Annotated in this window: 213 protein-coding genes and 1 pseudogene (2 of these 214 running past the window's edge); 120 read left to right on the plus strand and 94 right to left on the minus strand. The window is 68.2% G+C overall.

Annotation, left to right across the window (positions count from 1 at the left end):
* The 14 genes from ACPYIS_RS03610 to ACPYIS_RS03675 form a co-directional block, all read right to left on the minus strand.
* Positions 1–560 carry the start of an ABC transporter permease subunit gene (locus ACPYIS_RS03610; protein ID WP_424895068.1) on the minus strand. Its footprint begins 1,324 nt before the window's first position, so only the first 560 of its 1,884 coding nucleotides appear in the window; the start codon lies at positions 558–560; the stop codon falls past the left edge of the window.
* Positions 557–1,582, minus strand: a complete 1,026-nt coding sequence (locus tag ACPYIS_RS03615; RefSeq protein ID WP_424860051.1) for a branched-chain amino acid ABC transporter permease — start codon at positions 1,580–1,582, stop codon at positions 557–559. Before ACPYIS_RS03615 ends, ACPYIS_RS03610 begins: the two co-directional genes overlap by 4 nt.
* Before the next feature lie 104 nt (positions 1,583–1,686).
* Positions 1,687–2,835 carry an ABC transporter substrate-binding protein gene (locus ACPYIS_RS03620; protein WP_424895067.1) on the minus strand — a complete coding sequence of 383 codons (1,149 nt, stop codon included), beginning with the start codon at positions 2,833–2,835 and terminating at the stop codon, positions 1,687–1,689.
* Positions 2,836–2,878: 43 nt separating this feature from the next.
* Positions 2,879–3,976, minus strand: a complete 1,098-nt coding sequence (paaE, locus tag ACPYIS_RS03625) for a 1,2-phenylacetyl-CoA epoxidase subunit PaaE (RefSeq protein WP_424895066.1) — start codon at positions 3,974–3,976, stop codon at positions 2,879–2,881.
* Positions 3,977–4,002: 26 nt separating this feature from the next.
* Positions 4,003–4,557, minus strand: a complete 555-nt coding sequence (paaD, locus tag ACPYIS_RS03630; protein ID WP_299021695.1) for a 1,2-phenylacetyl-CoA epoxidase subunit PaaD — start codon at positions 4,555–4,557, stop codon at positions 4,003–4,005.
* Positions 4,558–4,567: 10 nt separating this feature from the next.
* Positions 4,568–5,368: a 1,2-phenylacetyl-CoA epoxidase subunit PaaC gene (paaC, locus tag ACPYIS_RS03635; RefSeq protein WP_424860049.1), complete on the minus strand. Its 801-nt coding sequence runs from the start codon at positions 5,366–5,368 to the stop codon at positions 4,568–4,570.
* Entirely contained in the window at positions 5,368–5,706 is a 339-nt protein-coding gene (gene paaB / locus ACPYIS_RS03640) for a 1,2-phenylacetyl-CoA epoxidase subunit PaaB (protein WP_299020277.1), read from the minus strand. The genes paaC and paaB overlap by 1 nt, the downstream gene beginning before the upstream one ends.
* Positions 5,707–5,753: 47 nt before the next feature.
* Complete coding sequence (gene paaA, locus ACPYIS_RS03645) at positions 5,754–6,761, minus strand: 1,2-phenylacetyl-CoA epoxidase subunit PaaA (RefSeq protein WP_299020279.1); 1,008 nt, start codon at positions 6,759–6,761, stop codon at positions 5,754–5,756.
* A gap of 25 nt (positions 6,762–6,786) precedes the next feature.
* Positions 6,787–8,112 (minus strand): phenylacetate--CoA ligase PaaK, encoded by a 1,326-nt coding sequence (gene paaK, locus ACPYIS_RS03650; protein WP_299020281.1) that lies wholly within the window; start codon positions 8,110–8,112, stop codon positions 6,787–6,789.
* A 38-nt stretch (positions 8,113–8,150) separates the two neighbouring features.
* Positions 8,151–8,636, minus strand: coding sequence for a hydroxyphenylacetyl-CoA thioesterase PaaI (paaI, locus tag ACPYIS_RS03655; RefSeq protein ID WP_299020283.1), 486 nt, complete (start codon positions 8,634–8,636; stop codon positions 8,151–8,153).
* Between the two features lie 109 nt (positions 8,637–8,745).
* Positions 8,746–9,837, minus strand: a complete 1,092-nt coding sequence (gene paaX / locus ACPYIS_RS03660; protein ID WP_424895065.1) for a phenylacetic acid degradation operon negative regulatory protein PaaX — start codon at positions 9,835–9,837, stop codon at positions 8,746–8,748.
* The gene (flhC, locus tag ACPYIS_RS03665) at positions 9,824–10,384 is read right to left on the minus strand and encodes a flagellar transcriptional regulator FlhC (protein ID WP_424895064.1); all 561 of its coding nucleotides are present in this window, start codon (positions 10,382–10,384) and stop codon (positions 9,824–9,826) included. The genes paaX and flhC overlap by 14 nt, the downstream gene beginning before the upstream one ends.
* Before the next feature lie 64 nt (positions 10,385–10,448).
* Positions 10,449–10,817, minus strand: coding sequence for a flagellar transcriptional regulator FlhD (gene flhD, locus ACPYIS_RS03670; protein ID WP_299020289.1), 369 nt, complete (start codon positions 10,815–10,817; stop codon positions 10,449–10,451).
* A 191-nt stretch (positions 10,818–11,008) separates the two neighbouring features.
* Positions 11,009–11,572 (minus strand): cob(I)yrinic acid a,c-diamide adenosyltransferase, encoded by a 564-nt coding sequence (locus tag ACPYIS_RS03675; protein ID WP_424895063.1) that lies wholly within the window; start codon positions 11,570–11,572, stop codon positions 11,009–11,011.
* Between the two features lie 102 nt (positions 11,573–11,674).
* Between ACPYIS_RS03675 and ACPYIS_RS03680 the strand changes: the two genes are divergently transcribed.
* Both ACPYIS_RS03680 and ACPYIS_RS03685 read left to right on the plus strand, forming a co-directional pair.
* Positions 11,675–13,099 (plus strand): FAD-binding oxidoreductase, encoded by a 1,425-nt coding sequence (locus ACPYIS_RS03680; RefSeq protein WP_424860045.1) that lies wholly within the window; start codon positions 11,675–11,677, stop codon positions 13,097–13,099.
* A gap of 213 nt (positions 13,100–13,312) precedes the next feature.
* The gene (locus ACPYIS_RS03685) at positions 13,313–13,927 is read left to right on the plus strand and encodes a GGDEF domain-containing protein (RefSeq protein WP_424895062.1); all 615 of its coding nucleotides are present in this window, start codon (positions 13,313–13,315) and stop codon (positions 13,925–13,927) included.
* Here the strand turns inward: ACPYIS_RS03685 and ACPYIS_RS03690 are convergent.
* From ACPYIS_RS03690 to mnmG, 5 genes are all read right to left on the minus strand, one after another.
* Positions 13,858–14,694, minus strand: a complete 837-nt coding sequence (locus ACPYIS_RS03690; protein WP_424895061.1) for a class I SAM-dependent methyltransferase — start codon at positions 14,692–14,694, stop codon at positions 13,858–13,860. The two genes, ACPYIS_RS03685 and ACPYIS_RS03690, sit on opposite strands and share 70 nt — an antisense overlap.
* Positions 14,691–15,668 carry a ParB/RepB/Spo0J family partition protein gene (locus tag ACPYIS_RS03695; protein ID WP_424860041.1) on the minus strand — a complete coding sequence of 326 codons (978 nt, stop codon included), beginning with the start codon at positions 15,666–15,668 and terminating at the stop codon, positions 14,691–14,693. The genes ACPYIS_RS03690 and ACPYIS_RS03695 overlap by 4 nt, the downstream gene beginning before the upstream one ends.
* A 96-nt stretch (positions 15,669–15,764) precedes the next feature.
* The gene (locus ACPYIS_RS03700; protein ID WP_299020303.1) at positions 15,765–16,535 is read right to left on the minus strand and encodes a ParA family protein; all 771 of its coding nucleotides are present in this window, start codon (positions 16,533–16,535) and stop codon (positions 15,765–15,767) included.
* 134 nt (positions 16,536–16,669) lie between these two features.
* Positions 16,670–17,356 carry a 16S rRNA (guanine(527)-N(7))-methyltransferase RsmG gene (rsmG, locus tag ACPYIS_RS03705; RefSeq protein WP_299020305.1) on the minus strand — a complete coding sequence of 229 codons (687 nt, stop codon included), beginning with the start codon at positions 17,354–17,356 and terminating at the stop codon, positions 16,670–16,672.
* Positions 17,353–19,359 (minus strand): tRNA uridine-5-carboxymethylaminomethyl(34) synthesis enzyme MnmG, encoded by a 2,007-nt coding sequence (gene mnmG, locus ACPYIS_RS03710; RefSeq protein ID WP_424895060.1) that lies wholly within the window; start codon positions 19,357–19,359, stop codon positions 17,353–17,355. Before mnmG ends, rsmG begins: the two co-directional genes overlap by 4 nt.
* A 146-nt stretch (positions 19,360–19,505) precedes the next feature.
* On the opposite strand from mnmG, the gene ACPYIS_RS03715 reads away from it, so the two are divergent.
* The 3 genes from ACPYIS_RS03715 to ACPYIS_RS03725 all read left to right on the plus strand — a co-directional run bounded on the left by ACPYIS_RS03715 (position 19,506) and on the right by ACPYIS_RS03725 (position 23,251).
* The gene (locus ACPYIS_RS03715) at positions 19,506–21,047 is read left to right on the plus strand and encodes an ATP-binding protein (protein ID WP_425973879.1); all 1,542 of its coding nucleotides are present in this window, start codon (positions 19,506–19,508) and stop codon (positions 21,045–21,047) included.
* A gap of 148 nt (positions 21,048–21,195) precedes the next feature.
* Complete coding sequence (locus ACPYIS_RS03720; RefSeq protein ID WP_299021180.1) at positions 21,196–21,393, plus strand: YgaP family membrane protein; 198 nt, start codon at positions 21,196–21,198, stop codon at positions 21,391–21,393.
* 52 nt (positions 21,394–21,445) lie between these two features.
* Entirely contained in the window at positions 21,446–23,251 is a 1,806-nt protein-coding gene (locus ACPYIS_RS03725; protein ID WP_424895058.1) for a diguanylate cyclase domain-containing protein, read from the plus strand.
* Here ACPYIS_RS03725 and ACPYIS_RS03730 read toward each other — a convergent pair.
* The 15 genes from ACPYIS_RS03730 to ACPYIS_RS03800 form a co-directional block, all read right to left on the minus strand.
* Positions 23,170–24,957 carry a putative bifunctional diguanylate cyclase/phosphodiesterase gene (locus ACPYIS_RS03730; RefSeq protein ID WP_424895057.1) on the minus strand — a complete coding sequence of 596 codons (1,788 nt, stop codon included), beginning with the start codon at positions 24,955–24,957 and terminating at the stop codon, positions 23,170–23,172. The genes ACPYIS_RS03725 and ACPYIS_RS03730 overlap by 82 nt on opposite strands.
* Before the next feature lie 35 nt (positions 24,958–24,992).
* Positions 24,993–26,561: a methyl-accepting chemotaxis protein gene (locus ACPYIS_RS03735; protein WP_424860035.1), complete on the minus strand. Its 1,569-nt coding sequence runs from the start codon at positions 26,559–26,561 to the stop codon at positions 24,993–24,995.
* A 126-nt stretch (positions 26,562–26,687) separates the two neighbouring features.
* Positions 26,688–27,347: a Crp/Fnr family transcriptional regulator gene (locus ACPYIS_RS03740; RefSeq protein WP_425973880.1), complete on the minus strand. Its 660-nt coding sequence runs from the start codon at positions 27,345–27,347 to the stop codon at positions 26,688–26,690.
* 190 nt (positions 27,348–27,537) lie between these two features.
* Positions 27,538–28,428 carry a lysophospholipid acyltransferase family protein gene (locus tag ACPYIS_RS03745; RefSeq protein ID WP_424895055.1) on the minus strand — a complete coding sequence of 297 codons (891 nt, stop codon included), beginning with the start codon at positions 28,426–28,428 and terminating at the stop codon, positions 27,538–27,540.
* A gap of 67 nt (positions 28,429–28,495) precedes the next feature.
* Positions 28,496–29,992, minus strand: a complete 1,497-nt coding sequence (locus ACPYIS_RS03750) for an aldehyde dehydrogenase (RefSeq protein WP_424860032.1) — start codon at positions 29,990–29,992, stop codon at positions 28,496–28,498.
* Positions 29,993–30,117: 125 nt separating this feature from the next.
* A complete protein-coding gene (locus ACPYIS_RS03755) occupies positions 30,118–31,668 on the minus strand; it encodes a protein adenylyltransferase SelO (protein WP_424860031.1) in 1,551 nt (516 codons plus the stop codon).
* A 103-nt stretch (positions 31,669–31,771) separates the two neighbouring features.
* Positions 31,772–32,608: an ABC transporter permease gene (locus ACPYIS_RS03760; protein WP_424895054.1), complete on the minus strand. Its 837-nt coding sequence runs from the start codon at positions 32,606–32,608 to the stop codon at positions 31,772–31,774.
* A gap of 12 nt (positions 32,609–32,620) precedes the next feature.
* Positions 32,621–33,553, minus strand: a complete 933-nt coding sequence (locus ACPYIS_RS03765) for an ABC transporter permease (RefSeq protein WP_424860029.1) — start codon at positions 33,551–33,553, stop codon at positions 32,621–32,623.
* 38 nt (positions 33,554–33,591) lie between these two features.
* The gene (locus tag ACPYIS_RS03770) at positions 33,592–33,729 is read right to left on the minus strand and encodes a TOBE domain-containing protein (RefSeq protein ID WP_425974096.1); all 138 of its coding nucleotides are present in this window, start codon (positions 33,727–33,729) and stop codon (positions 33,592–33,594) included.
* A 46-nt stretch (positions 33,730–33,775) separates the two neighbouring features.
* Entirely contained in the window at positions 33,776–35,272 is a 1,497-nt protein-coding gene (locus tag ACPYIS_RS03775; RefSeq protein WP_425973569.1) for an IS5 family transposase, read from the minus strand.
* An 83-nt stretch (positions 35,273–35,355) separates the two neighbouring features.
* A complete protein-coding gene (locus tag ACPYIS_RS03780; protein ID WP_425973882.1) occupies positions 35,356–36,345 on the minus strand; it encodes an ABC transporter ATP-binding protein in 990 nt (329 codons plus the stop codon).
* A gap of 128 nt (positions 36,346–36,473) precedes the next feature.
* Entirely contained in the window at positions 36,474–37,640 is a 1,167-nt protein-coding gene (locus ACPYIS_RS03785; RefSeq protein ID WP_299021156.1) for an extracellular solute-binding protein, read from the minus strand.
* A 122-nt stretch (positions 37,641–37,762) separates the two neighbouring features.
* Positions 37,763–39,181 (minus strand): aspartate aminotransferase family protein, encoded by a 1,419-nt coding sequence (locus ACPYIS_RS03790; protein ID WP_299021153.1) that lies wholly within the window; start codon positions 39,179–39,181, stop codon positions 37,763–37,765.
* 30 nt (positions 39,182–39,211) lie between these two features.
* Positions 39,212–40,582, minus strand: a complete 1,371-nt coding sequence (locus tag ACPYIS_RS03795) for a glutamine synthetase family protein (RefSeq protein WP_425973883.1) — start codon at positions 40,580–40,582, stop codon at positions 39,212–39,214.
* Between the two features lie 122 nt (positions 40,583–40,704).
* Positions 40,705–41,520, minus strand: coding sequence for a gamma-glutamyl-gamma-aminobutyrate hydrolase family protein (locus ACPYIS_RS03800; RefSeq protein WP_299021144.1), 816 nt, complete (start codon positions 41,518–41,520; stop codon positions 40,705–40,707).
* Positions 41,521–41,633: 113 nt separating this feature from the next.
* Between ACPYIS_RS03800 and ACPYIS_RS03805 the strand changes: the two genes are divergently transcribed.
* Entirely contained in the window at positions 41,634–43,127 is a 1,494-nt protein-coding gene (locus ACPYIS_RS03805) for a PLP-dependent aminotransferase family protein (protein ID WP_424895234.1), read from the plus strand.
* Here the strand turns inward: ACPYIS_RS03805 and ACPYIS_RS03810 are convergent.
* Complete coding sequence (locus ACPYIS_RS03810) at positions 43,107–44,090, minus strand: HAD-IIA family hydrolase (protein ID WP_424860027.1); 984 nt, start codon at positions 44,088–44,090, stop codon at positions 43,107–43,109. The two genes, ACPYIS_RS03805 and ACPYIS_RS03810, sit on opposite strands and share 21 nt — an antisense overlap.
* Before the next feature lie 38 nt (positions 44,091–44,128).
* Entirely contained in the window at positions 44,129–45,451 is a 1,323-nt protein-coding gene (locus ACPYIS_RS03815; protein WP_424860026.1) for an NAD(P)/FAD-dependent oxidoreductase, read from the minus strand.
* 233 nt (positions 45,452–45,684) lie between these two features.
* Between ACPYIS_RS03815 and ACPYIS_RS03820 the strand changes: the two genes are divergently transcribed.
* The 3 genes from ACPYIS_RS03820 to ACPYIS_RS03830 all read left to right on the plus strand — a co-directional run bounded on the left by ACPYIS_RS03820 (position 45,685) and on the right by ACPYIS_RS03830 (position 49,828).
* A complete protein-coding gene (locus ACPYIS_RS03820; protein WP_424860025.1) occupies positions 45,685–47,601 on the plus strand; it encodes a PhoX family protein in 1,917 nt (638 codons plus the stop codon).
* 77 nt (positions 47,602–47,678) lie between these two features.
* Positions 47,679–48,650, plus strand: coding sequence for a metallophosphoesterase (locus tag ACPYIS_RS03825; protein ID WP_132963157.1), 972 nt, complete (start codon positions 47,679–47,681; stop codon positions 48,648–48,650).
* A 188-nt stretch (positions 48,651–48,838) separates the two neighbouring features.
* On the plus strand, positions 48,839–49,828 hold the full coding sequence (locus ACPYIS_RS03830; protein WP_424860024.1) for a porin: 990 nt from the start codon (positions 48,839–48,841) through the stop codon (positions 49,826–49,828).
* 96 nt (positions 49,829–49,924) lie between these two features.
* On the opposite strand, the gene ACPYIS_RS03835 is transcribed toward ACPYIS_RS03830, so the two are convergent.
* A complete protein-coding gene (locus ACPYIS_RS03835) occupies positions 49,925–51,178 on the minus strand; it encodes a YbfB/YjiJ family MFS transporter (protein ID WP_424860023.1) in 1,254 nt (417 codons plus the stop codon).
* 56 nt (positions 51,179–51,234) lie between these two features.
* Here ACPYIS_RS03835 and ACPYIS_RS03840 point away from each other — a divergent pair, with 56 nt between their 5' ends.
* Complete coding sequence (locus ACPYIS_RS03840) at positions 51,235–52,605, plus strand: aspartate aminotransferase family protein (protein WP_424860022.1); 1,371 nt, start codon at positions 51,235–51,237, stop codon at positions 52,603–52,605.
* Positions 52,606–52,607: 2 nt separating this feature from the next.
* Here the strand turns inward: ACPYIS_RS03840 and ACPYIS_RS03845 are convergent, their stop codons facing one another.
* Complete coding sequence (locus ACPYIS_RS03845; RefSeq protein ID WP_424860021.1) at positions 52,608–53,192, minus strand: hemerythrin domain-containing protein; 585 nt, start codon at positions 53,190–53,192, stop codon at positions 52,608–52,610.
* 95 nt (positions 53,193–53,287) lie between these two features.
* Entirely contained in the window at positions 53,288–55,585 is a 2,298-nt protein-coding gene (locus tag ACPYIS_RS03850) for a heavy metal translocating P-type ATPase (RefSeq protein WP_424860020.1), read from the minus strand.
* A 73-nt stretch (positions 55,586–55,658) separates the two neighbouring features.
* On the opposite strand from ACPYIS_RS03850, the gene ACPYIS_RS03855 reads away from it, so the two are divergent.
* The 5 genes from ACPYIS_RS03855 to ACPYIS_RS03875 all read left to right on the plus strand — a co-directional run bounded on the left by ACPYIS_RS03855 (position 55,659) and on the right by ACPYIS_RS03875 (position 58,426).
* Entirely contained in the window at positions 55,659–55,856 is a 198-nt protein-coding gene (locus ACPYIS_RS03855; protein ID WP_299019708.1) for a heavy-metal-associated domain-containing protein, read from the plus strand.
* A 420-nt stretch (positions 55,857–56,276) separates the two neighbouring features.
* Positions 56,277–57,029: a septum site-determining protein MinC gene (gene minC, locus ACPYIS_RS03860; RefSeq protein WP_424860019.1), complete on the plus strand. Its 753-nt coding sequence runs from the start codon at positions 56,277–56,279 to the stop codon at positions 57,027–57,029.
* Between the two features lie 29 nt (positions 57,030–57,058).
* Positions 57,059–57,871: a septum site-determining protein MinD gene (gene minD / locus ACPYIS_RS03865; RefSeq protein ID WP_424895051.1), complete on the plus strand. Its 813-nt coding sequence runs from the start codon at positions 57,059–57,061 to the stop codon at positions 57,869–57,871.
* 5 nt (positions 57,872–57,876) lie between these two features.
* On the plus strand, positions 57,877–58,137 hold the full coding sequence (gene minE, locus ACPYIS_RS03870; RefSeq protein ID WP_299019702.1) for a cell division topological specificity factor MinE: 261 nt from the start codon (positions 57,877–57,879) through the stop codon (positions 58,135–58,137).
* The gene (locus ACPYIS_RS03875) at positions 58,127–58,426 is read left to right on the plus strand and encodes a SemiSWEET transporter (protein WP_299019699.1); all 300 of its coding nucleotides are present in this window, start codon (positions 58,127–58,129) and stop codon (positions 58,424–58,426) included. Before minE ends, ACPYIS_RS03875 begins: the two co-directional genes overlap by 11 nt.
* On the opposite strand, the gene ACPYIS_RS03880 is transcribed toward ACPYIS_RS03875, so the two are convergent.
* From ACPYIS_RS03880 to purE, 3 genes are read right to left on the minus strand one after another with little or no spacing between them, the layout of a single operon-like run.
* Positions 58,427–59,443, minus strand: coding sequence for an L-threonylcarbamoyladenylate synthase (locus tag ACPYIS_RS03880; protein WP_424895233.1), 1,017 nt, complete (start codon positions 59,441–59,443; stop codon positions 58,427–58,429). It abuts the gene before it with no gap.
* A complete protein-coding gene (locus tag ACPYIS_RS03885; RefSeq protein ID WP_299022040.1) occupies positions 59,440–60,648 on the minus strand; it encodes a 5-(carboxyamino)imidazole ribonucleotide synthase in 1,209 nt (402 codons plus the stop codon). Before ACPYIS_RS03885 ends, ACPYIS_RS03880 begins: the two co-directional genes overlap by 4 nt.
* Positions 60,645–61,151: a 5-(carboxyamino)imidazole ribonucleotide mutase gene (gene purE, locus ACPYIS_RS03890; protein ID WP_299022038.1), complete on the minus strand. Its 507-nt coding sequence runs from the start codon at positions 61,149–61,151 to the stop codon at positions 60,645–60,647. Before purE ends, ACPYIS_RS03885 begins: the two co-directional genes overlap by 4 nt.
* A gap of 50 nt (positions 61,152–61,201) precedes the next feature.
* On the opposite strand from purE, the gene trxA reads away from it, so the two are divergent.
* From trxA to ACPYIS_RS03915, 5 genes are all read left to right on the plus strand, one after another.
* Positions 61,202–62,152 carry a thioredoxin gene (trxA, locus tag ACPYIS_RS03895; protein WP_424860017.1) on the plus strand — a complete coding sequence of 317 codons (951 nt, stop codon included), beginning with the start codon at positions 61,202–61,204 and terminating at the stop codon, positions 62,150–62,152.
* Positions 62,152–62,499, plus strand: a complete 348-nt coding sequence (locus tag ACPYIS_RS03900) for a 2Fe-2S iron-sulfur cluster-binding protein (protein WP_299022034.1) — start codon at positions 62,152–62,154, stop codon at positions 62,497–62,499. Before trxA ends, ACPYIS_RS03900 begins: the two co-directional genes overlap by 1 nt.
* 151 nt (positions 62,500–62,650) lie before the next feature.
* Complete coding sequence (locus ACPYIS_RS03905; protein ID WP_299022031.1) at positions 62,651–63,166, plus strand: Spy/CpxP family protein refolding chaperone; 516 nt, start codon at positions 62,651–62,653, stop codon at positions 63,164–63,166.
* On the plus strand, positions 63,138–63,857 hold the full coding sequence (locus tag ACPYIS_RS03910; RefSeq protein WP_424860016.1) for a response regulator: 720 nt from the start codon (positions 63,138–63,140) through the stop codon (positions 63,855–63,857). The genes ACPYIS_RS03905 and ACPYIS_RS03910 overlap by 29 nt, the downstream gene beginning before the upstream one ends.
* Positions 63,854–64,906: an ATP-binding protein gene (locus ACPYIS_RS03915; RefSeq protein ID WP_425973887.1), complete on the plus strand. Its 1,053-nt coding sequence runs from the start codon at positions 63,854–63,856 to the stop codon at positions 64,904–64,906. The genes ACPYIS_RS03910 and ACPYIS_RS03915 overlap by 4 nt, the downstream gene beginning before the upstream one ends.
* A 2-nt stretch (positions 64,907–64,908) precedes the next feature.
* On the opposite strand, the gene ACPYIS_RS03920 is transcribed toward ACPYIS_RS03915, so the two are convergent.
* The 3 genes from ACPYIS_RS03920 to pyk all read right to left on the minus strand — a co-directional run bounded on the left by ACPYIS_RS03920 (position 64,909) and on the right by pyk (position 67,585).
* A complete protein-coding gene (locus ACPYIS_RS03920; protein ID WP_424860014.1) occupies positions 64,909–65,817 on the minus strand; it encodes a phosphoribosylaminoimidazolesuccinocarboxamide synthase in 909 nt (302 codons plus the stop codon).
* Positions 65,818–65,881: 64 nt separating this feature from the next.
* A complete protein-coding gene (locus ACPYIS_RS03925) occupies positions 65,882–66,145 on the minus strand; it encodes a DUF4212 domain-containing protein (protein WP_299022025.1) in 264 nt (87 codons plus the stop codon).
* Positions 66,146–66,151: 6 nt separating this feature from the next.
* On the minus strand, positions 66,152–67,585 hold the full coding sequence (gene pyk, locus ACPYIS_RS03930) for a pyruvate kinase (protein WP_425973889.1): 1,434 nt from the start codon (positions 67,583–67,585) through the stop codon (positions 66,152–66,154).
* Between the two features lie 118 nt (positions 67,586–67,703).
* On the opposite strand from pyk, the gene ACPYIS_RS03935 reads away from it, so the two are divergent.
* From ACPYIS_RS03935 to ACPYIS_RS03970, 8 genes and pseudogenes are all read left to right on the plus strand, one after another.
* On the plus strand, positions 67,704–68,591 hold the full coding sequence (locus tag ACPYIS_RS03935) for a CoA transferase (RefSeq protein WP_424895048.1): 888 nt from the start codon (positions 67,704–67,706) through the stop codon (positions 68,589–68,591).
* Positions 68,592–68,665: 74 nt separating this feature from the next.
* Positions 68,666–69,646, plus strand: coding sequence for an efflux RND transporter periplasmic adaptor subunit (locus ACPYIS_RS03940; protein WP_424895047.1), 981 nt, complete (start codon positions 68,666–68,668; stop codon positions 69,644–69,646).
* On the plus strand, positions 69,643–70,860 hold the full coding sequence (locus ACPYIS_RS03945) for an ABC transporter permease (RefSeq protein WP_424895046.1): 1,218 nt from the start codon (positions 69,643–69,645) through the stop codon (positions 70,858–70,860). The genes ACPYIS_RS03940 and ACPYIS_RS03945 overlap by 4 nt, the downstream gene beginning before the upstream one ends.
* On the plus strand, positions 70,853–71,554 hold the full coding sequence (locus ACPYIS_RS03950; protein ID WP_424859989.1) for an ABC transporter ATP-binding protein: 702 nt from the start codon (positions 70,853–70,855) through the stop codon (positions 71,552–71,554). The genes ACPYIS_RS03945 and ACPYIS_RS03950 overlap by 8 nt, the downstream gene beginning before the upstream one ends.
* Positions 71,555–71,650: 96 nt before the next feature.
* Positions 71,651–71,929, plus strand: coding sequence for a DUF2061 domain-containing protein (locus ACPYIS_RS03955; RefSeq protein ID WP_299022013.1), 279 nt, complete (start codon positions 71,651–71,653; stop codon positions 71,927–71,929).
* A gap of 134 nt (positions 71,930–72,063) precedes the next feature.
* Entirely contained in the window at positions 72,064–74,409 is a 2,346-nt protein-coding gene (locus ACPYIS_RS03960; protein WP_424895045.1) for an NADP-dependent malic enzyme, read from the plus strand.
* A 190-nt stretch (positions 74,410–74,599) separates the two neighbouring features.
* Positions 74,600–74,932, plus strand: coding sequence for a ribonuclease domain-containing protein (locus ACPYIS_RS03965; RefSeq protein WP_424860151.1), 333 nt, complete (start codon positions 74,600–74,602; stop codon positions 74,930–74,932).
* 43 nt (positions 74,933–74,975) lie between these two features.
* Positions 74,976–75,377 (plus strand): annotated as a pseudogene (locus tag ACPYIS_RS03970) (barstar family protein); the annotation flags it as partial.
* A gap of 195 nt (positions 75,378–75,572) precedes the next feature.
* Here ACPYIS_RS03970 and rsmA read toward each other — a convergent pair.
* The 3 genes from rsmA to ACPYIS_RS03985 are packed head-to-tail and all read right to left on the minus strand — an operon-like array spanning position 75,573 to position 80,168.
* Positions 75,573–76,403 carry a 16S rRNA (adenine(1518)-N(6)/adenine(1519)-N(6))-dimethyltransferase RsmA gene (rsmA, locus tag ACPYIS_RS03975; RefSeq protein ID WP_299022009.1) on the minus strand — a complete coding sequence of 277 codons (831 nt, stop codon included), beginning with the start codon at positions 76,401–76,403 and terminating at the stop codon, positions 75,573–75,575.
* The gene (locus tag ACPYIS_RS03980) at positions 76,400–77,722 is read right to left on the minus strand and encodes a peptidylprolyl isomerase (protein ID WP_424859987.1); all 1,323 of its coding nucleotides are present in this window, start codon (positions 77,720–77,722) and stop codon (positions 76,400–76,402) included. The genes rsmA and ACPYIS_RS03980 overlap by 4 nt, the downstream gene beginning before the upstream one ends.
* Entirely contained in the window at positions 77,715–80,168 is a 2,454-nt protein-coding gene (locus ACPYIS_RS03985; protein WP_424895044.1) for an LPS-assembly protein LptD, read from the minus strand. The genes ACPYIS_RS03980 and ACPYIS_RS03985 overlap by 8 nt, the downstream gene beginning before the upstream one ends.
* A gap of 48 nt (positions 80,169–80,216) precedes the next feature.
* On the opposite strand from ACPYIS_RS03985, the gene ACPYIS_RS03990 reads away from it, so the two are divergent.
* Both ACPYIS_RS03990 and ACPYIS_RS03995 read left to right on the plus strand, forming a co-directional pair.
* Positions 80,217–81,329 carry an aminoglycoside phosphotransferase family protein gene (locus ACPYIS_RS03990; RefSeq protein WP_299022001.1) on the plus strand — a complete coding sequence of 371 codons (1,113 nt, stop codon included), beginning with the start codon at positions 80,217–80,219 and terminating at the stop codon, positions 81,327–81,329.
* Between the two features lie 30 nt (positions 81,330–81,359).
* Positions 81,360–82,091 (plus strand): 16S rRNA (uracil(1498)-N(3))-methyltransferase, encoded by a 732-nt coding sequence (locus ACPYIS_RS03995; protein ID WP_424860150.1) that lies wholly within the window; start codon positions 81,360–81,362, stop codon positions 82,089–82,091.
* Positions 82,092–82,103: 12 nt separating this feature from the next.
* On the opposite strand, the gene ACPYIS_RS04000 is transcribed toward ACPYIS_RS03995, so the two are convergent.
* Both ACPYIS_RS04000 and ACPYIS_RS04005 read right to left on the minus strand, forming a co-directional pair.
* Positions 82,104–82,601 carry an NUDIX hydrolase gene (locus ACPYIS_RS04000; RefSeq protein WP_299021995.1) on the minus strand — a complete coding sequence of 166 codons (498 nt, stop codon included), beginning with the start codon at positions 82,599–82,601 and terminating at the stop codon, positions 82,104–82,106.
* A gap of 78 nt (positions 82,602–82,679) precedes the next feature.
* Positions 82,680–83,144, minus strand: a complete 465-nt coding sequence (locus ACPYIS_RS04005) for a rhodanese-like domain-containing protein (RefSeq protein WP_424859984.1) — start codon at positions 83,142–83,144, stop codon at positions 82,680–82,682.
* Between the two features lie 107 nt (positions 83,145–83,251).
* Between ACPYIS_RS04005 and ACPYIS_RS04010 the strand changes: the two genes are divergently transcribed.
* The 3 genes from ACPYIS_RS04010 to ACPYIS_RS04020 are packed head-to-tail and all read left to right on the plus strand — an operon-like array spanning position 83,252 to position 86,202.
* Complete coding sequence (locus ACPYIS_RS04010) at positions 83,252–84,400, plus strand: Re/Si-specific NAD(P)(+) transhydrogenase subunit alpha (RefSeq protein ID WP_424895043.1); 1,149 nt, start codon at positions 83,252–83,254, stop codon at positions 84,398–84,400.
* Positions 84,401–84,442: 42 nt separating this feature from the next.
* Complete coding sequence (locus ACPYIS_RS04015) at positions 84,443–84,769, plus strand: NAD(P) transhydrogenase subunit alpha (protein WP_299021989.1); 327 nt, start codon at positions 84,443–84,445, stop codon at positions 84,767–84,769.
* A complete protein-coding gene (locus ACPYIS_RS04020) occupies positions 84,766–86,202 on the plus strand; it encodes an NAD(P)(+) transhydrogenase (Re/Si-specific) subunit beta (RefSeq protein WP_424895042.1) in 1,437 nt (478 codons plus the stop codon). The genes ACPYIS_RS04015 and ACPYIS_RS04020 overlap by 4 nt, the downstream gene beginning before the upstream one ends.
* Before the next feature lie 21 nt (positions 86,203–86,223).
* Here the strand turns inward: ACPYIS_RS04020 and ACPYIS_RS04025 are convergent, their stop codons facing one another.
* A complete protein-coding gene (locus ACPYIS_RS04025) occupies positions 86,224–86,388 on the minus strand; it encodes a type II toxin-antitoxin system RelE/ParE family toxin (protein WP_424895041.1) in 165 nt (54 codons plus the stop codon).
* Between the two features lie 340 nt (positions 86,389–86,728).
* Here ACPYIS_RS04025 and ACPYIS_RS04030 point away from each other — a divergent pair, with 340 nt between their 5' ends.
* A complete protein-coding gene (locus ACPYIS_RS04030; protein WP_299021982.1) occupies positions 86,729–88,417 on the plus strand; it encodes a long-chain-fatty-acid--CoA ligase in 1,689 nt (562 codons plus the stop codon).
* Between the two features lie 21 nt (positions 88,418–88,438).
* Complete coding sequence (locus ACPYIS_RS04035; protein ID WP_299021980.1) at positions 88,439–89,191, plus strand: 5'-methylthioadenosine/adenosylhomocysteine nucleosidase; 753 nt, start codon at positions 88,439–88,441, stop codon at positions 89,189–89,191.
* 18 nt (positions 89,192–89,209) lie between these two features.
* On the opposite strand, the gene corA is transcribed toward ACPYIS_RS04035, so the two are convergent.
* On the minus strand, positions 89,210–90,196 hold the full coding sequence (gene corA / locus ACPYIS_RS04040) for a magnesium/cobalt transporter CorA (RefSeq protein WP_424895232.1): 987 nt from the start codon (positions 90,194–90,196) through the stop codon (positions 89,210–89,212).
* 192 nt (positions 90,197–90,388) lie between these two features.
* Positions 90,389–91,630: a patatin-like phospholipase family protein gene (locus ACPYIS_RS04045; RefSeq protein ID WP_424895040.1), complete on the minus strand. Its 1,242-nt coding sequence runs from the start codon at positions 91,628–91,630 to the stop codon at positions 90,389–90,391.
* A gap of 204 nt (positions 91,631–91,834) precedes the next feature.
* On the opposite strand from ACPYIS_RS04045, the gene hpf reads away from it, so the two are divergent.
* The 3 genes from hpf to hprK all read left to right on the plus strand — a co-directional run bounded on the left by hpf (position 91,835) and on the right by hprK (position 93,757).
* Complete coding sequence (gene hpf / locus ACPYIS_RS04050) at positions 91,835–92,167, plus strand: ribosome hibernation-promoting factor, HPF/YfiA family (RefSeq protein ID WP_299020781.1); 333 nt, start codon at positions 91,835–91,837, stop codon at positions 92,165–92,167.
* Between the two features lie 126 nt (positions 92,168–92,293).
* Entirely contained in the window at positions 92,294–92,764 is a 471-nt protein-coding gene (ptsN, locus tag ACPYIS_RS04055; protein WP_299020782.1) for a PTS IIA-like nitrogen regulatory protein PtsN, read from the plus strand.
* Between the two features lie 42 nt (positions 92,765–92,806).
* Positions 92,807–93,757 (plus strand): HPr(Ser) kinase/phosphatase, encoded by a 951-nt coding sequence (gene hprK / locus ACPYIS_RS04060; protein WP_299020784.1) that lies wholly within the window; start codon positions 92,807–92,809, stop codon positions 93,755–93,757.
* 6 nt (positions 93,758–93,763) lie between these two features.
* On the opposite strand, the gene fur is transcribed toward hprK, so the two are convergent.
* The gene (gene fur, locus ACPYIS_RS04065) at positions 93,764–94,207 is read right to left on the minus strand and encodes a ferric iron uptake transcriptional regulator (RefSeq protein ID WP_299020786.1); all 444 of its coding nucleotides are present in this window, start codon (positions 94,205–94,207) and stop codon (positions 93,764–93,766) included.
* Between the two features lie 108 nt (positions 94,208–94,315).
* Between fur and ACPYIS_RS04070 the strand changes: the two genes are divergently transcribed.
* The 6 genes from ACPYIS_RS04070 (at position 94,316) to lptE (ending at position 101,679) form a co-directional block, all read left to right on the plus strand.
* Entirely contained in the window at positions 94,316–94,906 is a 591-nt protein-coding gene (locus tag ACPYIS_RS04070) for an outer membrane protein assembly factor BamE (protein ID WP_424859979.1), read from the plus strand.
* Between the two features lie 22 nt (positions 94,907–94,928).
* On the plus strand, positions 94,929–95,762 hold the full coding sequence (dapB, locus tag ACPYIS_RS04075; RefSeq protein ID WP_299020790.1) for a 4-hydroxy-tetrahydrodipicolinate reductase: 834 nt from the start codon (positions 94,929–94,931) through the stop codon (positions 95,760–95,762).
* A gap of 112 nt (positions 95,763–95,874) precedes the next feature.
* Complete coding sequence (locus ACPYIS_RS04080) at positions 95,875–97,425, plus strand: methyl-accepting chemotaxis protein (protein WP_424859978.1); 1,551 nt, start codon at positions 95,875–95,877, stop codon at positions 97,423–97,425.
* A gap of 142 nt (positions 97,426–97,567) precedes the next feature.
* Positions 97,568–98,287: a dienelactone hydrolase family protein gene (locus ACPYIS_RS04085; protein WP_424859977.1), complete on the plus strand. Its 720-nt coding sequence runs from the start codon at positions 97,568–97,570 to the stop codon at positions 98,285–98,287.
* 117 nt (positions 98,288–98,404) lie between these two features.
* The gene (leuS, locus tag ACPYIS_RS04090) at positions 98,405–101,134 is read left to right on the plus strand and encodes a leucine--tRNA ligase (RefSeq protein ID WP_424859976.1); all 2,730 of its coding nucleotides are present in this window, start codon (positions 98,405–98,407) and stop codon (positions 101,132–101,134) included.
* Positions 101,135–101,136: 2 nt separating this feature from the next.
* Positions 101,137–101,679, plus strand: coding sequence for an LPS assembly lipoprotein LptE (gene lptE / locus ACPYIS_RS04095; protein ID WP_424859975.1), 543 nt, complete (start codon positions 101,137–101,139; stop codon positions 101,677–101,679).
* 17 nt (positions 101,680–101,696) lie between these two features.
* Here lptE and rocF read toward each other — a convergent pair whose 3' ends face one another.
* Entirely contained in the window at positions 101,697–102,647 is a 951-nt protein-coding gene (gene rocF / locus ACPYIS_RS04100; RefSeq protein WP_424859974.1) for an arginase, read from the minus strand.
* A gap of 62 nt (positions 102,648–102,709) precedes the next feature.
* Between rocF and holA the strand changes: the two genes are divergently transcribed.
* Positions 102,710–103,768: a DNA polymerase III subunit delta gene (holA, locus tag ACPYIS_RS04105; protein ID WP_424859973.1), complete on the plus strand. Its 1,059-nt coding sequence runs from the start codon at positions 102,710–102,712 to the stop codon at positions 103,766–103,768.
* A gap of 67 nt (positions 103,769–103,835) precedes the next feature.
* Positions 103,836–104,396, plus strand: a complete 561-nt coding sequence (locus ACPYIS_RS04110; RefSeq protein WP_299020799.1) for a C40 family peptidase — start codon at positions 103,836–103,838, stop codon at positions 104,394–104,396.
* A 6-nt stretch (positions 104,397–104,402) separates the two neighbouring features.
* Here ACPYIS_RS04110 and ACPYIS_RS04115 read toward each other — a convergent pair whose 3' ends face one another.
* Together ACPYIS_RS04115 and glnE are read right to left on the minus strand one after the other, a co-directional pair.
* Entirely contained in the window at positions 104,403–104,942 is a 540-nt protein-coding gene (locus tag ACPYIS_RS04115; RefSeq protein ID WP_299020800.1) for a glutathione peroxidase, read from the minus strand.
* 175 nt (positions 104,943–105,117) lie between these two features.
* Positions 105,118–107,886 carry a bifunctional [glutamate--ammonia ligase]-adenylyl-L-tyrosine phosphorylase/[glutamate--ammonia-ligase] adenylyltransferase gene (glnE, locus tag ACPYIS_RS04120; protein WP_424895231.1) on the minus strand — a complete coding sequence of 923 codons (2,769 nt, stop codon included), beginning with the start codon at positions 107,884–107,886 and terminating at the stop codon, positions 105,118–105,120.
* A gap of 23 nt (positions 107,887–107,909) precedes the next feature.
* On the opposite strand from glnE, the gene ACPYIS_RS04125 reads away from it, so the two are divergent.
* A complete protein-coding gene (locus ACPYIS_RS04125) occupies positions 107,910–112,046 on the plus strand; it encodes a YhdP family protein (RefSeq protein WP_425973898.1) in 4,137 nt (1,378 codons plus the stop codon).
* Positions 112,043–112,849, plus strand: coding sequence for a carbon-nitrogen hydrolase family protein (locus ACPYIS_RS04130; protein ID WP_424859970.1), 807 nt, complete (start codon positions 112,043–112,045; stop codon positions 112,847–112,849). The genes ACPYIS_RS04125 and ACPYIS_RS04130 overlap by 4 nt, the downstream gene beginning before the upstream one ends.
* Before the next feature lie 16 nt (positions 112,850–112,865).
* Here ACPYIS_RS04130 and ACPYIS_RS04135 read toward each other — a convergent pair whose 3' ends face one another.
* On the minus strand, positions 112,866–113,057 hold the full coding sequence (locus tag ACPYIS_RS04135) for a hypothetical protein (RefSeq protein WP_299020805.1): 192 nt from the start codon (positions 113,055–113,057) through the stop codon (positions 112,866–112,868).
* Here ACPYIS_RS04135 and ACPYIS_RS04140 point away from each other — a divergent pair.
* The 7 genes from ACPYIS_RS04140 to ACPYIS_RS04170 all read left to right on the plus strand — a co-directional run bounded on the left by ACPYIS_RS04140 (position 112,990) and on the right by ACPYIS_RS04170 (position 121,359).
* Positions 112,990–114,351, plus strand: coding sequence for an MltA domain-containing protein (locus ACPYIS_RS04140; RefSeq protein WP_424859969.1), 1,362 nt, complete (start codon positions 112,990–112,992; stop codon positions 114,349–114,351). The genes ACPYIS_RS04135 and ACPYIS_RS04140 overlap by 68 nt on opposite strands.
* A 44-nt stretch (positions 114,352–114,395) precedes the next feature.
* Positions 114,396–115,457 (plus strand): 6-phosphofructokinase, encoded by a 1,062-nt coding sequence (locus ACPYIS_RS04145; RefSeq protein WP_424895230.1) that lies wholly within the window; start codon positions 114,396–114,398, stop codon positions 115,455–115,457.
* Between the two features lie 234 nt (positions 115,458–115,691).
* Complete coding sequence (locus tag ACPYIS_RS04150; protein WP_424859968.1) at positions 115,692–117,263, plus strand: ABC transporter substrate-binding protein; 1,572 nt, start codon at positions 115,692–115,694, stop codon at positions 117,261–117,263.
* Between the two features lie 112 nt (positions 117,264–117,375).
* Complete coding sequence (locus ACPYIS_RS04155) at positions 117,376–118,356, plus strand: ABC transporter permease (protein WP_424859967.1); 981 nt, start codon at positions 117,376–117,378, stop codon at positions 118,354–118,356.
* A 37-nt stretch (positions 118,357–118,393) separates the two neighbouring features.
* Complete coding sequence (locus tag ACPYIS_RS04160; RefSeq protein ID WP_299019657.1) at positions 118,394–119,305, plus strand: ABC transporter permease; 912 nt, start codon at positions 118,394–118,396, stop codon at positions 119,303–119,305.
* 18 nt (positions 119,306–119,323) lie between these two features.
* Entirely contained in the window at positions 119,324–120,319 is a 996-nt protein-coding gene (locus ACPYIS_RS04165) for an ABC transporter ATP-binding protein (RefSeq protein WP_299019655.1), read from the plus strand.
* On the plus strand, positions 120,316–121,359 hold the full coding sequence (locus tag ACPYIS_RS04170; RefSeq protein WP_299019653.1) for an ABC transporter ATP-binding protein: 1,044 nt from the start codon (positions 120,316–120,318) through the stop codon (positions 121,357–121,359). Before ACPYIS_RS04165 ends, ACPYIS_RS04170 begins: the two co-directional genes overlap by 4 nt.
* A 4-nt stretch (positions 121,360–121,363) precedes the next feature.
* On the opposite strand, the gene ACPYIS_RS04175 is transcribed toward ACPYIS_RS04170, so the two are convergent.
* The 3 genes from ACPYIS_RS04175 to tsaB are packed head-to-tail and all read right to left on the minus strand — an operon-like array spanning position 121,364 to position 123,629.
* A complete protein-coding gene (locus ACPYIS_RS04175; protein WP_424859966.1) occupies positions 121,364–122,275 on the minus strand; it encodes a uracil-DNA glycosylase in 912 nt (303 codons plus the stop codon).
* On the minus strand, positions 122,275–122,856 hold the full coding sequence (locus tag ACPYIS_RS04180; RefSeq protein ID WP_424859965.1) for a GNAT family N-acetyltransferase: 582 nt from the start codon (positions 122,854–122,856) through the stop codon (positions 122,275–122,277). Before ACPYIS_RS04180 ends, ACPYIS_RS04175 begins: the two co-directional genes overlap by 1 nt.
* A complete protein-coding gene (gene tsaB, locus ACPYIS_RS04185; protein WP_424859964.1) occupies positions 122,853–123,629 on the minus strand; it encodes a tRNA (adenosine(37)-N6)-threonylcarbamoyltransferase complex dimerization subunit type 1 TsaB in 777 nt (258 codons plus the stop codon). The genes ACPYIS_RS04180 and tsaB overlap by 4 nt, the downstream gene beginning before the upstream one ends.
* A gap of 112 nt (positions 123,630–123,741) precedes the next feature.
* Between tsaB and dacB the strand changes: the two genes are divergently transcribed.
* Positions 123,742–125,244 carry a D-alanyl-D-alanine carboxypeptidase/D-alanyl-D-alanine endopeptidase gene (gene dacB, locus ACPYIS_RS04190; RefSeq protein WP_424859963.1) on the plus strand — a complete coding sequence of 501 codons (1,503 nt, stop codon included), beginning with the start codon at positions 123,742–123,744 and terminating at the stop codon, positions 125,242–125,244.
* A gap of 9 nt (positions 125,245–125,253) precedes the next feature.
* On the opposite strand, the gene ACPYIS_RS04195 is transcribed toward dacB, so the two are convergent.
* Positions 125,254–126,465, minus strand: a complete 1,212-nt coding sequence (locus ACPYIS_RS04195; RefSeq protein ID WP_366139700.1) for a fumarylacetoacetate hydrolase family protein — start codon at positions 126,463–126,465, stop codon at positions 125,254–125,256.
* Positions 126,466–126,571: 106 nt separating this feature from the next.
* Between ACPYIS_RS04195 and ACPYIS_RS04200 the strand changes: the two genes are divergently transcribed.
* Entirely contained in the window at positions 126,572–127,852 is a 1,281-nt protein-coding gene (locus ACPYIS_RS04200; RefSeq protein ID WP_424859962.1) for a glutamate-5-semialdehyde dehydrogenase, read from the plus strand.
* Positions 127,853–127,870: 18 nt separating this feature from the next.
* On the opposite strand, the gene ACPYIS_RS04205 is transcribed toward ACPYIS_RS04200, so the two are convergent.
* Positions 127,871–128,497, minus strand: coding sequence for a LysE family transporter (locus ACPYIS_RS04205; RefSeq protein ID WP_299019726.1), 627 nt, complete (start codon positions 128,495–128,497; stop codon positions 127,871–127,873).
* A gap of 132 nt (positions 128,498–128,629) precedes the next feature.
* On the opposite strand from ACPYIS_RS04205, the gene ACPYIS_RS04210 reads away from it, so the two are divergent.
* Both ACPYIS_RS04210 and bfr read left to right on the plus strand, forming a co-directional pair.
* Positions 128,630–128,863, plus strand: coding sequence for a (2Fe-2S)-binding protein (locus tag ACPYIS_RS04210; protein WP_424859961.1), 234 nt, complete (start codon positions 128,630–128,632; stop codon positions 128,861–128,863).
* Positions 128,864–128,989: 126 nt separating this feature from the next.
* Positions 128,990–129,466 (plus strand): bacterioferritin, encoded by a 477-nt coding sequence (gene bfr / locus ACPYIS_RS04215; protein ID WP_299019730.1) that lies wholly within the window; start codon positions 128,990–128,992, stop codon positions 129,464–129,466.
* A gap of 409 nt (positions 129,467–129,875) precedes the next feature.
* Here bfr and ACPYIS_RS04220 read toward each other — a convergent pair whose 3' ends face one another.
* Complete coding sequence (locus ACPYIS_RS04220) at positions 129,876–130,154, minus strand: hypothetical protein (protein WP_299019732.1); 279 nt, start codon at positions 130,152–130,154, stop codon at positions 129,876–129,878.
* Between the two features lie 112 nt (positions 130,155–130,266).
* Here ACPYIS_RS04220 and mnmA point away from each other — a divergent pair, with 112 nt between their 5' ends.
* Entirely contained in the window at positions 130,267–131,436 is a 1,170-nt protein-coding gene (gene mnmA, locus ACPYIS_RS04225; RefSeq protein ID WP_424859960.1) for a tRNA 2-thiouridine(34) synthase MnmA, read from the plus strand.
* Here mnmA and ACPYIS_RS04230 read toward each other — a convergent pair.
* Positions 131,354–131,713: a hypothetical protein gene (locus tag ACPYIS_RS04230; RefSeq protein ID WP_424859959.1), complete on the minus strand. Its 360-nt coding sequence runs from the start codon at positions 131,711–131,713 to the stop codon at positions 131,354–131,356. The genes mnmA and ACPYIS_RS04230 overlap by 83 nt on opposite strands.
* 306 nt (positions 131,714–132,019) lie before the next feature.
* On the opposite strand from ACPYIS_RS04230, the gene ACPYIS_RS04235 reads away from it, so the two are divergent.
* Together ACPYIS_RS04235 and ACPYIS_RS04240 are read left to right on the plus strand one after the other, a co-directional pair.
* Positions 132,020–133,390 (plus strand): sigma-54 interaction domain-containing protein, encoded by a 1,371-nt coding sequence (locus tag ACPYIS_RS04235; protein ID WP_424859958.1) that lies wholly within the window; start codon positions 132,020–132,022, stop codon positions 133,388–133,390.
* Positions 133,391–133,502: 112 nt separating this feature from the next.
* Positions 133,503–134,255, plus strand: coding sequence for a DUF4395 domain-containing protein (locus ACPYIS_RS04240; RefSeq protein ID WP_424859957.1), 753 nt, complete (start codon positions 133,503–133,505; stop codon positions 134,253–134,255).
* Positions 134,256–134,278: 23 nt separating this feature from the next.
* On the opposite strand, the gene ACPYIS_RS04245 is transcribed toward ACPYIS_RS04240, so the two are convergent.
* From ACPYIS_RS04245 to ACPYIS_RS04270, 6 genes are all read right to left on the minus strand, one after another.
* On the minus strand, positions 134,279–135,016 hold the full coding sequence (locus tag ACPYIS_RS04245) for a c-type cytochrome (protein ID WP_424859956.1): 738 nt from the start codon (positions 135,014–135,016) through the stop codon (positions 134,279–134,281).
* A gap of 11 nt (positions 135,017–135,027) precedes the next feature.
* Positions 135,028–136,392, minus strand: coding sequence for an FCSD flavin-binding domain-containing protein (locus ACPYIS_RS04250; protein ID WP_424859955.1), 1,365 nt, complete (start codon positions 136,390–136,392; stop codon positions 135,028–135,030).
* The gene (locus ACPYIS_RS04255; RefSeq protein WP_424859954.1) at positions 136,389–136,913 is read right to left on the minus strand and encodes a c-type cytochrome; all 525 of its coding nucleotides are present in this window, start codon (positions 136,911–136,913) and stop codon (positions 136,389–136,391) included. Before ACPYIS_RS04255 ends, ACPYIS_RS04250 begins: the two co-directional genes overlap by 4 nt.
* A 19-nt stretch (positions 136,914–136,932) precedes the next feature.
* On the minus strand, positions 136,933–138,162 hold the full coding sequence (locus ACPYIS_RS04260; RefSeq protein ID WP_424859953.1) for a hypothetical protein: 1,230 nt from the start codon (positions 138,160–138,162) through the stop codon (positions 136,933–136,935).
* 4 nt (positions 138,163–138,166) lie between these two features.
* Positions 138,167–139,357: a c-type cytochrome gene (locus ACPYIS_RS04265; RefSeq protein ID WP_424859952.1), complete on the minus strand. Its 1,191-nt coding sequence runs from the start codon at positions 139,355–139,357 to the stop codon at positions 138,167–138,169.
* Between the two features lie 63 nt (positions 139,358–139,420).
* Positions 139,421–139,552 (minus strand): hypothetical protein, encoded by a 132-nt coding sequence (locus ACPYIS_RS04270; protein ID WP_299019487.1) that lies wholly within the window; start codon positions 139,550–139,552, stop codon positions 139,421–139,423.
* Positions 139,553–139,814: 262 nt separating this feature from the next.
* Between ACPYIS_RS04270 and ACPYIS_RS04275 the strand changes: the two genes are divergently transcribed.
* Positions 139,815–141,014 carry an FAD-binding domain-containing protein gene (locus ACPYIS_RS04275; RefSeq protein ID WP_424859951.1) on the plus strand — a complete coding sequence of 400 codons (1,200 nt, stop codon included), beginning with the start codon at positions 139,815–139,817 and terminating at the stop codon, positions 141,012–141,014.
* Complete coding sequence (locus ACPYIS_RS04280; RefSeq protein WP_424859950.1) at positions 141,007–141,417, plus strand: SDR family oxidoreductase; 411 nt, start codon at positions 141,007–141,009, stop codon at positions 141,415–141,417. Before ACPYIS_RS04275 ends, ACPYIS_RS04280 begins: the two co-directional genes overlap by 8 nt.
* A gap of 47 nt (positions 141,418–141,464) precedes the next feature.
* On the opposite strand, the gene ssb is transcribed toward ACPYIS_RS04280, so the two are convergent.
* The 4 genes from ssb to rpe form a co-directional block, all read right to left on the minus strand.
* Complete coding sequence (gene ssb / locus ACPYIS_RS04285; protein ID WP_424859949.1) at positions 141,465–141,965, minus strand: single-stranded DNA-binding protein; 501 nt, start codon at positions 141,963–141,965, stop codon at positions 141,465–141,467.
* A 100-nt stretch (positions 141,966–142,065) separates the two neighbouring features.
* Positions 142,066–143,259, minus strand: coding sequence for an MFS transporter (locus ACPYIS_RS04290; protein ID WP_424859948.1), 1,194 nt, complete (start codon positions 143,257–143,259; stop codon positions 142,066–142,068).
* Positions 143,260–143,368: 109 nt separating this feature from the next.
* Positions 143,369–145,732 carry a methyl-accepting chemotaxis protein gene (locus ACPYIS_RS04295; RefSeq protein WP_425973902.1) on the minus strand — a complete coding sequence of 788 codons (2,364 nt, stop codon included), beginning with the start codon at positions 145,730–145,732 and terminating at the stop codon, positions 143,369–143,371.
* Positions 145,733–145,832: 100 nt separating this feature from the next.
* On the minus strand, positions 145,833–146,513 hold the full coding sequence (rpe, locus tag ACPYIS_RS04300) for a ribulose-phosphate 3-epimerase (protein WP_424859946.1): 681 nt from the start codon (positions 146,511–146,513) through the stop codon (positions 145,833–145,835).
* A gap of 147 nt (positions 146,514–146,660) precedes the next feature.
* On the opposite strand from rpe, the gene thiL reads away from it, so the two are divergent.
* The 4 genes from thiL to ACPYIS_RS04320 all read left to right on the plus strand — a co-directional run bounded on the left by thiL (position 146,661) and on the right by ACPYIS_RS04320 (position 149,680).
* Positions 146,661–147,692 (plus strand): thiamine-phosphate kinase, encoded by a 1,032-nt coding sequence (gene thiL, locus ACPYIS_RS04305; protein WP_424859945.1) that lies wholly within the window; start codon positions 146,661–146,663, stop codon positions 147,690–147,692.
* Complete coding sequence (locus ACPYIS_RS04310; RefSeq protein ID WP_424859944.1) at positions 147,689–148,567, plus strand: NUDIX hydrolase; 879 nt, start codon at positions 147,689–147,691, stop codon at positions 148,565–148,567. The genes thiL and ACPYIS_RS04310 overlap by 4 nt, the downstream gene beginning before the upstream one ends.
* Before the next feature lie 68 nt (positions 148,568–148,635).
* The gene (locus ACPYIS_RS04315; protein WP_424860147.1) at positions 148,636–149,121 is read left to right on the plus strand and encodes a phosphatidylglycerophosphatase A family protein; all 486 of its coding nucleotides are present in this window, start codon (positions 148,636–148,638) and stop codon (positions 149,119–149,121) included.
* Positions 149,122–149,125: 4 nt separating this feature from the next.
* On the plus strand, positions 149,126–149,680 hold the full coding sequence (locus ACPYIS_RS04320; protein WP_424859943.1) for a CinA family protein: 555 nt from the start codon (positions 149,126–149,128) through the stop codon (positions 149,678–149,680).
* A gap of 30 nt (positions 149,681–149,710) precedes the next feature.
* Here ACPYIS_RS04320 and ACPYIS_RS04325 read toward each other — a convergent pair whose 3' ends face one another.
* Entirely contained in the window at positions 149,711–150,550 is an 840-nt protein-coding gene (locus tag ACPYIS_RS04325; RefSeq protein ID WP_424895036.1) for a UPF0149 family protein, read from the minus strand.
* A 79-nt stretch (positions 150,551–150,629) separates the two neighbouring features.
* Between ACPYIS_RS04325 and ACPYIS_RS04330 the strand changes: the two genes are divergently transcribed.
* A complete protein-coding gene (locus tag ACPYIS_RS04330) occupies positions 150,630–153,134 on the plus strand; it encodes a Lon protease family protein (protein ID WP_424859941.1) in 2,505 nt (834 codons plus the stop codon).
* Positions 153,135–153,158: 24 nt separating this feature from the next.
* On the opposite strand, the gene ACPYIS_RS04335 is transcribed toward ACPYIS_RS04330, so the two are convergent.
* Together ACPYIS_RS04335 and ACPYIS_RS04340 are read right to left on the minus strand one after the other, a co-directional pair.
* Positions 153,159–154,559, minus strand: a complete 1,401-nt coding sequence (locus ACPYIS_RS04335) for an aminopeptidase P N-terminal domain-containing protein (protein WP_424895035.1) — start codon at positions 154,557–154,559, stop codon at positions 153,159–153,161.
* Positions 154,556–155,332, minus strand: a complete 777-nt coding sequence (locus ACPYIS_RS04340; protein ID WP_424859939.1) for a nucleotidyltransferase family protein — start codon at positions 155,330–155,332, stop codon at positions 154,556–154,558. Before ACPYIS_RS04340 ends, ACPYIS_RS04335 begins: the two co-directional genes overlap by 4 nt.
* 64 nt (positions 155,333–155,396) lie before the next feature.
* On the opposite strand from ACPYIS_RS04340, the gene ACPYIS_RS04345 reads away from it, so the two are divergent.
* Positions 155,397–155,540 carry a hypothetical protein gene (locus ACPYIS_RS04345; RefSeq protein WP_299020275.1) on the plus strand — a complete coding sequence of 48 codons (144 nt, stop codon included), beginning with the start codon at positions 155,397–155,399 and terminating at the stop codon, positions 155,538–155,540.
* Positions 155,541–155,959: 419 nt separating this feature from the next.
* A complete protein-coding gene (locus ACPYIS_RS04350) occupies positions 155,960–157,831 on the plus strand; it encodes a phosphoenolpyruvate carboxykinase (GTP) (RefSeq protein WP_424859938.1) in 1,872 nt (623 codons plus the stop codon).
* A 31-nt stretch (positions 157,832–157,862) separates the two neighbouring features.
* Here the strand turns inward: ACPYIS_RS04350 and ACPYIS_RS04355 are convergent, their stop codons facing one another.
* Positions 157,863–158,396, minus strand: coding sequence for a hypothetical protein (locus tag ACPYIS_RS04355; protein ID WP_424859937.1), 534 nt, complete (start codon positions 158,394–158,396; stop codon positions 157,863–157,865).
* Between the two features lie 105 nt (positions 158,397–158,501).
* On the opposite strand from ACPYIS_RS04355, the gene ACPYIS_RS04360 reads away from it, so the two are divergent.
* Genes ACPYIS_RS04360 through ACPYIS_RS04370 form a run of 3 tightly spaced genes read left to right on the plus strand, consistent with a single transcriptional unit; the run spans position 158,502 to position 161,627 of the window.
* Complete coding sequence (locus tag ACPYIS_RS04360; protein WP_424859936.1) at positions 158,502–159,467, plus strand: LysR family transcriptional regulator; 966 nt, start codon at positions 158,502–158,504, stop codon at positions 159,465–159,467.
* Positions 159,467–160,363, plus strand: a complete 897-nt coding sequence (locus tag ACPYIS_RS04365) for a metallophosphoesterase (protein ID WP_424859935.1) — start codon at positions 159,467–159,469, stop codon at positions 160,361–160,363. Before ACPYIS_RS04360 ends, ACPYIS_RS04365 begins: the two co-directional genes overlap by 1 nt.
* Before the next feature lie 25 nt (positions 160,364–160,388).
* Positions 160,389–161,627, plus strand: a complete 1,239-nt coding sequence (locus tag ACPYIS_RS04370) for an HD-GYP domain-containing protein (protein WP_425974099.1) — start codon at positions 160,389–160,391, stop codon at positions 161,625–161,627.
* Positions 161,628–161,650: 23 nt separating this feature from the next.
* Here ACPYIS_RS04370 and ACPYIS_RS04375 read toward each other — a convergent pair whose 3' ends face one another.
* A complete protein-coding gene (locus ACPYIS_RS04375) occupies positions 161,651–162,574 on the minus strand; it encodes a LysR family transcriptional regulator ArgP (RefSeq protein WP_299018526.1) in 924 nt (307 codons plus the stop codon).
* Between the two features lie 145 nt (positions 162,575–162,719).
* Between ACPYIS_RS04375 and ACPYIS_RS04380 the strand changes: the two genes are divergently transcribed.
* The 3 genes from ACPYIS_RS04380 (at position 162,720) to ACPYIS_RS04390 (ending at position 165,552) form a co-directional block, all read left to right on the plus strand.
* Positions 162,720–164,060, plus strand: coding sequence for a D-amino acid dehydrogenase (locus ACPYIS_RS04380; RefSeq protein ID WP_424895033.1), 1,341 nt, complete (start codon positions 162,720–162,722; stop codon positions 164,058–164,060).
* A 98-nt stretch (positions 164,061–164,158) separates the two neighbouring features.
* Entirely contained in the window at positions 164,159–164,644 is a 486-nt protein-coding gene (locus tag ACPYIS_RS04385; RefSeq protein WP_424895032.1) for a flavin reductase family protein, read from the plus strand.
* Positions 164,641–165,552 carry a DMT family transporter gene (locus ACPYIS_RS04390; protein WP_424895031.1) on the plus strand — a complete coding sequence of 304 codons (912 nt, stop codon included), beginning with the start codon at positions 164,641–164,643 and terminating at the stop codon, positions 165,550–165,552. Before ACPYIS_RS04385 ends, ACPYIS_RS04390 begins: the two co-directional genes overlap by 4 nt.
* A 16-nt stretch (positions 165,553–165,568) precedes the next feature.
* Here ACPYIS_RS04390 and ACPYIS_RS04395 read toward each other — a convergent pair whose 3' ends face one another.
* Both ACPYIS_RS04395 and ACPYIS_RS04400 read right to left on the minus strand, forming a co-directional pair.
* The gene (locus tag ACPYIS_RS04395; protein WP_424859930.1) at positions 165,569–166,438 is read right to left on the minus strand and encodes an HDOD domain-containing protein; all 870 of its coding nucleotides are present in this window, start codon (positions 166,436–166,438) and stop codon (positions 165,569–165,571) included.
* The gene (locus tag ACPYIS_RS04400) at positions 166,435–168,510 is read right to left on the minus strand and encodes an acetoacetate--CoA ligase (RefSeq protein WP_424895030.1); all 2,076 of its coding nucleotides are present in this window, start codon (positions 168,508–168,510) and stop codon (positions 166,435–166,437) included. The genes ACPYIS_RS04395 and ACPYIS_RS04400 overlap by 4 nt, the downstream gene beginning before the upstream one ends.
* A 355-nt stretch (positions 168,511–168,865) precedes the next feature.
* On the opposite strand from ACPYIS_RS04400, the gene ACPYIS_RS04405 reads away from it, so the two are divergent.
* From ACPYIS_RS04405 to ACPYIS_RS04520, 24 genes are all read left to right on the plus strand, one after another.
* Complete coding sequence (locus ACPYIS_RS04405; protein WP_425973904.1) at positions 168,866–169,948, plus strand: hydrogenase small subunit; 1,083 nt, start codon at positions 168,866–168,868, stop codon at positions 169,946–169,948.
* Positions 169,949–169,966: 18 nt separating this feature from the next.
* Positions 169,967–171,826, plus strand: a complete 1,860-nt coding sequence (locus ACPYIS_RS04410) for a nickel-dependent hydrogenase large subunit (RefSeq protein WP_424895028.1) — start codon at positions 169,967–169,969, stop codon at positions 171,824–171,826.
* A gap of 24 nt (positions 171,827–171,850) precedes the next feature.
* On the plus strand, positions 171,851–172,453 hold the full coding sequence (locus ACPYIS_RS04415) for a HupE/UreJ family protein (RefSeq protein ID WP_299021409.1): 603 nt from the start codon (positions 171,851–171,853) through the stop codon (positions 172,451–172,453).
* 36 nt (positions 172,454–172,489) lie between these two features.
* Entirely contained in the window at positions 172,490–173,236 is a 747-nt protein-coding gene (gene cybH, locus ACPYIS_RS04420) for a Ni/Fe-hydrogenase, b-type cytochrome subunit (RefSeq protein ID WP_299021407.1), read from the plus strand.
* A 75-nt stretch (positions 173,237–173,311) separates the two neighbouring features.
* Positions 173,312–173,980 (plus strand): HyaD/HybD family hydrogenase maturation endopeptidase, encoded by a 669-nt coding sequence (locus ACPYIS_RS04425; protein ID WP_299021405.1) that lies wholly within the window; start codon positions 173,312–173,314, stop codon positions 173,978–173,980.
* A 3-nt stretch (positions 173,981–173,983) separates the two neighbouring features.
* Positions 173,984–174,310 carry a HypC/HybG/HupF family hydrogenase formation chaperone gene (locus ACPYIS_RS04430; RefSeq protein ID WP_299021403.1) on the plus strand — a complete coding sequence of 109 codons (327 nt, stop codon included), beginning with the start codon at positions 173,984–173,986 and terminating at the stop codon, positions 174,308–174,310.
* A complete protein-coding gene (locus ACPYIS_RS04435; protein ID WP_424859927.1) occupies positions 174,307–174,753 on the plus strand; it encodes a hydrogenase in 447 nt (148 codons plus the stop codon). Before ACPYIS_RS04430 ends, ACPYIS_RS04435 begins: the two co-directional genes overlap by 4 nt.
* Positions 174,754–174,763: 10 nt before the next feature.
* Positions 174,764–175,642, plus strand: coding sequence for a hydrogenase expression/formation protein (locus ACPYIS_RS04440; RefSeq protein WP_424859926.1), 879 nt, complete (start codon positions 174,764–174,766; stop codon positions 175,640–175,642).
* A 44-nt stretch (positions 175,643–175,686) separates the two neighbouring features.
* A complete protein-coding gene (locus tag ACPYIS_RS04445; protein ID WP_299021414.1) occupies positions 175,687–175,968 on the plus strand; it encodes a rubredoxin in 282 nt (93 codons plus the stop codon).
* Positions 175,958–176,515: a [NiFe]-hydrogenase assembly chaperone HybE gene (hybE, locus tag ACPYIS_RS04450; protein WP_299021397.1), complete on the plus strand. Its 558-nt coding sequence runs from the start codon at positions 175,958–175,960 to the stop codon at positions 176,513–176,515. The genes ACPYIS_RS04445 and hybE overlap by 11 nt, the downstream gene beginning before the upstream one ends.
* Positions 176,512–177,672 carry a hypothetical protein gene (locus ACPYIS_RS04455; protein WP_425973905.1) on the plus strand — a complete coding sequence of 387 codons (1,161 nt, stop codon included), beginning with the start codon at positions 176,512–176,514 and terminating at the stop codon, positions 177,670–177,672. Before hybE ends, ACPYIS_RS04455 begins: the two co-directional genes overlap by 4 nt.
* Positions 177,665–178,018, plus strand: a complete 354-nt coding sequence (locus tag ACPYIS_RS04460; protein ID WP_299021391.1) for a hydrogenase maturation nickel metallochaperone HypA — start codon at positions 177,665–177,667, stop codon at positions 178,016–178,018. Before ACPYIS_RS04455 ends, ACPYIS_RS04460 begins: the two co-directional genes overlap by 8 nt.
* Positions 178,019–178,038: 20 nt before the next feature.
* On the plus strand, positions 178,039–178,998 hold the full coding sequence (hypB, locus tag ACPYIS_RS04465; protein ID WP_424895026.1) for a hydrogenase nickel incorporation protein HypB: 960 nt from the start codon (positions 178,039–178,041) through the stop codon (positions 178,996–178,998).
* A gap of 3 nt (positions 178,999–179,001) precedes the next feature.
* On the plus strand, positions 179,002–180,150 hold the full coding sequence (locus ACPYIS_RS04470; RefSeq protein WP_424859924.1) for a carbamoyltransferase HypF: 1,149 nt from the start codon (positions 179,002–179,004) through the stop codon (positions 180,148–180,150).
* A complete protein-coding gene (locus tag ACPYIS_RS04475; protein ID WP_299022925.1) occupies positions 180,141–180,380 on the plus strand; it encodes a HypC/HybG/HupF family hydrogenase formation chaperone in 240 nt (79 codons plus the stop codon). The genes ACPYIS_RS04470 and ACPYIS_RS04475 overlap by 10 nt, the downstream gene beginning before the upstream one ends.
* Positions 180,377–181,540 carry a hydrogenase formation protein HypD gene (hypD, locus tag ACPYIS_RS04480; protein WP_299022922.1) on the plus strand — a complete coding sequence of 388 codons (1,164 nt, stop codon included), beginning with the start codon at positions 180,377–180,379 and terminating at the stop codon, positions 181,538–181,540. The genes ACPYIS_RS04475 and hypD overlap by 4 nt, the downstream gene beginning before the upstream one ends.
* A gap of 80 nt (positions 181,541–181,620) precedes the next feature.
* Positions 181,621–182,655, plus strand: a complete 1,035-nt coding sequence (gene hypE, locus ACPYIS_RS04485; protein WP_424860145.1) for a hydrogenase expression/formation protein HypE — start codon at positions 181,621–181,623, stop codon at positions 182,653–182,655.
* A 25-nt stretch (positions 182,656–182,680) separates the two neighbouring features.
* Positions 182,681–184,423: a hydrogenase maturation protein gene (locus tag ACPYIS_RS04490; RefSeq protein ID WP_424895025.1), complete on the plus strand. Its 1,743-nt coding sequence runs from the start codon at positions 182,681–182,683 to the stop codon at positions 184,421–184,423.
* 36 nt (positions 184,424–184,459) lie between these two features.
* Positions 184,460–185,893: a sigma-54-dependent transcriptional regulator gene (locus ACPYIS_RS04495; protein ID WP_424859923.1), complete on the plus strand. Its 1,434-nt coding sequence runs from the start codon at positions 184,460–184,462 to the stop codon at positions 185,891–185,893.
* A 57-nt stretch (positions 185,894–185,950) separates the two neighbouring features.
* Positions 185,951–186,946, plus strand: a complete 996-nt coding sequence (locus ACPYIS_RS04500; protein ID WP_299022906.1) for a HupU protein — start codon at positions 185,951–185,953, stop codon at positions 186,944–186,946.
* Entirely contained in the window at positions 186,943–188,403 is a 1,461-nt protein-coding gene (locus ACPYIS_RS04505; RefSeq protein WP_299022904.1) for a nickel-dependent hydrogenase large subunit, read from the plus strand. The genes ACPYIS_RS04500 and ACPYIS_RS04505 overlap by 4 nt, the downstream gene beginning before the upstream one ends.
* A gap of 21 nt (positions 188,404–188,424) precedes the next feature.
* Positions 188,425–189,774, plus strand: a complete 1,350-nt coding sequence (locus ACPYIS_RS04510; RefSeq protein WP_299022899.1) for a PAS domain-containing sensor histidine kinase — start codon at positions 188,425–188,427, stop codon at positions 189,772–189,774.
* Positions 189,775–189,885: 111 nt separating this feature from the next.
* On the plus strand, positions 189,886–191,172 hold the full coding sequence (locus ACPYIS_RS04515; RefSeq protein WP_424895024.1) for a solute carrier family 23 protein: 1,287 nt from the start codon (positions 189,886–189,888) through the stop codon (positions 191,170–191,172).
* A gap of 102 nt (positions 191,173–191,274) precedes the next feature.
* Positions 191,275–191,571, plus strand: a complete 297-nt coding sequence (locus ACPYIS_RS04520) for a flagellar basal body protein (protein WP_299022894.1) — start codon at positions 191,275–191,277, stop codon at positions 191,569–191,571.
* 279 nt (positions 191,572–191,850) lie between these two features.
* Here ACPYIS_RS04520 and ACPYIS_RS04525 read toward each other — a convergent pair whose 3' ends face one another.
* Both ACPYIS_RS04525 and ACPYIS_RS04530 read right to left on the minus strand, forming a co-directional pair.
* A complete protein-coding gene (locus ACPYIS_RS04525; RefSeq protein WP_424859921.1) occupies positions 191,851–193,521 on the minus strand; it encodes a GMC family oxidoreductase in 1,671 nt (556 codons plus the stop codon).
* Positions 193,518–195,035: a CoA-acylating methylmalonate-semialdehyde dehydrogenase gene (locus ACPYIS_RS04530; RefSeq protein WP_424859920.1), complete on the minus strand. Its 1,518-nt coding sequence runs from the start codon at positions 195,033–195,035 to the stop codon at positions 193,518–193,520. Before ACPYIS_RS04530 ends, ACPYIS_RS04525 begins: the two co-directional genes overlap by 4 nt.
* A gap of 110 nt (positions 195,036–195,145) precedes the next feature.
* On the opposite strand from ACPYIS_RS04530, the gene ACPYIS_RS04535 reads away from it, so the two are divergent.
* Entirely contained in the window at positions 195,146–196,072 is a 927-nt protein-coding gene (locus ACPYIS_RS04535) for a LysR family transcriptional regulator (protein WP_299022886.1), read from the plus strand.
* Between the two features lie 4 nt (positions 196,073–196,076).
* Here the strand turns inward: ACPYIS_RS04535 and ACPYIS_RS04540 are convergent, their stop codons facing one another.
* The 7 genes from ACPYIS_RS04540 to alr all read right to left on the minus strand — a co-directional run bounded on the left by ACPYIS_RS04540 (position 196,077) and on the right by alr (position 204,196).
* Positions 196,077–196,406: a hypothetical protein gene (locus tag ACPYIS_RS04540; protein ID WP_299022883.1), complete on the minus strand. Its 330-nt coding sequence runs from the start codon at positions 196,404–196,406 to the stop codon at positions 196,077–196,079.
* 84 nt (positions 196,407–196,490) lie between these two features.
* On the minus strand, positions 196,491–197,246 hold the full coding sequence (locus ACPYIS_RS04545; RefSeq protein WP_424895023.1) for a sulfite exporter TauE/SafE family protein: 756 nt from the start codon (positions 197,244–197,246) through the stop codon (positions 196,491–196,493).
* A gap of 1 nt (position 197,247) precedes the next feature.
* A complete protein-coding gene (locus ACPYIS_RS04550) occupies positions 197,248–198,264 on the minus strand; it encodes an SLAC1 anion channel family protein (protein ID WP_425973908.1) in 1,017 nt (338 codons plus the stop codon).
* Between the two features lie 30 nt (positions 198,265–198,294).
* Positions 198,295–198,522, minus strand: a complete 228-nt coding sequence (locus ACPYIS_RS04555) for a YgaP family membrane protein (protein ID WP_424859915.1) — start codon at positions 198,520–198,522, stop codon at positions 198,295–198,297.
* A 54-nt stretch (positions 198,523–198,576) separates the two neighbouring features.
* Positions 198,577–201,846, minus strand: a complete 3,270-nt coding sequence (locus ACPYIS_RS04560; protein WP_424859914.1) for an efflux RND transporter permease subunit — start codon at positions 201,844–201,846, stop codon at positions 198,577–198,579.
* A gap of 21 nt (positions 201,847–201,867) precedes the next feature.
* Positions 201,868–202,974, minus strand: coding sequence for an efflux RND transporter periplasmic adaptor subunit (locus ACPYIS_RS04565; protein WP_424859913.1), 1,107 nt, complete (start codon positions 202,972–202,974; stop codon positions 201,868–201,870).
* A 55-nt stretch (positions 202,975–203,029) separates the two neighbouring features.
* Positions 203,030–204,196, minus strand: coding sequence for an alanine racemase (alr, locus tag ACPYIS_RS04570; protein WP_425973910.1), 1,167 nt, complete (start codon positions 204,194–204,196; stop codon positions 203,030–203,032).
* Positions 204,197–204,278: 82 nt separating this feature from the next.
* Here alr and lplT point away from each other — a divergent pair, with 82 nt between their 5' ends.
* On the plus strand, positions 204,279–205,559 hold the full coding sequence (gene lplT / locus ACPYIS_RS04575; protein WP_424895020.1) for a lysophospholipid transporter LplT: 1,281 nt from the start codon (positions 204,279–204,281) through the stop codon (positions 205,557–205,559).
* Positions 205,560–205,639: 80 nt separating this feature from the next.
* Here the strand turns inward: lplT and glcF are convergent, their stop codons facing one another.
* The 3 genes from glcF to ACPYIS_RS04590 all read right to left on the minus strand — a co-directional run bounded on the left by glcF (position 205,640) and on the right by ACPYIS_RS04590 (position 209,110).
* Positions 205,640–206,917, minus strand: a complete 1,278-nt coding sequence (glcF, locus tag ACPYIS_RS04580; protein ID WP_424895019.1) for a glycolate oxidase subunit GlcF — start codon at positions 206,915–206,917, stop codon at positions 205,640–205,642.
* 2 nt (positions 206,918–206,919) lie between these two features.
* A complete protein-coding gene (gene glcE, locus ACPYIS_RS04585) occupies positions 206,920–208,074 on the minus strand; it encodes a glycolate oxidase subunit GlcE (protein ID WP_425973913.1) in 1,155 nt (384 codons plus the stop codon).
* Between the two features lie 85 nt (positions 208,075–208,159).
* The gene (locus tag ACPYIS_RS04590) at positions 208,160–209,110 is read right to left on the minus strand and encodes an SMP-30/gluconolactonase/LRE family protein (RefSeq protein WP_424859909.1); all 951 of its coding nucleotides are present in this window, start codon (positions 209,108–209,110) and stop codon (positions 208,160–208,162) included.
* Positions 209,111–209,156: 46 nt separating this feature from the next.
* On the opposite strand from ACPYIS_RS04590, the gene ACPYIS_RS04595 reads away from it, so the two are divergent.
* The 17 genes from ACPYIS_RS04595 to rpsC all read left to right on the plus strand — a co-directional run.
* Positions 209,157–209,585, plus strand: a complete 429-nt coding sequence (locus ACPYIS_RS04595; RefSeq protein ID WP_424860143.1) for a CopD family protein — start codon at positions 209,157–209,159, stop codon at positions 209,583–209,585.
* 10 nt (positions 209,586–209,595) lie between these two features.
* Entirely contained in the window at positions 209,596–210,756 is a 1,161-nt protein-coding gene (locus ACPYIS_RS04600) for a VanZ family protein (RefSeq protein ID WP_425973914.1), read from the plus strand.
* On the plus strand, positions 210,753–211,115 hold the full coding sequence (locus ACPYIS_RS04605; protein WP_424859907.1) for a (2Fe-2S) ferredoxin domain-containing protein: 363 nt from the start codon (positions 210,753–210,755) through the stop codon (positions 211,113–211,115). Before ACPYIS_RS04600 ends, ACPYIS_RS04605 begins: the two co-directional genes overlap by 4 nt.
* Before the next feature lie 22 nt (positions 211,116–211,137).
* Positions 211,138–211,773, plus strand: coding sequence for an alpha/beta hydrolase (locus ACPYIS_RS04610; RefSeq protein WP_425973916.1), 636 nt, complete (start codon positions 211,138–211,140; stop codon positions 211,771–211,773).
* 133 nt (positions 211,774–211,906) lie between these two features.
* Positions 211,907–213,046, plus strand: coding sequence for a D-alanyl-D-alanine carboxypeptidase family protein (locus ACPYIS_RS04615; protein ID WP_425974100.1), 1,140 nt, complete (start codon positions 211,907–211,909; stop codon positions 213,044–213,046).
* An 88-nt stretch (positions 213,047–213,134) separates the two neighbouring features.
* On the plus strand, positions 213,135–213,512 hold the full coding sequence (rpsL, locus tag ACPYIS_RS04620; RefSeq protein ID WP_299021762.1) for a 30S ribosomal protein S12: 378 nt from the start codon (positions 213,135–213,137) through the stop codon (positions 213,510–213,512).
* Between the two features lie 197 nt (positions 213,513–213,709).
* Positions 213,710–214,180: a 30S ribosomal protein S7 gene (gene rpsG, locus ACPYIS_RS04625; protein WP_299021759.1), complete on the plus strand. Its 471-nt coding sequence runs from the start codon at positions 213,710–213,712 to the stop codon at positions 214,178–214,180.
* 102 nt (positions 214,181–214,282) lie between these two features.
* On the plus strand, positions 214,283–216,385 hold the full coding sequence (fusA, locus tag ACPYIS_RS04630; RefSeq protein WP_424859905.1) for an elongation factor G: 2,103 nt from the start codon (positions 214,283–214,285) through the stop codon (positions 216,383–216,385).
* Between the two features lie 121 nt (positions 216,386–216,506).
* Complete coding sequence (gene tuf, locus ACPYIS_RS04635; RefSeq protein ID WP_424895017.1) at positions 216,507–217,697, plus strand: elongation factor Tu; 1,191 nt, start codon at positions 216,507–216,509, stop codon at positions 217,695–217,697.
* Between the two features lie 11 nt (positions 217,698–217,708).
* Positions 217,709–218,020, plus strand: a complete 312-nt coding sequence (rpsJ, locus tag ACPYIS_RS04640) for a 30S ribosomal protein S10 (RefSeq protein WP_144329495.1) — start codon at positions 217,709–217,711, stop codon at positions 218,018–218,020.
* 191 nt (positions 218,021–218,211) lie between these two features.
* Positions 218,212–218,871 carry a 50S ribosomal protein L3 gene (rplC, locus tag ACPYIS_RS04645; protein ID WP_424859903.1) on the plus strand — a complete coding sequence of 220 codons (660 nt, stop codon included), beginning with the start codon at positions 218,212–218,214 and terminating at the stop codon, positions 218,869–218,871.
* Positions 218,872–218,882: 11 nt separating this feature from the next.
* Entirely contained in the window at positions 218,883–219,503 is a 621-nt protein-coding gene (gene rplD, locus ACPYIS_RS04650) for a 50S ribosomal protein L4 (RefSeq protein WP_424859902.1), read from the plus strand.
* The gene (rplW, locus tag ACPYIS_RS04655; RefSeq protein ID WP_314227459.1) at positions 219,500–219,814 is read left to right on the plus strand and encodes a 50S ribosomal protein L23; all 315 of its coding nucleotides are present in this window, start codon (positions 219,500–219,502) and stop codon (positions 219,812–219,814) included. Before rplD ends, rplW begins: the two co-directional genes overlap by 4 nt.
* Positions 219,815–219,818: 4 nt before the next feature.
* A complete protein-coding gene (gene rplB / locus ACPYIS_RS04660) occupies positions 219,819–220,643 on the plus strand; it encodes a 50S ribosomal protein L2 (protein WP_424895016.1) in 825 nt (274 codons plus the stop codon).
* 11 nt (positions 220,644–220,654) lie between these two features.
* A complete protein-coding gene (gene rpsS, locus ACPYIS_RS04665) occupies positions 220,655–220,930 on the plus strand; it encodes a 30S ribosomal protein S19 (protein WP_424859900.1) in 276 nt (91 codons plus the stop codon).
* Positions 220,931–220,941: 11 nt separating this feature from the next.
* The gene (gene rplV / locus ACPYIS_RS04670) at positions 220,942–221,271 is read left to right on the plus strand and encodes a 50S ribosomal protein L22 (protein ID WP_043700961.1); all 330 of its coding nucleotides are present in this window, start codon (positions 220,942–220,944) and stop codon (positions 221,269–221,271) included.
* A 16-nt stretch (positions 221,272–221,287) separates the two neighbouring features.
* A protein-coding gene (gene rpsC, locus ACPYIS_RS04675; RefSeq protein WP_424859898.1) for a 30S ribosomal protein S3 crosses the window boundary here: on the plus strand, positions 221,288–221,601 show its start. It continues 544 nt past the right edge of the window; the window shows 314 of its 858 coding nt (coding positions 1–314); it begins with the start codon at positions 221,288–221,290; its stop codon lies beyond the right edge, outside the window.

Consider the following 221,601-nt stretch of genomic DNA (forward strand, 5'->3'; position numbering starts at 1 on the left):
CCGAGCGCCCGCGGGTCGGCCAGCGACCAACCCATCACCGTCAGCGGCGGAATGCCGGTCAGCCCGGTGTGCCCCCCCAGAAACGCGAGGTTGCCGAACAAAAAATACAGGCTCAAGCCCCAGGCGATGGTGGCCAGCGGCAGGTAGTGCCCGCCCAGGCGCAGCGTGACCGCCCCCAACCCCCACGCCACCAGGAGCGTGAGCACCAAGCCCAGCGCCAGCCCGACCCAGGGCAGCGCCTCGGCAGGCACGCCCGACAACGCCGCCGCCACCTCGGGCGCGGTGCACACCCAGGCGGTGGCGTAGGCGCCCAACCCGACGAACGCGGCTTGGCCAAACGAGGTCATGCCCCCGACCCCGGTCAGCAGCACCAGCCCCAGCGCGACCAGCGCGTGCAGACCGATGTAGTTGAGCAGCGTGACCGTGAAGTCGGGCAGCGCTCCCCAAGCGGCGGCCAGCGCGAGCACGAAGCCGACCGTGACCCGGCGCGGGGTGAGCAGAGGCGCGGACGTCGGCACCGACGCGCCGGTGGTGGTCGTGGTGGACTGGGGCGCACTCATTCCTCATCCTCCACATGGTGGCTGCGCAGCGAACGCCACAGCAGCACCGGAATGATCAGCGTGAACACCAGCACCTCCTTGAACGCGCTGGCCCAAAAGGACGCAAAGGCCTCGAGCTGCCCCACCAGCACCGCCCCCAGCAGCGCCACGGGGTAGCTGGCCAGCCCGCCGATGATGGCGGCCACGAACCCCTTGAGGCCAATCAGAAAACCGGTGTCGTAGTAGATCGTGGTGATGGGCGCGATGAGCAGGCCCGAGACCGCGCCGATGAGCGCCGCCAGCGCAAAGCTCACGTCGCCCGAGAGCTCGGTCGGGATGCCCATCAGGCGGGCGCCGACGCGATTGATGGCGGTGGCCCGCAGCGCCTTGCCCAGCAGCGTGCGTTCGAAGAAAACGAACATCGCCCCCACCAATGCGACCGTCACCCCCAGCACGACCAGTGACTGGCCACTGACGGGAATGCCGCCCAGCTCGAAGCGCGCCTCGGAAAACGCTGGCGTGCGCGAGCCTTCGGCACCGAAAAACCACAACCCCAGCCCCATGAGCACACCGTGCAGCGCCACCGACACGATCAGCAGCACCAGCACCGTGGCGTGCGCCAGCGGCCGAAACGCGAGGCGGTAAATCAGTGGCCCCAGTGGTGTGACGACCAACAGCACGGTCAGCGCCTTGCCCAGCAGCGACTCCGGCCGCCACCACACCGCCAGCGCTGCCAGCACGGGCAACACCCCGCACCACAAGGCGGTAGACCACCAGTCCACCGCCGCACCGCGCTGCAGGCGCCACAGCTCCAGCACCAGCGTCACGGCCGCCAGCGTCCACAGCAGCCACAGCGTGGCCGGGGTGCCGCCGGCCTGCAGCACCGCCATCGTCAGCGCGCCGTAGGCCACGAGTTCGCCCTGCGGCACGAAGATCACCCGCGTGACGGAAAACACCAGCACCAACGCCAGCGCCATGAGCGCGTAGATGGCGCCATTGATGATGCCGTCTTGTGCCAGAAAGAGCGCGATTTGCCCATCCATGCGGTCATACCCCACCACCGGACGCGCGCGGCGTCGGCTTGGTCAGCGATAACGAGGAGGGCCGCACCGGACGCGTGGCGCGCGCCCGGCGCGGCCGGCGAGCGTCAGGGCTGGTACTTCCAGGTCCCGTTTTCCACCTTGACCATGACACGGGCACGCTGGTCCAGCCCCAGGTGGTCGGTGGGCGACATGTTGAAGATGCCGTGCGCGCCGGCCACGTTCTTGACGTTTTCCAGCGCATCGCGCAGGGCGGCGCGGAAGGCCGGGGTGCCGGGCTGGGCTTTTTTCAGCGCTTCGGGCGCCGCCGCGGCCAGCAGCAAGCCGGCATCCCAGGCATGGCCACCAAACGTGCTGACCGTTCCCTTGCCATAGGCGGCCTCATACGCCTGAACATAGGCCAGCGCCGATTTCTTGACCGGGTGGTCGTTGGGCAACTGCTCCGCCACCAGCACCGGGCCTGCGGGCAGGAAGGTGCCCTCGCAGTCTTTGCCGCACACGCGCAGGAAGTCGTTGTTGGCCACGCCGTGCGTCTGGTAGATCTTGCCGCCGTAGCCGCGCTCCTTGAGCGTCTTTTGCGGCAGCGCGGCCGGCGTGCCCGAGCCCGCGATCAGCACGGCATCCGGGCGTGCCGCGACGATCTTGAGCACCTGGCCCGTCACCGACGTGTCGGCGCGGTTGTAGCGCTCGTTGGCCACGATCTGCAGTTTCTTCAAACCTGCGGCCTTGACGAACTCCTGATACCAGCCCTCGCCATACGCGTCGGCAAAGCCGATGAAACCCACCGTGCGCACGCCGTTGTCGGCCATGTGGCTGGCGATCGCCAGCGCCATTTGGATGTCGTTTTGCGGTGTCTTGAACACCCAACGCCGCTTGGCGTCGACCGGCTCGACGATGCGCGCCGACGCAGCCATCGAGATCATGGGCACCTGCGCCTCCGCGACCACGTCGATCATGGCCAACGAGTTGGGCGTGATGGTCGAGCCGATGACGATGTCGACTTTGTTCTCGCTGATGAGCTTGCGCGTGTTGGTGACGGCCGCGGTGGTGTCACTCGCGTCGTCGAGGATGATGTAATTGACCTTCTGTCCGGCGATGGTTTTGGGCAGCAGGCTGAAGGTATTTTTCTCGGGGATGCCCAGCGAGGCCGCGGGGCCGGTGGCCGAGACGGTGACGCCGACGTTGATGTCGGCCCAGGCGGCCGCTGACAGGCCGACGGCAGCCAGCAGGGTCAACAAGCGTTTGGGCAAAAGCATGGGAGGTCTCCTCTGGTTGGGGTGGGGTCAAAACGGTCGGGTATCAGCGCTCGTCGAAACTCAGCACCAGCCGCTCGGTGGCGGCGTGCGCCTGGCAGGTCAGCACGAAGCCGCGCGCCACCTCATCATCGGTCAAGCCGAAGTTCTTGTCCATGGTCACGCGGCCCTCCAATACCCGCGCGCGGCAAGTGCTGCACACGCCGCCCTTGCACGAATACGGCAAATCGAGCCCCGCCTCCAGTGCGGCGTCGAGCACGGCCTCACCAGCGGCGATCGGCACCTCGTGCTGCTTGCCGTCGAGCACGATGGTGGCGTGCGCCGCGGTGTGCTGCGGGCGGCGCTGGCCCGCGGCGTCGATGTCGGCCTGCACCTTGGCGGCCTGCGCGGCACCGGTGGTGAAGCGCTCGGTGTGGATGCGCTGCGGCGGCACCCCGGCGGCGAGCAACGCCTGCTCGGTGGCCTCGATCATGGCCTCGGGGCCGCAGATGAACACCTCGTCCATGCTGGCGGCGGGCAGCAGGGCGTCCATGATGGCGCGTACCTTGGGGCCATCGAGCCGCCCTTGCAGCAGATCGACCTCTTGCGCCTGGCGCGATAGCACGTGGATCATGGTGAAGCGATCCGGGTAACGATCCTTCAGGTCCTGCAGCGCCTCGTTGAACATGATGGTGGCGGTGCGCCGGTTGCCGTAGACCAGCGTGAACTTGGCCTGCGGCTGCTCTTCCAGCGTGCTGGCGGCGATCGACAAAATGGGCGTGATGCCCGAGCCGGCCGCAAAACCCACGCGGTGCAAGGCGCGCGGGCGCTGCACGGTAAAGCGCCCTTGCGGCGGCATCACCTCCAGGCGCTGGCCCGGGCGCAACTGGGTGGCCGCCCAGTTGGAAAACCGTCCCCCCTGCACCGGACGGATGCCGATTTCCAGCTCGCCCTCGCGCGCCAGGCGCGAGCGCGGACAGCAGATGGAATAGTTGCGGCGCAGCTCCTCGCCGTCCAGGCGGGTGCGCAGCGTCAGGTACTGGCCCGGCTCGAAACGAAAGGTCTCGCGCAGCGCGGGCGGAATGTCGAACGCGACCGCGACCGATCCTGCGGCCTCAGGGCTGACACGCTTGACGGTGAGTTCATGGAATTGGGCAACGCTCATGCCACCCTCGGCAGTCGTTAAAGGGGTCAATGGGGCTTGAAATGGTCGAACGGCTCGCGGCAATCGAGACACTGGTACAGTGCCTTGCACGCCGTGGAGCCGAAGCGCGAGACTTCGCGCGTGTGGGTCGAGCCGCAGCGCGGGCACGCGACGGGCTCGGGCGCGCGGGGCACCAGGCGCACGACGTGCTCGCTCGCCGTCGCACCCGTGCCCGCGCCGTCAACGCCACAGCGGCCGGGGGGCGCGATGCCGTAGGCGCGCAGTTTTTCGCGCGCGGCATCGCTCATCCAGTCGGTGGTCCAGGCCGGGGCCAGCTGCGTCGTCACGCGCGCGGGCACGCCCAAGCGTTGTAGCGTGGCGCGCACATCATTGGCGATCTGCGCCATGGCCGGACAGCCGCTGTAGGTGGGCGTGATCACCACTTCGACCAATGACGGGTCGTCGGCGGCCGGCCGCACGTCGCGCAAGATACCCATCTCCGCCAGCGTGACGACGGGGATTTCGGGGTCGGTCAGCGCGTCGAGCGCCGCGCGCACACGGGCGAGCACCCCGGGAGCGACGGGAGCGACCGCGGTAGTCATCACGCCACCCTCACCAGACCGCGCCCGGATGGGCGCGCGCAACGCACTGCATCTCACCCAGCAGGTAGCTCAGATGCTCGGAATGCAGCCCTTGCTTGCCCTGCGGCACATAGCCCACGTCGCTCGGCACGCGCAGCGTCGCCTCCTGCAGCGTGGCCTCGACGGTGGCACGCCAGACGTCCCGCACCTGGGTCGGATGCACGCCAACACCGGCCTCGACGGCCGCCTGCTCGAGGTCGCTATCGGTCCAGAACTCCTGCGTGTACGGCATCAGATGGTCGAACGCGGCCTGCATGCGCGCGTGCGACACGTCGGTGCCATCCCCCAGCCGCACCACCCATTCGCTGGCGTGGCGCAGGTGGTAGCGCGCTTCCTTGAGCGATTTGGCGGCGATGGCCGCCAGCGGCGCGTGCGCCGACGCTTGCAGCGCCTCCCACAGCGGCACCATCAGCGCGCTGTAGAGAAAGTTGCGCGCCAGCGTCACGCCCCAGTCCATGTCGCCCTGCGCATACCCGACACGCGGCAGGCTGGCGGGCAGCTCCAGCAGCACATAGTTGCGAAAGTCGGGCGCGTCGCGGAAGTACGCCAGCGTGTCTTCGGTGGCATCGCCCCCTTGCAGGCGCGCCGCCTCTTGATACAGCAGGCGCGCCTGGCCGATCAGGTCCAGCGTCTGGTTGGTCAGCGCCAGATCTTCTTCCAGCACGGGGCCCACCCCGCACCACTGGCTGTTGCGCTGCCCCAGCACCAAGGCGTTGTCCCCCAGGTGCAGCAGGTAGTCCACGAGCGCGTTGTCGATCGCGACGGCGTTCATCACATGTGCCCCACTTCGTCCGGGATCTCGTAGAAGGTCGGGTGACGGTAGATCTTGTCCGCCGCAGGCTCGAAAAACTCGCCCTTGTCCGACGGGCGGCTGGCCACGATGGCGCTGGAGGGCACGACCCAGATGCTCACCCCCTCCTGGCGGCGGGTGTAGATGTCGCGCGCCATCTGCAGCGCATGCTCGGCGTCGGCGGCGTGCAGGCTGCCACAGTGCTTGTGCTCCAAGCCCTGTTTGCTGCGCACGAAGACTTCCCACAGCGGCCAGTCCTTCAGCGCCGGGGTGGCTTTGGTGGGCGCGTTCGCGCCCTCAGGGGTGGCGGGGTTGCTCATCGGTGGTTCCTTTCCTCGCTCGGGTCGATGACGGCGGGTGCGGCCGCTCAGGCCGCCGCCCGCAGCGCACGCTCGCGCTGCTTGCGCGCGTGCGCCAGCGCGCCCTCGCGCACCCAGGCGCCGTCCTCGTGTGCCTTGATGCGGGTGCCCAGGCGCTCCTTGTTGCAAGGGCCGTGGCCATTGACGGTCTGCCAGAACTCTTCCCAGTCGATTTCGCCGAAGTCGTAGTGTCCGCGCTCGGGGTTCCACTTGAGCTTGGGATCGGGCAGCGTCACGCCCAGCACCTCCGCCTGCGGCACGGTGGCGTCGACGAACTTTTGCCGCAACTCGTCGTTGCTGATGCGTTTGATGCCCCAGCGCATGCTCTGCTCGCTGTGCACACTGGCGCTGTCCGGGGGGCCAAACATCGCCAGGCACTTCCACCACCAGCGGTTCACCGCGTCTTGCACCATGTCGCGCTGCGCTTGCGAACCGCGCATCATGGTCAGCAGCAGCTCGTAGCCTTGGCGCTGGTGAAAGCTCTCCTCTTTGCAGATGCGAATCATCGCGCGCGCATACGGCCCGTAGCTGCAACGGCACAGCGGAATCTGGTTCATGATCGCAGCGCCGTCGACCAGCCAGCCGATCACGCCCACGTCGGCCCAGTTCAGCGTCGGGTAGTTGAAGATCGAGCTGTATTTGGCGCGACCGGTGAGCAACTGCTCGATCAGCTCGGCGCGGCTCACACCCAGCGTCTCGGCGGCCGAGTACAGGTACAGGCCGTGGCCGCCTTCGTCTTGCACCTTGGCCAGCAGGATGGCCTTGCGCTTGAGGCTCGGCGCGCGCGTGATCCAGTTGCCCTCCGGCAGCATGCCCACGACCTCGCTGTGCGCGTGCTGGCTGATCTGGCGAATCAGCGTTTTGCGATATGCCTCGGGCATCCAGTCCTGCGGCTCGATGCGGCCGTCGGCGTCGATGCGGGCCTGAAAGGCCTCGAGCTTGTCCGCCGGTTCGTCCGGCTGAATCGGCTGGACCTTGGCGCTTGGGTCGGGGATGCTCAGGGCTTGCGTGTACATGGCAGTCTCTCCGGTGGCGGCGGCGTCAGATGACGCGGGGGCGTTCGTCCTGCACCCGGCGGGCCTTGCCGGTCTGGGTGCGGGGCAGCGTGTCGGCATCGAGCACGGTGACGCGCGTGCTCACGCCAATGAAGGTCTTGATGCGGTGCTGCAGCTCGCGGCCGATGGCGGCGCGCTCGGCATCGCTGAGCCGACCGCTGGCCGCCCGCTGCAATTCGCAGCGCACCTCCAGATGGTCCAGATGCCCCTCGCGGGTGAGCACCAGCAGGTAGTTGCCCGACAGTTGCGGGTCGCGCAGGATCTGCTCCTCGATCTGCGTCGGAAAGACATTCACGCCGCGCAGGATGATCATGTCGTCGGTGCGCCCAGTGATCTTGCCCATGCGGCGAAACGACCGCGCCGTGGGCGGCAGCAGCCGGGTGCGATCGCGCGTGCGGTAGCGGATGACGGGCATCGCCTCCTTGGTCAGTGAGGTAAAGACCAACTCGCCCTCCTCGCCATCGGGCAGCACCTCGCCCGTGTCGGGGTCGATGATTTCGGGGTAGAAGTGGTCTTCCCAAATCACCGGCCCGTCCTTGGTTTCGATGCACTCGTTGGCCACGCCGGGGCCCATGACCTCCGACAAGCCGTAGATGTCGATGGCGTCCAGCCCCAGCTTGCGCTCGATTTCGGCGCGCATGCCCTCGCCCCAGGGCTCGGCGCCGAAGATGCCGACTTTGAGCGAAATCTCGTCGGGGCCAATGCCCAACCGCTCAAACTCCTCGGCAATCACGAGGGAATACGACGGCGTGACCATGATGATGTCGGGCTTGAAGTCCAGGATGAGCTGCACCTGCCGCTCGGTTTGGCCGCCGGACATCGGAATCACGGTGCAGCCCAGCCGCTCCGCGCCATAGTGCGCGCCCAGACCGCCGGTGAACAGCCCGTAGCCATACGCGACGTGCACGATGTCGCCCGGGCGGCCACCGGCGGCGCGAATGGAGCGCGCCACCAGCTGCGCCCAGGTGTCGATGTCACGCTGGGTGTAGCCGACCACGGTGGGCTTGCCCGTCGTCCCCGACGAGGCGTGCACGCGCACCACCTGCTCGCGCGGCACGGCAAACAGGCCGAACGGGTAGTTGTCGCGCAAGTCGGCCTTGGTGGTGAACGGGAATTTGGCCAAGTCGGCCAGCGTGCGCAAATCGTCGGGGTGCACGCCCGCGGCGTCGAACTTGGCGCGGTAGTGCGGCACGTGCTCGTACGCGTGACGCACGCTCCACTGCAGGCGCTGCAGTTGCAGCGCCGCAATCTCGTCGCGGCTGGCGGTCTCGATCGGCTCCAGGTCACCGGGGCGCGGGGCTTTGACGGGCATGGTCGGGTCTCCTCTGCTGGGGGTCGGTTCGGTGGCGTTCAGTCCCGGCTGGGTTGTGCTGCGGTCGGCTGCAAGCCCGCGATCACCTCACCGCCAATGCGGTAGCTTTTGCCGCGAAACAGCGCCACCGTCTTGCCACCGCGCACGCGCACCGTGATGTCGTACACGCCGGTGCGCCCGGCCAGCGAGCGCTCCTCGGCCTCGGCCTCCAGCACGTCGCCCTCGCGCGCTGGAGCCAAAAAATCGATGTGACAGGCCGACGCCACCGTGTTGTGGTTGTAGCTGTTGCAGGCGTAGGCAAAGGCGCTGTCGGCGAGCGTGAAGATCAGGCCGCCATGGCACAGGGCATGGCCGTTGACCATGTCGCGCCGCACCGGCATCGACAGCACCGCGCGGCCGGGCGCGATGACCTCCAGCCGCATGCCCAGCGCCTGCGTGGCGTGGTCGCGCGACCACATCGCGGCCGCGACCGCCTCGGCCAGGGCCTGCGGATCGGTGGGGGGGGCGTCGCGCTGCGGATTCATCGTGATACAAAAACAAGTGCGTTGTGACGTGTTTCAGTATCATGCAAAGCGCGCGGCAGCGCATCAGGGTTTTCCCGATGCGCTCCATCGCAGGGTTGGTGAAAGCGGCTCAGCCCAGCCGGGGCGCGCCGAGCGAGCACTCGTCGTCGAGCGGCTCGAAGCGCTGCCACAGCCACGGGGCGGCGGCGGGCGCGTGGCCGTCGGCCAGGCGCAGGTGCGCGTCCAGGTGGCGTTCGGCCGGCGCCAGCAGCAGCCGGTACAAGCGGCGGCAGACCTGGCGCGCGCGCTCTCCGGGCCAGTCGCGCGGCAGCAGTTCTTCGGGCAACTGCGGGTCGCGCAGCAGCAAACGGCGCCAGTCGTGGATGAGCAGCGTGCGTCCCAGAAACGCGCGCTCGGGCGGTGGCTCACCGTGCGCCTGCACCTCGGCACCGATGGGCTCGTAGCGCGCGACGAAGGTCACATAGGCCTGCGCGAGCGCGTCTAGATTCCACGCCTGGCGTACCAGATCGCGATCCGGGGCCGTGCCACGCAGGGGCAGGCGCTCGGCACGCAGCGGCAGCACGTGGGCGCGGTGTCTGCCCAAGCCGTCGGCCTGCAGCGCCTCCAGCGTCGCTGTGAGGTCGGCACTCGGGTGCACGAACACGCTGCCCGGAAGCTCGCCGTAGCCCTGCCAGTACAGCGAGCGACGCAGCCGCTCGCGCTCGCGCGCCGGCAAGGTACCCGTCAACAGGAGCAAGCGCCAGCGTAAGTCCCAGCGGGGCGCCCGGGCCGCGTAGATCTGGCGCGAGGCTTCCTCGAAGCGCACACGACCGGCCTCGGTCAGCATGTAGTCGGTGCGGCGCCCGCGGGCCTGCGTGGTCAGCCACCCCTCTTGCACCAAGCGGTAGACGGCGGTGCGCACCAGGCGCTCGTTGACCCCGAGCGGTTCGAGCAGCCGGATCAGACTGCCCAACCACAGCCGCGCCCCGCGCGGCAGCACCGCGTCGCCAAACACCGAGACGATGAGCGAGCCCGCCTGCACACGCCCCTGGCGGGCAAAGGCCTCGATGCGCGCCTGCAGCGGCGAGCCAGTGGCGCCGTCGTCGACCGGCGCGGCGGCAGTAGACACGGACAGAGGCCGGGTGAGCGTCATGCCCCAATGGTAGCGCCAGCGGCGCTGCCTCGACGCCGGCGCGCCCAGCCAGGCATCACGCGTCGGCACGCAGGGCGCCGTCAGCGCGTCCCTTGCCAGCACGCGCCGGTGGCTTGCACAGGCCACAGACGTAGTGGCGGGTATTGATGTACGGGTCGGCGACGAAGTGCCCGCGACAGCATGTGCAGCGGGTGCGCACCAGCATGCCCGCATCCATGAAGCGCGCCAGCCGCCACGCGCGCGTGAAGCTCAGCAGCGGCTCCAGTCCGCACACCTGCATCTGTTCGGCGTACAGGCGGTACGCCTTCATCACGGCGTCGATGTCGTCCAGCGCCACGGTCTTGATGAGCGACTGACGGATGTTTTCGAACAGCGACGCGTGGATGTTGGGCTGCCACTGCAAGAAATAATCGGTGGAAAACGGCAGCTGCCCCTTGCTGGGCGAACGCCCCGTGACTTCCTTGTACAGGCGCAGCAGCTTTTCGTACGACAGGTTCGTTTCGCTCTCCAGCACCTGCAGCCGCGCGCCCAGGCCGATGAGCTCGATGGCGCGCTCGATGTCGCGGCTTTCGCTGACGATGCTCTTGGAGGCGGATTTGGCGGTGGCGGTGGTCATGGCAGGCTCCAACATTGGGGGTAGCAGGTGCTTGGGCAATTCAGCGAAGGCGGCCGCAGGCGGATCAGGCCGCGGTGTCGGCCAGCCGACCGGCCATCAGGATGCTGGCGTGCAGGCGCTGGGCAGCCTCGCCCACCGAGCGCTGGGGGGCGTGGCTACTGGTCAGCAACTTCCACACGATGTCGTCGGCGTCCTGGAAGCGGCACAGCAGCGTGTTGTGGCTGGCCAGCTTGACGATTTGCGCGGGGGTGAGCGCCGCGATCAAATCGGCCGCCGTTTCGCTCAAGCCCAGGCGGAACGTCGCCTCCGCCTTGTCGGCACGGATGAGGCGCTGCGCCAGCATCAGATAGGTCAGGTTCGCCTCGCGGATTTCGGCCAGCAGTTGCTCGCGCTCGGCATCGAGGGTGTGGGTAGCGGCGGCGGTAGCGGTCATGGCAGCACTCCTTTTCAGGGTTGGCGCTTGCCGGGCATCAGGGTTTAGCACAGCCCGGGAGCGTTGGTTCGTTGAAAAGGATTGTGAAAACCGCCCTGCTTTCCTTGAATCCGAAGGTGTCTGTTCGCGCGGTCAGCGCGTCGGCGACGGCGTGTCAGGCAAATACCGACACGCACGTCGGACGCACACCATCAATCGTCACCACGCGCCAGGCGTTCGCTCTTCCAGTACACGTCGTCGCCACCGTCGACCCTATTGAGCACGCGCGCCAGCACGAACATCAGGTCACTGAGCCGATTGAGGTACTGACGCAGTGCGTCGCCGATGGCCTCCTCGTTGCCCAGTGCCACCACGCTGCGCTCGGCGCGCCGCGCCACGGTGCGGCACACGTGCGCCAGGGCAGCCGCGCGCGTGCCAGCGGGCAAGATGAACTCGCGCAGCCGCGGCAGCTGCGCGTTGTAGCGCTCCAGCGCCGCATCCAGCGCCGCCACGGCCTCGGGCTGAAGCAGCTCGTAGCCCGGGATGCTCAGCTCCCCGCCCAGGTTGAAGAGCTGGTGCTGGATCTCGACCAGCAGCTCGCGCACATCGGCCGGCATGGCCTCGCACAGCAGCACCCCGATGTGGGAATTGAGCTCGTCCACGTCGCCCATGGCGTGCACGCGCAGGCTGGCCTTGCTGACGCGCTGGTTGTTGCCGAGCCCCGTGGTGCCGGCGTCGCCGGTGCGGGTCGCGATTTGCGTGAGACGGTTGCCCATGCGGGGTTCCTCCAGTAGCGACAGGGCGCGCGGGGCGCCGATAATCCACTCATTATCGGCAACGACGCCGAGGCCCGCGTTCCGCCCCGCAGGAGACCCCCCATGAACGCTCCGCTGACCACCCCCCTGCTGCCCGAGGTGCGCGAGCGGCCGCTGCCGCCCGACGCCTTGGCCGCGCTGCAAGCGCGCTTTGGCGCGCGCTGCTCGACTGCGCTGGCGGTGCGCGAGCAGCACGGCCGCGACGAGTCGGCCTACACCCACATCCCGCCGCCCGCTGCCGTGGTGTTTGCCGAATCCACCCAGGACGTGGCCGACGCGGTGCGCATCGCGGCCGCGTGGCGCGTGCCGGTCATCCCGTTTGGCGTGGGCTCCTCACTGGAGGGGCACCTGCTCGCGGTGCAAGGCGGCATCAGCCTGGATGTGAGCCGCATGAACCAGGTACTGGCCGTGCAGCCCGAAGACCTAACCGCCACCGTCCAGCCTGGCGTGACGCGCAAACAACTCAACGACGCGGTCAAGCACCTGGGCCTGTTCTTCCCCATCGACCCGGGGGCGGATGCGTCGATCGGCGGCATGGCCGCCACGCGCGCCAGCGGCACCAACGCCGTGCGCTATGGAACCATGCGCGAAAACGTGTTGGCCTTGGAGGTCGTCACCGCCAGTGGCGAGGTCATCCACACCGGCACGCGCGCGCGCAAGAGCAGCGCGGGCTACGACCTGACGCGCCTGTTCGTCGGCAGCGAAGGCACGCTGGGCATCCTGACGCAAATCACCGTGCGGCTGTATCCCTTGCCCGAGGCCGTCTCGGCCGCCATCTGCTCCTTCCCCAGCATCGAGGCGGCCGTGCGCACCACCATCGCCATCATCCAGATGGGCATCCCGATCGCGCGCTGTGAGCTGCTCGACGCGCGCACGGTACGCGCCGTCAATGCGCACAGCAAGCTGGGCCTGCGTGAGGAGCCGATGCTGCTGATGGAATTTCACGGCTCACCCAGCGGTGTGCGCGAGCAGGCCGAGGCGGTACAGGCGATCGCCGACGAGTACGGGGGACAGGCCTTCGAGTGGGCCACCACCCCCGAGGAACGCACGCGGCTGTGGACGGCGCGCCACAACGCCTACTTTGCTGGCGTGCAAAGCCGCCCGGGCTGCCGCGCCATCACCACCGACGCCTGCGTGCCCATCAGCCGGCTGGCCGACAACGTGCTGGCCGCCGTGGCCGAGGCTGACGCCGCCGGACTGCCGTATTTCATGGTCGGGCACGTGGGGGACGGCAACTTCCACATGGGCTACCTGATCGACCCCAACGACCCGGCCGAGCGCGCCACCGCCGAGCGCCTGAACCAGGCGCTGGTCCAGCGCGCCCTGGCCAGCGGCGGCACCTGCACCGGCGAGCACGGCGTGGGCTTGCACAAAATGGCCTTTCTGCATGCCGAGGCCGGCGACGGGGCGCTCGCGGTCATGCGCGCCATCAAGGCCGCGCTCGACCCGCACGATATCTTGAATCCGGGCAAGGTGCTCCTAATGTGAGTGCGCACGGACTGGTCCATTCCCCGCGACGCGCTTGGCGCACCAGCGTCATCGCCACCTGGATCCTCGTCTTGACCACGATGGCGCAGGCGCTGCTCATCGCGCGTGGCGTGGAACGGGTACGTGACATCGGGCACGCGTTCGAGGCGGTCGTCGAGCGCTGGTTGCCCGCCTCCCAACTCGCACTTTGGCTTCGGCCTAGCAGCGGGCTTCGTGGTGGCGCGGGTGATCCGGCGCGCCGAAGACGTGCTGCGCACTGAGCCCGAGCACGCCGATCGTGCGGCCCACACCGATGCGCTGACCGGGCTGCTCAACCGGCGCGGCTTCGAATGCGCACAGCAGCAGTGGCGGCGTACGGCGCAGCCCGGCGAGGTGCACGCCCTGCTGCTGATCGACCTGGACCGCTTCAAGCCGATCAACGACGAAGCCGGTCACGACGCCGGAGACGCCGCGTTGCGGCGCATCGCAGCCCTCATGCGTGACCATGTGCGCCCGCAGGACGCCGTGGCGCGCCTGGGCGGCGACGAGTTCGCCATTCTGTTGCATCGGCGCGACGCGGCGCAGGCCGTCGCCGTGGCCGAGCGCCTGCGCGACGCCATTGCGGGCTTGGGGTTCGAGTGGGGCGGTCGGCGCTTTGTCTTGGGCGCCAGCATCGGTGTGGCCGCCTTCGATGCGGGCCACACGGCAGACGACGACTGGTCACGGGTGCTCAAAGCCGCCGACGACGCCTGCTACCGGGCCAAGCGCGCCGGGCGCAATCAGGTGGTCTGCGCGGGCGAGACCTCCGCGACCGAGGCGGCCGGAGAGCCGTCCTCGGTCATGCGGTAGGCCCACACCGGCCGACCGTCAGGGCAGCGCCAGACCACGGTCGGCGCCCAATCGGGCACGGCAAACTCCAGGCTCACCAGCCACGCGCCAGGCTGCATTTCGGCCGCCGCCTTGGCCGCTGCGCGCGGCATCGTCTCGGGCCGCTGAAACAGATACACCAAATCGTAGCCCGACCAATCTTCAGCCCACAGATCGCCCTGGCGCACCCGGGCACCGACGGGCGCGCGCGCCCGCGCCAACCATACCAGCGGCCACGCGCGCTCGATACCGGTCAACTCGGCATCGGGATAGGCGCGCTCTAGGGCGCGCAGCCCATCCCCGGTGCCGCAGCCGGCATCCAGCACGCGCGCGCGCGGCGCCAACCAGACCGCCTCGCGCAAGCCATCGAGCGCGCCGGGCGGCGTCGGATACAGCGGCGCGTCGCGCCAGTTGCGCAGTGGGTACAGCGCCAGCAACGCCAGCGCCAGCACGGCCCACGCCCACACCGGCGGCGTGGGCACCAGGCCGGCGGCCAGCACCCACGACAGCGGAAAACCCAGCGCCATGATGACGCGCCGCACGGCCGTGCCGCCGCGGCGGATGGCCCACAACACCGACAACAGGACGACGATGCCGAACGCTTCGGCCGGGGGGCGCTGCAGGCCGACCCGCAGCGCGACGAAAGCCGCCCAGGCCGCGGCCCACAAGGCCAGCGCAGGCAGTGGCCAGCGGTCGCGCGCCGCCTCGGGGGGCGCTCGATGGGTGGCGTTGCGGCGCGGCGCTGTCACGGCTGCAGCGCGCGCAGGCGCTCGATCAGCCCGTTGAGCTCGTCGAGCGAGCCGAACGCGATGGCCAACTCGCCTTGCTCCTGCACCCGGCCGTGGCGCTTGACGCGCTTCTTGATGCGCACCTCTACCTCGGCCGCCAGCAGCTCGGACAACTCCTCCTCCACCCGGCGCACGTCGCGCGATTTTTCGGCCTTGGGGCGCGGGGGCGTGAGGGCAAATTCAGCCGCCAGGCGCTTGACGAGCGACTCGGCCTCGCGCACCGACAGCCCTTTGGCCGCGATCTGGTGGGCCGCGGTGATCTGGCTGGCCCGATCCAGGCTCAGCAGCGCGCGCGCGTGGCCCATGTCCAGGTCGCCCGCCATCAACATGGTCTGCACCGGCTCGGCCAATTGCAGCAGGCGCAGCAGGTTGGTGGCCGCGCTGCGGGAGCGGCCCACCGCTTGCGCAGCCTGCTCGTGCGTCAGCCCAAACTCCTTGATCAAGCGCTGCAGCCCTTGCGCCTCCTCCAGTGGATTCAGGTCTTCGCGCTGGATGTTTTCGATCAGCGCCATCGCGGCCGCCGCTTCGTCTGGCACCTCGCGCACCAGCACCGGCACGCTATCCAGCCCGGCCAGGCGCGCGGCGCGAAAGCGGCGCTCACCGGCGATGATTTCGTACACTGGGCGCTCGCCCGGGGGCGCGCCCTCGGCAAAAGCACGCCCGGCTGGGCTGGCGTGCCATGCCGCCAGCCGCTGCGCACCAACGTCGTCCGCCAACCGGCGCACCAACACCGGCTGCATCACACCCTGCGCGCGAATGCTCTCGGCCAGCTCGTACAGCGCGCCCTCGTCCATGCGCGTGCGCGGCTGATACGCACCGGGCACCAGATCGCACAGGCGCAGCTCGCGCGGCGCGTCGGGCGCCTCGGCGTCGACCGACGGGCCCAGCAGCACCTCCAGTCCGCGCCCCAGCCCTTTGGGTTTTTTCTGGATCATCGATCTATCCTCTCGTTTTCCTCGTGTCCGCTCCACGTGCGGGGTTGGCCCCTCGGCGGGCGGCATGGTGTGCACGCGGCTCGCCGATGCCCGCCGTCACAAACGCTCGACGCGCGCCACCATCTCGCGCGCAAAATCGACGAACGCCTTGGACCCGCGCGCCGAGGGGTCGAACACCACCCCCGGCAGGCCGTAACTGGGCGCCTCGGCCAAGCGCACGTTGCGCGGGATGACGGTGTCGAACACCTTGTCGCCGAAGTGCCCTTTGAGCTGCTCGCTGACCTGCTGCTGCAGCGTGATGCGCGGGTCGAACATCACCCGCAGCAGGCCGATGAGCTTGAGTTGGCGGTTCAGGTTGGCGTGCACCTGCTTGATGCTGTTGACCAGATCGGACAGCCCCTCCAGCGCAAAGTATTCGCACTGCATGGGCACGATGACGCCGTGCGCCGCGCACAGGCCGTTGAGGGTGAGCAGGCTCAACGACGGGGGGCAGTCGATGAGGACGAAATCGTAGTCCGCCTGTACGGTCTCCAGCGCATCGCGCAGCCGGTGCTCGCGGCGCTCCAGCGCCACCAACTCCACCTCGGCACCCGCCAGCTCGCGATTGGCGCCCAGCACGTCGTAACCCACCGCATCGCTGCGCCGGGCCGCCGCTGGTACCGTCGTCTGGCCCAGCAGCACCTCGTACACCGTGGGTTGCAGCGTTCGTTTGTCCACGCCCGAGCCCATGGTCGCGTTGCCCTGCGGATCCAGGTCAACCATCAGCACCCGCTGACCGATTTGGGCCAGCCCCGCGGCGAGATTGACCGTGGTGGTGGTCTTGCCCACCCCGCCTTTTTGGTTGGCGATGCAAAAGACGCGCGCCATCGTCAGCCCTTCCGTTCATCGGCGTCGATCCGCCCCAGGGAAAAGGCGCCGTCACCGGCGCCCCGGATCGAATCGCTATTGCTTCAAGCTTGCGGCCGCGCGCTGCACGGCGGCGGCAGGGTGCGAGTTTACGGTCATTCGTCGCCTGCGGGCCGCATCCAGACCAGACAGCGCTCGGCCCCCAGCCCCGGCACCGACAGGTGTTCCACGTGAAACACCTGCACCGTGGCGGGCAACGCCGCCATCTCGTCGTGGGGCACCCGGCCTTTCATCGCCATCCACACCCCTCGTGGAGCCAAGGTGTGGCGCGAACACGCCACGAAGTCCGCCAGCGCGGCGAAAGCCCGTGAGCACACCACATCGTAGGCGCCCGCCACGGCCTCCACGCGCGCATGCACGCCGGACAAGTTGGCCAACGTCAGGCTGGCCGCCACCTGGGTCAGGAAAGCGGCCTTCTTGGCTACCGCATCCACGCACGTCACGGCGAGATCCGGACAGGTGATGGCCAGCACGACGCCAGGCAAACCACCGCCCGACCCCACGTCCAGCACGCGGGCGGCGCTCGGCGCGACGCTTGCGGGCGGCATCGGCGGCAGCCCCAACTGGCGCCGCAGCGGGGGGACGACCGCCAAGCTGTCCAGCACATGGTGGGTGAGCATCTCGGCCGGCGAGCGCACCGCCGTCAGGTTGTACACCCGGTTCCAGCGCAGCAACGCTTCCAGATAGCCCAACAAGCGCTGCACGGCGCTATCCGGCAGCACCAGCCCGAGGTCCGCCAACCCCGCTCGCAGTGCGGGCTCCAGATCGCCGACCGTCGTCATGCCGCGCGCGCCTCGCCCTCGGCATCCACCGTCACGCCCGACGGGCTGCCTACGGAAGTATCGGCAAACCCCTTGAAGCGGCCGCGCTTGAGGTGAATCAACAGCAGCGAGATCGCCGCCGGCGTGACGCCCGAAATGCGCGCGGCCTGCCCCAACGTCTCGGGCCGGTGTTTCTGCAGCTTTTGCCGCACCTCGATGCTCAGCGCCGCGACCTGCATGTAGTCCAGTTCGGGGGGCAAGCGCAAATGCTCGTAAGCCGCGGTGCGCTCGACCTCGTCGCGCTGACGCTCGATGTAGCCCGCGTACTTGGCGCCGATCTCCACTTGCTCCACCACGGGGGCGTAGAGGTCGCCCAAGGTTTCACGTGAAACGTCGGGTGCGGCATAGCGCCCATCCTCCAGCGACATCAGCGCTTCGTACCCGACGCCCGGGCGTCGCAGCAAGTCGAACAGGTTGTATTCGTGCTCGATCCCTTTGCCCAGCACGCGCTCGGCCTCCGCCGCCGACACGATGCGCGGGTTGACCCAGGTCGATTTGAGGCGCTCGGTTTCACGTGAAACCGCGTCACGCTTGCGGCAAAACGCATCCCAGCGCGCGTCGTCCACGAGCCCCAGGCGACGCCCCGTCTCCGTCAGCCTCGCATCGGCGTTGTCCTCCCGCAGCTGCAAGCGGTACTCCGCGCGGCTGGTGAACATGCGGTACGGCTCCGTCACGCCCTTGGTGATCAGGTCGTCCACCAACACGCCCAGGTACGCCTCATCCCGCCGCGGCACCCACGGCTCGCGCTCCAGCACCTGCAGCGCGGCGTTGATGCCCGCGTACAGCCCCTGCGCCGCCGCCTCTTCGTAGCCCGTGGTGCCGTTGATCTGCCCGGCAAAAAACAAGCCGCGGATGGCCTTCGTCTCGAATGTGGCCCGCAACCCGCGCGGGTCGAAATAGTCGTATTCGATCGCGTAACCCGGGCGCAGGATGTGTGCTTTTTCCAACCCGGCGATGGAGCGCACCATCTCCACCTGCACGTCGAACGGCAAGCTGGTGGAAATGCCGTTCGGGTACACCTCGTGCGTGTCCAGCCCCTCGGGTTCCAGAAAGATCTGATGGCTGTCCTTGTCGGCAAAGCGGTTGACCTTGTCCTCCACGCTCGGGCAGTAGCGCGGCCCCACTCCCTCGATCTTGCCGGTGAACATCGGGCTGCGGTCGAACCCGCTGCGGATGATGGCGTGCGTGCGCGCGTTGGTGTGCGTCACCCAACACGGCAACTGCGGCGGATGCATCTCGGGCCGCCCCATGAAGCTAAACACCGGCACCGGCCGCCCCTCGGTCTCGGACCCGGGCATGCCGTCCCCGGGCTGCACCGTGCAACGCGACCAGTCGATGGTGCGCCCGTCCAAGCGCGGGGGCGTGCCGGTCTTGAGCCGCCCTTGCGGCAACTGCAGTTCTTTCAGGCGCGCCGACAAGCTGACCGCGGGCGGGTCGCCCGCACGACCGGCGCTGTAATGCTGCAATCCGACGTGGATTTTGCCGTCCAGAAACGTGCCCGCCGTCAGCACCACCGCGCGTGCGCGGAAGCGCACGCCAATCTGCGTCACGGCGCCCACCACCCGGTCACCCTCCAACATCAGGTCGTCCACCGCCTGTTGAAACAACCACAGGTTGGGCTGGTTTTCTAGCCGACGCCGAATCGCGGCCTTGTACAGCTTGCGGTCCGCCTGGGCGCGCGTGGCACGCACCGCGGGGCCCTTGCTCGCATTGAGGATGCGAAACTGGATCCCGGCCTCGTCGGTGGCCAGCGCCATCGCGCCGCCCAGCGCGTCCACCTCTTTGACCAGGTGTCCTTTGCCAATGCCGCCTATGCTGGGGTTGCAGCTCATCTGCCCCAGCGTCTCGATGTTGTGTGTCAGCAGCAGCGTGCGGCAGCCCATGCGGGCCGCCGCCAGCGCGGCTTCGGTGCCGGCATGGCCGCCGCCGACGACAATGACATCGAACTCCTGTGGGTACAGCATGGACCGGTCGCTCCAACAACGACAGGCCGGCTGCCTGCAAGGCCCGGCCTACGAATAATGAAAGGGAGCGATTTTCCCACGATCGACCACGCCGCGCACATCACCCCGATTTACCCACCCCACCTCATCTGCCAAAATCGCCCGTCATGCAGCGCCGCAAACTGCCCATCGGCATCCAGACCTTCCGCGACATCCGCGAAGGGGGCTACTACTACGTCGACAAGACCGCGTTTGCGCACCGGCTGGCCACCACAGGCAAGTACTACTTCCTCTCGCGCCCGCGGCGCTTCGGCAAATCGCTCTTTTTGGACACGCTCGCCGAACTCTTCGCCGGCAACGAGCCGCTCTTTCGGGGGCTGACCTGCCACGACAAGTGGGATTGGGGGAAGAAACATCCCGTCATTCGGATCAGCTTCGCCGAGGGGCGGCTGGAGAGCCGAGAGCAACTGGATGAGCGCATCCGCGAACTGCTCGACAACCACCAGCGCTCCCTTGGAATCCACTGCGAGCACCGCTCCATCCCGGGCTGCTTCGGCGAGCTCATCGAGCGGGCCACGCAAAAATACGGCCAACGCGCCGTCGTCCTGGTCGATGAATACGACAAGCCCATCCTCGACAACCTCACCGACCCGGAAGTGGCCCGCGCCATGCGCGAGGGCTTGCGCAACCTCTACTCGGTCATCAAGGGGCAAGACGCGCACATCCAGTTCGCCTTCCTGACCGGTGTGTCCAAGTTCAGAACAGCGTCGATCTTCTCGGGCCTGAACAACCTCAACGACATCACGGTCGATGCGGCCTACTCGGCCATCTGTGGCTATACGGAAACAGACGTCGATACCGTCTTCGCCCCGGAGCTCGAGGGGCTCGATCGCGACGACATCCGCCGCTGGTACAACGGCTACCGCTGGTTGGGCGAGTCGGTCTACAACCCGTTCGATGTGCTGCTGCTGCTGCAAGAGCGCACCTTTCGCGCTTACTGGTTCGAGACCGGCACACCCACCTTCTTGGTCGATTTGCTGCGCAGCCGCCAGACGTTTATCCCACAGTTGGACACCCTGGTGGCCGATGATCAGCTCCTGGGCGCGTTCGATGTCGAGTACATCGGCACGGAAGCGCTGTTGTGGCAGACGGGCTATCTCACTATTACCGGCGTGGAGCGGCTCGGGGGACTCGTGCAGTACCAACTGGGCTACCCCAACCGCGAGGTGGAAAGCGCCTTCAACCAGGCGCTGCTGCGCGCGTGGGTGCCACCGCAGGTGCCCACGCAGCCGCTGCCGCTTCTGAAGAAGTGGTTCGCGCTCGATTGGACTGCCCTGCGCGCGCACTTCGAGTCGCTCTTTGCCAGCATCCCCGCCGACTGGTACCGGGCGAATCCCGTGCTGCACTACGAGGGCTACTGGGCCAGTGTCTTTTACTCGCACCTGGCCAGCCTCGGGCTCGATCTCACCCCGGAAGATGTGACCAACCAAGGTCGCATCGACTTGATGCTGAGACTCCCGCAGGCCATCGTCATCATCGAGTTCAAGCGCATCGATGGCGACCAACCCACGGGCGAGGCGATGGCGCAGCTGCGGCAGCGGGGCTACGCCGACAAATACCGCGCCGACGGCCGCCCCATCTGGCTGCTGGGCGTGGAGTTCAGCAGCACCACGCGTAATGTGGAGGGATGGGAGGTTGAGCCTGCCTGAGATGGTCCGAGCGTTTCACGTGGAACCATCATTGGCGATTTCGAAACCCGGCTCACTTGCGGGAGTTGCCAATCGTCAAATGGCTGACGTACATTGTGGGGTATCGTTAGCTTATCTAAACCCCGTCGTACCCAAAGGAGCCTCCATCATGACCCGTAACGTCGGCGGCATCGACCGCATTCTTCGCATCGCCATTGGCCTCCTCTTGATCGCGCTGGCTGCCACCGGCACCGTCGGTGTCTGGGGCTGGATCGGCATCGTCCCGCTGGCCACGGGGCTCATCGGCTGGTGTCCGCCGTACGCCATTTTTGGCATCAACACCTGCAAAACTCGCAGCGGCGAATAACCTGCCGAGCCCGCACGCCCTTGCCGTGCGCGGCGCCGATCTTGGAGAGCCTATGCACCGTTTGCGGCGCTGGCTGGCCGTCGCGAGTTGCTTGGGCACGCTGGGCGTGCTGGCCCCGGCCTTGGGCGGACCGAGCACACCCCCGGCGGATCAGGTCGCTTTTGGCGACGTCTTCCGCTACCAGGGGGTGCCCATGCTGTGGATCGAACCCGACAGCGGGCGCATCGTCGATGCCAACGAGGCGGCCGCCTTGCTCTATGGCCGCTCCGTGGTCGAGCCGCGGCAGCAGCACTTTCAGAACATCAACCTGCTGTCTGAACGACGGGTGGCCGAAGAACGCCAGCCCGACACCCTGGCACAAACGCAGCGCAAAGAGCTGTGGCTGCTGGCTGCCGTGATGGCACTCGGCGCGGTGGTGGCGGTCTTGATCACGGCCGCGCTGGGGCTTCGCCGCCGGGCACAATGGGCCACCGCGCAATGGCAGCAAGCTCAACAGGCGTTAAAGATGCGCGAAGCGTCGCTCCAACACCTAGCACGATCGGCCCACGGCATGCAGCTGGCGCTGCAGGGTGCTGGCCTGGGTAGCTGGGATTGGGACTTGCGCCTCGATCGCCTGCAGCTCGACCCACCAGCCTTGCAGGTATTGGGTCACTCGGTCGCCACCCTGCCCACGCTGAACATGACGCGCTGGCTGGATTTGATCGCGCCGGCCGACCGCTCGCTGTTCGAGCACGCGTGGGCGCGCCACCTCAGCGGGCAACAGCCGCTACTGGAGTGCGAACTGCGCCTGCGCCACCGCGACGGTCATGAGGTGCCCGCGCTCTTGCGCGGGCAGGTGGTGGCGCGCGGCGACGATGGCACGCCGTGGCGGGTGGCGGGCATACTGGCCGACCTGAGCACGCTACACGAATACCAGCGCGCCGCCTCCCTGGCCGAGCAGGTCTTTCGCTACACGCACGAAGCCGTGTTGGTCACGGATGCCCAGGGTTGTATCGTGCGCGTCAACGACGCCTTCGGGCGGCTGACGGGCTATGCGCCGGACGAGGTCCTGGGGCGCAACCCGTCGCTGCTGGCCTCCGGCCGGCACGATCGCGCGTTTTTTGCCGCCATGTGGAACGCCCTGCAAACGCAAGGCCACTGGTCGGGCGAAATCTGGAACCGCCGCCGCGACGGTGCGTTGATGGCCAACTGGATGACCATCAGCGTGATGCGCGACCCGCGCGGCGAGGTGCAGGGCTACGTCGGTGTGTTCCACGACATCACCCAGCGCAAGCAGACCGAGGCCGAGCTGCAGCGCACCGCACTCACCGATGCGCTAACCGGCCTGGGGAACCGCGTGCTGCTACACGACCGGCTGCAGCAGGCGATGGCCCGCACCGCCCGTCACGGCGCGTGCCTGGCGGTCGTGATGCTGGATCTGGACGGCTTCAAAGCCATCAATGATACCCACGGTCACGCCGCGGGCGACCGCCTGCTGATTGCGCTGGCACAGCGGCTGCGTGCGCTGGTACGCGAGGTGGACACTGTCGTGCGGCTGGGAGGTGACGAATTCGTGCTGCTGCTGCCGGATCTGATCCGCCCACAGGATGCCGAGCCATTGTTGCAGCGCATCTTGCAAGCGATGGCACAGCCGGTGGATGATGCCGCTGGGGCGCTGCAGGTGTCGGCCAGTGTCGGCATCACCTATTACCCGCAAGAACCGCCCGTGGACGCCGACACACTGTTGCACCAGGCCGATGAGGCGATGTACTGGGCCAAGCGCAGCGGGCGCAACCGTTATGCCGCCTGGACCCCTGCCTTGGCCAACAATGGCGGCACCTCGTCGGCCGCAAGCGCGGGAGCAAACCACCAGCCTTGATACGCCGCACAACGGTGGCGGCGCAAAAACGCCCATTGTCCCTCGGTCTCCACGCCTTCGGCCACCACTTGCAGCCCGAGCGTGCGCGCCAGCGCCAGCACACCGCGCACCAGCACGACGTCGGTACTGTCCTGCGGTATGCGTTGGAGGAAGCTGCGATCGATCTTGAGCCGGTGCACCGGCAACTGGCGCAGCACGGCCAGCGACGAGTGCCCGGTGCCGAAATCGTCGAGGGCCAGCCGCACCCCCAACGCAGCCAATTCCGTCATGACCCGGCGCGCGTGCGCGGCGTCGGCCATCGCCACCGATTCGGTCAGCTCCAGCTCCAGGCAGGCGGGATCCATCCGGTGGCGCTGCAGCACGTCACGCACCTGGGCGGCCAGTCCCTCCTGGCGCAACTGCACCGCGGAGACGTTGACCGCGATCGGCACCCGCCAGCCGTGGTCGGCCCAAACCCGCCACTGGCGGCACGCCTCCTGCAGCACCCAGTCGCCCAGCGCGAGCATCAGCCCGGTGGATTCGGCAACGGGAATGAAGCGTGCGGGTGGAACCGACCCCAGCTCGGCATCGGTCCAGCGCAGCAGGGCCTCCAGCCCGGAGACGGCACCGGTGCGCACATCCACCTGCGGCTGGTAATGCAGGCTCAAGCCCCCGTGGCGCAATGCGTGGCGCAAGCGGTCGTGAATGCGGGCGCGTTCATCGAGCGCGTGCGCCTGCGCGGGCGCATAACGCACGGGCTGTCCCGCCGCTTGCGCTTTGCTTGCATACAGGGCCAAATCGACCGCGCGCAGCAGCGCCTCGATATCCGCACCATCTTGCGGACCACAGGCCACCCCCACCGAGCCACCCACCTCCAGCCGCAGATCCCCCACCGTGACCGGTGCGCACTGTAACGCCAACAGCACTTTATCGGCCACACGCAGGGCATCGGCCGGGCCATCCACCCGCGGCAGCAGCACCGCGAATTCGTCCCCGCCCAGGCGAGCCACCACGTCGTCGGTGCGCACGCTGCCGCGCAGCCGCTCGGCCACCCCCTGCAGCACCGCGTCGCCGACCGGATGCCCGTGGACGTCGTTGATGCGTTTGAAGTCATCCAGGTCTAACAGCAGCAGTGCCATCGTGTGACCGCTGCGCTGCGCCGCGGCCAGGGCGTCGTGCAGCCGCGCCCGCAGCTGGGCCCGGTTGGCCAAGCCGGTCAGGGGATCGTGCGCCGCCAGATGCTGCAAGCGCTCGGTCAGGCGCCGGGTTTCGGTGACGTCGCGCACGAACGCCACCGCACACGGCTGCCCGTGGTACTCCCCCACCCCCAGTGCGATGTCCACCGGCACCAGCACGCCATCGGCACGGCGCAGTTCGAGCGATGCCACGGCACCCATCGGGCGCGGGTGCGGGTCGGCGAAAAAACGCTGCAGATGTGCGTGGTGGCGGCTGTGCGCGGTCATTGGCATCAGCACATCGAGCGGCTGGCCCATCAGGGCTGACGGCTCGCGCCCGCACAGTCGCGCCATCGCGGGGTTGGCAGCCAGGATGCGGCCCTGCGTATCCACCACCAAAATCCCGTCCGGGGCGGCGTCGAAGACAATACGTTCGAGCGGGGGGAGCTCGGCCGCCAGCGCCTGCTCGGCTTGCTCGATCAACAGTTCCGGAATGTTTGTCTGGTATGCACGCTTGCCTGATCCGGCCAGGGCACCTTTCATCGTTTTCATGGGCCTGCTTCCCTTGGATCATGGCCTGAAGCGGGTCAGCGCCGCGCACCGCTGCGCCACAGCGCCACTGCGTCGGCCAGCCGCTCGGCCTGCGCGTGCAGGCTGCGCGCCGCGCCCGACAGTTCGTCCACCAGTGCGGCGTTTTGCTGTGTGTTCTGATCCAGCGTCGCCACCGCCTCGCCGATCTGGGCCACGCCCGCCGACTGCTCGCGACTGGCAGCGGAGATTTCCCGGATCAGGTCGGCCACGCGCTTGACTTGCTCGACGATGGCACCGATCTGCTCGCCCGTCTGCTCCACCTGCGCCACGCCAGCGCCGACCTGTTGCACGCTGCTCTGGATGAGCGCCTTGATTTCGCGCGCCGCGTCGGCACTGCGCTGCGCGAGGCTCCTGACCTCGCCCGCCACGACGGCAAAGCCGCGTCCGGCCTCGCCCGCGCGCGCCGCCTCCACCGCGGCGTTGAGAGCCAGGATGTTGGTCTGAAACGCGATGCTGTCGATGACACCGGTGATATCGGCGATGCGCTGCGAGCCACTGCGAATCGTCTGCATGGTCTGCACGACCGTCTGCATCGCCTCGCCGCCTGCCTGCGCGGCCGCCATCGCCTGCTCGGCCAACCCGGTGGCGGACTGCGCATTGTCGGCGTTGTGGCGCACGGTGGCCGTGACCTGCTCCATGGTGGCCGCCGTCTCCTCCAGGCTCGCGGCAGCTTGCTCGGTGCGCCGCGAAAGGTCGCCATTGCCCTGCGCGATCTGCTCGCTTGCGCTGCTGACGCCCTGCACCTGCGCCGCGACGTCGTCGACCATAGCGCGCAGATTGAGTCCGGCCTGGTTGATGGAGCGCGCCAGCAGGCCGATGTCGTCCACCCGGTTCAGCGGCGGTTGCGTGACCAAGTTGCCGGCCGCGATGGACTGCGCATGCTGCGCGATGCGCGCCAATGGCCGCGTGATATGCACCCGGCCCCACGCCAGCGCCAGCAACACCGACACGGCCGCGCCACCGGCGGCGACGGCGAGTGGCAACCACGCCCCGGTGGACGCCGCATGGCCTGCCACGGCCGCCACTGGCCCCAGGGCGGCCAGCAACACCCCCGCGCCCAGCCGGGCCCCTGTGCTGGCGCGCTGGCCCCAGCTGCGCCAGGACTGCCAGCCGGTATGCACGATCAGACCCTTATAAAACGCGAGCCCGCGTGCGCGCCCCTCGCGGAACGCGGCGTACAAGCGCTCGGCGGCCTCGACCTCGGTGCGCTCGGGCGCAGTGCGCACCGACAAGTAGCCCACCACCTGCCCATCGCGCACCATGGGCGCGGCGTTGGCGCGCACCCAATAATGGTCGCCGTCCTTGCGCCGGTTTTTCACCAGCGCCGTCCACGACTGGCCACCCTGGATGGTACGCCACATGTCGGCAAACGCCTCGGGTGGCATGTCCGGGTGGCGCACGATGTTGTGCGGCTGGCCCATGAGCTCTTCACGCTCGAAGCCGCTGACGGCCACGAACGCCGCATTGGCATACGTGATGCGGCTCTTGGGATCGGTGGTGGAGAGCAGCGTGGCACGGCCATCGATGACGTACTCTCGCTGGGTAACGGGCAGGTTTTGGCGCACGAACGAACTTCCTTTTGCGAACGGGCAGACCCAAACATGCCATGGTGTGGCGGTTCTGTGTGCGTTTACTGACACCAATCAACGTTTCGCGTGACATTTGTCACACGGCCGCGTGGTGGCGCCGCATCACGGCGGCGGCGTGCGTGCGGTGACTGGCGCGGCCGCGGTGAGCTGGACGCGCCGCGACCCGCCGCGCCGCAGGCGGCCTTGGCGTACCAGCATCCCGACGGCGCGCGAGACCGTCTCCGGCGCGCAGGCGGCCAGTTCGGCGAGCAGCGTCCGCTCCGGCAGCGGGACCTCGACCGACCCCGTGCATTGCGCCATGCGGCGCAAAACCGCTTCCACCCGCTCGCTGGCCGTGGGCAGGCGACCAATGGCCGCCCAATCGGACAGCGTCTCGGCCAAGCGGGTGCATTCGTCGAGCGAAGCACTGAGCACGGCAGGCGGCACCCCCTCGCGCGGCACGGGGCGCTGACAGACGCGCGCATCGGTGAGGGCCGTGGCATCGACGGCTGCGGGGGCGTGGCCCGCGAGGGCGCGCACGCCCAACGCTTGCACCGGCCCCACGATGGCGACAGCGCGCATAGGGTTGCCGTCGCTGTGGCGGGACAACGTTACCAAGCCTACCTGCACCACCAGCACGTGCGTCACGGGCTCGCCCTGTCGGAGCAGGGTCTGGCCCGACGTGACCCGGCGCGCCTCGACCTCGCCCGGCCATGCGGTTTGGGTGCGCGCGATCAGGCAACGGGCGGCATGAATACAGCCGTCACACGTGGGGGTCGCCAACCGGTCAACGATGCCCACAGCGCTCCGAGACATACCCCCCGGGAGTTTGGGGGGGGGGGGGGGGGGGGGGGGGGGGGGGGGGGGGGGGGGGGGGGGGGGGGGGGGGGGGGGGGTAAATCGCCGGTGGCGCGTGTCCATGGGTGTCATTGTGGTCCCGTCGTCCGCTTCCGCCAAGCCCCCTGGCGACATGTCAATACACGGGAGCGCTCCCGGTGGGCCGCGTCTTGAAGCGCCGATGCAACCAATGGTACTGTCCGGGAGTTTCGGTGATCCACGCCTGCAGCTCGGCGTTCATGCGTTGCGCGTCGGCCGCGTCGTCACCGCTGGGGTAGTCGGCCCAGGCCGCGCCCACCCAGACGCGATAGCCATGCCGGTCCAGCCGCGCCACCACCGGCCGCACGGGGGCGCGGGCCACCGCGGCCAGCCGCGGCAGCGAGGTAACGGTGGCGGCCGGAACCCCAAAAAACGGCACGAACACCGACTCGCGCGGACCGAAATCCATGTCTGGCAACAGATAGACCGCGCTGCCTGCGCGCAGTGCGCGCACCAGGCCGCGTACCCCCTCGCGGCGCGAGACGACCTGCGGCGCGCCAAAGCGCTGGCGCCCTTGGCGCACCCACGCGTCCAGCGTGCGGTTGACCTGGGGAGCATACAAGCCCGCCCACGGGCGGTCGATGGCCTGCGTCAGCCGCGTCCACGCCGCGTCCAGCCCCACGAAGTGGGGCACGAACAGCAACTGGGGGCCCGGCGCGGCCAGCGCCGCCCACTCGCCGTCCAGCCGCACGCGCTGCGCCACGACCGTCGCCGGGGCGTGCCAAAGCCAAACCCGGTCCACAAACGCCTGGCCGAAATGGATGAACGTTTGCCACGCCCAGGTCCGCCGTTGCGCAGCAGACGCCTGCGGAAAACACAACGCCAGATTGCGCTGCACGATGGCGCGCCGACGATGCGCCAACAGGTACAACCCCGCGCCCAGGGTCGCACCCACCGTGCGCAGCAGCGGCAGCGGCAAGCGGGCGGCCCAGCGCAACCAGGCCGGGCCGGGCGTGAGGGCGTGATGGACAACAGCGGTGTCGGTCATGACCGCTGCGGATGATAGCGGCGGCCGACACGCCCACACGAACTGCGCCCACCCCCGGGCGGGACTGTCACGCCGACAGCGGATCGTCGATGCGAATCCAGGTGGTTTTGAGTTCGGTGTATTTATCCAGCGCATGCAGCGACTTGTCACGCCCGATGCCGCTTTGCCGAAAACCGCCAAATGGCACGGTGATGTCGTCCTCGTCGTACTGGTTGACGTGCACCGTGCCGGCGCGCAGCGCGCGCGCCACCGCGTGCGCCTTATTGAGGTCACGCGTCCACACCGCCGCCTGTAGGCCGTAAATGCTGTCGTTGGCCTGCCGTACCGCGTCGGCCAGGTCGGTGAAGGTGATGACCGACAGCACGGGGCCGAAGATCTCCTCGCGCGCGATGGTCATGGTATTGGTCACCCCGTCGAAGACCGTGGGCTGCACGTAGCAGCCGCCCGGCACTGGCTCGACTGCCTGCCCCCCGGCAAGCAGGCGTGCGCCTTCGGCCTGGCCCTGCTCGATGTAGCGCAGCACGGTGTCGAGCTGGATGCGGTCGACAATGGCGCCCATGATCGTCTGTGGCTCCAGCGGGTTGGCGGGCTGGTAGCGCGGCACCAGCGCCAGCGCTTTTTCCAGGAAGGCCTCCTTGATACTGGCCTCGACGAACAGCCGCGACGGTGCGTTGCAGCTCTCGCCCTGGTTGAAAAAGATGCTGGAGACGGCGGCCTCGACCGCCCGGTCCAGATCGGGACAGTCGGCACACACGATGTTGGGTGACTTGCCGCCCAGCTCGGTCCAGGCGCGCTTGAGGTTGCTCTGGCCCGCCATGACGTGGATTTGCTTGCCCACCCGCGTGCTGCCAGTAAAGGCGATGGCGTCGACATCCATGTGCAGGGCCAGGGCACTGCCCGCCTCGGGCCCGTAACCAGGTACGACGTTGAGCACGCCGGGCGGCAGGCCGGCCTCCAGCGCCAGCTCGGCCAGGCGCAGCGCGGTCAGGGGCGACTTTTCGCTCGGCTTGAGCACCACCGAATTGCCCGCGGCCAGGGCGGGCGCGATTTTCCACGCCGCCATCAACAGCGGATAGTTCCACGGCACGATGATGCCAACCACCCCGACTGGCTCGCGCGTGATCAGCGCCAGCGCAGTGCGTGGAGTAGGCGCGATTTCGTCGTAGATCTTGTCCACCGCCTCGCCGTACCAGCGGATGCAATTGGCCGCGCTGTGCACGTCCACGCTCTTGGCGTAACGGATGGGTTTGCCCATGTCCAGCGTCTCGGTCAGCGCCAGCTCGTCGGCGTGGGCCAGCAGCCGCTCGGCCAGGCGGATGAGCACGCGTTTGCGCGCCGCCGGGGCTTGGCCACACCAACGCCGGTCCTCGAACGCGCGCCGCGCCGCCGCCACCGCCGCGTCGATGTCGGCCGGGCCGCCGCGCGCCACGGTGGTCAACAGCCGCCCGTCGATGGGCGAAAGGCAGTCGAATGTGCGGCCGTCGGCCGCCTCGACCCGGCGGCCGTCGATGACAGCGCGGCCATCGAGCGCCGGGGTGACAGCGGGGGTGGGGGTTTCGGGCATGGTCAAGGCTCCTTCGGATGGTGCGTCCTATCCTACGGCAGCGCGGGCGCGCCTGGCGCAGCCACTTGCGGCACGCACTGGTGGTCCGCTTTCGCGCCCGTGACAGGTCGTCCTACACTGCCGTCCTAGGTGCCGCAAAAGGTGCGATAGCGGCGAGCAGTCATGGGATCGGCCGGTTGGGCATAGCGCTCGAGCCCCGGGCGCTCATCAAACGGCTGCTGCACCACGGACAGCAGCGCCTCGAACGGGGCCATATCGCCCTCGTCGCTGGCGGCGCGCAGCGCTTCCTCCACGCGCTGGTTGCGCGGGATATAAATCGGGTTGACGCACCGCATGGCGTGCGCCCAGTCCGTGGGGGACCCGTGCGCGTTGCGCTGCAGGCGCGCTTGCCAGCGCACGAGCCATGCATCCAGCGCCGCCACATCGGCAAACAGCGCGGCCAGTGGCTGCGCCGCTGACGACGACGCGCGCGCCGGTTGGGTGTCGAGTGCCGCCGCCAAATCGCTCAAGCGCCGGTGCGCCAGCGTCCAATCCACCGCTTGCGCGTGCAGCAGGTGCAGCCAGTCGTCGATGAGCGCCTGGTCTGCGCCGTCCAGCGCGGCATCGGTCGGCGGCGCCTCACCCGCTTGCCAGCCCAGTTTGGCCCGCATGATCGCCAGCCAATGGTGCCGGTAGCGCGCGCCAAAGCGCTCGATCGCGGCCTGAGCCAGGGCCAGCGCGGCCTCTTCGTCGGGATGCAGCAGTGGCAACAAGGCCTCAGCCAGCCGTGCCAGGTTCCACTGCGCCATGCGCGGTTGGTTGCCCCAGGCATAGCGGCCGCCATGGTCGATGGAGCTGAACACCGTCTGCGGATCGAACGCCTCCATGAACGCGCATGGGCCGTAGTCGATCGTCTCGCCGGAGAGCGTCATGTTGTCCGTGTTCATGACGCCGTGGATGAAGCCCAACCCCATCCACTGGGCCACCAGCGCCGCCTGCCGCTCGCACGCGCCTTCCAGCAGCGCCACATACGGCTGCTCATGCGGCCCGGGGTCGTGGCGCTGCAAGGTGTGGTCGGCCAAGCGCCGCAGCAGCTCCACATCCCCACTGGCCGCTACCCACTGAAAGGTGCCGACCCGGATGTGGCTCGCCGCCACGCGCACCAGCACCGCGCCCGGCACACGCTGGGGCAAGCCGTCCACCTCGCGCCAGATCGTCTCACCGGTGGCGACGACGGCGAGCGACCGGCTGGTGGGCACGCCCAACGCGTGCATGGCTTCGCTGATCAGATATTCCCGCAGCATCGGCCCCAGCGCCGCCTTGCCGTCACCGCCGCGCGCAAAGGGGGTGCGCCCAGAGCCCTTGAGCGCCACGTCGCGCAGGCGGCGATGGCGGTCGAGCACCTCGCCCAGCAACAGGGCGCGCCCGTCCCCCAGGCGCGGCACATAGCCGCCGAACTGGTGGCCGGCGTACCCCTGCGCGACGGTGCGCACCTCTGGCGGCCACCCTTGACCACACAGCAAGGCCGCGCCCTCGGGCCCGCGCAACCGTTCGGCAGGCCAACCGAGTTCGGCCGCCAGCGCATCATTGAAGACTACGAGCGCGGGCTGTGGCACCGGTGCCGCCCGCCACGGGATGCACAACGGGGCGAGTTCGGTGGCGTAGCGGTGCTGCAAACCCGGCATGGCGTCGATCATGCCGCCAAGGGTAGCGACAGCGGGGCCCGACACAGCGACGGCCGCGTCAAGACCCTATCGCGCACCGGCCCTCCCGGTGATGCGGCACGCTGACGGTTGGGGCTCAGGCACGGGTGGCGGCTGCGATCTCGCGCTCGCGCCGACGCGTGTTGCGCGCCACCCACAACGCGTAGCTGACGATGACCGCCGTCACCACTGCAATCAGGATCGTGGCCGCGGCGTAGATGGTGGGGTTGATGCCGCGCCGCGCGTAGCCGAAGATGACCTGCGGCAGCGTGTTGACACCGGGGCCCGACAAAAACTCCGAGATCACCACGTCGTCGAACGACAGCGTAAACGACAGCAGAAATGCCGCCAGCACGGCAGGCGCGATGTTGGGCAGCGTCACCAGAAAGAACACCTGGTGCGGGCGCGCACCCAGGTCCATGGCGGCTTCTTCGATGCGGCGGTCCATCTCGAGCAGGCGCGACTGCACCACCACCATGGCATATGCCATGCCCATGAGCGTGTGGCCCAGGACGATGGTGAGCATGCCACGCTGCGGCCAGCCGAAGACGTTTTGCGCGCCCACCATCAGCAACAGCAGGGACAGGCCAATGATCACCTCTGGCATGACCAGCGGCGCGTTGACCATGCCCGAAAACACCGTTCGGCCCCAGAAGCGCCGGTAGCGCACCAGCACGAAGGCGGCGAACGTGCCCAGCACCGCCGACAGCACGCCGGTCGTCAGCGCCACTTTGAGCGACACGAAGAACCCGTTGACGATTTTGGTGTCGGCCAGTAGCGCCTCGTACCAGCGCAGCGAGAAGCCGGTGAACACCGCGTCTTGCCGCGTGCTGTTGAACGAAAAGACGATCATGAACAGCAGCGGGGCGTACAAAAACGCGTACACCAGCAGCAACCAGCCTTTGCCAAAGTGGCGTCCGAGCCAACGCGTCATGGCGACTCCCCTTCAGTGTGCGGCGCGCTCGCCGCTGTAGCGGTAGTAGATGGCCAGCGGCACGACGATGAGCGCGATCATGACCACCGCCAGCGCCGCGGCCCGCGGCCAGTTGTTGGCGGTAAACATCTCGTCCCACACCACGCGGCCGATCATCAGGTTCTCCGGGCCGCCCAGCAGCGAGGGGATGACGAACTCGCCCACCGACGGGATGAACACCAGCATGAAGCCCGCGATGATGCCGGCCTTGGACAGCGGTACCGTCACCAACCAGAACGCCTTCCAGGGCGTGGCACCCAGGTCGTAGGCGGCCTCGAGCAGCCGCCAGTCCATCTTGACCAGGTTGGCGTACAGCGGCAGCACCATGAAGGGCAAGTACACATACGTCATGCCCACCAGCATCGACACGTTGGTGTAGAGCAGGTGCAGCGGCTCATCGATCACGCCCAGCGCCATGAGCGCGCGGTTGAGGATGCCCGCGTCGGCCAAAATGCCCTTCCAGGCGTAGACGCGCAGCAGAAAAGAGGTCCAAAACGGCAGCATCACCAGCAGCAGCAGCGCCGGGCGCACCGCGGGCGCGCTGCGGGCGATGAAATACGCGAACGGATACCCGATCAAGAGGCACAGCGTCGCCGTGATGGCTGCATACAGCAGCGAGCGCGCGTACGCTTCGACGTACAGCGTCTGAAACAGCGGACCGTCCCACTGCGCTTTGAAGATGCTCCAGTAGTTTTCGTACTTCAGGCGCAGCACGCCGGTTTCAGCGTCCCACAAGGGCTGGAACGGGTCGATGCCGTCACCCATGTCGACGAAGCTGATGTAGAGCAGGATCAGGAACGGCAGTGCAAAAAAGACCGTCAGCCAGCCAAACGGCACGGCAATGACGAAACGCCGCCCGGGCATCGGCAGCGGCGCGGCGCGCTCGGGGGTGGAGGGGTGACTCATGATGGCGCAGGCAGTGGGGATGCGGACATGCGCCGCGGTCAGTCGCGCAGCACGACACCAGCGGTGTCGCTCCACCAGAACCAAACCTCGTCCTCCCAGGTGATGTCGGACAGGTCGTGGCGCGAGGTATTGGCTTCGGTGATCTTGACTTTTTGTCCCTGCGGTGTGACGACGATGTAGCTGTTGTACGAGCCGAAGTAGTCGTCCCTGAAAAATTCATTTTCACGCCGCCCTTAGCCGCAGCTGGGCAGGGTTGGCGCCACTGGTCTCGGTTGGCCGCCGCTGGGCGAGCCACCGGCCGATGAGGCGCACGGCCGCAATGAGGCGCAAAAAAGCTCGCCTCAAGAAGGGCACGCCCTTGTTGGCGATCATGCGCAGCAGCCAGCGGATGTTGTAGCCCGCCGCGCACAGCACCGCGTGCAGCCGGTCACCCTGCTCGCCCTTGAGGTGGCACCTGTCCATGCGGTGATCCTGCTTCAAGTGCCCGATGACCGGCTCGATGGCCTGGCGGCGCTTGAGCAGTCTGCGCTCCTCGTGCGTCAGGCGCTTGATCTTGCCGCGGTGCACCAGGCGCACATCCGCAATGTCGGCCTCCACCCCGCGGTAGCCCAAGTCGGCATAGGCCGTGTTGGGCTTGATGCCGCTGTCCTGCATCAGGATCGTGGCCTGCTCCAGCTGCGCTTGCAGCGTGTGCCCGTCGTAGGGGTTGCCATGGAAGGCCCGGGCTCCGACGATGAGGCTGTGCTTCAGGGTGCTGGCAATGCCGACCTTGACGCCGAACTCGTAAGGGCAGCGGGCCTTGCCCTTGTTGATGCACTCCACCTCCGGCGCGTGCCAGGCGTAGAGCTTTCGAGTCCCGTCGGCGGTCTTTCGGTTGGCAGTCTGCGCCACCAGACGCGCTGCCTTGTTGAGGGTGTGGCCAAGAGCGCTCTGGATGGCCTGCCCCAGGCGGCTGGCCTTGCGCTCGATCTCCCGCTGCAGCCTGGCCACGATGGTGCGCTGACGCTTGATGACCCGGCGCATGCGCGCAAACTGCCGCGCGTGCGCATAGCGTCCTGCCTTGCGGGCCAGCTCCTTGCCTTCCTTGGCAAAGGTCTGCTTCAAGGCGATGCCGGCGGCCTTGGCCGCCTCCACCAGCTTGGTGCGTGCCGTCTCCAGCAGCCGGCTGTCGGTCGGATGGGCCACCGCCTTGGGTTGTACGGTGGTGTCCACCACCACGCGCTTGAGTTCCTGCGGCTTGATGAGTCCGGTTTCCACCGCCACGTTGATCGTCTGCGCCAGGAGTTCTTCCACCCCCTCCTCGCCCAGCAGCCGGCGAAACTTCACCAGCGTCGTGGCGTCACACGGCAGCCGGTCCTCGTAGTAGGCCAGACCCGAGAAGTACTGCCAGCGCGGCGTGTCGCGCCAACGCTCCACCACCCCTTCGTCCGACTCGTTGAAGGCGTGCTTCAGATACAGCAGCGCGATCATCACGCGCAGCGGCACGCGGGGTCGGCCTGCGTTGGACGCCCGAGCTGCGCGCACCGGAGATTCGCCAAAGAGGTCCAGATCGGGCATGGCCACCCCAGAGCGCGCTTTGCGCATGAACAGGTGCGACAGCCTTGCTTCCAACTCCTGCCACGGCATGCGTGAGGACAACACCGCCAGCGGATGGCGCAGGTCGATCATCTGATCGAGCCGGGCGCGGAAGAAGTCCTCGGTGGCGGGGCAGGCAAACATCGCAAAACTCCCAGAAAACGGCGCATCAGACCATCAAATCTGGGGGAAATTGTACTCGCAAACAGACAATAACACAAGAAAAATCATGAGGTTATGAATATTTCAGGGGCGACGAAGTAGGCAATCTCTTTGACCCGGCCCTGAAACAGGTTGCACGGCACGCCCTCGGGTCGGGTCTTGGCGATCTCGATCTTTTCTGGCCGCACCGCGACGCTGATGGGCATCCCGACGGTGCCAGTGGTGCCGTGCCCGACGTGGATGACGCCCAACGGGGTGGACACAGCGCAGTGGTCGGGCTCATCGATGCTGAGTGTGCCGTCGAACAGATTGACGCTGCCGATGAAGTCGGCCACGAAGCGATTGGCCGGAAACTCGTACATTTCCTGCGGGGTGCCGATCTGCAATACCCGGCCCTTGCTCATGACCGCGATACGGCTGGCCATGGTCATGGCCTCTTCCTGGTCGTGCGTGACCATGACGCAGGTCACGCCCACCTGCTCGATGATGTTGACGAGCTCGAACTGGGTCTGCTCGCGCAGTTTTTTGTCCAGCGCCCCCAGCGGCTCATCGAGCAGCAGCAGCTTGGGCCGCTTGGCCAGACTGCGCGCCAGCGCCACGCGCTGCTGCTGCCCACCCGAGAGCTGGTGCGGCTTGCGTCGTGCGTACGCGCTCAGTTGCACCAGCGCCAGCATGTCGCTCACGCGCTTGTCGATTTCGGCCTTGGGCAGCCCCTCGCGCTTGAGGCCGAAGGCGACGTTTTCCCAGATGTCCAGATGCGGAAAGAGCGCGTAACTCTGAAACATCATGTTGACCGGCCGCTCATACGGGGGCAGACCGGCGACGTCCTGCCCGCCGAGCAGGATGCGCCCGGAAGTCGGGGTCTCGAACCCCGCCAACATGCGCAGCAGGGTGGATTTGCCGCAGCCCGAGCTGCCCAGCAGCGCAAAGATTTCTCCCTTGCGCACCGACAACGACACCTCGTCAACGGCCAGCGCCTCGTCGAAGCGCTTGACGAGCTTTTCGGTGACCAAGTAGTTTTCCCGTTCAGCGGGAGCACGGGACGGTTCGGCCATGACGGATCACACTCCTGCGGGTCACGCGACCCAGGGGTCGGTCAGAGAAAGAAAACGGGCTGTTCATACCCTCGGCACGAACAGCCCGGTGCTCATCGGTGGTGCATCCGCACACCGTTTGGGCGCGTTTACTTGCCGCGCTTGAACGCGTTGTAGGCCGACGCCATCGCCTCGCGCGCTTCGTTGGTGAAGCTGCTGGGCTGGATCAACTTGGGCATGTAGTCCGCCGGCGGGAAGATCGACGGGTTGTTGGCCACCTCGGGCTTGATCAGATCGCGACCCTTCGTGTTGCCGGTGTTGTAGCCCATCTCGTTGGCCATGGCAGCGGCGTTTTCCGGCTTGAGGAAGAAGTTGATGAACGCGTGTGCGTTGTTGGGGTGCTTGGCGTCCTTGAGGATCGCCATGGTGTCGAAGAAGGCCAACGCCCCGGTGGAGGGCAGCAGCGCGACGATCTCGTCCTTGGAGCCGGTCTCGGCCGCGCGCCCGGCGGCGATGTTGATGTCACCCGCCCAGCCGATGACGGCGCACGCCTTGCCGCTGGCAATATCGTCGATCATGGTCGAGCTGAAGATGCGGATGTCTTTGCGCACCTTCATGAGCATGTCCACCGCGGCCTTGTAGTCGGCCGGGTCGTTGGAGTAGGCATCCTTGCCGATGTAGTGCAGCGCCACCGGAATGATTTCGGTGGGCGAATCGAGGTAGGCGATGCCGCACGACTTGAGCTTGGCGGTGTACTTGGGGTCGAACACCAGGTCCCAGGCGTTCTCTGGCATCGGCATGCCGCCCAGCGCCTTCTCGACCTTTTGCTTGTTGATGCCCACCGTCGTGAAACTCCACGCCCACGGCACCAGGTGTTGGTTGCCCGGATCGACGCGCTCGAGCACCTTCATGACGCCCGCGTCGAGGTTACCGTAGTTGGGGATCTTGGCCTTGTCCAGCGGTTGGAACATGCCGGCTTCGATCTGCGGCTTGGCGAACACGCTGCCGGGCACGACGATGTCGTAGCCGGTGTTGCCCGCCACCAGCTTGGCGTGCAGGGCCTCGTTGGTCTCGAACGTGTCGTAGTTGACCTTGATGCCCGTTTCCTTCTCGAAAGCCTCGAGCATGCCGTCCGGAATGTAATCCGGCCAGTTATAGATGTTGAGCACTTTCTCGTCATCGAGCACGGGGCCGGCCGGGGCTTGGGCCACCGCGGGTGCGGGCGCCGGTGTCGGTTGGGCGACGGGCTCTTCTTTCTTGCCACAGCCGGCGACGAACGCAGCCGCCATCGCTAGGGCCAACAAGCGCTTCTTCATGTCCACACTCCTGTCCAGAATTCGTGAGAAGGATCGACGGGTTTGCCAAACAAGCACATTGCGGGCCAGATCGGCAGCAGCCTCGAGCCCCACCATGCCGAGTGGGGATTCTAGGGCAGACGCTATCCAATTTTGCCCTGGCGTTGCAAATCCGCCAGCGTCGCGTCCAACGCACGGCGGATCAAGCCGATCATCTCGTCGATGTCGGCACGCGTCATCACCAGCGGCGGCGCGATGATCATGCGGTCGCCCACCGCGCGCATGACCACGCCGGTGTCGAAGCAATGCCCGCGGCACGTCATGCCGACCGCCCATTCTTCGGCAAAACGCGCCAGCGTCGCCTTGTCGCGCACCAGAATGAGGCCCGCGACCATGCCGCAGGTCTCGGTCACGCCCACCAGCGGATGGTCGGCCAATGTCGCAAAGCGCTCGGCCAGATAGGGGCCGGTGTCGGTGCGCACGCGCTCGGGCAGGCCCTCGCGCTGCATCAGGTCGAGGTTGGCCAGCCCCACGGCACACGCCACCGGATGGCCGCTGTAGGTGTAGCCGTGGGTGAACTCGCCGCCGGCGGCCAGCACCTGCGCCACGCGCTCATTGACGAGCACGCCCCCCAGCGGGATGTAGCCGCTGGTCACCCCTTTGGCAAATGTCACCAAGTCCGGCTTGGTACCGAAGCGCTCGTAGGCAAACCAATGCCCGAGGCGGCCGAACGCGCAGATGACTTCGTCCGAGATGAGCAAAATGCCGTACCGCTCGACGATGCGCTGGATCTCGGGCCAGTACGTCTCGGGCGGGATGATGACGCCGCCGGCGCCCTGCACCGGCTCGGCGATGAAGGCCGCCACCTTGTCCGGGCCGACTTCGAGGATTTTCTCCTCCAGCCAGCGCGCGGCGCGCCGGCCAAAGTCGGCTGGCGTCTCGCCTGGCTCGCGCAGGTCCCAGTAGTACGGCTGCTGGATGTGCACGATGCCGGGAATGGGCAAGTCACCCTGCTCGTGCATGCCGGTCATGCCGCCCAGCGAAGCGGCAGCGACGGTCGAGCCGTGGTAGGCATTCCAGCGGCTGATGATGACCTTGCGCTGCGGCTGGCCCATTAGGTCCCAGTACCGGCGCACCAGGCGCACGTTGGTGTCGTTGGCCTCCGAGCCGCTACTGGTGAAGAACACGTGGCTGAAACGCCGCCCGTCCACCGGTGGGGCCAGCTCGCTCAGGCGCGCGGCCAGCCGCACCGGGGGCTCGGTCGTGGTCTGGAAAAAGGTGTTGTAAAACGGCAGCGTCAGCATTTGCCGGTACGCGGCATCGGCCAGCTCGCGCCGGCCGTAGCCGGCGTTGACACACCACAGCCCACTCATGCCGTCCAGAATGCGGTGCCCCTGCGAGTCCCAGATATAGATGCCCTCGGCGCGGGTGATGACGCGCGCGCCCTTGGCCGCCAGCGCCTGATGGTCGGTGAAGGGGTGCAGGTAGTGCGCGCTGTCGAGGGCCTGCAGCGTGCGCGTGGGGTCGCTCGAGAGGGTGGCGGTATCGGCGGGGGCGTTCATGGCGGCAGGCTCCTCGGTGGATCGGGCGGTTCAGACGTGCAGCAGTAGGTGCTCACGCTCCCAGGGCGAGATCACTTTCATGAACTCCTCGAACTCGAGTTCCTTGATCTCGGTGTAGATGGTGATGAAGTCCTCGCCCAGCACGTGGTGCAGGTCGGGCTCCCGGCGCAGCCAGTCCAGCGCTTCGCCCAAGCTGCGCGGCAGCGCATAGGCCGACAGGTAGGCGTCGCCGCGCATCTCGGGCTTGGGCTTGATTTTGTTGACCAGGCCCAAATAGCCGCACGCCAGCGTCATCGCCATGGCGATGTAGGGGTTGGCGTCGGCGCCGATGACGCGGTTTTCCAGCCGGCGCGCCTGCGGCGGCGAGATCGGCGAGCGGATGCCGACGGTGCGGTTGTCGTGCCCCCACTCGATGTTGATGGGCGCGGCGGTATGCCGCGCCAAGCGCCGGTAGCTGTTGACATAGGGAGCCACCAGCGCCATGGCGGCCGGGATGTAGCGCTGCAGCCCGCCGATGTAGTGGTAGAACGCCTCCGAGGGGCTGCCATCCTCATTGCTGAAAATGTTGCGCCCGGTATCCTTGTCGACGATGCTTTGGTGAATGTGCATCGCGCTGCCCGGCTCGCCGGCGATCGGCTTGGCCATGAAAGTGGCGTACATGTCATGGCGCAGCGCGGCTTCGCGCACCGTGCGCTTGAACAAGAATACCTCGTCGGCCAGCGCCAGCGGGTGCGAGTGAAAAAAGTTGATCTCCATCTGCCCCGCGCCGACCTCGTGGATGAGGGTGTCGACGTTGAGCTCCATCTTGTCGCAGTAGTCGTAGATCTCCTCGAACAGGGGATCGAACTCGTTGACGGCGTCGATGGAGTAGGCCTGGCGCGACGTTTCGGCGCGGCCGCTGCGGCCAATCGGCGGGTGCAGCAGCGTGTTGGGGTCGGTGTTGCGCGCGGTCAGGTAAAACTCGAGCTCGGGTGCGACCACGGGCTCTAGGCCCATCGCCTCGTACAGGCCACAGACGTGGCGCAGCACGCTACGCGGCGCATACGGGATGAGCTTGCCGCTGTGGTCGAAGCAGTCGTGAATGACTTGCGCGGTCGGATCACTGGCCCACGGCACGATGCGCGCCGTCGTCGGATCCGGGCGCAGTTGCATGTCGCGGTCGGTGGGCTCGATGACGTCGTAGTACGGCCCGCTCTTGGGCTGCTCGCCGGTCACGCTCATGGCCACGATGGCCTGAGGCAGGCGCATGCCGCGGTCTTCGGTGAATTTCTCGCGCGGCAGGATCTTGCCGCGCGCCACGCCGGTCAGGTCGGGGACCAGGCACTCGACTTCGGTGACGCGCCGCTCGTTGAGCCACTGCTCGAGATCGTTGAAGGATTTGAGGTCTTTGGAACTGCTCATGGGTTGCTCCGTGGTCCCGGATCGGGTGGCGGCGCGTCCAGGGGCCACCACCCCGCTGGGATGACCCGGTGATTCTGGCGCCGAACGCGCGGCGGGCACAACCCCGGGCCCTGGTCAACCGCTCAGGGGAGTTCCGGGGCGGCAGCAAACGCGCGCGCGTCGGCCGCCCGGCGCTGACGCCGCTGACGCAGCGCCTCGCCAAAGGCGCGAAAGATGGCGCTCGACACGGGGTTGTCCCCATAGCGCCACTCGGGGTGCCACTGCACCGCCAGCGCAAAGGCACGCGCGTCGGTGAACTCGACGGCCTCGATGAGCCCATCGGGCGCGTGTGCCACCGCACGCAGCCCCGGCGCCAAGCGCCGGATGCCCTGCCCGTGCAGCGAATTGACGCGCACTACCGGGGCGCCCCCCGCCAGGCCGTGCAGCAGCGAGCCGGGTTGCAGCGTGACGTCGTGGCGCGGGGCGTACTGCTCGTCGATGGGCGCGCCTTTGGGCTCGCGGTGGTCCAGGTGGCCGGGTAGGGTGTGCACCGCCTGGTGCAAGCTGCCACCCAGCGCGACGTTGATCTCTTGAAAGCCGCGACAGATGCCCAACAGCGGGATGCCCGCCGCCAGCGCGTGGCGCACCACGGCCAGCGTCACCTCGTCGCGCGCCTCGTCCAGCGGCAGCGAGGGGTCGGCGACCGCTTCGCCGAAGTGGCGCGGATGGACATTGGACGGCGAGCCGGTGAGCACCACGCCGTCGACCAGCGACAGCAGCGCCGGCACCTCGTCCGCACTGGCGAGCGGAAACATGACAGGCTGCGCCTGCGCGCCAAACTTGACCGCCCGCGCATACTTGTCGCCGAGCAGCAAAAACGGCATCGCGCGCCCGTGGTCACCCAACAGACGGTGGTCTGCCGGCATCCAAACGAAGGGATCAGAAGCGATGTCGATCATGTTACGGTTCATTCTGCGGGCCGATTGGGTGCACAATGGGTGCCACTTGCCCCCATGGCGTGGTGCCACTTCGTGACTGGGCCGCCCCCGACCCCATGACGCAATCTTCGACGCTGCTGGCCGATTTTTTGTTGACCGAGATGGCGCGCCCCGACGGGCCGGCGGGGCCCCACGGCGGCTTGCCGCTGAATCGCCGCCTGTACGAGGCGCTGCGGCGCGCGATGCTCGACGGGCGCTTGTCGGCGGGGGATCGGCTGCCCTCCAGCCGAGAGCTCGCGCAAGACCTCGGACTGTCGCGCAACACCGTGGTGGCGGCATTGGAACAGCTGGGCGCCGAGGGGTATTTGGTCAGCCGCGTGGGCAGCGGCACTTATGTGCACGACCAGCTGCCCCCCCCAGCCCCATCCAGCCGGCGTGCGCGCACGCGCGACGATGCTCGGCTGCCCGGGCTGTCGGCGCGCGGGCGGGTACTCGCCGAGTGCTTCGGTGCACGCGAACTGGAAATCCAACCGTTCACCCCCGGTCCGGCCGACTTCAGCGCCTTTCCGGTGGCGCTGTGGCAGCGGCTGCAAAACCGGCACTGGCGCAGTGCGCGCCCGGAGATGTTGGACTACACCGCCTCCGGCGGCTACGGGCCGCTGCGGCGCGCGGTGGCGGACTATTTGCGCGTCTCGCGCAGCGTGCGCCTGGATGCGGAGCAAGTGCTCATCACCACGGGCACGCAGCAGTCACTGGAGCTGTGTGCATGGCTGCTGGCCGATGTGGGCGACGGGGTGTGGATCGAAGACCCGGCGTACTGGGGTGCGATCAAGGCGTTCACCGCCTGCGGCTTGCAGTGGCTGCCGGTGCCCGTGGACGGCGAGGGGCTCAACCCAGCCGCGGCCAGCGGCCCCGCGCCGCGCCTGATTTACGTGACGCCATCGCACCAGTACCCAACGGGTGCCGTCATGTCGCTGGCGCGGCGGCGCGAGCTGCTGGCGCAGGCGGCGCGCGCCGGGGCGTGGATACTGGAGGACGACTACGACAGCGAATTTCGCTTCGACGGCGCGCCGATCGCGTCGCTCGCGGGGCTGGACGACGATGGCCGCGTGTGCTACCTGGGGACGTTTTCCAAGGTGTTGTATCCGGGCATCAAGCTCGGGTATCTGGTCGCCCCGCGGGGTTTGGTGGAGGCCTTCCGCCAGGCGCATTACGACCTGCACCGCCCAGGCCAACTCCCGCTGCAGGCGGCGCTGGCGGAGTTCATCGAGATGGGGCACTTCGCCGCGGCGCTGCGCCGCTCGCGCCAGACCTACGCCGACCGGCGCGCCCAATTGCTGCGGGCGCTGGAACCCCTGTTGCAAGAGCCCGGCGTGCACATCACCGGTGCGGCACAAGGCTTGCACCTGTGTGTGCGCCTGCCACCTGCGCTGAACGACGCCGCCATCGCCGAGGCCCTGGCCCGACAGGGGATTTCGGTGCGGCCGCTGTCGGCCTACACCCTGCAGCGGCGCGACCTGCGCGGCTTGCTGATTGGCTACGGCTACGCCCAGCCCAGCCAAATCGCCCCCGCTGCCCAGCGCATCGTCACAGCCGTGCGCGAGGCGCTACGCGTGGCGGGCGGCTGAGGCGGCCGGGACGCTCGTCGCTCCCAGGGCGGGCAGCACCCAATGCGGCACGATGCCCGTCAGGTCGCTTGCACGCGCCACGTCGAGCCCCGTGCTCGCGCCCGCACCCGTGACCAGCGCGGCATGCAGGCCCGCCGCCAGCGCACCCAACACATCGGTGTGCAACGTGTCGCCCAGCATCAGCACGCGGGTGCGCGGCAGCGCCACCGGCAGACTGGCCAGCGCGTGCTCAAAAATGGCACCGAACGGCTTTCCTACCCGGTGCACCCCGGCGCCGGTGCGCGCCTCCAGCCCCGCGCACCAACCGCCAGGCTCGCGCACCCAGCCCCCTTCCCACGGTGAGATGAGGTCGGGGTTGGCCACCCACACCGGGCGCGGTTGGGCGCGCAGGCTGCCCTCCAGCCGGGCTTGCGCCGCTTCATCCCAGCCTTGGGCGGCCAAAAACAGCACCGCATCGTCGCCGTCGCGCAGCGGGCCGTCGCAGCGGCGCGCCTGGGCCAGCGGCAGGTCGTGCCAGTCGGCCCCGGGCGGCGCGATAACCGCCCAGCGCCAGTGACCCGGACACGCGTGCAGCGCCTCGGCCGTCACGTCACGGCTGGTGATCCAGTCGGTCTCTGTCAGATCGAAACCCATGGCCCGGTAGCGCGCCACCAACGCCGGTTTGGGGATGCTGGCCGCATTGCTGACGATGCGAAACGGCACGCCCGCTCGGCGCAAAGTGGCCAGCGCCTGCGCCGCGCCGGCGATCGCCCGCTGGCCGACGTTGAGCACGCCAAATGCATCGAACAAAAAGGCATCGTAGTGATCGCGCAATGCGGCCAGCCCCTCGACGAACTGCGCCTGGTGTGCCAGCCGGGGAAGCGCGGGCCACAGCGCCCGCTCGGCCTCGTAGGCCTGCAACAGATACCAGGGGTCGCCCGCAGGGGGCGTATCGGCGGACGGCATCGGCGCAAGGACGTTCATGGCCTCGATTGTCGCCGCCCGCCGCCCCCGCGCACGGCTCAACCCAGCGCGTCGCGCAGCCGGTGCCACGCCATGCCCAGCGCCAGCACCGGCGTGCGCAGCCAGGGCCCGCCGGGAAACGCCTGATGCCGCAGCCGGGTATAGAGGTCGAACCGCTCCGACTGCGCGGTGATGGCCTCGGCCACCAGCCGCCCGGCCAGCCCGGTCAGCGCCACCCCATGGCCGCTGAAGCCCTGCAGGTAATACACGTTGCCGTCCACGCGGCCGAAGTCGGGCGCGCGGTTCATCGTGATATCGACGAACCCACCCCACAGGTGCGTGCTCGCCACCCCAGCCAGCTGCGGGAACACCGCTTGCAGGCGCTGCTGTAGCGTGGCGCGCAGGCGCGGCGGCGTCATGGTGGTGTAGCTGACACGTCCGCCAAAGAGCAGCCGGTGGTCCGCACTGAGCCGGAAATAGTCCAGCACCACGTTGTTGTCACACACCGCCGCCCCGCACGGAATGAGCGACTGTGCCCGCTCGGGCGACAGCGGCTCGGTGGCCAGGATATACGTCCCCACCGGCATGATGCGGGCCGTCAGCCGCGGGGGCAGCACCCCCGGGCCATACTCGGGCAGCAGACAGTTGCCCGCCACCACGGCAAAGTCGGCCTCCACCACGCCGGCGTCGGTGTGCGCCTGCACGCGCGGGCCGCGACGCTCCAGACGCCGCACGGGGCTGTGCTCGTGCAGCAAGGTCCCCGCCTCCTGGGCTGCCCGGGCTAGTCCCAGGGCATAGCGCAACGGGTGCAAATGGCCCGATACCGCTTCGTAGGCCGCCGCCACGTAACGCGGGCTGTCCACGTACTGGCGCACCGCGTCCCCCTCGACCCAAGTGGTGGCAAAACCATAGTCCCGTTCGAGCGATTCCATTTCCTGCCGTAACGCGCGCGCCTTGCGCGGTCGGTCGGCCACGTAGAGGTAGCCGCGCCGCCATTCGCAGTCGATGCGGTAGCGCTGGATGCGCTCTTCGATCAGATCGACCGCCTGCAGCGACAGCGCCCACGCTTGCCGCGCGGCTTCACGACCCAGTTGCGCCTCGAATGGCGCCATGCCACATGCGTAGCCGACGATGGCCTGCCCCCCGTTGCGGCCACTGGCCCCGCTGCCGATGCGATCGGCCTCCAGCAACACGACGCGCCGCCCGCGCTCGGCCAATTCGAGCGCCGCGCTCAAGCCAGAAAACCCACCGCCGACCACCACCACGTCGGCGCGCTGCGTTCCGTGCAAGGGCGGCAGCGCTGGCGGTCGTACCACGCTGGCTTCGTAATAACTGTGGGTATCGCGCTGGGTGTCGGAGCGCAACAAGGAGGGGCGCAGCATACGATGGGGCGGGGACACGTGGCGTTGCACGGGCGGCGAGGACCGCCACCGTGGACCCTAACGATACGCTCAAGCGAGCGCCCGAACGGATCCAATCGACGGCAGAGCAGGGGCGCCAACGCGGGCAACGCCCATCTATCGCCTTCGCCAATCACCGGTTTCATCACGCTGTCATCGTTGGCGTCAACCATACCCGGGTTTCTCGACCACACTCACCCGGAGGTTAGCCCACCATGGCCAAAGATTTTTCGTTGATGGAAGACTCCAACCGCAGCGACAATCCGTCGATTCACGACGTCTCCGACCCCGCCCGGCGGCGGTTCGTGCAGGGGTCGCTCGCCAGCGCAGCCGCGGCCCTGTTCGGTGGCGGCCTGCTGGCCGGCTGCGCCACCGGCGCCGGCTCCACCAAGGCAGCCAACCTAGGCCGCGACATCGGCTTTGCCAGCGTGCCTATGCGCGCGGTGGACGACATCCTGGTACCCCCGGGCTACACCGCGCGCGTGCTCTACCGCTGGGGCGACCCGGTGGGTGTCGCCGGTGCCATGCCCGCGTTCAAGCCGGACGCGACGAACACCGCCGACGAACAAGCCCTGCAGGCCGGCATGCACCACGACGGCATGAGCTACTTCCCGCTCGATGGCAGCAAGCGCGGGCTGCTGGCCATCAACCACGAGTACACCGATGACGGCCTGCTGCACCCGGACGGCATGAAGACCTGGAGCGCCGAGAAGGTGCGCAAGGCGCAGGCCGCGCACGGCGTGTCGATCATCGAGATCGAAGCCGGCCCGAACGGCTGGCGCCAGGTGCTGCCGTCCAAGTACGCGCGCCGCATCACCGCGACCACGCCGATGCTGATCAGCGGCCCGGCCGCCGGCCACACCTGGATGAAGACTGCGGCCGACCCGACGGGCACGCGGGTGCTGGGCACGATCAACAACTGCGCCAACGGCCAGACGCCCTGGGGCACCTACCTGACCTGCGAAGAAAACTTCATCAACTACTTCCACGGCCCGGACCAGCCCGATGCGCACGGCAAGCGCTGGGGCCTGAAGAAAGACGGCGCCGGCTACCGCTGGCACGAATTCGACGAACGCTTCGACGCCACCCGGCACCCCAACGAGCCGAACCGTTTTGGCTGGGTGGTCGAAATCGACCCCATGGACCCGACCATGACGCCGATCAAGCGCACGGCGCTGGGCCGCGCGGCGCACGAGGGCGCCGCGGTGGCGCTGACCGACGACGGCCGCGCCGTGGTGTACATGGGCGAGGACGCGCGCTTCGAATACATCTACAAGTTCGTCAGCCGCGACCGCGTCAAGCCGGGCGGCTTTGCGGCCAACCGCGACCTGCTGGACCACGGCACGCTGTATGTGGCCAAGTTCAACGCCGACGGCAGCGGCGAGTGGCTGCCGCTGGTGCACGACCGCGGTCCGCTGACCGCCGCCAACGGCTTTGCCAACCAGGGCGCGGTGCTGATCCAGGCGCGGCAAGCCAGCGACGCCCTGGGCGCCACCAAGATGGACCGCCCGGAATGGACCGCCGTGGACCCGATCAGCAAAGAGGTCTATTGCACCCTGACCAACAACAGCAACCGCGGCCGCGACAAGAGCCCCGGTGCGGATGCGGCCAACCCGCGCGCCAACAACACCATGGGCCACATCATCCGCTGGAAGGAAAGCGGGGACCTGGACGCCACCCGCTTCACGTGGAACCACTTCGTGATGGCGGGCGACCCGTCGCTGCCGCGCGCCGAGGCCAAGGGCAACATCCGCGGCGACATCTTCGGCAGCCCGGACGGGTTGTGGGTCGATCCGCGCGGCGTGCTGTGGATCCAAACCGACGTGTCCACCTCGACGCTGGGCAAGGGCGACTATGCCAACCTGCCCAACAACCAGATGCTGGCCTGCGACCCGACCAAGGGCGAGATCCGCCGCTTCCTGGTCGGCCCGCGCGGCTGCGAGGTCACCGGCATCGCGATGACGCCGGACCTGCGCACGATGTTCATCAACATCCAGCACCCGGGCGAAAGCCCCAGCGAACGCAGCGACCCGGACGCGCCGACCAAGATCTCGCGCTGGCCGGACGGTGGCCGTCCGCGCTCGGCCACCGTCGTCATCACCAAGAACGACGGCGGCGTCATCGGCCTGTGACCACCGGGCGGACACCCGGTCCGTTCGCCCCGATCTGCTGGCCCCTCGGGGCCGGTTTTGTTGAGGAGCCCAATCCCATGCGTTTTCCCCTTTTGCCCCGGGCGTGGCGCGGCGCCGTCGCCGCCACGGCCGTGCTGCTGGCCGGCACCGTCGCGGCCCAGACCGTGCGCTTCGTCGCGCTGGGCGACATGCCCTATGGCCCCCCTGACAAGAGCTATCCGCCCTACCGCGCGCTGATCGAGCGCGTCAACGCGCTGCAGCCGGCCTTCACCGTCCACGTCGGCGACTTCAAGGCCGGCTCCACGCTGTGCAGCAACGAGGAGTTTTCCGCCCAGCTGGAGCACTTTGGCCGCTACCGCGGTGCCGTGGTCTATACCCCGGGCGACAACGAGTGGACCGACTGCCACCGCGCCAACAACGGCGGCTACGACCCGCTGGAGCGCCTGGCCACGCTGCGCCAGCGCTTCTACACCCCCGGCCGATCGCTCGGCCAGCAGCCCATCGCGGTGGAAAACCAGTCCACCGTCATGCCCGCCTTCGCGCCCTATGTGGAAAACCAGCGCTGGTGGGCCGGCGACGTGCTGTTCGTCGCCGTGCACATCGTCGGCAGCAACAACAACTTCGAGACGCGCGACCCCAAGGCCGTGGCGGAATTTTTCGAGCGCGACCGCGCCAACGTCGCCTGGCTGCGCGCTGCCTTCGAGCTGGCGCAGCAGCGCAACGCGCGCGCCATGGTGGTGGCCATGCAGGCCGACCCGTTCGACAACCAGCAGCCGGTGGAGACGTTCCCGCGCCACTCGGGCTTTGCCGCCAGCATCGGCGACACGCTGGTGCCGCTGGCGGCGCAGTGGGGCCGTCCGGTCCTGCTGATCCACGGCGACAGCCATGTGCTGGCCTTCGACAACCCCTTCAAGCACCAGAAAAAGCCGGTGCTGAACCTGACACGCCTGCAGGTGCCGGGCGCGGCCGACGTGCGCGCGGTGGAGGTGAGCGTCGATCCGGCGTCGTCGCAGCCGTGGACCATCCAGGTCTTTGACGCCCAGCCTTGAGGCGCGTGTGAAGCCCGATGACGTTGTTTATGAACAACATTCGGGTCATCACGAATTGACTTCACATCACCGTCATCAGGGGCCGGTGCAATAGCCCCTGTGGTTCGGCCCTCCGGGCCGCCCATCCCCAGTTGCAGCCCCCCCATCCGGGGCTGCCGCTTTCTGGTTCAACCCTAGGAAATCCGACGATGAAAAAATCCCTGATCGCCCTGGCCGCCCTGATGACCACCGGGGCCGCCCTGGCCCAATCCAACGTCACGCTGTACGGTCGCGTGGACCTGTCGGTGGGCAACCTCAAGGACAAGGTCAAGAACACCTCCACCACCCAGATGTTCCAGGGCGGCGACGGCGGTCTGACCGCCTCGCGCTGGGGCCTGCGCGGCACCGAGGATCTGGGCGGCGGCCTGAAGGCGGCCTTCAAGCTGGAAAACCGCTTCAACCCCGACACCGGCGCGTCGCAAGACCCATACTTCAGAGGCGAATCCAGCCTGTCGCTGATGGGTGGCTTCGGCGAGGTCAAACTCGGCCGCAGCACGACCGTCTACAACGACGTGCGTGCCCTGGGCGAGAGCCGCGATGTGTTCGGCTCGGCCTTCACCGCTTCCCGCAACGGCGTGTTCAAGTCGGGCGGCGACTATGCCCGGCGCTTCGACAACAAGATCAGCTACTACAGCCCCAACATGGGCGGCTTCTACGCGGGCATCGACGTCTCGCTGGACGAGAAGGCCGGCGTCTCCCAGGACAAGTACGCCTTCAAGGCCGGCTACAAGCAAAAGGAATTCGAGGTCGCTCTGGCCCACCAAAACGAGAAGGACAAATCCGACAAGTACACCGCGCTGGCCGCGATGTATGACTTCGGCAGCTTCTCGGTGTCGGGCGTATACAACCAGCGCAAGGGCAGCGCCGCCAACGGCGACGACAGCGAATACGCGCTGGGCGTGACCGTGCCGGTCGGGGCCTGGGCCTTCTCCGGCGGCTATGCCTACAGCAAGACCAAGGACTCGGCCGGCGGCGCCAAGAACGGCAAGGCCAGCGGCTTCGCCCTCGGCGCCACCTATGCCCTGTCCAAGCGCACGCGCCTGTACGCCGGCTACCGCGACGTGGTGGTGAAGAACAACGTCGGGGCCAAGACCAAGGACGAGCGCCTGGTCGCCTTCGGCATGCGCCACGACTTCTGATCGCGGCCCTGTCCGCACACGGGCGGTGACGGGCCGCCCGATCTCTCCAAAAACGCTCCTTGGGACGGGCTTTCTGCGGAAAGCCCGCTTTTTTTCTCAGGACAGGGCACGCTGGCGCCACGCCGCCAGCGCCCCCAGCCACAGCGCCCCCGCCGAGAACACCAACCCCCGCTCCAGCCCCCCGGGGCCGTCGCCGATCCAACCCACCACCGTGGGGCCGACGATCTGCCCCAGCGCAAACACGATGGTGAACAGGCTGATGCCACGCGCCCACTGCGCCGGCGGCAGGTTGTGGCGCACCAGCGCGGTGGTCGATGCCACCACGGACAAAAACACCGCGCCAAACAGCAGGCCCGACGCCAGCAGCACCGGCCAGGCGTGGGTCAGGGCCGGCAACACCGTGGCCAGTCCGAGCAATGCATTCAGCCGCGCCAGGGGCTGCCCGTCGCGGTGCCGATCCAGCAGCCCGGCCCACAGGCGCGACGACGCCATCACCGCCACCCCCAGCAGGGCATAGAACAGCGTGATTTCAGCCGCAGGGGTGCCGCGGTCGCGCAGCAGCGCGACCACGAACGTCATATAGCCGATGTAGCCCACCCCAAACAAGGCGTAGCCCGCCAGCGAGGGGGCAAACGCCCGCAGCAGCGCCCCGGTGTGGGCCGGCCCCCCGGCAGCGGCGGGCGCCGGCGAACTGGCCGGCGCCGGCGGGGCGGCGCCCGTCAGCCCCAGCGTGCCCAGGCCGCGCCAGGCGTGGACCAGGCCCCCGGTGGCCGCCAGACAGGCCACGGCCAAGGCCCACCAGGCCCACGCCCAGGCGTGCGGCCGATCCGCCGCCCAAGCCAGCACGGCCGGCACCGCCAGCGACGACAGCACGATGCCGCTGCCCACGCCACCATAGTACAGGCCCAGCATCAGGCCGGCATGGCGGGGCCAGACACTGCCCAGCCGGGCCGCCAGCAGCCCCCCGGCCACGAACACCCAGGCACTGGCGATGCCCGCCAGCCAACGCTGGGTCAGCAGCGGCCCATCGGCCGTCAAAAAACCGCTGCCCGCCATGAACAGCGCCGCCAACGCCGACCCGCCCAGCAACACCGCCGCCGGACCATGGCGGCGCATCAGCGCAGGGACGGTGAGTGCCCCGACCAGATAGCCCACCGCATTGGCCGTGTTCATGGCGCCGGCGAGCAGATAGCTCCAGCCCAGATCCGCGCGCATCGGCGGCAGCAGCAGGCCATAGGCAAAGCGGGTGATGCCCAGTGACACCGCCGCCCCCAGCGACAGCCACAGCGCGAGCACCAGACCGCGGCGCAACGGCACCGGGCAAGCGGATCCCTGTTCGAGGCGAGACATGGCCCCGCATTGTAACGCGGGCCTTTCTATCCTGTCACACCATGCGCGACACCCGAATGCCCTCCCCTTCCGCCCCCGTATCCGCCGAGCGCCTGGCGGCGCTGCAAGCCGCCGAGCGCGAGCGCTTCCTGGCCGAACACCCCCGCTCGCGCGTGCTGGCCGGGCGCAGCGCGGCGCACTACCTGTTTGGCGTGCCGCTGCACTGGATGCGCGACTGGCCCAACCCCGTGACGCTGTTCGTGCGCAGCGCCCACGGGGCGGAACTCACCTGCGCCGACGGGCATGGCTACGCGGACTTTTGTCTGGGCGACACCGGGGCGATGTTCGGCCACTCCCCGGCCCCGGTGGCGCGCGCCATCGCCGAGCAGGCGGCGCACGGGCTGACCTGCATGCTGCCCACCGAGGCGGCAGCGGGCGTCGGTGAACGGCTGGCGCAATGCTTTGGCTTGCCGTTCTGGCAGTTGGCCCTGTCCGCGAGCGACGCCAACCGCTTCGTGCTGCGCTGGGCGCGCGCGGTCACCGGCCGGCCGCAGTTGTTGGTGTTCGATGGCTGCTACCACGGCGCGGTGGACGACACGCTGGTGGACCGCGACCCCGCGACCGGCAGCACGGTGCGCCGGCCATCGGTGCTCGGCGCGGTGCACGACCACCCCGATTTCACGCGGGTCATCCCCTTCAACGACCTGACCGCGCTGGAGCGCGCGCTGGCCGATGGGCAAGTGGCCGCCCTGCTGGCCGAGCCCGCGCTGACCAACTTTGGGCTGGTGCCGCCCGAGCCCGGCTTCTGGCCGGCGGCTCAGGCCCTGTGCCGCCGCTACGGCACCCTGTTGGTGCTGGACGAAACCCATACCCTGTCCAGCGGCGTCGGCGGCCATGCGCGGGCGCACGGGCTGGCACCCGACGTGTGGGTGGCCGGCAAGGCCGTCGCCGGGGGCGTGCCCTGCGCACTGTACGGCGTGACCGCCGATCTGGCGGCCCGCATGCAGGCGGTCAAACAGGCTGCACCCGAGGGGCACAGCGGCATCGGCACCACACTCACGGCCAACGCCCTGGCCATGGCCGCGCTGGATGCGGCCTTGCAGCATTTGCACACGCCAGCCAGCTATGCCGCCATGAACCGCGTCGCCGATGCGCTGGAAGCCGGCTTGACCGAGCGCTTGCGCGCCCGTGCCCTGCCCTGGACCGTGACACGGCTGGGCGCCCGGTTGGAACTGCAGTTCATGCCCGAGACGCCGCGCAACGCCGACGATGTGCGCCGCCATGCCCAGCCGGCGCTGGAAGCCAGCCTGCACCTGTTCCTGCTCAACCGCGGGGTGCTGCTGACCCCGTTCCACGGCATGATGCTGTGCTCGCCGGCCACCTCCCCGGCGCATGTGGATCGCCTGCTGAACGCCTTCGACGACTGGCTGGCCGCCCTGGGTTTGTGAGGTCACGCCCCGAGGCCGATGGGCGCCGGGGCCACCTCCAGAATGCGGCGAAACAGCCGCTCGTAGGCCGGATCGGGCGCATAACGGCCCGTCAGCGGGTCGCGGTTGGCCTCGAACGCCTCGTCCAGCGCCCGCCAGTCGGCTTCGTCGAGCACGCGCTGGGCCGCGGGCAGGATTTCCTGCTCCTCCAGCCGCATGTGCTCCAGATAAAACCCGACATAGCGCTCGCAGGCCTCGACGAAGGCGGCCTGGCGGTCGTCGCCCAGCCATTCCCAGGCCAGCAGCCGGTGCTGCAATTCGCGCACCTGCGACTCGCCCTTCATGTGGTCCTGCTCCAGCCGGGTGATGACGGGCAGCACGGCCGGCTCGCGCTTGGCCACGCGCGGAAAGAGCAGATCGGACTCTTTCGGATGGTGCAAGCGCTCCGGAAACTCGTCGATGTAGAACAGCATCGCGCGCAGCGTGTCGAAAAAGCGCGCGCGGTCATCGCCCGGGCCGCGGCGAACCAGCCACAGCAGGGACTGCAGCATCGCTGCCAGCGCGGCGTGTTCGTCGCGAATGGTACGCAGGGCACTCGAAGCATGCATGGGGGACTCCCGCCAAATGGCCACGGCCCGCCACTGTCAGATGCCGGGCCAAGCGCGAGCATGCCCCAGCCTGCGGTGGGCGATGTTGACCCAAGTCAATGCGGCGCGGCAGGCGGCAGCGGTGCCGGGTGCCAACGCGTCAGCCATAAGGCATTGCTCACGACGCTGACCGAACTCGCGGCCATCGCCGCGCCGGCAAACACCGGGTCCAGCCACCCTAAGGCCGCCAGCGGAATCCCCGCCACGTTGTAAATGAAGGCCCAAAACAGGTTCTGGCGAATCTTGCGCACCGTGCGTGCCGAAATATCGAGCGCCGCGGGCACCAGTGCCGGGTCACCGCGCAGCAGCGTGATGCCCGCCGCGTGCATCGCCACGTCCGTGCCACTGCCCATGGCCATGCCGACGTCGGCCGCGGCCAGCGCCGGGGCATCGTTGACGCCATCGCCCACCATGGCCACCGGGCCAGCGACGGCCTGCCATTCGCGCACCACGGACACCTTATCCGCCGGCAGCACCTCGGCCCGTACCTCGCCCGCTTCCGGCCGCAGCCCCAAGCGGCGCGCCATCGCCTCCGCCGAGGCCCGCTGGTCGCCCGAGATCATGACAACCCCGATGCCACGCGCCCGCAGGGCCGCGATGGCGGCGGCCGCGGTGGGCCGCGGCTCGTCGGCAAAGGCCAGTAGCGCCAGCGGCCGCCACACGGGATCGTCGTGCCAGGCCAGCACTGCCAGCGTCGCACCGTCTCGCTGCGCCAGCGCCTGCAACTCGGCCCACCGAGCAGGCAGACCCTCACCCGTCCAGCGACAGCCCAGCTCCACCATCCAGCCCGGACTGCCCAATGCCAGCGAGACGCCCTGCACGCGGCCTTGTACACCCCGGCCGGGCACCGCCTGCACCGCCTCGGCCGGCTCTGGTTGCCCCTCGCCGATGGCTGCCAGCACCGCCTGCGCCAACGGGTGGCTGCTGCCCATCTGCAGGGCAGCCGCCGTGCGCAATGCGGCCTGTTCATCGACGCCCTCGGCCGGCGCAAGCGCCAGCAGCCGCGGGCGCCCCAGGGTGAGCGTGCCGGTCTTGTCGAACGCGACGGTACGCACCTTGTGTGCCGCCTCCAGCGCTTGCGCATCCTTGACCAGGATGCCGTGGCGCGCCGCCGCTCCCGTGCCGGCCATGATCGCCGTGGGCGTGGCCAACCCCAGGGCACACGGGCAAGCGATCACCAACACCGCCACGGCGTTCAACACGGCGCTCTCCAGCGGGGCACCGCCCACCGTCCCCCACAGCACGGCAGTGGTCAGCGCCACCACCACCACCACGGGCACGAACACTGCCGCCACCCGATCCACGGTCTGCTGCACCGGCGCCTTGTGCGCCTGCGCGTCTTGCACCAACGCGATGATGCGTTGCAGCATCGATTGCGCGCCCGTGGCGGTCACGCGCACCTCGATCGCCCCGTCGCCATTGAGGCTGCCGCCGGTCACGGCATCGCCTTCGGCCTTTTCCACCGGCAACGGTTCGCCGGTCAGGAGCGACTCGTCGACCTGCGTGCGGCCCCGCTCGATCACGCCGTCGGCGGGAATGCGCTCACCCGGGCGCACCAGTACCCGGTCGTCGGGCAACAGCTCGGAAACGGGAACATCGACCACGGCGTCACGTCGCACGCCGTCCGGCAGCAGGTGCGCACGCTCGGGCCGTAGCGCCTGCAGCGCCCGAATGGCCGCCAACGTGCGGCGCTTGGCGCGCGCCTCCAGCCACTTGCCCAGCCGCACCAGCGCGATCACCATGGCGGCGGCTTCGAAGTACAAATGCGGCTCGGTGCCCGACGGCGCGCGCCACCACAGCCACACGCTCATGCCCCAGGCGGCCGAAGTACCCAGCGCCACCAGCAGTTCCATGTTGCCGCTGCCATGGCGCAGCGCCTGCCAGCCCGCCCGGTAAAAACGCGCCCCCAGCCCAAACTGCACCGGCGTCGCCAGCAAGGCCTGCCACAGCGGCGGCAACATCGCGTGCACCCCCAACGGCTGCAGCAGCATGGGGGCCGCCAGCGGCAATGCCAACAGCAAGCCTGCCAGCACCCACCACCCCTCGCGCCGCAGTGCGGCATCCTGCGCGGCCTGCGCAGCGTCCGTATCCTCGTCCAGCGGAAGAGGGTCGTACCCCGCATCGCGGATGGCGCGCTGCAGCCGCGCCGGCAACTCCGCGGCCAGTGTCGGGTCCGCTCGCCACTGCACCCGCGCCGACTCGGTGGCCAGGTTGACGCTGGCCGACACCACCCCGGGCACGCGCTGCAGGGCCCGTTCGACCCTGGCCACGCACGAGGCACACGTCATGCCGCCAATGCCCAGATCGCACTGGCCCGTGGTTTCGGCATCGGAAGGCGCAACGGTGGAGGTCATACCCAACGAGTATGCAACGGATGGGCGGCGACTTATGATGCAGGTGTCGTTTTTCCTGCTGTGAGTCCATCCCATGCAACACGCCTTCACCGTCACCGGTATGTCTTGTCAACACTGCGTGCGCGCGGTCACGCAAGCCGTCCGCGCCCTCGACCCCGACGCCACGGTGCGCGTCGATCTCGACGCCCAACGCGTCGAGATCGAGTCGTCGCGGCCCCGCACGGAACTGGCCCAAGCCATCCGCGACGAGGGCTACACCGTCATCGACTGACGCGGCTCGCCCGTCGACGGCATCGCCCCCCGGGGCGTTGCGACCACCAACCGCGGGTTGCCCGCCGCCTTGATGGCATCGCGGCAGGCAACCCGTGGTTTTTTTGCGTGCGAACAACCCTGTGGATATCGAGCGGGTAACGAGACGGTTATCCACCGAGGGGCGAGCACCAAGCAACATTGTTCCCGTTGGCGCTGCCCCTTTCTGCCACCCAGCCCACAGGGTTGAGCGTCTCGCAACCCATTGTTGCATCGCCAGATCACGGTCTTATCCACGGCCGAGGCCGATGTTCTAGCTACGACGACTACCGTGATCGATTCAAAAGAAGAAAAACAGGGAAAACGCCATTGGCACGATGGCGCACCGCGCCTCGCCAACACGGAGGGGCGACGCTGCTAAGATGCGCACCGAATGCACGCCATGTCCGCCCCACCCACCGTTGCCCTCGAGATTCGCCACGGCCAACTGCCGCTGGTGGTGGCCCGTCTGCGCGGGCCAGATGTGGCAGCGGTGTTGGCCGAGCTCGAGCAGCGCTATGGCGGCGCGCCCGGCTTTTTCGAGGATGAGCCGCTCTTGCTCGATTGCGCCGACTGGGCGGGCGCGGCGAACGCGCCGACACCGCTGGAGCAGCAAGCCTTGCTCGATGGCTTGCGTGCGGCAGGGTTGCGTCCGCTGGCGTTTTGTGCGGCCCCCCCGATGTGGCGAGACGCCTTCCTGGCAGCAGGGCTCGTCGAGGCCGAAGCCCCTCCAGCGGCAGCGGTTCGCAGTGGTGCCGCGCCTGCTGCTGCGCCGACCGTATCCGTCGAGACGGCACCGGCGGCGCCGAGCTCCGCGCTGGTGATCGATCGGCCCTTGCGGTCGGGTCAACAGGTGTATGCGCGCGGCCGCGACCTGGTGGTGCTGGCGATGGTCAATCCGGGCTCGGAAGTCATCGCCGATGGCCACATCCACGTCTATGCGCCGTTGCGGGGGCGGGCCATCGCCGGGGCGCGTGGTGACACCCAGGCGCGTATCTTTTCGTTGGCGCTGGAGCCCGAGCTGGTCTCCATCGCTGGGATTTATCAAACGGCAGAAAAGCCCTGGCCCGACGCCGTGCGCGGCAAACCCGCGCAGGTGCGGCTGTCCACGGGCCCGGACGGGGACAAGCTGTTGTTCGAACCCCTGTCCTCTTGAACACCATTTTTGGATCGAAAGCGGTTTCCATGGCCAAAATCGTCGTCGTTACATCGGGCAAAGGTGGCGTAGGCAAGACCACGACCAGCGCCTCGTTCGCCACCGGTCTGGCCCTCAAGGGGCTCAAGATAGTGGTCATCGACTTTGACGTCGGTCTGCGCAACCTCGACCTCATCATGGGCTGCGAGCGGCGCGTGGTGTACGACTTCGTCAACGTCATTCAGGGTGAGGCCAATCTGAACCAAGCGCTCATCCGTGACAAGCAGGTCGACAACCTCTACGTGCTGGCCGCCAGCCAGACGCGCGACAAAGAAGCGCTCAAGCAGGATGGCGTGGAGCGCGTGCTCCACGACCTGGCGGGCATGGGGTTCGAATACATCGTGTGCGACTCGCCCGCGGGCATCGAAACCGGCGCGCTCATGGCCATGCACTACGCCGACGAGGCGCTGGTCGTGACCAACCCGGAGGTCTCGTCGGTGCGCGATTCGGACCGTATCCTGGGCATGCTCAGTTCCAAGACCAAACGCGCGATCGAAGGCCGCGAGCCGGTCAAGGAGCACCTGCTGATCACGCGCTACAACCCCAACCGCGTGCAGGACGGGCAAATGCTGTCGCTGCAAGACATTCAAGACATCCTGCGCATTCCGCTCATCGGCGTCATTCCCGAGAGCGAAGCCGTGTTGCAAGCGTCCAACCAAGGGGTACCGGCCATCCACCTGCAAGGCACCGATGTCTCGGAGGCGTACAAGGACGTCATCGATCGCTTCTTGGGCCAGGACAAGCCGCTGCGCTTCATCGAGGCCGAAAAGCCCAGCTTTTTCAAGCGCCTGTTCGGGAGGTGAGCGCCGTGTCCTTGCTGTCCTTTTTGCTGGGCGAAAAGAAAAAAACCGCGGCGGTCGCCAAGGAACGGCTGCAGATCATCCTGGCGCATGAGCGTTCCGGGCGCAATGCGTCGGAGCCCGACTATCTGCCCGCCCTGCAGCGCGACCTGGTCGCCGTGATCGGCAAATACATCCCGATCAATCCCGACGACATCAAGGTGCACCTCGAGCGCCAGGATAATCTGGAGGTGCTCGAAGTCAAGATCGAGCTGCCCGATGCCCGCTGACGCGCTGGCAGGGTGGGCCGATGCGATCGGGACCGTGGCCGCCGTGTTGACCACGGCCAGCTTCGTGCCGCAAGCATGGTTGACGTGGCGCACGCGCGACGTTTCGGGGATCTCGCTAGGGATGTACAGCGCGTTCACCACCGGGGTCGCGTGCTGGCTGGTCTATGGCATCTTGCTGGGCGCGTGGCCCATCATCATCGCCAACGCCATCACGTTGAGCCTGGCGCTGGCGATTTTGACGATGCGCATCCGCTACGGTGGCGCAGGCGATTCAGCCCGAACCCGCTGATCAGGCCGCCGCGCGCTGCAGCCGATCTCGTACCCCGTCCCACGCGGCATCGGCCGGCGGCCGCTCCACCCAGATCAGGCGCGTGTCATCCGCATCCAGCGCGCGCAAGACGGCAAACAGCTCGCGCGCGCAAGCGGCGGCATCATCGGGCATGCGTGCCATGCGGACATGCGGGCTTAGCACCCGCAGCGGCGTGCGGTGATAGACCGCCAGCTGACGCGCCTCGCCGCCCAGCAGGTCGAGCGCCGTTTGCAGCTCGGTGGCATCCATCAGCCATACTTTGGCACGCGGGGCATAGTGCGACGCCAGCGTGCCGGACGCGCGCGGTGCCTGCGCGTCGCGCTCGGCGATCGGCACACTCGCCGCGGCGTGCAACTCGTCGAGGCCGATCGTGCCGGGCCGCAGCCGCACCGGCATGCCGCGCGAGCAGTCGATGATGGTCGATTCGATCCCCACGGGGCACGCGCCACCGTCCAGGATCAACAGCGCCTCGTCGTCGAGGTGGCCGAGCTCGTCGAGCACATGCTGGGCGGTCGTTGGGCTCACGCGGCCGAAGCGGTTGGCGCTCGGTGCCGCCAGGCCATGGATACCGGCCGCTTTGGCCGCGCACAACACGCGCTGGGCCACTGGGTGCGCGGGGCAGCGCAAGCCGATGGTGGGCTGTCCGCCGGCAGCCGTGTCGGCCACGCCGGGCCGGCGCGGTAGGATCAACGTCAACGGCCCGGGCCAGAACGCCTCCATCAGGCGCTGGGCAAATGGGGGCACCTGCGCCGCATAGTGATCGAGTGCTGCGGCCCGTTCTTCCCGGGTGGTGCCTGCCAGGTGCACGATCAGCGGGTGGTCCGCTGGCCGCCCCTTGGCGGCAAAAATGCGCGCCACGGCCTTGGGCTGGTCGGCGTCCGCGGCCAGCCCATAGACGGTCTCGGTGGGCAGCGCGACGAGGTGGCCGGCGCGCAGCCGCTGCACCGCGTCGTCGATGGCCGCGTCCGCTTCGGGCCGCTGGGCGTGAAGAATCAGCGCCATGGTGCGATACCCAGCCGCTGCGCTGCTGCTAGCGCGGTGGTTTGCGCCTGCGCTGCCGTCGGGGCAGTGACGGTGAGGTGCCCCATCTTGCGCCCGGGGCGGGCATCGAGCTTGCCATACAGGTGTAGGTGTACGCCGGGCAGCGCCAGCACGCCCGTCCAGTCCGGGGTGCACGGCTGGCCGTCGCGCCACCACAGGTCACCCAACAGGTTGAGCATGATGGCCGCGCTGTGCTGGCGCGGCGCGGGCAGGGGCAACCCGGTGAGTGTGCGTACTTGCAGCTCGAACTGCGACACGTCGCAAGCGTCGATCGTGTAGTGGCCGCTGTTGTGCGGGCGCGGCGCCATCTCGTTGACCACGAGCCTCCCGTCGGCACTGCCGTCGTCGATGACGAAATATTCCACGCACAGCACGCCGACGTATTGCAGCTGCTCGGCCACGATGCGTGTGGCCTCGACCGCCCGTTGCGCCAGGGCAGCAGGCACGGCACCGGGGACGGCTTCGGTCACGGCCAGGATGCCACGGCGGTGCACGTTGCGCTGCGGCTCGAAGTGCACCGTGGTCCCATCGGCGGCCCGCGCGAGGATGACCGATAGCTCGTCACGCAATGCCAACCGCTGCTCCAGCACACAAGGAACGCGGCCCAATTGTTCCCAGGCCGCGGCCAGTGCCGCTCGGTCGTCGACGGGAACTTGTCCTTTGCCGTCGTAGCCCAGGCGGGCGGTCTTGAGGATGCCAGGCAGCAGCGCATCGGGTACGCGCGCCAGATCATCGGCCTCGGTGATGACGGCATACGGCGCCGGCCCCACGCCGGCCAAGGGGGCGCAAGCCGCGAAGTGGGCCTTTTCCGCGATGCGGTCTTGCGCGATGGCCACCGCCTGCGCTCCGGGGGCGACCGGCCGTTGCGCGGCCAGGGTTGCCAGCGCCCCGGCGGGGACGTTTTCAAACTCGGTGGTGATGGCCTCACAGCGTTGCATCAATTGCGCCAGGCCCTGTTCGTCGTCGTAGGCGGTGGCGATGTGCACGTCGCTGGCGCGGCCTGCGGGGCTGATGGGATCGGGGTCGAGCACTGCTGTTTGGTAGCCCAGTGCCTGGGCCGCGTGCACGAACATGCGGCCCAGCTGACCCCCACCGAGCACCCCCAGGGTGGCCGTGCGACCACCGGCCATGGGGCCGGGCAGGATGGGCGTGGCGCTCATGACGCCTCCCCGATCGGCAGCGTCATGGCGCGCGCCATCGCGGTCTGCTCGGCACGAAAAGCGTGTAACCGTTCGCGCAGCGCGGCATCGTGGCGCGCCAGCATGGCCACCGCGAACAATGCCGCATTGGCCGCGCCTGCGGCACCGATGGCAAAGGTGGCCACCGGCACCCCCTTGGGCATTTGTACGATGGAGTGCAGCGAATCCACCCCCTGCAGGTGCCGACTGGGCACCGGCACGCCCAACACGGGCACCGTGGTCTTGGCCGCCAGCATGCCGGGAAGGTGGGCGGCGCCGCCTGCGCCGGCCACGATGGCTTGCAGCCCGCGGCCTTCCGCGGCTTCGGCATAAGCGAACATATCGTCGGGCATGCGGTGGGCCGAGACGACGCGCGCCTCGAAGGCGACGCCAAACTGTTGGAAAATGGCAGCCGCGTGTTGCATGGTCTCCCAGTCACTGCTGGAACCCATGACGACACCGACCTGGACGTTGCTGCTGGACATGGCGACCCCGGGGAAAATCCCTTCATTCTAGAGAATCGGACGGTGCCGACATGATCGACGTCACGCTTGCCAATTTCCAGACCGAGGTGCTCGAGGCCTCGCTGACCACCCCGGTGTTGGTGGATTTCTGGGCGCCCTGGTGTGGTCCCTGCAAGGTGCTGGGCCCCCTACTGGAAAAGGTGGAGGCGGCCTACGCCGGGCGCTTCGTGCTGGCCAAGGTCAACACGGAGGAGGAGCAGCAACTCGCGGGCTACTTCCAGATTCGCAGCATCCCGACCTGTATCCTGTTCGTCGGTGGCCAGCCGGTCGATGGGTTCATGGGCGCTTTGCCTGAAGGCCAGATCAAGGCTTTCTTGGACCGTCACTTGCCGAGCGAGGCTGACCTCATGGCGCAGACCGAGCTGGCCCAGGCGCAGCAAGCCGCGGCACAAGGGGATGCGGGCACGGCCTTGCAGCGCTTGCGCGATGCACTGGCGCAAGCGCCCGACAACGACGACGTACGCTACGATTTGGTGCGCCTGCTCATCGAAGCGGGGCAGCTCGACGAGGCGGCCGCCGCGCTCGCGCCCGCGCTGGGCAAGATTCCAGTGCCGCTGCGCTTCGAGGCGCTGGCGCAATGGCTCAACGCCCTCGAGTTTGTGCGCAACGACCCGCGTGGACAGTGGCCGCTCGAGAAGTTCGACGAGGCGATCGCGGCCAACAAGCGCGATTTCGAAACCCGATTCGCCAAAGCGCGCGTGTTGATCGCCCGCGGCGAGTGGCCCGCGGCGATGGATGAACTGCTCGAAATCATCATGCGCGACAAGAAGTGGGCCGACGAGGCCCCGCGCAAGACCATGGTCGCGCTGCTGGAGCTGTTGACGCCCGCCCGGCGCGATGGAGCACCGTCGCCGAAGTCGGCAGCGGGCTTGGAGATCGCCGGCCACACGGCGACACAGGAAGACCCGCAGGCCGAACTGGTGTCTCGCTACCGCCGCAAGCTCAGCATGGCGTTGAACTGATGACAACCGTGATTACCGTGCGCTTCGTGACCCCGGGGCCCCACGGCCCCGTGGACGACCGCGAGGTCGAGGTAGCCGCCGATGGCCGCAGCCTGATGAAGGCCGCCGTCGAGGCCGGAATCGACGGAATTGCCGCCGATTGCGGTGGCAACCTGACCTGCGCCACGTGTCATGTGATCGTGCCCGACGCGTGGCGCGATCGGCTGCCACCGCTGTCGGCCGATGAGGACACCATGCTCGACTACACCGCGGTCGAGCGCCAGCCCGGCAGCCGGTTGAGTTGCCAAATCCGCCTCGGGCCGGCGCTCGACGGACTGGTCGTCGAATTGCCCGCGCGCCAGTACTGACGACGCTGATGACGGGAAGGCGGCCATTGGGCGCCGCGTTGACACTTCTTTACGCAGCCGCCAAATGGGCTTGACAGCGGCCGCCGACACTGCTGTTGTCGGACGGGCCATGGGGGCTCGGCACCGGCAACGGTATCGAAGGAGTGTGACCATGAACGACGAACGGCAGTGGGGGCGCGGTTGGCGCCCAGTTTTGGTGGGGTTGGCGCTGGTGACGGCGTCTGCTGGCGTATGGGCGGCGGGCCCTGCCCACGGCATGGGCGGGCCCATGGGCCCGATGGAAGGAGCGGGCGAGCGCATGGTCGAACATTGGATGCGCGGGCTCGACCTCCAGCCGGCGCAGCGCGAACAACTGCAGACCCTGGCCCAAGCGGCCCGCGCCGATATGCAACCCCTGCGGCAGGAAGGCCGCGCGCTGCGCGAGGAGCGCCAGCGCCTGCTGGCCGCGCCAGCCCTGGACGAAGCTGCGCTGGAGGCATTGCGCCAGCGCGAACTGGCCTGGCACGACCGCTTGACGGCGCGCATGAACCGTTTCATGATCGATGCGGCCAAGGTGCTGACGCCGGAGCAGCGGCAACGCTGGGCCGAACGCATGCAACAGCGCGCCGAAGGCAAGCACCGTCCGGGGATGGGCCCGCATGAGCGCCCCCACCATTCTCATCGTTGACGACGACGGCCGGCTGACCGCCATGCTGGCCGACTATTTGGGCAGCGCCGGCCTGCGCACCCGGCATGCCGAGACGCTGGCGCAAGCGCGCCAGTGCTTGCGTGCCGATCCCTTGCCCGACGCCGTGGTGCTAGACCTGATGTTGCCCGACGGCGACGGGTTGGATCTGTGCCGTGAGCTGCGCCAGGCACCGCGCACGCGCGCCCTGCCGGTGCTGATGCTGACGGCGCGGGGCGAGGCCGCCGACCGTGTCGTGGGGCTCGAGCTCGGCGCCGACGACTACCTGGCCAAACCGTTCGAGGCGCGTGAATTGCTCGCGCGCCTGCGCGCGCTGCTGCGGCGCGCCAACGGCGCCCGCGACGATGCAGATTCGTGTCTGCGCGTGGGCGCGCTGGAGCTGGATTTGGGCGCGCTGCAGGTGCGTGTGCATGGACAGCCGCGCGAACTCACGCCCTACCAATTCCAACTGCTGGCCGTGTTGGCACGCCACGCGGGCCGGGTGCTCACGCGTGACCAGATCATGGATGCGTTGAAGGGCCATCCGCAAGAGGCGTTCGACCGCTCGATCGATGTGCACATCTCGCGCATCCGCGCCGCCATCGAGGACGACCCGCGCCAGCCGCGGCGCATCCTGACCGTGCGGGGTTGCGGCTATATGCTGGCGCGCAGCGCGGACGAAGTCGCGGCATGACGCGGTTGTTTTGGCGCATCTATGGCGCGGTGTTGGTCGTGCTGCTGGTGTTCGGCACGCTGGCCTACGGCGTGGCGCAATACCACGCGCAACGCGAGCGCGACGAGACCCAGGCTGCGTGGACGGACTGGAGTGGTGGTTGGGGCGATCCGCTGTTGACCCCCCTGCTCTACGACGACGACGGCGAGCGTTCCCGCGGCCTGTGGATGGTGGGATCGCTGGCCATCGCCTGGGGTTTGGTGGGACTGGTCGCCTATCCGGTGGTGCGCTCACTCACGCGTCGATTGGAGCGGCTGCGCGCGGGCGTGCAAGCGTTCGGCCAGGGCGATTTGCGCCAGCGCGTGGACGTCAGCGGGCGTGACGAAGTGGCCGCACTGGCGGCCAGCTTCAACGCCGCCGCGGCGCGCATCGAGACGCTGGTGCAGGCGCACCGGTCGCTGCTGGCCAACGCCTCGCACGAGTTGCGCTCGCCGTTGGCCCGTTTGCGCCTGGCGCTGTCGCTGCTGCGGCAAGACCCGGCAGCGGCTGACGCGCGCTGGCGCGAGATCGAGCGCAACCTGGCCGAGCTCGATGCGCTGGTCGAGGAGGTATTGCTGGCCAGCCGCCTGCAGGCGATGCCCGCCTTCGAGCGCGCGCCGGTCGAGTTACTCGGCTTGGCCGCTGAGGAAGCAGCGGCTGTCGGGGCGGAGGTCGAGGGGGTGGTGTTGACCGTTCTGGGCGACGAGCGACTGCTGCGGCGCGCGGTGCGCAACCTGCTGGACAACGCCCGCCGCCACGCTCCCCCACAGCCCCCCGACGTGCAGCTGCGGCGCGTGGGTGACGCTGCCGAACTGCGCGTGTGTGACCGCGGCCCGGGTGTGCCCGAGGCCGAGCGCGAGCGGATTTTCGAGCCTTTTTACCGCCTGCGCGGGCATGGCGAGACCGCGGGCGGCGTGGGGCTGGGCCTGAGTCTGGTGCGCCAGATCGCCGAGCGGCACGGCGGCAGCGTGCACTGCGAGCCGCGCCCCGGTGGCGGCAGCTGCTTCGTGTTGCGGCTGCCGCTGCGTTGACCTCAACCGATCAGGCGCTGGAGTGCTTCGCGGTATTTGGCCGCAGTCTGCTCGATCACTTCGCGTGGCAAGCGCGGCGCCGGTGGCGTTTTGTTCCACGGCCGTCCGTCCACCTGTGCCGTCTCCAGCCAGTCGCGCAGGTACTGCTTGTCGAAGCTCGGCGGATTGATGCCTTCCTGATACGACTCTGCGGGCCAGTAACGCGACGAATCGGGCGTGAGCACCTCGTCCATCAGCGTCAGCGTGCCGTCCGCATCCAGGCCGAACTCGAACTTGGTGTCGGCGATGATGATACCCCGCGTGGCCGCATAGTCGCTGGCCGTTTGGTACAGGCGGATCGATAGGTCACGGATACGCGCGGCCAGATCAGGCCCGATGCGGGCGGCCATTTCGTCGAACGTGATGTTTTCGTCGTGCTCGCCCACGGCCGCCTTGGCCGCCGGGGTGAAGATCGGCTCGGGCAGCCGCGAGGCCAGGCGCAATCCCGCAGGCAAGGGCACGCCACATACCGACTGCGATTGCTGGTACTCCTTCCACCCGCTGCCGGCCAGGTAGCCGCGCACCACCGCCTCTACCGGGATGGGCTGCAGCCGCTTGACCAACATCGAGCGCCCGCGCACCAGCTCGCGCTCATCGGGGGCCACGACGCTCAGCGGATCCTCACCCGTCAGGTGGATGGGGCAAAGGTTGGCCCCCTTGGGCCCCAGCTTGTCGAACCAAAACAGACTCAAGCGCGTCAGCAGCTCGCCCTTGCCCGGGATGGGCTCGCCCATGATGACATCGAACGCACTGATGCGGTCGGTGGCCACCATGAGGATGCGGTCGGTACCGACCGCGTAGTTGTCGCGTACCTTGCCGCGCGCGAGCAGCGGCAGCGAGTGGAGTTGGGTGGTGTGCACCGCTTGTATCATGCCGTCGATGGTAGCGCATCTCGACTCGGGGCCAGCTGGTGACTGCGTTGTCCGTCTCCACGGGTCAATCGTCGACGGCATCGACATCATGCACAGCGTCGAGCCGATGCATGACATAGGCGTACAGCACGACGATGGCCACATAGGTCAGCAACGCGCCCTGAGCGGCCACCCAGTAGCTGAACGGCCAACCGAAAAAATCGAAGCGCAGCTCGCGCGCGAAGTACGCGACGACGAACGTCACCCCAAACCAGATCACCAGCAGTGCGCTCGTGATGACCAGAACGCAACGCCAATATCGTTGCTGCACGTCGTGCGGTCGCTGCATCGTGCGCTATCCCACCTGCCCCACCTTGAGCATGTTGGTGCCGCCCGGCGTGCCCATCGGCTCGCCGGCGGTGATCACGTACCGGTCGCCCGTCTGCAGGCGTCCGCGTGATTTCAGGTGTTGTTCCGCCTGCATCAGCGCCGTGTCCCGATCGGCACTGCCGCCCGCGATGCGCAGCGCGTGCACGTTGCGGTACAGGGCAAGGCGCCGTGCCGTGCTCAGGCGTGGCGTGATGGCAAAGATCGGGATGTCCACCGTGTGTCGGCTCATCCACAGCGGCGTGGAGCCGGATTCGGTCAGCGCGATGATGGCACGCGCGTGCAGGTGCGAGGCGATGAACAGTGCCCCAAGCGCGATCGACTGGTCGATGCGCGCAAAGGTTTTGCCGATGAAATCGGCATCGAGCGCGTCGTGGTACGCTTGCTCCGCCGCCAGGCAGATGCGCGCCATCTCCTGTACCGTCTGCAGCGGGTATTTGCCGGCGGCGGTCTCGGCGCTCAGCATCACCGCGTCGGTGCCATCGAGCACCGCATTGGCCACATCGCTGACTTCGGCGCGCGTGGGCACCGGTGCGTGAATCATGCTCTCCATCATTTGCGTGGCGGTGATCACGAGCCGATCGTGCTCGCGTGCCAGCGCGATCATGCGCTTTTGCAGCGCCGGCACGGCGGCGTTGCCGACCTCGACCGCCAGGTCGCCGCGCGCCACCATGATGCCGTCGCTGGCCTGCAGAATCGCTTCCAGCTCGGGGATGGCTTCGGCACGCTCGATTTTGGCGATCAGGCCGGGGCGATGGTCATCGGTGGCGGCTTCATCGCACAGGCGGCGCGCCAAGCGCATGTCGTCGGCGTTCTTGGGAAAGCTCACCGCCACATAGTCGGCCCGTAGCGCCATGGCGGTGGCGATGTCGGCCATGTCCTTGGGGGTGAGCGCAGGGGCGGTCAACCCCCCGCCGCGCTTGTTGATGCCCTTGTGGTTGGATAGCTCGCCGCCCACGACGACGCGGGTGTGCACAGCGGCCCCTTCCACGCGCACCACTTCCAGCTCGATCAGGCCATCGTTGAGCAGCAAGATGTCGCCGGGCACCACGTCGCGTGGCAACTCCTTGTAGTCCAGGCCGACCACGGTTTCGTCGCCCGGCTCCGTCCGGGTGGCGTCGAGCACGAACGGCGCTCCCTCGCGCAGGGTGACACGGCCATGGGCGAACTTGCCCACCCGAATCTTGGGACCCTGCAGGTCGGCCATGATGGCCACCTCTTTGCCCAGGCGCTGTGCTGCGGCGCGCACGCGCTCGGCACGCTGGCGGTGATCGTCGGCGCTGCCGTGAGAAAAATTCAGGCGCACGACATCGACGCCCGCCTGCAGCATGGCCTCGAGCATGTCGGGGGCATCGGACGCGGGTCCGAGGGTGGCAACGATTTTGGTGGCGCGCAATGGCATGGGGTCTCCTCGCAAGGTGGGGGCGGACCACCCGCGGGGGGTGGTGGCGCCGGATTTGGGTATTCTCCACCCCCTATCGTAGTACGCATGCGTGACAGCGCTTTGATACAGTGGCTGCATGAACGCCGAACGCCCCACTCGACGGCCGCCAGCCAAGCCGTTGGCGGGCGTGCGCATCGTCAGCCTGGCGCTCAACTTACCTGGGCCGGCCGCCGTGATGCGGCTGCGGGCGCTGGGCGCCCGCTGCACCCCGATCGAGCCGCCCACGGGCGATCCCATGCGGCACTACAGCGCTGCCGCCTACGCACGCCTGCACCGGGGTGTGGACGCGATCGAGCTGGATCTCAAAAGCGTGGCCGGCCAGCGTCGCTTGGCGCGCCGGCTCGACCGCGCCGACGTGTTGCTCACGGCCTTTCGCCCGTCGGCGCTGGCGCGGCTCGGGTTGGACGCCGATACCCTGCGCGCCCGCTGGCCGCGCCTGTGCGTGGTGCGCATCGTCGGCGGGCCGGGCGCGCGGGCCGAGGAGGCCGGGCACGATCTGACCTATCAGGCCGAGGCGGGCCTGATCGATGGCGAGACGATGCCGCCCAGCCTGCTGGCCGACATGGCTGGCGCCCTGCTGGCCGTCGAAGCGGTGCTGGCCGCACTCATCGTGCGCGAACGGACCGGTCATGGCGGGATCCATGACGTGGCGCTGAGTGACGCCGCCCGCTGGCTGGCGCTGCCGCGCGACTGGGGCCTGACCACGCCCGGCGGGCTGTTGGGTGGTGCCCATGCTGGGTACCGGATCTACCGCTGCGCTGACGGGCGGGTGGCGGTGGCAGCGTTGGAGCCCCACTTCGCCCACCGCTTGGGCGAGCTGGCCGGGCTGGGCGCACTGACCCCGCAGGCGTGCCTGCAGCCAGCCACCGCGCAAGCCTTGGCGCGCTGGTTCGGGCAACGCACGCGCGCGCAGCTGCGGGCGCTGGCGCGCCAGCATGATTTGCCGTGGGTGGTGTTGGAGTGACCATGGGCCAACAAACGAAACGATGGGTCGGAGTCGCCGTCCTACTAGGGCTGGCGGCGGCTGCGGCATGGTGGATGACGCAGCCGGTGCCGGTGCGCGTGGTGACCCTGGAGGCGCGGCCCGTGCAGATGTCGGTGGTCGTGGCCGGCCGCGTAGCGGCGGCGCGCGAGACGACCCTGGCCAGCACGGTGACCGGACGGGTATGGGCCACCCCCGTGGCCGAGGGGGCAGCGGTCCGGGCCGGCACCCCGCTCGTGGTGCTCGACAGCGACGAATGGCGTGCGGCGGTCGCACAAGCACGGGCGCAGCAGGCTGACGCGCGCAATCAACTGGCAGAGGCCGAGCGGCAGGCGGCCCGGCAGCGCGAGCTGCGCCAGCAAGGGTTCATCAGCGCGGCGGCGCTGGACGCTGCCGAGCGGGCGCGCGAGGCGGCCCGACAGCGTGTGGCCCAGGCCGACGCCGCGCTGCGGCAATCGCGCGCTCGCCTGGACCAGACGACCGTGCGGGCACCCACGGACGGTGTGGTGCTGTCGCGCTTGGTCGAGGTGGGCGACGGGGTGACGCCGGGCAAGCCCCTCGTGCGTCTGGCGCTGTCGGGCCCGCCGCGCATCGTGCTCGACTTGGACGAGCGCGACCTGAGCCAATTGGCCGAAGGGCAGCCAGCAGCGGTTCGGGTCGACGCTTGGCCCGATGCCCGCCTGTCGGCGCGGGTGCAGCGCATCGCCGCCCAGGTCGACAACGCGCGCGGCACGGTTCAAGTCGAATTGGCACTGACCGAGCTGCCCCGTGTGCAGTTGCTGCCGGGCATGACCGTGTCGGCCGAGATCGTCACCGGCGAGCCGCGCCCACGGCTGCTGCTGCCGCTGCCGCTGACGGCGGTGCGCGACGGACGGGTGGCGACGGTGGAGCAGGGGCGCGTGCGCTGGCGAACGGTCGAGACCGACCCCGCGCGTGACGGTGCGTTGCCTGTGCGCGCCGGTGTTGACGTGGGGGTGCAGGTGATCGATCCCGCGCCGAACTTGCCCGAAGGTGGGCGCGTCGAGGTGCGGCCGTGAGGTTCGTCTGGACGGTGGCGTGGCGGCTGCTACGCGATGGGCGGTTTCAGACCTGGCTCATCGTCGGCGGGGTCACGATTGGGGTGGCGGTGGTGGTCTACATCACGGCCATCATCGATGGCTTGCAGGCCAACATCATCGACCGCACGCTGTCGTCGCAGGCGCACGTGGTGCTGCGCCCGGCCGAGCGGCTCAACCAGCGGGCCTGGGACGCGCGGGCGGAAGTGCGCACGCTGGCCGACGTGCGCAAGCGCACCCAGCGCGAGGCCACCATCGGCGACGTCGATGCGGTGCTCGCCGCCGTGCGGGCCGTGCCGGGGGTGCAAGCCGCCGCAGCGGTGGCGTCCGGCCCGGGCGTGGCCCAGCAGGGCGGGGTGCGCAAGGCCATTGTCGTGCTGGGCGTGGATTTGGCGGATTTTCAGCAGGTCATCCGGCTGGACGACAAACGCCGCGACGGCACGCTCTCGCTCGCCGCGGGCGAGGCGCTGATCGGCAGCGAGCTGGCCTCCGATCTGGGGCTGGCGCCTGGGGCGCGCGTGCGGCTGCAGTCCGCGTCCGGTGAGGTGCTGTCGGTGCGCGTCGCGGGGGTGTTGGATTACGGCGTGCAAGATCTCAACCGCCGGCGTGTGTTGCTGCCGCTGCGCGATGCGCAAAGCCTGCTGGGCTACGGGCGGGAGGTCACCGAAATCGACGTGCGCGTGCAGCGCTTGTTCGAGGCGCAGCGCCTGGCGGCGGATCTGTCGCGGGTCACGGGGTTGACCGCCGAGAGCTGGCAGGCCGCCAACGGCCAGCTGGTGACCGCCTTGCGCAGCCAGAGCGCGTCGGGCCTGATGATCCGGTTCTTCGTGACGCTGGCGGTGGCGTTGGGCATCGCCAGCGTGTTGGTGGTGTCGGTCGTGCAGCGCCAGCGCGAAATCGGCATCCTGCGCGCCATGGGCACGCCCCGACAGCGCATCCTGGCCGTCTTTTTGCTGCAAGGGGGGATCGTGGGCCTGGGCGGGTCGTTGCTGGGCACGGCGCTGGGGGCGGCGCTGGCCGTGGGATTTACGCGCGTGGCCCGCAACGCCGACGGCAGCCCGCTGTTTCCGATCGTGCTGCAGCCGGAGCTGTTCGTCTCCAGCGCCGCGCTGGCCACGCTGGTCGGGGTACTGGCCGCCTGGCTGCCCGCGCGGCGTGCGGCGCGGCTCGACCCCGTGGAGGCGATCCGTGGCTGACGTGCTGCGTCTGCAGGGCGTGCGCAAGCGCTACGGCGGGGGCGCGTCCCCGATCGTCGAGGTGCTGCACGGCATCGACCTGACGCTGGCGGACGGCGCGTTTGCCGCGCTCGTGGGTCCATCGGGGTCGGGCAAGTCCACGCTGCTCAACCTCATCGGGCTGCTCGAGACGCCGTCGGAAGGCGAAATCTGGCTGGCCGGCCAGCCCGCCCACGCCGCCTCGGAGGCGCACCGCACCGCCTGGCGCAACCAATACCTCGGCTTCATTTTCCAGTTTCACCATCTGCTGGGCGCTTTCAGCGCCGAAGAGAACGTGCTGATGCCCGTGCTGGCGGCCGGGCGCGGTCGCATCCACGCCGACGACCGCCGCCGCGCCCGCCTGCTTCTGGAGCGCACGGGTTTGGCGGCGCACGCGCATAAACGGCCGGTGCAGCTCTCCGGAGGCCAACAGCAGCGCGTGGCCATCGTGCGCGCGCTCATGAACCGCCCGCGATTGGTGCTGGCCGACGAACCCACGGGCAACCTGGACTCCCGCACCGCGCAAGAGGTCTTTGCCCTGCTGCGCGAGCTCAACCGCGACGAAGGCACGGCATTTCTCATCGTCACGCACGACGCGGGGCTGGCGGCTCGCTGTGATCGGCAGGTGTATTTGCAAGACGGGCGGCTGGTGCGGGACTCGGCAGGGGCTGCGTGATAAGCGCTATCGATGGGCTAAACAGAATCGATTGATAATCGTATTGAGAATCGCTACCATGACCCCATCATCCCCTGCACATCGAGGAGTACGGTCATGGCACGCATCCGTCGCATCGTCCACACCCACCGCTTGGCGCTGCTGAAAACCGCCACCTACTACGTGCTGCACATCACGGTAGCGGCGGCCGTTGCCTACGCCGTCACGGGCAACCTGTGGGCGGCGCTGACCCTGTCGTTGCTGGAGCCCACGGTGCAGGCAGTAGCGTACTTTTTCCATGAGCGCGCCTGGGCGCGGGTGGTGGCGCGCGCGCAACCGCGGCAGACGCCGCGCCTTGCACCGTCCGTTGCCGCGGGTTCATCGGCGCTGGGCTGAACGGGTGCATTGGCGCCAATGCAGTCACGGCTGCCGCCACCGGCGCGTGGGGCCCGTGGGGGCTTTCTACAATCGGAGCCTCATGCTGCCGCCTGTCGCCGTTGCGCAGGCGACGACCCCCAGGAGGTTCCACCATGGCCGAATCCCCATCGGACTCGCGCGCGCAGCTCAAGCGCGCCGCGCTCGATTACCACGAGCACCCCACACCGGGCAAACTGTCGGTGACGCCGACCAAGGCACTGTCCAACCAACGTGACTTGGCGCTGGCGTATTCGCCCGGGGTGGCCGCGCCCTGTGAGGAGATCGTCGCCGACCCGGCCAACGCCTTTCGCTACACCGGCCGCGGCAACTTGGTGGCGGTGATCACCAACGGCACGGCGGTGCTGGGTCTGGGCGACATCGGGCCGCTGGCGGCCAAGCCGGTCATGGAAGGCAAGGCGGTGCTGTTCAAAAAGTTCGCCGGCATCGACGTTTTCGACATCGAAGTCAACGAAAAAGACCCCGATCGACTGGTGGACATCATCGCCGCACTGGAGCCCACGTTTGGCGGCGTCAACCTCGAGGACATCAAGGCACCCGACTGCTTCTACATCGAGCGCCGGTTGCGCGAGCGCATGAAGATCCCGGTGTTTCACGACGATCAGCACGGCACGGCCATCGTCGTGGGCGCGGCGCTGCTCAATGGCCTGCACGTGGTGGGCAAGTCGCTGCAGGACATCAAGCTGGTGACGTCGGGTGCCGGGGCGGCGGCGCTGGCGTGCCTGAACCTGCTCGTCAAACTGGGTTTGCCGCGCCAAAACATCTGGGTGACCGACCTGGCGGGTGTGGTGTACGAGGGCCGCACCGAACTGATGGACCCGGACAAGGCCCCCTTTGCGCAGCGCACCGACGCGCGCACGCTGGCCGAGGTCATCGAGGGGGCCGACGTCTTTCTGGGCCTGTCCGCAGGCGGTGTGCTCAAGCCCGAGATGGTGGCGCGCATGGCGCCGCGTCCGCTCATCTTTGCGCTGGCCAACCCGACACCCGAAATCCTGCCCGAGCAGGTGCGCGCGGTGCGCGATGACGCCATCATGGCCACGGGGCGCAGCGACTACCCGAATCAGGTCAACAATGTTCTGTGCTTTCCGTACATCTTCCGGGGGGCGCTCGATTGCGGGGCCACCACCATCACCGACGAAATGGAAATCGCCGCCGTGCACGCGATCGCCGAGCTGGCGCGCGCCGAGCAAAGCGAAGTGGTGGCGCAGGCCTACGCGGGCGAGAAGCTCGCCTTCGGGCCGGAGTACCTGATTCCGAAGCCGTTCGACCCGCGGCTCATGATACGCATCGCGCCTGCGGTAGCCGAGGCAGCGGTGCGCAGTGGCGTCGCCCAGCGGCCCATCGCCGACCTGGATGCGTACCGCGAGCGGCTGCAGACCTTCGTGTTCGCGTCGGGCACGCTGATGAAGCCGGTGGTTGCCATCGCCAAGCAGGCTCGCTACAAGAGCGTGGCCTATGCCGAGGGCGAGGAAGAACGGGTGCTGCGCGCCGCGCAGGTGGTGGTCGACGAGGGGCTGGCGCGTCCGGTGCTCATCGGGCGGCCCGCCGTGATCGCCCAGCGCATCGAGCGCTTTGGGCTGCGGCTGCGCGCCGGCGACGATTACGACGTGGTCAACGTCGAGCAGGATCACCGCTACCGCACCTTCTGGCAGGACTACCACCAGCTGATGGAGCGCCGCGGCGTGACGCCGCAGATGGCCAAGATTGAGATGCGCCGCCGCCTCACGCTCATCGGGGCCATGCTGCTGCGCCATGGCGAAGTGCATGGGCTCATTTGCGGCACCTGGGGCACGCCGGCCATGCACCTGCACTATATCGATCAGGTGATCGGCAAACGCCCGGGCGCCCAAGCCTATGCGGCCATGAACGCCATCCTGCTGCCCGGGCGGCAGGTGTTCTTGGTCGACACCCACGTCAACATCGACCCCAGCGCCGAGCAACTGGCCGAGATCACGCAGATGGCCGCGCGCAAGATCATGCGCTTTGGCATCACGCCCAAGGCGGCGCTGCTGTCGCATTCCAATTTTGGTTCATCCGATGCCCCGAGCGCGGTCAAGATGCGCAAGGTGCTGGCCATGCTGCGTGAGCAGGCCCCTTGGCTGGAAGTGGACGGCGAGATGCACGGCGACGTGGCGCTGGACGCGGCCGCGCGCCAGCAGATCATGCCGCGCAGCACTCTGCATGGTGAGGCCAACCTGCTGGTGTGTCCCAATGTGGACGCGGCCAACATCGCCTACAACCTGCTCAAGACCGCGGCCGGTGGCGGTATCGCCATCGGCCCGATGCTGCTGGGGGTGGCCAAACCCGTGCACATCTTGACCGCCAGCTCCACGGTGCGCCGCATCGTCAACATGACGGCGCTGACCGTCGCCGAGGCCAACGTGGGGCCGCGCGCGGTGGGCGCCGCCGACGGCACGGGCGAGCCATCCGGCCGCGCCTGAGCGCGCACGCCCATCCGCAGCACAAGACTTCCGATTTGTCAAGATCTTGCAATCCGCGGACGGTTCAGGCACACTTGCGCGCTTGATTTCAGGGTTTACCCCAAGAGAGGATCGGGTGCGCAACGGGTGGCGTTGGTCGTGGCTGGCCTGGCTCGCGGCTTTGGTCTGGTGGGCGGTGGCGCTGCCGACGCTGGCGCGCGGCGACGTCGAGCCGACACCGGCGGCGGCCGAGATGCCCGTGGTCGCGCTGGCCGAGCTGCCGCGCGAGGCACAGGTGGTCATGCGCCTGATCCGACAAGGGGGGCCCTTTCCGTACGAGAAGGACGGCACGGTGTTTTTCAACCGCGAGCGATTGCTGCCCGCCCAAAAACGGGGCTACTACCGCGAGTACACGGTACCCACGCCTGGTTTGACGCACCGGGGTGCGCGCCGCATCGTCTGCGGCGGCTGGACGCCCACCGTGCCCGACGCCTGCTACTACACGGCCGATCACTACGCGAGCTTTCGCCGCATTGTGCCGTGACGCGCAGGAATCCGTTTTTCCATCGATCTCTCGCTTGGACCCAATGACCATGGAACAGCCGCTGCGCAACGTTCGACCCAACATCGTCCAGTCGATTCGCGCCTTCACGGTCAAAGACCTGCAGGCCGCCGCCGAGGCGCTGGGCCACCACTTCCTGTACGCCAACCTGGCCACGGCCCAGAACAAGCAGGACATCCTGGAGCTGATCTCGAATCAGTATCAGCTGCCGCCGCACAACGGCAAAAACCTGGATGCCTTGTACGACTGCCTGACCGATACGGTCTACAAGTCGGGGCCGCAGACCGGCTTCATCGTGGTGCTGGAGCACATCCCCACGAGCCCCAAGTTCGACAAGGAAGCGCGCGAGCAGCTGCTCGACGTCTTCCGTGATGTGGCCGACTTTTGGGCTGAGCGCAAGGTGCCGTTCCGCTGTTTTTATTCGTTCTCGGTGGCGCGGGCGCCCAAGCCGGCCGATCTGGCCGCCACCGACGAGCCGTTGTTGACCGACAAGCTGGTCGACGTCAGCCCGCAGGCGTTGCGCATGAGCAGCCCGTTCAACGCGGGCTACTGGCTCAGCGCGGCCTGACCGCCTGGCCCCGGGGCGGCGGTCCCGTCCTGCTCGGGAGTCCTGCCTCGGGGTTCAGGGGTGCGCGGGGCCGCCCAACGCTTGCGCCAGCGCCACGTATTCGGCCACGGGCACCTCCTCGGCGCGGCGCTGCGTGTCGAAAGCCCCGCCGTAGCCCCGCGCCTCGAGCCAAGGGCCCAGGGTGTGGCGCAGCAGCTTGCGCCGCTGCGAAAACGCCACTTGCACCAGCGCTTCCAGCAGCGCCACGTCCAGCGCCGCGGGCGTGGGCCAGGGCACCATGCGTACGACGGCGCTGTCCACGCGCGGGGGCGGCTCGAACGCCTGCGGCGGCACGAGCAGCACCGTCTCCATGGCATAGCGCCATTGCAGCATGACGCTCAGCCGCCCATAGGCCGCGGTGGCGGGCGTGGCCACCATGCGGTCGACCACTTCCTTTTGCAGCATGAAGTGTTGGTCCAGCACGCGGTCGGCCCAGGCCAGCACGTGAAACAGGATGGGGGTGGAGATGTTGTACGGCAAGTTGCCGACCACGCGCAGGCGCCGTGGGACGGCCGCTCCCGGTGTGTTGCCGCAGTGCGCGGCGAGGGCTCCGAAGTCCACCTGTAGCACGTCGGCTTCGACCACCTCCAGCTGCGGGTGACGGCGCAGGCGCGCAGCGAGGTCGCGGTCGAGCTCGATCACCGTTAGCCGCCCCAGCCGCTCGACCAAGGGCTGCGTGAGCGCCCCCAGGCCGGGGCCGATTTCCACCATGCAGTCACCCGGCTCGGGGTCGATCGCGCGCACGATGGCGTCGATGACCGCGGGGTCGCTTAGAAAATGTTGTCCGAAGCGTTTGCGGGCCCGGTGACCGTGGGTGTTGCCAGTGACGCGGCGGGACGGCTTCACTGCGGTGCCTCGCGGATTTCGATATAGGCACGGCTGCGTTGCTCGCGCAACCGCTCGGCCAGGGTTTCATCGGCCTTGCGCTCCCGCAACAGGGAACGTACGGCGTCGCGCAGCTCGCGCGGGCTGCGCTCGACCGTGCGGCGCTCCTGCACCTCGATCAGGTGCACGCCAAAGCGCGACACCACCGGGGCCGACACCTGCCCAGGGGCGAGCGCGTCCATCGCCTCCTCGAACTCGGGCACGAACATCCCCGGCGTGGCCCAGCCAAGCGCGCCGCCGTCACGGGCCGAGGCGTCCTCGCTGATCTCGCGCGCCGCGGCGTCGAAGCTCGTTTGTCCCGACACGATGCGTTCGCGCACCGCCTGCAGGCGTGCGATGGCGGCGCGCTGGCTGGCCTCGTCGTTGGCGCGCAGCAGAATGTGGCGCACGCGGGTTTGCGTGACCGTGGGCTCGGGCAGATCGACGTGCCGCTTGGTCAAGACCTTGAGCACGTGAAAGCCCGCGCCGCTGCGCAGCGGACCCGCGACGTCGCCCGGGCGCAGGTCGCGTACCGCTTCCCAGAACAGGGTGGGATAGCGGTCGGCGCTGCGCAGGCCCAGGCGTCCGCCGTTGGCGGCTTCGGGCGCCTGCGAGTGGCGCCGTGCCAGGGCGGCAAAGTCCTCACCGGCCCGGGCGCGCTGCGCGATCTCTTCGGCTTGCTGGCGCGCGCGCGCCAGCGCCTCGCCACTGGCGTTGTCGGGCACCGCGATCAACACTTGCGCCAGCTCCAGCGCGGTGCGCGTTGGGTCGGCGCCCGCCTGGTGTTGGCGCAGGTAGGCGTCGATCTCGCTTTCGCTGACGCGGGCCTGCGACGCCTCGCGCTCGCGCAGGCGCTGCAGCAGCAGCTCGTTGCGCAGGTTGGCACGCAGCGTGGCCGGTGTCAGCCCGGCTTGCGGCAGGCGCGCACGCAGCTCGGCGACGCTGAGCCCATTGCGGCGTGCCACCTCGGCCTCGGCAGCGTCGATGGCCGCCTCGTCCACGCGGATACCACTGTCGGCAGCCCATTGCAGCAGCACCTTTTCGTCGATGAGCTGATCGAGCACCTGGCGTGCCAGGGCGGTACGTTCGGCAGGCGACGCGTTGGCGGGGACTTCGATGCGCGCCAGCCGCGCGCGCAGCTCCGAGGCGGCGATCGGCTCCCCGTTGACCAGGGCCACGACGTAGTCGGCCGTCGCCGCCGCGCCGGCCGGCATCTGGGCCGGGGCGGTCAAAGGGGCCGCGAGCGCCAGGGCACACAGCAGGCTCGCGGCAGCACGGCGGATCGGGAGGGACTCATTCATAGCGTTCGAAGCGGCTGGGCGGGTTGACGTCCTCGCGCAGGTAGCGGTAGCGCGGAATCTGCGTGCGCAAGGTCTGCAACGGGTTGCTGCCCAAGCGGGAGAAACCCGAGAATTCGAGCTGGAACAGGATGCGCTGGTTGGCGCTGGTGCGGCTTTGCTGCAGGCGCTCGAGCACCACGCGCCCGATCCAGCAACCAGCATCGTATTCGAAGCCCGCGACCAGATCGACGATGCGCCGGTCGGTGAAGCTGTAGTTGATCCGGCCCACACCGTACCACTGGCCGGGGCCCAGCGCGCGGCCCGGCACGGCCCCGGGCGCTCGCTCGCCCAGCAGGGCCGCCAGCGGCCACTGCCAGCCGAGGTCGAGCTGGCGGCTGCGGGCGGTGGTGGTTTCGTTGTTGCGGTACGCTACGCTCAGCACCCGGTACGGGCCCGGCATGTAGCGCGCCGACAGCAGCGTGCGCACCGACGTGCGGCGCGCCGTGTTGTACTGCCACGTGCCCCCCAGGGCCCACGCGGGCGTCCAGTTGACGGTGGCGCCGATCAGGATGTCGCTGCGGCCTTCGGCGGCCACGCCTTCGTTGGGCAGCGTCACGCGCTGGTCTTGCAAGCGCAGCCGCTGTGCCAGGCCGATGGAAGCGAGCTCGCGCCCGTCGTCCAGCGCGTACAGGCGCGTGCTCAACCCGTAGGTCAGCGCGCGCAGGTCGGCGATGCGGTCGTGCCCGCCGTAGGGGTTGGGCGCAAAAATCGTCGCCGGGTTGAAGTCGAACACTGCACTGTCGTACACCGGCAGTAAGCGCTGGTCGCGGTACGGGGTGGCCGACAGCAGCACGCGCGGTTCCAGCGTTTGTGCCACGGCACGGTCGAACAGCACGGTCTCGCGCTCGAAGAACAAGCCCGCATCCAGTGCCGCCGTGGGCAGTGCCACGCTGGTGCTGCGCCGCCCGTCGCCGATGGGCTGATCGAACCGGTAGTGTCGTGCGTGCGCTTGCAGGCTGGGCTCGATATACCAGCCTGGCGTTTCCCAGCGGCGGCTCAGCCGTACTACCCCCAGCGCGCGCGTGCCATCGACGTCGGTGCGCTGGTCGCCCGCCGACACGCCATCCCACACGGTGGGCAGCCGGTCGGTGGCGAAATGCGTGAGCTCCGCGTCGGCCGTCAGGAGCCAGCCGTCCAAGCCGGCCAGCGCTAACCGGCCCGGGCGGTAGCGCAGCGCCAGGCTCGGCAGCCGGTCGTAGGGTGCCACGATTTGATCCGAGCCGATCGGCACCAGCGTGCGCGACGCGCCCAGCGTTTGCCAGCGCTGTGCGGCCAAGCTGTACGACCACGGCCCCGCCCCGCCACTGAGCACGGCCTCGTTGAGCAACAGCCGCGCCGCCAGGTTGGTGATGACCGCGGTGCGCGGGAAGTCGCGCCAGTAGTCGTCGTCGCTGACGCGGTTGAGGTTGAGCCGCACGCCCGCACCCGGCAGCCAGTCGATGGGCGGCAGCGCGTGCTGGTGCTGGATGGCGTAGGCCCAGCGGTCGCGGTCGCGCAGGCGGTCGTTGCCCATCCACGCCGCGCGCACCTGTCCGCCGTACGTGCGCTCCAGGTAGCGGTATTCGCCGCCGAGGTCCACGCCGCGCTTGGTCATCAGCGTCGGGTACAGCGTGGCGTCGCGGTTGGGGGCCAGGTTCAGGTAGTACGGGACCGTGGTCTCGAAGCCGCTGCGGTTGTCCAGGTTGAAGGTCGGCGGCAGCAGTCCCGTCTTGCGCGCATCCGACAGCGGGAAGCTGATCCACGGCGCGGCCAACAGCGGCACACCTTGAAACTCCAGCCGCCCGCCGACGGCCTCGCCGGTGTCGGTGGACAGATCGAAGCGCACTTCGTCCGCCGTCACTGCCCATGCCGGTGTCCAGCGCGAGCCGGGCGGGCGCTCGCAGGTGCTGTAGCGCACATTATGTGCTACCGCGCGGTTCTCGTCCAGAAAATCCACGCGGCCGGCTTCGCCCTGCCCGCCCGTGCGCAGGAATTGGAAGCGCACGTCGTCGAAGCGCCCCTCGAAGGTGTCGAGCTTGAGTTGCAGCCGCGCGCCTTCGTAGACGTCGCCCTGGCGGTGGATGCGCACGCCCCCGCTGGCCAGTGCCGTGTCGTCCGTGGCGCGGTGCTCGAGTCGGTCGGCGCGCACGGTGACGTCGTGCCGGCGCAACACGGCGGCGCCTTCCACGACCGTGACCTCATCGACCTTACCCTCGATACGCTGCCCTTCGACGGTCGTCGGCGTTTTGCCGCGCAGCGCGGGGGGTAGCTGCTCCAGCAGCGTCAGCGACGGTTGCAGCAGCAGGGGCTCGGCGGCGGCCGAGCCCGCCAGACCCAGCAGCCCCAGCCACCAGCCGACACGCAACCGACCACGCCCGGCGGTCGAGCGCCGGGCGGGCGGGGGCGAGGTGGCGAGGCGGATCGGCACGGTCGGAAAGCGAAGCTCGAAGCCTTCGTAGAATGCCGTCGATTATCCATGAGCACCACCCACCTCCCCTCCCCCATCGATTGGCCCGATGCGGCACGCGCCCGCGCGTTCGACCAATGGTTGCAGGGCCTCGCAGCCGAGCATGGCGTGCAGCCCGACACGCTGCGGCTGGCCAGCGCGGACGCGAGTTTCCGGCGTTACTTTCGCGTCGACAGCGCGCAAACACCCGACGGCACCCTCATCGTGATGGACGCGCCGCCCGCCCACGAGGACTGTCGCCCCTTCGTGCGCGTGGCCGCGCTCATGCACGCTGCGGGCGTGCGCGCGCCGCGGGTGTTGGCGTGGGACGAGGCGCAGGGGTTTCTGTTGCTGACCGACCTGGGCGAGCAGACCCTGTTGGACGCGCTCGATCCGGCGCGGCCGGAGGCGGCGCTGCCCTACTTCAAGGACGCGATCGCCGCCCTGGTGGCGTGGCAGCAAGCCTCGCGCCCGGGCGAGTTGCCGCCGTACGACGAGGCGCTGCTGCGGCGCGAACTCGCGCTCTTTTCCGACTGGTACGTGGCGCGTCACCGGGGCTTGACGCTGACGGACGCCCAACGCCAGACGCTGGCCGCGACGTTCGACCTCATCGTGCAGCGCGTGCTGGCGCAGCCCACGGTATGGGTGCACCGCGACTTCATGCCGCGCAACCTCATGCTGCCCCACGGCGACTTCGACCCCACGCGGCCCGACGGGCGGTTGGGCGTGCTGGATTTTCAGGACGCGGTACACGGGCCGCTGACCTACGACATCGCCAGCCTGATGCGCGACGCCTTCCTGAGCTGGGACGAGGAGGTGGTGCTCGACGTCACCATCCGCTACTGGGAAGCAGCGCGCCGCGCCGGCTTGCTCGACGCCGAGGGTTGGGCGCAGGACTTCGGCGCCTTCTACCGCGCGGTGGAGTGGATGGGCTTGCAACGGCACCTGAAAGTCGCTGGCATCTTTGCCCGCTTGACGCTGCGCGACGGCAAGCCGCGCTATCTGGCCGATGCGCCGCGCTTCATCGGCTACATCCGCCACACCGCTGCCCGCTACCGCGAGCTGGCCCCGCTGCTGCGCCTGCTCGACGCCATCGAAGGGCAGGACTCCCCGACGGCGTACTCCTTTGGCCGCCTGGGCTGACACGGCGCCACCGGAGCCGAGCGCATGCCCGTGCCGCGCATCCACCACCCCGAGCCGCTGCAGCCCGGCGTGCTGCTGACCTTGCCGTCAGCGGCCAGCCGCCACGTGCAGGTGCTGCGCTTGCAGCCCGGCGACGCGCTCACCCTGTTTGGCGACCCCGTGCGCGGTGGGGAGTGGCACGCGCGCGTGACCACCATGGGGCGCCAGCAGGTGCAAGTGCAGGTGCTGGCGCACCACGCCGTCGAGCGCGAGCCCGCGCGGGCGGTGCACCTGGCCGTGGGCATGCCCGCCAACGAACGCATGGACTGGTTGATCGAAAAGGCCACCGAGCTGGGCGTCGCCAGCGTGCAGCCCCTGGTGAGCGCACGCACCGTACTGCGCCTGACCGGCGAGCGTGCCGCCAAAAAAGTGGCCCACTGGCAGGCGGTGGCGGTGGCGGCGTGCGAACAGTGCGGCGGCAACCGGGTGCCGCTCCTGCACCCGGTGCGCGAGTGGCGCGATTGGCTGGCGCACGCCGGGGCGCTGGCCGACGGCGTGCCGGGCGCCTACCTGTCGCTGAGCAACGGGGCGCTGCCTTGTGCGGCGTGGGCGCAGGCCATCGGCCCGGCCTGCCGCGTGGTGCTGGGGCCCGAGGGCGGCCTCACCGCCGCCGAGGAGGCCGCGTTGCAGGCCGCGGGCTGGCAGCCCCTCTCGCTGGGCGCGCGCGTGCTGCGCAGTGAAACCGCGGCCGTGGCCGCGCTGGCCGTGCTGACCCTGACCTGAGCGGGGGTGCCGTCAGCCGTGCAACAGCGGGCCGAGTGCCGTGATCGAGGGATCGGTGTCAATCACCTCTAGCGGCCAGCGGCGGCCGGCCGCGTGGTCCTCGATGCAGCGCCACACCAGCGGACTGCGGTGGCGCTCGCAACTGGCGCGCACCTCGTCGCGCGTCAGCCACACGGTGCGCACGATGCCCGCGTCCAACGCGCGCCCCGCCACCACCTCGCCCAGCTCACCCGTGAACGCCAAGCGCAGGTAGGTCACGTCCTCTCCCCGCTCGGGGCGCTGGAAGCGCGACAGGTAGATCCCGAGCAGCGCCGTGGGCGTGAAACGGTGGGCCGTTTCTTCCAACACCTCGCGCGCGCAGGCCTGCACGGGGCCCTCGCCCGGGTCCAGGTGACCCGCAGGGTTGTTGAGCCGCAGGCCATCGGGGGTGTGTTCTTCCACCAATAGATATCGCCCCGCGCGCTCGATGATCGCTGCCACGGTGACACTGGGTTTCCAACGTTCGGTCATATCAACATTATCCGCGGTGGGGAGAATGTCGGCGGTGGGGAGAATGGCCGCCGGCGCGAACGCGACTCGGTCCGCGGATCAATGCCGGGCGGGGGTTGCGGCGCGACCCGCGGCGTCGAACCCGCCCTTGGCCAGCCACTCCTGCATGCCGCCCTGCAGGATGCGCACATTGTCCCAGCCCGCCACGCGCAGCGCAAAACCCGCTTGCGCCGACAGCGAGCCGGTGTTGCAGTAGATCAGCACCGGTCGGTCTTTGGGGATTTCGTTGCGCCGCGCCAACACCTGCCGCCATTCCATATGGACGGCACCGGGAATGTGGCCCTTCGCGTATTGACCGGCATCGCGGGCGTCGATGATAAAGAAGCGCGTCCAGTCCTCCTTCGGGATCTGCTCAGCGAAGATGACGCCGCCGCCGTAATCGACGAACTCCAAGTACGCGGCCATCTCGTCGATGGCGGTGGCTTTCGGGTCGGCGTGGGCCAACGGGGCAGCCAGCAGGCTGCAAGCGAATGCGGCAGACACGGCAGCGGCGCGCACAGTCATGGAAAGCTCCGGTGAGATCGAAGGCGGGTCGGCGATGATATATTGGCCGACAACGCCACCGCTCGCACGACGCGATCGGCGATCGACCCAACAGAGGAGAACCCACCATGCGCATAGGCGTGCCCGCCGAAATGGCGGCACTCGAGACCCGGGTGGCCGCCACCCCGGAGACAGTCAAAAAACTCGTGGCGCAAGGCCACACCGTGCTGGTCCAAAGCGGCGCCGGTGTGGCGGCCAGCGCACCGGATGAGGCCTACCGCGCGGCAGGCGCCGAGATCGTCGATGCCGACGCCGCCCTGGGTGCCGAGCTGGTGCTCAAGGTGCGTGCGCCGTCGGCGAACGAGCTCGCGCGCATGAAGCCGGGCGCCACCCTCGTGGGCATGCTCAACCCCTTCGATGCCGAGGGGCTGCAGCGACTGGCGGCCGCAGGGCTGACCGCGTTTGCACTCGAGGCCATGCCGCGCACCACGCGCGCGCAGAGCATGGACGTGCTGTCCAGCCAGGCCAACATCGCCGGCTACAAAGCCGTGATGCTGGCGGCCAACCACTACCAGCGCCTGTTTCCGATGCTCATGACCGCAGCGGGCACCATCAAGGCCGCGCGGGTCGTGGTGCTGGGCGTGGGGGTGGCGGGCCTGCAAGCCATCGCCACCGCCAAGCGACTGGGCGCGGTGATCGAGGCGTCCGACGTGCGGCCAGCGGTCAAAGAGCAGGTCGAGTCGCTGGGGGCCAAATTTATCGATGTGCCCTACGAGACCGACGAGGAGCGCGAATGCGCACAAGGCGTCGGCGGCTATGCGCGCCCCATGCCGCAGAGCTGGCTCGAGCGCCAAAAGGTCGAAGTCGCCAAGCGCGTGGCGCAGGCCGACGTGGTCATCTCTACCGCGCTCATCCCTGGCCGCCCTGCCCCAACGCTGGTCACCGAAGACATGGTACGCAGCATGAAGCCGGGCTCGGTCATCGTGGATATCGCCGCGGGTCGCGGTCCGGTCGGTCCGCACGGGCAACCCGGGGGCAACTGCCCGTTGACCGTGCCCGACCAAGTGGTCACCGTGCATGGCGTGACCATCATCGGACACACCAACCTGCCCGCGCTGGTGGCCGCCGACAGCTCGGCGCTGTACGCGCGCAACGTGCTGGATTTCCTCAAGCTCATCTGTCCCAAGGACGCCACGGCCGTGCAGGTGCCGCTGGAGGACGACATCGTCAGCGCCTGCCTCGTCACGCAAGGCGGCGAGGTCAAGCGTCGCGCTTGAATGCGGCGTCGTGCCCGATCACTCCACCGTTCGAGGTTTGCCATGGAAGCCATCTCCCCCGTCGTCTTCAACCTCATCATCTTCGTGCTGGCCATCTACGTGGGCTACCACGTGGTGTGGAACGTCACCCCTGCGCTGCACACCCCGCTCATGGCGGTGACCAACGCCATCTCGGCCATCGTGATCGTGGGTGCCATGCTGGCCGCGGCGCTCACCGAAAGCCCGCTGGCCAAGACCATGGGCGTGCTGGCGGTGGCGCTGGCGGCGGTCAACGTGTTCGGTGGCTTTTTGGTCACCCGGCGCATGCTGGAGATGTTCAAGAAAAAAGAGCGCAAAGCACCCGCTGCCGGTGAAGGAGCCGCCCAATGAGCATGAACCTCGTCGTTTTGCTGTACCTGGTGGCCAGCGTCTGCTTCATCCAGGCGCTCAAGGGGCTGAGTCACCCCACCACCTCCATCCGTGGCAACGTCTTCGGCATGGTCGGCATGGCCATTGCCATCGTTACCACCATGGGCCTGATCACCACCCTGGCCGAGCGCATGGCGCTGGACGAAGCCATGGGGCTGGCCTGGGTGGCGCTGGGACTGGTCGCGGGTGGCACGGCGGGCGCCATCATGGCCCGCCGGGTCGAGATGACCAAAATGCCGGAGCTGGTGGCCTTCATGCACAGCATGGTCGGCCTGGCCGCGGTGTGCATCGCCATCGCGGTGGTGGTCGAGCCGTGGGCGTTCGACCTAGCGGCCAAGGGCGGCGACATCCCCGTCGGCAACAAGGTCGAGCTGTTCCTGGGCTCGGCCATTGGCGCCATCACCTTCAGCGGCTCGGTCATCGCGTTTGGCAAGCTGTCGGGCAAGGTCAAATTCCGGCTCTTTCGCGGCGCGCCGGTGGTGTTTCCCGGCCAGCATCTGCTCAACCTGGTGCTGGGGCTGGTCATCATCGCGCTGGGCGTGGTGTTTGCGCTCACCGGCAATTGGACCGCGTTCGCGGTGCTGACGGCGCTGAGTTTCGTGTTGGGCGTGCTCATCATCATCCCCATCGGCGGGGCGGACATGCCGGTGGTGGTGTCCATGCTCAACAGCTACTCCGGCTGGGCGGCGGCGGGTATTGGCTTTTCGCTCAACAACCCCATGCTCATCATCGCGGGCTCGCTGGTGGGCAGCTCGGGCGCGATCCTGAGCTACATCATGTGCAAGGCGATGAACCGCTCGTTCATCAACGTCATCCTGGGTGGCTTTGGCGGGGATGCCGCGAGTGGCGCACAGGCCGACCAGCCCCAGCGTACCGTGCGCAGCGGCAGTGCCGACGATGCGGCGTTCATCCTGTCCAACGCCGAGAGCGTCATCATCGTGCCCGGCTACGGCCTGGCGGTGGCGCGCGCGCAGCACGCGGTCAAGGAGCTGGCGCAAAAGCTCACCGAAAAAGGCATCAGCGTCAAGTTCGCCATCCACCCCGTGGCCGGGCGCATGCCGGGCCACATGAACGTGCTGCTGGCCGAGGCCGAGATCCCGTACGACCAGGTGTTCGAGATGGAGGACATCAACGCCGAATTCGGCCAGACCGATGTCGCGGTCATCCTGGGCGCCAACGACGTGGTCAACCCGGCCGCGCTGCAAAAAGGCAGCCCCATCTACGGCATGCCCATCCTGGAGGCGTACAAAGCACGCACCGTCATCGTCAACAAGCGCTCCATGGCCGCGGGCTACGCCGGCCTGGACAACGAGCTGTTCTACATGGACAAGACGATGATGGTGTTCGGCGACGCCAAGAAGGTGGTGGAGGACATCGTCAAGGCGATCGAGTGAGGGGGCGGTGGGCGAGGCGACTCAATACCCGGCTTCTTTTTGATGCCGGACCGCGAGAATGGCAATGTACTGCGCGTCGAAGTGATAAAGAGCGACGTAGCCACTGCTGCCGAAGTCGATCAGCCATTCCCGAAACGCCGGGTGCATGTCCTCCACCAGGCGGCCGAGGTGCGGCTGCTGGGCCAAAACCTCGACCCCCGCTCGTATCGCCGCTACCGCGCGTTGCGCGGCTCCGCCTCTTCGCCCGCTTCCAACTTCGCCAGCCAGGCATCGGCCTCTTCTGCCGTCAGGTGCAGGCCGGTGTGCTGATAGTCGTCCCAGGCACGTAGGGCATCCTGCTTGAATGTCTCCCGTCTTTCTTCACGCGGGCAGCATCTCTCCCCCTCCAACCAGCGAACGATCGTTCGGAAAAACCCCAATATAGCGTTCTCGTCGGGGCTTTTTGGGGAATAATGCCCGTAGCCGTCAGCCTGGCGTCAGGCCGCAGAGCCGCGGCTGACTCTGTTCATCGACTGGAGACACCCCCATGACCACCGTGACCGCTGCCGACAAACCTTGGCTCCAACAGTACCCCGAGGGCGTGCCCGCGACCATCGACCCCGGCCAGTACCGGTCGCTGGTGGCGTTGATGGAAGAGAGCTTTGCCAAGTACGCCGACCGGCCCGCGTACAGTTTTCTGGGCAAGGAGTGGACGTACCGCGAGATCGACGAGGCCTCGCGCGCGTTTGCCGGGTATTTGCAGAGCCTGGGCCTGCAGCGCGGTGATCGCGTGGCGGTGATGATGCCCAACGTGCCGCAATACCCCATTGCGGTGGCCGCCATCCTGCGCGCGGGCTACATCCTGGTCAACGTCAACCCGCTCTATACCGCGCGTGAGCTGGAGCACCAGCTCAAGGACAGCGGTGCCAAGGCCATCGTCATCATCGAAAACTTCGCCCACACGCTGCAGCAGTGCATCGCCAACACGCCAGTGCAGCACGTGGTGCTGGCCGCGATGGGCGATCTGTTGGGCATCAAGGGCGTGATCGTCAACCTGGTGGTGCGGCACGTCAAAAAGCTGGTGCCGCCGTTCGAGCTGCCGCAGGCGGTGCGATTCAACGACGCGCTGGCGCGTGGCCGACGCGCCGGCTTCAAGCCGGTCGAGGTGGGGCCCGACGACGTGGCGGTGCTGCAGTACACGGGCGGCACGACCGGGGTGAGCAAGGGCGCGGTGCTGCTGCACCGCAACCTGATCGCCAATGTGCTGCAGTCCGAGGCGTGGGAGGCGCCGGCGCGCAAGACCATTCCTCCCCACGAACAGCCCACCGCTGTCTGCGCACTGCCGCTCTATCACATCTTCGCCTTCACGGTCAACATGATGTTGGGCATGCGCACCGGCGGCAAGACCATTCTCATCCCCAACCCGCGCGACATCCCGGCGGTGCTCAAGGAGCTGCGCAACCACACGTTCCACAGCTTTCCGGCGGTCAACACCCTGTTCAACGCGCTGCTCAACCATCCGGACTTTGACACCGTCAACTGGCGCAACCTGCGCGTCTCGCTGGGTGGGGGCATGGCGGTGCAAGCGGCGGTGGCCAAGCGTTGGCTGGAGCGCACCGGCTGCCCAATCTGCGAAGGCTACGGCTTGAGTGAAACCAGCCCGTCGGCCTGTTGTAACCCGGTCACGGTCAAAGAGTTTTCAGGCACGATCGGGGTGCCCATCCCCAGCACCGAGCTCAAGTGCGTGGACGACAACGGCAACGAGGTGCCGATGGGCACCCCGGGCGAAATCGCCATCCGTGGCCCGCAGGTGATGGCGGGTTACTGGCAGCGCCCGGATGAAACGGCCAAGGTCATGACGGCGGACGGGTGGTTCCGCACCGGTGACATCGGCGTCATGGACGAGCGCGGCTACTTCAGAATTGTCGACCGCAAGAAGGACATGATCCTGGTGTCGGGCTTCAACGTCTACCCCAACGAGATCGAGGACGTGGTGGCGCAGTGCGACGGCGTGCTGGAGTGCGCGGTGGTGGGCATCCCCGATGAGCACTCGGGCGAGGCAGTCAAGCTGGTCGTGGTCAAGAAAGACCCGGCGCTGACCGAGGCGCACATCCGCGAGTTCTGTGAAGCGCGCCTGACGGGCTACAAGCGCCCTAAGGTGATCGAGTTCCGCACCGAGTTGCCCAAGACGCCCGTGGGCAAGATTTTGCGGCGAGAATTGCGGGACAAAAAGTAACGTTGTCCCGGAGGTGGTCGCATGGCCCGTGTCGCCGTCATCAGTGCCGTTCACGAAGAGTTGGCCGAAATCCTGCAGCTCATGCCCGACGAGCGCAAGGTGACGGTGGCGGGGCGCGAGTTCTGGCAAGGCCATCTGCAGGGCCACGAAGTGGTGGCCGTGCTCAGCGGTATCGGCAAGGTGGCGGCGGCGACGACGGCCACGGTCTTGCACGAGCGCTTCGCGCCGCAATACATCTTGTTCACTGGCGTGGCCGGCGGCTTGGCGCTGGGGGCCGAGGTGGGCGACGTCGTGGTGGGCACGCGCTACCTGCAGCACGACTTGAGTGCGGCGCCGCTGTTTCCGCGCTGGGAGGTGCCGGGCACCGGCAAGATGCACTTCGACGCCGATTTGGTGCTGGCGCAGGTGCTGGAAGAAGCCGCGCGCGACGCGGTGACGTGGCTGCCCAAGCTGGTCAGTGAGGAGACGCTGCGCGCACTGGGGCTGCACCGGCCCACGGTACACCGCGGTTTGATCATCAGTGGCGACCGCTTCATCACCAGCGCGGCCGAGTCGCAGGCGTTGCGCGAGGCGCTGCCCGAGGCGCTGGCAGTGGACATGGAAAGCGCTGCCGTGGCCCAGGTGTGCTGGGACTATGGCACACCGTTTGGCGCCGTGCGCACGCTGTCGGATCGTGCCGACGACGAGGCGCACGTGGACTTCCAGGCCTTCATGCGCGACGTGGCCCGCCACTACAGCGCGCGCATCGTGCGCAAGGCGCTCAACCTGCTGTGAGCGCGCTGCCGAGCCGCTTCACTTGAGCCAGCCGCGCTTGCGGAAATACAGCATCGGCCCCACGGCGCTGGCCACCATCAGCAGCAGCGCGGCCGGGTAACCCCACTTCTGCGACAGCTCCGGCATGTACTCGAAGTTCATGCCGTAGATGCTGGCGATCAGCGTGGGCGGCAGCAAGGCGACCGAGGCCACCGAGAAGATCTTGATGATCTTGTTTTGGTTGATGTTGATGAAGCCGATGGTGGCATCCATCAGGAAGTTGATCTTCTCGAACAGAAAGGCCGTGTGGCTGTCGAGCGAGTCCAGGTCGCGCAGGATCTGGCGCGCGTCCTCGAATTGCTCGGCACTGAGCATGCGCGAGCGCATCATGAAGCTGACCGCGCGCCGCGTGTCCATCATGTTGCGTCGGATGCGGCCCGACATGTCCTCGTGGCGGGCGATGGACGCCAGCACTTCGCTGGCGATGTCGTCAGTCACCTGACCGGACAGCACTTTGCTGCTGATGCGTTCCAGGTCGTCGTAGATTTCTTCTAGGGTGTCGGCGCAGTACTCGGCGTCGGTGTCGTACAGGCTCAGCAGCACGTCCTTGGCGTCGTCGATCAGGCCCGGCATGCGGCGTGCGCGCAGACGCAGCAGCCGGAATACCGGCACGTCCTCGTCGTGGATGGAAAACAGCACGCCGTGGCTGTTGAGGTCGGGGTTGCGGTCGTTGAGGATGAACGCCACCCGCACGTGGCGCGGGTCGTCCTCGTCGGCGATCAAAAAGTCGGAGCGCACGTGCAGCTCGCCGTTGTCCTCCTCGAAGAAGCGGGCCGACTCCTCGATGTCCTCGTCCATCGCGTCTTCCGGGATGGACAGGCCGAAGTGCTGGCGCACCCAGCGCCGTTCCTCGGGCGTGGGCGCTTCCATGTCCACCCAGATGGGTTTGAAGCGGGCCAGATCCTCCAGGGACTCGATTTCCTCCTGGACCAGGCGACCGTTGACGAGCGTAAAGACGTTGAGCATGGGCGCGACCAATGGGCGGGTTGGGGGGACGACGATCATCGACGGGTGCTTTCGATCGCAAGTCCGTCACCCCTGGTGTGTCGCGCCCCAATTGGGCGGGCAAGGCTCAGGTGTGGCGACCCAGCGCCGAAAGCACGCCACTAGGGCTGCTTTCCACGGGAAGAACTCCAAATCGGCGTATGACGCGTGCGATTATCGCACCGCAACGGGCGCATCGTCGTGTTGCGCCGCGCCAAAGAACGCGCGCAGCTCGCCCTCGCGTTGCTGGGCGTCGATTTCGCCCAGGCGCATGAGCGCGTGCACGAAGCCCGGCTCGAACAGCAGGTAGCTGGCCAGCGCAGCAGCGCTGCCGGCACCGTGCCGCCGGGTCTCCAGTGCCCCTAGCCCGGCCAGCGTGTCGCGCGTACCCGCGGGCAACTCCTGCACGTGCTTGAGTGCCAGTTCGTCCAGCGAGGCACTGGGCTGCAGCGCCAGCACCTCCACCGGCCGGTAGGGCAACCACGCCGCCACCTCCGGCGGCAGCTGGGCCAGGGTGCGGCTGACGCGCTGGGCCTGCTCGACGTCGGCCAGCAGCGTGTCGTGGAACACACTGGCCAGCGCGTGGCCGGCGATGGTACCCGCGCTGGGTGCCCCAGGCCCAGCACGGGATGACGTCAAGCCCGCGCGCTGCGGCTGGCCCACCCCGATGACCAAGATCTGCCGCGCCCCCAGATGGATGGCCCCCGACAGCGGCGAGAGTTGGCGCATCGAGCCGTCGCCGAAATATTCCTTGTGGCCCCCGACCCACAGGGGCACGGCAGGGAATAGAAATGGGATGGCCGCCGAGGCCATCAGGTGCTCGATGCCGATGAGCTGCGCCTCGGCGCGCCGTCCAGGGCGACGCCAGGGCGAGCAGCTGGGGTCGTGGGTCTGAAAAAACGTCCAGTGTTCGCCGCTGCTGTAACTCGATGCGGTCACTCCCAGCACGTGCAGCGGGCCATCGCGCAGCGCCGCATCCAGGCGTTCCAGGTGCAAGTGGCGGTGCAGGGTGTCGATGAGCGGCTCGGTGTCGAGCAGGGCGCGGTGCCGTCGGACCTGCCACACGAGGGTCCACCCCGCCGAAAACAGGTTTGGCGGCCCCAGCCGCCACGCTGACAGCCGATAGACCTGGTGCGACCGCAGCCGCGACCAAAAGGCGGCCAACTGATCGAACGCCGAGCAGCCGTTACCTGCGCGGCTGCCCAGGTAGGCTGCGTTGAGGGCACCGGCCGATGTGCCCAGCACGATGTGGAAGGGAAAGGGTGCATCCTCACCGAGCATGCGCGCCAGCGCGCGCAACACCCCCACCTGATAGGCGGTGCGCGCACCCCCACCCATCAGCACCAACGCCCGACGCGAGGGCTGGTCGGCCGCAGGGGGTTCGAGGCTGGTGGCCAGCAGTGTCTCCAGGGCCATGCGCACAGTATTCCCGCGCCGCCGTGCCTCGGCCATGCGGGAAATCCCGCAGCGGCGGGCCCAGGCGCGGGGCGCTGCCAAACAGCGCTTGTCACGACGCGGTCAAACGGGCATAGTATGAGCGTGGGTCTGGCACGGCGCCGGGCCCGCGGGCTCCCGGTGGTCGGCCACCGGGCGATCCACAGGAGCGAAAGGAGGCTCTTCATGAACCTGACCATCAGCGGACACCACCTCGAAGTCACGCCCGCCCTGCGCAGCTACGTCACCAGCAAGCTGGAGCGTATCTCGCGCCATTTCGACCAAGTGGTGGACATCCGTGTCCTGCTCACCGTCGACAAGATCAAGGACAAGGATCACCGGCAGAAGGCCGAGTGCAATATTCACGTCAAAGGCAAGGACATCTACGCGGAGAGCACGCACGCCGATCTGTACGCGGCGGTCGATGAGCTGGCCGACAAGCTCGATCGCCAGGTGTTGCGCTACAAGGACAAGGTCCAAGAGCACCATCACCTGCCCGTCAAGCGCGAAATCGCCTGAACACACTGCAGGCAGCCCGTGCTGTGGCGCACAAACCGCTTGCTTCGGCAAGCGGTTTGTCCTTTCTAGGCCGATGCAGGGCGGCCGAGTTGGCGGCATAATGGGCCCTCGTTCCGAGGCATAGCGATGAACCGACTTTCTGCGATCCTTCCGCCTGAGCACGTGCAGGTGGCCGTCGAGGCCACGAGCAAGAAGCGTGCGTTCGAGGAGGCTGGCTTGCTGTTCGAATCCTTGCACGGACTCAACCGCGCGCTCGTGACCGACAGCCTGTTTGCGCGCGAGCGCCTGGGCTCGACCGGTCTGGGGCACGGCGTGGCCATTCCGCATGGGCGCATCAAGGGCCTCAAGCAGCCCATGGCCGCGGTATTCCAGCTGGCGCAGCCGATTGGTTTCGACGCGCCGGATGAGCAACCCGTCAATCTTCTGATCTTTCTGCTCGTGCCCGAGGCGGCCACGCAAAAGCATCTGGAGATCCTCTCCGAGATCGCCGAACTGCTCAGCGACACCACGCTGCGCGAAAAGCTGCGCAGCGCCGATAACGCCGCCACGCTGCACGGCCTGATTGCGGGCTGGCAGTCGGCCCATGCCGCCGCCTGATGCGCCGCCCGCGCGCATGATCCCGACGCGCGCCCCCCGGCCATGAAACCCAGCGCCGTCAGCGCCGATGCCCTGTTCGAGGACCACCGCGAGACCCTGAAGTGGCAGTGGGTCGCGGGCCAGTCGGCCTCCGAGCGTCGCTTCGACGACAAAGCCGTGGCCGAAGCGCGCTCGGGCGCGGATCTGGTGGGCTATCTCAACTACATCCACCCCTATCGCGCCCAGGTGTTGGGGGCGCGCGAGGTGGCGTATCTGCACAACGCCACCGCCGAGGACTGCCGCCGGCGCGTGGCGCGCATCGTCACGCTCGAGCCGCCGCTGCTGGTCGTGGCCGACGATCAGCCCCCGCCGCCCGAGTTGGTGGCGATGTGCGAGCGCGCGCACATACCGCTGTTTGCCACCGCGGCCTCGGCGGGGTTCGTCATCGATGTGCTGCGCGCCTACCTCTCGCGCCACTTTGCCGAGCGCACCACCCTGCACGGCGTGTTCATGGACATTTTGGGCCTGGGCGTGCTCATCACGGGCGAGTCCGGCCTGGGCAAGAGCGAGCTGGGGCTGGAGCTGATCACGCGCGGACACGGCCTGGTCGCCGACGATGCGGTCGATCTCTACCGCGTCAGTCAAACGACGATCGAAGGGCGCTGCCCAGACTTGCTGCAAAACCTGCTGGAGGTGCGCGGGATCGGCCTGCTCGACATCAAGGCCATCTTTGGCGAGACGGCGGTGCGCCGCAAAATGCGGTTGCGCCTGATCGTGCATCTGGTGCGGCTGTCCACACTGGAGCGTGACTACGAGCGGCTGCCCAGCGAGCCGATGTATCAGGACGTGCTGGGGGTGGCGATCCGCAAAGCGGTCATTCCCGTGGTGGCGGGGCGCAACATCGCCGTGCTCGTTGAAGCCGCGGTGCGCAACGCGATATTGCAACTGCGCGGCATCGATACGTACCAGGAGTTCGTGCAGCGCCAGCGCGCCGCCATGCTGCGCGACGGCTAGGCGCGCTCAACCCCGGCGCGCGCGATTGCCACGGTGCGGGCAGTCTTGACGCTGGCAGTGCGCATACAGTGAGAGCGCGTGCTCCTGCAGCGCAAACCCTCGTTCTTGCGCGATCGCCTGCTGCCGACGTTCGATTTCGGCGTCGTAAAACTCCTCGACGCGGCCGCAGTCCAGGCATACCAGGTGGTCGTGGTGCTGGCCTTCATTGAGCTCGTAGACGGCCTTGCCCGACTCGAAGTTGCTGCGTACCAAGATGCCGGCCTGCTCGAACTGCATCAGCACGCGATAGACCGTGGCCAGCCCGATGTCGGACTGCTCCTCGAGCAGCGCCTTGAAGACGTCTTCGGCCGTCATGTGCCGCTGCCGCCCGGACTGAAAAATTTCCAGGATCTTCAGGCGCGGCAGCGTGGCCTTGAGCCCCGTGCTCTTGAGTTCGTCGATACCAGTCATGCGTGGGGGTGTTGGGTTGGGCCGCGGGCGCGCGACACTACAATGGGCGAGATGATATAACCACGCACCGGTTTGCGTGTATCCGTGTGCCCATTTCTGACGACTGCCATGAACCCTGCCCGCCTTGACCCGACATCGACCCTCCGGCGTGCGGCCGTCTGGGCGGTGCCGCTGCTGTTGACGCTGTCTGGCTGCTCGGCCCTCGACGGGGCATCGGCGCGCTTGTCCAACCTGGGCGGGCTTATCACCCCGTATCGGATGGATATCTTGCAAGGCAACGTGGTGGTGCGCGAGCAGGTGCAGGCGTTGCAGCCGGGCATGACGCGCGAGCAGGTGCAAGCCATCCTGGGTACGCCGTTGGTGGCCAGCGTCTTCCACGCCCACCGCTGGGACTATGTCTTTACCTTCCAGCGCCAGGGCCAGCCGCCACAGCGGCGCGTGGTGACCGTCTTTTTCCGCGACGACCGGCTCGAGCGCGTGCAGGCCGATGAGCTACCCACGGAAGAGGAGTTCGTGGCGTCGCTGCAGGTGCGCCGCCCGCCCGGGCGGGTGCCGGTGCTCGAAGCCACCGAGGAGCAGCTCCAGGCCGCGGAGTCCAAGGCACCGGCTGCCTCCCGGGCGCCGGTGGAGCCCGCATCGGCGGCTCCCGCTCCCGCCCCCGCGCCTGCGACGTCCTATCCGCCCCTCGAGCCGCGTTGAACGTTTGCCCCTTGCTCGCACCATGACCGCCTCCACCCCCCATCGCGTCGCCATCGCCGGCGCCAGCGGCCGCATGGGCCGTATGTTGATCGAAGCCGTGTTGGCGGCCGACGACTGTGTGCTGACGGCTGCACTCGACCGGCCCGACAGCCCCGCGCTGGGGCAGGATGCGGCCGCCTTTTTGGGGCAATCCAGCGGGGTGCGCATCGCCGCAGACATCGACGTGGCGCTGTCGGCCAGCGACGTCCTCATCGACTTCACCCGCCCGCAGGGCACGATGGCGCACGTGGCGGCCGCCGTGCGCCACGGCACCGCGCTGGTCATCGGTACCACCGGCTTCGACCCGGCGCAAAAAGCGGCGATCGCCGAGGCGGCGCAGCAAGTGCCCATCGTGCTCGCGCCCAACATGAGCGTGGGCGTCAACGTCACGCTCAAGCTGTTGGAGATGGCCGCGCGCGCCCTGTCCAGCGGCTACGACATCGAGATCGTCGAAGCCCACCACCGCCACAAGGTCGACGCGCCCAGCGGTACGGCGCTGCAGATGGGCGAGGTCATCGCCGCAGCGCAAGGCCGCAGCCTCCAAGATTGCGCCGTCTATCAGCGCGTCGGCCACACCGGCGAGCGCGAACCGGGCACCATCGGCTTTGCCACCGTGCGCGGGGGCGATGTGGTGGGCGACCACACGGTGATGTTTCTGGGCATGGGCGAGCGCATCGAAATCTCGCACAAATCCAGCAGCCGCGCCACCTATGCCCAAGGCAGCCTGCGCGCGGTGCGCTTTCTGGCCCAACAGCCGCCCGGGCTGTACGACATGGCCGACGTGCTGGGCTTGAAAAAAGAACGAACGTTCGTTTAGGGAAATCCCTCATGGGGATCGGCCCACCCCTGCGCTAGAGTGTCGCCCCTGTGTGCCCGGGCGGTTCCGACCCCCCGGTCGAACGTCTGGGCATCGACATCGGGGAAATCGCATGCGTGTGAAGGACTGGCGGCTGTCCACCAAGCTGTGGACGGGCGTAGGGGTGTTGGTTGCGGCCATCGTCGCGGTGGTGGTGACGGTGTCGGCGCAATCGGCACTGACGAGCCGCGCATCGGAAGCGGCGATTCGGGCGCGCACCGAGCGGCTGTTTGCCGCGTCGCTGTGGGCGGGGTTGGTCGAAACCGATCTGACGCGCGCGCAGGCCATGTTCATCGCGCGCGACCCGATCCTGCAGACCCTCTATCTGGTGCCCATGGCCGAGGGGCGCAAACGTATGGCCGAGCTGGAGGCCAGCATCGTCGAGAAGGTGAGCGACGCCCGTGAGCGAGCGCTGCTGGATGCCGTGATGGCGCTGCGGCGCGAGATCGAAGCGGCGTTCGAGGAGGCGCAGCGCTTGCGCGAGGCGGGCGACGAGGAGCGCGCGTTGGCCGTGCTGGAGGCGCGCTACACCCCGCGCATCCCGGCGTATTTGCACGCGCTGCGCGAGTTTGCCGATTACCAACGCGCCCAGCTTGCCACCGTGCAGGCGTACTACGAAAGCAAGCGTCGCCAGAACATGATCTTCGGCTCCACCGCGATGGGCCTGCTGGTGTTGGGCATCCTCATCGGCGCGTGGGGGCTGATCCGGCACATCCGCCAGCCGCTGCAGCGCACGGTATCGTTTGCGTCCACGCTGGCCGGAGGGGATCTCACGTACGCCCTCGATACCCGGCGGCGCGATGAATTTGGCGAGATGACCCGAGCGCTGGAAACCATGCGAGGCGAACTGGCTGCCCTGGTGCGGGAAGTGCGCCACGCCAGCACCCAGCTGCAAGAGACCACGGAGGAAATCGCGCACGGCAACCAAGATCTGTCGGACCGCACCGAGCGAGCCGCCAGCAATTTGCAGGAAGCCGCGGCCAATATGGAAGCGTTGACCGAGCGCATCCGCGAAGCGGCTGCCAGCGCCCGTCGCGCCAGCGAGCAAGCGCAGGCCTTGGGGCAGCGGGCGCGCGAGAGCGATCAGGCGGTGGCCCAGCTCGTGGCCACGATGGAGGCCATCCGCCAGAGCAGCGACCGCATCGCCGCTATCACCGCCGTGATCGACGGCATCGCGTTCCAGACCAACATCCTGGCCTTGAACGCGGCGGTGGAGGCGGCCCGAGCCGGTGAGGCGGGCCGGGGGTTTGCCGTCGTGGCGGGGGAGGTGCGCGGCCTCGCCCAGCGCAGCGCCGAGGCCGCGCGCGAGATCCGTGGCTTGATCGAACACAGTGTGGCCGACGTGCAGCAGGGGACCCATCAGGTCGAACAGGCGCGCGCCACCATCGAGCGCATGCGCGACGAAGTGCACCGGCTGGGTGAATCGATCGCCGAAGGTGCACAGGCCAGTCAGGAGCAGGCGAATGGGGTCGACGAGATGAACGAGGCCATTGGCCAGCTCGACCGCATGACGCAGCAAAACGCGGCGCTGGTCGAAGAAATCGCCGCCGCCGCGCTGGCGATGCGCGAGCAAGCCACACACCTGACGGCATTGGTGGAGCGGTTTCGCGTGCCGGCCGCGTAAACGGGCAGCGCGCTGGCAGTGGGTCCCGCCCGGGGCGCTCGCCTACAATGCCTGCGCGGGGTGCCTGCGTGGGCCCGGGGCATGCCGTGCAGTCACCGTTGCGCCCATCGGGCCCCACGAGCAGCACAGGAGACAGACGCCCATGACCATCCAAACCCGCACCATCGAGTACACCCACGACGGCGACGTGTTCGAAGGACTGCTGGCGTGGGACGACCGCCAGCCGGGCCCCCGCCCCGCGGTAGCCGTGGCCCACGCCTGGGCCGGGCGCAGCGCGTTCGAGGACGGCAAGGCGCGCGCGCTGGCGGAGCTGGGCTACGTGGGCTTTGCCATGGACGTGTACGGCAAGGGCCGCCGCGGTCGCACCAAAGAGGAAAACGCCGCCCTCATGACCCCGCTGGTGCAGGACCGGGCCCGCTTGCAAGCGCGCCTGGCGGCGTCGCTGCAGACGCTGGCGGCACAGCCGCAGGTGGACGCGCAGCGGCTGGCGGCCATCGGCTTTTGCTTTGGCGGCCTGAGCGTGCTGGACATGGCGCGCACGGGGTTGCCGCTGCGCGGGGTGGTGAGTTTTCATGGGCTGTTCACCCCGCCGGGCAACACCGCGGGCCGTGCCATCAGCGCCAAAGTGCTGGCGCTGCACGGATGGGACGACCCGATGGCCACGCCGGAGGCGGTGCTGGCGTTTGCGCGCGAGATGACGCAAGCGGGCGCCGACTGGCAGCTGCACGCCTATGGCGCCACGATGCATGCCTTCACCAACCCCGAGGCCAACGATCCCGGCTTCGGCACCGTCTACAGCGCGCGCGCGGATGCGCGCTCGTGGCAGGCCATGCGCCAGTTCCTGGCCGAAGTGCTGGCCTGAGCGCTGCCTGCACTGGCGGTGCGCGGGGCCCGGGTGGTATCTGGCGCACGGCCCCCTCTACAATCGCGGCAAACCCGTCGCGGGATTGCGTCCCGTGTGCCAATCCTTTTCGCTTCCATGACCGCTGCTACCGCTCCTTACTCGCCACGTGACCTGGAGGCCGCCATGCAGGCCCAGTGGGCCGCGCGCGACGCTTACCGCGTGCGCGAAGACGCGTCGCGCCCCAAGTTTTACGCCTGCTCCATGCTGCCCTACCCCAGCGGCAAGCTGCATATGGGGCACGTGCGCAACTACACCATCAACGACATGATGGCGCGCCAGCTGCGCATGAAGGGCTACAACGTGCTCATGCCCATGGGCTGGGACGCCTTCGGGCTGCCAGCGGAAAACGCGGCCATCAAAAACGGCGTGCCGCCCGCGCGCTGGACGTACGACAACATCGCTTACATGAAGCGGCAGATGCAGGCCATGGGCCTGGCCATCGACTGGAGCCGCGAGATCGCCACGTGTTCCCCCGACTACTACAAATGGAACCAGTGGCTGTTTCTGAAGATGCTGGAAAAGGGCATCGCCTACCGGCAGACCCAAGTGGTCAACTGGGACCCGGTAGACCAGACGGTGCTGGCCAATGAGCAGGTCATCGACGGGCGCGGCTGGCGCACCGGGGCGCTGGTGGAAAAGCGCGAGATCCCCGGCTACTACCTGGCCATCACGCGCTACGCCGAAGAGCTGCTGTCGGCCGTGGCCAACCCGGATGATCCCAACTTCTTGCACGGCTGGCCCGAGCGCGTGCGCCTGATGCAGGAGAACTGGATTGGCAAGAGCGTCGGCGTGCGCTTTGCCTTCCCGCACGACATCCGCGACGAGGACGGCCGCCTGATCCAGGACGGGCGGCTGCACGTGTTCACCACCCGCGCCGACACCATCATGGGGGTGACGTTTTGCGCCGTGGCGCCCGAGCATCCGCTGGCGCAGTTGGCGGCGCGCCGCGACCCGGCGCTCGCTGCCTTCATCGAGCGCTGCAAGCAAGGCGGCACCACCGAGGCGGAACTCGCGCTCAAGGAGAAGGAGGGCATGCCCACGGGGCTGGTGGTGCGCCACCCGCTCACCGGTGAGGCGGTGCCGGTGTGGGTGGGCAACTATGTGCTCATGGGCTATGGCGACGGCGCCGTCATGGGCGTGCCTGCGCACGACGAGCGCGATTTCGCGTTCGCGCGCAAGTACGGCCTGCCGATCAAACAGGTCATCGGCCCGGCGCCCGGCTCAGAGGCGGCGCTGACGTTCGACCCCACGCGTTGGCAAGACTGGTACGCGGACAAGTCGGGCGCGCTGGTGTGTGTGAATTCGGGTGTGCTCGACGGCCTGCCCCACCAGGCGGCGGTGGACAAGGTGGCCGAGCTGCTGGCGGCCCAAGGGCTGGGCGAGAAAAAGGTGACGTACCGTCTGCGCGACTGGGGCATCAGCCGCCAGCGCTACTGGGGCACGCCGATCCCCATCATCCACTGCGACGACTGCGGCCCGGTGCCCGTACCCTACGAGGATCTGCCCGTGGTGCTGCCCGAAGATCTGGTGCCCGATGGCAGCGGCAACCCGCTGGCCAAGTGCGAGGCGTTCCTGAACGTGCCGTGCCCGCGTTGTGGCAAGCCCGCGCGGCGCGAGACCGACACCATGGACACCTTCGTCGACAGTTCGTGGTACTTCATGCGCTACTGCGACCCGCAGCTGTCCGACGCCATGGTGGGCGAGGGCACGCGCTACTGGATGCCGATGGACCAGTACATCGGCGGCATCGAGCATGCCATTTTGCACCTGCTCTACGCGCGCTTTTGGACCAAGGTCATGCGCGATCTGGGGCTGGTGGCGATCGACGAGCCATTCCAGCGCCTGCTCACGCAGGGCATGGTGCTCAACCACATCTACAGCCGCCGCACCGCCAAGGGGGCCAAGGAATACTTCTGGCCGCACGACGTCGAGCCCGTGCTCGACGCCAGCGGCAAGACCGTGGGCGCGCGCCTCAAGCGCGACGTGCCCAGCGCCGACGGCGTGCTGCCCGCCGGCACGCCCATCGATTACGAGGGCGTGGGCACGATGTCCAAGTCCAAGAACAACGGCGTCGATCCGCAAGACCTGATCGACCGCTACGGCGCCGACACCGCGCGCCTGTACACGATGTTTACCGCGCCGCCCGAGGCCACGCTGGAGTGGAACGACGCGGCAGTGGAAGGCAGCCACCGCTTCTTGCGCCGCGTCTGGGCGCTGGGGCAGCGCCTGGCCCAGTCCGACTGGAGCGCGGCCACCCAGTCGGTGCAAGGGGCGTCGTCGCTGGCCGAGGTGCGCTTTGGCAAGCGGGCGCAGGCGCTGCGCTGCGAAATCCACACCGTGCTCAAGCAGGTGGACTACGACTACCAGCGCATGCAGTACAACACCGTGGTGTCGGGCTGCATGAAGATGCTCAACGCGCTGGAGGCGTTCGATTCCAGCGACGAGCCCGGCGGTGGGGTGGCGCTGATCGAGGGCATGGGCATCTTGCTGCGCTGCCTGTATCCGGTCACCCCGCACCTGACCAGCCATTTGTGGCAGGCGCTGGGGTATGCCCAAACGATGGGCGACTTGCTCGATGCGCCGTGGCCGACGGTGGACGAGGCCGCGTTGCGCCGTGACGAAATCGAGCTGGTGCTGCAAATCAACGGCAAGCTGCGCGGCAGCCTGACCGTGCCGGCCGAGGCCGACCGCGCCGCGATCGAGGCGGCAGCGCTGGCGTCGCCGGAGTTCGCCAAGTACGGCGAGGGCCGTCCCGCGCGCAAGGTGGTGGTGGTGCCGGGCCGCCTCGTCAACGTGGTGGTGTGACCATGGTCGCGCGACGCGCCTGGCTGGCAGCGGCAGGGGGCGTGCTCATCTCCGCGGCTGGGCTGGGGGGCTGCGGGTTTCGGCTGCGTGGCACCGGCTGGCGCTTCGGCTTTCGCACCCTGCGCCTGCAGGCCGCGGCCGACAGCGACGTGCTGCAGAGCCTGCGCGCGCAGCTGCAAGCGGCCGGGGTGGTGGTCACGGGCACGGGCGTGGCGGCTGCCACCACCACGCCCGCCGCGCCGCCACCGGCGGCGGATGTGATCCTGCAGGTATTGCAAGACCAGCGCGAGCGCGTCGTGGTGGGCACCACTGCGGCGGGTCAGGTGCGCGAGCTGGCGCTGCGGCGGCGCGTGCGTTTCGCCCTGCGCACGCCGGCGGGGGTCGAACTGATCCCAGAGACCGAACTCTCGCAGGAGCGCGAGCTGAGCTTTTCCGAGACCGTGGTGCTGGGCAAGGAAGCCGAAGAGGCGCTGCTGTTCGACGACATGCGCACGGCGATCGTGCGCCAGTGGTTGGTGCGGCTTGCTGCCGTGCCGCTGCGCTGAACGCGGGGCGCAGCGCTTCAGCTGCCGCGTCGCGCCTGGTGTTCGCGCATCAGCGTGCTCTTGCCGAACAGGCTCTCGATCAGGTCCACCGCCAACAACGCCGTGCGATTGCGCACGTCCAGCGCGGGGTTGAGCTCCATCACGTCCAGGCTGGCCAGCCGCCCCGTGTCGGCGATCATTTCCATGCACAGTTGCGCTTCGCGGTAGGTGGGCCCGCCGGGTACCGTCGTGCCCACACCCGGGGCGATCTCGGGGTCGAGAAAATCGACGTCGAAGCTGACGTGCAGGTGCGTGTCGGCGTCCAGCCCGGCGAGCGCCATTTCCATCGTGTGGCGCATGCCCATCTCGTCGATGTAGCGCATGTCGTACACCTCCAGGCCCTGCTCGTGCACGAAGCGCTTCTCGCCCGGATCGACGCTGCGGATACCGATCTGGCGCACCTGACTCGGGTGCAGTGCAGGGGCGTCGCCGCCCAGGCGCACCAGCGCTTCGGGGCCGAAGCCGCATAGGCATGCGACCGGCATACCGTGCAGATTGCCGCTTGGTGTCAGCGCCGCGGTGTTGAAGTCGGCGTGCGCATCCAGCCACAGCACGCGCAGCTTTTTGCCCTGTGCGCGGCAGTGGCGTGCGACCGCACTGATCGAGCCCATGGCCAGACAGTGGTCGCCGCCCAGCAGGATGGGCAGATGGCCCTGCGCGAGCTCGGCATACACCGCCTCGTGCACGGCACGGTTCCACGCCACCACCTCTGACAAGTGGCGGTAGCCCTGCACCGCTGGCTGCCACGGGTTGGGCGGGCCGCCGAGATTGCCGCGATCGAGTACCCGCAGGCCGTGGGACTCCAGTGCGGCCTGCAGTCCAGCGACGCGCAGTGCCTCCGGGCCCATCGAGGCGCCTCGCGCGCCAGCGCCGATGTCCGTGGGCGCGCCCACGAGCGCCACGGTTTCGATACCAACCGTCGTTGTCATGATCGATTCAGGGTGTCAAAACAGACAGGCCCGTAGTGTGACACGGCTTCTACAATTCGCCCATGCAAATCGGCCACGCCCAGTTGACGGCTCAGCTTCGGCGCGGGCTGGCGCCGTTGTACGTCGTGCACGGCGACGAGCCGCTGCTGGCACAGGAGGCGGCCGACGCCATCCGGGCCGCGGTGCGTGCCGCGGGGCACAGCGAGCGCACAGTCTACACGGTCGCCGGTGCGCACACCGACTGGAGCGCGATCCTGGCGGCCGGCTCGGCGCTCAGCCTGTTTTCCGACAAGCGCCTCATCGAGGTCCGCATCCCGTCTGGCAAACCGGGAAAAGACGGGGCGCTGGCGTTGCAGCGTCTGGCCGAGTCGGCCGCTGCTGCGGCGGATACCGTGACCCTGGTGCTGCTGCCACGGCTGGACGCGGCGACGCTCAAGAGCCCATGGTTTGCCGCCTTGCAGGCGTACGGTGTGGTGGTACGCGTCGATCCCGTCGAGCGTGCCCAGTTACCGATGTGGATCGCGCAACGCCTGCAAGCCCAGGGCCAACACGTTGCCGCGGGTGACGAAGGGCAGCGCACGTTGGCCTTTTTGGTTGATCGGGTCGAAGGCAACCTGTTGGCGGCGCATCAAGAGATCGCCAAGCTGGGGCTGCTGTATCCACCCGGGGAGCTGTCCTTCGAGCAGGTGCGCACGGCCGTGTTGGACGTGGCGCGCTACGACCCCTTCGGTCTGCCCGAGGCGGTGCTCGATGGTGCCGTGGCCCGCGTGCAACGCATGCTGGACGGGCTACGGGCCGAAGGTGTGGCGCCCGTGCCCGTGCACTGGGCGCTGGCCGAGGAGGTGCGCGCGCTGCACCGGGTGCGGCTGGCGCTGGATCAGGGGCAGCCCATGCCACTGGCGCTGCGCGAAGCCCGCGTGTGGGGTGCGCGCGAGCGGCGCTACGAGCGGTTGTTGCCGCGCTTGCGCAGCACGCAGACCGGGCGCTGGCTGGTCGAGGCGCAGACGGTGGACGGTATCGTCAAAGGGTTGACGGCGCCGGATTGGCCGGCCGACCCCTGGCAGGCGCTGCATCGGCTGGCCGTCGGCGTCGCCCTGGCGTGCGCGAGCGCCGGTGCTTGAGGGGATCACCCCCGCAGTCGGGCAAGCACGGCCGGGTCGGTTTTCGGTTCTGGTACGATGCCGCGCCATGCGACGCATCGTCTTTGTCTGTCTGGCCGGGCTGTTGAGCCTGGCCGTCCATGCCGCTCCTCTCGGGGTCGAGGGTGCAGCAGAGGCCGCGCCAGCACGGGGAGCCATCGATGCGTGGATGGGCCAGCTGCACACCGTTGGTAGCGAGACGAGCGATGTCGCGGGCCGCTTGCTGGGCACGGCGCTGGGCTTGATCGGGGTGCCCTACCGTTTTGGCGGTGGATCTGCCGAGACGGGGTTTGACTGCAGCGGTTTCGTGCGCTACGTGTACGCCAACACGCTGGGCTTGTGGTTGCCGCGCCGTGCGGCCGAGCAGGCCGAAGTCACCACGCCGGTCACCAAGGACGAACTGCGCCCAGGGGATTTGGTGTTTTTCAACACCATGCGCCGCGCCTTCAGCCACGTGGGCGTGTATTTGGGCGATGGCAAATTTGTCCACGCACCCAGCAAGGGGGACAGCGTCAAGGTCAGCGACATGAACGACCGCTACTGGGCGCGCCGCTTCAACGGCGCGCGCCGGGTGGAAGCGCTTGAAAACGCGTCAGTAGGCGCACGCTGAGCCCCATCAAGGATTGACCAGCAGCCGCTCTATGTCACGTCGCAGGGTGTCGCTTTCCGGCGAAACCAGGCTGTTGTACGCCAGCACCGTGCGACCGTCGCGGCTGATCAGGTATTTGTAAAAGTTCCACTTCGGCGTGGTGCCGGTGCGCTCGACCAACTGTTTGAACAGCGGGTTGGCTTGCGGGCCGCGCACGCTGCTCTTGGCGAACATCGGGAACTGCACCCCGTAGGTGTTTTCGCAGAACTCGGCGATTTGTTGGTTGCTGCCCGGCTCCTGTTGCCCGAAGTCGTTGGACGGGAAACCGAGCACGACCAGTCCCCGGTTTCGGTAGCGGCGGTACAGCGCCTCCAAGCCCTTGTACTGGTCGGTGAAGCCGCAGTAGCTGGCGGTGTTGACGACCAGCACCACTTTGCCCGCGTACTGGCAAAGATCTTGCGGCTTTTCATCCTGCAGCCGGTCGAAGCGGTGCTGCAAGATGGCGGGGCAATCGGTTTTCGCAGCGGTGTTGGCCGCTTGGGCAGAGGCGTGGATAGGGGTGCTCATGGGCAGCAGGACCACGGCAGCCAGTGCCGCGAGGAGAGGATACCAGGGGGCCTTCACCGTGCGATTCTCGACGGATGAACATTGAACCGAGCCACCATCCTACGAGCGTCGCTCGTCGTCAGGGCGGGGCGGTGACAAGGCTGCGTTGGCACAGGGGGTATGCGGCGGCCCTGCCTCAGCCCGTGGTTTCGCCTAGGACCTGTGTCCATAGCCGCCGCACCGCCCGCGCCTCGTCGCGCACCGCATCGGGGTCGACCTGCGTGCTGGCGTCGTCCAAGCGGGCGCGGTGCTGCAGCTGGCGCAGGCGCCGGTAGGCGTCGGCGGCAGCCAACCCCACGCCCGTTGGCAGCAGCCCCGCGGATTCGGCCCGCTGCAACAACGCGATGTTGCCCGCGTTGTCGCGCAAGGCGGGGTGCTTGCGGCTGTGTGCCAACACCAGGTACTGCACGGCGAATTCGACATCGATCATGCCCCCGGGGCTGTGCTTGAGGTCGAAGCGCCCCGCGCGCACGGGGTGGGCGTCGTACAAGCGCTGGCGCATGGCACGGATTTCGGCCGCCAGCGCGGCGCGGTCGCGCTCGGCGGTGATGACGGCCTCGCGCACGGCGTCGAAGCGCACGCGCAGGTCAGGCGCGCCCACCACGAAGCGTGCGCGCGTCATGGCTTGGTGTTCCCAGGTCCACGCGGTGTTGCTGCCGCGGTTTTGCTGGTAATTCTCGAAAGCCGTGAAGCTGGTCACGAGCAGGCCCGAGTTGCCGTTGGGCCGCAAAGCGGTGTCGATTTCGAACAGGTCGCCCTCGCCGGTCTTGACGGTCAGCCAGTTGATCAGTTTGCGCACGAAGGCCGCGTACACCTCGGGCGCGCGCTCATCGTCGTCGTCATACACGAAGACGATGTCGAGGTCGCTGCCGTAGCCCAGTTCCTTGCCGCCCAGTTTGCCGTAGCCGATGATGGCGTGGCGTGGTTCGTCGCGGTGGCGGTTTTTCAGGCGCTGCCAGCACCAGCGGCCGGTGATGTCCAGCACCGCGTCGGCCAGCGCGCTCAAGTCGTCGGCCACCTGCTCCACCGTCAGCAGCCCCTCCACGTCGCGCGCCAGGGTGCGAAACACCTCGGCGTGGTGCGCGCGGCGCAGCAAGTCGAGCAGCGCCTCGTCGTCGTCTTCGCCGGTCTTGTGCAGGGCCCAGCGGCGCGCTTCCAGGTCGGCCATGAACGCCTGGGGGTCGAAGCGCGTGGCGTAGAGCTCGGCGCTGGCCAGTTCGTCGATGACGCCGGGGTGGCGCAGCAGGTAGCGGGCAGGCCAGCGCGCCGCACCCAACACGCGCAGCAGCCGCTCGTGTACCGCGGGCCGCTCTTGCAGCAGGGCCAGGTAGCTCTCGCGCCGCAGCAAGGGCTCGATCCAGTCCACCAAGCGCACGGCGGCCTCGACACTGACGCGCCCGTTGTCGATCCATGCCACGGTGCGCTGCAATAGCCGCACCAGCCGCTGTCGCGCCTCGTCGCGCAAGGCCAGCACGCGCGGGTGGTCGATCCACGGCTGCAAACGCTCGGCCAAGGCCGGGGGGCAGTCGGGTAGCAGGCTCGTGAGGTCGTCGGGCTCGGCGCGGGTGCCGTGGCACCCCTTGCCGGCGCACCCCCCGTTGCCGTGGCCGCCGAGCAGCGTGTCGAACTCGTGCGCCACCACCTCGCGGTGGGCATCGAGCGCGCTCAAAAACCCCGGCACTCCGTCAAAGCCCATGGTGTGGGCGATCCACAGCAAGTCGTCGTCGCGGGTGGGCAGGATGTGCGTCTGCTGATCGTCCAGGTATTGGATGCGGTGCTCCACGCGCCGCAAAAACTCATAAGCGTCGGCCAACTGGCGCGCCTTGTCGGCGGGCATCAGGCCCGCATCGGCCACGCGCTGCAGCGCTTGCAGTGTGGGACGCGTGCGCAGCTCGGGGAATTGCCCGCCGCGCACCACCTGCAGCAGTTGCACGATGAACTCGATTTCGCGGATGCCGCCACGCGAGAGCTTGACGTCGTGCGCGCGCTCGGGGTGGCCGGCCGCGCGCCGCACCGCGTGTTCGCGAATTTGCTGGTGCAGACGCCGCAGGGCGTCGAACACCGCGTAGTCCAGGTAGCGCCGAAAGACGAAGGGCAGCACCACCGGGCGCAGCCAGGCACCGCTGCCGTCGCGGCAGGCGCTGTCGGCCGGGGCGACGACGCGGCTTTTGAGCCAGGCGAAGCGCTCCCACTCGCGGCCGTGTGCCTGGAAGTAGTCCTCCAACGCGCCCAGGGGTACCGCCGGCGGGCCCGAGTTGCCGTTGGGGCGCAGCGCCAGATCGACGCGAAACGCCTGCCCATGCTCGGTCACCTCGCTGATGAGCGCCTGCATGCGCTTGACCAGCTTGGCGAAATATTCGTGGTTGGTGATGCGCTGGCGCCCCTGGGCATCGCCGCGCGTCTCGCCGTCGGTCTCGTAGACGTAGATGAGGTCGATGTCGCTGGAGACGTTAAGCTCGCGCGCGCCCAGCTTGCCCATGCCGACGATCCACCAGCCGCAGCGCCCAGGCTCGGCCTGCAAATCGGGGGGCAGCGGCGTGCCCGCCCGCTGGGGGCCGGCCTGCGGGGGGCCGTGGATGGCGTCGAGTTCGGCGCGTGCGGCGCGCGCGGCTTCATCGAGCACCAGTTCGGCCAGCGCGGTCATGGCGTGTGTGATGGCCGACAATGGCGCGCCTTGTTCACAGTCGAGTACCGCCAATCGCTCCAGCGTCAGGTGGCGCACGATGCGCAGGGCCGCCGGCACGTCGTGGCCGTGTGCACGCAGCGTTTGCCAAGTTTGGCGCAACGAAGCAGCGTCAGGCACACCCGGCGGCAACCAGTGGCGTTCGGTCTCGTAGCGGCGCCGGATGCGTTGCACGAACCGGCTGTGGTCGGCGTTGGGCGAACCAACGCAAGCGCTCGACATCATAATTTCGTGTGACTGCACCGATGGCCTCCTCTCCCGCGTCTCGCCGCCTGCGCCTGTGGGCACGGGCGACGCAGCTCCTCTTCGCAGGGGTGGTGGCCGTTTGGTTGTTGCTCGGGGTGGCGTGGGGGGCTCTCCAGTTCTGGATTGTGCCGCGGGCCGAGGCATGGCGTCCGGCGCTGGAGGCGGTGGCCACACGCGCCCTGGGGGTGCGGGTGACGGTGGGGGCGATCGAGGCAGCTGCCACTGGGCCGGTGCCAGGGTTGACGCTGCGCGACGTGCGGCTGCATGATGCCCAAGGCCATGAGGCGCTGCACCTGCCGCGGGTGCAAGCGGCGCTGTCGGTGGCGTCGCTGTGGCGCGTGGGATTCGAGCAGCTCGCCATCGAGGGGGCGGTGCTCGAGGTGCGGCGACTCGCAGATGGCCGATTGCAGGTCGCGGGACTGGACGTCAACGCCACCCCCGGCGACAGCCGGGCGGCCGACTGGTTTTTCGGGCAGCGCGAGTTTGCGCTGCGCGGCGGACGCGTGCGCTGGGTCGATGAGCAGCGCCCAGATGCCCCGCCCCTGGTGCTCGAGCAGGTGGATATCGTCGTGCGCAATCCCGGCTGGCGGCACGAATTTCGGCTCGACGCCACGCCGCCACCCGAGTGGGGCGAGCGCTTCAGTGTGCGGGGGCGCTTCAGCCGCCCGCTGTGGCAGACCCACCCTGGGCGCTGGCGCGACTGGTCGGGCGAGGCGTACCTCGAGGCGCCGCGGCTGGACCTGCAGCGGCTGGGGCAGTACGTGGATACCGCGGCGCTGTGGGGCGTGCGCGCGGGGCGGGCCACGGGGGCCTTGCGGCTGTGGGCCGACGTGCAGCGCGGCCAATGGCGCGCGGCCGTCGCGGACGTGCAGTGGAGCGACGTGCAGATTGCCTGGGCGCGCACAGCGGAAACCAACATCGAGCCGCTGGCCGTGGCCCACCTGGGCGGGCGGCTCGGGGTGCAGCGCGATGGCGACACGATGGTCTGGACCACGCAGGGCCTGACCATCACCACCGCCGACGGTGCCGAATGGCCACGTGGCGATGTGCGCTTCGAGCTGGCGCAGGCGGGCGATGGCGCGCTGCGCCGCTGGATGCTGACGTCGGACCGACTGGATTTGGGAGTGCTGCAACGGCTCGCGCGCGTGCTGCCGCTGGGCGACGCGGTCAACCGTTGGGCCTTGGCCACGCAGCCCGCGGGCATCGCCGAAGGGCTCGTGGTGCGCTGGTCGGCCGCGGAGCGCCCGGGCGCGCCCGAGCGCTGGTCGGCGCGCGGGCGGGTGCAGGGGCTGGCCTTGCGCCCTGGCGCAGCGGCGGCCGTGGTACCGGGCGACAACGCCAACAAGGCGCCCGCCTACGGGCGTCCGGGGGTCGAGGGCGTGGACGCCGAATTTGCCTTCGACGAGCGCGGCGGCCGCGCCAGCGTGGCGCTGCGGCGCGGGGCGCTGACGTTCCCTGGTGTTTTCGAGGAACCGCGTCTGGCGTTCGACGAGCTGAACGCGCAGCTGCGCTGGACGCTCGACGGCCCGGACATCGCCCTCGACGTCGAGCAACTGAGCTTTGCCAACGCCGACGCGGCGGGCAGCGGCCGCCTGCGCTGGCGCACCGCCGACCCGGCGCGCAGCGCGGCGCGCGATCGCTTTCCCGGGCTGCTGCAGCTCGACCTGCGGCTCACGCGCGCCGACGGCACGCGCGTGGTGCGTTATCTGCCGCTGAACGTGGGGGCCGATACACGGCAGTATCTGCGTGCGGCGATCCGGGCTGGGCGGGTGGCCCAGGCGACGTTTCGCGTCGATGGCGATCTGTGGGACTTTCCATTCGCCGCCGCGCGCCAAGGCACGTTCGAGGTGCGCGCGCAGCTGCAGGACGTGGTGCTCGACTACGCGCCGCCGTCGCTGCTGCCCGCGGGCAGCGCGCCGTGGCCCGCGCTGGCAGCGCTCGACGCCGAGTTGCGCATCGATGGCCATCGCTTGCAGGTGGCCCGCGCCAGCGGCGGCGTGCTTGGCCAGCCCGCGCTGCGCGTGGTGCAGGCCGACGCGGTGATCGCCGACTACATGGCCGATGCCCCGCTGCTGCAAGTCGATGGCCTCATCCGTGGCCCGGCCGCGGAGGCGCTGCGCTTCGTCGCCGCGTCCCCGCTGCGCGCCATGACCGACGGGGCGCTCGACGAGGTGCGCGCCGACGGCACCGTCGAGGTGCCGTTGCAGCTGCGCATCCCGCTGGACGACACCGACCGCACGCAAGTGCGCGGACAGGTGCGGCTGGCGGGCAACGACGTGCAATGGGGGCCGGATCTGCCTGCATTGCAGGGTGTGCGGGCGGTCATCGACTTCACCGATCAGGGGTTCGACCTCTCGTCGGCGAGCGCCCGTGCGCTCGGGGGTGAGCTGCGCTTTGCCGGTGGCATGACGCGCCGCGACGGCGCGGCCGTGATCCGCCTGCAGGGCCAGGGCAGCGCCAGCGCCGTCGGCCTGCAGTCGGCGCCTGCGTGGGGTTGGGCGCGCTGGCTGGGGCAGTACGCGCAGGGCGCGACACGCTACACGCTCGGGCTGGCTTTCGGCCCCAACGGGATGGATCTGCAGGTGGACACCGACCTGCGCGGCATGGCCCTGGCGCTGCCCGCGCCGCTGGCCAAGCCGGCGGAATCGGCCTGGCGCGTCGCGCTGGCGATCCAGGCGCAACCCCGCCCTGAGCCCGGCGCGGCGTCCACCCGCGATCGGCTGCGCCTGAGTATCGAGCCCGCAGCCGATGGGGTGCCGCTGCGCGCCGAGTATGAGCGCGAGCATCGAGGCGACGTCACCACGGTGCGCCGCGGGCGGCTGGCCCTGGGGGCCGAGTGGCCCGATTGGCCGGTGTCGGGGGTGGCGGGCGTCGTGCGCCTGCGCGCGCTGGACGCCGATGCGTGGGCGGCGGCGCTGGAGCCGGCCGCGCCAGTGGCGGCTGGCGCGCGCAGCGCCGCCGTTGGCTGGCGCGACGGTACCGCCTATTGGCCAACCCAGTTTGGCATCACGCTGGATCGGCTGGTGCTGGGGGGGCGGCCGTTCGACGCCCTGGTGGCCGGCGGCACGCGTGCGGGCGACGCCTGGCGTTTGTCGGTGGTGGCGCGCCAATTCAACGGTTATCTGGAGTACGACGGCGGCACGCAGGAGCGGCTGATGGCACGGCTGGCGCGGCTGCAGCTGCCGCCCAGCGCAGCGGACGACGTCGAGCGACTGGCTGGTCAGCCGCGTTCGATGCCGGCGTTGGACGTGGTGGTGGACGATTTTGAACTGGCCGGGCGTCGCCTGGGGCGGTTGGAGCTGCAGGCCGTCAATCGCGATGCCACGCAGGGTGGCGTCGCGGCGCGCGAGTGGCGGCTGCAGACGCTGCGCCTGAGCGTGCCCGAAGCGCGCCTGAGCGCCACTGGCAATTGGGCACCCACCGCAGCGGCGCTGACGGCCCCCGGACAGGCGGCCAGCGCGCGCCGCACGGCGCTGCAGGTACGGCTCGACATCGACGATGCGGGCGCGCTGTTGGATCGCTTCGGTTTTGCGGGCACGCTGCGCGGCGGACGGGGCCGGCTGGAGGGCTCGATCGGCTGGCTAGGCGCGCCGCTGGCGCTACACTTGCCCAGCCTGTCCGGCGAGCTCGCGCTCGACGTGCAGCGGGGGCAATTCCTCAAGGCCGACCCCGGCATTGCCAAGCTGCTGGGGGTGCTGAGCCTGCAGTCGCTGCCGCGGAGACTGACACTGGATTTTCGCGACGTCTTCAGCGAGGGGTTTGCGTTCGACTTCGTGCGCGGCCATGCCCGCATCGAGGGCGGCGTGGCCAGCACCAACAATTTGCAAATGAAGGGAGTCAGCGCCGCCGTGCTCATCGAAGGCCGCGCTGACCTGGTGCGCGAGACGCAGGACCTCACCGTCGTCGTCGTGCCGGAACTCAACGCCGGTACGGCGTCGCTGGTGGCCGCAGCGATCAACCCGGTCACCGGGCTGGGGACGTTCCTTGCGCAGTGGCTGCTGCGCGAGCCGCTGCAAGCGGCGGCCACGCAAACGTTTCGCATCACGGGCACCTGGGCCGACCCCCAGGTGGAGCGCATTGCGCGTACGATACCCGTTGCCAACCCGACCGATGCCAACCCGGAGCCAAACCGATGAAAGTCGCCGCCATTCAAATGGTCTCCGGCGTCAGCCTGGAGCACAACCTGACGCAGGCGCACGAACTGCTCGACCAAGCCCGCCACGCGGGTGCCGAGCTGGCCGTGTTGCCAGAGTACTTCGGCTTCATGGGCGCGCGCGACGCCGACAAACTGTTGCTGGCCGAGCCGCCGGGCCTGGGCAAGATGCAGGATTTTTTGTCCGACGCCGCGCGCGAGCTGGGGCTGTGGATCGTGGGCGGCACGGTGCCGCTGGCCACTGACGATCCGCAGCACGCGGCCAACGCGTCGCTCGCGTTCGACCCGCACGGGCGCTGCGTGGCACGCTACGACAAGATTCACCTGTTTCGCTTTCACGACGGGCAGCAGGGCTACGACGAAGCGGCCGTGCTGCAAGCTGGGGAGCGGCCGGTGGCGTTCACCCTGCGCGACCGGTCCGGCACCGACTGGCGCGTGGGCTTGAGCGTGTGTTACGACTTGCGCTTTCCCGAGTTGTATCGATTGTTGGCGGCGGACGTGCTGGTGGTGCCGGCCGCGTTTACCCATGTGACGGGACAAGCGCACTGGGAGGTGCTGCTGCGCGCGCGCGCCATCGAAAACCAGGCCTACGTGATCGCCAGCGCCCAAGGGGGCCGCCACGAAAACGGCCGCCAGACGTGGGGCCAGAGCATGATCGTCGACCCCTGGGGGGTGGTACTGGCGCAGCAGGCCACGGGGCCTGGGGTGGTGGTGGCCGAGCTCGAACGCGAGCGGCTGCTCGACGTGAGGCGCCGGCTGCCGGCGCTGAGCCACCGGCGCCTGTGAGCCGTGGTGGGCGCGCTTACTCGTGCGGGGACGGGGGCGGGGGTGGTGGCCGAGACCCGGGCGCGCGCTCAGGCGCCGGGGGTGCCGCATCCGGTGCGGGCGCGGCCTCGGGCGGCTCGCCCCGCTTGCGGCCCGCGAACATGGTCCACCAGACGATGAAGATGAACAACAACAGGGCGCCTAGCGCTTCGAGCAGCAACAGGGTCATGACGGCAACGGGTAAGAGAATCGGTCGGGCGGTGCGGCGGGTGGCTGGCTGGGGGGCGGTCATCGTCGTGGGCGCCATGGCGGGCTGTGGCAGCGTACCCGTCGCGGTCACCGATGCGTCGCCGCCCGCGCCCACGCTCCCCGCAGTGGAGCCGGCAGCCCCTCTGCAGGTTCCCCAACCGCCCGCGGTTGCCCTGCCTGTCCCGGTGGATGGCGAGGGACCGGCCGTGCTCACCCCCCTCGACGCGGCGTGGCAGGCGGCCGATGCGAGGCCGCTGCCGCCCCCCGTGCGGCGCGGGGCCGCGCTGTGGCAGCCGGTGCGCTGGAGCGAACTGCCCGGCTGGGGACGGGACGCCCTGCACGAGGCATGGAACGCCTGGCTGCGCAGCTGCGAGCGACCCGCCCCGCCGTGGGGCCCCATCTGCGCCGAGATGCGGCGCCTGACGCTGGGCGACGAGGCCGAGCGCCATGCCTGGATCATGCAGCGCCTGCAGCCCTACCGCGTGCTGGCGCCGGACGGGGCCAACCGGCCCGGCTTGCTGACCGGCTACTACGAGCCCGAGCTGCTGGCCAGCCGGGTGGCGCACGGACCCTACCGCGTCCCGCTCTACGCACCGCCGGCCGCGCTGGCCAGTGCCGCCGGGCGGCCGTGGTACACGCGGCAGCAAATCGACAGCGATCCGCAGGTGCAGCAGCTGTTGCAGGGCCAGGTGCTGGCCTGGCTGGCCGACCCGCTCGATGCGCTGCTGCTGCAAATCCAGGGTTCGGGGCGGCTGCGCATCCTCGAGCCCGACGGGCGCATTTCGCTCGTGCGGCTGGCGTTTGCCGCGCACAACGGGCACCCGTACCAGAGCGTCGGTCGCTGGCTGCTGGAGCGGCGCGAGATCCGCGATGGCACCTGGGAAGCCATCCGCGCGTGGGCCGCGGCCAACCCGCAGCGCCTCGACGAGCTGCTGTGGGTCAACCCGCGCGTCGTCTTCTTTCGTGAAGAGCCGCTGAGCGCGCTCGACACCCAGTTCGGCCCTCGCGGGGCGCAGGGCGTGGCGCTCACCCCGGGCCGCTCGGTCGCGGTCGATCGCGATGCGATTCCCTACGGCACCCCGTTGTGGCTGGCTTCCAGCGGGTCCGTGGCGCGGCTGCAGCGGCTGGTGCTGGCGCAGGACACAGGCAGCGCCATCGTGGGTGCCGTGCGCGCCGATTTTTTCGTCGGCTGGGGCGATGCCGCCTATCCGCTGGCGGCGGGCCTGAAGCAACCGCTGCAACTGTGGGCTTTGTGGCCGCGCGCGCAACGCTGAGTCCGACCCCTTCCCAACGATCCAGGAGTGAGCTGTTCATGACGATGCGTATCGGAATCCTGACCGGCGGCGGTGACTGCCCCGGCCTCAACGCCGTCATTCGCGCGGTGGCCAAATCGCTGTTGCGCCAGTGTGGCGCGCAGGTCATCGGTATCGAAGACGGTTTTGGCGGCCTGATGGCCGACACGCCGCGCGTGCGCGAGCTGACCTGGGAGTCGGTCAGCGGCATCTTGATGCGGGGCGGCACCATTTTGGGCACCAGCAACCGTGCCAACCCGCTGCGCAGCGAGGCCGACACCGAACGCGTGCTGGCCCACGCGCGCGCCCTGGGGCTGCAGGCGCTGGTGGTGATCGGCGGCGACGGCAGCATGGCCATCGCGCACGGTCTGGCGCAGCGTGGCTTGCCCATCGTGGGCGTGCCCAAGACGATCGACAACGACATCGTGGGCTGCGAGCGCAGTTTTGGGTTCGACACTGCGGTGGCCACGGTGACCGAGGCGATCGAGCGGCTGCAGACCACCGCGCAGAGCCACAGCCGGGTGATGATCGTCGAGACCATGGGCCGCTACGCAGGCTGGATCGCGCTGGAGGCGGGGCTGGCCGGCGCGGCGGACGTGATCCTGCTGCCCGAGATCGATTTCGACCTCGATGCGGTGGCAGCCGTCTGCCGCGCGCGCGAGCGGCGCCAGCGCTACACCATTATCTGCATCGGTGAGGGCGCCAAACCCCGGGGGGGTGAGCGCACCGTGCAGCAGCGCATCGCCGACAGCCCCGACCCAATCCGCCTGGGCGGCGTGGCGCACGTGCTGCGCGAGCAGCTGCAGCCGCGGCTCGATTCGGAGGTGCGCGCCACCGTGCTCGGCCACGTGCAGCGGGGCGGCTCGCCCACGCCGTTCGACCGTGTGCTGGCCACCCAGTTCGGCAACGAGGCGGCGCAGCTCATTATGCAGGGCCAATACAACCGCATGGTCACGCTGCACGGTGGGCGGCTGGGGCATGTCGCACTGGCCGACGTGGTGCATGGCACACGCACGGTGCCACTGGACCATCCTTTGCTGCGCGCCGCGCGCCAGATCGGGGTCTCGTTGGGCGATACCCTGGCCTGAGCGATGCTGCCCGTGGGCGCAAAAACGCACCGCGCGCCACCACGGGATATGTCGGTCCGCGTCGTGGATGCAGTGCGCGCGCCGGCGGTATGCGGAGTGCCACGAAAGTGTCGCCAAACCGACATCGGGTGTCTGGGTGGGGCCCGACGGCCAGGTTTACGGGTAAACCCGGGCCAGGAGGCTGGCACGACTCGTGCATAGTTACGGCACGTTCAACTTTTGCAAGGTTTCGCAATGAAACGAACACTCATCGCGTTCGGGGCGGCGCTCGTCCTGGGGATGCCGCTGGTGCATGCCAAGCCGTTCAAGTGGTCCAGCGCGGGCGAGATCGCCACCTGGGATATCCACTCGCAGAACAACGCGCTGCAAAACGGCATCCACGCCGCCGTTTACGAGTCGCTGGTCTACTACAACAGCAAGACGTTCAAGGTCGAGCCGGTGCTGGCCGAGTCGTGGCGCGAGATCAGCCCCACGCAGGTGCGTTTTTCCCTGCGCAAGGGCGTCAAGTTTCACGACGGCTCGCCGCTGACCGCGGATGACGTTGTGTTTTCCATTCAGCGCGCGATGGCCAAGACGTCGAACTTCGCCATCTACACCCAAGGCATCGACAAGGTGGTCAAAGTCGATGCGAACACGGTGGACATCATCCTCAAGGGCCCCAACCCGGTGCTGCTCAACCAGCTCACCGAGCTGCGCATCATGAGCAAAGCCTGGGCCGAGAAAAACCGCGCCACCGAGCCGCGCGACATCAAAGGCAACGAAGAGACGTTCGCGCACCGCAACGCCATGGGCACCGGCCCCTACATCTTGAAAGAGTGGGTGCCAGATCAGCGCATGGTGCTCGAGCGCAACCCCAACTATTGGGGCAAACTCGACACCAATGTGACCCAGATCGTCTATAACCCCATCAAGTCCGACGCCACGCGCATGGCTGCGCTGCTGTCGGGTGAGGTGGACTTCGTGCTCGACCCCACGCCGCAAGACCTGCCGCGCCTGCGCAACAACGCCAACCTCAAGGTCATCGATGGCGTGGAAAACCGCACCATCTTCTTCGGCATGGACCAGCACCGCGACGAGCTGCCGGGCAGCAACGTCAAGGGCAAAAACCCGCTGAAGGACGTGCGCGTGCGCAAGGCGCTGTACCAAGCCATCGACATCGACACCATCCACCGCGTGACCATGCGGGGCTTGAGCCAGCCCACCGGCGCGCTGGTGGCGCCGCAGGTGGCGGGCTGGAGCGAGTCGGTGCACAAGCGCTATCCCTACGACGTCGAAGCGGCCAAGCGGCTGCTGGCCGAGGCGGGCTACAAAGACGGCTTCGAAGTCGATTTCGCCTGCCCCAACAACCGCTACATCAACGACGAACAGATCTGTCAGGCGGTGGCCTCGATGTGGGCCAAGATCGGCGTCAAGGCCAAGCTGCGCACGCTGCCGCTGGTGACGTACTTCCCGATGATCCAGCGCTATGAGGCCAGCATCTACATGTTGGGTTGGGGCGTGCCGACGTTCGATGCGCTCTACACCCTGCAGTCGCTGCTGCGCACGCCGGGCCCGGGCGGCGACGGCAACTACAACGTCGGCCGCTACAGCAACCCCAAAATGGACGCGATCATCGACCGCGCCAAGACCGAGACCGATCCCTACATCCGCCCGCGTCTGCTGACCGAGGCGCTGCAACTGCAAAACGACGACGTGGCGCACATCCCGCTGCACAACCAGATCATCCCCTGGGCGATGAAAAAGTCGATCGACGTGGTGCATCGCGCCGACAACCGCATCGACTGGCGCGTGCTCAAGGTCAACTGATCACCCGCTGCGCAATCGGTGGCCGCGCTGCCAGTGGCGGGTGGCCCCGGGTGCGCAATCCGCTCTGTGAAGTCGCGGGGGCCCGTCGGCGGGCCTCCGCTGGAGTGCTTTCATGCTTGCCTTCATTTTGCGACGTCTGGCGCAGGCGGCGCTGGTCATGTTGGCCGTGGCCTTCGTGGCCTTCATGCTGTTTCAGTACGTGGGCGACCCGGTGCTACAGGTGCTGGGGCAGGACGCCACGCCAGAGCAGGTGGCCGCCGTGCGCGCCGAGTTGGGGCTCGATCAGCCCTTTTTCGTGCAGTTTTGGCAGTTCGTGCTCAACGCACTGCAGGGTAATTTCGGCATGAGCATCCACCAGGGGGTGCCGGTGGCGAGTCTGATCGCCGAGCGCTTTCCGGCCACGCTGGAGCTGGCGCTGGTGGCGGCCGTGCTGGCCCTGGCGGTCGGCATCCCGATGGGGGTGTATGCCGCGCTGCGGCGCGGCACGTGGCTCGCTCAGGTGTTCATGACCTTTTCGCTGCTGGGGGTGTCGCTGCCCACGTTCCTGATCGGCATCGTGTTGATCCTGATTTTTTCGGTGCAATTGGGCTGGCTGCCCAGCTTCGGGCGCGGCGAGGTGACCGACCTGGGGGGCTGGACCACGGGTCTGCTGTCGCCCAAGGGCTGGCGCCACCTGGTGCTGCCTGCGGTGACGCTGGCGATCTTCCAGCTCACCCTCATCATGCGCCTGGTGCGTGCCGAGATGCTGGAGGTGCTGCGCACCGATTACATCAAGTTCGCGCGCGCGCGTGGTCTGAGCGACCGGGCGGTGCACTTCGGCCACGCGCTCAAGAACACGCTGGTGCCGGTGATGACGATCACGGGCTTGCAGCTCGGGGGGCTGATCGCGTTCGCCATCATCACCGAGACGGTGTTTCAATGGCCGGGCATGGGGCTGCTGTTCATTCAGGCCGTCACGTTTGCCGACATTCCCGTGATGGCGGCCTACCTGTGTTTGATCGCGTTCATCTTCGTGGTCATCAACCTCATCGTCGATCTGCTGTATTTCGCCGTCGATCCGCGCCTGCGCGTCGACCGCGCCGGTGGTCACTGACGGCGCCGGGCGATCGCTGAAACGAAAGGAACCCCTCATGAAAACATGGTGGATGCGCTGGTGGGACAGCGACATCGGCTACAGCTTTCGCACGTCGCCCGCGGCCATCGTGGCGGCGCTGATCGCGCTCGTGTGCGGGCTGTCGGCCTTGTTCGCGCCCTGGGTGGCGCCGCACAACCCGTTCGATCTGGCCAGTCTGGAGCTGAGCAATGCCCGGCTGCCGCCGGTGTGGTACGCCGAAGGCCAATGGGCCTTTCCGCTCGGCACCGACGACCAGGGCCGTGACATCCTGTCGGCGCTCATCTACGGCGCGCGCATTTCGCTGTTCGTCGGGCTGGCGTCGGTGCTGCTGTCGGTGCTGTTGGGTGTGACGCTGGGGTTGCTGGCTGGCTTTTTGGGCGGCTGGGTGGACGCCGTGCTGATGCGCCTGTGCGACGTGATGCTGTCGTTTCCGGCGATCCTGATCGCGCTGCTGATTGCGGGTGTCGGGCGGGCGCTGTTTCCCAACGCGCACGAGACGTTGGCCTTCGGCGTGCTCATCTTGTCCATTACGCTCACCGGCTGGGTGCAGTACGCACGCACGGTGCGCGGCTCCACGCTGGTGGAGCGGCAAAAGGAGTACGTGCAAGCCGCGCGCGTGATCGGCGTGGCGCCGCTGCGCATCATGCGCCGCCACGTGCTGCCCAATGTGCTCGGGCCGGTACTGGTGCTGGCCACCATCCAGGTGGCCACCGCCATCATCACCGAGGCGACGCTGAGCTTTTTGGGCGTGGGGGCGCCACCCACGTCGCCGTCGCTGGGCACCCTCATTCGCATCGGCAATGACTATCTGTTCTCGGGTGAGTGGTGGATCACCATCTTCCCCGGCGTGATGCTGGTGCTCATTGCGCTGTCGGTCAACCTGCTGGGCGACTGGCTGCGCGACGCCCTCAACCCGCGCCTGCGCTGAAACCGGCGGAGCACCGACATGGACAAACTGCTCGAAGTCAAAGACCTGGTGGTCGAGTTTCCCACCCGCCGCGGCGTGTTGCGCGCACTCGACGGCGTCTCGTTCGACATCGCGCCCGGCGAAATCCTGGGCGTGGTGGGCGAGTCGGGCGCGGGCAAGTCGCTCACCGGCGCGGCCATCATTGGCCTGTTGGAGCCGCCAGGCCGCATCGCGGGCGGCGAAATCCGCCTGCAGGGCCAGCGCATCGACAACCTGCCCCCGGCGCCAATGCGCCGCATCCGTGGCCGGCGCATTGGCGCGATTTTCCAAGATCCGCTGACTTCGCTCAACCCGCTGTACTCGATCGGCCGCCAACTCACCGAGACGATCCTGACGCACCTGGACGTCACGCCGGCCGAGGCGCGCGAGCGCGCCATCCAGCTGCTGCGCGACACCGGCATCCCCGCCGCGGAAGAACGTATCGACCACTACCCGCACCAGTTTTCGGGTGGCATGCGCCAGCGGGTGGTGATCGCGCTGGCGCTGGCGGCCGAGCCGCAACTGGTGGTGGCCGATGAGCCGACCACGGCGTTGGACGTGTCCATCCAGGCGCAGATCATCACGCTGCTCAAGCGCATCTGCCGCCAGCGTGGCGCGGCGGTCATGCTGGTCACGCACGACATGGGCGTGATCGCCGAGACCTGCGACCGCGTGGCCGTCATGTACGCCGGCCGCGTGGCCGAAATCGGCCCCGTGCACGAGGTCATCCACCGCCCGGCGCACCCCTACACCGCCGGGTTGATGAGTTGCATCCCCGACATGGAGGTGGAGCGCGAGCGGCTGCACCAGATCGACGGTGCCATGCCGCGCCTGACCGAGATCCCGCGCGGTTGTGCCTTTCACCCGCGCTGCGACAAAGCCATGCTGCGCTGTCACGACCAGCGCCCCGAACTGATGCCCGCCGGTGCCACCCGCGCCGCGTGCTGGCTGCACGACGTGGCCGCCACCGCGGCCGCCCAGGAGATGTCCCGATGAGCAATCCGGTCATGGAGATGGCCCCGGCGGTGACGCCCACCGCCAGCGCCCCGTTGGTGGTGGCGCAGGATTTGGCGCGCACGTTCGACGTCTCGGCGCCGTGGCTCAACCGCGTGCTGGAGCGCAAGCCGCGCCAGTTGTTGCACGCCGTCGACGGTGTGAGCTTCGAGATCGCGCGCGGCCAGACGCTGGCCCTGGTGGGCGAGTCCGGCTGTGGCAAGAGCACGGTGGCGCGCTTGCTGGTGGGGCTGTATGCGCCCACGCGCGGGCGGTTTATGTTTGACGGCCAAGACGCGCACGCCGCCTACCGCAGCGGCGCCCCCGGGCGGCTGTTGCGGCGGCGCATCCAAATGATCTTTCAAGACCCCTATGCCAGCCTCAACCCGCGCTGGCGGGTGGAGGACATCGTCGCCGAGCCGCTGCGCGAGCATGGCCTGCTGAGCGACCCGAAAGCGCTGCGCGAGCGCGTGGGCGAGCTGCTGCGCTCGGTGGGCTTGAGCCCGCACGACATGGTCAAGTACCCGCACCAATTTTCGGGTGGGCAGCGCCAGCGCATCTCGATCGCGCGCGCGCTGGCCACGCGGCCCGATTTTCTGGTGTGCGACGAACCAACCTCGGCGCTGGACGTCTCGGTGCAGGCGCAGGTGCTCAACATCATGAAGGACCTGCAGCGCCAGCAGGGGCTGACCTATTTGTTCATCAGCCACAACCTGGCCGTGGTGCGGCACGTGAGCGACCAGGTGGGCGTGATGTACCTGGGGCGGCTGGTGGAGCTGGCGGACAAGCGCACGCTGTTCACACAGCCGCGTCACCCCTACACGCGCATGTTGCTCGACGCCATCCCCAAGCTGCACGACACGGGCCGCGCGCGCACGCCGGTGCAAGGCGAGGTGCCCAACCCGCTTAACCCTCCCAGCGGCTGTGCCTTCCATCCGCGCTGCCCACACGCCAACGCTCGCTGCAGCGCCGAGCGTCCTGCGATGCAAACCCTCGGCGGCGTGCGCGTGGCCTGCCACGCGGTGGAGGAAGGGCGGATTTGAGCCTTCAGCCGGGGGCGGGCAGTGCCTCGGCGGTGTCGAGCGCGAGGCACAGATCGGCCCAGGCCTTGGCCTTGTCGGCGGGGTTGCGCAGCAGGTACGCCGGGTGGTACGTCACCACCACGGGCAGCGCCAGCCCGGCCAGCCGCGCCGTGTACACGCGCCCGCGCAGGCGGCCCAGCGGCGTGCGCAGCAGGGTGTCGGGGCTGTCGCAGCCGCCCTCGGCCAGCAAGGTTTGCGCCGCAAACCGGCCCATGGCCAGCACGAGGCGCGGCTGCAGCAGCGCAATCTGGCGCAACAGATAGGGCGTGCAGCGCGCGATCTCGTCGGGCTCGGGGTTGCGGTTGCGCGGCGGTCGGCATTTGATGACGTTGGCGATATAGACCCCCTGCCCGCGCCGCAGCCCCATGGCGGCGAGCATGCGGTCGAGCAATTGCCCGGCCCGGCCGACGAACGGTTCGCCTTGGCGGTCCTCCTCTTCGCCCGGGGCTTCGCCCACGATCAGCCAGTCCGGCCGCCGGTCTCCCACGCCGGGCACCCCCCGCTGGCGGCAACCCGCCAGCGCGCAACGCTGGCAGGCGTGGATGGCGGCGTGCAGCGCGTCCCAGTCCAGGGCGTCGATGTCCAACGCAGCGGCGGCGGCGTGGGGGCGGATAGGGGCGGCGGTGGCCATCGGTGGCGGCGCCACGGTCGGCCTGTTCGGGGACGTCGGGGGAACGGCGGGGGGGGTGGCAGGCGTTGCCGCGGGCGGGCGCGGTAGCACGGGTGGTTCGGGTGCGCGTTCGGCCGCTGCCGTCGCCACGCGTGGCTGCGGCAGCAGCGCACGCGGTGCCCACCACGGGGCGATGCCCATCTCGGCCAGCATGGCGGTCTGGCGCTCATCTAGGTGCGGCAAGGCGCGGGGTAGCGTGGTGGCCATCAATGGGCCTCCGTCGGGGGTGGGGGCAGCAGGTCCAGCCGCATCACGATGGCATCCTCGCGCCGGTGCGCGCCATCCGGATAGTACCCCCGGCGCACGCCCACCGCTTGCCAGCCCATGGCGGTATAGAGGGTGCGCGCGGGCGTATTGCTCGCGCGCACCTCCAGCCACACACAGGCGGCCCCCTGCTCGCGTGCCCAGCCGATGAGCGCCTGCAGCATCCAGCGGCCCCAGCCATGGCGTTGGTGGGCGGGCGTGACGGTGACGTCGAGCAGGTGCGCTTCGTCCACGCCGCGCATGGCCACCAGGCTGCCCAGCAGCCAGTGCCCCTGCGCGGTACGCGGCGCGTGCACCCACTGGGGCGGGTCGGTTGTCGGGTCTGGGGGCAACGTCAGCACACGGCACCAGTGGCCGGTGGCCAGCGAGTCTTCGAAGTGCCGTGCCCGCCACGGGTGGGCGTGGGCGGTCTTGGCCACCTCCGCCAGCAGCGGGATGTCGGCGAGCGTCATGGCGCGCCAGACCGCGCGTTCGGCCCGCTGGGCGGGTGTGCCCACCACGGGGGGCGACGAAGGGGCACTCATGCGCTGGCGCGCTGCGCTCGCAGCGCGGCTTGTTCGGTGGTGGTCAGCGCCACCTTGTCGCGCACGTACAGGGGTTGCGCCGCCGCCGCCGGTACACACTGGCCGGCCGCCACGCCCGCGGCCGCCAGGCGCAGCAAGGCCGCCGCGCTGGGGTGGGCCGGCACGCCCCGGTGCTGCCAGGCCGTAGGCAGCCGCTCGCCATAGACCGGGCGCACGTTGCCTGCCAGCAGCACCGGGGATGTTGCGTCCGCGGCCCAGGAGACATCCTCCGGGGGTGTCAGGTGCGCGGGTGCCACCGTCGTCCACCCCCGCTCGGCGTGCCAGTCATAGACCGCCGCGTAAACCTCGCCCATGCGAGCGTCGAGCGCAGCCACCACGCGCAGTGCGCGCGCATCCGGCGCGTGGTCGTGGCGCGCGGCTTCGGCCACGGCCAGCAGGGTGTCGAGGGGCAACACCGGGATGCCCCCGGGCCGCGCGGCCACCGCCAACCCCTGCACCACCGCGCAGGCGGTGCGCAGCCCGGTGAACGACCCCGGCCCGCGGCCAAAGGCGATGCCATCCAAGGAGGCCAGCGTCCAGCCCACGGTCTGCAGCAGGGCACGGATGGCAGGCAGCAGCGCCACCGACGCCTGGGGCCCCCCGGGGCCGTCGTGCTGCGCGAGTGGCGCGGCGGCACCCGCCGCGCCCACGGCGACGCTGAGCCGGTCCGTGCTGGTATCCACCGCCAGCCAGCGGGCCAGCGCCGGCGGGGATAGGGGTCTGCTGCCATTCATGGTGGGGAATTATCCGTGGGTCGCGGCCCGCAGCGCAGGCCGCGGTTCTGTCCGTACACTCAGTAGCCGGTCGGCGGCGGCGCGGTGCCGGCCTTTTTGAGAGGAAGCGGGGATGCGTTTCTGGGGCGTGGTGTTCGATCGGTATCGATGGTCATGTCTGGGTTCGGGCTGCCGCGTGCGCGCTGCGGGGGCACTACTGCTGGCCGCAGCAGGCGTGCAAGCCGCGGCCCAAGTCCTGCCCCCCGCCGTCCAGCAGGCGCTCGAGCGCGCCGGGGTGCCGCCGGCGGCGCTGGCGGTCGTGGTGGCCGATGCGGTGCCGGGAGGGAAGACGTACCTCGCGCACCGAGCCGAGGCGCCGATGAACCCCGCCTCGGTCATGAAGCTGGTGACCACCGCTGCAGCACTCGATTGGCTGGGGCCCGCATACACCTGGCGCACGGCGGTCTATACCGACGGGCCGGTGCGCGACGGGGTATTGGCGGGATCGCTGTATCTGCGCGGCGAGGGTGACCCCAAGCTGGTGACGGAGCGCCTGTGGCTGCTGCTGCGGCGGGTGCAGGGGTTGGGGATTCGGCACATCGGCGGCGACATCGTGCTGGATCGCAGCGCGTTCGCGCTGCCGCCGCACGACCCAGCCGCGTTCGACGGCGAGCCGCTGCGCCCCTACAACGCCGCGCCGGACGCGCTGCTGGTCAATTTTCGGACGCAGGTGTGGACCTTCGTGCCCGATGCGGCCGCGGGCGTGGCGCGCGTGCAGGCCGATCCCCCCTTGGCCGAGGTGACCGTGCCGGGCACGGTGCCGTTGGCCGATGGGCCGTGCGGTGACTGGCGCGCAGCATTGCAGGCGGATTGGTCCGACGCGCGCCGTCCGCGCTTCGCGGGGCGTTACCCGCTGGCTTGCGGCGAGCGCATCTGGCCGCTCGCCCACCCCGAGCCGGAGCGCTTTGCCGCGCGTGCCGTGGCGGGCATGTGGGCCCAATTGGGGGGTGGGCTGGAGGGGCGCGTGCGTGAGGGCACGGTTCCCGCTGGGTTGACGCCGCGCCTGGTGTTCGAATCGCAGCCGCTCGCCGATGTGGTGCGTGATATCAACAAGTTCAGCAACAACGTGATGGCGCAGCAGTTGCTGCTGACGCTGGCCGCCGCGACGGCCACCCAGGGAGTGGGGCCTGAGGGGGCGAATGCCCAAGGGCCGACCGCGCCCGCCACGTTCGAGGCCGCCCGCTCCGTGCTGCGCGACTGGTGGCGCACCCGTATCGGCCCCGATGTGCCGCCGCCCCAGATCGACAACGGGGCGGGCCTGAGCCGCGAGGCGCGCGCCACGGCGTTGGCGCTGGCGCGACTGCTGCAGTGGGTGTACGCCAGCCCCTGGATGCCCGAGCTGATGGCGTCCCTGCCCATCGCGGGCGTGGATGGCACGCTGCGGCGCAGCGCCATGGGCCGCGGCGTGGCGCACCTGAAAACCGGCAGTCTGGCCGACGTGCAGGCGCTCGCTGGGTATGTGCACGGGGCCGACGGTCAGCGCCGCGTGCTGGTCGCCATCGTCAACCACCCCAATGCGCGCGCCGGCCGCGCCGCGCTGGATGCGCTGGTGCAGTGGGCCGCGGCCCTGCGCTGAAGCGGCGGCTCAAGGTTCGATTTCGATGCGCCCGGGGCCGTTGGCCTGAGTGACCTCCAGCACGCGCTGCGCCGCGACCACCATCTCGGCGGCCAGTTCACGCAGGTCTTGGTCCGGGGTGGGGCGACGGCTGTGCAGCCCGATGCTCACGCTGCGCGGCTGCGGCGATGGCCCGGTCGCCTCGGCTGCAGCGGCGCACTGGCGCAGGTCACTGGCCAGCACCAGCGCGCTGGCGGTGTCCGCGTCCGGCAGCACGACGAGGAACTGCCCCGGCTCCCAGTGGGCGAGCAATTCGTGGGTGCGCAGGCGCGACGCCAGCCGCTGGGCGATCAGCCGCTCGGCGTCGGTCGCGTCATGGGTACGGTCGCCCGCCACGTCATCGATAGCGACCACCATCACCGTGACGGTGCTGCCGCGCCGCTCCGCCAGCGACAGCATACGACCCAGGTAATCGAGCGCCGCGAGGCGACCGGGCAGGACCGCCGACGCCGCGCGTGGGGCCGGGTCGACCCCGGTGGGCTGGCGCACCGGGCCGAGGGTCAGCGCCACCTCGCCCACCCCCTGCACGCGGCCGTGCAGCCGGTCGCCGGGCTGCACCGGGCCCACGCCTTCCGGTGTGCCGGTGTAGATCACGTCCCCGGGTTGCAGGTGGTAGAACTGCGACAGGTCCGCGATCAGCTCGCGCAGGTTCCAGATCAGATCGCCCAGGTCGGCGCGCTGGCGCACGACGCCGTTGACCTCGAGCGCGATCTCGCCGCCCGTCAGCACGGTGCCCGGCATCGGCCGTACCGCGCCGCAGACGGCGCTGCCCTCCACGTCCTTGCCCAGGCACCAGGGGTGGCTTTTGTCGCGCAGGCGCTGCTGCACGTCGCGACGCGTCATGTCCAGCCCCACGGCATAGCCGTAGATCAACTCGTGCGCTTGCTCGGCGGCGACGCCGAACCCGCCACGGCCCAACACCGCTACCAGTTCGACCTCGTGGTGGAAGTCGTGCGTCTGTGGCGGGTAGGGCAACACCGCCCCCGACGCCAGCAGGTGCGCGGGCGATTTGGTGAAATAAAACGGTCGCGCCGTGGTCTTGTCGATGGTCACGCCCATCTCGCGGGCGTGGGCGTGGTAGTTACGCCCGACGAAGAACAGGCGGTTGACCGGCAGGCGCGCAGCGTTGCCCTGCACAGCCAGCGCGGCCACGGGCGGAGGGGTCCAGAGGTAGGTCGTCATAGCTTGGGAGGCGGGTCGATGCCCGTGATTGTGCGCCAACGCCGCCCCCGTCACGGGCGTGCGGCGGCGCGGGCGCGACGCGCGGCGTGGTGCGACAATCGCGCTCATGAACACGCTGTCCGTTTCCGACTTGATGCAAGGGCTGGGCCGGCAGGCCCGCGCCGCTTCGGCCGTGATGGCCCGGGCCAGCACGGCGCACAAAAACGCCGCTTTGCGGGGTTTGGCGGCGCTGTTGCGCGCCAACGTTGACGCGCTGCAAGCCGCCAACGCCCAGGACGTCGAGCGCGCCCGCGCCAGCGGCCTGGCCGAACCGATGGTGGACCGCCTGCGCCTGACGCCCAAAGTCATCGAGACCTGCGCCCAAGGCTGCGAGCAATTGGCCGCCATGCCCGACATCATTGGCGAGGTCATCGGCCTGCAGCAGCAGCCTAGCGGCATTCGGGTTGGGCAGATGCGCGTGCCCATCGGCGTCTTTGGCATGATCTACGAGAGCCGCCCCAACGTGACCATCGAAGCGGCGTCGCTGTCGATCAAGAGCGGCAACGCCTGCATTTTGCGCGGGGGGTCGGAGGCGATCGCGTCCAACCAGGCGCTGGCAGCTCTGGTACAGCAGGCGCTGCGCGACGCCGGACTGCCCAGCGAGGCGGTGCAGCTCGTGCCCACCACCGACCGCGAGGCCGTGGGTCACCTGATCGCCATGCCGCAGTACGTGGACGTCATCATCCCGCGTGGGGGCAAGGGCCTCATCGAGCGCATCAGCCGCGAGGCCAAGGTGCCCGTCATCAAGCACCTAGACGGCAACTGCCACACCTACGTGGACGACCCGTGCGATCTCGACCTCGCGGTCAAAGTCACCGACAACGCCAAGACGCAAAAGTACAGCCCGTGCAACGCGACCGAGAGCCTGCTGGTGGCGCGCGGGGTGGCGGCGGCGTTTTTGCCGCGCATCGGTGCCGTCTTTGCCGCCAAAGGGGTCGAGATGCGGTGCTGCCCCGAAGCCAAAGCCCTGCTGGCGGCGGTGCCGGGGGCGCATGTGGTCGATGCCACCGAGGAAGATTGGTCCACCGAATACCTCGCCCCCATCATCAGCGTCAAAGTGGTGGCGGGGTTGGATGAGGCCATCGACTGGATCAACCGCTACGGCAGTCACCACACGGACGCGATTCTGACCACCGACCACCGCCACGCCCAGCGCTTCTTGCGCGAGGTGGACTCCAGCAGCGTCATGGTCAACACCAGCACCCGCTTTGCCGACGGCTTCGAGTACGGGCTGGGTGCGGAAATCGGCATCAGCACCGACAAATTCCACGCCCGCGGCCCCGTGGGTGTCGCGGGGCTGACGTCGCTCAAATACGTCGTGCTCGGCGAGGGCGAGGTGCGGGGCTGAGCGAACCAACCAGCGTTTTCAGACCCCGCGCTTGAACGCCGCCAGCCATGCCCCGGCGGCCACGAACAGCGAGCCAAACACGTGGTTGAGCGCCCGCATGTATGCGGGCGACTTCAGCGACGCCAGCAGCCGCGCGGCGAGGGCCGTGTAGCCGCCCATGACCACCAAGTCGGTAAAGCCCAACGTCAAGCCGACGATGACGTATTGCCACAGGAGTGGCGCATGGGGGTCGAGAAACTGCGGCACCACGGCCAGCAGAAAGACCGTGCCCTTGGGGTTGACGGCGTTGACCATCCAGCCGCGCACAATGGCGTCGCGCGCGCGCACGGGCGCTGCACCCGCTGCCGCCGTCAACGGGCGCGCGGGCGCACGCCACTGCTGCACACCCAGCCATACCAAATAAGCCACCCCCACCCACTTGACGACCTGGAACGCCGTGCTGGAAGCGGCTACCACCGCGCCCAGCCCGGCACCGACGACGGCGAGCTGGGTCCAGATGCCCGCCACCAGCCCGATCGTGGTCAGGTAGCCACGCCGAAAGCCGTGATTGAGCCCCGCGCTCATCGCCGCGACGGCACCGGCGCCCGGCGACAGGCTGATGGCCCAGGAGGCGGCGAAGAGGGCGAGCCAGGTGGAGAGTTCCATGGGGGCGGCTGATGGGTCCGAGCGGGTGCGGTTGGCACAGGGATCCATTATCAACGCCCGCGAGCACCCACCCTTTACACATCAAATGGGAATCAGTATCATTGACGTAACGACCACTTTGCACCGTTGGCCATGATTGTCTGCATCTGTCATCGCGTCAGCGACCGCACCATCCGTGCCGCCGCACGGCAAGGACAAGCGTTCGAGGATTTGCAATTCGAGCACGGGGTGGCGACCTGTTGCGGGCGCTGCGAAGCGTGCGCGCGCGACATCTGGGCGCAGGCGCGCTGTTCGCAGCGCTTACTCGGCGCCGGGCCTGGCGTGGGGGGCGCCGCAGCGCCCGCCGCGCTGGGCGTTGCTCTCTGAGGGTGCAGACGTGCCCGTGGGTGGGCAGCCTCGAGAGGGTGCAGGTTCCCGAACGCTGTGCGCCGAGCGTGTAGAGCGTGTAACATGATCAGGTTACCGTTACCCGTCAATGAAAGGCACAACCCCGTGAAAGGCTCGCCCGACGTACTGGCTGCACTGCAAGCCCAGCTCAAAAACGAACTGACCGCCATCAACCAGTATTTCGTGCATTACCGGATGCTCGACCACTGGGGCTTGACCAAGCTGGCCAAGAAAGAGTATTCGGAATCGATCGGCGAGATGAAGCACGCCGACCGACTCATGGCGCGCATCTTCATGCTCGACGGGCTGCCCAATTTGCAGGATTTGGGCAAGCTTCAGGTGGGTGAGACCGTACCTGAGATCTTGCAGGCTGACCTGGCATTGGAGCGTGCGGCGCAGCAAACCATCAAAGATGGTATTGCGACCTGCGAAGCCGCGCGTGACTTCGTTTCCCGTGATGTGTTGCAGGGCATTCTCGAAGATACGGAAGAGCACATCGATTTCCTGGAAACCCAGCTCGAGCTGATCGAGAAGGTAGGATTGCCCAACTACCTGCAAAGCCTCATGGGCGAGCCGTCGTAAGGGCGGCGTTGGCGGTGACTCCGTCGCAAGGCGTGCCTAGAAGGCGGCACCGACCATCATCGCCTAGCCACGTGTGGCCGTGGCCTTGGCATCCGGCTTGGCACAGCGCGCGCTGTGCGATCGCGGTAGCCGATAGACGGTCGGTGCGGTCAGATGTTGGCGCCGCGCTCGTGGCATGGTGTTGGCGCGGCCAGCAGGACCCTTGTGGCTTCAGCCCCCACAGCCAAGCGGTGCGCAACACCAGCAGCGCACCCCGAAGCCGCAGCAATTCCGACTCCAAAGCCATGCGCTCTGCCAACCACTGACGTTGACAGATTTCGGTGAGGCGTTGCGCGCGTGCCCACTCGCGGCAGACCGCTGTGTATTCTTCCATCCATTCCATCGCCGTTTCCCAAGGTGTTGCGCTACGTCAGTGATACAGGGGGCCATCACGCCCCGACGGCCCGTCGGCATCGCCCGCGATCGCGGCTTGATGGGCGCGCTCGCGCCAAGCGCCTGACAGGCGTGCCAGCACCGTGGCCATGGCGTCGCTCCATGCCGGGTGGTTGGCCAGCCGGTGCAGATTGTGTGCCAGCTTGAAGGCGGCCCTGGGACACACGGGACGATCGAGATCGCTCGTCGCGTGCAAATGGAGCAGGGCCAGCGTTCCAGCCAGCAGGGGTTCGAGGGGTTCAGTCTGCCATTCCATGGGGGCTCCTTGCGACTCACCACGAGCCGACCACCGATCGTAATGCAAATCATTCGCAATGACAATACCTCACGGAGGGAACGGCTGATCTTTGGGGCCCGATAATCGGGCCATGATCAAGCAACGTATCGTCGTCGGGCTTTCGGGCGGGGTGGACTCGGCCGTCAGTGCCTACTTGCTCAAGCAGCAGGGCCACGAGGTAGTCGGCATCTTCATGAAGAACTGGGAAGATGACGACGACAGCGAGTACTGCTCCAGCCGACAGGACTGGCTCGACGCGGCCAGCGTGGCGGATGTGATCGGCATCGACGTCGAGCACGTCAACTTTGCGGCCGAGTACAAGGACCGCGTCTTTGCGGAATTCTTGCGCGAGTATGAGGCCGGGCGCACGCCAAACCCAGACATCTTGTGCAACGCCGAGATCAAGTTCAAGGCGTTTCTGGACCATGCGATGCGGCTCGGGGCGGACAAGATCGCCACCGGCCACTACGCGCGCGTGCGCTTCAACGATGCCACGGGCCGCTACGAGCTGCTCAAGGGTGTCGACCCCACCAAGGACCAGAGCTACTTCCTGCACCGCCTCGAGCAGAGCCAGCTGGCTCGCACCGTCTTCCCAGTGGGCGAATTGCGCAAGACCGAGGTGCGCCGCATCGCCGCCGACATTGGCTTGCCCAACGCCAAAAAGAAAGACTCGACGGGCATTTGCTTCATCGGCGAGCGGCCGTTTCGGGCTTTCCTGCAACGCTATCTCGCGGCCACGCCTGGCCCGATCGTGGACGAGCACGGGCGCGAGGTGGGCCGCCATGTGGGCCTGAGCTTTTATACCTTGGGCCAGCGACAGGGGCTGGGCATCGGCGGGGTCAAAGGCGACGCGGCGGGCCGTGGGCCAGGGGAGCATGCGCCGTGGTTCGTCGCGCGCAAGCAGCCCACCACGAATACACTGTGGGCCGTGCAGGGGCACGACCACCCGTGGTTGCTCTCGCGCTGGCTGCTGGCGCAAGACGTGAGCTGGATCGCGGGTGAGCCGCCCGCCTCGGGGCGCTACCGTGCCAAGACGCGCTACCGCCAAGTGGACGCCGCGTGCGAGCTGGCGCTGACCCCGGAGGGGGTGCGCCTGGCCTTCGACGAGCCGCAATGGGCCGTCACGCCGGGGCAAAGTGCCGTGCTGTACGACGGCGACGTGTGCCTGGGCGGCGCCATCATTCACCGGGCCGAAGCGACCGAGCGGCCGTTGCCTGCGCTGCCGACGCCACGCACTTTCGCGGCCATGCGCGCCAGATAGGCGTCGCGCTAGGGACGGTCACCCCGGTTCGCTCGCGCCCTTGTACCAGCGGTACCCGCCACGCCAGCAGGCGGCGCGCTTCGTGTGGTTGCGCGCCCTCGTGGTCGTGGGTGCGCAAGATCCAGCGCAACTTCAGCCGCTCGGCGTGCAGCACGGCGTCCAGCACGACGCGGTCGCTGCTGCGCGGATCGATCAGCACGGCCTCGCGCGTCGCCTCGTCGCCCAGCAAGTAGCTGAGCACCCCGCTGGCTTCGTCGTGCAAGATCCGAAACAGCATGGTCAGCCCCCTGCCGCCGCATCCCCACCGGCGAGCCGGGTGCCGTTGACCGGATCGCATTGACGTCGCGCGCCAAGTGGGCAGGGCCTGGCTCCGTGAGGGTCGGTGTCGGGTTCATGGTTCTGCCGTGATCGTTTTCTCCTCTTGGTCCGTAACAAAAACCGTGCCAGCCATCACCGTGGCGGGTGTACCGGCTCCGCCCGCGGGTAAACCCTCGCACAGAAAACCCCCCGGGCGCACCGGGTCTGTCACGTGTGACAGAAAATGGCAGCTCAATGTCACCGCCAGGCGCCAGTCCTTCGCGTCATGAAACCTTTGAGCCTACTGACGGCGTATCTCGAAAACCTTTCCGAGCCGCACATCTTGTTCGATGCCGAGTACCGCATCTTGGCGGCCAACGAGGCGTACCGACGCGCCTTCGGCTCGCAGCACAGTGTGGTGGGACGACGCTGCTACGAGGTGTCGCATCACTTCTCCGTGCCCTGCGATCAGGCAGGCGAAACCTGTCCCCTGGCGCGTGCGCGCCAGTCGGGCCAACGCGAGCACGTTTTGCACCTGCATCACACGCCGGTGGGTGAGGAGTATGTCAACATCGAGCTCACGCCATTGCCGGGTGAGGGCGGCGCACCGGCGTACTTCGTCGAAAAGATGGAGACCTTGCCCGGCGCACACGGGCGGCCCGATCGTCAGGGCTTGATTGGGCGTTCGCCCACGTTCCAGCGCATGTTGGCGCTGGTGGCACGCGTGGCTCCCTCGCGCGCCAGTGTGCTGCTGCTGGGCGAGTCGGGGACGGGCAAGGAGATGGTGGCGCGCGCCATCCATGAAGCCAGTCCCCGCGCGGGCAAGGCGTTGGTGCCCGTGGAATGCTCGAGTCTCCCCGAGAGCCTGTTTGAGTCAGAGCTGTTTGGGCATGAGCGCGGCGCGTTCACCGGTGCCAGCGGTGCGCGTGCCGGTTTGGTCGAGGCCGCCAGCGGAGGCACCCTGTTTCTGGATGAGGTGGGTGACATTCCGCTGTCCATGCAGGTCAAGCTGCTGCGTCTGCTGGAGGCGGGCACGTACCGGCGGGTGGGCAGCAACGAGATTCGCCACGCCGATATTCGCGTGGTGGCGGCCACGCACCGCGATTTGGTCTCGATGGTGCGACAAGGGCGGTTTCGCGAGGACTTGTATTACCGGCTCGCGACCTTCCCGGTCCACTTGCCGCCCCTGCGCGAACGCCGCGCGGACCTGCCGCTGCTGGCCGAAGCCTTGCTGCAGCGCATCGATCCCCAGCGCCCGCGCACGCTGGCTCCGGCGGCGTTGCAGGCGCTGATGGCCTACGACTATCCCGGCAATGTGCGCGAGCTGCGCAACGTGCTAGAGCGGGCCGTCTTGCTGAGCGACCAGCCGGTGCTGGATGCCGACACCGTGCGCGAAGCGATCGACGCCGGCCGCATCGGTCTGCGGCGCGAGCCAGTGCTCGCCCCTCCAACGGCGGCCGATGTCGTGGCCCCTGGTGACACGCCCGTGGCGACCGCTTGGCGCACGCGCGAGGCCCAGGCGCTGCGCGAAGCCGTGCAGCGCCACCGCGGCACGCGCGCGGAGCTGGCGCGCCAGCTGGGGATGAGCGAGCGCACGCTCTACCGCAAACTCAAGGCACTGGGTTTGGCGTCGACCGGCGGCAGCGACCGGCCGTGATCGACCATGAGCTCGGATAGACCTCAGGGCGGGGCCCGATGGTACAACGCCCGCGATTGCGCTATAAACCCCCATCCGTATCAAAACGCAGGGTGTTGCGATCAACCGTTGGTTGGCGTTTGGTGAGGTGGTCGATGGCTATCCCGTGCCCGTGGTCAACGAGCGCCAGGTGCGCGCTGCGGCCGGGCTGCTGTTCTTCCCGGCCGTGGTGTCGTTCATGCACTCGTTTCTGCTGGGCAACTTTCAGTACACCCGGTGGTTCATCGTGGTGTTTTTGGTGGACATGACGCTGCGCGTGCTCAGTCCGCGTTGGTCGCCCAGCATGATCGTGGGCGGCTGGATCGTGCGCCACCAGACGCCAGAGTGGGTGGGCGCGGCGCAAAAACGGTTTGCGTGGGGTTTGGGGCTGCTATTGGGCCTGGCCATGCTGTACCTCATGGTGCTCAACCGCTACATGGGGCCGGCCAATATGCTCATCTGCGGTGCTTGTCTGTTGCTGATGTTTTTCGAAACCGCCTTTGGCATTTGCCTGGGCTGTCGGCTCTACAACGTATTCCACCGCGAAAAGGCTCAGCTATGCCCGGGCGGCGTGTGCGAAGTGCCCGCCTCGGCGCGGGGGTGGGGCTTGTCGCTGCCCCAGGCGCTGGTGCTGGTGGCCTTCGCGGGCCTGACGGTCGCCGCCAAAAACTGGGTCGACCGCACCGGCCCGCTGCAAGGTTTCGACGAGATGGCCACGCTGGAGATGGGCTTGCAGCCCACGCCCGGCGCGTCCTCGGCCGCGGAGCGCCAGCGCTGCGAAGTGCCAGCCTTTGCCAAGGCCATCGGTCACGAGGAGATGTGGAAGCGGCACAACGGCTGCAGCTAAGCCGCATCCCCGCGCGTGTCTCCTCAACGCTGCCGAGGCAGGTCGGCGTAGTAGCGCGCTAGCGCGTCGATTTCGGTGGCGGTCAGGCGCTGTGCGAACACCCGCATGCCTTTGGCCGCGTCGTTGGTGCGCTGCCCGCCGTGGTAGTCGAGCATGGTGCGCACGAAGTACAGCGGGTTTTGACCGGCCAGCGCGGGGGCTTCCCACTTGCCGCCCTGGCCCTTGACTCCGTGACAGCTCGCGCACGGTGTGATTAGGCGCGCGGGGTCGCCTTTCGTGACCAAGCGAAGCGCCGCCTGTTCCGCTTCGGCACTGGCCGCGCCGGGGCGCGGCGTGACGGCATCGTGCGGGGCGGGCAGGCTGGCGTAGTACGCCGCCACGTCGGCGATTTGCTGCGGCGTCATGGCCACCGCCACGTCGTGCATCAGTTGCGCGCCACGGTTGTCCCGGCGCAGGCCGCGCTGGTAATCCAGCAGCATCTTGGCGGTGTAGGTGGCGCGTTGGCTGGCGGTGTGCGGCCAGTTGAACGTTGGCGCCTGGCCCTGCCCACCGTGACAGGAGGCGCAAAACAGCTCCTCGTGCACGCGGCGCCCCCGCTGGGTGTCCCCGGATGGCAGTTCGGCCAGCGCGGCGCGCAGGCTGGCGGGCGTCCATGCGGGCGCAGGTGCCGGCGCCGGCGCACTGGCCAGGGCAGCGATGGGCAACCAAGCGGCCAGATCGGCGGCCAAACCGACCCACGAGCGGATGTATCGGGTGGTCATGGCAGACTCCATCAGGCAAAGCAGTCTTGGGTGAAGGTGCACAGCCACGCCTGCTGGTAGCGCGCGCCGAGCTTGATCTGCATCGGTGACGCATCCAGCGGCAGATAGCGCGATGCGCCGTTGATGCGGGCGATCTTGCCGTCCACGATCTTGAACACATCGGCCACGAACAGGCCATAGTCTTTGCCGGCCAGGGCGTAGCAGGTGTTTTCCCACAGCGGCTCGGGGGCGGGGCGGCCGGCCAGCTCCTCGACGATGGCGCGGGCCACCACCTTGGCCTGCGTGTTGGCCGAAAAGCCGCTCTTGGGCATGGCGTCGGCGATGCTGGCGTCGCCGATGACGTGCACCTGCGGCACCATGGTCGAGGCGAAGGTGCGCCGATCGACGGGGCAAAAGCCGCTGCCGTCGGTCAAGCCCAGCGTGGCGGCCAACTTGCCCGCGCGCATCGGGGGAATGACATTGATGACGTCGGCCTGGATGGTCTCGCCCTCGGTTTCGATGCGCATGCGCCGCCCGTCGATGCGCAGCGGGCGGCCCCCTTCCTTGCCACGCACCCAGGTCAGCATGCCGGGGCCGGGGTGTCGCTGGATTTCCACCTTGGTGGCCATGCGCTTGGCGTAATCGTCGGGCAGGTTGAAGCGGTAGAGCCGGTTCCAGCCCAACATCATCGTTTCGTCGGTGACGAAGGCGTCTTTCGGGTCGACGATGATGACCTTGGCCGTGGGGTTGTGCGTCATGAACCATTCGGTCATGAGCGCGGCGCGCTCGTACGGACCCGGCGGGCAGCGGTAGGGGTTGGGGGGTGCGGCCAGCACAAACACGCCACCCGGGCGCATGCCTTGCAGTTGGCGTGCCAGCAGCGCGGTCTGCTCGCCCGGGATCCAGCCCGAGGGCACCGCAGTACGCGCCACGGCTTCGGAGTAGCCCGGGTACGCGTCGTACAACAGTTCGATGCCGGGCGAGACGACCAGGCGGTCGTAGCCGATGCGCCGCCGCCCGGCGGTGGTGACCACGCGCGCCGCTGCGTCGAGCCCGGTGACGGTGTCGATGACGATCTCGATGCCGTAGCGCTCGCGCAGCGTGTCGTAGCGGACCTCCAGGTCGGCCATGGTGACGTGGCCGTTGAGCACCTCCGACGATCCGTAAGGGCGGATGTAGACGGGGTGGCGCTCGATGAGGGTGACGCGCAGCGCGGGGTTGAACAGCTTGAGATACTTGGCCGTGGTGGCACCTCCCACACCGCCACCGACCACCACGACATGGGCGCGCTCTTGGGCAAAGGCCAGACTCGGTGCCGAGCACGCGGCCAACAGGCCCAGCATGTGCCCCAGCCAGGCGCGCCGCTGGGGGCTGGACAGGGATTCGGGATGGTTCATGATGCGGCTCCTTTGTCGGCGCGCGCGGCCAAGGGGGCGGGTGGTTGCGCGGCGAACCATTGCGCCATCGCCTCGATATCGGCGTTGGTGAAGCCCCGCGCGACGTGGCCCATCAGGGTCGAAGGGCGCCGACCCTCGCGAAAATCGATCATGGTGCGCACGAATTGCTCCACCGGCATGCCCGCCAGTGGTTTGAAATACTCGTCCCCCAGCTGGCCGTGGGTGCCATGGCAGGCCGCACAGGTGTGGGCCATGACGTCGGCCGGCACCGGCTGGGGGTTGAGTGCGGGTGACGGCTCGGGAGGAGCGACTGGGGTGCTACCCGTATTGGTCGCCGCAGCGGGGGAAGCGCCCGCGGCGGTAGCCTGCGCGGACAGCTCTGCCGCGGAGGCCGCGGTGGCGGTCGCGCGAGCGATGAGCGAGACTCCGCCTGCGCCGGCGGTCACGACCACGATCCCGAGTGCGACCGCGATGGCTTCCAAGCGGCGGGCGCGTTGACTGGTATTGAGGGGCGTATTCATCTGTCTACCTCCGTCAGGATCAGCGCAGCCACACCCACAAGCCCACGCCGAAATAGGCCAGCGTCCACGCGACCAGCAGGCCGATGGTCCAGGTACCCAGACGCGTGACGGCGGCAGGGGGCGTGTACGGTTGGGGCCCGCGGTGCTGCCCGGCCTGCCAGGCCACGGTCAGGAAATAACCCAGCGCGGCCCCGCCCAATGCGGCGAAGGTGAAGAAGAACAGCACTGTGCTGTACCAGTCCATTTGCACGCGGTAGTCCAGCGCGTCGTAGCCATGGGCACCGGTGAGCGTGAAGTAGCACAGCGCTTCGCGCGCGCTGGCCAGCGCGATCAGGGCCAGGGTCGCCACCCCGAACGCGGTGTAACCCCTCCAGCCACCGTCGAGCTGCGTACGCAGCAGCGTTGGCAGCAGCAGCAACGCCAGCACGGCCAGTGCGCCGACGCCCATCCACGGCGACGTGGCAAACCACGCCATCTCCGGGGGCAGCGTCGCCATCCACAGCGCTCCCAGCGCACCCGCAACGGCAGCACCGACCCGCATCATGCGCTGCCCCAGCTGAAGCAGGAACGCGAGGTAGCCCGTATCTGGCTCCTGCGCGCCTTGCAGGTAGCGACGATAGGCCAGCAGCCACGCCCCCGCCACCGGTGCGGACAGCGCGATGAAGAAGCCAAAGCGCGGCAGGTGCCACAGGTGCAACGAACGCCCGCTCGGATCCACCGTGCCTCCGGGGGCGTACCACGTCATCCATTGCTGGGGAAACAGCGCCTGGTACGTCAGGCTGTGCACGATGAAGCCCACCCCCAGCAGCGCCAGCACCGACAGCACCATCCATCCCGTCGAGCGCCCCCCCATCTGCGCCAGATCGGGGTTCTTCCAATAGAAAGCGTACATCGCGATGTAGCCCACGATGAGCAAGCCGATGAAGCCCATCACCCACCAGGCCGACAGCACGTTGGAGGTGTACCAGAACGGGTCGTAGATGACCTGCACGAACAGCAGTGGCGCCACGCCCAGCACGATGGCCACCGACACAGCGATCTTGGCGGTAGTCAACATGGCGGCGGCCAGGCGGCGCCAAGAGGCATCGGTACTGATCGCACCGCGCAGCGTCAGCGCACTGGCGCCCAACATCACTTGTACGGCCACCATGTGCAGCGCAAAGGTCAGCACCCCCAGCACCAGAAAGATCAGTGGGTGCGCGGGAACGCCCGCTTGGTCACGAAGGGCATATAGCATTTCGGGTGTCATGGCGTCACTCCGTGCGGATCGTGGGTTGGGCTGCGGCCTGCGCAGCGCCCTGTCCGGACATCGTGCTCAGAATCCAAGCGGCCAGGGCGCGCGCTTGGTCGTCGTTGAGCGGGATTTGCGGCATGTACAGCGTGTTGCCGCCCGCCAGCGCGGCTTGCAGATACTCGGCCACGTCGCGCTCGCTGTGGCCGGGCCCGAAGTAGCGCTGCAATGGGCGCATCCCGGTAGCGGTCAGCGAATGGCAGTTGGCGCAGGTCGTCAGTGCCAACAGGCGACCCGCTTCCACCCGGTTGCCGTCGTCGATGGTGCGCAGTTTCTCGGGCACGAAGATGTGCGTCTTGAGAAAACCGTGCGCCTCGATGGTGGGGATTTCCGAGCGCACGCCCACGCTGGGCACATCCGCGCCCACCACCTGGTTGGAGTACACATACTGGCCGGCCACCCAAGGTTTGCGCAACGATTCGCGCGCGACTTCTTCGGGCCACAAGCCCGCCACCAGGATGACCACCGTCATGGCCGCGGCGACCGACGACACCAGCGCGCGGGGCTGCACATACGTCACCAAGAAGTACACGAGCGCCGCGCCCACGGCCACCGCCATGGCCAGCGGAAAGTGTTCCGGCAGGCGGTTTTCCAGCACCACCCCGGCCGACTCGGGCAGCGTGGCCAGGTACCACTGCAGCATGGCTGCGCCGGCCAGCGTCGCCACGATGCCGAGCACCGAGAGTTTGCGGGCGATGTCACGCTTGAGCTGCGCATCCTCGAAGCGCGCCGTCACGATGCCGTCCACCACCGCGGTGATTGCGAACATGAAGGGAGCTCGCATGCCCAGCTGTGCGAACGTGTTGCCACCGTAAAAGGCGTTGAGCACACCGCCGGTTGTGGCCCATTCGGCCTTGCCCGGCCACATCATGGAGCTGAGGATGCCCACGATGATGAGCATCGTGGTGTAAGACGCCAGGCCGAACACCAACGCGATGCGGGTGTGGGTTTGGCAATCCACGCGACCCACGAGGTAGACCAGCATGTACACGCCCACCACCTCGATGACGAAGACCACCCACTCGGTGGCCCACATCCAGACGAATGTGTGGATCAGGGCCGAGATGCCACGCGGGCTCGCCACGGTGGTGGAGTACCAGATGCCAGGCCGGGTGATGGAGCCCAGCACGTAGCTAAAGACCAGCAGGAACAAGCCGTAGCGTCGGACAAACTCCAGATACTGCGGCTTGTCGTGCCGATAGGCGTAGTTGGCCAGTCAGGCGAAAAAGATCGCGGCGCCAACCGATGTGTGTGAGAACAACACGTGCGCGGTGGCGATGATGCCGACGATCCAACCGCTGCCCAGCCCTGGCTCGAACCACGTGGGATAAAGGCCGATCATGTCCATGGATGCTCCTTGACCGAAAGCTGGTGCTGTAGCTGACTACACCACCTTGCATGACACGAACGCAAAAGGCGTGCCGGTCTGTGCCAACGGTTAAAAATTCTTGTAAATCAGTCGCTTGTGATCATTCCGGCGCCACCCTCGACCAACGGCACGCGATTTGTCATGACAGCGCTGACAGAGGGCTGTCAGACCCGCTGGTCGAGCGGGCGTGGTCTGGCTGCAGCCGCTCTAGGGGCAATCGCACCGCGCGACAATCCAGGGCATGCCGTCTGCCGCAATGCCCGCTGTCCCGCGTGACTTCCCGCCCACGGTCGAGGCGGCCCGCGCGCGGCTTGCCGCGGTGCGCCCCGCTGACTATGCGCGCAGCCGCAACCATTTGAACGGCGCGGTCACCCGGCTGTCGCCATACCTGACGCACGGACTGCTGGCGCTGGCCGAGGTGGTCGACACGCTGCGCACCGCGCATCGCCTGCCGCTGACCCACAAGCTGATGCATGAGCTGGGCTGGCGCGCCTTCTTCCGCCATGCCTGGCGGCACGACGGCGAGCGCATTCTGGAATCGCTGCACCCCGGCCCCTTGCCCGATGCCGCGTATGGCACCGCCGTGCCCGAAGACGTGCGGGCCGGTGCCACCGGCGTGCCGGTCATCGACCAGGCGGCGCGCACGCTCTACGCGACCGGCTATCTGCACAACCACACGCGGATGTGGCTGGCGTCCTACCTCGTGCACATTCGCAAAGTGCACTGGCGCGCGGGTGCCGACTGGATGGTCGCGCACCTGCTCGACGGCGATTTGGGCAGCAACCATCTCTCCTGGCAATGGGTGGCAGGCACGGCGAGCGCCAAGCCCTATCTGTTCAACGCCGACAATGTGGCCAAATACGCGACGCCAGACTGGCACAGCGTCGGTACCGCCATCGACCAGTCCTACGCCGTGCTCGACACCTTGGCCCGCAGCGGCACGGCGCTGCCGCCTGAGCCCGGCGCGCACCCGAGAGTGTCGGAGCCGCCTCGTTTCCCGTACCCGCTCGAAGGCGGCTACGGTGCGCCCGACCCGGCTACGATCGCGGGGCAGAACGTCTGGCTGGTCCACCCGTGGTCGCTGGCCGACCCACCGGCGGGTTGCCTGCCCGTGGCCGTGCTCGACGCCGACTGGCATGCGCGCTGGCCGTGGTCGCAACGGCGCTGGGCCTTCGTCTCGACCCGTTTGCACCGTATCGCGGCGCTGCGCTGGTTCGCGCCGGCCGCCGAGCTGGTCGAGGCCTTGCAGGCCGCCCGCAGCGTGCGCGGCTGGCATGACGCGCACCTGAGCGCGCCGGCCTGGGCGGCCCTCAAGTTGCCACCACCGCCGGTCCCCTGGCCCGAGCCCGCCGTGCGCTGCCGATCGTTTTCGGCGTACTGGGCCCAGGTTCGTCGCCATTCGGCGAGCAGCCCCACCACTGGAGAGCTATTCCATGACTGAAGCGTGGATCGAGTCGCGCCGCGCAGCGCAGGCGCTGGGTGCCGCCGTGCTGGTGAGTTCGGTGGTCGCTGGCATTGGTGTCGCCAACCACGAGGCGATCGCTGCGGCCAAGGCCGGGGTCGAAGGGCTGGTGCGCAGCGCCGCGGCCACCTATGCGGGGCTGGGGCTACGGGTCAACGCGGTGGCGCCGGGCATGACCGACACGCCGATGACGGCGGGCATGCTCAAAGTCCCGGCGATGCGTGAAGGCGCGGGCAAGCAATATCCGCTCGGCGGCGTGCAAACACCCGATCAGGTCGCGCAAGCCATGGCCTGGCTGCTGTCAGACGCTGCCAGCCGTATCACCGGCCATGTGCTGCCGGTCGATGGCGGCTTCAGCCATGTCCGGCCGCTGGTCAAGTGAAGCGCAGCCAGACAGGGGCATCATGCCAACGCCCCCGTTGGATATTCCTAGAAAGGAATATCGTCGTCCATATCCTCGAAGCCGCTGGCTGCGGGCGCCGGGGTGGTGGGGGCAGCCGGCCGCCCGGCGGCGGGTGCGGATGCCGCCGCCGCGCGTGCCGGTGCGGCCGCCCGGGGCGCGATGCCGCCCTCGTCGGCGGGGGCGCCCAGCCCTTCGCGGTTGCCCAGCAGTTGCAGCTCGGTGGCGATGATGTCGACCGTGTTTCGCTCGATGCCGTCTTGTCCCGTGTATTTGCCGTACTTGAGCCGTCCCTCGACATAAACGGAGCGGCCTTTTTTGAGGTATTCACCCGCGATCTCGGCCAAGCGGTCATAAAACGTGACGCGGTGCCATTGGGTGTCTTCGACCATCTCGCCGGTGTTGCGGTCCTTGCGGCGGCTGGAGGTGGCGATGCTGACGCTGGCCACGGGTTGGCCGGAGGGGAGGTAGCGAATCTCGGGGTCGCGGCCGCAATTGCCGACCAGGATGACTTTATTGACCGATGCCATGGGGTGTCCTTGCGTAGGGGTGACCGTCGATGTCGTCGATTGTGCCTGATTCGCTGGTGCCGACCATCCCCCGATGCGGGGAGGCACAGCTTTCCTGCCTTCAAGACGACTGGACCGCCACCGGCTTGGGCGCCGGCGCGCGCAGCCCCCAGCTGATGGTCAGCCACAGCGCGCAGCAACCCGCGCCAGCAAGCATCACACCGCTGGGGCCCCATTGTGATTGCAGCCAGCCGCCCACGGCGCCACCGGCAAACAGCCCCATCGACTGCAGCGTGTTGTACACGCCGAGTGCCGCGCCGCGCGCATGGGCGGGCGCAAGCCGCGACGTCAGGCTGGGTTGGCTGGCTTCCAGCGTGTTGAAGCCCAGAAAAAACACCACGAGGCATGCGCCCAGCGTGAGCACACTCGCGACCTCCGCGTGTGCCACCCATGTCAGCCCCAGCTGCGCCACCAGCAGCAGCGCGATGGCACCGCGTAACACGGCGGTGAGGTACCCCCGGCGCTCCAGACGAAACAGCAAGCCGCCCATGACCAGGAACGACACGAGCAGCGCCGGCAAATAGACCTGCCAGTGGTGGGCCTTGGGCAAACCAGCGCCCAGCAATAAACCGGGGACGGCGATCCACATCGCCATTTGCACCGTGTGCAGCACCAGCACGCCCACGTCGAGCCGCAGCAGATTGGGGTCACGCAGCACGTCGCGCAACCCGGCGCGATCGGGGCCGACGGGGCGTGCCGGCTCTGCCGGCACCACCCAGGCCACGACCGCCATGCCCACCAGCGCGAGCACACCCGTCACCCAGAACAAGCCCGACAGCCCGATGGCCGCCGCCAGCGGCGGCGCGACGACCAGCGACAGCGCAAACACCGCGGCGATGCTCACGCCCACCAGCGCCATCGCCTTGGTGCGCACGGTGTCGCGCGTCAAATCGGCCAGCAGCGCGGTCACGGCAGCCGAGATGGCGCCCGCGCCCTGCAGTGCGCGCGCCAGGATCAGCGTCTCGATTCTGGTGGCCAACGCCGCCCACGCACTGCCCAGGGCGAACAACGCCAATCCCATGAGGATGACTCGCTTGCGTCCGTAACGGTCCGACGCCATGCCCAGCGGGATTTGCAGCAACGCCTGAGCCAAACCGTACACACCCATGGCCAGCCCGACGCGCGCCGGATCGTCGCCCCCGGGCAGCCGGGCCGCTTCCAGCGCGAAGACCGGCAGCACCAAAAACAGCCCGAGCATGCGCAGCGCAAAAATGCCCGCCAGCGCCAGGCTGGCGCGGCGCTCTGCGGGCTGCATGCGTTCGGGATGAGGGGGTGCGCGATCCGGGACCACGGAGACGGACAGAGCGATTCAATGACGAAGCCGCGATTGTGCCGCACGCGCGGGCGGCCCACTGCCCGCGGGGTCAGTCACCCAGCGACGTGCGCTGGCGCTCGGCGGTCGATTTCATGGCGCTACGGTACGCGCCACAGCCGATGATGAGGCCATTGGGCAGCGGCGCGACGAAAGACGATTTCGCCCGCACTTGTCCGGTGACCGGATTGATGATGTTGTACTCGACCCAGCCGCCCCCTTGCTCGACGCGGTGCAAGACGTCGGCCATGAAGGCGTCGGCATCGATGCCCGGTGCGTCGTGCACGCGCGTGCCCACCTTCGCCGGATCCAGCCCCATGACGCGGTAGGTGCCCTCGCGGTCGAGCACGAAGATATACAGATCCCGATCGACGAAGGGGCCTTCGCGGTTTTGCATGTCTCGTGCCGCTTGATCGTAGCCGACTGCCTGAATGTGGGCCAGGGCTTTTTGCACCAACTCGTACGCCTCGTCAGCGGTGCCCTGGCGCAGCTTCATGTGGTGCACCGCTTCGTCCAGATCGCGCGTGCGCTCCATGAGTCGGTTGGCACGGTGCGTCGTGCGCTCGACCATGGCCGAGTTCTCGTAGGTCACCTTGTCCAGGTCACCCACCGCCGCCACCACTTCGGCCAGGGCGGTGCTTTGCTGCCGGCTGGCATCGGCCATGGTACCGATGCGCGCTGCGATGTCGCGAATGCCTTGCACCAGCTTGCCCATCGCGTCGCTGACGGTGCGAATCTCGGTCACCGTGCCCTGTACGCGCTCGGCTGACTCGGCGATGAGCTGGCGCACTTCGTTGGCAGCCTCTTGGCTGCGTTGCGCCAAGCGACGGACTTCGCTGGCCACGACGGCAAAGCCGCGTCCCGCCTCTCCGGCGCGCGCGGCTTCCACCGCTGCGTTGAGCGCCAGGATGTTGGTCTGGAAGGCGATACCGTCGATGGTGCCGATGATTTCGGTCATGCGCTGCGAGGTGGCCTGCAACGAACCCAGTCCGCCGACGGTGTGCTGCATCAGCTCGCCGGCGCGCTCGGTTTCGGCGTTGAGTTCCGCGGTCAACCGCCGCACTTCCTGCGCCGATTCGGCATTGCTGCTCACCGTTTCGGCCACCTGGCGCACGTTGGCCGTAGCTTGCTCTAGGCTCGCGGCCTGGCTCTGCGTGCGGTCGGCCAGTTGTTGGCTGTCTTGTACGAGTTGCAGCCCCACGTGTCCCAGCACCGCCGCGGCGCTGCGCACGTCGGCCACCAATTCCGACAAATGCGCCAGCATGTTGCGCAGACGCTGGCTCATGTCGGCCATCTCGTCGCTGCCCGGCAGCACCGCGTCGCCCGTGAGGTCGCCTTCGGTCGCCCGGTCGATGGCCTGATTCAGGTGCTGAAGCCCCCCGACGGTGGCGCGGTAAAACGCCACTATGCCGTAGCCCAGCACCAACAGCACGACCGCGCATCCGGCCACCACCCATGTCAGCCGCCGTTGCAGCGCTCGTGCCCGATCGGTCAGCCGTGCCTCGGCCTGCGTCAGCAAGGTGTCTTCCAGCGCGATCTGCGCTGCGATTGCCCGCTCGGACAATCGAAAAAACGCGGGAGCCTCGATGGTCATGGCCGCGGTGCGCAGGTGGGCGTCCACCGCGCGCAGCCACTCGTCGGTCTCGGTGCGAAACGCGGCCCATTCGGTGGGCGCCGCCATGCCGCGCCGCTGCAGGCTGTCCAGGCGCTCTTGCATGGCGGGCAGCAGGGCCTGCACGCGCGCGGCCTCGCCCGCCAGCCGCACGATGTCGGAGATGATGACCGAATCGGTCATCGCATTCGGGTCGGCCAACTGCACGCTGGCGCGCCCGCGCAGGAAACTCACCGTCTCGCGCGCCACGGGCAGCAGGTCGGTGGCCAGCGCGACTTGGTGCACGACCAGCGGGTCGGTATCCAGGCTCAGGCCCGAGCCTTCGGCGACGGCGTTGGACAGCCGCTGCAGGCGCTCCAGTGCCGCCGTGGCCTGCGCGTGGCGAGCCGACGGCGCCAGCTTGCCGTCTTGCATGAGCTGTTGCACGCTCTCGAACACGGGTGCCCATGCACCGCCAAGGCCGGCACTGTCTTGCCGCATCGGCGCGTCGAGTGCCTGCAGCGCCTCGACCACCGCGCGTTGCGCCGCCTCGTGCCGAGCGGCGACGTCGGGCACGCCGGCGATCGGCTGTGCGGTGTCACGCCACTCCTGCAGTTGTCGGGACAGACGTTGCAGGGCGTGCACCCGGTCCGCCCCTTGCGCCGCCTGCGCGGCCCGCTGGGCCTGTTGCCAGGCGTCTGCCGACAGCAGCCAGGCGAGGACCAGCAGGGGAATCGCCACCACACCCGCCATCCCGAGCATCTTCAGGGTCATCGGCAGCCGTTGCAACAACGCGACGGCTGGTTGAAAGGGGTCGATGCGCATGGGTTGAGTATCGGCCAAAAAAGCACGCCGGCGAGTCATCGAAAACCCCAACGCGGTCGCGTGGGTTGAGGGTCCAGGCGAGGCGCAGGCCGCGGGCGGATCAGGCCGAAAGCGCCGCACGCATGCGCTCGATCACCGCGCGGTAGTCGGGCTGCCCAAAGATGGCGCTGCCCGCCACGAAGGTGTCGGCTCCGGCGTCGGCCACGCGGCGGATGTTGTCGGCCTTGATGCCGCCGTCCACCTCCAGCCGGATGTCCTTGCCGCAGGCGTCGATGCGCCGGCGCGCCTGCTCGATCTTGCGCAGCGCGCTGTCGATGAAGCTCTGACCGCCAAAGCCCGGGTTGACGCTCATGATGAGGATGAGGTCGATGTCGTCGATGACCCAGTCGAGCACGTCCAGCGGCGCGGCGGGGTTGAAGACCAGACCCACCTGACAGCCGCGCGCGCGGATGGCCTGGATGCTGCGGTGCACGTGGGTGCTGGCGTCGGGGTGAAAGCTGATGAGGTCGGCCCCTGCATCGGCAAACATCTGCGCCAGCGCATCCACCGGCTGCACCATCAGGTGCACGTCCAGCGGGATACGGCGGCCGTCGGGCGCCACGCAGTGCGGCTTGAGCGCCTGCGCCACCGCCGGCCCGATGGTCAGGTTGGGCACGTAGTGGTTGTCCATCACGTCGAAGTGGATCCAGTCGGCGCCGGCGGCGATGACGGTGCGCACTTCTTCACCCAAGCGGGCGAAATCAGCCGAGAGGATGGAGGGAGCGATGCGGTAGTGAGGCATGGCGTGGGTTGGCAGTGCAGGGGCGGGGGGTATCGTGCTGGCGCGTATTGTGGCAGCGATCGGTGAGGGGGTTGTGGTAAAACCTCCGCCATGCGTGAAAACCCTGATCCGCTGTGGGGGCCGCACCGGGGGCGTGGGGAGTAGCCCATGGCCGGTGAGTTCGACTGGATCGCGCGCCACTGGTGCCCCGCAGGCCCCTGGCCGCCGCATGTGGTGCTGGGCAACGGCGATGACGCGGCCCTGCTGCAGCCGACGCCGGGCATGGCGCTGGCCGTTAGCAGCGACATGCTGGTGCAGGGGCGGCATTTTTTGCCCGACGTCGATCCCGAAGACCTGGGGCACAAGGCACTGGCGGTCAACTTGAGCGACCTGGCGGCCATGGGTGCGCGGCCGCTGGCGTGCACGCTGGCGCTGGCGCTGCCCGGTGCGCCGACTGAGGCGTGGTCGGCCGCGCTGGCGCGGGGTTTTCTGGCGCTGGCGCAGGCGCATGGGTGCCCGCTGGTGGGTGGCGACACCACCGCCGGGCCGCTGACGCTGTGCGTAACCGTGCTGGGCGAAGTGCCCGCGCCGCAGGCCAGCGCGCGCCACCGTGCCCAACCGGGCGACGAGATTTGGGTCAGTGGCGCACTGGGGCTGGCCCGCTTGGGGCTGGCCCTGCTGCGCGGCGAGCAGTCCTTCTCGGGGCCAGACGCCGACGCCGCGCGCGAGCGCTTGCTGCGCCCCACACCGCGCGTGGCGCTGGGGTTGGCCTTGCGTGGGTTCATCCATGCCGCGGCCGACGTCAGCGACGGGCTGGCGGCCGATCTGGGCCACATCTGCGCCGCTTCGGGCGTGGTGGCGCGGCTCGACGCGGCGGGTTTGTGGCAGTCCGCCCTGGCCCCGGCGCTGCACCGCTTGCCCGCGCCACTGGCTTGGCACTATGCCCTGGCCGGGGGGGATGATTATGAGTTGGTGTTTACCGCACCGGCGGCCCAGCGCCCCGCCATCGAGGCCGCCGCTGCGCGTGCGCAAACGCCGGTGGCGCGCATCGGCCGCATCGAGCCCGGCCCGCCTGCGTCGCATCCCTTGACCGACGGCACGTCCCGCGTGCAGCTGTGCGACGCCGCGGGGCGGCCGTTCGATCTGCCCGCCGGGGTGTCGCTCGCCGGCTTCGACCATTTCGCTACCATGTCGGCATGACGGATTCCGCGCCGATGCCCATCCCCAGTACCGTGGCTGCCCCGCGCGCATCCGCCTCCGTCGTGCTGCTGCGCGAAGCGGGCGCTGGGTTGCAGGTGCTCCTGCTGCGCCGCCACGCCGACGCCCGCGTGCTGGGGGGCGTATACGTCTTTCCGGGTGGCAAGGTCGACGCCGATGATGCCGCCCCCGATTGGGCCCCGTGGCTGGATCGGCCGCCCGAGGCGCTGGTGGCGGGGCTGGGCGAGCCCGGTTTGACCCCGGCGCAGGCGCAGGCGCTGTACGTGGCGGCTGCGCGCGAGCTGTGGGAGGAAGCCGGCGTGGCCCTGGTGGATGCGCCCACGCGCTGGGCCGACGCGGTGCCACGGACGGCGACGACCGCGTGGCGCACGGCGCTCGCGGGCGCCGGGGTGCGGCTGGCCACGCAGGCGCTGCGCCCGTGGTCGCGCTGGATCACGCCGCTCGATCCGCCGGTGGGCACGCCACGCTTCGACACGCGCTTCTTTCTGGCGCGCCTGCCCGACGGTGCCCGGGCGCAGCACGACGACCACGAGACCACCGACAGCGCGTGGATGACCCCGCGCGAGGCGCTGGCGCGGTACTGGGCGCGGGAGATCGACCTCATCCCGCCGCAACTCATGAGCCTGGCGCAGCTCGCGCGGCACGCGAGTGTGGCCTCCGCTTGGGCCGAAGCCGCCCAGCGCCCGCCGCCGTGTATCCTGCCGCACACGTTTCGTGACGGTGAGGTGCGTGCCATCTGCTACCCCGGCGACGCGTGCCATCCGGTGCGCGAGCGGGCGCTGCCGGGCCCGACGCGGCTGCGGTGGGTCAACGGGCGTTTCGAGCCCGAGGACGGATTCGAAGGGTGGTTCCGGTGAAGCCCGAGCGGGTGGACGTGGTCGAAGTGCCGGCGCCGCTGCCCTGGCCGGTGGCCAGTGCGCGCTTCATGTGGGCGCGCCTGTCGCACCTCGTCGCCATGGGGTTTGGCGCCGGGCTGTCGCGCACCGCCCCTGGCACCGTGGGCACGCTGTGGGCGTGGGCGGCATTCGTGCTCATCGATGCGCTGGCCGCGCCGGGCGACCGTGGCTGGGCGCTGATCATCGGTGTGGGGGTGTTGGTGGGTTGGTGGGCCAGCACGCAGACCGCGCGCCGCAGCGGCATCGCCGACCCGTCGTTCGTCGTGGTGGACGAAGTGGTGGCGTTCTGGCTGGTGCTGTGGATGGCCGCGCCCACCAGCCTGTGGGGGCAAGCGGTGTGCTTTGCGCTGTTTCGATATTTCGACGCCGCCAAGCCCGGCCCCGTGGCCTGGGCCGACCAGGTGTTCAAGGGCAGCGGCTGGCGCGGCGGCTGGGGCGTGATGTTCGACGACCTGGTGGCCGCGTTTTGCACGCTCCTGGTGGTGGCGTTGTGGCGCTTCGTCTGGGGGAGCTGAGGCGATGAACCCAGGGTCTTGCCGCGCTACCGTGCCCGCCGACGGCGGCGGCAGCGGGCTGCTGTGGGTGCCACCGGCGGTCTGGCCGCTGTTGCACGACCTGGCACAAGCCCTGCTCGGGCGCGGCGAGCGCCTCGTGTGCGCCGAGAGCTGCACGGGTGGGCTGGTGGCGGCCTGCTGCACCGCGCTGCCGGGCTCGAGCGACTGGTTCGAGCGTGGCTACGTCACCTACTCGAACGCCGCCAAAGTGGCCGAGTTGGGCGTGGCGCCCGATCTGCTGGCCGCCCACGGCGCGGTCAGCGAGCCCGTGGCGCGCGCCATGGCGCATGGCGCCGCGGCCGTGGCTGGCGTGCGGGTGGCGCTGGCCATCACCGGCATCGCTGGCCCCAGTGGCGGCAGCGCCGCCAAGCCGGTGGGTACCGTGTGGTTTGGCTGGTGCGTGGACGGCCTGGTGCACGCCGAATGCCAGCGCTTCGACGGCGACCGCGCTGCCGTGCGCGCCGCGGCGGCCGAGCACGCCCTGGCGGGCCTGCTGGCGCGCCTCAGGGCCTGCGCCTGACCGGCCGGGCGCGTCCGTGACGGCAAGGCGTCACGCCGCGCCGCAACACTTCTTGTACTTCTTGCCGCTGCCGCAAGGGCAAGGGTCGTTGCGGCCGGGGGTCACGGCGCGGCGGATGGGCTCGATCTGTGGCCCCACCTCGCGTGCGATGTCGTACAGGTCGTACACCGCCCACAGCGCCTCGCCAAACAGCGCCCAGCGCGCCTCACTCACCGTCGGCGGCCCGTCGGCGTTGCCCGGGTTGAGGGCAGGCGGGTCGGCGTCGTCCTCGGTCAACGCGTAGACGGTGTCGAGCGCGTCGCCCCAGGCCTCGGCCAGCTCGCGCTCGCGCGGCGCGCGCCAGTCGTCGAGCCAAGCCTCCACCACGTCGGTAAAGCCGATAGCCCAGTATTGGCTAAACGCCGGCAGCACTTCGTCGCTGCGTTCGGTCAGCGCTTCGCGCTCCGCCGGGGGCAGTGCGGCCACCGCCGCGCGCACGTCGATGAGGTAGGGCACCAGCGCCCGCTCGTCGTCCAGCGACTCGATGGGGGCTTGCAGTGCGGCGGCCACCTCGTTCCAGCGCCGAAACCACAACCCAACGAAGTCCTGTAACTGTGCCTCGTCGCGAAATTGCGCCTGTCCGAACCCTGGGCCGCCCGCGCCGTCACCGCCAAACAGCACCGGGAAATACTCGCTCGGCGGGATCGAGCGACGGCAGCACAGCAGCGCTGTCAGAAAGCCGTCGCAGTACTCCCATGAGCGCGGGATGCCGTCGCTGCGCGAGGCGAGGTCGTCCAAAATCGTTTCCAGCCGCTGGTAGTCCTCGTCGCCCAAGGGGGGCGAGTCGGGGGTGGCGAGCATCTGGAAGGGCGGGCGGGGTTGTGGATCCATCGCCGCAGTGTAGCGTGGGCGGCTCTCCAGCGGCGGGCGTGCTGCCGGCACGGCCGATGAACGGCGCTAGACTGGGCGCATGCAAGAGATACCCCGGCACGACGAGACCACCGACACGCCCCAGGCGCCCGTGGGTGCGCAGCGCTTGGCGCCCGAGGCGCTGCGCCTGCGCATCGACCCGGCGTGTTTGGGCTTCGATGACACGTCGGCGCTGGAGCACGAGCCGTTGCCCTGGATTGGGCAGGCGCGGGCCCAGACCGCCGCCCGCTTTGGGCTGGCGATCGACCAGCCGCACTACCACCTGTTCGTGCTGGGCGAGATCGGCACCGGGCGCTCGACACTGCTGGAGCAGGAGATGCGTGCTGCCGCCGCCAGCCGACCGGTGCCCCCCGACCTGTGCTATCTGCACCACTTTGCCGCCCCCGAGCGGCCGCGGGCGCTGCGGCTGCCCGCGGGTCAGGGGCGGGCGCTGCGCCAGCGCATGGCCGAGTTTTGTCGCCGGCTGCAGGTCGAAATTCCCAAGCGGCTGAGTGAGCCCAGTTTCAAGGCCGCGCTGTCGGCGCTGGAAAAGACGTACAGCGATCGCGAGGCGGAGGCGTTCGCGGCCCTGTCTGCCTACGCACGGGCGCGGCACTTCGCCCTGCGGCGTGAGGGCGGGCAGCTCATCTTCACCCTCATCGACGATCAGGGCGAACCGCTGACCGCCGAGGCCATGGCCGCGCTCGAGCCCGAGCGACGGGCCGCCTACGACGAGGGCGAACGCGAGTTGCGCGCCGAGATTCTGCGTTTTCTGGAAGTGACGGCGCCCTTGGAGCGTGCCCTGCGTGACGGGGTGGAGGCGTTGCGTCGGCAGGCGGTGCGGCCACTGCTCGATCGCGAGCTCGACGCCATCCGGCAAGGCTTGCGCAAACAGTTCAAAGACACGCGCAAGCTGGGGCAGTGGCTGGACGCGGTGGAGCAGGATGTGCTGGAACACCTGGCGCTGTTCGAGCCTGCCGATGCCGACGAGGAGGCCGAGCGCCGCGCGGCGTTGGAGCGCCAGTTGCAGCGCTACCGCGTCAATCTGGTGGTCGACAACGCCGAGACGGTGGGCGCCCCCGTCATCATCGAGAACAACCCGCTGTACCGGCCGCTGTTCGGCAGCATCGAGTACCAGACCGACAACGATGTGCTGGTGACCGATTTTTCGCGCATCCGCGCCGGCAGCCTGCTGCGCGCGCACGGCGGCTTTTTGATGCTGCACCTGCGTGATTTGCTGGCCGATGATTTGGTGTGGGAGAAGTTGCGGCGTTTTCTGCGCAGCGGCCGCTTGCAGATCGAAGAGCCCGGGACGATGTTTTCAGCGCTGGCCACCACCTCGCTCGAGCCGGAGGCGGTCGATGTCGATGTCAAATTGGTACTGATCGGCTCCAACGAACAGTTCTACGCGCTGCAGGAGGTCGACCCGGAGTTCGCGCGGCATTTCCGTATCAAGGTGGACTTTGCCGAGACGTTCAGCGCCAACCCCGACACCTGGCGCGCCACCGGGATTTTCATCGCCCACACGGCGCGTCGGCTGGGGCTGCTGCCGTTTGGTGCGGCGGCGGTGGCGTGCCTCATCGAAGACAGCCACCGCGAGGCGGAGGACCGCACGCGCCAGAGTGCGGCATTCGCACGCACCGAGGCGCTGGCCATCGAAGCGGCCGAGCTGGCACGCCGCCGCGGCGCACGGCGCGTCGAGCGCGACGACGTGGCGGCGGCGATCGCCGCGCGCAACCATCGGCACGACTATCCCGACCAGCGGCTGCGCGAAGCCGTGGCCGATGGCGACCGTCTGGTGCATCTGTACGGTGCGCGCGTGGGCCAGCTCAACGGCCTGTCCGTCATCGACCTCGGGGACTACCGCTTCGGCTTGCCGATCCGCGTGGCCGCGCGCACCGTGCCCGGCACCGAAGGCCTGCTCAACATTGAGCGCGAGGTGGCCCTGTCTGGCCCCATCCACGACAAGGCGGTGCTCGTCCTGCACAGCTATCTGTCGGCCCTGTTCGCGCCGCTGGCACCGCTGGCGCTGACCGCCTCCATCGTGTTCGAGCAGGAGTACGCCGGCATCGAGGGCGACTCGGCGTCGTGCGCCGAGTTCTACGCCCTGCTGTCGTCGTTGTCCGGTTTGCCGCTGCGCCAAGGCATTGCCGTGACCGGGGCGATCAATGCGTTTGGCGAGGTGCTGCCGATCGGCGGCGTCAACGAAAAGATCGAGGGATTTTTCAAAGTCTGCGCCACCGCCGGGCTTGACGGCACACAGGGCGTGCTCATCCCGGCGCGCAACTGGCGCCACCTGATGTTGGCCGACGAGGTGTGCGAAGCGGTGGCGACGCAGCGCTTTCACATCTGGACCGTCGACCATGTCGCCGACGGCATGGCGTTGCTGACCGGTGTGCCCTTTGGCGCCGACGCCTCACGCGCTGCCGGCGGCGCCGTCACTGCGGCGCAGGACGCTTTTGTCCCCGATACGGTACTGGGTCGCGCGGCCGCCACCCTTGCGGCCTACCGCCGCGCGTGCCTGCGCGCAGGCAACCCGCGCGCCTGGCGGCAGCGCGGGGGGTGAGTGCTGTCATCTGAAGCCAGCCCCTCACCCCCGCATCAGCGCCTCGATCGCGTCCGGCTCGACGGGTACGTCGCGCGTGATGAGTTCGCAGCCGGTGTCGGTGACCACCGCGTCGTCTTCGATGCGGATGCCCAGGTTCCAAAAATGCGCGGGCGCGCCACTGGAGGGGCTGACGTACAGGCCGGGCTCGATGGTCAGCACCATGCCCGGGCGCAGGATGCGGCTGGGGCGGTCGCGGATGATTTCGCCGCTGAGCGAGTCCCGCCGCTCGCTGGTCTGGCCGACCTCGCTGGGCTCGACGTAGCTGCCGACGTCGTGCACGTCCAGCCCCAGCCAGTGGCCGGTGCGGTGCATGTAGAAGCGAAAGTAGTGCCGCTGCTCGATCACGTCGTCCAGGTGACCGACGTCGTTGCGGTCGAGCAAGCCCAGATCCAACATGCCCTGGGCCAGCACCTTGACCGCCGCGTCATGCGCGTCGACGAAGCGCGCACCGGGCCGGGTGGCGTCGATGGCGGCTTGCTGCGCGGCGCGCACCAGCTCGTACAAGTCGCGCTGCGGGCCGGTGAAGCGTCCGTTGGCCGGAAAGGTGCGGGTGATGTCGCTGGCGTAGCCGTCGAGCTCGCAACCGGCGTCGATGAGCACCAATTCGCCCGCGCGCACCGGAGCTGCGTCGGCGCGGTAGTGCAGCACGCAGGCGTTGGCACCCGCAGCGACGATGCTGCCGTAAGCGGGGTATTGCGAGCCGTGGCGACGAAATTCGTGCAGCAGCTCGGCGTCCAGGTGGTATTCGCGCACGTCCTCGCCGGCGCGGATCATGGCCGCGCAGCGTTGCATGGCGCGGACGTGGGCGTGCGCGCTGATGCGTGCGGCGCGGCGCATGACGTCGAGCTCGTGCGCGTCCTTGATGAGTCGCATCTCGTCCAGCAGCGCGCACGCGTCGCGCAGCGCCTGCGGGCACAGCACGCCGAAGCGCACGCGCGCGCGCACCTTTTGAAGCCAGCCCTCGATGCGCGCCTCCAGCCCGGCGTGGGTGGCGAAGGGATACCACACGCTGCTGCGGTTTTCCAGCAGCGGGGGCAGGCGGGTGTCCAGTTCGTCGACGGGATAGGCCTCATCGACGCCGAGTGCGGCGGGTGCCGCCTCGGGCCCGAGGCGGTAGCCGTCCCAGATTTCGCGCTCCAAATCCTTGGGCTGGCAAAAGAGCGTGCTGTGGCCGTCGGCGGTCAGCACCAGCCAGGCGCGCGGCTCGGTAAAGCCCGTCAGGTAGTAGAAATAGCTGTCGAAGCGAAACAGGTATTCGCTGTCGCGGTTGCGGATGCGCTCCGGCGCGGTGGGGATGATGGCGATGCCGCCATCACCGAGCTGGGCGGCCAGGCGTGCGCGCCGCTGGGCGTAGAGGGTTTGGTGGGGAATGGGGGGCGTCATGGCGGTGATGATAGGCCGTCGCGGTTGAGCGCCGCCAAGCGCTCGGGCGTGCCCACGTCGGCCCAGGTGCCGCTCCAGACCTCGGCCGTGACGCGGCCCTCGGCCATGGCCCGCCGCAAGACGGTGGCCAGCGGTGCGCTGACGCCTTGTGGGTTGCCGGCCGGGATGTCGCACCAGGGCGGCGCAAACAGCGCACGCCGCAGCAGCGCCACGCTGGAGTAGGTCCAGCGCGGGCGGGGGTCGTCGGCGGGCAGGTCGAGCGCGCGCCCCTGTGCATCCAGGCCAAAGTCGCCCCGGGGATGGTGCGGCGGGTTGGGCACCAGCCACAGATGGGCCAGCGCGTCGCTGGCGGCAAAGCGTTGCCGTGCCGCCGCCTCGAACGGAAAGTCGGGCATGAACACGTCGCCCGCCGCCAGCCAGAAGACCTCTTCGAGATGCGGCAGCGCGCGCGCGATGCCGCCAGCGGTCTCCAGCGCACGGCCGAAGTCGCGACCTTCCATCGAATACGACAGGGTCACCGGGCCGAACGGGCTGCGATAGGTGTGACCCAGGGCGGCTGGGATGCGCTCACCCAGCCAGGCGGTGTTGATAAGCACCTGCCATACCCCCGCGCGGGCCAGTGCGTCCAGGTGCCAGGCCAGCAGCGGCCGGCCGCGCACGGTCAACAACGGTTTGGGGCAGGTGTCGGTGAGCGGGCGCATGCGCTCGCCACGGCCGGCGGCCAGCAGCAGGGCGTCGGCGCGCGTCGTCGCGGGCGGGGTGGGGTGACGCATGGGGGGATTTTGACTAAAATCAAGCAACGGGTTTTCTTTCACTGCCACTGTTCAGGAGTCGTCCATGGCGCAAGCCCCCTCCACCGAGCACACTGCCGACGCGGCCGATCCGGCCGAAGCGATCGTTCACGTGATTCCCTGGCTGATCCCGGTGGCCGGCGCCATTTTGATGTTCTTGTTGGCCTTCATCGCCGTGGTCATGGCCTGACGGGTACCGACCTGGCCTGGCCCGGGCCGGTGCCTGGGTGGGCCTGGTTCGCCAAGCCCCTCCTTCTTCGGTCCCGCCGGGCGTCGGTCCGGCGGGATTCGTTTTTCGGCCGCCCGCCGCCACGTCACGGGGCTGTCATGATGCGATGCAAATTTTGCATGACGCATGCGACGAAAGTCAGCCACCGTGCAGCCCCGCTTTCTACAATGCCGTCAACCCCGTCATGCCGATGCGCGTCCAGGCCAACCCGTGGGCGCGCCGTTCTTGGTTTGCCACCGGCATCCCCGGTGGCGGGCGGCGGGGCGGGTTCGCAGGCGGCGTGCGCGTATCGGCCGCCTTTGTCCACTGGTTGCCGCGATCTGGTCGTGGGCGCAGCGGCGCCCTTGGTCCAGACCGTGTGAGTATGGGTGTTTGCCTCCATGAATGCTCCCGTGATGCAGGGCCTGCCGTTGCATATTCCTGCGTATGTTCAACATCCGCGCCTGATAGCCTGGGTGGCCGAGATGGCCGCGTTGTGCAAGCCCGATCGCATCGAGTGGTGTGACGGCAGTCAGGCCGAGTACGACCGCCTGTGCGACCAGATGGTCGCGGCCGGCACGCTCAAGCGCCTCGACCCCGTCAAGCGCCCCAACTCTTATCTGGCGTGGACCGATCCGTCCGACGTGGCGCGGGTCGAGGACCGCACCTTCATCTGCTCGGCGCGGCCCGAGGACGCGGGCCCCACCAACCACTGGATGGCCCCCGACGAGATGCGCGCCATCCTGCAGCACGGGCGCGACGGCCAGCCTGGCCTGTTCGATGGCTGCATGCGCGGCCGCACGATGTATGTCATCCCGTTCAGCATGGGGCCGCTGGGCTCGCCGATTGCCCACATCGGCGTCGAGCTCACCGACAGCCCCTACGTGGTGGTCAACATGCGGCTCATGACCCGCATGGGCCGCGCCGTCTATGACGTGCTGGGCCGCGATGGCGACTTCGTGCCGTGCATGCACACGGTGGGCGCCCCCTTGGCGCCGGGGCAACGCGACGTGCCGTGGCCCTGCAACCCGACCACCAAATACATCGTCCACTACCCCGAGACGCGCGAGATCTGGTCCTACGGATCGGGCTATGGCGGCAACGCGCTGCTGGGCAAAAAATGCCTGGCGCTGCGTATCGCCTCCGTCATGGGGCGCGACCAAGGGTGGCTCGCCGAGCACATGTTGATTCTGGGCGTGACCAGCCCCGAGGGCAAGCGCTACCACGTTGCCGCCGCCTTCCCCAGCGCCTGCGGCAAGACCAACTTCGCCATGCTTGTGCCGCCCCAGGGCTTCGACGGCTGGAAGGTGACTACCATCGGTGACGACATCGCGTGGATCAAGCCCGGGCCGGACGGGCGCCTGTACGCGATCAACCCGGAGGCGGGCTATTTTGGTGTCGCACCCGGCACCAACACGCTGACCAATCCCAACTGCATGGCGAGTCTGACGCGCGACGTCATCTTCACCAACGTGGCGCTGACCGACGACGGCGACGTGTGGTGGGAGGGCATGGGCGAGCCGCCGGCGCATTGCCGGGACTGGCAGGGGCGCGACTGGACGCCCGCTGACGGCGCAGCGGGCCGCAAGGCTGCGCATCCCAATGCCCGCTTCACCGTTGCCGCCACCAACAACCCTGCACTCGATGCGCATTGGGACGACCCGTCGGGCGTGCCGATCGACGCTTTCATCTTCGGCGGGCGGCGCTCCGATACGGTACCGCTGGTGACCGAGGCGCGCAGCTGGCAAGAGGGTGTCTACATGGCGGCCACCATGGGGTCTGAGACCACGGCAGCGGCTTTCGGGGCGCAGGGCGTGGTGCGCCGCGACCCGTTTGCCATGCTGCCCTTCTGTGGCTACCACATGGGCGACTATTTCCAGCACTGGCTGAACATGGGGCGGCAGTTGCAGCAGAGGGGCCACGCGCTGCCGCGCATCTTCTGCGTCAACTGGTTCCGCAAAGATGCCGATAGCCGTTTCATCTGGCCTGGCTACGGCGAGAACATGCGCGTGCTGCGTTGGATGATCGACCGCCTGGAGGGCCGCGCTCCGGGGGTGGAGCACGCGCTGGGTATCAGCCCGACCTACGACGAGATGCACTGGGACGGATTGGCCTTCGGGCGCGACCGCTTTGACGCCGTCACCCGAATCGAGCGCGACCACTGGGTGCGCGAGTTCGACATGCACCAGGCGTTGTTCGACCAATTGGCAGACCACTTGCCGGCTGCACTGGCTGACACGAAGGCCCAGCTGGCTCAGCGCCTGCTGGGCTGATGAGCGGCCGCGCCGGGCGCGGTCGCGGTGTTCAGACGTAGAACAGGCGGTAGCGCTGCCCGCTCGGGAAGGCGGCCAGCCCGCGGGGGCTGGCGGCCCCGATGTGCTGCTCCCGGGTAGGGAGCGAGATTTCTGGCCCCAGTGGCGCCAGCGCACGGGCCCAGGCTTGCGCCGGGGTTTCCTGGCGCAGGCGCATGGCGGCCAGCTCGGCCTGCAAACGGGCATCGTGCCGCGCCAATGCCTGCGTGCGCGCCTCGGCGCGTGCCCGCGCCCGTCGCAGCGCCCAAGCGTTGAGGGCTGCCATGGCGCGATGCGCAGCGTGGCGCGCGGGGCTGGCCAGCAGCAGGCTGCCCAAAAAGACCACCGCCCACATCAGAACCCAGGCGGCCAGCAGATGCCCGTCGGCCCAGGTGTCGATCAGGCGTTCGGTCACCACCGCCAGCGCGGCGACGCCCGCGGCCAACAGCAGCGTGGCCAGCGCCCGCGGCGCCACCGCCCGACGCGCCGCATCGACGTGCGACGCGCCGGCCGCCGAGGGAGAGGTAGAGGTCAGCGAGGGGTTCATGGTCGACTCCGTGAATGCTGCGTTGCAGCAAATGTGGCCCTATACTAGGGTTTTCCCGGAGTGATGGCAACTGATTTTTCGGAATGTCATACATTCATCCGAAGAATGAATGAACTCAATTTCCGCACGCTCGACCTGAACCTGCTGCGCGTGTTCGACGAGGTGATGGCCGAACGCAACCTGACGCGGGCGGCGCACAATCTGGCCCTGTCGCAACCGGCGGTCAGTCACGCCTTGCGCCGCCTGCGCGAGGCGCTGGGCGACGACTTGGTGCGGCGTGCGGGCTACGGGGTCGAGCCCACACCGCTGGCGCTGCAGCTGTGGCCAGCCGTGCGCGAGGCGCTACAGCGGTTGCGCGAGTCGCTGGCGCCGGGAGCGTTCGACCCCGCGCGCGCGCAGGACACGTTCGTACTGGCCATGGCCGACGCCACCGCGTCCAAGATTGCACCGGGGTTGGTGGCGATCCTGGACCGCGAGGCACCGGGCGTGACCCTGCGCGTGCTGCCCCTGACGACGCGCGATCCGCGCCCGCTGTTGGAAGACGGTGGGGTCGATCTGGCGATCGGCTACTTTCCGGGCGTGCTGGCGGAGCTGGGCGCCACCCACTTGCAGGAGCAGGCGCCGCGCTTTCTGTCGCGGCGCCTGTATGAGGGGCACTACGTGGTCGTCATGCGCCGCGGGCATCCGCTGGCCCGGGGGCCGCTGACGCTCGACGCGTATTGCGCGGCCCGTCACCTGCTGGTGAGCTTTTCCGGGCGGCCGTTCGGTTTCGTCGATGAGGCGCTGGCTGCGCGCTCGCGCCGCCGGCGTATCGTGCTGACCGTCAATCAATTTTTTACCGCTGGGCAGGTCGTCGCGACGTCAGACCTGCTGACGGTGTTGCCGCGCCACTTTCTGAGCAGCACCGGTCGGGCGGCCGAGCTGGCGGTGCAGCCGTTGCCGATCGAGGTGCCGGCGGTGCACGTGGACATGCTGTGGCACCGCTCGCGCGAGGTCGGCAGCGCCCAGCGCTGGTTGCGCGAAGCGGTGGTGCGCGCGGTCGCCGCGGCCCCCCACGAGGACGCCTGCTGATGCGCCTGCAACTGTTGTCCGACCTGCATCTGGAGGTCAACCCCGATTTCGTGCCGATGCCGGCGCCCGGTGCCGACGTGCTCGTGCTGGCGGGTGACATCGGCTCGTACCAGCGCCGCAGCGACGGTTCGGTGTGGGCAGTGCCCGACTGGGGTTTGCGCGCCTTTTCGCCCTTGCCGCAGTATGGTGCCTGGCCGACCCCGGTGCTGTACGTGCCGGGCAACCACGAATACGACGGGCTGGACTGGGACGAAGCGCACGCTGCGCTGCGTGCCACCTGCGAGCGGCTGGGCATTGTTTGGCTGGAGCGCGAGGCGACCGTGATCGACGGCGTGCGCTTCGTGGGCACGACGCTGTGGGCCGACTACGACGCGCTGGCCGAGGTGCCGCTGCTGCGCCGTGGGCGGCCACGGCCGATCGCCGATGCGCAGGCCCACCGCTTGCGGCAGCGCGAGCGCGCGTTTCGAGCAGCCAATTTTTACCTGACCAAAATGGCCACGCAACGCGCCGGTTGCTTGTTCGACGCCGCCGCCATGCGCGAGGAGGCCCTGCGCTGCCAAGCATGGTTGCGCGCGGCGCTGGCCGCGCCGTTCGATGGCCCCACCGTGGTGGTGACGCACTTTGCGCCTTCCCTGCGCAGCGCGGATCCCCGCTATGGCCTGCAGCCGGGTACGGCGGGGTTTTGCAATGCGCTCGACGAGCTGCTTGCGCAGGCGGACCTCTGGTTGCATGGTCACCTGCACTGCCGACACGACTACCGCGTGGGCCGCTGCCGGGTGGTGGCCCAGCCGCTGGGGTATGCCGACAAGGACGAGCAGGCCGGCTTCGATCCGACCAAGCTCATCGACGTGCCGCCCCCGCACGCACGGGTGCCTGGGGCCGCCGGCGGCGGGTGATAATGCGCGCCGGGGTATGGCATCCATGTTGAAGCGCATTCGCGTCGAAGACGTCCGCCTGGGCATGTTCATCCACGGGTTTGCCGGATCGTGGCTGGATCATCCGTTTTGGCGCAACCGGTTTTTGCTCGACGATCCCGAGGATCTGCGCCGCATTCGCGCCAGTGCCGTGCGGGAGGTCTGGATCGACGTGGCCCAGGGCGCAGACGTGGCCGACGATGCCGTGGTGACCGCCGAGGCGCCCGACGCCGCCGAGGTGGAGTCGCCCGCTGCCGTTGCGGCGCCGAGGCCCGCAGACCTCGCTCCCACTCCCCACGATGTCGAACTGCAGCGTGCGCACCGATTGCTGCACAGCGCCCGCGATGCGGTGGCCAGCATGTTCCGCGATGCGCGCATGGGGCGCGCGATCGACCGCCAGGTCATGCAGGCGGTGGCGGCCGACATTGCGGACTCGGTCACGCGCAACGGGGGGGCGCTCATCAGTTTGGCGCGTCTGAAGACCGCCGACGACTACACCTACCTGCACTCGGTGGCGGTGTGCGCGCTGATGGTGGCGCTGGCGCGCCAGCTTGGCCTGCCGGACGAGCAGGCGCGCGCGGCGGGCTTTGCTGGCCTGCTGCACGACGTGGGCAAGATCGATATTCCGCTGGAGATCCTCAACAAGCCTGGCAAGCTCACGGACGACGAATTTGCCATCGTGCGTGAGCACCCGCGCCGTGGCTGGCAGCGGCTGCGTGATGCGGGCATCACGGACGACGTGGCGCTGGACGTGTGCCTGCACCACCACGAGCGCATGGATGGCAAGGGCTACCCCGACGGACTGGCCGGTGAGGCGATCACGCTCGTGGCCCGCATGGGCGCGGTGTGCGACGTGTATGACGCGATCACGTCCAACCGGCCGTACAAGGCGGGCTGGGACCCGGCCGAGTCGCTCAAGCGCATGGCGTCGTGGCAAGGGCATTTCGACACGCGGGTATTCCAGGCGTTCGTGCGCAGCCTCGGTATTTACCCCACGGGGTCGCTGGTGTTGTTGAGCAACGGGCGCTTGGCCGTGGTGACCGAGCAGTCGCCTGACAGCCTGCTCAAGCCCGTGGTCAAGACGGTGCTGTCGACCCGCTCGGGGGAGCGGGTCGTGCCCGAGCGCATCGACCTGTCGGCGCCGGGCTGCCGCATCACCATCGTGCAGCGCGAAGACCCGGCGCAATGGAAGATTCCGGACCTCGACGAAATCTGGTCTGGCATCCCTGGTTTGGGTCGGGCCTGAGGCACTGCTGCGAAGCCCCCAGCTCAGGCGGCCATCGGCTCCAGGGCCCGTGCGGCCGCCTCGCGCAGCGCGCGAGTCAGTCGCGCCAGCACGTCCGAATCCAAGTTCCAGCAGTGCCAGTACAGCGGCACCGTGTAATGGCTGTCCGGTGCCACGTCCACCAACGTCCCCGCCGCCAGCGCCGGGCCCGCCACCAGTCGGGGCACCACGGTCACGCCCCAACCGTCCAGTGCGGCGCGCACCTGCCCCTCGGACGACGGCACGTGGCACTGCTGCAGCCCGACTTGCGTCAGTCCAAACGTTTGGCAGACAAAGTCGCGTTGCAGATCGTCCTTGCGGTTGAAGGCGACGAAGGGTACGCGGTGGAAGTTGTGGCGCGTCAGCCGCCCCTGCAGCGCGCTGGCGGCGAACGCCGGGCTGGCGACGGCCACGTACGCCATCCGGCCCAGGGGCTCGAGCCGACAGCCGCGCAGTGGCTGCGCCAGCGACGTCACGCAGCCCATGACCTGCCCCTCGCGCAGCCATTCGTGGGTGAAGTCCTGGTCGTCGTGGATGATTTCCAACGGTACGCCATCGCGCACCAGCGGCGTGACCGCGGGCAGCGCCCAGCTCGCGATGCTGTCGGCGTTGATCGCCACCGAGACGCGGCCTTCGTCGCGCGCGCGATGCGCCAGCGTCGGGGCTAGCTCGCGCAAGTCGTGCTCCAGGTCCGCGCGCAGCAGGCGCATCATCTTGGCGTGCTTGATCAGCAACTGGCCTGCGGGCGTGGGCTTGAGCGGGCGGCTGCGCACCAGCAGCACGGTGCCGACTTGCGCCTCCAGCGAGCGCAGCCGCTGCGAGACGGCTGACTGCGTGATGGACAGCCGCTGCGCGGCGCGCTCGAAGCCGCCCTCTTCGACGATCGCCGCCAGGCATTCGAGCGCATCGGGGTCGAAGGGGGTGCTCATGGTTGCTCCATTAGATGGGCTGATGTTACCGCCGTTTGGTGAATGATGCTTTATCTTTGTCGTGGGCTCGCGCACACTTGCGCCCATGTTGGGGGGTCGCTTGGGCCGCGCGCGGGCGCGCAGCGACCGCCGCAGGAGACGACGGATGCGAGTGGTGGTTTTGGGGGCCGGCATCATCGGCACATCGACGGCGTGGCACCTGCTGCAGCGCGGGCACGAGGTGGTGCTGGTGGACCGCCAGCCCGACGCGGCGCTGGAGACGAGTTACGCCAACGCGGCGCAGATTTCGGTGAGCTACTGCGAGCCGTGGGCCAACCGGCAAGCGCCGCTGAAGGCGCTCAAATGGATGTTCGACAAGCAAGCCCCGTTGTTGTGGCGCCCCCAGTGGGACGTGGCCCAGTGGCGCTGGTTGTTGCAGTTTCTGGGGCAGTGCACGGACCGTGCGTTCGAGCGCAACGTGGCGCAGCTGGTGTCGCTGGGGGCGTACAGCCATGCCACCCTCAAGCGCATGATCGTCGAGGCCGGCATCGACTACCCGCGCAGCGAGCGCGGCATCGCGCACGTCTACACCGACGCCCGCGCGTTCGAGGAGGCGGCGCAGGCCGCGGAGTTGATGCGCCGCCACGGCGTGCAGCGGCGCGTCGTCAGCCGCGAGGAGCTGCTGCGTATCGAGCCGGCCCTGAGGGCCGCTGGCGACCAGGTGGTGGGCGGCACCTACACGCCGACCGACGAACATGGCGACGCATGCGTGTTCACGCAAGCGCTGGCGCGCCGGTGCGCCGAGCGCGGGGCCGAGCTGCTGTTCGGCCACGACGTCGAACGGCTGGAGGTGGTCGGCGGCGCCGTGCAGCGGGTGCACTTGCGTGCCCGCGCGGACGGCACTGTGCGTGCGCTGCAGGCCGATGCGTTCGTGGTAGCCTGTGGTTCGTACACCACGCCGCTGTTGGCGACGGTGGGCATTCGCGTGCCGATCTACCCGGGCAAGGGCTACAGCGCCACGCTGGCGCTGCGCGATCCGGCGCGCGCGCCGCTGGTGAGCTTGCTCGACGACGGACGCAAGATCGCCATTTCGCGCTTGGGCGACCGGCTGCGTGTGGCGGGGACGATCGAGCTGGCGGGGTTCGATCTGCGCTTGGACACGCCAGTGGCGCGGGCGCGCTGCCACATGCTGCTGCAGCGCATCGAAGAGCTGTTTCCGGGCGTGGCCGACACGCGCACGCCCGAGCAAGGCGGCGAGCCGCATTTCTGGTGTGGCCTGCGCCCGGCCACGCCGACCAATATTCCGCTCATCGGCCGCTTGCCGCTGCAGCGGCTGTGGATCAACGCCGGCCACGGCACGCTGGGGTGGACGCACGGCGCGGGCTCCGGGCGCGCGCTGGCCGAGCTCATGAGCGGCCAGCGGCCGGCCGTGGCGATGGATTTCGTCGGCTTCGAGAGCCGTCGCCGAGCGGCGACGGCAGCATCGGCTCCCTCGGCCGCGGCGTGAGCGCGCCGCCTTGCGATCCTGCAGCCGCCACCGCCGGTGGTGGGGGCATGGCGGTAGCGGGCGGTGCGCCGTTGTGCGGCGCGGCACAATCGGGTCCCATGTTCGATCCTGTGCCCGAGCGGTTTCGGGCCGCTCTTGGGCGCTTTGCCACCGGCGTGACCATCGTCACCACCCGGGCGGCGGACGGCGCACCGGTCGGCCTGACCGTCAGTTCCTTCAATTCCGTCTCGCTCGAGCCCCCGCTGGTGCTCTGGAGCCAAGATCTGCGCTCGCGCGCGCTGCCGGTCTTCGAGCGCGCGTCGCACTACGCCATCCACGTGCTGGGTGGCGAACAACAGGCCTTGGCGGAGCGGTTTGCGCGCCGTGACGTGGACCGCTGGGCGGGCGTCGACTGGCAGCCCGGCTTGGGCGGCGTGCCGTTGTTGCCGGGGGTGGCTGCGGTGTTCGAGTGCCGCAGCCGCAGCCGTTACCCGGAGGGCGATCACGTGATTTGGGTGGGCGAGGTGCTGCGTTGCGCCCACGACGCTGCCGCCGCGGTGCTGCTGTACCATGGCGGGCGCTTCCACATCCATCCCACGCCGTGACGACCGCCGTCCTCACCCAACCGCAGCGCAAGACCCGGCTCGACACCCTCGCGGTGTCGTTGCTCATCGCGTGTTGCGCGTTTTGGGGGTTTCAGCAGATCCTGATCAAGTTTGCTGGGCGCGAGATGGCGCCGCTGTGGCAGGCGTCGATGCGCATGTGGGGTGCCACGGCGCTGCTGTGGCTGTGGTGCCGCTGGCGCGGGGTGGCGTTGTTCGAGCACGACGGCTCGCTACGCGGTGGGTTGCTGGTGGGCACGCTGTTTGCGGCGGAGTTCGTCTTCATCTACCTGGGTCTGCAGTACACCAACGCCTCGCGGTTGACGGTCTTTCTCTACACCAGCCCGTTCTGGGTAGCGCTGCTGGTGCCGCGTTTCGTGCGCGCCGAGGCGCTGCGGCGCACGCAGTGGATCGGCCTGTGCCTGGCATTCGTGGCCGTGGCCGCGGCGTTTGGCGAGGCGCTGTTGCGGCCCGGCACGCCGGATCAATGGATCGGCGACGCGATGGGGCTGGCCGCAGGACTGTTCTGGGGCTTGACGACGGTGGCCATTCGCACCACGCGCATCGCCACCGTGTCGGCGGAGAAATGCCTGTTCTACCAACTGGGTGTCACAGCCGTCGTGGCCCCGCTGCTGTCGCTGGCCCTGGGCGAGACGTGGTCCCTGGACTATTCTGCGTTGGCCTGGGGGGCGGTGTTCCTGCAAACCGCGGTGGGGGCGTTTGCCAGCTACTTGGCCTGGATGTGGATGCTGCGCCACTATCCCGCGACGCAGCTGTCCACCTTTACCTTCCTGACGCCGCTGTTTGCGCTGGTGTTTGGCGTGCTGTTGTTGGGCGAGCCGTTGACGCTACAGCTCGTGTTGGCACTGGCTGGGGTGGCGCTGGGCATCGTGCTGGTCAGTCGGCGCTGACAGGCCACTGTGCCCGCTATGCCGCCTGTACCGCCTCGAATGCCGGGTACAGCGCGTCGACCCACAGATCCACTTCGGCCGCGCCGATCTGCAGGTGTTGCAGGCACGCGGGGCCATGCGCCGTCCAGTCGGCCGATGGCGGTACGTTTTCGTGTTGCTGCACCAAGTGGTCGGCCACCAGCGCCATGGCCACCAGGTGGCGCACGGTGTCGCTGTAGCGCATGTCGCCCAGGCAGGTGAAATCGTGGTGCAGCCGGATGGCCACCGCCACTGGTGCGGGCAGCCGCCACGTGCGCGCAACGATCGCGCCCACCACCGCGTGATCGGTGCGGTGGTTGGCGTTTTCGGTTTGGGTAAAGGTGCGGTCCTTGCGGGCCAATGCCTCGGCGATGGTGGCCGCGTAGCCCCGTACGCCGCGCAGCAGTACCGGCATCCCGACGTGGCAAAACAGCCCGAAGGTATATGCCAGTCCCGGGTCCATGTCGTAGAGCTGGGTGCCGATGTGTTCACAGGCGATCGCGCGCCGCGTCGAGCTTTCCCAAAAATGCGCGAGTACCGGCGACTGCACATGCAGCGCCTGCCGCGTCAAAAAACCGAGCAGCAGTTGCACCGCCGGGCGCATGCCCAGCACGGTCAGCGCCTGGCCCACCGTCACCACGGGCGTCTGTAGCCCGTACAGGGGGCTGTTGGCCTGGCGGATCAGCGCGGCCGCCATGGCCACGTCACTGGCGGCGATGGCCTCCAACTCCGCCGGGTCCGGTTCGCCGCGGGCGGTGGCCTCCTGCAGCCGGCGCAGCAGTTCCGGGCAGGGGGGAATGACGATGTCGCGCACCGGGCCCCGCGTGCGGACCTGGTCCAGCTCGGCTTCGATGGTGTGGTCGCTCATGCCGCCATTGTGCCCGCGCTTTTTGACCGTTCGGCAGCGTAGGCGACGTACCAGTCCAGGCACTGCGGGTTGGCCATCGCGTCGCGGTTGAGCACGCGCTCCAGCGGCTGGCCGAGTAGCAGCTTTTTGATCGGCAGCTCCTGCTTCTTGCCCGAGAGGGTGCGCGGGATATCGGGCACCTGTTCGATGGCGTCGGGGACGAAGCGTGGTGACAGCGCGCGCCGGATCGCGTCGCGGATGCGCTCGCGCAGGGGCTCGTACAGCGTCAGCCCCGGGCGCAGCACCACGAACAGCGGCATGAAGCTCTCACGCCCTAGGAATTCGAGATCGATGACCAGGCTGTCGAGCACCTCGGGCAGGGCTTCCACGGCGGCATAGATTTCGCTGGTGCCCATACGCAGGCCATGGCGGTTGAGGGTGGCGTCCGAGCGACCGTAGATCACGCAACCGCCGTCCGCCCGTACCTCCAGCCAGTCGCCGTGGCGCCATACGCCAGGATAGGTGTCGAAGTAGCTCGACAGGTAGCGCGCGTGGCCTTCGTCGTTCCAAAAGTACAACGGCATCGAGGGGATGGGGCGCACGCAGACCAGCTCGCCGACTTGGCCGGTGACGGCGCGACCGTTCTCGTCCCACGCCTCGACCGCGCAGCCGAGTTGGCGGCACTGCATCTGGCCTGGCACCTGCGGCAGCCCACGGTGGCCGCCGATGAACGCGCCGCAGAAGTCAGTGCCGCCAGAGATGTTGCACCACCAGACGGGTCCCCCGGGACCGCCAGGCAGTGCTGTGGGATCGCGGCTTCGTCCTGCCAGCGCATGCACGCGCTCGAACTGCGCGCTGCCCCAGCGCTGCACGTCTGGCGGCAGCGGCGAGCCGGTCGAGCCCAACGCGCGGATCGCCGACAGGTCGTATCCCGCGGCTTGTAGCGCCGCCAGGTCGACGCCGGTTTTCATCGCATTGCCGTAGAAGGCCGCGCCGGCGCCGAAGAAGGTGACGCGGTGCCGTGCCGCAAAGCGCCACAGCACGCTCCAGTCGGGCTCGTCCTTGCGCCCGCCAGGGCTGCCGTCGTAGAGCACGATGGTGGTGCCACCCAGCAGCCCCGCGACTTGTGCGTTCCACATCACCCAGCCGGTGGAGCTGTACCAGTGAAAGCGCTCGCCAAAGCTGTTGTCGTCGTAGCTGGGGCCGATGTCGTTGTGCAGGGTCTTCAGTGCCAGCGACGTCAGCACGATGCCCCCGTGCCCATGCACGATGGGTTTGGGCAGGCCCGTGGTGCCGCTGGAGTAGACGATCCATAGCGGGTGGTCGAAGGCCAGCCATTCGGGCTCGAAGGCGTGTACGGCCGCGTCGTCGCGGTCCACCAGCGCGGTGAAGTCGTGCGTGTCGGCCACGCGCTCGGCCGCATAGGGCGTGCGCAACGTGACCACGTGCTGCAGCGTGGGCAAACCCGCACGCAGCTCGCGCACCGTGGTGCTGCGGTCCAGCGGCCGGCCACCGTAGTGCACGCCGTCGGCGGCGATCAACACGGTGGGCTCGATTTGCCGGAAACGGTCCAGTACCGCGGCCGTGCCCATGTCCGGCGCGCATACGCTCCAGATGGCGCCGATGCTGGCGCAGGCCAAAAAGGCCACCACCGTCTCGATGCGGTTCGGCAGGTAGGCCGCCACGCGGTCGCCGCGCTGCACGCCCAGGGCGCGCAGCCCCACCGCCAGCGCCGCCACTTGGCGCTGCAGTTCGTGCCAACCCAGCGTGCGCACGCGGCCCAGTTCGTCCTCGGCAATGATGGCGGGCTGCCCAGCAGCCTCGGCCCGCGCGACGTGGCGAAACACCTGCCGCGCGTAGTTGACCTGCGCGCCGGAGAACCAGCGCACGTGCGGCATGACGTCGCCCTCCAGCACCGCCCGGTGCGACGTGGGCGACTGCAGATCGAAGTAGTCCCACACACTTTGCCAGAAGGCGGCCAGATCGGTGCTCGACCAGCGCCACAGCGCGTCGTAGTCGGCAAAGACCAAGCCGCGCTGTTCGTGCAACCAGGCTTGGTAGCGGTGGATTTGCGGTACGTAGGGGCTGGACATCGGGTTTGCGGGCAGCGGTGGTGCGGGGTGACAAGGGTATCGAAATCCGTAGGGTCAGCGCCGTCACCTGGGTGTCAGGCGGGGCGCTGATGGTGGAAGCTTGGTTTTCAAAGCGTTTTTAACGGTGGATTTTCAATAACCGGTTGTGATCCGGTATGTTGCCAGGGTCAGAGCACATGTATTCGAGGCAAGAAAAAAACGTGTGTTATGACAACGTCATAAAGACGCGCATCAGTGTTTACCCGAATCGGGCGTGGTCTGGTCCAAGGTTTGCAACTGGTCAGATACATGTCTGCTGCATCCGTTCGAGGTGTACGGCGCAGCGGTCCCCAACAACACCTGGAGACACCCTGCCATGGAAACGTTCTACGAAGTCATGCGCCGCAAGGGCATCTCGCGACGCAGTTTCATGAAGTACTGCTCGCTCACCGCCACCTCACTGGGGCTGGCGCCGAGCTTTGTGCCGCAGATTGCCCACGCCATGGAGACCAAGCCGCGCACGCCGGTGATCTGGCTGCACGGGCTGGAATGCACCTGCTGCACCGAAGCCTTCATCCGTTCGGCCCACCCGCTGGCCAAGGACGTGGTGCTGTCCATGATCAGCCTGGATTACGACGACACCCTGATGGCCGCCGCCGGCCACCAGGCCGAGCAGTTGCTGGAAGAGCTGCTGGTCAAGTACAAAGGGCAGTACATCCTGGCGGTGGAAGGCAACCCGCCGCTCAATGAAGACGGCATGTTCTGCATCCAGTCGGGCAAGCCCTTCATCGACAAGCTGCAGAAGGTGGCCAAGGACGCCAAGGCCATCATCGCCTGGGGCTCATGCGCCAGCTGGGGCTGTGTGCAGGCCGCCAAGCCCAACCCGACCCAGGCCACGCCGATTCACAAAGTCATCACCGACAAACCCATCATCAAGGTGCCGGGATGTCCACCCATTCCCGAGGTGATGACAGGCGTGATCACCTACATGCTGACGTTTGACCGCGTCCCCGAACTGGATCGCCAGGGCCGGCCCACGATGTTCTACAGCCAACGCATCCACGACAAGTGCTACCGCCGCCCGCACTTCGACGCCGGCCAGTTCGTCGAGGCCTGGGACGACGAGTCCGCGCGCAAGGGCTACTGCCTGTACAAGGTGGGCTGCAAGGGGCCGACCACCTACAACGCCTGCTCCACCATCGAATGGAACGAGGGCACCAGCTTCCCGATCAAGGCCGGGCACGGGTGCATCGGCTGCTCGGAGGACGGTTTTTGGGACAAGGGATCGTTTTACGACCGCCTGACCAACATCCATGCCTTTGGCATCGAGGCCAATGCCGATCAGATCGGCGGCACGGCCGCAGCGGTCGTAGGCGCAGCAGTGGCCGCCCATGCTGCCATCTCGGTGGCCAAACGGGCGCGCGACACGTCCAAAGAAAAATTCCAGCACAACGCGTGACGCACAGAGGACCACATCATGGGTGCATACGAAACTCAGGGCTTCAAGCTCGACGACGCCGGTCGGCGCATCGTCGTCGATCCCGTGACCCGTATCGAGGGACATTTGCGGTGCGAGGTCAATGTCGACGCCAACAATGTGATCCGCAACGCCGTCTCGACCGGCACGATGTGGCGCGGGTTGGAGGTCATCCTCAAAGGGCGAGATCCGCGCGACGCGTGGGCCTTTGTTGAGCGCATTTGCGGGGTGTGCACGGGGTGTCACGCACTGGCTTCGGTGCGGGCCGTGGAGGATGCGTTGGGCATACGCATCCCGCTCAACGCCCATCTGATCCGCGACATGATGGCCAAGACGTTGCAGGTGCACGACCACGCCGTGCATTTCTATCACCTGCACGCACTGGACTGGGTCGATGTGGTGTCAGCTCTGAAAGCGGACCCGAAGAAGACCAGCGAATTGCAGCAGCTGGTCTCGCCGTCACATCCCTTGTCGAGCCCGGGCTATTTTCGCGACGTGCAGAATCGGCTCAAGAAATTCGTCGAGTCTGGGCAGTTGGGGCCATTTGCCAATGGGTATTGGGGGTCCAAGGCCTATGTGCTGCCGCCGGAAGCCAATTTGATGGCAGTGACCCACTACCTGGAAGCGCTGGATCTGCAGAAGGAGTGGGTCAAGGTTCATACCATTTTTGGCGGAAAAAACCCCCATCCCAATTATTTGGTGGGTGGCGTTCCTTGCGCTATCAACATTGATGGCAATCTCGCATCCGGTGCGCCCATCAACATGGAGCGTCTCAACTTCGTCGAGGCTCGCATCAAGGAGATGATCGAATTCAACAATAACGTTTACATCCCCGATGTGCTGGCCATCGGCACCCTGTACAAGCAGGCCGGCTGGCTCTATGGCGGTGGTCTGGCCGCGACCAACGTCGCCGACTACGGCACCTACGAAAAGGTGCCTTACGATTCGAGCACACAACAGTTGCCTGGAGGGGTGATTCTGGGTGGCAATTGGGACGAGATCCATGAGATCGACCCGCGTGATCCCGAGCAGGTGCAGGAGTTCGTTGCCCACAGCTGGTACAAGTACGCCGATGAGACCAAGGGATTGCATCCCTGGGACGGTGTGACAGAGGCTGACTTCAAACCCGAGGGGCCCAACTTCAAGGGGTCGCGAACGAAGATCGAGAGGGTCGACGAGTCGGCGAAATACTCTTGGATCAAGGCCCCACGCTGGCGTGGCCATGCGGTGGAGGTGGGGCCGCTGTCGCGCTACATTCTGGCTTATGCCCACGCCCGGCGGGGGAACAAATATTGCCAGCGCGTCAAAGAGCAGCTGGAATACTCCGCGGAGATGGTCAACAGCGCGTTGCCCAAGGCGTTGGGTCTGCCAACTACGCAATACACCCTGAAGCAGTTGTTGCCCACCACCATCGGCCGTACATTGGCTCGCGCACTGGAGAGTCAATACAGCGCTGAAATGATGATGGACGATTTCAAGCAGCTGGTCGCCAACATCAAGGCCGGAGATACGAGCACCGCCAACGTCGAGAAATGGGACCCAGCCACGTGGCCGAAAGAGGCCAAAGGCGTGGGCACCGTGGCCGCGCCGCGTGGCATGTTGGGCCACTGGATCAAGATCAAAGACGGCAAGATCGAGAACTACCAATGCGTGGTACCGACCACGTGGAACGGCTCACCGCGAGACGTCAAGGGTCAGATCGGGGCCTTCGAGGCCTCTTTGCTCAACACACCGATGGTCAATCCGGAACAACCTCTCGAGATTTTGCGTACGCTGCATAGTTTCGATCCTTGCTTGGCCTGCTCTACCCATGTGATGAGCCCCGACGGTCAGGAGATGGCCAGGATCACCGTCCGCTGAACGTCCCCGCAGAAGGAGAAACCCATGCAAGCCACAAGCATCCGCCAAATCTCCGCCGCCGTGCTGCTGGTCAGTCTGGCCGGTGTTGCGCAGGCTCACACCGGCCACGGCACCCACAGCCTGATGGAGGGTCTGCTGCACCCGTTCGGGCTGGATCACCTGCTGGCCATGGTGGCCGTGGGCGTCTGGTCGGTGTCCGCCTTGCCGCAGGGCAAAGCCTGGCAGGGGCCGGCCACCTTCCTGCTCGCGCTGGTCATCAGCGCCGCCCTGGGCGCGGCCGGTGTCACCGTGCCGTACCTGGAGCACGCCATCTCCCTGAGCGTGGTGCTGTTCGGCCTGATGCTGGTCGTTGCCCAGCGCGCGATGCCGGTGGCGCTGGGCCTGGGGCTGATCGCCGCCGCCTCGTCGCTGCACGGTCTGGCCCACGGTGCCGAAACGCCCGAAACCGGCTTCGCGGGTTACGCCGCCGGCTTCATGCTGACCACCGCGGTGCTGCACATCAGCGGCGTCGGTGTCGGCCTGGCCATCCAGCGCTGGCTGGCCGAGCGCCGTGGCGCCGTGCTGGGCGGGCTGGGTGCTGCCGTCGGCGCCGCAGGGCTCTACCTGTTCGGCCAGTTGGCCGCCTGATGCTTCCCCTCCCCCTCGCACAGGAAGGAGTGCTCCATGTCTACCTTGCCTGCCGACCAACGGACCCGGCAACGCCTGGCCGATGTCACTGGGACCGACACCGAAGCCGTCTCGCATGGCCAGATCACCAAGTCGGTGTATGTGTATGAAGCGCCAGTGCGCATCTGGCATTGGGTCAATGCCTTCGCCATCACCGTGTTGTGCATCACGGGCTACTTCATTGGTGTGCCGCTGCCGACCATGCCGGGTGAAGCCAGCGACCACTATGTGATGGGGTATGTCCGGTTTGCCCACTTTGCGGCCGGCTACATCATGGCCGTGGGGCTGTTGGGCCGGGCCTACTGGGCGCTGGTTGGCAACCACCATGCGCGCGAGCTGTTTTGGGTGCCGTTGTTTCAGAAGGCCTATTGGACCGAGGTGTTCAGGATGCTGCTGTGGTACCTGTTCATCATTCCCAGGCCCAACCAGTACGTTGGCCACAACCCACTGGCGCGGCTGGCCATGTTCAGCGGCTACCTGATGCTGTCGATTTTCATGATCGTCACCGGCTTTGCGCTCTACAGCGAAGGCGCGGGTGCTGGCTCGTGGCAGGACTGGCTGTTCGGGTGGGTGATTCCGCTGTTTGGTCAAAGCCAGGATGTGCACACGTGGCACCGGATGGGGATGTGGGCGATGGTCATCTTCGTGATGTTGCATGTGTACGCGGCGATTCGCGAGGACATCATGGGGCGTCAGTCGATCGTCTCGACGATGATCTCGGGCCACCGCACGTTCAAGGACTGATGCCCCATGGCATCCGTCTGCAGCTAGCGCCGGTTTGCACCGCTTGCCATCGATTTCTGATGGGTAACGATCGCCATGGACTTCGCGACGCCCGCATCGACTTGCCACCCCGGGTCGGACAGCCCGCAACACCGTATCGTCGTGCTGGGGATCGGAAACCTGCTGTGGGCCGACGAAGGTTTCGGGGTGCGGTGTGTCGAGGCGCTGCATCAACGCTACACCTTTGCCGACCACGTCCATGTGATCGATGGTGGCACGCAGGGGTTGTACCTGTTGCCGTATGTCCAGGAAGCCGATCGGCTGTTGATCTTCGACGCCATCGACTACGGGCTCGCGCCGGGCACGCTGCGGCTGGTGCGTGACGACGATGTTCCGCGCTTCATGGGGGCCAAGAAGATGAGCCTGCACCAGACGGGTTTTCAAGAGGTTCTGTCGCTGGCACAGCTCACGGGGAAATATCCCTCGCAGGTTCTGCTCATTGGCTGTCAGCCGCAAGAGCTCGAAGACTATGGCGGGAGTCTGCGGCCGGTCGTGCGGGCGGCGGTGGAGCAAGCGCTCGCGTTGGCGCTCGTCGAGCTGCAGCGCTGGGGAGCTGACCCGGCGCCCCGCCCCTTGCGGCCGGTACCGGCCGAGTCCGTCACGTGCGCAGAGCTGGCTCTGGCCACCTATGAGGCGCAGCGTCCCGGGCCCGACGCCGCGTGCCGCACTGGCGACGAGCGCTTTTTCGCGCCTGCGGGAGGGTGATGCATGTGTATCGGCGTACCCATGCAAGTCCTTCAGGTCGACGGCGCGTTTGCGTTGTGCCACGGCCGTGGCGAGCGGCGGCGTATTCGCACCGTGCTGGTCGATGAGGTGTCGGCGGGCGATTGGCTCCTGGTATTTCTGGATGATGCGCGAGAGCGCATCGACGCCCAGCGTGCCGCCGAAGTAAACGCGGCGCTGGATCTGCTGGAGGCCGCCATGCAGGGGCATCGTCGACCCCACCAGCATGCCGACTTCGTGCTTCCGTCGCAGATGAGTGCCGAAGAGATGCGCGCCTTGACGGGCGCCCCCTATCGTCCGGAGAACCGATGATGAACGAAACACAGTTACATGCCCCGCTGATCGAGCGGTTGGTGCAGGTCCACGGAGCAACTTGGGTCGATGAACACAGCGTTGGCGACTGGGTGGCCGGAGAGGGTGACCGGGTCCTACTGCTGGCAGGGGACCCGGTGCGTTTTCCGGAGGGCGTCGATGTGGCCGTCGTGCTACCCGAGCTCATGAAGGCGTTCCCGGGTCGTTTCGTGATCGCGGTCGTGCCACAGGCACGGGAAGAAGCCGTGGCGCGTCGGTATGGCACGCAGCGCTGGCCCACGCTGTTGTTTTTTCGCGAGGGTCAGTATGTGACGGCCATCGCCGGCATGCAGGACTGGGACGTGTATTTGGCCCAGGTGGCGGCTGCGCTGGCCATGCCTCCTTCTCGCCCGCCGAGCATCGGCATCCCCGTGGTCTCCCTCTCCGGGGCTCACTGTCATTGAAGGAGTGTCCATGGTAGCGTTTCCCATTCCCGTCGTCGCGGAGGGTGCGGGCGTGTCGGCCGAGGACGAGGCGCTCGACTATCTGCCGATGCCCAAGGGCATGCACACCTACGCCCCTCCCGTGCTGCCCCAGCCGCAAGAGCTGCTGGGCCTGGATCGGGCATGCCTGACCTTGCAGCAGGTATTGGGGCTGCTGCAGCGGGTTGCCGATACCGGTACCGCGGAACGGTTGCGGCTGGAGGGGCTCTCCGAGCGGGAGGTGGCCGTCCTCAATCAGGTGTTGGGTGAAGGTGAAACGAGCGTTGTGGTTCCGCTCGAGCCGGGGCGACTGGAGGTGCACGTCCAGGAAGCCATCTTTACCGGTGTCTGGCGGCTCATGACCTGGCGCACCGGCGAGTGTGGCACGGTCGAGCTGGTGGACGATGCGATCGAAGTCGGTCCAGTGCCCTCGTTGTTCGGCGCGGTGGCGGCGCAAGATGTCTGGGAGCGCTTCCCCGTTTGGGAGGGTGAGTTGCCACCCAACGTGCAAAACGCCCCGCTGTTGCTCACCGAAATTCGTGACCGGGTGGCGCGCTGGCAACCGGGGCAAGCGGCGCATGTGGTCAACCTGTCGCTGCTGCCCGTCTCGGCCGAAGACATTGCCTTTTTGGACCACCACTTGGGGACTGGCCGCATCCGTTTGTTGGCGCGCGGCTATGGCAACTGCCGCATCTCCAACACGCGGTTGCCGAACTGCTGGCGTGTCGTCTACTACAACTCGATGGACAAGGTCATTTTGAACACCGTCGAGGTGGTCGACATGCCGGCGGTGGCGCTGGCAGCGCCGGAGGATCTTCGGGATTCCCATGCGCGCCTCGCTGATGTCTTGTCGTATCTGGAGTCGGCATGAACCACAGTCCACTGGCACCCGGCGATGACTCGAGGGTCGTCGCAATGACGGCGGGAGATGCGCCGTCCGCCCCCATTGGTCAGGATGCCAGCGGTGGTCACGGCTTCGAGGGTAGCTACCTGGGGAAGCGGGAGCAGCTGCGGCCCTGGTCGCGGCTGGAGTGCAAAATCTGCTGGTGGGTCTACGACCCCAACGAGGGCGATCCGCAATGGCAGATCCCGTCCGGAACCCCGTTTGCTGAGTTGCCGTCGCACTGGCGTTGCCCGCAGTGCGACGGGGATGCGCGACAGTTTCTGCTCTTGCCCGATGAACGCGATGGCAACTGACGCCCACCCCTTCGGGCCGACGGCGGCCCTGCGGATATCGGCAACCGCGCGTGTTGGCGGCCCCGCCGGGCTGGCAAGCCGCGTCGAACAATTGGAGGCGTTTTACCGCTGGGTACACACCGAGCGCATGCAGGGGCTCCCGATCCTCAATCCTGCCCTTCAGGTGGAGGCGGTGGGTTTTCGGCTGCTCGATGGCGATGGCATGGTCGCGGGAGGGGTGCTCATCACACCGTGGTTCATGAGTCTGGTGTGTCTGCCCTTGACATGGCAGGATGGCGGGCAGCGCATCGGTTGCAAGCGTGAGCGTGCGTTTGGTAACCAATGCTTCGAGTTCATCGGTGCGCACGACCCCGCGATCGGTTGGCACGAGGCATGCGCGTTGTTTTCACCCATGGGGGGATTCGATCGGCACGAACTGGCGCGCGAGACGGCGTGCGCGGTGTTGGCATCGCTGTTTGCCGAGGGCCAGAAGACCTCTGTGGCACCGGGTGATAGGGCGTCGCGCCGGGCGTTTTTGCTGGGGCGGCGCGCGGGTGCGTCGTCATGACTGCCATCGCCGGCAGCCTGGAGATGCGCCCGGGCGTTGCCGCCCCCCACAACGTGCGCAGCACGAGGCGGAATTGGGTGTCACCGCTGGTGCAGGGGCGGCCCATCGACCAAGTGCCGGGGCTGGTGGCCACTGTGCTGAGTCTGTGCGGGGCCGCGCATCGCTGCGCCAGCACGCTCGCCATCGAGGCGGCGGCGGCGATGCCCGGTTCGGCCAAGGGCACCATCGATACCATGCTGCATCGCGAGACGGTACGGGAGCATCTGTATCGGATTGCACTCGATTGGCCGCGATTGCTGGCCGGGGGCGACGGCGGTGCACTGGCAACGGCCGCACTGGCTTCGATGCAGCGCTGCCCGTTGGCTGGCGCGCGAGCATCGCCGGCGCAGCTCTGGCCAGCCCTGAGTCATTGGTTGCGGGACGAGTGGTTGCATACCGATCCCGCGCGCTGGTTGCAGGCATGGCTGGCCGAGGGTATCGATTGGTTCCACGCGTGGAGTCGGCGGCATACCGGGTGGCTGGGCGCGTTGCTGCGCACGGCCCGACAGGCGGACGTGGCGTGGCCGCGGGGAGTCGTCCTGCGCCCTTTGTTCGCGCACGGCAGCGAGGTCGAGCTGCGCCGGCTGGCGGCAGACATCGCGTCACGGCCGGGGTTCGACCGTCTGCCGCAGTGGCGGGATGCGCCCGCGAGCACGGGTTCGTGGGCGCGTTTGCGGCAGCCAGCCGAACCCGTGCCTCGGAGTGTTGGGGAATTGCTGGGTTATCGGCTTGCCGAGTTGGTGCGCCTGTGTTTGCCGGATGCTGGGGGTGAGTCAGGCGCGCAGTGGCTGGGTTGGGGGGTGGTTGCCGTTGGAGAGCGCCAATGCTTGGCCTGGGTGGAAATGGCGCGAGGGCTGCTGATCCACCTCGTGCGCCTCGGGCAGCCTCAGTCGGGAGCGGTGGCAACGGTGCTGGACTACCACGTCGTGGCGCCGACCGAGTGGAACTTTCATCCGGCGGGGTTGGCCGCGCAGGTGCTCGCCACGCTGTCGATCGACGATCCCGAAGTACGCGCTCGGGTGAATCTTCTCACCGCCGCGCTGGATCCTTGTGTGCCGGTTGAGATCTGCGCGCCGAACGAGGATACTGCAGGATACCAAGAGAGCAGTCATGCATGAAGCAAGTTTGGCCGGTGGCGTGTTGCAGCTGGTGGAAGAGGTGGCGCAGCGCGAGGGTTTCCGACGGGTGCTCGAGCTGCGGCTGGAAGCCGGGCAGCTCTCGGGCGTCGATGTGCGGGCGCTGCGCTTTGCGCTCGAGAGCCTGGCGCCAGGCACCCTGCTCGAGGGCGCACAGATCCACATCGACGAGCCCGCTGGGCAGGCGTGGTGTTTGTCCTGCAGCCAAAGCGTGCCGTTGGCCCAGCGGGGCGAGGCTTGCCCCGTCTGTGGGGGTTACCAGCTGCAGCCAACGGGGGGGATGGAGTTGCGCGTCGTCGACTTGCGGGTCAGCGACGCGGATGCGTGATTTGACCAAAGGAGTGAACGATGTGTGTCGTGTGTGGTTGCAGTGAGGGCGGCGCGGGGCACGCCCATCATGCGATGCTGGGCCAACAGGCGGACGCTGCTGCTGCCGAGACGGCGCGCGATACCCTGCACTTTGGCACGGGGGTGGCCCGGGTGTCGGTGCCTGGCTTGAGTCAAGAGCGTGCCATTCGGCTCGAGCGCGATATCCTGGGTGCCAACGATCGGGTGGCGCAGCAAAACCGGGCCCACTTCCGGGCACACGGTGTGTCGGCGCTCAACCTGGTGTCCAGTCCGGGTTCGGGCAAGACCACCCTGCTGTGCGCCACCATCGAAGCGCTGCGGCAGCAGGGGCCGCAGTGGGAGGTGGCCGTCATCGAGGGCGACCAGCAGACCAGTTTCGATGCCGAGCGCATCCGAGCCACCGGCGTACCTGCGATTCAGGTCAACACCGGCAAGGGCTGTCACCTCGACGCGCCGATGGTGGCGGAGGCGTTTGCGCGTCTGCACGCGCACTTCCATCACCACGGGGACGGGCACGAGCATGGGCACGCAGCGGTGCGTCGTCTGTTGTTCATCGAAAACGTGGGCAATTTGGTGTGCCCCGCGATGTGGGATCTGGGCGAGACGGCCAAGGTCGCGGTCCTGTCAGTGACCGAGGGGGATGACAAGCCCCTGAAGTATCCCGACATGTTTGCCGCCGCGCGGCTGATGATCATCAACAAAGTCGACTTGTTGCCACATGTTCGGTTCGATGTCAATCGTTGCATCGAGATGGCGCGTCGCGTCAACCCCACCATCGAGGTCATCGCCTTGTCGGCCACCTCTGGCGAGGGGATGCCGGTGTGGCAGGATTGGCTGGCCCGGGTGGTTGACGGCGAGCACCGTCAGGCGTCAGAGGCCGACGCGGAGGCTTTGCGCGCGCGGATTTCGCGGCTCGAGGCCGAACTGGCGCAGGCCAGGGCCGCGCTGGCGGAGCGTTGAGCCATGGGGGCTTCGGTCTTGGCGGTCGGCGCCTGGCTCAAAAACCGGGCTTGCCGGATGGGCGACGACGGTGTCGAATGGTCCGAGCTGCACGGAGACCTGAGCGATCCGCAGGCCTGTGCGGCGCTGGAATCGTCGGTGCAGGCGCTGATTCGCTCGGCGTCGAGCCGGGGTCGACCGGTGCGGGCCATCGCGCACGATTGGCATCCGGATTTTTTCAGTACTTGGCTGGCGCTGCGGATGGCTGACACGTTGGGGGTGGCTGCTGTGGGGGTCCAGCACCACCATGCGCACTTGGCGGCTGTCATGGCCGAGCACGGGATCGAGGCGCCCGCGCTGGGGCTCGCGCTCGACGGCGTAGGTCTCGGTACGGATGGCGCGGCCTGGGGGGGGGAGCTGCTCTGGACCGACGGGGCGACCTTCGAGCGCCTGGGCCACCTGCAGCCGCTGGCGCTGCCGGGGGGTGATCGCGCGGCGCGCGAGCCCTGGCGCATGGCCGCCAGCGTCTTGCACGCGCTAGGGCGTGGCGATGAAATCGTGCCGCGCTTCGTTCACGGCGTCGGCGCCGGGGTGGCCGCGGGTGTGCAGCAGCTGCTGCAGCGGGGGCTGAACTGTCCCACCACCAGCAGCGCCGGGCGCTGGTTCGACGCTGCCGCGGCAGCGCTGGGGCTGTGCCTGCGACAAACCGACGAGGCCCAGGCGGCGGTGGCACTGGAGCGTGTGGCGGCCGCAGCGCTGGCGCAATGGCCCCAGGCAGTGCCTTTGCCGGGGGCGGTCGTTCACCCGGACGGGTGTGTCGACCTGCGCACGGTCGTCGCCCCATTATTCGACATCCGCGATCCGCGGGACGTCGGTGTGGCCGCGGCGGGCTTTCATCTGGCGCTGGCCGATGCGCTGTGCGACGCGCTGCTGGCGGCGGCGCGGGTGCGCGGCGTGCGCCATGCGCTGCTCGGGGGCGGCTGCTTTTTCAACCGAATCCTGCGCGAGCGCTGCGTGCAGCGGCTGCAAGCGGCAGGGATGGACGTATTTCTGCCGGGCGCCATGGGGTGCGGGGATGCCGGTTTGGCCATCGGCCAGGCGTGGGTGGCCGCGCACCGGCTTGCCCTGCCCCGCCCTCGCAATGTGACCAAGGAGTTCATCGCATGTGTCTAGCCATACCCGCGCGCGTGGTCGAAAAACTCGACGGCGAACAGGCCGCGGTCGACCTGGGCGGCATACGCAAGACCATCTCGACGGCGCTGGTGCCCGAGGCGCAGGTCGGCGACTATGTCATCGTGCACGTCGGCTATGCGTTGGGTCTGCTCGACCCAGAGGAGGCTCGCCAGACGCTGGCGATGTTTGCCCAGTGGCAGGCCATGGGCGATGCGCAGGGGGCGCCATGAAGTACGTGGATGAATTCCGTGACGGCCAGCTCGCGCGGCGCATCGCCGCCGCGATCCACGATGAGGTCGGCGAGCGGCACTACCATTTCATGGAGTTTTGCGGCGGACACACCCATGCGATCAGCCGCTACGGGGTGCAGGACCTGCTGCCGCCCAACGTGCACATGGTGCACGGGCCCGGTTGTCCGGTGTGTGTGCTGCCGATCGGCCGCATCGACCAAGCCATCCGGCTGGCGCTGGAGCGCGGTGCGATCGTCTGCGCGTATGGCGACACCCTGCGCGTGCCGGCCAGTGACGGGCTGTCGCTCGCCAAGGCCAAGGCGCGCGGTGGTGACATCCGCATGGTGTATTCGGCCGCCGATGCGCTGGCCGTGGCGCGCGCGCACCCCGAGCGCGAAGTGGTTTTTTTCGCCATCGGTTTCGAGACCACCACCCCGCCGACGGCGTTGGTGATCCTGGAGGCACAGCGCGAGGGTCTGCCAAACTTCAGCGTGCTGTGTTGTCATGTGCTCACGCCAGCGGCCATCACGCACATCCTGCAGTCGCCCGAGGTACGCGAATTCGGCACCGTCCCGCTCGACGGCTTCATCGGACCCGCGCACGTGAGCATCGTCATCGGCACCGAGCCGTATGAGCATTTCAGCGAGGAATACCGCAAGCCTGTCGTGATCGCCGGATTCGAGCCACTGGACGTGATGCAGGCCATCCTGATGTTGGTGCGGCAGGTCAATGAGGGTCGCGCGCAGGTGGAAAACGAGTTCACGCGCGCCGTCACGCGCGAGGGCAACCAGCGTGCACAGGGGATCGTGTCGCAGGTGTTCGAGCTGCGAGCGCAGTTCGAGTGGCGCGGTCTGGGCACGGTGCCCTACAGCGCGCTGCAGATTCGCGAGCGCTTTGCGGCCTTCGACGCGGAGCGGCGGTTCGGCTTGACATACCGACCCGTGCCCGACAACAAGGCGTGCGAATGCGGAGCCATTCTGCGCGGGGTCAAGCGGCCGACGGATTGCAAAATCTTTGGCACCGTTTGCACACCGGAACACCCGGTCGGCTCGTGCATGGTGTCGAGCGAGGGCGCGTGCGCGGCGCACTACACGTATGGGCGCTTCCGGGACATCCCGATCGTGCATGCCGGCGCTGGTGTCGAGGAGAACGTTTCGTGACGGCGAATCTCCCCCTTTCCACAGCACCCGTGGCGCTCGATGCGCCGGCGGCCGACCCGACCCGAGCGTACAGCCGACCGCTGTCGATCCGCCACGGACGCATCGACGCCGCCCACGGCGCTGGCGGCAAGGCGGCCATGCAGTTGATCGAAGAGCTGTTTCTGGCCGCTTTCGACAACGAAGCGCTGCGCCAGGGCGACGATGGCGCGGTGTTGGCGTTGCCCGCTTTCGACCCCACACAGGGGCGGCTGGTCATGGCCACCGACGGGCACGTGATTTCGCCGCTGTTCTTCCCCGGTGGCGACATTGGCAGCCTGGCGGTGAACGGCACCCTCAACGACGTGGCCATGATGGGCGCGCAGCCGCTGTACCTGAGCGCGAGCTTCATTCTGGAGGAGGGCTTGGCGCTGGCGGACCTGCAACGCATCGTGTACAGCATGGGGGCGGCGGCGCGCGCGGCAGGGGTGCCCATCGTCACGGGCGACACCAAGGTGGTCGAGCGCGGCAAGGGTGACGGCGTCTTTATCAGCACCACGGGCGTGGGGGTGCTTGCCCCCGGCGTACACATCAGCGGGCGCAACGCGCGTGCGGGCGACGCGATCCTGCTGTCGGGCAGCATCGGTGACCATGGCGTAGCCGTACTGTCGCAGCGTGCCGGCCTGCAGTTCGAGACCACCATCGAGAGCGACAGCGCTGCCCTGCACACGTTGGTGGCGGCGATGCTGGCGGCGGCGCCAGGGGGTGTGCACGTGTTGCGGGATCCGACTCGTGGGGGCTTGGCCACCACGCTCAACGAGATCGCGCGCCAGTCCGGTGTGGGCATGGTGCTCCAAGAGGCCGCGATCCCGGTCAAGCCGCAGGTCGAAGCCGCCTGCGAGCTGCTCGGGCTGGATCCGCTGTACGTTGCCAACGAGGGCAAGCTCGTGGCCCTGGTGGCGCCGGAGGTGGCCGAGCGTGTGCTGCAAGCCATGCGTGCGCATCCGCTCGGACGCGACGCCGCCTGCATCGGCCAGGTGATCGCCGATCCCCACCACTTCGTGCAGATGGCTACCCGCTTCGGCGGCCGCCGTGTGGTCGATTGGCTCAGCGGTGAGCCGTTGCCGCGTATTTGTTGAAGGGCAAAGCAACGGTTGGTTCGTCATGGCGCTGCGTATTTTGTTGCTGTGCCACGGCTTCAACAGCCTGAGCCAGCGGCTGTATGCCGAGCTGCGCGCGCGCGGCCATACCGTGAGCGTCGAGCTCGATATCGCCGACCGAGTGACCGAAGAGGCGGTGTCCCTGTTTGCGCCCGACCTGGTGCTGGCGCCGTTTTTGAAGCGGCGTATTCCCGATACCGTCTGGCAACGCGTGCCGTGTTTCGTGGTCCATCCGGGGCCACCCGGAGACCGCGGGCCGAGCGCATTGGACTGGGCGGTGCGGGAACGGCTCTCCCACTGGGGGGTCACCGTGTTACAGGCGAACGGAGAATTCGATGCAGGCCCGGTGTGGGCCCATGCCGATTTCGCCACGCGAGCGGCCACCAAGAGCAGCCTCTACCGGCGCGAAGTGACCGAGGCGGCGCTGCAGGCGACGTTGGCTATGTTGGCCCGATTCGAGTCTGGCGTGCGCACGCCGCCCGCAGGGCCGTCCCCCACGATGCGTTGGCAGCCAGCGATGCGGCAAGCCGACCGTGCCATCGACTGGGAGTGCGACGACACCGCGACCGTGATGGCCCGCTTGCGCTGCGCTGACGGGCAGCCCGGGGTTCTCGACGCCCTCTGGGGGCAACCTTGCTATCTGTATGACGCGCACGAGGCCAGTGCCGCCACCATGGCGGCGTTTACCAATCATCGGCCCGGGCGCGTGTTGGCAGTGCGCGACGGCGCGCTGTTGCGGCGCACGGTGGATGGCGGTGTCTGGATTGGGCACGTGCGTTTGGCCGATCCCCCCGGCACCGCGGCGGGACTCGGGCATGTCAAGCAGGTGGCGGCGGACGTATTTGCCGAGCAGGTGCATGCCCTTGCGCACTCCCCCGCGCCGCTGACGCGACCCGACGACGAGTGGGGTGAATTGCGCTACCGGGAACATGGCCCCGAGGACGCCCGAGTGGGTTGCCTGTCGTTCGACTTCTACAATGGAGCAATGACCACCGTGCGCTGCGAGCGCTTGCTCCGGGCGTTGCAATGGGTGCGCCAACGGCCGCTGCGGGTGCTGCTGTTGTTGGGCGGTGAAGATTTTTTCAGCAACGGCATCGATCTCAACGCCATCGAGGCGGCGGCGCAGTGTCCCGGAGACAGTGCGGCCGATGCGTCATGGCGCAACATCCAGGCCATCGATGACGTGGCGCTGGCCATTTTGCAGATGACCGACCGCGTCACGGTCAGCGTGATGCGTGGCAATGCAGGGGCGGGAGGTGTCTTTTTGGCGCTGGCGGCCGATCTCGTGTGGGCCCACGAGGCCGTGGTGCTCAACCCACACTACAAGAACATGGGCAATCTGTATGGATCGGAGTATTGGACCTACGCGCTACCGCGTCGCTTGGGGGATGATGGCGCGCGTGCCCTCATGGCGACTCGGCTGCCGATGCGGGCCCGTGATGCCTGGCAGATGGGGTTGATCGATGCCTGCGTTGAGGGGCCGCGGCATGTGCTGGAATCCGAGGTGTTGGCACGAGCGTTGGCGCTGGCGGCCGCCGCGGATCACGTCGAGCGCATAGCGGCGAAACAACGGCAGCGGCAGGCCGACGAGGCGATTCGACCGCTATCGTGGTACCGTGAACAAGAGCTGCAGCGCATGCATCGCAACTTTTATGGATTCGATCCCAGCTACCACGTGGCCAGGCACCATTTCGTGCACAAGTTACCTCCCGCATGGACGCCGCGCCATCTGGCCATACACCGCTGACCGATCGTCATGTCTCGTCCCCTAGCGCAGCCTGCGATGCCTACGGTTTTGATCGTGGATGACGAGCAGCGTTCGCAGGAAGCGCTGCGTCGCACGCTTGAGGATGACTTCACCGTCATCACCGCCAGCAGTGCGGACGATGCCCGCTGCCTCTTGGAAGAGCACCCAGTCCACGTCATTCTGTGTGATCAGCGCATGCCGGGACAGACCGGTGTGCAGTTTCTGCGCGAGGTACGCGAGCGCTGGCCCGACGTCGTGCGCATCATCATTTCGGGATATGCCGACAGCGAGGAAATCATCGCTGGCGTCAACGAGGCGGGCATTCACCGCTACATCCTCAAGCCTTGGTTGCCGGATCATTTGCTGGAGTCGGTGCGCAGTGCGGTCGAGGCACTGGCGCTGCAGCAGCAGACCGCGCGCCTGGACTTGGAGCTGCGCACCAGTACACGTGCGCTGCGGCAGCGCATAGCGACACAGCTGTCGCTGGTGCAGCAGCAGTTTGGTTTCGATCGCCTCGTGCGCATGCCAGGCAGCCCCCTCGATGGCGTGTGCGCCATGGCCGAACGTGTCGCGCGCTACGACATCTCGGTGTTGTTGCAGGGCGAATCCGGGACGGGTAAAGAGTTACTGGCGCGTGCCATCCACTACGCGAGCCCGCGTTGTGCAGGGCCTTTCGTGGTCGAAAACTGTGCCGCCATTCCGGATACCTTGCTCGAGTCGGAACTGTTCGGTCACAAGCGCGGGGCTTTTACGGGGGCCTTCGAGGACCACGTCGGCCTGTTCCAGCGCGCCAACGGTGGCACGATATTTCTCGACGAGATCGGCGAAACGTCGCCGGCTTTTCAGGTCAAGTTGCTGCGCGTCTTGCAGGAAGGGGAGGTGCGCCCGGTGGGCGCGGCACGACCGGTACCGGTCGATGTGCGCATCATTGCGGCCACGCACCGCGACCTGGAGCAAAGGGTGCGCGAGGGATTGTTTCGCGAGGACTTGTATTACCGCATCGCTGCCGTCACGCTTACTTTACCCCCGTTGCGCGAGCGCGTGGGAGACATTCCGGCCATCGCGCGCCAGATCGTGCAGGACGTGGCCGCCGAGTTGGGTCATCCCGGTGTGCAGCTCTCCGACGAGGCGCTGGCGTGTCTGCTTGCTTACCCCTGGCCGGGCAACATCCGCGAGTTGCGCAACGAGTTGGCGCGCGCGATGACGCTGCATGACGGCGCGGTATTGTCCTCGGATGTGTTTTCGCTTCGCGTGCGTCAGGGGCGGGGGAGTGGTGCCGGTGGGCGCGGCTGGATCACCGAGCCCGGCAGTGGTACCCTTAGCGAGCGGCTCGAGGTGGTCGAAGCCGTGATCTTGCGAGACGCTTTGCTGCGGCATCGCTGGAACAAGACCCGTACGGCGGCCGAGCTGGGACTGTCGAGGGTCGGTTTGCGCGCCAAGATGCGCCGCTTTGGGTTGGATCACCCATGAAGGCCGAGCCTGGTGCATCGTGTCTCGGCACGCCGGATGAGCTGAGGAGAGTTGCCCATGAACGTGTTGTGGCTGCAATCTGGCGGCTGTGGGGGATGCAGCATGTCGCTGTTGTGCGCGAATACGGCCGATTTCGATGGACAGTTGCGCGCCGCGGGCATCGATCTGTTGTGGCACCCCTCGCTGTCGTTGGCCAGTGGTGAGGAGGTCCGTGCGCTGCTGCAATCGGTGCTCGACGGTGCGACACCACTCGATGCACTTTGTGTAGAAGGCGCCCTGCTGCGCGGTCCAAACGGCACCGGCCGCTTTCACGTGCTCGCCGGCACCGGGCGACCAATGATCGATTGGGTGCGCGAGCTCGCGACGCGGGCGTCTTATGTATTGGCCATCGGCAGCTGTGCCGCCTGGGGTGGCGTCACCGCTGGTGGGCCCAACCCCACCGACGCCTGTGGCCTGCAGTACGACGACGAGATCCCCGGTGGTTTGCTGGGTGCGGAGTTTCGATCCAGCAGTGGACTGCCGGTGATCAATGTTGCGGGTTGTCCCACGCATCCCGGTTGGGTGATCGACACCTTGATGGCCCTGGCCGCGTCCGAAATCGCGGCGCAAGACCTCGATGCCTACGCGCGCCCGCGGTTTTACGCCGATCATTTGGTGCACCACGGTTGCACACGCAACGAGTACTACGAGTTCAAAGCCAGTGCCGTCAAACCATCGGACCTGGGCTGCCTGATGGAGCACCTTGGCTGCAAGGGTACACAGGTCCACGCCGACTGCAACACCCGGCTCTGGAATGGCGAGGGTAGCTGCACTCGTGCCGGTTACGCCTGCGTGGCTTGCACCGAGCCGGGTTTTCAAGAGCCTGGCCATCCCTTCCATCAAACACCCAAGATCGCCGGCATTCCGGTTGGCCTGCCCACGGACATGCCCAAGGCGTGGTTCGTCGCGCTGGCCTCGCTGTCCAAGAGTGCAACGCCCAAGCGCGTTCGGGTCAACGCCGTGGCCGATCACTTGGTCGAGAAACCTGCCATCCGGCGGACCCGGCTCACATGACATCGCGCCTGTTGGTCGGCCCCTTCAATCGTGTCGAGGGGGATTTGGAGGTGGCGCTGCAAATCAGCGATGGGCGTGTGCAGGACGCACGCGTCAACGCGCCGATGTTCCGAGGGTTCGAGCAGATCCTGCGCGGCAAGGTGCCACAGGACGCCTTGGTATTCGTGCCCCGCATCTGTGGGATCTGCTCGGTATCCCAGTCGGTGGCGGCAGCGCACGCCTTGGCCGAACTGGCCGGCGTGGCGATGCCCCCCAACGGTCGACACACCATCAATCTGATGTTGGCGACCGAAAACCTGGCCGACCACCTCACGCACTTCTACCGGTTTTTCATGCCGGATTTCACGCGCCCCGTGTATGCTGACAGACCCTGGCACGCAGAGGCAGTGCGGCGCTTCGCGCCCGATGGGGGGCAACAGATTCGCGCGGCGACGGCAGCGCGCCAGCGTTGGCTGACTATTTTGGGCACGCTCGGTGGTCGGTGGCCGCATACACACAGTGTTCAGCCTGGTGGATCGACGCGCGCGATCGACAACGCGGAGCGACTCCGCCTGCTGGCCACGGTACGCGAATTTCGTTTTTTCGTGGAGCGGGAGTGGATTGGCGACTCACTGGACGCCTTCATCCACCTGGACAGCGAAGCCGCGCTTTGGTCTTGGCATGCGCGGGCGCCCCTCGGGGGGGATCTGCGGTTTTTTCTGACACTGGCGAGCGAGTTGGGTTTGCAGAACCTGGGGCCGGGCCCCGGTCGTTACCTAAGTTTCGGCGCCTACCCGCAGCCCGATGGTTCGTTCGCGTTACCTCGCGGTGTATGGCGCCAAGCGCAACACCGGCTCGACACCGTCGATGTCGGCTCGATTTCGGAGGACGCCACCTGTGCCTGGCTCGAGCATGGGAATGGCGCCCTGCATCCGTGGCAGGGTCGTACCGAGCCGGACGCGGACAAAGCCGGCGCGTATACCTGGAACAAGGCCCCTCGGCTGGCTGGAGAGGTGGTGGAGACCGGTGCCATTGCCCGGCAGGTCGTCGACGGTCACCCGTTGCTGCGTGATGCACTGGCTCGCCACGGCGGCACGGTATTCACCCGGGTCTTGGCGCGCGTGCTGGAGCTGGCGCGGGTGATTGGGTGGATGGAGGCTTGGTTGCACGCGTTGCGCCCGGGGCAGCCGTATTGCGTGCCAGCCAATCTGCCCGCGGAGGGTCGCGCGGCCGGATTGTCCGAAGCCGCGCGCGGCGCTTTGGGTCACTGGCTCGTGGTGCGTGACGGCAGGATTGCCAACTATCAGATCGTCGCACCGACGAGCTGGAATTTTTCGCCTCGCGACGCGCAGGGAACGCCTGGCGCGCTCGAGCAGGCGCTGGTCGGGGCACCCGTCGTGCCGGGCGAGACGACGCCGGTGGCGGTTCAGCACATCGTGCGCTCGTTCGATCCCTGCATGGTCTGTACCGTCCATTAGAAGACGAGAGAGGGTCGAATCGTGAGTAGAGATCGCTCCCGCATCGAGGCGCCTGCCGCGACGCTCGACGGCGTGGACGAGTCGACCTGGCTGGATGTGATCCAGAAAATGGACGAGGTCTACACCCGTCTGATCGCCGACGAGGTCGAGCTGGAGAAAAAGAACGCCGAACTGGAACAGTCGCAGCAGTTCATCCTGAGCGTGCTCGGTGCCATGTCGGACGTGTTGATCGTCTGCGACGGGCAGGGGCGTATCGAGCAGGTCAATGCCGCGCTGTGCCAACTGGTGGGTAGGTCCGAAGAGAGTCTGTGCGGTGTGCGGTTCGTGGAGCTGCTGGCTGACGACGGCAGCGCCGCCATGGCTCGCGCTGCCATGGCCCAGGTCGATGGCGTGAATGCCCGACAAGGGATCGAGCTGCAGTTGTTGGATCGGACAGGGCAAGCGGTTCCCGTAGATGCGAGTTGTGCGCCGCGTCTTGGGGGCAACGGAAAACGACTGGGCACGGTCTGGGTGGGCCGGCCAATGGCCGAGCTCAAGCGTGCCTACCATGAGCTGCGCTCTGCACACGAAGCTCTCAAGCGCACCCAGCAACAGCTGCTGCACTCCGAGAAAATGGCGTCATTGGGGCAACTCGTGGCCGGGGTGGCGCACGAGCTCAACAATCCCATCAGCTTCGTGCTTGGCAATGTGCACGCGCTGCGCAAGTACTGCGAGCGGCTGCAGGTGTATCTACAAGCCCTGCAAGACCGGGTGCAGGACGACGAGATCGATGTCCTGCGCCGGCGGCTGCGTGTGGAGCATCTGTTGTCGGATTTGCCTTCGTTGATCGAGGGTACGCTGGAGGGTGCGCAGCGTACCGCCGATATCGTGCAAGGTCTCAAGCGCTTCTCGGCCATGGATTCCGAGGAGCGCCGGCCCGTCGATCTGGTGCCGGTCATCGAGCGCGCCATTCATTGGGTGCAAAAAGGGCGGCCTTCACCCGTGCAAGTCCACTGGGCTCCTCAGTGTGGTTGCACGGTGTTGGGTAGCGCGGGGCAGCTGCAGCAGGTGATGATGAACCTGCTGCAAAACGCGTTCGACGCGGTGGCGGGTGTGCCTCAGCCGACCGTGTGGGTCGAGCTGCGAAGCATCGACGATGGGCCGCCACGGGTGCAGGTGACCGTCCGCGACAACGGTCCAGGCATCGCCGCGGAGCATCTACTGCGCATCTTCGACCCATTCTTCACCACCAAACCGATCGGCAAGGGCACTGGCCTGGGGTTGTCGATCAGCTACGGCATCGTCGAGCAGCACGGCGGGCGACTGAGCGCGGCGAATGCCGAGGGAGGCGGCGCTCTCTTCGTGCTCGAGTTGCCGTGCGCTCGCACCTGAAGGGATAGGGGTTGCGTCGGCGGGGTTTTTGGTCCTGCTACCCCCGCTGCCGCAGTTGCAGGCAGAATCGTGCCCCGTTTTCAGCCACATTGACGAGGAGTGAGAGCCATCATGTTCCAATGGACCCCCAAATCCGACGCGGCGCTGGCCGCCGGCGGCGTCATCGGCCCCGACGAGCGGCTGCCTTGGCCGCAGACGGCGATGCTGGGCGTGCAGCACCTGATTGCGATGTTCGGCGCCACGGTGCTCGCGCCCATTCTGATGGGGTTCGACCCCAACGTCGCCGTGCTCATGAGTGGCATTGGCACGCTGCTGTTCTTCCTGTTCACCGGCGGCAAGGTGCCCAGCTACCTTGGGTCGAGCTTTGCCTTCATCGGCGTGGTGATCGCGGCCACCGGTTACGCCGGGCCGGGGCCCAATGCCAACATCGGCGTGGCGCTGGGCGGCATCATTGCCTGCGGGCTGCTGTACTTGATCATCGGTGCCATCGTGCAGGCGGTGGGCACGGGCTGGATCGAGCGCTTGATGCCCCCCGTCGTCACGGGCGCGGTGGTGGCCGTGATCGGGCTCAACCTCGCGCACATTCCGGTCAAGAACATGGCTCCCACGCCGTTCGATGCCTGGATGCAGGCTGTCACTTTCGTTTGCGTCGGGCTGGTCGCGGTGTTCACGCGCGGCATGGTGCAGCGCTTGCTCATCCTCATGGGCCTGATCGTGGCCAGTGTGGTGTACGCGGTGTTGGCCAACGGCTTGGGGTTGGGCAAGCCGCTCGATCTGTCGGGGGTGGCCAACGCGCCGTGGTTTGGGCTGCCCCAGTTCAGCACGCCGGTGTTCAGCGCCCACGCCATGCTGCTGATCGCGCCGGTGGCGGTCATCTTGGTGGCCGAAAACCTGGGCCACATCAAGGCGGTGACGGCGATGACCGGCAAGAATCTGGACGTCTACATGGGCCGTGCCTTCATGGGCGACGGCGTGGCCACCATGGTCGCTGGCAGTGTCGGTGGCACGGGCGTGACGACCTACGCCGAAAACATCGGCGTCATGGCGGCGACCAAGATCTATTCGACCGCGATCTTCGTGGTCGCGGGCCTGATGGCCATTCTGTTGGGCTTCAGCCCCAAGTTCGGCGCGCTCATCCAGGCCATCCCGCTGGCGGTCATGGGCGGGGTGTCGATCGTGGTGTTCGGCCTGATCGCAGTCGCGGGCGCCAAGATCTGGGTGGACAACCGGGTGGACTTCTCCGACAACAAGAACCTGTTGGTCGCGGCCATCACGCTGGTGCTGGGCACGGGTGACTTCACGCTGAAGTTTGGCGACTTTGCCTTGGGCGGCATCGGCACCGCGACGTTTGGTGCCATCGGGCTGTACGCGCTGCTCAACCGCCGGCGTTCGGCGTGACGCCACGTGGCGCGCCGGGCCTGGGCGTGGCGTGCCTGCGGGGTGTGCCGCCGTTCGTCGGGAGCGCGCGCGTTGGCGAGGCGGCGGGACTACACTGCCGCCATGGACGTGATCTCGACCACGCTGTCGGGCCTGCGCGCCGCCCAGGTGCGGCTGGACAGTGCAGCCCACAACATCGCCAATGCCCAGACCGAGGGCTTTCGGCGCCAGCAGGTGCGCGCCAGCGCTGATCTCGCAGGCGGCGTGCGCACGCAAATCGACCGGCTGCCCACGCCCGGCGCAGATCTGGCCGCCGACCTGGTGGCGCAAAAGCAGGCCGCCAACGCGTTTGCCGCCAACTTGCAGGTCTTCAAGGCCGCCGATCAGGCCTTGGGTCGGCTGCTCGATGCCCGCTCGTAGCAGGCACGCTCAATAGTCGGCGCCGCAATAAAAACACCGGGCTCGCCGGTGTTTGTAATTGCGGCCCTTTGACGGCGCGTGCTCGTGATGCCAATGGTGTCTCCACCCTGACGTGGATGGTCTGCTTGCCGTCCTCTGGCACGGTGGGGCTGTCTCCTCGGCCCTCTTGGAGCCGCCGTTGCCGCGAGCGCGGCGCGCGACGACCGAATATGCCCATTCTAGAGGCGCACTGGGCCGCACGGGCATGGGACTAACCCGAACCCCACCGGTCCGCGGCGCTCATTGGCCGGCCAGGATCCAGCGCGCGGCCTTCTCCGCGATCATGAGGGTTGGGCTGTTGGTGTTGCCGCTGGTGATGGTGGGCATGATGCCCGCATCCACCACGCGTAAGCCAGCGATGCGTCCCCCACGCCCGTCGCGCACGCGCAGGTGCGGGTCCGTCACGGCCATGGGGTCGCCGTCGCGGCCCATGGCCGTGGTGCCCACGGGGTGGAAGATGGTGGTGGCGATGTCGCCCGCCAGTTTGGCCAGGTCCTCGTCGCGCTGGTACTGCACGCCAGGTTTGTATTCCTGGGGCTGGTACGGTGCCAGCGCCGGTTGCGCGACGATGCGCCGCGTCAGGCGCAGGCTCTCGACCGCCACCTGTCGGTCTTCGTCGGTGGACAGGTAGTGCGGCGCGATGGCCGGGGCCTCTTGAAAGTGCGGGCTGCGGATGCGTACCGTGCCGCGGCTGGTGGGATTGAGGTTGCACACGCTGGCCGTGAACGCGGGGAAAGAGTGCAGCGGCTCGCCGAACGCATCGAGGCTCAAGGGTTGCACGTGATACTCGATATTGGGCCAGGGCCGATCCGGCGCGCTGCGTGTGAAGGCGCCGAGCTGGCTGGGGGCCATGCTCATCGGCCCGCTGCGCGTGAGCAGGTATTGCAGGCCGATGCGCGCCTTTCCCCACAGGCTGTGCGCCAGGGTGTTGAGCGTGGGCACGCCGTGCACCTTGAATACGGCGCGGATCTGCAAATGGTCTTGCAGGTTGGCGCCCACCCCCGGCAGGTCGGCCAGCACGTCGATACCCAGCGGCTGCAGAACGGAGGCGGGCCCGATACCCGACAGCTGCAGGATTTGCGGACTGCCGATGGCGCCGGCGCTGAGCACCACCTCGCGCGCAGCGTGGGCGGTCACCGTCCCATCGCGGGTCCAGACCTCGACGCCGCGGCAGCGCAGCGCGCCATCCGCGCCTCGCTCGAAGAGCAGCCGTTTGACTTGCGCCTGCGTCCAAAGGGTGAAGTTGGGGCGGCGCTCACACGCCGGGCGCAAAAACGCCTTGGCCGCGTTCCAGCGCCAGCCGCGCTTTTGGTTGACCTCGAAGTAGCCCACCCCTTCGTTGTCGCCGCGGTTGAAGTCGTCGGTGGCGGGAATGCCCGCTTGCTGCGCCGCGCGGGCAAAGGCGTCCAGGATGTCCCAGCGCAGGCGTTGTTTTTCGACCCGCCACTCGCCGGTGCTGCCGGTGCGGCGATGGCCATGCAGCGCGGCGAACGCAGGGTCGGTATCGGCGTCCAGTCGGTAATGATCCTCGTGCGCCTTGAAGTCGGGCAGGCAGCGCGCCCAGCTCCAGTCGTCGTCGCCCGTCAGGCGTGCCCACTGGTCATAGTCGCGCGCTTGCCCGCGCATGTAGATCATGCCGTTGATGCTGGAGCAGCCCCCCAGCACCTTGCCGCGCGGGTAGCGCAGCCGCCGACCGTTGAGGCCGGCGTCGGCTTCGGTTTGGTACAACCAGTCGGTGCGCGGGTTGCCGATGCAGTACAAGTAACCCACCGGGATGTGCACCCATGGGTAGTTGTCGCGCCCGCCGGCTTCGATCAGCAACACCCGGTGCTGGGGATGAGCCGACAGGCGGTTGGCCAGCAGGCAACCCGCGGTGCCTGCCCCGACGACGATGAAGTCGAACGTGTTCACTGCGCGGTCGGCATGGCGAATTCGGCGCCCTTGGGCGTGCTCTCGGGCCAGCGCTGCATCACGCTCTTTTGCGCGGTATAGAAGCGCACGCCTTCCTCGCCATAGGCGTGCAGGTCGCCAAAGAGGCTCTTTTTCCAGCCGCCGAAGCCGTGCCACGCCATCGGCACAGGGATCGGCACGTTGATGCCGACCATGCCCACACGCACGCGCCGGGCAAACTCGCGCGCGATGTGGCCGTCGCGCGTGAAGCACGCCGTGCCATTGCCGTATGGATGGTCGTTGACGAGCTGCAGCGCGGCCGCGAAGTCCGGCACGCGCACGCACGACAACACTGGCCCGAAGATTTCCTCGCGGTAGATCGACATCGACGGCGTGACATGGTCGAACAGCGTGCCGCCCAACCAGAAGCCACGCTCGCACCCCGGCCCCGCGCGCCGCGCGTCGAAGTCGCGGCCGTCCACCCGTAACAGTGCTCCCTCGCGCAAGCCGGCCTCGATGTAGCCGGTGATGCGCTGGCGCGCGCTGTCGGTCACGATCGGGCCCATCTCCGCCTGGGGATTCATGCCGTCGAGGACCTGCAGCGCGCGCGTGCGCTCGACCAGCCGCGGCATGATGCGCTCGGCCACGTCGCCCACCAGCACGGCCACGCTGATGGCCATGCAACGCTCGCCGGCCGAACCGAACGCGGCGCCGATCAGCGCGTCGACTGCCTGGTCCAGATCCACATCGGGCATGACCACCATGTGGTTTTTGGCCCCGCCCAGCGCTTGCACCCGTTTGCCGTGGCGCGCGCCCGTCTCATAGATGTGCTGCGCGATCGGGGTGGAGCCGACGAAGCTGATGGCGCGCACATCCGGGTGTTCGAGCAGCGCATCGACCGCCACCTTGTCGCCCTGCACCACGTTGAACACCCCATCCGGTAGGCCCGCTTGCTGCAGCAGCTCGGCCAGGCGCAGCGACGGCGAGGGATCGATCGGGCTGGGCTTGAGCACGAAGGTGTTGCCGCACGCCAGCGCGATCGGAAACATCCACATCGGCACCATCACGGGGAAGTTGAACGGCGTGATGCCCGCCACCACCCCCAGCGGCTGGCGCAGCGTCCAGTTGTCGATGCCGGTGGAGACCTGCTCGGTGTAATCGCCCTTGAGCAGTTGCGGGATGCCGCAGGCGAATTCGACGATCTCGATGCCGCGCGTGACCTCGCCTTGCGCGTCGGCGAAGACCTTGCCGTGCTCCGCGGTGATCAGGCGCGCCAGCTCGTCGCGATGCTGGTGCAGCAACTCCAGAAAGCGAAAGAGGATGCGCGCGCGGCGCAATGGCGGCACCTCGGCCCAGGCAGGGAAGGCGGCGTGGGCGGCGGCCACCGCGGCGTGCACCTCGGCCGCATCGGCCAGGGCGACCCGTCCGGTGACGGTGCCCGTGGCGGGGTTGAAGACGTCTTGTTGGCGACCGCTGTGGCCAGCGAGCAGGCGACCGCCGACATAGTGGCCGATCGCGGTGGGGGTGGCATGCATATCGAGGATAAAAAAAGCTGATGACAAAGAACCCACTGTAGCGAAAGCCATTGCGCTCGACCAGCGAGTTTTTCTAAAGTAAGGCATAACGCCATCTAATATCCAAAACCATGGATCACACCGCATTGCGCGCCTTCGTCACCGTGGCCCGCGAAGGCAGCCTGTCGCGCGCGGCCCAGCGGCTGCATCTGACGCAGCCGGCCGTGAGCCTGCAACTCAAATCGCTGCAGGAGCGCCTGGGCGTGCGCCTGTTCGAGCGCACCGCGCGCGGCATGCGACTCACGCCCGACGGCGCCGCTTTGCTGCCGTTGGCCGATCGCGTGTTGGCGGCGCAGCGCGAGTTCGACGGCGCCGCGCAGCGCCTGCGCCAACAGGTGCGGGGTGAACTGGCCATCGGCACCATCCTGGATCCGGAGTTCACACGGCTCGGCGCCTTTTTGCGCGAGTTGGTAGAGACGGCGCCGCACGTGCAGACCGCGCTGCGCCAAGGCATGAGCGGTGAGGTGCTGCAGAGGCTCGACGCCGGCGAGCACGACGTGGGCTACTACCTGGGTGACCCCAACACCGACCGTGGCGTGCCGGATCGCTACCGCGTGCAGTCGCTCACCCCGTTTACCTACCGGGTGTTGGCCCCGGCAGGCTGGGGGCCGCAGGTGCATGGCAAGGGCTGGCCCGAGCTGGCAGCGCTGCCGTGGATCGAAACCCCGCCAGCGTCGGCCCACCACCGGCTGCTCGCGCGCGTGTTGCAACCGCTGGGCGTGCGCGTGCGGCGTGTGGCCCTGGTGGACCAAGAGGCGTCGATGCTCGACCTCGTACGCTCGGGCGTGGGGCTCAGCCTGGTGCGTGACGCGGTGGCGATTCGCGAGGCGCAGGCGCGCGGGCTGGTCGTGGCCGACCGGGTGTCGCTGCCGTGCGAGCTGACCTTCGTGAGCCTAGCCGAGCGCGCGGCCGAGCCGGTCATTGCGGCGGCGTGGTCGGCACTGGGGCGCGTGTGGGGCGAGCCGCGTCTAGACGCGGCGGATCGTGAGGGCGGTTGAAAAGTCACCACCCCTTGGGCAACTTCAGCGGAGTGTAAGACGTCACGGGTTTATCCGGTGCCGCTTTGAATTCGCCATCGGGGAGCCCTGCTTGTTCACGCAATTTGTAAAACTCCCCTGATTTCAGCATCAAATCGTGTTTGATGTCCATCAACGCCGCTGCCGTCGTGAAGTCGAACCCACGCCGCGTGCCGCCGCGGGTATCGAGGAAGAGGTGGTTGACGTAATCCAGCATGGCCTGGGGGTCATCGCGCAGCTGCAACAGCCGCTCGCGAATGTGCGGATAGGCGATCTGCTCGAGTCGGCCCTCGAGAACATCGGGCAGGCGGTCCATGGTGGCTCAGCGGACGAATGGATGATGGATGCATGCAATCGTAGCAGCCCGGATCGATTTCGGCCATCAGGGCCGCCCCGGTATTCAGCCGCGCCAGAAAAACACCGCGCTCATGGCCAGCCCAGTGGCGATGACGATCCCGCGCACCGCTGCCGCCGGCAAGCGCTGCGCCCAGCGCGCACCCGCGTAGCCGCCCATCGTCGCGGCGGCCATCATCAGCAGCGCCGGTGTCCAGGCGACGGCCCCGGCCACGGCAAACGTGGCCACTGACAGCAGCGACAGCACCAGCGAGTTCAGGTTTTTGAGCGCGTTGGCGGTGTGGATACGCGACTCGCCCGTGACGGTGTAGAGTGCCATCAACAAAATACCCAGGCCGCCGTTGAAGTAGCCGCCGTAGATGGCCACGGCCAGCAGACCTCCGTGGCGGGCGGCGGCGGCGCTCGTGCCCGGGCGGTGTGTAGCCAGCCAGCGCACGGCATACGGTCCGGCCAGGAAGACCGCGGTGGCAAACAAGAGCAGCCAGGGCACCAGCGCGCGAAAGGCGCTGGCGGGCGTCACCAGCAGCAGCGCTGCGCCCAGCACGCCACCGGCGGCGGCGATGCCGGCTTCGACGAGCAGCCGCCGGCGCGGCAGCGCCGCCAGCTCGCGACGAAACCCCAGGGTGCTGCCGAGATATCCTGGACTGACCGCCACCGCGCTCGTGGCGTTGGCTACGATGGGCGGAATGCCCGTGAAGACGAGCGCGGGAAACGTCAGAAAACTGCCGCCACCGGCGATGGCATTGAGCACGCCCGCCGCAAAGGCCGCCACGGCCAGGAGTGGCGCGTCGGCGGGCGTCATGTCAGTTCGATGCCGGCACGATGGGGGCTACCGGCTCGGGCGCGAGCAGCGTGCCCTCGCGCAGGCCCTTGACGGTGGCCAGCAGCAGCGCCGCGATCACCACCGACGTCAGCGCCAGCAGTACCAGCGCCACCATGCGCAGTGGGGGCAGCGCCAGCGCCTCGGCCAGCCGCACGGTCAGGGTGGTGAAGGCCGCCAGCGGAAACGAAACGCTCCAAAACGGCACGCCGAACGGCTGCGCAAAGAAGCGCCGTGCCTGCGTGCCGACCCACAGCAAGGTGAATAGACCCACACCCCACACGGCCACGGCCACCAGTGGCGCTGCGCCATAGCGCAGCAGGCACAACCCCACCACGGACACCGGTGCCAGCGTGATGAACCAGGTGGGATGCAGCCGCGGAGGGATGGGCCCATGCGCCAAGCGCCGCGCCACCAGCAGCGCAAACACCACCGGCCAGAAAAAGACGCCAATACCGAGGTGGATGGCCGACCACACGTCGTGGCCGAACCCGACCCCGGCCAGCGGTGCGACCACATTGCCCACCACGGGGATGTAGAGCACCGGGGTGATGCCGTTCCAGAGCGATTGCGCATCTGGCGCGTGGGCCACCGTGGGCGCGAGCCAGCGCCCCAGTACCCATACCGTGACGGCCAACTGGCCCAGCGCGCCCAGCCACCACAGCCCGTGCGCACCGTCCCGCCACAGCTCCATGGCCTGCATCCACGTCGCCAGCAGCAGCGCCGACACCGGCAGCGCTGCCACAAAGGTGTGGCGCACCGGGTGACGCAGGTCTTCCGCCAATGCTGGCGGGTGGCGTTGTGCCCGCACGGCCGAGCCCACCAGCAGCACCCCGAATACCGCGGCCGCCAACACGCCCAACACGAGCGACGCGCCCTGCGCCCACTCACCCAGCCAGTGACCGGCGGCGTGCCAGGCCAAGGCCAGACCCGTCAGTCCCATGACGAGCGAAAACCAACCCGGGTGCAGATATTTCAGCGGTGTGGGAGAAGGTGTCATGGGGCACCGTGTGGCAAGAGGGCGAACGAATCAGCAAGCTTTGCAGGGCAGGGCGCTCTCAGGCACGCCCAGCTTTTTGAGGATGATGGCCAGCGGGCAGAAATTGGTAAACCCAAATTGGAACAGATTCAGCCCCACGAACGCGGTGAAGGCCAAAAACCACTCGCTGACGAACAGCGGGCTGGAGGGCGTCCCCAGCGCCACCGACACGAATACGAACAGACCGGCGATGATGCGGATATAGCGTTCGACCGTCATGATGAAAGACTCCTTGACAGGGTTGGACAAGAAACAGCAGTGGGGTGGCAGCAATCAGGCGTTGCCCGCCGCCTGCGCCGCGTAGCGGCGACGGTAGACGGCGTAGTACAACACCGGAATCACCACCAGCGTCAGCAAGGTGGAGACCGCGATGCCAAAGATCAAGGACACGGCCAGGCCGTTGAAGATGGGGTCGTCCAGGATGAAGAACGCCCCCATCATCGCGGCCAACGCGGTGAGTGCGATCGGCTGCGCGCGCACCGCCGCCGACTGCACCACCGCCTGCGCAAACGGCACGCCCTTGGCGGTCTCCAGCTCGATGAAATCGACCAACAGGATCGAGTTGCGCACGATGATGCCCGCCAGCGCGATCATGCCGATCATGCTGGTGGCGGTGAACTGTGCCCCCAGCAGTGCGTGCCCGGGCATGATGCCGATCAGGGTCAACGGGATCGGAGCCATGATGATGAGCGGGGTCAGGTAGCTCTTGAACTGGGCCACGACGAGCAGGTAGATCAGCACCAACCCGACGGCGTAGGCCGCCCCCATGTCCCGGAACGTTTCGTAGGTGATCTGCCACTCGCCGTCCCACTTGATGGCGTATTGCCGCCACGGGTCGGTGGGCTGGCGAATCCAGTATTCACCTAGCTCGCCCGCGTCGGGCAGGGCGGCCTGCGCCAGTTGCGGGCGAATGCCGAACAGCCCGTACAGCGGCGAGTCGGTGCGGCCTGCCATGTCGCCCAGCACGTACACCACCGGCAGCAGGTCCTTGCTGAAGCGCGGCGCGTCGATGACGCCGTGTTCGACGCGCACCAGCTCGGACAGGGGCACCATGCGCCCGTTGGCGGCGCGCAACGGCAGCGCCAGCACCGCATCCAAGCCCACCTGCGCCTCGCGCGGCAGCTGCAGCCGCACCGGCACGGCGAACTTGGCGTAGCCGTCGTGCAAATAGGCGGCGTCCATGCCCGACAGGGCGGTGTAGACGGTTTGCGCGATCACCTGCGCCGGGATGCCCAGCGCCTCCGCGCGCGCGCGCTCGATGCGCAGGAAGGTGCGCGGCGCGTCTTCTTTGAGCGTGGTGTCGATGCCAACAATGTCCGGGGTGGCGGCAAACGCCTGGGCCACGCGGCGGGCCAGCTCGGCGCGACCGGCCTCATCCGGGCCGTAGACCTCGGCCACGATGGGCGCAAGCACCGGCGGGCCCGGGGGCACTTCCACCACCTTGATGCGGCCACCGTGCGCCTGCGCAATCGCTTCCAGGCCCGGGCGCAGGCGTTGCGCGATGGCGTGGCTCTTCTCATGCCGGTGGCGCGAATCGACCAGGTTGACCTGCAGGTCGCCTTGCTCCGGGTCGGCGCGCAGGTAGTACTGCCGCACCAGCCCGTTGAAGGTGATCGGGCTGGCCGTGCCCGCGTAGCCTTGCACGTGCGTGACTTCGGGCTGCTGGGCCAGAAAGGCCGTCATGTCCTGCAAGGCGGCCGCGGTGTCTTCCAGCGCGCTGCCGGCGGGCATTTCCAGCACGACCTGGAATTCGCTCTTGTTGTCGAACGGCAGCATCTTCAGGATCACCGCCTGCACCACCACCAGCCCGACCGACAGCACCAAGCCGGCGAGCACCCCGGCCGCGAGCAGCCAGCGGTGGCGCGCGCTGTGCAAAAACGGTGTCAGCGTGCGGGTAAAGAACGCTTGCAGCCCGCGCGTCAGGCGCGAGGGGGCGTGCGCGGCGTGCCCGTGCGAGCGCGTCAGGTGCAGCGCCAGCCAGGGCGTGACCGTGAAGGCGATCGCCAGCGAAATCGCCATACCCATGCTGGCGTTGATGGGGATGGGGCTCATGTACGGCCCCATCAGGCCGGTGACGAACGCCATTGGCAGCAAGGCGGCGATCACGGTCAGCGTGGCCAGGATGGTGGGTCCACCGACCTCGTCGACCGCGCGCGGGATGATCTCGCTCAGCGGGGCGTCGGGCGTGAGTTGCCGGTGGCGGTGGATATTTTCCACCACCACGATGGCGTCGTCCACCAGAATGCCGATGGAGAAGATGAGGGCAAAGAGCGAAACACGGTTGAGCGTGAAGCCCCACGCCCAAGAGGCAAACAGCGTGGCGGTCAATGTCAGAATGACCGCGGCGCCCACGATGACGGCCTCGCGCCGCCCCAAGGCCACGCCCACCAACACGATGACGCTGGCGGTGGCAAAGATGAGTTTTTGGATCAGCTTGTTGGCTTTGTCGGCCGCGGTGGCGCCGTAGTCGCGGCTGATGGTGACCTCGACGCCCTCGGGGATGAGGGTGTTGCGCAAGCGCTCGATCTGGGCGCGTGCCGCTTGCGCCACATCCACCGCGTTTTGGCCCGGTTTTTTGGTCACGATGACGGTGACGGCCGGGTACGACTGCCCGACCTGAGCCCCGGCGGGCAGCGCGTCACCCGGCCCTGGCGTGTGCCACACGTAGCGGCGGGGCAGCTGGGCCCCTTCCTCCACGCGGGCGACCTCGCGCAGATAGACCGGCTTGCCGTCGTGCACGCCCACTACGATGTCGCCCACCTCCTGCGCCGAGCGCAGGAATTCGCCCGTCTCCACCGTCAACAAGCCGGGTTGCCCCGGTTGGCCCGCTTGCGGGTTGGCCACCGTGCCCGCCGGCAGTGCCTGGTTGGCCGCCTGGATGGCCTGGTACAGTGCCTGCACTGGCACGCCGCGTGCGCGCAACTGGGCAGGGTCGAGCCAGACATGTACCGCCCGGCCCGGGCCACCGATGGTTTGTACTTCGCGCGTGCCCGGCACGCGCTTGAGTTCGGTTTCGATGGCATGTGCCACGCGTTCGATATCGAGCGCGCTGCGCCCGTCCGGGCTCCAGAGTGTGGCCGCCAGCACGGGCACGTCATCGATGCCTTTGGGCTTGACGATGGGTGGCAGCACCCCGAGCCCTTGCGGCAGCCAGTCCTGGTTGGCGTTGAGCACGTCGTACAAGCGCACCAGCGCCTCGGTGCGCGGCACGCCCACCTGAAACTGCACGGTCAGCACCGCCACCCCCGGGCGCGAGACGCTGTACGTGTGCTCGATACCGTGGATCTGCGACAGCACGTGCTCCGCGGGCTGCGCCACCATCTTTTCCACGTCCGCGGCCGACGCGCCGGGGAAGGGGATGATAACGTTGGCCATGGTCACGTTGATCTGCGGCTCTTCCTCGCGCGGGGTGACCAGCACGGCAAACAGCCCCAGCAGCAGCGCCACCAGCGCCAGCAGCGGGGTGATGGCATTGGCCTGGAACAGGCGCGCCACCGCGCCGGAGAAGCCCAGGCGTTCGACGGAATCCGATTTGGGTGTCATGGTACGGCGCGTCCCTCGAGGTCAGCGTTGGGCCGGTTGGGCGCCCGCCAGACCGGCGCGCACGGGGTCCAGGGCCACGCGCTCGCCGGGCTGCACGCCGGACAGCACTTCGATGTTGTCGCCGTGATCGGTGCCCAGGCGTACCGCCCGCAGCACGAAGCCGCTGGCCGCCCCGGCGGGAGAGGCGACGTAGACGGCGGTCAACTCGCCGCGGCGCAGCACCGCGCGCGCCGGTACCACCAGGCGCTCCTCGGCGCTGGCCACGAAGCGTACCTTGACCGCCTGCCCGGGCACGTGCGAGGCCGTGTCCGCCGGGGCCAAATCCAGTCGCCACTCCACGGTTTGCGCCACCGGGTCGGCCGCGGGCAGCCGAGTCTGCGCCTGCGGCGCGACCCAGCGTCCATCCGGCAAGCGCACCTGCACCTGGTGCGCCGCCCCGGCAAGCGCTGCGCGCGAGGCCGGGACGTGTACGACCGCGCGCAGCGGCTGCGGCGCGTGCAGCGTCAGGATGGGTCGGCCTGGTGCCGCCAGGTCGCCCACTTCGGCATGGGTGGCCAACACATACCCGTCGTACGGTGCCGTCAGGCGCGTAAACCCTTGCGCCAGCGCCGACTGGGACTGCGCCGCGCGCGCTTGCGCGAGCGCCGCCCGCGCGGCGTCGGCCTGTGCCTGGGCGGTGTCCAGTGCTGCCTGCGACACGAATCCCTGTGCCCGCAATTCGCGCGTGCGCTTCAGGTGGGCGTCGGCGTTGCGCGCCTCGGCCTCGGCCTGCTGCACCGCGGCTTGCGCGCGCTGCACGCCCGCGCTGGTTTCGCGGTCGTCGATCACGGCCAGCACCTGCCCGGCGCGCACCCGGTCACCGGCCTTGACGGGCAGTTGCACGATGCGGCCAGCGGCCTGCGCCGCCAGTGTGCTCTGTTGCACCGCCTGCAGCGTGCCGTCCAGCACCAACCCCTGCGCCACGGGCTGACGGCTGACGGTTTGCACGTCGACCCGCGGGCCCTCGGCGGCCCAGGCGGCAGGCAGTGCGGCGGACAGTGCCACGGCGGCAGTGGCCAGCCAGTGGCGGCGCCCCAATGGTCGCGGGGCGGTGGTGTCGGCACGGAGGGGCGGACGCGGCATGGACATGGACGGACTCCTCATGCCGATCAGTATACCAAGATACCCCAGGGAGTACAAGTGGCTATCCATCGCCGTCCACGCGCACCGGCACACGCGCGGCCAGTGCACACAACAGTTCGTAGGCGATGGTACCCGCGGCGCGCGCTACCTCGTCGACGGCCAGCACGGGCCCGTGCACGCTGCGCCCCCACAGCACCACTTCGTCGCCCAGCTGGCACGGGCCGCCGGCGGCTTCGACCGGGGTGAGGTCAACCGCCAGCATGTCCATGCTGACGCGCCCCACCAGCCGCGTGCGCACGCCGCGCACCAGCACCGGGGCGCCGTGGTCTTGGCCCTGGCTGGCGTGGCGGGGATACCCATCCGCGTATCCGCAGGCCACGATCCCCACCCGCATGTCGCGGGGGGCCGTGTAGGTCGAGCCGTAGCCCACGGTTTCCCCGGCGCGCACGTCCTGGATGGCGATCAGGCGGCTGGCCAGCGTCAGGGTGGGCTGCAAATCCCAGTGGGCAGTGTCGTGATGGGGGTGGTCCGGTGCGCTGCCGTACAGGGCGATGCCCGCGCGTACCCAATCGGCAGCCAAGGCCAGGGTGTCGTTCGGCCCCAGCAGCCGCGCCGACTGCGCATGGCGCAGTAGCGCGGCGCTGTTGCACAGGCTGCGCTCGCCGGGCAGGTCGGCCGTGGCGCGCACGAAGGCCTCGACCTGATGCGCGATGCCCTCGCGCCCCCAGCGCAGGCCATCGGCGTCGCTGAAGTGCGTCATGAGGCTCACCTCGTCGACCTGCGGCAGCGCTTGCAACCGCGCCCAGGCGGCGCGAAACGCCTCGGGCCGAAAGCCGAGCCGGTTCATGCCCGAGTTCATTTTCAAAAAGACACGGTGGGGTTGGTGGGTTTTGTGCGCCCCCAGCCACTCGATTTGTTCCTCGCAATGCACCACGTGCCACAGGTTCAGTCGCGAGCAGACCTCGAGGTCGCGCGGCTCGAAACACCCTTCCAACAGCAGGACGGGGCCCCGCCAGCCGAGCGCGCGCAGGCGTTCGGCTTCGGCCAGGTCGAGCAGTGCAAACCCGTCGGCCGCGCGCAGGGCATGGAAGACGCGCTCGATGCCGTGCCCGTAGGCGTTGGCCTTGACCACGGCCCACAGGCGGGCCGATCCCGCTGCGGCGCGGCAACGCTGCAGGTTGTGGCGCAGGGCATCGAGATGGACGGTGGCGTGGATGGGACGGGGCATGGCAAGACGGCGTGCTATAAACGCGCGCACTTTCGCACAAAATGCGCCGCTGGCGCAGCGCCTACGATCCTCTTTCACCGGCATGAAGCGCGGCTTCTACACCATCATGACGGCGCAGTTTTGCAGCTCGTTGGCCGACAACGCGCTGTTCGTGGTGGCGGTCGAGCTGCTGCGCAGCCGCGGCGCGCCCGAGTGGCAGGCGGCGGCGTTGGTGCCCATGTTCGCGCTGTTCTACGTGGTGCTGGCGCCGTTCGTCGGCGCCTTCGCCGACGCCCGCCCCAAAGGGCAGGTCATGTTCATCAGCAACGCGATCAAGGTGGTGGGCTGCTTGCTGATGCTCACCCCCGTGCACCCGCTGCTGGCCTACAGCTTGGTTGGGTTGGGGGCGGCGGCGTACTCTCCGGCCAAGTACGGCATCCTCACCGAGCTGCTGCCGCCGTCGCAGTTGGTCAAGGCCAACGGCTGGATCGAGGGGCTGACGATCGCCTCCATCATCCTGGGCGTGGTGCTGGGGGGGCAGCTCGTGGGGCCCACCGTCTCAGGCTGGTTGCGCGGGTTGGGCATCCCGTTGATCGGGCACACCGCCTCAGCACCCGAGGCGGCCATCATCGGGCTGGTTTTCGTGTATGCGCTGGCGGCCGCGTTCAACCTGCGCATCCCGCGTACCACGGCGCCGTTGCGCCATCTGCCGGCCAACCCATTGGCGTTGCTGGGCGACTTCTGGCGCTGCAACCTGCGCCTGTGGCGCGACCACTTGGGCCAGATCTCGCTGGCCACGACCACGCTGTTCTGGGGCGTGAGTGGCAACCTGCGCTACATCGTGCTGGCCTGGGCGGCGGCGGCGTTGGGCTATGGCACGACGCAGGCGTCGTCGCTGGTGGGGGTGGTGGCCATCGGCACCGCGTTGGGGGCCGTGGTGGCATCGCTGCGCATGCGGCTGGAGCATGCCCCGCGCGTCATGCCGCTGGGCATCGCGATGGGGGTGCTGGTGATCGCCATGAACGCCATCGACAACGTCTGGGTGGCTGCGCCGTTTCTGATGCTGCTGGGGGCGCTAGGGGGCTTTTTGGTGGTGCCGATGAACGCGCTGCTGCAACACCGCGGCCACAACCTGATGGGCGCTGGGCGCTCGATCGCGGTGCAAAACTTCAACGAACAGGCGTGCATCCTGGGCCTGGGCTTTCTGTACACCGCCGCCACCGGGGTGGGGGTGTCGGCGTTCGGCGCCATCGCGGCCTTCGGCGCCCTGGTGGCGTTGGTGATGTGGGGGATTCAGCGATGGCACGCCGCCAACCTGCGCCGCTACCCGCATGAGTTGCAACGGCTGTTCGAGATTGCGCGGCGCGACGATTTGCACGGGTGAGCGGGGAGTCCGGCGCTTAGCCGGAGAGACGCGCCACATGCGCCCACCCGGTCTGGCGGCTTGGGTACAGCAAAGGCCGCCTAGACTGTTGGGCCATGTGGCGGTGCTGACGCCAGCGCGGCGTCCACCAGCTCGACCCAGTGGCGCACCGGGGTGTCGGTGCCGCTCTGCAGGTGGGTGATGCAGCCGATGTTGGCCGAGACGATCACCTGCGGCGACTCGGCCTGCAAGTGGGTGAGTTTGCGGTCGCGCAGCTGCTGGCTCAGCCCGGGCTGCAGCACGCTGTAGGTGCCGGCCGAGCCGCAGCACAGGTGCGACTCCTGGCGCGCCAGGGTCACCGTGAACCCCAGCTCACCCAGATACCGCTCGACGCCGCCACGCAGCTTTTGCCCGTGCTGCAGCGTGCAGGGCGGGTGAAAGACGACCCGGCGCGCGATCCCGTCGGGCAGCGTGTCGCCCAGCCGGGCTTTCCAGGCCGGTACCAGATCGGGCAGCAGCTCGCTCAGGTCGCGCGTCAGCTCGCTCACCCGGCGCGCCTTGTCGGCGTAGTCGGGGTCATGACGCAGCGCGTGCGCGTAGTCTTTGACCATCACGCCGCAGCCAGAGGCGTTCATCACGATCGCTTCCACCCCGGGACTGCCGTCGGTCGGTGCGATCCATGGCCACCACGCATCGATATTGGCGCGCATGTCGGCCAGCGCGCCGACCTGGTCGTCGAGGTGAAAGCGCAGCGCCCCGCAGCAGCCCGCCTTCGGCGCGATGAGGGTCTGGATGCCGGCCGCGTCGAGCACCCGTGCCGTGGCAGCATTGATGTGGGGCAGCATCGCGGGCTGCACGCAACCGGCCAACAGCAGTACGCGCCGCGGGTGGGTCGCCGTCGGCCAAGGGCCGGGGTCGCGCCGCTCGGGGACCTTGGCGCGCAGGGGCTCGGGCAGCAGGGCGCGCACGCTTTGCCCCAGCCGCATGGCGGGCGCAAACAGCGGCGACGTCAGCCCCTCGCGCAGCAGCCAGCGCACGGCGCGCTCGCCCACAGGGCGCTCGACGCGCGCCTCCACCACCTTGCGGCCGATGTCGAGCAGGTGCCCATATTCGACGCCGCTGGGGCAGGTGGTTTCGCAATTGCGGCAGGTCAGGCAGCGGTCCAGGTGGCGCTGGGTGGCGCGCGTCGGCGGCGCACCTTCGAGCACTTGCTTGATCAGGTAGATGCGGCCGCGCGGGCCGTCGAGCTCGTCGCCCAGCAGTTGGTAGGTGGGGCAGGTGGCGGTGCAAAAGCCGCAGTGCACGCAGCGGCGCAAGATCGCCTCGGCGGTCTGGCCATCGGGCGTGTCTCGAAATTCGGCAGCGAGTTGGGTCTGCATCCTCAGTATCCCCAGATGCCGGGCTGAAAAATCCGGTGCGGGTCGAACGCGGCGCGCACGCGCTGCTGCAGGGTGCGCAGCGTGGCCTCGGGCGGCGTGAAGCGCTCGTGCGCTTCGGGCTGCGCCGCGGGGGGGCGAAACAGCGTGGCGTGCCCACCGCCCTGGCGGGCCAGGGCGCGCAGCGCCTCGGCCGCCGACACCGGGGCCCAGACCCAGCGCTGGCCACCGAACCATTCGATCACGGTATCACCGGGCCAGGCCAGCATCGGTGTGGTGGGTGCGACGGACAGCCGCCACAGCCCGTGCTCGTCTGACGGCGGCTGGGCGAAGAAGTCCGACGTCTGTTCGCGCACGCTGTGCCACACAGTGGCTGCCGCGGCTGGCTCCAGGCGCTGGCCGCCGGTTTCGCGCAGCAGCCGCTCGCTGGCGGCCTCCACCGCCGCAGCGGCCCCGCGCAGCCGCAGCCACAGCGTGCCGCCGGCGTGGGGCGACCAGAGGCTGGCATTGAGCGGCAGGGGCTGGCTGCGCCAGTGCGCCAGGCGTTCCAGCGCGGCGTCGGCGGGCAGCGCCGCGCACAGGGTGGCCTCCCCCGCGGCCACCGGCAGCACCTTCAGCGACACCTCGGTGATGACGCCCAGCGTACCCAGGCTGCCAGCCAAGGCGCGGCTGACGTCGTAGCCCGCGACGTTCTTCATCACCTGACCGCCGAAGTGCAAGTCCTCGCCCCGGCCGTCGAGCAAGCGCACGCCCAGCACATAGTCGCGCACGGCGCCCACCGCGGCGCGTGCCGGGCCGGCCAGCCCCGCCGCCACCATGCCCCCCACGGTGGCGCTGGGTCCGAAGTGCGGGGGCTCGAACGGCAGGCGCTGGCCGTGGCGGGCGAGCACGGCTTCCAGCTCGGCCAGGGGGGTGCCGCAGCGTGCGGTCACCACCAGCTCGGTCGGCTCATGGTTGACGATGCCGGCGTAGGCCCGGGTGTCGAGGACTTCGCATTCCGCGTCTAGGGGGTTGCCGTAAAACGCCTTGCTGCCACCGCCGCGGATGCGCAAGCGCGGTCCGCCGGCGGCCGCCGCGCGGATGCGCTCGGCCCATGCCTGCAGCAGGGCATCATCGCCGGCCGGCGTGTCGGCGCGTAAAAGGGGCTGGGATTCGACCATGGGGGCAATGGTAGCCCGCCCCGGCAGGCGCCGTGTGAAGAATTTGAATGATCGCTGTGAACGGCGACAGCGCGGCCCCTGCCGTTCAATCCCCGTACAGTGGGGCAGGCAGCCCGGGTGCGTCCAGCGGATGCGCGAGCACGGCACCGCTGTCGGGATACTGCGCCAACTCGTCCGCCGGGCGGTGCTGCCGGGCGGTGGTGACGAACAGCGTGCGCAGGCCGGGCCCGCCAAAGCACAAGCCGGTCGGGCACTGCGCGGGCAGTGGCCATTCGCTGGCGATCTGCCCCTCCGCCGTCAGGCACACCACGCGCGCACCACCCTCCAGGGCCAGCCAGTAGCGGCCGGCCCGGTCCACCGCCGCGCCCGCGGGATGCTCGCCGCCGCCGGGCGCAGGAGAGGCCAGGCGCCGCAGGGGCAATCGCACACCCAATTCCGGCGGCCACCGACCGGCGGTGTGCATCGGCTGGGTGTACACGATGCGCGCCACGCCATCTGCGCTGTACAGCAGCGTGCCGTCGGCTGACCAAGCCAGCCCGGCGCAGGCTGCCGCAGCCGGTCCGATCCGGGCGAGCTCGGCCCGGTGGCGCTCGCCTGTGCGCAGGCAATACAGCGTGGCTGCCGGGTCATCGCCGGTTTCGGCGCACGCGGCCAGCCACAGTCGTCCCCAGGGGTCGCAAACGCCATCGACGAAGCACACCCGCCGCGTGTCGTAGGGGGCATCGATCACGCGTTGCAGCGGTAGGTTCCAGTCGGGCAGGTGGAAGATGCCGTCGCGCAGCGCGATCAACCAGCCGCCGCGCCGGCACGGCACGAGCGCCGCGGGTGTTTGCGGCAGCTCCATGGCCTCGCTGCGCCCACTGGGGACATGCATGCGCCACAGGCGCTGCAGGCCCTGGTCGATCCAGTACAGCCGATCTTCCAGCCCGCGCCACACGGGTGCCGCCCCCCGGGCGCTGACCGGGGGCGTCACGGGCGCCCAGCCCCCTGCCGCAGGGGGCTCCGGCGGGCGCGATGGGGTCGCAGGCGCAGCCATGGCCCCATCTTATGCCATCCCCGCGGGTGTGGCATACACTGCGCGCATGCTGTGGGTCAAAACCTTTCACATCGTCTTCATCGCCAGTTGGTTCGCTGGGTTGTTTTACCTGCCGCGCATCTTCGTCAACCTGGCGATGGTCGATCCGGGCAGCGTCGCCGAGCGCGAGCGGTTGCTGCTGATGGCGCGCAAGCTGCTGCGCTTCATGACGCTGCTGGCCGTGCCCGCCTTGGGGCTGGGGCTGTGGTTGTGGCTGGGCTATGGCATCGGCCTGGGGCCGGGCAACGGCTGGATGCACGCCAAGTTGGCGGTCGTGCTCGTGCTCATCGGCTATCACGTGGCGTGCGCGCGTTTGCTGCGCGCGTTCGAGGCGGGGGCCAACCGCCGCAGCCACCACTGGTACCGCTGGTTCAACGAAGTGCCGGTGATCCTCATGGTCGTGGCGGTGGCGCTGGTGGTCATCAAGCCCTTCTAAAGGACGGCGAGTGGCGCGTACGCGGCAGGCGGTGGCCATGGGCGCGCAGCGGCACGGCTCGCTCGCGTGGCCGCTGTTGCTCAGTTACGCGGTCCTGGTCGTCTATGCCAGCCTGTTTCCCTTCGAGGGGTGGCGCTCGCAGGGCGTGGCGCCGTGGGCGTTTCTGCTGGCGCCGTGGCCGCGTTATTGGAGCGGTTTCGATATCCTGGCCAATCTGCTGGGCTACGCGCCGCTGGGCGCGTTGTTGACCGTCGCGCTGACGCGCACGGGCTGGCCCCGGCTGGCGCCTGTTTTGGGGGTCGCGGTCCCGACGCTGCTCTCGCTGACCATGGAGGCGCTGCAAACCTACTTGCCGCAGCGGGTGCCTTCACAGCTGGATGCGCTGCTCAATGCCGCGGGTGCGCTGCTCGGCACGGGGGTGGCGCTGCTGCTGTTGCGCTGGCGTTGGCTGGGGTCGTGGGGGCAGTTTCGCGCCGAGTGGCAGCAGCCCGGCGCCCAATGGGCATGGGGTGTGTTGCTGCTGTGGCCGTGGGCGGTGCTGTACCCGACCTCGGTGCCTTTCGCGACGGGGCAGTTCTGGCCCCGCCTAGAGGCGGCGTTGTGGCGGGCCGCCGAGGGCTCGCCCCTGCAAGCCTGGTTGCCGCAGAGCGCCCCGCTGTCGCCACCCAGCCCGTTGACCGAGGCGCTGCTGGTCGCGCTGAGCCTGTGGTTGCCCGTGCTGCTGGGCTACGCCAGCCTGCGCCGGGTCGGCCAGCGCGTGCTGTTCGCGCTGCTGTTTGGTGCGGCGGCGTGGGGCGTCGGCACCTTGTCGGCGGTGCTGACCTTCGGCCCCTCCCACGCCTGGGCGTGGTTGACCCCGCCCGCCCAGTTGGGCTTGGCCGCCGCCGCGGCCATGTCGCTGTTTGCGCTGCCACTGGGCGCGCGGGCGGCCGCGTTGCTGATGGTGCTGATCGGGGGCCTGATGCTAGGGCTGGTCAACCGCGTTCCCGATCCCGCGTATCTGGATGTGGCGCTGCAGACCTGGGAGCAGGGGCGCTTCAGTCGCTTCCATGGCGTATCGCAGTGGCTGGGCTGGATCTGGCCCTGGGCGGCGCTGGTGGTGGCCGCCCGGCTCGCGTTGCGCCGCGACGGCCACGCGGGGCGCGGCCCATCCTACAATCGCCGCCCATGACCGACGCTGTCGCCAACGATCCCAACCCCACCGCGCCGTACTACCGCCGGCACATCTTTTTTTGCCTCAACCAGCGCGACAACGGCCAAGCCTGTTGTGCGCAGCACGCCGCACAGGCTGCCTTCGAGCACTGCAAGGCCCAGGTGCGCGCGCTCGGCCTGGCCGGACCCGGCCAGGTGCGGGTCAACAAGGCGGGTTGCCTGGACCGCTGCGCCGGCGGGCCGGTGGCGGTGGTGTATCCAGAGGGGGTCTGGTACACCTACGTCGATTTGGCCGATATCGACGAGATCGTCACCTCGCACCTGCGCGACGGCGTGGTCGTTGAGCGGCTGTGTCTGCCGCCCGACGTGGGCCGCTGAGGCGGCGCCGCTGTTGTCGGCGATGAACGCGCAAACCACCTTTATCACCATCCCGGGCCCCGCCGGCGCGCTGGAGCTGGCCATCGACCGGCCCGCGCTCGCGCGGCCCGGCGGCGGCGTGGCCGTGATCGCCCACCCGCATCCGCTGTTTGGCGGCACGCTGCACAACAAAGTCGTGCAGACGCTCGCGCGCGCCTGTGTGCAACAGGGCTGGGAGGCGGTGCGCTTTCACTTTCGCGGCGTCGGGGGCAGCGCTGGGGTGCACGACCATGGGGTGGGCGAGGTCGATGACCTGCTGGCCGTGGTGGCGGCGCGCGGCCTGGGGGCGCCGCTGGTCTTGGCGGGGTTTTCCTTCGGGGGCTATGTGGCCGCGGCTGCTGCGGCCCGCTTGTGGCTGCAGCAGCCGGCGCACGCCTTGTGCCTGATCGCGCCCGCGGCGAGCCGCTTCGAATTGCCCCCGTTGCCCGAGGAACTCCAGGCGCGCACGATGGTCGTGCATGGCGAGGCGGACGACACCGTGCCACTGGCCGCGGTGCTCGACTGGGCGCGCCCCATGGGGTTGCCGGTGACCGTGGTGCCGGGGGGCGAGCATTTTTTTCATGGCCGCCTGCCGCTGCTGAAGTCCCTGACCCTGCGCCATTTGCGCGCGCTGGATTGACGGCCGCCCCGGCCTGGGTGGCTCGCAAGGAACGATCGACGTGTCTGTACTGCAACGAATCCGAATCCTGAGTCAAGCCTGTGCCCGCCGCACCGGGCGCCGAACGGGCGCGACCGCGTGGCTCGTCGCGCTGATGCTGGCGTGGATACCGATGGCGCATGCCCAGGCGCCGCAGCCGCCCGAGATCGCGGCGCGCGCCTGGCTGCTGCTGGATGCCACCAGCGGGCAGGTGCTGGCGGCCAAGGACCCGGATGAGCCGGTCGAACCTGCCTCGCTGACCAAGCTGATGACCGCCTATGTGGTGTTCGATGCGCTCAAGGCGGGCAAGCTCACGCTGGACCAAAAGCTCACCGTCAGTGAGCGCGCGTGGCGCATGCCCGGCTCGCGCATGTTCATCCAGCCCAATCAGCAAATCCCGGTAGAGGACCTGCTCAAGGGCATGATCGTGCAGTCCGGCAACGACGCGACCGTGGCGCTGGCCGAGGGTGTGGGGGGCACGGTCGAGCGCTTCGTGGAGCTGATGAACCAGCAGGCCAGGGCGCTGGGGTTGACGCGCACGCGTTACCAGAACCCCGAGGGGTTGCCCGCGCCGGGCCACACCACCACGGCGCGCGATTTGGCCACCCTGGCGCAGCGGCTGATACAGGATTTTCCGCAGTACGTGGGGTACTACGCCATCCAGCGCTACCGCTACCCTGGCACGCCGGCAGCCAACGACACCAACCGCAACCTGCTGCTGTTTCGGGATCCCACGGTCGATGGCCTCAAGACCGGCTACACCGCCGCCGCGGGCTACTGCCTGGTGGCCACGGCGCGCCGCCCCCAGCCCGGGTTGGGCGAGGGTCCGGCGGGGCAGCGCCGCCTGATCAGCGTCGTGCTGGGTGCGGCCAGCGAAAACGCGCGCGCGGCCGAGAGCCAGAAACTGCTCAACTGGGGTTTCAGCGCCTTCGAGGCCGTGCGCCTGACGGCCCCGGGCCAGCCCATCGCCACGCCGCCGGTGTGGAAGGGACGCACGAGCGACGTGCGGCTGGGCCGCCCGGAGGGCATCGTCGTGTCGGTGCCGGCTGGCACGGCCAAGGGCCTGCGCACCGAGGTCGTGCGCCCCGATCCACTGGTGGCGCCGCTGCTCAAAGGCCAGCCGCTGGGCACGCTGCGCGTGCTCTCGGCGGGCGGCGTGACCCTGGCCGAGGTGCCGCTGACGGTGCTGGAGCCGGTGGAAGAGGCGGGGCTGCTCGGCCGCCTGTGGGGCGCGTTGCGGTTGTGGATCCGGTGATTGCATCCCGGGACGTGTCGTGCTACAGTAGAGGGCTTTTCGGGTCTGCCCGAGGGCGGATCGTTCACTTTTGACGTTTAGGGACGTTATGCCAACCATCAACCAACTCGTGCGCCACGGGCGGACGGTCGAGAAGGACAAGTCCAAGAGCCCGGCGATGCAAAACTGCCCCCAGCGCCGGGGCGTGTGTACGCGTGTCTACACCACGACGCCCAAGAAGCCGAACTCGGCGCTGCGTAAGGTCGCCAAGGTGCGCCTGACCAACGGCTTCGAGGTCATCTCCTACATCGGCGGTGAAGGCCACAACCTGCAGGAGCACTCGGTGGTGCTCGTGCGCGGCGGCCGCGTCAAGGACCTGCCGGGTGTGCGCTACCACATCGTGCGCGGCTCGCTCGACCTGCAAGGGGTCAAGGACCGCAAGCAAGCGCGCTCCAAGTACGGCGCCAAGCGGCCCAAGAAGGCCTGAGCCGCGCCCGCGAAGCGCGTTTTCGCGTGGGCGGCCGTCATCGGCCTGTCACGCATCGGTGTCGAAATGCCTGGCTGGCGGGTGTTTCGGCAGTGTGGCCCCGGACGCCCTTGGTGCGCCGGTGGTCGAGTAAGTGGGGGTCCCCGTCGGCCCTCGCGGCACCCAGTGGTGCCAACTGAAGCAAAAAGGATACGAACATGCCACGTCGTCGCGAAGTCCCTAAACGTGAAATCCTGCCGGATCCCAAGTTCGGCAATGTCGAGCTCTCCAAATTCATGAACGTCATCATGGAGAGCGGCAAGAAAGCGGTGGCCGAGCGCATCGTCTACGGCGCGCTCGAGCACATCGAGAAGAAAACGGGCAAGGACCCGCTCGAGGTGTTCACCACAGCCATCAACAACGTCAAGCCGCTGGTCGAGGTCAAGTCTCGCCGCGTCGGTGGCGCCAACTACCAAGTGCCGGTCGAGGTGCGCCCCGTGCGTCGCCAAGCCTTGGCCATGCGCTGGGTCAAGCAAGCCGCGCGCAAGCGCAGCGAAAAATCCATGGCGCTGCGTCTGGCCAACGAGCTGATCGAGGCCACCGAAGGCCGCGGCGGCGCGATGAAGAAGCGTGATGAAGTGCACCGCATGGCCGAAGCCAACCGCGCGTTCAGCCACTTCCGTTTCTGACGCTGCGACTGCTCGTCCAGGCCGCGTCCCCCGTTCCCTCGAGCCCGCCACCCCCACACACGAGGTCGGCGGGCTTTGCCCATCCGAATCTGGAGTTTTTTCATGGCACGTACCACGCCCATCGAGCGTTACCGCAACATCGGCATTTCGGCGCACATCGATGCCGGCAAGACCACCACGACCGAGCGCATCCTGTACTACACCGGCGTCAACCACAAGATCGGTGAGGTGCACGACGGTGCCGCCACCATGGACTGGATGGAGCAGGAGCAAGAGCGCGGCATCACCATCACCTCGGCGGCCACCACCTGCTACTGGCGCGGGATGGACTTGAACTATCCCGAGCACCGCTTCAACATCATCGACACCCCGGGCCACGTGGACTTCACCATCGAGGTCGAGCGCTCGATGCGCGTGCTCGACGGCGCCTGCATGGTCTATTGTGCGGTCGGTGGCGTGCAGCCGCAGTCCGAGACCGTCTGGCGCCAGGCCAACAAGTACCGCGTGCCGCGGCTCGCGTTCGTCAACAAGATGGACCGCACCGGCGCCAACTTCTTCAAGGTCTATGAGCAGATCAAGACGCGCCTGAAGGGCAACCCGGTGCCCATCGTGATCCCGATCGGTGCCGAGGAAAACTTCCAGGGTGTGGTGGACCTCATCAAGATGAAGGCCATCATCTGGGACGAGGCGTCGCAAGGCATGAAGTTCGAGTACCGCGACATCCCGGCCGACTTGGTGGATCAGGCCAACGAATGGCGCGAGAAGATGGTCGAGGCCGCTGCCGAGGCCAGCGAAGAGCTGATGAACAAATACCTCGAGACCGGCGAGCTCAGCGAAGACGAGATCATCGCCGGCCTGCGCCAGCGCACGATTGCGGTCGAGATCCAGCCCATGCTGTGCGGCACCGCGTTCAAGAACAAGGGTGTGCAGCGCATGCTCGACGCGGTGATCCAGTTCCTGCCGTCGCCGGTGGACATCCCGCCCGTGCAGGGCACCGACGAAAACGAGCAGCCCGTCACGCGCAAGGCCAGCGATGACGAGAAGCTCTCGGCCCTGGCGTTCAAGCTCATGAGTGACCCGTTCGTGGGGCAGCTAACCTTCGTGCGCGTGTACTCGGGTGTGCTGCGCAAGGGCGACACCGTGCTCAACTCGGTCAAGGGCAAGAAAGAGCGCATCGGCCGCATCGTGCAGATGCACGCCAACAACCGCCAGGAGATCGAGGAAATCCGCGCCGGCGACATCGCCGCCTGCGTCGGTCTCAAGGAAGTCACCACCGGCGAGACGCTGTGCGACCCGGCCGCACCGATCGTGCTGGAGCGCATGCAGTTTCCCGAGCCCGTCATCCGCCAGGCCGTCGAGCCCAAGGCCAAGGCCGACCAGGAAAAGATGGGCATCGCGCTGTCGCGCCTGGCGGCCGAAGACCCGTCGCTGCGCGTCTACACCGACGAAGAGTCGGGCCAGACCATCATTGCCGGCATGGGCGAGCTGCACCTGGAGATCATCGTCGACCGCATGAAGCGCGAATTCGGCGTCGAGGCCAACGTCGGCAAGCCGCAGGTGGCGTACCGCGAAACCATCCGCAGCACCGTCAACGAGGCCGAAGGCAAGTTTGTGCGCCAGTCGGGTGGTAAAGGCCAGTACGGTCACGTGGTGTTCAAGATCGAGCCCAACGAGCCGGGCAAGGGTTTCGAGTTCATCGACGCCATCAAGGGCGGTGTGGTGCCGCGCGAGTACATCCCTGCGGTGCAAAAGGGCGTCGAAGAGGCGCTGCAGGCCGGCGTGCTGGCCGGCTATCCCGTGGTCGACGTCAAGGTCACGCTCCACTTCGGTTCGTACCACGAGGTCGACTCGTCCGAGCAGGCGTTCAAGATGGCGGCCATCTTCGGCTTCAAGGAAGGCTGCAAGAAGGCCAACCCGGTGATCCTTGAGCCGATGATGGCGGTCGAGGTGGAAACGCCCGAGGAATACGCGGGCAACGTCATGGGCGACCTGTCGTCCCGCCGCGGCATGGTGCAGGGCATGGACGATCTGCCGGGTGGCGGCAAAGTCATCAAGGCCGAGGTGCCGCTGTCGGAGATGTTCGGCTACTCCACCACGCTGCGCTCGATGTCGCAGGGCCGCGCCACGTATACGATGGAGTTCAAGCACTACGCCGAGGCGCCGCGCAACGTGCAAGAAGCCATCATCGCCGCGCGCGCCAAGTAAGCCGCGTCGCGCATCCCTCCGGTCTGAGGCGCCCTTCGGGGTGGGCCCGCTGCCCGTGGCGGGCCCGTGCCGCAGACGTAAAACCCACACGGGCATCGTTCTTTGATTGAAGGAATCCATCATGGCAAAAGAGAAATTCGAGCGGACCAAGCCGCACGTCAACGTGGGCACGATTGGTCACGTGGACCATGGCAAGACGACGCTGACGGCGGCGATCACGACGGTGCTGGCGTCCAAGTTTGGCGGCCAGGCCAAGAAGTACGACGAAATCGACGCGGCGCCCGAAGAAAAGGCGCGCGGCATCACCATCAACACCGCGCACGTCGAATACGAAACCGCCAACCGCCACTACGCGCACGTCGACTGCCCCGGCCACGCTGACTACGTCAAGAACATGATCACGGGTGCCGCCCAGATGGACGGCGCCATCCTGGTCGTGTCGGCCGCCGACGGCCCCATGCCGCAAACCCGCGAGCACATCCTGCTGGCGCGTCAGGTGGGTGTGCCCTACATCATCGTCTTTCTCAACAAGTGCGACATGGTCGACGACGCCGAGCTGCTCGAACTCGTCGAGATGGAAGTGCGCGAGCTGCTCTCCAAGTACGACTTCCCTGGTGATGACATCCCCATCATCAAGGGCTCCGCACTCAAAGCGCTCGAAGGCGACAAAGGCGAGCTCGGTGAGCAAGCCATCCTGAAGCTGGCCGAGGCGCTCGACAGCTACATCCCCACGCCCGAGCGCGCGATTGACGGCGCCTTCCTCATGCCCGTGGAAGACGTCTTCTCCATCTCGGGCCGCGGCACCGTCGTGACCGGCCGCATCGAGCGCGGCATCATCAAGGTCGGTGACGAAGTCGAAATCGTCGGCCTGCGCCCCACCGCCAAGACCACCTGCACCGGCGTGGAGATGTTCCGCAAGCTGCTCGACCAAGGTCAAGCGGGCGACAACGTCGGCATTCTGCTGCGCGGCACCAAGCGCGAAGAAGTCGAGCGCGGCCAAGTGCTGGCCAAGCCCGGCTCCATCACGCCGCACACCCACTTCGTGGGCGAAGTCTACGTGCTGTCCAAGGAAGAAGGCGGCCGCCACACGCCGTTTTTCAACAACTACCGGCCGCAGTTCTACTTCCGCACCACCGACGTGACGGGTGCCATCGAGCTGCCCAAGGACAAAGAGATGGTGATGCCCGGCGACAACGTGACCATCACGGTCAAGCTGATCGCCCCGATCGCGATGGAAGAGGGTCTGCGCTTTGCGATCCGCGAAGGCGGCCGTACCGTCGGCGCCGGCGTGGTGTCCAAGATCATCGAGTGAGGCTGGCCCCCATGAACAAGCAAAAGATCCGCATCCGCCTCAAGGCGTTCGACTACAAGCTGATCGACGCCTCGGCGGCCGAGATCGTCGATACCGCCAAGCGCACCGGCGCCATCGTGCGCGGCCCCGTGCCGCTGCCGACGCGCATGAAGCGCTTCGACATCCTGCGCTCGCCGCACGTCAACAAGACCAGCCGCGACCAGTTCGAGATCCGCACCCACCAGCGCCTGATGGACATCGTCGATCCGACCGACAAGACCGTCGACGCGCTCATGAAGCTGGATCTGCCCGCTGGCGTGGACGTCGAAATCAAGCTGCAGTGATGCACGCCAGTGTCGAGCGCTGCGCGAAGCGCTTGACGAACGCAAGCCCGCACGGTATAGTTGCGGGCTTCGTCCTTTTTGGGCGAGGAAAACCTGTAACCTGCCCGCTGCCAGCGGGGCATCGCAGCTTGGCGATGCGGCTGGAGTGGGCCATCAGACCCGGCCAATTGCAGTCGGGAACGGAGAAAACCATGAGTCTGAGCAACTCTCTCGGGTTGTTGGGCCGCAAGGTGGGCATGATGCGTCTGTTCACCGAAGACGGGGACGCAGTGCCCGTCACGGTGGTCGATGTGTCGAACAACCGGGTGGCGCAAGTCAAGACCCAGGCCGTCGATGGCTATGACGCCCTGCAGGTGGCGTTTGGCAAGCGGCGCGCCTCGCGCGTGACCAAGCCGATGGCGGGTCACTATGCCAAGGCCGGTGTCGAAGCCGGTGAAATCCTTCAGGAATTCCGCGTCAGCGCCGAGGTCGCGGCGAAGTTCACCCCGGGCGCCGTCATCCCCGTGGCCGAGCTGTTCCAGCCGGGTCAAAAGGTGGACGTGCAAGGCACGACCATCGGTAAGGGCTTCGCGGGCACCATCAAGCGCCACAACTTCGGTTCGCAGCGCGCCTCGCACGGCAACAGCCGTTCGCACAACGTGCCGGGCTCCATCTCGATGGCGCAAGATCCGGGCCGCGTGTTCCCGGGCAAGCGCATGACCGGGCACATGGGCTGCGACACCGTCACCACCCAGAATCTCGACGTGGTGCGCGTCGATGCCGAACGCCAACTGCTCCTGATCAAGGGGGCCGTTCCCGGTGCCAAGGGCGGCTTCGTGACCGTCCGTCCGGCCGTCAAGGCCGCCAAGTAAGGAGCGCACGGATGCAAGTCGAACTCCTCAACGACCAGGGTCAGGCCGCCTCCACCGTCGAGGTGCCCGAGACCGTGTTTGGTCGCGAATTCAACGAAGCGCTGGTGCACCAGCTGGTGGTGGCCTATCAGGCCAACGCCCGCCAAGGCACGCGCGCGCAAAAGGACCGCGGCGCTGTCAAGCACTCCACCAAGAAGCCGTTCCGTCAAAAGGGCACGGGCAATGCGCGTGCCGGTATGACCTCGTCGCCGCTGTGGCGCGGGGGCGGCAAGATCTTCCCGAGCAGCCCCAACGAAAACTTCAGCCAAAAGCTCAACAAGAAGATGTACCGCGCTGGCATGGCGTCCATCTTCTCGCAGCTCGTGCGTGAAGGGCGGCTGTCGGTGGTCGATTCGATCAAGGTCGAAGCGCCCAAGACCAAGCTGCTGGCCAGCAAGCTCAAGGCCATGAACCTGAACTCGGCGCTCATCATCGCCGACGAGATCGACGAAAACCTCTACCTGGCGTCGCGCAACCTGCCCAACGTGCTGGTGGTCGAGCCGCGCTACGCCGACCCGGTGTCGCTGGTGCACTTCAAGAAGGTGCTCGTCACCAAGGGTGCGCTGGACCAGATCAAGGAGATGTTCGCATGAGCCAGCCCAAGTTCGACCAAGGTCGCCTGATGCAGGTGCTGGTGGCGCCGATCATCTCGGAGAAGGCCACCCGCGTGGGCGAGAACTCCAACACGGTTCTGTTCAAGGTGCTGCGCAATGCCAGCAAGCCCGAGATCAAGGCCGCGGTGGAGCTGCTGTTCAACGTCAAGGTTCAGGACGTCAACGTGCTGAACCAAAAAGGCAAGGTCAAGCGCTTCGGCAAGACCATCGGTCGCCGCGACCACGTGCGCAAGGCCTATGTGACCCTGGCCGCCGGTCAGGAGATCCAGTTCGGCGCTGAAGGGATCTGACATCATGGCAGTCATCAAGATGAAGCCGACCTCGCCAGGCCGTCGCGGCATGGTCAAGGTCACGCGCGAAAACCTGTACAAGGGCCCTGCCTACGCGCCGCTGCTGGAGCCGCTGGCCAAGACGGCGGGCCGAAACAACAACGGCCACATCACCGTGCGCCACAAGGGTGGCGGCGCCAAGCACCACTACCGCATCGTGGACTTCCGTCGCAACAAGGACGGTATCCCGGCCAAGGTGGAGCGCCTGGAGTACGACCCGAACCGCACCGCGCACATCGCGCTGCTGTGCTATGCCGATGGCGAGCGTCGCTACATCATCGCGCCGCGTGGCATCGAGGTCGGCCAGACCCTCGTCAGTGGTGCCGAGTCGCCGATCCGTGTCGGCAACACGTTGCCGATCCGCAACATCCCGGTGGGTTCGACCATCCACTGCATCGAGCTCAAGCCCGGCAAGGGCGCGCAGCTGGCGCGCTCGGCGGGCGCTTCGGCCGTGCTGCTGGCGCGTGAGGGTGTCTATGCCCAGGTGCGTCTGCGTTCGGGCGAAGTGCGCAAGGTGCACGTGGACTGCCGCGCCACCATCGGTGAGGTCTCTAACCCCGAGCACAGCCTGCGCCAGCTCGGCAAGGCCGGTGTCAAGCGCCACATGGGCATCCGCCCGACGGTGCGTGGCGTGGCGATGAACCCGATCGACCACCCGCACGGTGGTGGTGAGGGCCGCACCGGTACCGGCAAGCCGCCGGTGGATCCGTGGGGCAACCTGACCAAGGGTTACCGCACCCGCCACAACCGCCGCACGCAAAACATGATCGTGTCGCGCCGCAAGAAGTAAAGGGTTGAGCCATGTCCCGTTCTCTGAAAAAAGGTCCCTTCGTTGACCATCACCTGATGGCCAAGGTCGAGAAGGCGCTGGCTGCCAAGGACAAAAAGCCCATCAAGACCTGGTCGCGGCGCTCGACGATCCTGCCCGAGTTCATCGGCTTGACGATCGCCGTGCACAACGGCAAGCAACACGTGCCGGTGTACGTGACCGAGCAGATGGTCGGCCACAAGCTGGGTGAGTTTTCGCTGACGCGCTCGTTCAAGGGCCACCCCGGCGACAAGAAAGCCAAGAAGTGAGGATTGCATCCATGGAAACCCGCTGTATCGTTCGCGGCGTTCGCCTGTCGGCCGACAAAGGCCGGCTGGTCGCCGACCTGATCCGCGGCAAGAAGGTGGATCAGGCGCTGCAGATCCTGACCTTCACGCCCAAGAAAGCCGCCGGCATCATCAAAAAGGCGTTGCTGTCGGCCATCGCCAACGCCGAGCACAACGACGGTGCCGACATCGACGAGCTGAAGGTCAAGACCATCCACGTCGAGCAAGGCACCACGCTCAAGCGCTTCACGGCGCGCGCCAAAGGCCGCGGCAACCGCATCAGCAAGCCCACCTGTCACATCTACGTGACCGTCGGCAACTGACCAGGAAAGGAAGACCATGGGACAGAAAATCCATCCGACCGGCTTCCGCCTGTCCGTCAGCCGCAACTGGGCCAGCCGCTGGTACGCCAGCAACCGCGAGTTCGCCGGCATGTTGGCCGACGACATCAAGGTGCGCCAATACCTGCGTGACAAGCTCAAGAACGCCGCCGTCTCGCGCATCGTCATCGAGCGTCCCGCCAAGAACGCCCGCATCACCATCCACTCGGCACGCCCGGGTGTGGTGATTGGCAAGAAGGGCGAGGACATCGAGCGCCTGAAGAAGGATCTGGCCGCGATGCTGGGCGTGCCGGTGGCCGTCAACATCGAGGA

The sequence above is a fragment of the Tepidimonas sp. HKU78 genome (genome assembly GCF_049860815.1).
In the GTDB taxonomy this organism is placed as follows: Bacteria; Pseudomonadota; Gammaproteobacteria; order Burkholderiales; family Burkholderiaceae_C; genus Tepidimonas.

Excerpts from the sequence above, each read along its gene's own strand:
- ACPYIS_RS04590 (WP_424859909.1), bottom strand. The coding sequence starts at position 209,110 with ATGGCTGCGCCTGCGACCCCATCGCGCCCGCCGGAGCCCCCTGCGGCA.
- ACPYIS_RS03845 (WP_424860021.1), bottom strand. The coding sequence starts at position 53,192 with ATGCATGCTTCGAGTGCCCTGCGTACCATTCGCGACGAACACGCCGCG.
- paaK (WP_299020281.1), bottom strand. The coding sequence starts at position 8,112 with ATGCCCGTCAAAGCCCCGCGCCCCGGTGACCTGGAGCCGATCGAGACC.
- ACPYIS_RS04230 (WP_424859959.1), bottom strand. The coding sequence starts at position 131,713 with ATGCTGTTTCGGATCTTGCACGACGAAGCCAGCGGGGTGCTCAGCTAC.
- ACPYIS_RS04165 (WP_299019655.1), top strand. The coding sequence starts at position 119,324 with ATGGACAAACTGCTCGAAGTCAAAGACCTGGTGGTCGAGTTTCCCACC.
- ACPYIS_RS03755 (WP_424860031.1), bottom strand. The coding sequence starts at position 31,668 with ATGATCGACGCCATGCCGGGTTTGCAGCACCGCTACGCCACCGAACTC.
- ACPYIS_RS04125 (WP_425973898.1), top strand. The coding sequence starts at position 107,910 with ATGGCCTCCTCTCCCGCGTCTCGCCGCCTGCGCCTGTGGGCACGGGCG.
- ACPYIS_RS04270 (WP_299019487.1), bottom strand. The coding sequence starts at position 139,552 with ATGGACATGATCGGCCTTTATCCCACGTGGTTCGAGCCAGGGCTGGGC.
- glcE (WP_425973913.1), bottom strand. The coding sequence starts at position 208,074 with ATGGTCGAATCCCAGCCCCTTTTACGCGCCGACACGCCGGCCGGCGAT.
- ACPYIS_RS04200 (WP_424859962.1), top strand. The coding sequence starts at position 126,572 with ATGAACACGCTGTCCGTTTCCGACTTGATGCAAGGGCTGGGCCGGCAG.
- rpsG (WP_299021759.1), top strand. The coding sequence starts at position 213,710 with ATGCCACGTCGTCGCGAAGTCCCTAAACGTGAAATCCTGCCGGATCCC.
- ACPYIS_RS04460 (WP_299021391.1), top strand. The coding sequence starts at position 177,665 with ATGCATGAAGCAAGTTTGGCCGGTGGCGTGTTGCAGCTGGTGGAAGAG.
- glnE (WP_424895231.1), bottom strand. The coding sequence starts at position 107,886 with ATGTCGAGCGCTTGCGTTGGTTCGCCCAACGCCGACCACAGCCGGTTC.
- ACPYIS_RS03875 (WP_299019699.1), top strand. The coding sequence starts at position 58,127 with ATGCCCGCTGACGCGCTGGCAGGGTGGGCCGATGCGATCGGGACCGTG.
- ACPYIS_RS04115 (WP_299020800.1), bottom strand. The coding sequence starts at position 104,942 with ATGAGCACCCCTATCCACGCCTCTGCCCAAGCGGCCAACACCGCTGCG.
- ACPYIS_RS03680 (WP_424860045.1), top strand. The coding sequence starts at position 11,675 with ATGAACGCTCCGCTGACCACCCCCCTGCTGCCCGAGGTGCGCGAGCGG.
- rsmG (WP_299020305.1), bottom strand. The coding sequence starts at position 17,356 with ATGACGACGGTCGGCGATCTGGAGCCCGCACTGCGAGCGGGGTTGGCG.
- ACPYIS_RS04395 (WP_424859930.1), bottom strand. The coding sequence starts at position 166,438 with ATGAGCGACCACACCATCGAAGCCGAGCTGGACCAGGTCCGCACGCGG.
- ACPYIS_RS04545 (WP_424895023.1), bottom strand. The coding sequence starts at position 197,246 with ATGACGCCCGCCGACGCGCCACTCCTGGCCGTGGCGGCCTTTGCGGCG.
- ACPYIS_RS04020 (WP_424895042.1), top strand. The coding sequence starts at position 84,766 with ATGAGCATGAACCTCGTCGTTTTGCTGTACCTGGTGGCCAGCGTCTGC.
- ACPYIS_RS04290 (WP_424859948.1), bottom strand. The coding sequence starts at position 143,259 with ATGCAGCCCGCAGAGCGCCGCGCCAGCCTGGCGCTGGCGGGCATTTTT.
- ACPYIS_RS04360 (WP_424859936.1), top strand. The coding sequence starts at position 158,502 with ATGAATGAACTCAATTTCCGCACGCTCGACCTGAACCTGCTGCGCGTG.
- flhD (WP_299020289.1), bottom strand. The coding sequence starts at position 10,817 with ATGACCGCTACCGCCGCCGCTACCCACACCCTCGATGCCGAGCGCGAG.
- ACPYIS_RS03615 (WP_424860051.1), bottom strand. The coding sequence starts at position 1,582 with ATGGATGGGCAAATCGCGCTCTTTCTGGCACAAGACGGCATCATCAAT.
- ACPYIS_RS04455 (WP_425973905.1), top strand. The coding sequence starts at position 176,512 with ATGACTGCCATCGCCGGCAGCCTGGAGATGCGCCCGGGCGTTGCCGCC.
- paaB (WP_299020277.1), bottom strand. The coding sequence starts at position 5,706 with ATGAGCAACCCCGCCACCCCTGAGGGCGCGAACGCGCCCACCAAAGCC.
- ACPYIS_RS03810 (WP_424860027.1), bottom strand. The coding sequence starts at position 44,090 with ATGAACGTCCTTGCGCCGATGCCGTCCGCCGATACGCCCCCTGCGGGC.
- ACPYIS_RS03795 (WP_425973883.1), bottom strand. The coding sequence starts at position 40,582 with ATGAGCAGTTCCAAAGACCTCAAATCCTTCAACGATCTCGAGCAGTGG.
- ACPYIS_RS04535 (WP_299022886.1), top strand. The coding sequence starts at position 195,146 with ATGGATCACACCGCATTGCGCGCCTTCGTCACCGTGGCCCGCGAAGGC.
- ACPYIS_RS04310 (WP_424859944.1), top strand. The coding sequence starts at position 147,689 with ATGACGGATTCCGCGCCGATGCCCATCCCCAGTACCGTGGCTGCCCCG.
- ACPYIS_RS03840 (WP_424860022.1), top strand. The coding sequence starts at position 51,235 with ATGCCCTCCCCTTCCGCCCCCGTATCCGCCGAGCGCCTGGCGGCGCTG.
- ACPYIS_RS04415 (WP_299021409.1), top strand. The coding sequence starts at position 171,851 with ATGCAAGCCACAAGCATCCGCCAAATCTCCGCCGCCGTGCTGCTGGTC.
- rocF (WP_424859974.1), bottom strand. The coding sequence starts at position 102,647 with ATGACAACGACGGTTGGTATCGAAACCGTGGCGCTCGTGGGCGCGCCC.
- rpsL (WP_299021762.1), top strand. The coding sequence starts at position 213,135 with ATGCCAACCATCAACCAACTCGTGCGCCACGGGCGGACGGTCGAGAAG.
- ACPYIS_RS04410 (WP_424895028.1), top strand. The coding sequence starts at position 169,967 with ATGGGTGCATACGAAACTCAGGGCTTCAAGCTCGACGACGCCGGTCGG.
- ACPYIS_RS03910 (WP_424860016.1), top strand. The coding sequence starts at position 63,138 with ATGAGCGCCCCCACCATTCTCATCGTTGACGACGACGGCCGGCTGACC.
- pyk (WP_425973889.1), bottom strand. The coding sequence starts at position 67,585 with ATGCCATTGCGCGCCACCAAAATCGTTGCCACCCTCGGACCCGCGTCC.
- ACPYIS_RS04475 (WP_299022925.1), top strand. The coding sequence starts at position 180,141 with ATGTGTCTAGCCATACCCGCGCGCGTGGTCGAAAAACTCGACGGCGAA.
- ACPYIS_RS03980 (WP_424859987.1), bottom strand. The coding sequence starts at position 77,722 with ATGAATGAGTCCCTCCCGATCCGCCGTGCTGCCGCGAGCCTGCTGTGT.
- ACPYIS_RS04505 (WP_299022904.1), top strand. The coding sequence starts at position 186,943 with ATGACATCGCGCCTGTTGGTCGGCCCCTTCAATCGTGTCGAGGGGGAT.
- hpf (WP_299020781.1), top strand. The coding sequence starts at position 91,835 with ATGAACCTGACCATCAGCGGACACCACCTCGAAGTCACGCCCGCCCTG.
- ACPYIS_RS04375 (WP_299018526.1), bottom strand. The coding sequence starts at position 162,574 with ATGAGCACCCCCTTCGACCCCGATGCGCTCGAATGCCTGGCGGCGATC.
- minD (WP_424895051.1), top strand. The coding sequence starts at position 57,059 with ATGGCCAAAATCGTCGTCGTTACATCGGGCAAAGGTGGCGTAGGCAAG.
- ACPYIS_RS04160 (WP_299019657.1), top strand. The coding sequence starts at position 118,394 with ATGAAAACATGGTGGATGCGCTGGTGGGACAGCGACATCGGCTACAGC.
- ACPYIS_RS03820 (WP_424860025.1), top strand. The coding sequence starts at position 45,685 with ATGGCCAAAGATTTTTCGTTGATGGAAGACTCCAACCGCAGCGACAAT.
- ACPYIS_RS04425 (WP_299021405.1), top strand. The coding sequence starts at position 173,312 with ATGGACTTCGCGACGCCCGCATCGACTTGCCACCCCGGGTCGGACAGC.
- ACPYIS_RS03825 (WP_132963157.1), top strand. The coding sequence starts at position 47,679 with ATGCGTTTTCCCCTTTTGCCCCGGGCGTGGCGCGGCGCCGTCGCCGCC.
- ACPYIS_RS04530 (WP_424859920.1), bottom strand. The coding sequence starts at position 195,035 with ATGCATGCCACCCCCACCGCGATCGGCCACTATGTCGGCGGTCGCCTG.
- ACPYIS_RS03750 (WP_424860032.1), bottom strand. The coding sequence starts at position 29,992 with ATGCCCGAAACCCCCACCCCCGCTGTCACCCCGGCGCTCGATGGCCGC.
- ACPYIS_RS03990 (WP_299022001.1), top strand. The coding sequence starts at position 80,217 with ATGAGCACCACCCACCTCCCCTCCCCCATCGATTGGCCCGATGCGGCA.
- ACPYIS_RS03900 (WP_299022034.1), top strand. The coding sequence starts at position 62,152 with ATGACAACCGTGATTACCGTGCGCTTCGTGACCCCGGGGCCCCACGGC.
- ACPYIS_RS04470 (WP_424859924.1), top strand. The coding sequence starts at position 179,002 with ATGGGGGCTTCGGTCTTGGCGGTCGGCGCCTGGCTCAAAAACCGGGCT.
- ACPYIS_RS04140 (WP_424859969.1), top strand. The coding sequence starts at position 112,990 with ATGGTCCACCAGACGATGAAGATGAACAACAACAGGGCGCCTAGCGCT.
- ACPYIS_RS04030 (WP_299021982.1), top strand. The coding sequence starts at position 86,729 with ATGACCACCGTGACCGCTGCCGACAAACCTTGGCTCCAACAGTACCCC.
- mnmA (WP_424859960.1), top strand. The coding sequence starts at position 130,267 with ATGATCAAGCAACGTATCGTCGTCGGGCTTTCGGGCGGGGTGGACTCG.
- ACPYIS_RS04550 (WP_425973908.1), bottom strand. The coding sequence starts at position 198,264 with ATGACACCTTCTCCCACACCGCTGAAATATCTGCACCCGGGTTGGTTT.
- ACPYIS_RS04325 (WP_424895036.1), bottom strand. The coding sequence starts at position 150,550 with ATGGATCCACAACCCCGCCCGCCCTTCCAGATGCTCGCCACCCCCGAC.
- ACPYIS_RS04045 (WP_424895040.1), bottom strand. The coding sequence starts at position 91,630 with ATGGCCCTGGAGACACTGCTGGCCACCAGCCTCGAACCCCCTGCGGCC.
- ACPYIS_RS04220 (WP_299019732.1), bottom strand. The coding sequence starts at position 130,154 with ATGGAATGGCAGACTGAACCCCTCGAACCCCTGCTGGCTGGAACGCTG.
- ACPYIS_RS04280 (WP_424859950.1), top strand. The coding sequence starts at position 141,007 with ATGACTGAAGCGTGGATCGAGTCGCGCCGCGCAGCGCAGGCGCTGGGT.
- ACPYIS_RS04255 (WP_424859954.1), bottom strand. The coding sequence starts at position 136,913 with ATGAATACGCCCCTCAATACCAGTCAACGCGCCCGCCGCTTGGAAGCC.
- ACPYIS_RS04615 (WP_425974100.1), top strand. The coding sequence starts at position 211,907 with ATGCTGGCGTGGATACCGATGGCGCATGCCCAGGCGCCGCAGCCGCCC.
- rplW (WP_314227459.1), top strand. The coding sequence starts at position 219,500 with ATGAGCCAGCCCAAGTTCGACCAAGGTCGCCTGATGCAGGTGCTGGTG.
- ACPYIS_RS03745 (WP_424895055.1), bottom strand. The coding sequence starts at position 28,428 with ATGACCGACACCGCTGTTGTCCATCACGCCCTCACGCCCGGCCCGGCC.
- ACPYIS_RS04595 (WP_424860143.1), top strand. The coding sequence starts at position 209,157 with ATGCTGTGGGTCAAAACCTTTCACATCGTCTTCATCGCCAGTTGGTTC.
- ACPYIS_RS03815 (WP_424860026.1), bottom strand. The coding sequence starts at position 45,451 with ATGCTGCGCCCCTCCTTGTTGCGCTCCGACACCCAGCGCGATACCCAC.
- ACPYIS_RS04385 (WP_424895032.1), top strand. The coding sequence starts at position 164,159 with ATGTTCGATCCTGTGCCCGAGCGGTTTCGGGCCGCTCTTGGGCGCTTT.
- ssb (WP_424859949.1), bottom strand. The coding sequence starts at position 141,965 with ATGGCATCGGTCAATAAAGTCATCCTGGTCGGCAATTGCGGCCGCGAC.
- leuS (WP_424859976.1), top strand. The coding sequence starts at position 98,405 with ATGACCGCTGCTACCGCTCCTTACTCGCCACGTGACCTGGAGGCCGCC.
- ACPYIS_RS04015 (WP_299021989.1), top strand. The coding sequence starts at position 84,443 with ATGGAAGCCATCTCCCCCGTCGTCTTCAACCTCATCATCTTCGTGCTG.
- rplB (WP_424895016.1), top strand. The coding sequence starts at position 219,819 with ATGGCAGTCATCAAGATGAAGCCGACCTCGCCAGGCCGTCGCGGCATG.
- ACPYIS_RS04405 (WP_425973904.1), top strand. The coding sequence starts at position 168,866 with ATGGAAACGTTCTACGAAGTCATGCGCCGCAAGGGCATCTCGCGACGC.
- tsaB (WP_424859964.1), bottom strand. The coding sequence starts at position 123,629 with ATGAATGGCAGCAGACCCCTATCCCCGCCGGCGCTGGCCCGCTGGCTG.
- ACPYIS_RS04335 (WP_424895035.1), bottom strand. The coding sequence starts at position 154,559 with ATGACGCCCCCCATTCCCCACCAAACCCTCTACGCCCAGCGGCGCGCA.
- ACPYIS_RS04170 (WP_299019653.1), top strand. The coding sequence starts at position 120,316 with ATGAGCAATCCGGTCATGGAGATGGCCCCGGCGGTGACGCCCACCGCC.
- ACPYIS_RS04010 (WP_424895043.1), top strand. The coding sequence starts at position 83,252 with ATGCGCATAGGCGTGCCCGCCGAAATGGCGGCACTCGAGACCCGGGTG.
- rplD (WP_424859902.1), top strand. The coding sequence starts at position 218,883 with ATGCAAGTCGAACTCCTCAACGACCAGGGTCAGGCCGCCTCCACCGTC.
- ACPYIS_RS04000 (WP_299021995.1), bottom strand. The coding sequence starts at position 82,601 with ATGACCGAACGTTGGAAACCCAGTGTCACCGTGGCAGCGATCATCGAG.
- ACPYIS_RS04245 (WP_424859956.1), bottom strand. The coding sequence starts at position 135,016 with ATGACCACCCGATACATCCGCTCGTGGGTCGGTTTGGCCGCCGATCTG.
- rpsJ (WP_144329495.1), top strand. The coding sequence starts at position 217,709 with ATGAACAAGCAAAAGATCCGCATCCGCCTCAAGGCGTTCGACTACAAG.
- ACPYIS_RS03835 (WP_424860023.1), bottom strand. The coding sequence starts at position 51,178 with ATGTCTCGCCTCGAACAGGGATCCGCTTGCCCGGTGCCGTTGCGCCGC.
- ACPYIS_RS04440 (WP_424859926.1), top strand. The coding sequence starts at position 174,764 with ATGGTAGCGTTTCCCATTCCCGTCGTCGCGGAGGGTGCGGGCGTGTCG.
- ACPYIS_RS03715 (WP_425973879.1), top strand. The coding sequence starts at position 19,506 with ATGCAGCGCCGCAAACTGCCCATCGGCATCCAGACCTTCCGCGACATC.
- paaC (WP_424860049.1), bottom strand. The coding sequence starts at position 5,368 with ATGAACGCCGTCGCGATCGACAACGCGCTCGTGGACTACCTGCTGCAC.
- ACPYIS_RS03955 (WP_299022013.1), top strand. The coding sequence starts at position 71,651 with ATGGCACGCATCCGTCGCATCGTCCACACCCACCGCTTGGCGCTGCTG.
- purE (WP_299022038.1), bottom strand. The coding sequence starts at position 61,151 with ATGTCCAGCAGCAACGTCCAGGTCGGTGTCGTCATGGGTTCCAGCAGT.
- ACPYIS_RS04070 (WP_424859979.1), top strand. The coding sequence starts at position 94,316 with ATGAACCCTGCCCGCCTTGACCCGACATCGACCCTCCGGCGTGCGGCC.
- thiL (WP_424859945.1), top strand. The coding sequence starts at position 146,661 with ATGGCCGGTGAGTTCGACTGGATCGCGCGCCACTGGTGCCCCGCAGGC.
- ACPYIS_RS03620 (WP_424895067.1), bottom strand. The coding sequence starts at position 2,835 with ATGCTTTTGCCCAAACGCTTGTTGACCCTGCTGGCTGCCGTCGGCCTG.
- ACPYIS_RS03790 (WP_299021153.1), bottom strand. The coding sequence starts at position 39,181 with ATGAACGCCCCCGCCGATACCGCCACCCTCTCGAGCGACCCCACGCGC.
- ACPYIS_RS04295 (WP_425973902.1), bottom strand. The coding sequence starts at position 145,732 with ATGCGCATCGACCCCTTTCAACCAGCCGTCGCGTTGTTGCAACGGCTG.
- ACPYIS_RS03830 (WP_424860024.1), top strand. The coding sequence starts at position 48,839 with ATGAAAAAATCCCTGATCGCCCTGGCCGCCCTGATGACCACCGGGGCC.
- ACPYIS_RS04150 (WP_424859968.1), top strand. The coding sequence starts at position 115,692 with ATGAAACGAACACTCATCGCGTTCGGGGCGGCGCTCGTCCTGGGGATG.
- rplC (WP_424859903.1), top strand. The coding sequence starts at position 218,212 with ATGAGTCTGAGCAACTCTCTCGGGTTGTTGGGCCGCAAGGTGGGCATG.
- ACPYIS_RS04110 (WP_299020799.1), top strand. The coding sequence starts at position 103,836 with ATGCGACGCATCGTCTTTGTCTGTCTGGCCGGGCTGTTGAGCCTGGCC.
- ACPYIS_RS03940 (WP_424895047.1), top strand. The coding sequence starts at position 68,666 with ATGACGCAGCCGGTGCCGGTGCGCGTGGTGACCCTGGAGGCGCGGCCC.
- paaA (WP_299020279.1), bottom strand. The coding sequence starts at position 6,761 with ATGTACACGCAAGCCCTGAGCATCCCCGACCCAAGCGCCAAGGTCCAG.
- ACPYIS_RS04340 (WP_424859939.1), bottom strand. The coding sequence starts at position 155,332 with ATGCGTCACCCCACCCCGCCCGCGACGACGCGCGCCGACGCCCTGCTG.
- hypB (WP_424895026.1), top strand. The coding sequence starts at position 178,039 with ATGTGTGTCGTGTGTGGTTGCAGTGAGGGCGGCGCGGGGCACGCCCAT.
- corA (WP_424895232.1), bottom strand. The coding sequence starts at position 90,196 with ATGCTCAACGTCTTTACGCTCGTCAACGGTCGCCTGGTCCAGGAGGAA.
- ACPYIS_RS04135 (WP_299020805.1), bottom strand. The coding sequence starts at position 113,057 with ATGACCCTGTTGCTGCTCGAAGCGCTAGGCGCCCTGTTGTTGTTCATC.
- ACPYIS_RS04145 (WP_424895230.1), top strand. The coding sequence starts at position 114,396 with ATGCGTATCGGAATCCTGACCGGCGGCGGTGACTGCCCCGGCCTCAAC.
- ACPYIS_RS04555 (WP_424859915.1), bottom strand. The coding sequence starts at position 198,522 with ATGACGGTCGAACGCTATATCCGCATCATCGCCGGTCTGTTCGTATTC.
- alr (WP_425973910.1), bottom strand. The coding sequence starts at position 204,196 with ATGCCCCGTCCCATCCACGCCACCGTCCATCTCGATGCCCTGCGCCAC.
- ACPYIS_RS04005 (WP_424859984.1), bottom strand. The coding sequence starts at position 83,144 with ATGACTGTGCGCGCCGCTGCCGTGTCTGCCGCATTCGCTTGCAGCCTG.
- ACPYIS_RS04540 (WP_299022883.1), bottom strand. The coding sequence starts at position 196,406 with ATGGACCGCCTGCCCGATGTTCTCGAGGGCCGACTCGAGCAGATCGCC.
- ACPYIS_RS04445 (WP_299021414.1), top strand. The coding sequence starts at position 175,687 with ATGACGGCGGGAGATGCGCCGTCCGCCCCCATTGGTCAGGATGCCAGC.
- ACPYIS_RS04180 (WP_424859965.1), bottom strand. The coding sequence starts at position 122,856 with ATGAGTGCCCCTTCGTCGCCCCCCGTGGTGGGCACACCCGCCCAGCGG.
- mnmG (WP_424895060.1), bottom strand. The coding sequence starts at position 19,359 with ATGCTGTACCCACAGGAGTTCGATGTCATTGTCGTCGGCGGCGGCCAT.
- ACPYIS_RS04155 (WP_424859967.1), top strand. The coding sequence starts at position 117,376 with ATGCTTGCCTTCATTTTGCGACGTCTGGCGCAGGCGGCGCTGGTCATG.
- lptE (WP_424859975.1), top strand. The coding sequence starts at position 101,137 with ATGGTCGCGCGACGCGCCTGGCTGGCAGCGGCAGGGGGCGTGCTCATC.
- ACPYIS_RS03765 (WP_424860029.1), bottom strand. The coding sequence starts at position 33,553 with ATGAGTCACCCCTCCACCCCCGAGCGCGCCGCGCCGCTGCCGATGCCC.
- ACPYIS_RS04380 (WP_424895033.1), top strand. The coding sequence starts at position 162,720 with ATGCGAGTGGTGGTTTTGGGGGCCGGCATCATCGGCACATCGACGGCG.
- ACPYIS_RS03920 (WP_424860014.1), bottom strand. The coding sequence starts at position 65,817 with ATGATACAAGCGGTGCACACCACCCAACTCCACTCGCTGCCGCTGCTC.
- ACPYIS_RS04520 (WP_299022894.1), top strand. The coding sequence starts at position 191,275 with ATGGACGTGATCTCGACCACGCTGTCGGGCCTGCGCGCCGCCCAGGTG.
- rpe (WP_424859946.1), bottom strand. The coding sequence starts at position 146,513 with ATGCCTCACTACCGCATCGCTCCCTCCATCCTCTCGGCTGATTTCGCC.
- paaD (WP_299021695.1), bottom strand. The coding sequence starts at position 4,557 with ATGACTACCGCGGTCGCTCCCGTCGCTCCCGGGGTGCTCGCCCGTGTG.
- tuf (WP_424895017.1), top strand. The coding sequence starts at position 216,507 with ATGGCAAAAGAGAAATTCGAGCGGACCAAGCCGCACGTCAACGTGGGC.
- ACPYIS_RS04370 (WP_425974099.1), top strand. The coding sequence starts at position 160,389 with ATGTTGAAGCGCATTCGCGTCGAAGACGTCCGCCTGGGCATGTTCATC.
- ACPYIS_RS03695 (WP_424860041.1), bottom strand. The coding sequence starts at position 15,668 with ATGATCCAGAAAAAACCCAAAGGGCTGGGGCGCGGACTGGAGGTGCTG.
- ACPYIS_RS03730 (WP_424895057.1), bottom strand. The coding sequence starts at position 24,957 with ATGAAAACGATGAAAGGTGCCCTGGCCGGATCAGGCAAGCGTGCATAC.
- ACPYIS_RS04500 (WP_299022906.1), top strand. The coding sequence starts at position 185,951 with ATGAACGTGTTGTGGCTGCAATCTGGCGGCTGTGGGGGATGCAGCATG.
- holA (WP_424859973.1), top strand. The coding sequence starts at position 102,710 with ATGCAAATCGGCCACGCCCAGTTGACGGCTCAGCTTCGGCGCGGGCTG.
- fusA (WP_424859905.1), top strand. The coding sequence starts at position 214,283 with ATGGCACGTACCACGCCCATCGAGCGTTACCGCAACATCGGCATTTCG.
- ACPYIS_RS04345 (WP_299020275.1), top strand. The coding sequence starts at position 155,397 with ATGGCGCAAGCCCCCTCCACCGAGCACACTGCCGACGCGGCCGATCCG.
- ACPYIS_RS03780 (WP_425973882.1), bottom strand. The coding sequence starts at position 36,345 with ATGGCCGAACCGTCCCGTGCTCCCGCTGAACGGGAAAACTACTTGGTC.
- flhC (WP_424895064.1), bottom strand. The coding sequence starts at position 10,384 with ATGACCACCGCCACCGCCAAATCCGCCTCCAAGAGCATCGTCAGCGAA.
- glcF (WP_424895019.1), bottom strand. The coding sequence starts at position 206,917 with ATGCAGACCCAACTCGCTGCCGAATTTCGAGACACGCCCGATGGCCAG.
- paaI (WP_299020283.1), bottom strand. The coding sequence starts at position 8,636 with ATGAATCCGCAGCGCGACGCCCCCCCCACCGATCCGCAGGCCCTGGCC.
- ACPYIS_RS04330 (WP_424859941.1), top strand. The coding sequence starts at position 150,630 with ATGCAAGAGATACCCCGGCACGACGAGACCACCGACACGCCCCAGGCG.
- ACPYIS_RS04175 (WP_424859966.1), bottom strand. The coding sequence starts at position 122,275 with ATGGCCACCACGCTACCCCGCGCCTTGCCGCACCTAGATGAGCGCCAG.
- hypD (WP_299022922.1), top strand. The coding sequence starts at position 180,377 with ATGAAGTACGTGGATGAATTCCGTGACGGCCAGCTCGCGCGGCGCATC.
- hprK (WP_299020784.1), top strand. The coding sequence starts at position 92,807 with ATGAAACCCAGCGCCGTCAGCGCCGATGCCCTGTTCGAGGACCACCGC.
- ACPYIS_RS04560 (WP_424859914.1), bottom strand. The coding sequence starts at position 201,846 with ATGACACCCAAATCGGATTCCGTCGAACGCCTGGGCTTCTCCGGCGCG.
- ACPYIS_RS04565 (WP_424859913.1), bottom strand. The coding sequence starts at position 202,974 with ATGTCCATGCCGCGTCCGCCCCTCCGTGCCGACACCACCGCCCCGCGA.
- ACPYIS_RS04260 (WP_424859953.1), bottom strand. The coding sequence starts at position 138,162 with ATGACACCCGAAATGCTATATGCCCTTCGTGACCAAGCGGGCGTTCCC.
- ACPYIS_RS03720 (WP_299021180.1), top strand. The coding sequence starts at position 21,196 with ATGACCCGTAACGTCGGCGGCATCGACCGCATTCTTCGCATCGCCATT.
- ACPYIS_RS04130 (WP_424859970.1), top strand. The coding sequence starts at position 112,043 with ATGAAAGTCGCCGCCATTCAAATGGTCTCCGGCGTCAGCCTGGAGCAC.
- lplT (WP_424895020.1), top strand. The coding sequence starts at position 204,279 with ATGAAGCGCGGCTTCTACACCATCATGACGGCGCAGTTTTGCAGCTCG.
- ACPYIS_RS03775 (WP_425973569.1), bottom strand. The coding sequence starts at position 35,272 with ATGTTTGCCTGCCCCGCCACCGAGGACTTCTTCCGCGCCCGGCTCGAT.
- ACPYIS_RS03800 (WP_299021144.1), bottom strand. The coding sequence starts at position 41,520 with ATGATCGACATCGCTTCTGATCCCTTCGTTTGGATGCCGGCAGACCAC.
- ACPYIS_RS03905 (WP_299022031.1), top strand. The coding sequence starts at position 62,651 with ATGAACGACGAACGGCAGTGGGGGCGCGGTTGGCGCCCAGTTTTGGTG.
- ACPYIS_RS04435 (WP_424859927.1), top strand. The coding sequence starts at position 174,307 with ATGATGAACGAAACACAGTTACATGCCCCGCTGATCGAGCGGTTGGTG.
- ACPYIS_RS04320 (WP_424859943.1), top strand. The coding sequence starts at position 149,126 with ATGAACCCAGGGTCTTGCCGCGCTACCGTGCCCGCCGACGGCGGCGGC.
- ACPYIS_RS04205 (WP_299019726.1), bottom strand. The coding sequence starts at position 128,497 with ATGGAACTCTCCACCTGGCTCGCCCTCTTCGCCGCCTCCTGGGCCATC.
- ACPYIS_RS04250 (WP_424859955.1), bottom strand. The coding sequence starts at position 136,392 with ATGAACCATCCCGAATCCCTGTCCAGCCCCCAGCGGCGCGCCTGGCTG.
- ACPYIS_RS04195 (WP_366139700.1), bottom strand. The coding sequence starts at position 126,465 with ATGACGACCTACCTCTGGACCCCTCCGCCCGTGGCCGCGCTGGCTGTG.
- dacB (WP_424859963.1), top strand. The coding sequence starts at position 123,742 with ATGCGTTTCTGGGGCGTGGTGTTCGATCGGTATCGATGGTCATGTCTG.
- trxA (WP_424860017.1), top strand. The coding sequence starts at position 61,202 with ATGATCGACGTCACGCTTGCCAATTTCCAGACCGAGGTGCTCGAGGCC.
- ACPYIS_RS03725 (WP_424895058.1), top strand. The coding sequence starts at position 21,446 with ATGCACCGTTTGCGGCGCTGGCTGGCCGTCGCGAGTTGCTTGGGCACG.
- ACPYIS_RS04235 (WP_424859958.1), top strand. The coding sequence starts at position 132,020 with ATGAAACCTTTGAGCCTACTGACGGCGTATCTCGAAAACCTTTCCGAG.
- ACPYIS_RS04430 (WP_299021403.1), top strand. The coding sequence starts at position 173,984 with ATGTGTATCGGCGTACCCATGCAAGTCCTTCAGGTCGACGGCGCGTTT.
- ACPYIS_RS04400 (WP_424895030.1), bottom strand. The coding sequence starts at position 168,510 with ATGTCCAGCCCCTACGTACCGCAAATCCACCGCTACCAAGCCTGGTTG.
- hybE (WP_299021397.1), top strand. The coding sequence starts at position 175,958 with ATGGCAACTGACGCCCACCCCTTCGGGCCGACGGCGGCCCTGCGGATA.
- rplV (WP_043700961.1), top strand. The coding sequence starts at position 220,942 with ATGGAAACCCGCTGTATCGTTCGCGGCGTTCGCCTGTCGGCCGACAAA.
- ACPYIS_RS04350 (WP_424859938.1), top strand. The coding sequence starts at position 155,960 with ATGAATGCTCCCGTGATGCAGGGCCTGCCGTTGCATATTCCTGCGTAT.
- ACPYIS_RS04080 (WP_424859978.1), top strand. The coding sequence starts at position 95,875 with ATGCGTGTGAAGGACTGGCGGCTGTCCACCAAGCTGTGGACGGGCGTA.
- ACPYIS_RS04605 (WP_424859907.1), top strand. The coding sequence starts at position 210,753 with ATGACCGACGCTGTCGCCAACGATCCCAACCCCACCGCGCCGTACTAC.
- ACPYIS_RS04355 (WP_424859937.1), bottom strand. The coding sequence starts at position 158,396 with ATGAACCCCTCGCTGACCTCTACCTCTCCCTCGGCGGCCGGCGCGTCG.
- ACPYIS_RS03915 (WP_425973887.1), top strand. The coding sequence starts at position 63,854 with ATGACGCGGTTGTTTTGGCGCATCTATGGCGCGGTGTTGGTCGTGCTG.
- ptsN (WP_299020782.1), top strand. The coding sequence starts at position 92,294 with ATGAACCGACTTTCTGCGATCCTTCCGCCTGAGCACGTGCAGGTGGCC.
- ACPYIS_RS03855 (WP_299019708.1), top strand. The coding sequence starts at position 55,659 with ATGCAACACGCCTTCACCGTCACCGGTATGTCTTGTCAACACTGCGTG.
- paaE (WP_424895066.1), bottom strand. The coding sequence starts at position 3,976 with ATGAGCGTTGCCCAATTCCATGAACTCACCGTCAAGCGTGTCAGCCCT.
- ACPYIS_RS04275 (WP_424859951.1), top strand. The coding sequence starts at position 139,815 with ATGCCGTCTGCCGCAATGCCCGCTGTCCCGCGTGACTTCCCGCCCACG.
- ACPYIS_RS03850 (WP_424860020.1), bottom strand. The coding sequence starts at position 55,585 with ATGACCTCCACCGTTGCGCCTTCCGATGCCGAAACCACGGGCCAGTGC.
- ACPYIS_RS03925 (WP_299022025.1), bottom strand. The coding sequence starts at position 66,145 with ATGCAGCGACCGCACGACGTGCAGCAACGATATTGGCGTTGCGTTCTG.
- cybH (WP_299021407.1), top strand. The coding sequence starts at position 172,490 with ATGTCTACCTTGCCTGCCGACCAACGGACCCGGCAACGCCTGGCCGAT.
- ACPYIS_RS04035 (WP_299021980.1), top strand. The coding sequence starts at position 88,439 with ATGGCCCGTGTCGCCGTCATCAGTGCCGTTCACGAAGAGTTGGCCGAA.
- ACPYIS_RS04315 (WP_424860147.1), top strand. The coding sequence starts at position 148,636 with ATGTGGGCGCGCCTGTCGCACCTCGTCGCCATGGGGTTTGGCGCCGGG.
- ACPYIS_RS03675 (WP_424895063.1), bottom strand. The coding sequence starts at position 11,572 with ATGGGCAACCGTCTCACGCAAATCGCGACCCGCACCGGCGACGCCGGC.
- ACPYIS_RS03960 (WP_424895045.1), top strand. The coding sequence starts at position 72,064 with ATGGCCGAATCCCCATCGGACTCGCGCGCGCAGCTCAAGCGCGCCGCG.
- ACPYIS_RS04515 (WP_424895024.1), top strand. The coding sequence starts at position 189,886 with ATGTTCCAATGGACCCCCAAATCCGACGCGGCGCTGGCCGCCGGCGGC.
- ACPYIS_RS03935 (WP_424895048.1), top strand. The coding sequence starts at position 67,704 with ATGAACGCCGAACGCCCCACTCGACGGCCGCCAGCCAAGCCGTTGGCG.
- ACPYIS_RS03700 (WP_299020303.1), bottom strand. The coding sequence starts at position 16,535 with ATGGCGCGCGTCTTTTGCATCGCCAACCAAAAAGGCGGGGTGGGCAAG.
- ACPYIS_RS03760 (WP_424895054.1), bottom strand. The coding sequence starts at position 32,608 with ATGACGCGTTGGCTCGGACGCCACTTTGGCAAAGGCTGGTTGCTGCTG.
- ACPYIS_RS04085 (WP_424859977.1), top strand. The coding sequence starts at position 97,568 with ATGACCATCCAAACCCGCACCATCGAGTACACCCACGACGGCGACGTG.
- ACPYIS_RS04365 (WP_424859935.1), top strand. The coding sequence starts at position 159,467 with ATGCGCCTGCAACTGTTGTCCGACCTGCATCTGGAGGTCAACCCCGAT.
- fur (WP_299020786.1), bottom strand. The coding sequence starts at position 94,207 with ATGACTGGTATCGACGAACTCAAGAGCACGGGGCTCAAGGCCACGCTG.
- ACPYIS_RS03785 (WP_299021156.1), bottom strand. The coding sequence starts at position 37,640 with ATGAAGAAGCGCTTGTTGGCCCTAGCGATGGCGGCTGCGTTCGTCGCC.
- ACPYIS_RS04210 (WP_424859961.1), top strand. The coding sequence starts at position 128,630 with ATGATTGTCTGCATCTGTCATCGCGTCAGCGACCGCACCATCCGTGCC.
- dapB (WP_299020790.1), top strand. The coding sequence starts at position 94,929 with ATGACCGCCTCCACCCCCCATCGCGTCGCCATCGCCGGCGCCAGCGGC.
- ACPYIS_RS04495 (WP_424859923.1), top strand. The coding sequence starts at position 184,460 with ATGCCTACGGTTTTGATCGTGGATGACGAGCAGCGTTCGCAGGAAGCG.
- ACPYIS_RS04610 (WP_425973916.1), top strand. The coding sequence starts at position 211,138 with ATGAACGCGCAAACCACCTTTATCACCATCCCGGGCCCCGCCGGCGCG.
- ACPYIS_RS04490 (WP_424895025.1), top strand. The coding sequence starts at position 182,681 with ATGGCGCTGCGTATTTTGTTGCTGTGCCACGGCTTCAACAGCCTGAGC.
- ACPYIS_RS03885 (WP_299022040.1), bottom strand. The coding sequence starts at position 60,648 with ATGAGCGCCACGCCCATCCTGCCCGGCCCCATGGCCGGTGGTCGCACG.
- minC (WP_424860019.1), top strand. The coding sequence starts at position 56,277 with ATGTCCGCCCCACCCACCGTTGCCCTCGAGATTCGCCACGGCCAACTG.
- rpsS (WP_424859900.1), top strand. The coding sequence starts at position 220,655 with ATGTCCCGTTCTCTGAAAAAAGGTCCCTTCGTTGACCATCACCTGATG.